Annotated in this window: 195 protein-coding genes, 1 tRNA gene and 1 other RNA gene (1 of these 197 cut by a window edge); 74 read left to right on the top strand and 123 right to left on the bottom strand. The window is 63.5% G+C overall.

The window, feature by feature from the left end:
• The 3 genes from MKD49_RS19580 to MKD49_RS19570 form a co-directional block, all read left to right on the top strand.
• Window positions 1-1,019, top strand: partial view of a DUF3426 domain-containing protein gene (locus MKD49_RS19580; protein WP_252697135.1) — the 3' portion only. The gene continues 271 nt to the left of window position 1, outside the view; only the last 1,019 of its 1,290 coding nucleotides appear in the window; the start codon falls outside the window, past its left edge; its stop codon occupies window positions 1,017-1,019.
• A 136-nt stretch (window positions 1,020-1,155) separates the two neighbouring features.
• A complete protein-coding gene (locus tag MKD49_RS19575) occupies window positions 1,156-2,091 on the top strand; it encodes a carbohydrate kinase family protein (protein ID WP_034333773.1) in 936 nt (311 codons plus the stop codon).
• A gap of 73 nt (window positions 2,092-2,164) precedes the next feature.
• Entirely contained in the window at window positions 2,165-2,758 is a 594-nt protein-coding gene (locus MKD49_RS19570) for a peroxiredoxin (RefSeq protein WP_252697134.1), read from the top strand.
• Between the two features lie 79 nt (window positions 2,759-2,837).
• On the opposite strand, the gene MKD49_RS19565 is transcribed toward MKD49_RS19570, so the two are convergent.
• The 10 genes from MKD49_RS19565 to MKD49_RS19520 all read right to left on the bottom strand — a co-directional run bounded on the left by MKD49_RS19565 (window position 2,838) and on the right by MKD49_RS19520 (window position 14,340).
• A complete protein-coding gene (locus MKD49_RS19565) occupies window positions 2,838-3,377 on the bottom strand; it encodes a YggT family protein (protein ID WP_121042598.1) in 540 nt (179 codons plus the stop codon).
• A 310-nt stretch (window positions 3,378-3,687) separates the two neighbouring features.
• Window positions 3,688-4,581, bottom strand: coding sequence for a histone H1-like repetitive region-containing protein (locus tag MKD49_RS19560; protein ID WP_256497709.1), 894 nt, complete (start codon window positions 4,579-4,581; stop codon window positions 3,688-3,690).
• A 503-nt stretch (window positions 4,582-5,084) separates the two neighbouring features.
• Window positions 5,085-6,251, bottom strand: a complete 1,167-nt coding sequence (locus MKD49_RS19555; protein WP_121042594.1) for a ribonucleotide-diphosphate reductase subunit beta — start codon at window positions 6,249-6,251, stop codon at window positions 5,085-5,087.
• A 212-nt stretch (window positions 6,252-6,463) separates the two neighbouring features.
• The gene (locus MKD49_RS19550; RefSeq protein WP_134221192.1) at window positions 6,464-9,448 is read right to left on the bottom strand and encodes a ribonucleoside-diphosphate reductase subunit alpha; all 2,985 of its coding nucleotides are present in this window, start codon (window positions 9,446-9,448) and stop codon (window positions 6,464-6,466) included.
• Window positions 9,449-9,849: 401 nt separating this feature from the next.
• Complete coding sequence (gene ampD, locus MKD49_RS19545; RefSeq protein WP_209568203.1) at window positions 9,850-10,473, bottom strand: 1,6-anhydro-N-acetylmuramyl-L-alanine amidase AmpD; 624 nt, start codon at window positions 10,471-10,473, stop codon at window positions 9,850-9,852.
• 2 nt (window positions 10,474-10,475) lie between these two features.
• Window positions 10,476-10,775 (bottom strand): PP0621 family protein, encoded by a 300-nt coding sequence (locus MKD49_RS19540; protein WP_252697133.1) that lies wholly within the window; start codon window positions 10,773-10,775, stop codon window positions 10,476-10,478.
• On the bottom strand, window positions 10,772-11,584 hold the full coding sequence (locus tag MKD49_RS19535) for an inner membrane protein YpjD (protein ID WP_039790480.1): 813 nt from the start codon (window positions 11,582-11,584) through the stop codon (window positions 10,772-10,774). Before MKD49_RS19535 ends, MKD49_RS19540 begins: the two co-directional genes overlap by 4 nt.
• 136 nt (window positions 11,585-11,720) lie before the next feature.
• Window positions 11,721-12,530 (bottom strand): ABC transporter ATP-binding protein, encoded by an 810-nt coding sequence (locus tag MKD49_RS19530; RefSeq protein ID WP_034334689.1) that lies wholly within the window; start codon window positions 12,528-12,530, stop codon window positions 11,721-11,723.
• A gap of 1 nt (window position 12,531) precedes the next feature.
• Window positions 12,532-13,353: an ABC transporter permease gene (locus MKD49_RS19525; RefSeq protein WP_039790479.1), complete on the bottom strand. Its 822-nt coding sequence runs from the start codon at window positions 13,351-13,353 to the stop codon at window positions 12,532-12,534.
• Window positions 13,354-13,368: 15 nt separating this feature from the next.
• Window positions 13,369-14,340 carry an ABC transporter substrate-binding protein gene (locus MKD49_RS19520; protein WP_252697132.1) on the bottom strand — a complete coding sequence of 324 codons (972 nt, stop codon included), beginning with the start codon at window positions 14,338-14,340 and terminating at the stop codon, window positions 13,369-13,371.
• Window positions 14,341-14,684: 344 nt separating this feature from the next.
• Between MKD49_RS19520 and ffh the strand changes: the two genes are divergently transcribed.
• The 3 genes from ffh to MKD49_RS19505 all read left to right on the top strand — a co-directional run bounded on the left by ffh (window position 14,685) and on the right by MKD49_RS19505 (window position 17,700).
• Window positions 14,685-16,055, top strand: coding sequence for a signal recognition particle protein (ffh, locus tag MKD49_RS19515; RefSeq protein ID WP_039790476.1), 1,371 nt, complete (start codon window positions 14,685-14,687; stop codon window positions 16,053-16,055).
• A gap of 416 nt (window positions 16,056-16,471) precedes the next feature.
• Window positions 16,472-16,951, top strand: a complete 480-nt coding sequence (locus MKD49_RS19510; protein ID WP_121042583.1) for an SWIB/MDM2 domain-containing protein — start codon at window positions 16,472-16,474, stop codon at window positions 16,949-16,951.
• Between the two features lie 341 nt (window positions 16,952-17,292).
• Window positions 17,293-17,700 carry a hypothetical protein gene (locus MKD49_RS19505; protein WP_252697131.1) on the top strand — a complete coding sequence of 136 codons (408 nt, stop codon included), beginning with the start codon at window positions 17,293-17,295 and terminating at the stop codon, window positions 17,698-17,700.
• Window positions 17,701-17,769: 69 nt separating this feature from the next.
• On the opposite strand, the gene MKD49_RS19500 is transcribed toward MKD49_RS19505, so the two are convergent.
• Window positions 17,770-19,497 carry a proline--tRNA ligase gene (locus MKD49_RS19500; protein ID WP_252697130.1) on the bottom strand — a complete coding sequence of 576 codons (1,728 nt, stop codon included), beginning with the start codon at window positions 19,495-19,497 and terminating at the stop codon, window positions 17,770-17,772.
• A gap of 226 nt (window positions 19,498-19,723) precedes the next feature.
• Here MKD49_RS19500 and MKD49_RS19495 point away from each other — a divergent pair, with 226 nt between their 5' ends.
• Together MKD49_RS19495 and MKD49_RS19490 are read left to right on the top strand one after the other, a co-directional pair.
• Window positions 19,724-20,314, top strand: coding sequence for an RNA pyrophosphohydrolase (locus tag MKD49_RS19495; protein ID WP_134221186.1), 591 nt, complete (start codon window positions 19,724-19,726; stop codon window positions 20,312-20,314).
• Between the two features lie 5 nt (window positions 20,315-20,319).
• On the top strand, window positions 20,320-20,898 hold the full coding sequence (locus tag MKD49_RS19490) for a CNP1-like family protein (RefSeq protein WP_034333967.1): 579 nt from the start codon (window positions 20,320-20,322) through the stop codon (window positions 20,896-20,898).
• A gap of 125 nt (window positions 20,899-21,023) precedes the next feature.
• Here MKD49_RS19490 and proB read toward each other — a convergent pair whose 3' ends face one another.
• The 4 genes from proB to rplU form a co-directional block, all read right to left on the bottom strand.
• Window positions 21,024-22,142, bottom strand: coding sequence for a glutamate 5-kinase (gene proB / locus MKD49_RS19485; protein ID WP_252697129.1), 1,119 nt, complete (start codon window positions 22,140-22,142; stop codon window positions 21,024-21,026).
• 116 nt (window positions 22,143-22,258) lie between these two features.
• A complete protein-coding gene (cgtA, locus tag MKD49_RS19480) occupies window positions 22,259-23,368 on the bottom strand; it encodes an Obg family GTPase CgtA (RefSeq protein WP_121042573.1) in 1,110 nt (369 codons plus the stop codon).
• Between the two features lie 201 nt (window positions 23,369-23,569).
• On the bottom strand, window positions 23,570-23,827 hold the full coding sequence (gene rpmA / locus MKD49_RS19475; RefSeq protein ID WP_006713216.1) for a 50S ribosomal protein L27: 258 nt from the start codon (window positions 23,825-23,827) through the stop codon (window positions 23,570-23,572).
• 48 nt (window positions 23,828-23,875) lie between these two features.
• Complete coding sequence (gene rplU, locus MKD49_RS19470; RefSeq protein WP_006713215.1) at window positions 23,876-24,187, bottom strand: 50S ribosomal protein L21; 312 nt, start codon at window positions 24,185-24,187, stop codon at window positions 23,876-23,878.
• 359 nt (window positions 24,188-24,546) lie between these two features.
• Here rplU and ispB point away from each other — a divergent pair, with 359 nt between their 5' ends.
• Window positions 24,547-25,497, top strand: a complete 951-nt coding sequence (gene ispB / locus MKD49_RS19465; protein WP_186450175.1) for an octaprenyl diphosphate synthase — start codon at window positions 24,547-24,549, stop codon at window positions 25,495-25,497.
• 16 nt (window positions 25,498-25,513) lie between these two features.
• A tRNA-Pro gene (locus MKD49_RS19460) sits at window positions 25,514-25,590 on the top strand.
• Between the two features lie 175 nt (window positions 25,591-25,765).
• Here MKD49_RS19460 and groL read toward each other — a convergent pair.
• From groL to infA, 5 genes are all read right to left on the bottom strand, one after another.
• On the bottom strand, window positions 25,766-27,385 hold the full coding sequence (gene groL, locus MKD49_RS19455; protein WP_252697128.1) for a chaperonin GroEL: 1,620 nt from the start codon (window positions 27,383-27,385) through the stop codon (window positions 25,766-25,768).
• Between the two features lie 49 nt (window positions 27,386-27,434).
• Window positions 27,435-27,752 carry a co-chaperone GroES gene (groES, locus tag MKD49_RS19450; RefSeq protein ID WP_034332874.1) on the bottom strand — a complete coding sequence of 106 codons (318 nt, stop codon included), beginning with the start codon at window positions 27,750-27,752 and terminating at the stop codon, window positions 27,435-27,437.
• A gap of 147 nt (window positions 27,753-27,899) precedes the next feature.
• Complete coding sequence (locus MKD49_RS19445; RefSeq protein WP_252697127.1) at window positions 27,900-28,535, bottom strand: diguanylate cyclase; 636 nt, start codon at window positions 28,533-28,535, stop codon at window positions 27,900-27,902.
• Between the two features lie 184 nt (window positions 28,536-28,719).
• A complete protein-coding gene (locus tag MKD49_RS19440; RefSeq protein WP_252697126.1) occupies window positions 28,720-28,977 on the bottom strand; it encodes a hypothetical protein in 258 nt (85 codons plus the stop codon).
• Window positions 28,978-29,099: 122 nt separating this feature from the next.
• Window positions 29,100-29,363, bottom strand: a complete 264-nt coding sequence (infA, locus tag MKD49_RS19435) for a translation initiation factor IF-1 (protein ID WP_006713209.1) — start codon at window positions 29,361-29,363, stop codon at window positions 29,100-29,102.
• A gap of 204 nt (window positions 29,364-29,567) precedes the next feature.
• Between infA and MKD49_RS19430 the strand changes: the two genes are divergently transcribed.
• Window positions 29,568-29,828, top strand: a complete 261-nt coding sequence (locus MKD49_RS19430) for a hypothetical protein (RefSeq protein ID WP_240733834.1) — start codon at window positions 29,568-29,570, stop codon at window positions 29,826-29,828.
• A gap of 44 nt (window positions 29,829-29,872) precedes the next feature.
• Here MKD49_RS19430 and MKD49_RS19425 read toward each other — a convergent pair whose 3' ends face one another.
• From MKD49_RS19425 to MKD49_RS19395, 7 genes are read right to left on the bottom strand one after another with little or no spacing between them, the layout of a single operon-like run.
• The gene (locus tag MKD49_RS19425) at window positions 29,873-30,916 is read right to left on the bottom strand and encodes an ABC transporter substrate-binding protein (protein WP_252697125.1); all 1,044 of its coding nucleotides are present in this window, start codon (window positions 30,914-30,916) and stop codon (window positions 29,873-29,875) included.
• Window positions 30,913-32,085, bottom strand: coding sequence for an FAD-binding oxidoreductase (locus tag MKD49_RS19420; RefSeq protein WP_252697124.1), 1,173 nt, complete (start codon window positions 32,083-32,085; stop codon window positions 30,913-30,915). The genes MKD49_RS19425 and MKD49_RS19420 overlap by 4 nt, the downstream gene beginning before the upstream one ends.
• Entirely contained in the window at window positions 32,082-33,533 is a 1,452-nt protein-coding gene (locus tag MKD49_RS19415) for an FAD-dependent oxidoreductase (protein WP_252697123.1), read from the bottom strand. Before MKD49_RS19415 ends, MKD49_RS19420 begins: the two co-directional genes overlap by 4 nt.
• Entirely contained in the window at window positions 33,530-33,844 is a 315-nt protein-coding gene (locus MKD49_RS19410) for a (2Fe-2S)-binding protein (protein ID WP_252697122.1), read from the bottom strand. Before MKD49_RS19410 ends, MKD49_RS19415 begins: the two co-directional genes overlap by 4 nt.
• Entirely contained in the window at window positions 33,841-34,635 is a 795-nt protein-coding gene (locus MKD49_RS19405; RefSeq protein WP_121042562.1) for an ABC transporter permease, read from the bottom strand. Before MKD49_RS19405 ends, MKD49_RS19410 begins: the two co-directional genes overlap by 4 nt.
• A 3-nt stretch (window positions 34,636-34,638) precedes the next feature.
• Window positions 34,639-35,556 carry an ABC transporter permease gene (locus MKD49_RS19400; protein WP_209580223.1) on the bottom strand — a complete coding sequence of 306 codons (918 nt, stop codon included), beginning with the start codon at window positions 35,554-35,556 and terminating at the stop codon, window positions 34,639-34,641.
• The gene (locus MKD49_RS19395; RefSeq protein WP_034336645.1) at window positions 35,553-36,638 is read right to left on the bottom strand and encodes an ABC transporter ATP-binding protein; all 1,086 of its coding nucleotides are present in this window, start codon (window positions 36,636-36,638) and stop codon (window positions 35,553-35,555) included. Before MKD49_RS19395 ends, MKD49_RS19400 begins: the two co-directional genes overlap by 4 nt.
• A 266-nt stretch (window positions 36,639-36,904) precedes the next feature.
• Between MKD49_RS19395 and MKD49_RS19390 the strand changes: the two genes are divergently transcribed.
• From MKD49_RS19390 to yacG, 9 genes are all read left to right on the top strand, one after another.
• Complete coding sequence (locus MKD49_RS19390) at window positions 36,905-37,762, top strand: IclR family transcriptional regulator (RefSeq protein WP_121042558.1); 858 nt, start codon at window positions 36,905-36,907, stop codon at window positions 37,760-37,762.
• On the top strand, window positions 37,759-38,721 hold the full coding sequence (locus MKD49_RS19385; protein ID WP_252697121.1) for a glyoxylate/hydroxypyruvate reductase A: 963 nt from the start codon (window positions 37,759-37,761) through the stop codon (window positions 38,719-38,721). The genes MKD49_RS19390 and MKD49_RS19385 overlap by 4 nt, the downstream gene beginning before the upstream one ends.
• 173 nt (window positions 38,722-38,894) lie before the next feature.
• Window positions 38,895-40,187 (top strand): HlyC/CorC family transporter, encoded by a 1,293-nt coding sequence (locus MKD49_RS19380; protein ID WP_134135679.1) that lies wholly within the window; start codon window positions 38,895-38,897, stop codon window positions 40,185-40,187.
• A gap of 153 nt (window positions 40,188-40,340) precedes the next feature.
• Window positions 40,341-41,480, top strand: coding sequence for a GspE/PulE family protein (locus MKD49_RS19375; RefSeq protein WP_252697120.1), 1,140 nt, complete (start codon window positions 40,341-40,343; stop codon window positions 41,478-41,480).
• Window positions 41,467-42,732: a type II secretion system F family protein gene (locus MKD49_RS19370; RefSeq protein WP_252697119.1), complete on the top strand. Its 1,266-nt coding sequence runs from the start codon at window positions 41,467-41,469 to the stop codon at window positions 42,730-42,732. Before MKD49_RS19375 ends, MKD49_RS19370 begins: the two co-directional genes overlap by 14 nt.
• Window positions 42,733-42,785: 53 nt before the next feature.
• Entirely contained in the window at window positions 42,786-43,649 is an 864-nt protein-coding gene (locus MKD49_RS19365) for an A24 family peptidase (protein WP_252697118.1), read from the top strand.
• A 4-nt stretch (window positions 43,650-43,653) separates the two neighbouring features.
• Complete coding sequence (gene coaE / locus MKD49_RS19360; RefSeq protein ID WP_252697117.1) at window positions 43,654-44,274, top strand: dephospho-CoA kinase; 621 nt, start codon at window positions 43,654-43,656, stop codon at window positions 44,272-44,274.
• A gap of 213 nt (window positions 44,275-44,487) precedes the next feature.
• Window positions 44,488-45,243, top strand: coding sequence for a cell division protein ZapD (gene zapD, locus MKD49_RS19355; protein WP_034336663.1), 756 nt, complete (start codon window positions 44,488-44,490; stop codon window positions 45,241-45,243).
• Between the two features lie 36 nt (window positions 45,244-45,279).
• A complete protein-coding gene (gene yacG / locus MKD49_RS19350; protein WP_034336666.1) occupies window positions 45,280-45,465 on the top strand; it encodes a DNA gyrase inhibitor YacG in 186 nt (61 codons plus the stop codon).
• Window positions 45,466-45,507: 42 nt separating this feature from the next.
• On the opposite strand, the gene MKD49_RS19345 is transcribed toward yacG, so the two are convergent.
• From MKD49_RS19345 to MKD49_RS19315, 7 genes are all read right to left on the bottom strand, one after another.
• Window positions 45,508-45,933, bottom strand: a complete 426-nt coding sequence (locus tag MKD49_RS19345) for an NUDIX domain-containing protein (protein WP_256497708.1) — start codon at window positions 45,931-45,933, stop codon at window positions 45,508-45,510.
• Window positions 45,933-46,808 (bottom strand): ATP-binding protein, encoded by an 876-nt coding sequence (locus tag MKD49_RS19340; RefSeq protein WP_039790449.1) that lies wholly within the window; start codon window positions 46,806-46,808, stop codon window positions 45,933-45,935. The genes MKD49_RS19345 and MKD49_RS19340 overlap by 1 nt, the downstream gene beginning before the upstream one ends.
• A 191-nt stretch (window positions 46,809-46,999) precedes the next feature.
• The gene (argJ, locus tag MKD49_RS19335) at window positions 47,000-48,235 is read right to left on the bottom strand and encodes a bifunctional glutamate N-acetyltransferase/amino-acid acetyltransferase ArgJ (protein ID WP_034329339.1); all 1,236 of its coding nucleotides are present in this window, start codon (window positions 48,233-48,235) and stop codon (window positions 47,000-47,002) included.
• A 35-nt stretch (window positions 48,236-48,270) separates the two neighbouring features.
• Window positions 48,271-49,023, bottom strand: a complete 753-nt coding sequence (locus MKD49_RS19330; protein ID WP_134135684.1) for an SGNH/GDSL hydrolase family protein — start codon at window positions 49,021-49,023, stop codon at window positions 48,271-48,273.
• Window positions 49,024-49,031: 8 nt separating this feature from the next.
• A complete protein-coding gene (locus MKD49_RS19325; protein ID WP_121042538.1) occupies window positions 49,032-49,838 on the bottom strand; it encodes a DUF2272 domain-containing protein in 807 nt (268 codons plus the stop codon).
• Between the two features lie 173 nt (window positions 49,839-50,011).
• Window positions 50,012-52,768: a preprotein translocase subunit SecA gene (secA, locus tag MKD49_RS19320; protein ID WP_252697116.1), complete on the bottom strand. Its 2,757-nt coding sequence runs from the start codon at window positions 52,766-52,768 to the stop codon at window positions 50,012-50,014.
• 346 nt (window positions 52,769-53,114) lie between these two features.
• Window positions 53,115-54,092 carry a M23 family metallopeptidase gene (locus tag MKD49_RS19315; RefSeq protein WP_121042534.1) on the bottom strand — a complete coding sequence of 326 codons (978 nt, stop codon included), beginning with the start codon at window positions 54,090-54,092 and terminating at the stop codon, window positions 53,115-53,117.
• Window positions 54,093-54,145: 53 nt separating this feature from the next.
• On the opposite strand from MKD49_RS19315, the gene MKD49_RS19310 reads away from it, so the two are divergent.
• Window positions 54,146-54,700, top strand: a complete 555-nt coding sequence (locus MKD49_RS19310; protein ID WP_252697115.1) for a DciA family protein — start codon at window positions 54,146-54,148, stop codon at window positions 54,698-54,700.
• Window positions 54,701-54,852: 152 nt separating this feature from the next.
• On the opposite strand, the gene lpxC is transcribed toward MKD49_RS19310, so the two are convergent.
• From lpxC to mraZ, 17 genes are all read right to left on the bottom strand, one after another.
• A complete protein-coding gene (lpxC, locus tag MKD49_RS19305) occupies window positions 54,853-55,788 on the bottom strand; it encodes a UDP-3-O-acyl-N-acetylglucosamine deacetylase (protein ID WP_039790443.1) in 936 nt (311 codons plus the stop codon).
• A 196-nt stretch (window positions 55,789-55,984) separates the two neighbouring features.
• Window positions 55,985-56,491 (bottom strand): peroxiredoxin, encoded by a 507-nt coding sequence (locus MKD49_RS19300; RefSeq protein WP_034329321.1) that lies wholly within the window; start codon window positions 56,489-56,491, stop codon window positions 55,985-55,987.
• Between the two features lie 194 nt (window positions 56,492-56,685).
• Complete coding sequence (gene ftsZ, locus MKD49_RS19295; protein WP_204726187.1) at window positions 56,686-57,876, bottom strand: cell division protein FtsZ; 1,191 nt, start codon at window positions 57,874-57,876, stop codon at window positions 56,686-56,688.
• A gap of 353 nt (window positions 57,877-58,229) precedes the next feature.
• Window positions 58,230-59,462 (bottom strand): cell division protein FtsA, encoded by a 1,233-nt coding sequence (gene ftsA / locus MKD49_RS19290; protein ID WP_008334543.1) that lies wholly within the window; start codon window positions 59,460-59,462, stop codon window positions 58,230-58,232.
• A 10-nt stretch (window positions 59,463-59,472) separates the two neighbouring features.
• A complete protein-coding gene (locus MKD49_RS19285; RefSeq protein WP_252697114.1) occupies window positions 59,473-60,243 on the bottom strand; it encodes a cell division protein FtsQ/DivIB in 771 nt (256 codons plus the stop codon).
• Between the two features lie 28 nt (window positions 60,244-60,271).
• A complete protein-coding gene (locus MKD49_RS19280; RefSeq protein WP_121042530.1) occupies window positions 60,272-61,276 on the bottom strand; it encodes a D-alanine--D-alanine ligase in 1,005 nt (334 codons plus the stop codon).
• The gene (gene murC / locus MKD49_RS19275) at window positions 61,273-62,700 is read right to left on the bottom strand and encodes a UDP-N-acetylmuramate--L-alanine ligase (RefSeq protein WP_134135690.1); all 1,428 of its coding nucleotides are present in this window, start codon (window positions 62,698-62,700) and stop codon (window positions 61,273-61,275) included. Before murC ends, MKD49_RS19280 begins: the two co-directional genes overlap by 4 nt.
• Window positions 62,697-63,779, bottom strand: a complete 1,083-nt coding sequence (gene murG / locus MKD49_RS19270; RefSeq protein ID WP_034329311.1) for an undecaprenyldiphospho-muramoylpentapeptide beta-N-acetylglucosaminyltransferase — start codon at window positions 63,777-63,779, stop codon at window positions 62,697-62,699. Before murG ends, murC begins: the two co-directional genes overlap by 4 nt.
• Window positions 63,776-65,050 carry a putative lipid II flippase FtsW gene (ftsW, locus tag MKD49_RS19265; RefSeq protein WP_134135692.1) on the bottom strand — a complete coding sequence of 425 codons (1,275 nt, stop codon included), beginning with the start codon at window positions 65,048-65,050 and terminating at the stop codon, window positions 63,776-63,778. Before ftsW ends, murG begins: the two co-directional genes overlap by 4 nt.
• Entirely contained in the window at window positions 65,047-67,233 is a 2,187-nt protein-coding gene (gene murD, locus MKD49_RS19260) for a UDP-N-acetylmuramoyl-L-alanine--D-glutamate ligase (RefSeq protein WP_252697113.1), read from the bottom strand. The genes ftsW and murD overlap by 4 nt, the downstream gene beginning before the upstream one ends.
• A 119-nt stretch (window positions 67,234-67,352) precedes the next feature.
• Window positions 67,353-68,522: a phospho-N-acetylmuramoyl-pentapeptide-transferase gene (mraY, locus tag MKD49_RS19255; RefSeq protein WP_034329301.1), complete on the bottom strand. Its 1,170-nt coding sequence runs from the start codon at window positions 68,520-68,522 to the stop codon at window positions 67,353-67,355.
• A gap of 1 nt (window position 68,523) precedes the next feature.
• The gene (gene murF, locus MKD49_RS19250; protein ID WP_252697112.1) at window positions 68,524-69,984 is read right to left on the bottom strand and encodes a UDP-N-acetylmuramoyl-tripeptide--D-alanyl-D-alanine ligase; all 1,461 of its coding nucleotides are present in this window, start codon (window positions 69,982-69,984) and stop codon (window positions 68,524-68,526) included.
• Window positions 69,981-71,507 (bottom strand): UDP-N-acetylmuramoyl-L-alanyl-D-glutamate--2,6-diaminopimelate ligase, encoded by a 1,527-nt coding sequence (locus tag MKD49_RS19245; RefSeq protein ID WP_252697111.1) that lies wholly within the window; start codon window positions 71,505-71,507, stop codon window positions 69,981-69,983. The genes murF and MKD49_RS19245 overlap by 4 nt, the downstream gene beginning before the upstream one ends.
• Window positions 71,507-73,285 carry a penicillin-binding protein 2 gene (locus MKD49_RS19240; RefSeq protein WP_134221143.1) on the bottom strand — a complete coding sequence of 593 codons (1,779 nt, stop codon included), beginning with the start codon at window positions 73,283-73,285 and terminating at the stop codon, window positions 71,507-71,509. The genes MKD49_RS19245 and MKD49_RS19240 overlap by 1 nt, the downstream gene beginning before the upstream one ends.
• Window positions 73,282-73,554, bottom strand: a complete 273-nt coding sequence (gene ftsL, locus MKD49_RS19235) for a cell division protein FtsL (protein ID WP_034329293.1) — start codon at window positions 73,552-73,554, stop codon at window positions 73,282-73,284. Before ftsL ends, MKD49_RS19240 begins: the two co-directional genes overlap by 4 nt.
• Window positions 73,551-74,534, bottom strand: coding sequence for a 16S rRNA (cytosine(1402)-N(4))-methyltransferase RsmH (gene rsmH / locus MKD49_RS19230; protein ID WP_134135696.1), 984 nt, complete (start codon window positions 74,532-74,534; stop codon window positions 73,551-73,553). Before rsmH ends, ftsL begins: the two co-directional genes overlap by 4 nt.
• Before the next feature lie 12 nt (window positions 74,535-74,546).
• The gene (mraZ, locus tag MKD49_RS19225) at window positions 74,547-74,975 is read right to left on the bottom strand and encodes a division/cell wall cluster transcriptional repressor MraZ (RefSeq protein WP_006465511.1); all 429 of its coding nucleotides are present in this window, start codon (window positions 74,973-74,975) and stop codon (window positions 74,547-74,549) included.
• Window positions 74,976-75,854: 879 nt separating this feature from the next.
• On the opposite strand from mraZ, the gene MKD49_RS19220 reads away from it, so the two are divergent.
• On the top strand, window positions 75,855-76,139 hold the full coding sequence (locus tag MKD49_RS19220; protein ID WP_006465510.1) for an HU family DNA-binding protein: 285 nt from the start codon (window positions 75,855-75,857) through the stop codon (window positions 76,137-76,139).
• 387 nt (window positions 76,140-76,526) lie between these two features.
• Window positions 76,527-77,006, top strand: coding sequence for a nuclear transport factor 2 family protein (locus MKD49_RS19215; RefSeq protein WP_134135697.1), 480 nt, complete (start codon window positions 76,527-76,529; stop codon window positions 77,004-77,006).
• A gap of 40 nt (window positions 77,007-77,046) precedes the next feature.
• Here the strand turns inward: MKD49_RS19215 and MKD49_RS19210 are convergent, their stop codons facing one another.
• Both MKD49_RS19210 and rnpB read right to left on the bottom strand, forming a co-directional pair.
• On the bottom strand, window positions 77,047-78,207 hold the full coding sequence (locus MKD49_RS19210) for an enoyl-CoA hydratase/isomerase family protein (protein WP_252697110.1): 1,161 nt from the start codon (window positions 78,205-78,207) through the stop codon (window positions 77,047-77,049).
• 67 nt (window positions 78,208-78,274) lie between these two features.
• Window positions 78,275-78,609: RNase P RNA component class A (gene rnpB, locus MKD49_RS19205), an RNA gene on the bottom strand.
• A gap of 182 nt (window positions 78,610-78,791) precedes the next feature.
• Here rnpB and MKD49_RS19200 point away from each other — a divergent pair.
• Window positions 78,792-80,057 (top strand): D-amino acid dehydrogenase, encoded by a 1,266-nt coding sequence (locus tag MKD49_RS19200; protein ID WP_252697109.1) that lies wholly within the window; start codon window positions 78,792-78,794, stop codon window positions 80,055-80,057.
• Between the two features lie 85 nt (window positions 80,058-80,142).
• Window positions 80,143-80,895, top strand: a complete 753-nt coding sequence (locus tag MKD49_RS19195) for an HpcH/HpaI aldolase/citrate lyase family protein (RefSeq protein ID WP_121042510.1) — start codon at window positions 80,143-80,145, stop codon at window positions 80,893-80,895.
• Window positions 80,896-81,003: 108 nt separating this feature from the next.
• Here the strand turns inward: MKD49_RS19195 and MKD49_RS19190 are convergent, their stop codons facing one another.
• The 5 genes from MKD49_RS19190 to MKD49_RS19170 form a co-directional block, all read right to left on the bottom strand.
• On the bottom strand, window positions 81,004-81,312 hold the full coding sequence (locus MKD49_RS19190) for a helix-turn-helix domain-containing protein (protein WP_034330433.1): 309 nt from the start codon (window positions 81,310-81,312) through the stop codon (window positions 81,004-81,006).
• A 2-nt stretch (window positions 81,313-81,314) separates the two neighbouring features.
• A complete protein-coding gene (locus tag MKD49_RS19185) occupies window positions 81,315-81,635 on the bottom strand; it encodes a type II toxin-antitoxin system RelE/ParE family toxin (RefSeq protein WP_252697108.1) in 321 nt (106 codons plus the stop codon).
• A 74-nt stretch (window positions 81,636-81,709) separates the two neighbouring features.
• A complete protein-coding gene (locus MKD49_RS19180) occupies window positions 81,710-82,717 on the bottom strand; it encodes an aldo/keto reductase (RefSeq protein WP_034330434.1) in 1,008 nt (335 codons plus the stop codon).
• A gap of 85 nt (window positions 82,718-82,802) precedes the next feature.
• Window positions 82,803-83,807, bottom strand: coding sequence for an AraC family transcriptional regulator (locus MKD49_RS19175; protein ID WP_034330435.1), 1,005 nt, complete (start codon window positions 83,805-83,807; stop codon window positions 82,803-82,805).
• Window positions 83,808-84,105: 298 nt separating this feature from the next.
• Window positions 84,106-85,119: a LysR family transcriptional regulator gene (locus tag MKD49_RS19170; protein ID WP_121042504.1), complete on the bottom strand. Its 1,014-nt coding sequence runs from the start codon at window positions 85,117-85,119 to the stop codon at window positions 84,106-84,108.
• A 413-nt stretch (window positions 85,120-85,532) separates the two neighbouring features.
• Here MKD49_RS19170 and MKD49_RS19165 point away from each other — a divergent pair, with 413 nt between their 5' ends.
• The 4 genes from MKD49_RS19165 to MKD49_RS19150 all read left to right on the top strand — a co-directional run bounded on the left by MKD49_RS19165 (window position 85,533) and on the right by MKD49_RS19150 (window position 92,480).
• Window positions 85,533-86,396, top strand: coding sequence for an alpha/beta hydrolase (locus MKD49_RS19165; RefSeq protein WP_227022654.1), 864 nt, complete (start codon window positions 85,533-85,535; stop codon window positions 86,394-86,396).
• A 10-nt stretch (window positions 86,397-86,406) separates the two neighbouring features.
• On the top strand, window positions 86,407-87,615 hold the full coding sequence (locus tag MKD49_RS19160) for an efflux RND transporter periplasmic adaptor subunit (RefSeq protein WP_034330438.1): 1,209 nt from the start codon (window positions 86,407-86,409) through the stop codon (window positions 87,613-87,615).
• 101 nt (window positions 87,616-87,716) lie between these two features.
• The gene (locus MKD49_RS19155) at window positions 87,717-90,932 is read left to right on the top strand and encodes an efflux RND transporter permease subunit (RefSeq protein ID WP_252697107.1); all 3,216 of its coding nucleotides are present in this window, start codon (window positions 87,717-87,719) and stop codon (window positions 90,930-90,932) included.
• 33 nt (window positions 90,933-90,965) lie between these two features.
• Window positions 90,966-92,480, top strand: a complete 1,515-nt coding sequence (locus tag MKD49_RS19150; protein ID WP_252697106.1) for an efflux transporter outer membrane subunit — start codon at window positions 90,966-90,968, stop codon at window positions 92,478-92,480.
• Between the two features lie 109 nt (window positions 92,481-92,589).
• Here the strand turns inward: MKD49_RS19150 and MKD49_RS19145 are convergent, their stop codons facing one another.
• The 5 genes from MKD49_RS19145 to MKD49_RS19125 form a co-directional block, all read right to left on the bottom strand.
• Window positions 92,590-94,074: a SulP family inorganic anion transporter gene (locus MKD49_RS19145; protein WP_209533741.1), complete on the bottom strand. Its 1,485-nt coding sequence runs from the start codon at window positions 94,072-94,074 to the stop codon at window positions 92,590-92,592.
• 484 nt (window positions 94,075-94,558) lie between these two features.
• On the bottom strand, window positions 94,559-95,299 hold the full coding sequence (locus tag MKD49_RS19140; RefSeq protein ID WP_252697105.1) for a response regulator: 741 nt from the start codon (window positions 95,297-95,299) through the stop codon (window positions 94,559-94,561).
• The gene (locus tag MKD49_RS19135; RefSeq protein ID WP_252697104.1) at window positions 95,296-97,368 is read right to left on the bottom strand and encodes an ATP-binding protein; all 2,073 of its coding nucleotides are present in this window, start codon (window positions 97,366-97,368) and stop codon (window positions 95,296-95,298) included. The genes MKD49_RS19140 and MKD49_RS19135 overlap by 4 nt, the downstream gene beginning before the upstream one ends.
• A gap of 10 nt (window positions 97,369-97,378) precedes the next feature.
• Window positions 97,379-98,953, bottom strand: coding sequence for a hypothetical protein (locus MKD49_RS19130; protein WP_199725084.1), 1,575 nt, complete (start codon window positions 98,951-98,953; stop codon window positions 97,379-97,381).
• A 108-nt stretch (window positions 98,954-99,061) separates the two neighbouring features.
• A complete protein-coding gene (locus MKD49_RS19125; protein ID WP_252697103.1) occupies window positions 99,062-100,729 on the bottom strand; it encodes an HD-GYP domain-containing protein in 1,668 nt (555 codons plus the stop codon).
• A gap of 460 nt (window positions 100,730-101,189) precedes the next feature.
• On the opposite strand from MKD49_RS19125, the gene MKD49_RS19120 reads away from it, so the two are divergent.
• The gene (locus tag MKD49_RS19120; RefSeq protein ID WP_252697102.1) at window positions 101,190-101,963 is read left to right on the top strand and encodes a 3',5'-cyclic-nucleotide phosphodiesterase; all 774 of its coding nucleotides are present in this window, start codon (window positions 101,190-101,192) and stop codon (window positions 101,961-101,963) included.
• A gap of 81 nt (window positions 101,964-102,044) precedes the next feature.
• Here MKD49_RS19120 and MKD49_RS19115 read toward each other — a convergent pair whose 3' ends face one another.
• The 4 genes from MKD49_RS19115 to MKD49_RS19100 all read right to left on the bottom strand — a co-directional run bounded on the left by MKD49_RS19115 (window position 102,045) and on the right by MKD49_RS19100 (window position 111,459).
• Window positions 102,045-102,812, bottom strand: coding sequence for a FecR domain-containing protein (locus MKD49_RS19115; protein WP_121043072.1), 768 nt, complete (start codon window positions 102,810-102,812; stop codon window positions 102,045-102,047).
• Window positions 102,813-102,833: 21 nt separating this feature from the next.
• A complete protein-coding gene (locus tag MKD49_RS19110; protein WP_252697101.1) occupies window positions 102,834-106,949 on the bottom strand; it encodes a filamentous hemagglutinin N-terminal domain-containing protein in 4,116 nt (1,371 codons plus the stop codon).
• Window position 106,950: 1 nt separating this feature from the next.
• Window positions 106,951-108,642: a ShlB/FhaC/HecB family hemolysin secretion/activation protein gene (locus MKD49_RS19105; RefSeq protein ID WP_252697100.1), complete on the bottom strand. Its 1,692-nt coding sequence runs from the start codon at window positions 108,640-108,642 to the stop codon at window positions 106,951-106,953.
• A gap of 543 nt (window positions 108,643-109,185) precedes the next feature.
• Window positions 109,186-111,459: a CHASE2 domain-containing protein gene (locus MKD49_RS19100; RefSeq protein ID WP_252697099.1), complete on the bottom strand. Its 2,274-nt coding sequence runs from the start codon at window positions 111,457-111,459 to the stop codon at window positions 109,186-109,188.
• A 190-nt stretch (window positions 111,460-111,649) separates the two neighbouring features.
• Here MKD49_RS19100 and MKD49_RS19095 point away from each other — a divergent pair, with 190 nt between their 5' ends.
• Window positions 111,650-112,492 (top strand): aldo/keto reductase, encoded by an 843-nt coding sequence (locus MKD49_RS19095; RefSeq protein ID WP_252697098.1) that lies wholly within the window; start codon window positions 111,650-111,652, stop codon window positions 112,490-112,492.
• 12 nt (window positions 112,493-112,504) lie between these two features.
• On the opposite strand, the gene MKD49_RS19090 is transcribed toward MKD49_RS19095, so the two are convergent.
• The 5 genes from MKD49_RS19090 to MKD49_RS19070 all read right to left on the bottom strand — a co-directional run bounded on the left by MKD49_RS19090 (window position 112,505) and on the right by MKD49_RS19070 (window position 118,267).
• The gene (locus MKD49_RS19090; protein WP_121042479.1) at window positions 112,505-113,170 is read right to left on the bottom strand and encodes an aspartate/glutamate racemase family protein; all 666 of its coding nucleotides are present in this window, start codon (window positions 113,168-113,170) and stop codon (window positions 112,505-112,507) included.
• A gap of 22 nt (window positions 113,171-113,192) precedes the next feature.
• Window positions 113,193-114,641 carry an MFS transporter gene (locus MKD49_RS19085; protein WP_252697097.1) on the bottom strand — a complete coding sequence of 483 codons (1,449 nt, stop codon included), beginning with the start codon at window positions 114,639-114,641 and terminating at the stop codon, window positions 113,193-113,195.
• Window positions 114,642-115,057: 416 nt separating this feature from the next.
• Window positions 115,058-115,906: a MurR/RpiR family transcriptional regulator gene (locus tag MKD49_RS19080; protein ID WP_252697096.1), complete on the bottom strand. Its 849-nt coding sequence runs from the start codon at window positions 115,904-115,906 to the stop codon at window positions 115,058-115,060.
• A 141-nt stretch (window positions 115,907-116,047) separates the two neighbouring features.
• Window positions 116,048-117,304, bottom strand: coding sequence for an Hsp70 family protein (locus MKD49_RS19075; protein WP_121042475.1), 1,257 nt, complete (start codon window positions 117,302-117,304; stop codon window positions 116,048-116,050).
• Between the two features lie 216 nt (window positions 117,305-117,520).
• Window positions 117,521-118,267: an SDR family oxidoreductase gene (locus tag MKD49_RS19070; protein WP_252697095.1), complete on the bottom strand. Its 747-nt coding sequence runs from the start codon at window positions 118,265-118,267 to the stop codon at window positions 117,521-117,523.
• Between the two features lie 127 nt (window positions 118,268-118,394).
• On the opposite strand from MKD49_RS19070, the gene MKD49_RS19065 reads away from it, so the two are divergent.
• Complete coding sequence (locus MKD49_RS19065; RefSeq protein WP_252697094.1) at window positions 118,395-119,285, top strand: LysR family transcriptional regulator; 891 nt, start codon at window positions 118,395-118,397, stop codon at window positions 119,283-119,285.
• Between the two features lie 10 nt (window positions 119,286-119,295).
• On the opposite strand, the gene MKD49_RS19060 is transcribed toward MKD49_RS19065, so the two are convergent.
• Window positions 119,296-120,060: a CDP-diacylglycerol diphosphatase gene (locus MKD49_RS19060; RefSeq protein ID WP_252697093.1), complete on the bottom strand. Its 765-nt coding sequence runs from the start codon at window positions 120,058-120,060 to the stop codon at window positions 119,296-119,298.
• Between the two features lie 109 nt (window positions 120,061-120,169).
• On the bottom strand, window positions 120,170-120,526 hold the full coding sequence (locus tag MKD49_RS19055) for a helix-turn-helix domain-containing protein (protein ID WP_039787669.1): 357 nt from the start codon (window positions 120,524-120,526) through the stop codon (window positions 120,170-120,172).
• A 266-nt stretch (window positions 120,527-120,792) separates the two neighbouring features.
• Here MKD49_RS19055 and MKD49_RS19050 point away from each other — a divergent pair, with 266 nt between their 5' ends.
• The 6 genes from MKD49_RS19050 (at window position 120,793) to MKD49_RS19025 (ending at window position 127,235) form a co-directional block, all read left to right on the top strand.
• On the top strand, window positions 120,793-121,392 hold the full coding sequence (locus tag MKD49_RS19050) for a hypothetical protein (RefSeq protein ID WP_252697092.1): 600 nt from the start codon (window positions 120,793-120,795) through the stop codon (window positions 121,390-121,392).
• A gap of 204 nt (window positions 121,393-121,596) precedes the next feature.
• Window positions 121,597-122,004, top strand: coding sequence for a biopolymer transporter ExbD (locus tag MKD49_RS19045; protein WP_034330477.1), 408 nt, complete (start codon window positions 121,597-121,599; stop codon window positions 122,002-122,004).
• Entirely contained in the window at window positions 122,004-122,723 is a 720-nt protein-coding gene (locus MKD49_RS19040; RefSeq protein ID WP_252697091.1) for an energy transducer TonB, read from the top strand. Before MKD49_RS19045 ends, MKD49_RS19040 begins: the two co-directional genes overlap by 1 nt.
• Window positions 122,724-122,806: 83 nt before the next feature.
• Entirely contained in the window at window positions 122,807-125,251 is a 2,445-nt protein-coding gene (locus MKD49_RS19035) for a TonB-dependent receptor (RefSeq protein ID WP_134135720.1), read from the top strand.
• Window positions 125,252-125,317: 66 nt separating this feature from the next.
• Window positions 125,318-125,962: a MotA/TolQ/ExbB proton channel family protein gene (locus MKD49_RS19030; RefSeq protein ID WP_252697090.1), complete on the top strand. Its 645-nt coding sequence runs from the start codon at window positions 125,318-125,320 to the stop codon at window positions 125,960-125,962.
• A gap of 31 nt (window positions 125,963-125,993) precedes the next feature.
• Entirely contained in the window at window positions 125,994-127,235 is a 1,242-nt protein-coding gene (locus tag MKD49_RS19025; protein ID WP_252697089.1) for a phospholipase D-like domain-containing protein, read from the top strand.
• A 22-nt stretch (window positions 127,236-127,257) separates the two neighbouring features.
• Here MKD49_RS19025 and MKD49_RS19020 read toward each other — a convergent pair whose 3' ends face one another.
• From MKD49_RS19020 to MKD49_RS19010, 3 genes are all read right to left on the bottom strand, one after another.
• Window positions 127,258-127,920 carry an aspartate/glutamate racemase family protein gene (locus MKD49_RS19020; protein ID WP_252697088.1) on the bottom strand — a complete coding sequence of 221 codons (663 nt, stop codon included), beginning with the start codon at window positions 127,918-127,920 and terminating at the stop codon, window positions 127,258-127,260.
• A 65-nt stretch (window positions 127,921-127,985) separates the two neighbouring features.
• Window positions 127,986-129,698, bottom strand: coding sequence for a thiamine pyrophosphate-binding protein (locus MKD49_RS19015; protein ID WP_252697087.1), 1,713 nt, complete (start codon window positions 129,696-129,698; stop codon window positions 127,986-127,988).
• A gap of 37 nt (window positions 129,699-129,735) precedes the next feature.
• Window positions 129,736-130,998 (bottom strand): D-amino acid dehydrogenase, encoded by a 1,263-nt coding sequence (locus MKD49_RS19010; RefSeq protein WP_252697086.1) that lies wholly within the window; start codon window positions 130,996-130,998, stop codon window positions 129,736-129,738.
• Between the two features lie 199 nt (window positions 130,999-131,197).
• On the opposite strand from MKD49_RS19010, the gene MKD49_RS19005 reads away from it, so the two are divergent.
• From MKD49_RS19005 to MKD49_RS18980, 6 genes are all read left to right on the top strand, one after another.
• The gene (locus MKD49_RS19005; protein WP_034331130.1) at window positions 131,198-131,662 is read left to right on the top strand and encodes an Lrp/AsnC family transcriptional regulator; all 465 of its coding nucleotides are present in this window, start codon (window positions 131,198-131,200) and stop codon (window positions 131,660-131,662) included.
• A gap of 159 nt (window positions 131,663-131,821) precedes the next feature.
• Window positions 131,822-132,889 carry a saccharopine dehydrogenase family protein gene (locus tag MKD49_RS19000; RefSeq protein WP_252697085.1) on the top strand — a complete coding sequence of 356 codons (1,068 nt, stop codon included), beginning with the start codon at window positions 131,822-131,824 and terminating at the stop codon, window positions 132,887-132,889.
• Between the two features lie 21 nt (window positions 132,890-132,910).
• The gene (locus MKD49_RS18995) at window positions 132,911-133,327 is read left to right on the top strand and encodes a GFA family protein (protein WP_252697084.1); all 417 of its coding nucleotides are present in this window, start codon (window positions 132,911-132,913) and stop codon (window positions 133,325-133,327) included.
• A 417-nt stretch (window positions 133,328-133,744) separates the two neighbouring features.
• Window positions 133,745-134,581 carry a transporter substrate-binding domain-containing protein gene (locus MKD49_RS18990; RefSeq protein ID WP_252697083.1) on the top strand — a complete coding sequence of 279 codons (837 nt, stop codon included), beginning with the start codon at window positions 133,745-133,747 and terminating at the stop codon, window positions 134,579-134,581.
• A gap of 9 nt (window positions 134,582-134,590) precedes the next feature.
• The gene (locus tag MKD49_RS18985) at window positions 134,591-135,250 is read left to right on the top strand and encodes an amino acid ABC transporter permease (protein ID WP_034331136.1); all 660 of its coding nucleotides are present in this window, start codon (window positions 134,591-134,593) and stop codon (window positions 135,248-135,250) included.
• 9 nt (window positions 135,251-135,259) lie between these two features.
• Window positions 135,260-136,033: an amino acid ABC transporter ATP-binding protein gene (locus tag MKD49_RS18980; RefSeq protein ID WP_039787624.1), complete on the top strand. Its 774-nt coding sequence runs from the start codon at window positions 135,260-135,262 to the stop codon at window positions 136,031-136,033.
• 16 nt (window positions 136,034-136,049) lie between these two features.
• On the opposite strand, the gene MKD49_RS18975 is transcribed toward MKD49_RS18980, so the two are convergent.
• From MKD49_RS18975 to gcvA, 3 genes are all read right to left on the bottom strand, one after another.
• Window positions 136,050-136,811, bottom strand: coding sequence for a glucose 1-dehydrogenase (locus tag MKD49_RS18975; RefSeq protein WP_252697082.1), 762 nt, complete (start codon window positions 136,809-136,811; stop codon window positions 136,050-136,052).
• Between the two features lie 54 nt (window positions 136,812-136,865).
• Entirely contained in the window at window positions 136,866-137,702 is an 837-nt protein-coding gene (locus tag MKD49_RS18970; RefSeq protein ID WP_252697081.1) for a DMT family transporter, read from the bottom strand.
• Between the two features lie 100 nt (window positions 137,703-137,802).
• Window positions 137,803-138,705, bottom strand: coding sequence for a transcriptional regulator GcvA (gcvA, locus tag MKD49_RS18965; RefSeq protein WP_252697080.1), 903 nt, complete (start codon window positions 138,703-138,705; stop codon window positions 137,803-137,805).
• Window positions 138,706-138,858: 153 nt separating this feature from the next.
• Here gcvA and MKD49_RS18960 point away from each other — a divergent pair, with 153 nt between their 5' ends.
• The 3 genes from MKD49_RS18960 to MKD49_RS18950 all read left to right on the top strand — a co-directional run bounded on the left by MKD49_RS18960 (window position 138,859) and on the right by MKD49_RS18950 (window position 141,045).
• Window positions 138,859-139,521, top strand: a complete 663-nt coding sequence (locus MKD49_RS18960) for a transcriptional regulator (protein ID WP_252697079.1) — start codon at window positions 138,859-138,861, stop codon at window positions 139,519-139,521.
• Between the two features lie 73 nt (window positions 139,522-139,594).
• Window positions 139,595-140,572, top strand: coding sequence for a threo-3-hydroxy-L-aspartate ammonia-lyase (locus tag MKD49_RS18955; RefSeq protein WP_121042449.1), 978 nt, complete (start codon window positions 139,595-139,597; stop codon window positions 140,570-140,572).
• Window positions 140,573-140,685: 113 nt separating this feature from the next.
• On the top strand, window positions 140,686-141,045 hold the full coding sequence (locus MKD49_RS18950) for a 5-carboxymethyl-2-hydroxymuconate Delta-isomerase (protein WP_121042447.1): 360 nt from the start codon (window positions 140,686-140,688) through the stop codon (window positions 141,043-141,045).
• Between the two features lie 151 nt (window positions 141,046-141,196).
• On the opposite strand, the gene MKD49_RS18945 is transcribed toward MKD49_RS18950, so the two are convergent.
• On the bottom strand, window positions 141,197-141,607 hold the full coding sequence (locus MKD49_RS18945) for a hypothetical protein (RefSeq protein ID WP_252697078.1): 411 nt from the start codon (window positions 141,605-141,607) through the stop codon (window positions 141,197-141,199).
• A gap of 819 nt (window positions 141,608-142,426) precedes the next feature.
• Here MKD49_RS18945 and MKD49_RS18940 point away from each other — a divergent pair.
• A complete protein-coding gene (locus tag MKD49_RS18940; RefSeq protein ID WP_209533833.1) occupies window positions 142,427-143,515 on the top strand; it encodes a sensor domain-containing diguanylate cyclase in 1,089 nt (362 codons plus the stop codon).
• A gap of 92 nt (window positions 143,516-143,607) precedes the next feature.
• Here MKD49_RS18940 and MKD49_RS18935 read toward each other — a convergent pair whose 3' ends face one another.
• A complete protein-coding gene (locus tag MKD49_RS18935) occupies window positions 143,608-144,837 on the bottom strand; it encodes an arabinose transporter (RefSeq protein ID WP_252697076.1) in 1,230 nt (409 codons plus the stop codon).
• A 187-nt stretch (window positions 144,838-145,024) separates the two neighbouring features.
• Here MKD49_RS18935 and MKD49_RS18930 point away from each other — a divergent pair, with 187 nt between their 5' ends.
• A complete protein-coding gene (locus MKD49_RS18930; protein ID WP_252697075.1) occupies window positions 145,025-145,657 on the top strand; it encodes a TetR family transcriptional regulator in 633 nt (210 codons plus the stop codon).
• Between the two features lie 7 nt (window positions 145,658-145,664).
• Here MKD49_RS18930 and MKD49_RS18925 read toward each other — a convergent pair whose 3' ends face one another.
• Entirely contained in the window at window positions 145,665-146,687 is a 1,023-nt protein-coding gene (locus MKD49_RS18925) for a LacI family DNA-binding transcriptional regulator (RefSeq protein ID WP_252697074.1), read from the bottom strand.
• A 417-nt stretch (window positions 146,688-147,104) separates the two neighbouring features.
• Between MKD49_RS18925 and MKD49_RS18920 the strand changes: the two genes are divergently transcribed.
• The 5 genes from MKD49_RS18920 to MKD49_RS18900 all read left to right on the top strand — a co-directional run bounded on the left by MKD49_RS18920 (window position 147,105) and on the right by MKD49_RS18900 (window position 153,689).
• Window positions 147,105-148,250 (top strand): ABC transporter ATP-binding protein, encoded by a 1,146-nt coding sequence (locus tag MKD49_RS18920; protein ID WP_252697073.1) that lies wholly within the window; start codon window positions 147,105-147,107, stop codon window positions 148,248-148,250.
• A gap of 61 nt (window positions 148,251-148,311) precedes the next feature.
• Window positions 148,312-150,288, top strand: coding sequence for a beta-galactosidase (locus MKD49_RS18915; RefSeq protein ID WP_252697072.1), 1,977 nt, complete (start codon window positions 148,312-148,314; stop codon window positions 150,286-150,288).
• Window positions 150,289-150,508: 220 nt separating this feature from the next.
• Window positions 150,509-151,756, top strand: coding sequence for an ABC transporter substrate-binding protein (locus MKD49_RS18910; RefSeq protein WP_051057388.1), 1,248 nt, complete (start codon window positions 150,509-150,511; stop codon window positions 151,754-151,756).
• A 103-nt stretch (window positions 151,757-151,859) separates the two neighbouring features.
• Complete coding sequence (locus MKD49_RS18905; protein WP_034331164.1) at window positions 151,860-152,783, top strand: carbohydrate ABC transporter permease; 924 nt, start codon at window positions 151,860-151,862, stop codon at window positions 152,781-152,783.
• 54 nt (window positions 152,784-152,837) lie between these two features.
• Window positions 152,838-153,689, top strand: coding sequence for a carbohydrate ABC transporter permease (locus tag MKD49_RS18900; RefSeq protein WP_039789561.1), 852 nt, complete (start codon window positions 152,838-152,840; stop codon window positions 153,687-153,689).
• A gap of 17 nt (window positions 153,690-153,706) precedes the next feature.
• Here MKD49_RS18900 and MKD49_RS18895 read toward each other — a convergent pair whose 3' ends face one another.
• A complete protein-coding gene (locus tag MKD49_RS18895; RefSeq protein ID WP_252697071.1) occupies window positions 153,707-154,546 on the bottom strand; it encodes a hypothetical protein in 840 nt (279 codons plus the stop codon).
• A 245-nt stretch (window positions 154,547-154,791) separates the two neighbouring features.
• Here MKD49_RS18895 and MKD49_RS18890 point away from each other — a divergent pair, with 245 nt between their 5' ends.
• A complete protein-coding gene (locus MKD49_RS18890; RefSeq protein WP_158601263.1) occupies window positions 154,792-154,938 on the top strand; it encodes a hypothetical protein in 147 nt (48 codons plus the stop codon).
• A gap of 12 nt (window positions 154,939-154,950) precedes the next feature.
• On the opposite strand, the gene MKD49_RS18885 is transcribed toward MKD49_RS18890, so the two are convergent.
• From MKD49_RS18885 to MKD49_RS18875, 3 genes are read right to left on the bottom strand one after another with little or no spacing between them, the layout of a single operon-like run.
• On the bottom strand, window positions 154,951-156,426 hold the full coding sequence (locus tag MKD49_RS18885; RefSeq protein ID WP_252697070.1) for an efflux transporter outer membrane subunit: 1,476 nt from the start codon (window positions 156,424-156,426) through the stop codon (window positions 154,951-154,953).
• Window positions 156,426-159,569, bottom strand: a complete 3,144-nt coding sequence (locus MKD49_RS18880; RefSeq protein ID WP_252697069.1) for an efflux RND transporter permease subunit — start codon at window positions 159,567-159,569, stop codon at window positions 156,426-156,428. Before MKD49_RS18880 ends, MKD49_RS18885 begins: the two co-directional genes overlap by 1 nt.
• A complete protein-coding gene (locus MKD49_RS18875; RefSeq protein WP_252697292.1) occupies window positions 159,566-160,651 on the bottom strand; it encodes an efflux RND transporter periplasmic adaptor subunit in 1,086 nt (361 codons plus the stop codon). The genes MKD49_RS18880 and MKD49_RS18875 overlap by 4 nt, the downstream gene beginning before the upstream one ends.
• Before the next feature lie 220 nt (window positions 160,652-160,871).
• On the opposite strand from MKD49_RS18875, the gene MKD49_RS18870 reads away from it, so the two are divergent.
• Together MKD49_RS18870 and MKD49_RS18865 are read left to right on the top strand one after the other, a co-directional pair.
• Window positions 160,872-161,522: a TetR/AcrR family transcriptional regulator gene (locus MKD49_RS18870; protein WP_051057342.1), complete on the top strand. Its 651-nt coding sequence runs from the start codon at window positions 160,872-160,874 to the stop codon at window positions 161,520-161,522.
• Window positions 161,523-161,781: 259 nt separating this feature from the next.
• Window positions 161,782-163,212, top strand: coding sequence for a GGDEF domain-containing protein (locus tag MKD49_RS18865; protein ID WP_252697291.1), 1,431 nt, complete (start codon window positions 161,782-161,784; stop codon window positions 163,210-163,212).
• A 9-nt stretch (window positions 163,213-163,221) separates the two neighbouring features.
• Here the strand turns inward: MKD49_RS18865 and MKD49_RS18860 are convergent, their stop codons facing one another.
• The 4 genes from MKD49_RS18860 to MKD49_RS18845 form a co-directional block, all read right to left on the bottom strand.
• The gene (locus tag MKD49_RS18860; protein ID WP_252697068.1) at window positions 163,222-164,364 is read right to left on the bottom strand and encodes an alpha/beta fold hydrolase; all 1,143 of its coding nucleotides are present in this window, start codon (window positions 164,362-164,364) and stop codon (window positions 163,222-163,224) included.
• Entirely contained in the window at window positions 164,361-165,542 is a 1,182-nt protein-coding gene (locus MKD49_RS18855; RefSeq protein WP_252697067.1) for an acetate/propionate family kinase, read from the bottom strand. The genes MKD49_RS18860 and MKD49_RS18855 overlap by 4 nt, the downstream gene beginning before the upstream one ends.
• On the bottom strand, window positions 165,539-166,498 hold the full coding sequence (locus tag MKD49_RS18850; protein WP_039789572.1) for a bifunctional enoyl-CoA hydratase/phosphate acetyltransferase: 960 nt from the start codon (window positions 166,496-166,498) through the stop codon (window positions 165,539-165,541). Before MKD49_RS18850 ends, MKD49_RS18855 begins: the two co-directional genes overlap by 4 nt.
• Before the next feature lie 186 nt (window positions 166,499-166,684).
• Entirely contained in the window at window positions 166,685-168,697 is a 2,013-nt protein-coding gene (locus MKD49_RS18845; protein ID WP_252697066.1) for an EAL domain-containing protein, read from the bottom strand.
• Window positions 168,698-168,917: 220 nt separating this feature from the next.
• Between MKD49_RS18845 and MKD49_RS18840 the strand changes: the two genes are divergently transcribed.
• Together MKD49_RS18840 and MKD49_RS18835 are read left to right on the top strand one after the other, a co-directional pair.
• A complete protein-coding gene (locus MKD49_RS18840) occupies window positions 168,918-169,109 on the top strand; it encodes a hypothetical protein (RefSeq protein ID WP_121042417.1) in 192 nt (63 codons plus the stop codon).
• A gap of 106 nt (window positions 169,110-169,215) precedes the next feature.
• Entirely contained in the window at window positions 169,216-170,382 is a 1,167-nt protein-coding gene (locus MKD49_RS18835; protein WP_121042415.1) for a GGDEF domain-containing protein, read from the top strand.
• Here the strand turns inward: MKD49_RS18835 and MKD49_RS18830 are convergent.
• Complete coding sequence (locus MKD49_RS18830) at window positions 170,363-171,637, bottom strand: FAD-binding oxidoreductase (protein ID WP_252697065.1); 1,275 nt, start codon at window positions 171,635-171,637, stop codon at window positions 170,363-170,365. The genes MKD49_RS18835 and MKD49_RS18830 overlap by 20 nt on opposite strands.
• A gap of 313 nt (window positions 171,638-171,950) precedes the next feature.
• Here MKD49_RS18830 and MKD49_RS18825 point away from each other — a divergent pair, with 313 nt between their 5' ends.
• From MKD49_RS18825 to MKD49_RS18810, 4 genes are read left to right on the top strand one after another with little or no spacing between them, the layout of a single operon-like run.
• Window positions 171,951-172,616 (top strand): haloacid dehalogenase type II, encoded by a 666-nt coding sequence (locus MKD49_RS18825; RefSeq protein ID WP_252697064.1) that lies wholly within the window; start codon window positions 171,951-171,953, stop codon window positions 172,614-172,616.
• Window positions 172,617-172,652: 36 nt separating this feature from the next.
• On the top strand, window positions 172,653-173,699 hold the full coding sequence (locus MKD49_RS18820) for a phosphotransferase (protein WP_252697063.1): 1,047 nt from the start codon (window positions 172,653-172,655) through the stop codon (window positions 173,697-173,699).
• 14 nt (window positions 173,700-173,713) lie between these two features.
• Window positions 173,714-175,066 carry an aspartate aminotransferase family protein gene (locus tag MKD49_RS18815; RefSeq protein WP_252697062.1) on the top strand — a complete coding sequence of 451 codons (1,353 nt, stop codon included), beginning with the start codon at window positions 173,714-173,716 and terminating at the stop codon, window positions 175,064-175,066.
• Window positions 175,067-175,101: 35 nt separating this feature from the next.
• A complete protein-coding gene (locus tag MKD49_RS18810) occupies window positions 175,102-175,605 on the top strand; it encodes an Lrp/AsnC family transcriptional regulator (protein WP_252697061.1) in 504 nt (167 codons plus the stop codon).
• Window positions 175,606-175,633: 28 nt separating this feature from the next.
• Here MKD49_RS18810 and MKD49_RS18805 read toward each other — a convergent pair whose 3' ends face one another.
• The 7 genes from MKD49_RS18805 to MKD49_RS18775 form a co-directional block, all read right to left on the bottom strand.
• A complete protein-coding gene (locus MKD49_RS18805) occupies window positions 175,634-176,398 on the bottom strand; it encodes an enoyl-CoA hydratase (RefSeq protein ID WP_204726221.1) in 765 nt (254 codons plus the stop codon).
• 102 nt (window positions 176,399-176,500) lie between these two features.
• Window positions 176,501-177,697 carry an acetyl-CoA C-acyltransferase gene (locus tag MKD49_RS18800; RefSeq protein WP_008334355.1) on the bottom strand — a complete coding sequence of 399 codons (1,197 nt, stop codon included), beginning with the start codon at window positions 177,695-177,697 and terminating at the stop codon, window positions 176,501-176,503.
• Window positions 177,698-177,747: 50 nt separating this feature from the next.
• The gene (locus MKD49_RS18795; protein WP_252697060.1) at window positions 177,748-180,135 is read right to left on the bottom strand and encodes a 3-hydroxyacyl-CoA dehydrogenase NAD-binding domain-containing protein; all 2,388 of its coding nucleotides are present in this window, start codon (window positions 180,133-180,135) and stop codon (window positions 177,748-177,750) included.
• 222 nt (window positions 180,136-180,357) lie between these two features.
• Complete coding sequence (locus tag MKD49_RS18790) at window positions 180,358-182,148, bottom strand: acyl-CoA dehydrogenase C-terminal domain-containing protein (protein ID WP_034329395.1); 1,791 nt, start codon at window positions 182,146-182,148, stop codon at window positions 180,358-180,360.
• 17 nt (window positions 182,149-182,165) lie between these two features.
• Window positions 182,166-182,867, bottom strand: a complete 702-nt coding sequence (locus MKD49_RS18785) for a TetR/AcrR family transcriptional regulator (protein ID WP_034329398.1) — start codon at window positions 182,865-182,867, stop codon at window positions 182,166-182,168.
• Window positions 182,868-183,084: 217 nt separating this feature from the next.
• On the bottom strand, window positions 183,085-183,546 hold the full coding sequence (locus MKD49_RS18780; RefSeq protein WP_252697290.1) for a hypothetical protein: 462 nt from the start codon (window positions 183,544-183,546) through the stop codon (window positions 183,085-183,087).
• A gap of 83 nt (window positions 183,547-183,629) precedes the next feature.
• Entirely contained in the window at window positions 183,630-184,004 is a 375-nt protein-coding gene (locus MKD49_RS18775) for an RNA-binding S4 domain-containing protein (protein ID WP_252697059.1), read from the bottom strand.
• 183 nt (window positions 184,005-184,187) lie between these two features.
• On the opposite strand from MKD49_RS18775, the gene MKD49_RS18770 reads away from it, so the two are divergent.
• From MKD49_RS18770 to MKD49_RS18760, 3 genes are all read left to right on the top strand, one after another.
• The gene (locus MKD49_RS18770) at window positions 184,188-187,088 is read left to right on the top strand and encodes a type VI secretion system Vgr family protein (RefSeq protein ID WP_252697058.1); all 2,901 of its coding nucleotides are present in this window, start codon (window positions 184,188-184,190) and stop codon (window positions 187,086-187,088) included.
• Window positions 187,089-187,114: 26 nt separating this feature from the next.
• Window positions 187,115-189,034: a phosphatidylserine/phosphatidylglycerophosphate/cardiolipin synthase family protein gene (locus MKD49_RS18765; RefSeq protein WP_252697057.1), complete on the top strand. Its 1,920-nt coding sequence runs from the start codon at window positions 187,115-187,117 to the stop codon at window positions 189,032-189,034.
• A 99-nt stretch (window positions 189,035-189,133) separates the two neighbouring features.
• Window positions 189,134-190,690 (top strand): DUF6396 domain-containing protein, encoded by a 1,557-nt coding sequence (locus MKD49_RS18760; RefSeq protein WP_252697056.1) that lies wholly within the window; start codon window positions 189,134-189,136, stop codon window positions 190,688-190,690.
• An 85-nt stretch (window positions 190,691-190,775) separates the two neighbouring features.
• Here MKD49_RS18760 and MKD49_RS18755 read toward each other — a convergent pair whose 3' ends face one another.
• From MKD49_RS18755 to MKD49_RS18675, 17 genes are all read right to left on the bottom strand, one after another.
• A complete protein-coding gene (locus tag MKD49_RS18755) occupies window positions 190,776-191,951 on the bottom strand; it encodes an acetyl-CoA C-acetyltransferase (protein WP_039785245.1) in 1,176 nt (391 codons plus the stop codon).
• A 136-nt stretch (window positions 191,952-192,087) separates the two neighbouring features.
• The gene (locus tag MKD49_RS18750; RefSeq protein ID WP_039785243.1) at window positions 192,088-193,251 is read right to left on the bottom strand and encodes a phosphatidylserine/phosphatidylglycerophosphate/cardiolipin synthase family protein; all 1,164 of its coding nucleotides are present in this window, start codon (window positions 193,249-193,251) and stop codon (window positions 192,088-192,090) included.
• A gap of 2 nt (window positions 193,252-193,253) precedes the next feature.
• The gene (locus MKD49_RS18745) at window positions 193,254-194,051 is read right to left on the bottom strand and encodes an endonuclease/exonuclease/phosphatase family protein (protein WP_121042386.1); all 798 of its coding nucleotides are present in this window, start codon (window positions 194,049-194,051) and stop codon (window positions 193,254-193,256) included.
• A 54-nt stretch (window positions 194,052-194,105) separates the two neighbouring features.
• A complete protein-coding gene (gene nudB, locus MKD49_RS18740) occupies window positions 194,106-194,609 on the bottom strand; it encodes a dihydroneopterin triphosphate diphosphatase (RefSeq protein ID WP_121043062.1) in 504 nt (167 codons plus the stop codon).
• Between the two features lie 50 nt (window positions 194,610-194,659).
• Window positions 194,660-195,565: a LysR substrate-binding domain-containing protein gene (locus MKD49_RS18735; protein WP_252697055.1), complete on the bottom strand. Its 906-nt coding sequence runs from the start codon at window positions 195,563-195,565 to the stop codon at window positions 194,660-194,662.
• A 120-nt stretch (window positions 195,566-195,685) separates the two neighbouring features.
• Window positions 195,686-196,915 (bottom strand): amidohydrolase family protein, encoded by a 1,230-nt coding sequence (locus MKD49_RS18730; protein ID WP_252697054.1) that lies wholly within the window; start codon window positions 196,913-196,915, stop codon window positions 195,686-195,688.
• Between the two features lie 8 nt (window positions 196,916-196,923).
• Entirely contained in the window at window positions 196,924-198,225 is a 1,302-nt protein-coding gene (locus tag MKD49_RS18725) for an MFS transporter (protein ID WP_121042384.1), read from the bottom strand.
• Window positions 198,226-198,510: 285 nt separating this feature from the next.
• The gene (aspS, locus tag MKD49_RS18720; protein ID WP_209533794.1) at window positions 198,511-200,316 is read right to left on the bottom strand and encodes an aspartate--tRNA ligase; all 1,806 of its coding nucleotides are present in this window, start codon (window positions 200,314-200,316) and stop codon (window positions 198,511-198,513) included.
• A 96-nt stretch (window positions 200,317-200,412) separates the two neighbouring features.
• Window positions 200,413-201,048 carry a DUF502 domain-containing protein gene (locus tag MKD49_RS18715; RefSeq protein ID WP_034329425.1) on the bottom strand — a complete coding sequence of 212 codons (636 nt, stop codon included), beginning with the start codon at window positions 201,046-201,048 and terminating at the stop codon, window positions 200,413-200,415.
• 19 nt (window positions 201,049-201,067) lie between these two features.
• Window positions 201,068-201,424, bottom strand: a complete 357-nt coding sequence (locus MKD49_RS18710; protein WP_121042382.1) for an FmdB family zinc ribbon protein — start codon at window positions 201,422-201,424, stop codon at window positions 201,068-201,070.
• A gap of 178 nt (window positions 201,425-201,602) precedes the next feature.
• Window positions 201,603-202,997 carry an alpha,alpha-trehalose-phosphate synthase (UDP-forming) gene (otsA, locus tag MKD49_RS18705; RefSeq protein ID WP_039785232.1) on the bottom strand — a complete coding sequence of 465 codons (1,395 nt, stop codon included), beginning with the start codon at window positions 202,995-202,997 and terminating at the stop codon, window positions 201,603-201,605.
• Complete coding sequence (locus tag MKD49_RS18700; protein ID WP_252697053.1) at window positions 202,997-204,886, bottom strand: glycoside hydrolase family 15 protein; 1,890 nt, start codon at window positions 204,884-204,886, stop codon at window positions 202,997-202,999. The genes otsA and MKD49_RS18700 overlap by 1 nt, the downstream gene beginning before the upstream one ends.
• 84 nt (window positions 204,887-204,970) lie before the next feature.
• The gene (gene otsB, locus MKD49_RS18695; RefSeq protein WP_034329435.1) at window positions 204,971-205,717 is read right to left on the bottom strand and encodes a trehalose-phosphatase; all 747 of its coding nucleotides are present in this window, start codon (window positions 205,715-205,717) and stop codon (window positions 204,971-204,973) included.
• 198 nt (window positions 205,718-205,915) lie between these two features.
• On the bottom strand, window positions 205,916-207,373 hold the full coding sequence (locus MKD49_RS18690; protein WP_252697052.1) for a sodium:solute symporter family protein: 1,458 nt from the start codon (window positions 207,371-207,373) through the stop codon (window positions 205,916-205,918).
• 258 nt (window positions 207,374-207,631) lie between these two features.
• Complete coding sequence (locus tag MKD49_RS18685) at window positions 207,632-208,579, bottom strand: phage tail protein (protein ID WP_252697051.1); 948 nt, start codon at window positions 208,577-208,579, stop codon at window positions 207,632-207,634.
• A gap of 327 nt (window positions 208,580-208,906) precedes the next feature.
• Window positions 208,907-210,199: a diaminopimelate decarboxylase gene (lysA, locus tag MKD49_RS18680; protein ID WP_204726228.1), complete on the bottom strand. Its 1,293-nt coding sequence runs from the start codon at window positions 210,197-210,199 to the stop codon at window positions 208,907-208,909.
• 112 nt (window positions 210,200-210,311) lie between these two features.
• Window positions 210,312-210,548, bottom strand: coding sequence for a lipoprotein (locus MKD49_RS18675; RefSeq protein ID WP_121042375.1), 237 nt, complete (start codon window positions 210,546-210,548; stop codon window positions 210,312-210,314).
• A 49-nt stretch (window positions 210,549-210,597) separates the two neighbouring features.
• Here MKD49_RS18675 and cyaY point away from each other — a divergent pair, with 49 nt between their 5' ends.
• Together cyaY and gspG are read left to right on the top strand one after the other, a co-directional pair.
• Window positions 210,598-210,930, top strand: coding sequence for an iron donor protein CyaY (cyaY, locus tag MKD49_RS18670; RefSeq protein WP_204726229.1), 333 nt, complete (start codon window positions 210,598-210,600; stop codon window positions 210,928-210,930).
• 104 nt (window positions 210,931-211,034) lie between these two features.
• Window positions 211,035-211,490, top strand: a complete 456-nt coding sequence (gene gspG / locus MKD49_RS18665; RefSeq protein ID WP_034331869.1) for a type II secretion system major pseudopilin GspG — start codon at window positions 211,035-211,037, stop codon at window positions 211,488-211,490.
• 48 nt (window positions 211,491-211,538) lie between these two features.
• On the opposite strand, the gene MKD49_RS18660 is transcribed toward gspG, so the two are convergent.
• From MKD49_RS18660 to putA, 6 genes are all read right to left on the bottom strand, one after another.
• Window positions 211,539-213,074 carry a tetratricopeptide repeat protein gene (locus tag MKD49_RS18660; RefSeq protein WP_209568258.1) on the bottom strand — a complete coding sequence of 512 codons (1,536 nt, stop codon included), beginning with the start codon at window positions 213,072-213,074 and terminating at the stop codon, window positions 211,539-211,541.
• Between the two features lie 571 nt (window positions 213,075-213,645).
• A complete protein-coding gene (locus MKD49_RS18655; protein WP_034331865.1) occupies window positions 213,646-214,830 on the bottom strand; it encodes a porin in 1,185 nt (394 codons plus the stop codon).
• A 422-nt stretch (window positions 214,831-215,252) separates the two neighbouring features.
• Window positions 215,253-215,465, bottom strand: coding sequence for a hypothetical protein (locus MKD49_RS18650; protein WP_121042369.1), 213 nt, complete (start codon window positions 215,463-215,465; stop codon window positions 215,253-215,255).
• A 41-nt stretch (window positions 215,466-215,506) separates the two neighbouring features.
• A complete protein-coding gene (gene hslU / locus MKD49_RS18645) occupies window positions 215,507-216,850 on the bottom strand; it encodes an ATP-dependent protease ATPase subunit HslU (RefSeq protein ID WP_252697050.1) in 1,344 nt (447 codons plus the stop codon).
• A gap of 64 nt (window positions 216,851-216,914) precedes the next feature.
• The gene (hslV, locus tag MKD49_RS18640; RefSeq protein ID WP_145605824.1) at window positions 216,915-217,451 is read right to left on the bottom strand and encodes an ATP-dependent protease subunit HslV; all 537 of its coding nucleotides are present in this window, start codon (window positions 217,449-217,451) and stop codon (window positions 216,915-216,917) included.
• Between the two features lie 199 nt (window positions 217,452-217,650).
• Complete coding sequence (putA, locus tag MKD49_RS18635) at window positions 217,651-221,349, bottom strand: trifunctional transcriptional regulator/proline dehydrogenase/L-glutamate gamma-semialdehyde dehydrogenase (protein ID WP_252697049.1); 3,699 nt, start codon at window positions 221,347-221,349, stop codon at window positions 217,651-217,653.
• Window positions 221,350-221,709: 360 nt separating this feature from the next.
• Here putA and MKD49_RS18630 point away from each other — a divergent pair, with 360 nt between their 5' ends.
• From MKD49_RS18630 to MKD49_RS18605, 6 genes are all read left to right on the top strand, one after another.
• Entirely contained in the window at window positions 221,710-224,472 is a 2,763-nt protein-coding gene (locus tag MKD49_RS18630) for a type VI secretion system Vgr family protein (protein ID WP_252697048.1), read from the top strand.
• Between the two features lie 6 nt (window positions 224,473-224,478).
• A complete protein-coding gene (locus tag MKD49_RS18625) occupies window positions 224,479-226,755 on the top strand; it encodes a peptidoglycan DD-metalloendopeptidase family protein (protein ID WP_252697047.1) in 2,277 nt (758 codons plus the stop codon).
• Window positions 226,752-227,435, top strand: a complete 684-nt coding sequence (locus MKD49_RS18620) for a hypothetical protein (RefSeq protein WP_252697046.1) — start codon at window positions 226,752-226,754, stop codon at window positions 227,433-227,435. Before MKD49_RS18625 ends, MKD49_RS18620 begins: the two co-directional genes overlap by 4 nt.
• Before the next feature lie 14 nt (window positions 227,436-227,449).
• On the top strand, window positions 227,450-228,172 hold the full coding sequence (locus MKD49_RS18615) for a hypothetical protein (RefSeq protein WP_252697045.1): 723 nt from the start codon (window positions 227,450-227,452) through the stop codon (window positions 228,170-228,172).
• 277 nt (window positions 228,173-228,449) lie between these two features.
• Window positions 228,450-229,160, top strand: coding sequence for a hypothetical protein (locus tag MKD49_RS18610; protein ID WP_252697044.1), 711 nt, complete (start codon window positions 228,450-228,452; stop codon window positions 229,158-229,160).
• Window positions 229,161-229,496: 336 nt separating this feature from the next.
• Window positions 229,497-230,162, top strand: a complete 666-nt coding sequence (locus MKD49_RS18605) for a hypothetical protein (protein ID WP_252697043.1) — start codon at window positions 229,497-229,499, stop codon at window positions 230,160-230,162.
• A gap of 137 nt (window positions 230,163-230,299) precedes the next feature.
• Here MKD49_RS18605 and MKD49_RS18600 read toward each other — a convergent pair.
• On the bottom strand, window positions 230,300-230,686 hold a 387-nt coding region (locus tag MKD49_RS18600), incomplete at its 5' end, for an ABC transporter ATP-binding protein (protein ID WP_252697032.1).

Genomic DNA, 230,686 nt, shown 5'->3' with positions numbered 1-230,686 from the left:
CTGGCGCGCCGCTGACCGCGCAACAGCCTCCCTTCGTTCCCCCTGCTCAAACGCCCGTCCCCGAGGTGAACGTTCCTGCGCCGCAGCCAATGTCGGCAGCCGAGCCCGTCCAGGCTGCTGCGCCGGCTCCCTTGCCTGCCGCCATCCCGGTCATTGCCGAGCCCAAGGTGTTCCGCTCGCCAACCAGTCCGGGCTACCTCCCGGATCTTGGTGCGAGCTTCAAACCCGCTGTGCCTGTGGACAAGACAAGTCCCGAGGATCAAGCCAGCAGCCCGATGCCGCCGCAAGAGGATGGCCCCGACAGCGGAGCGCTGCTGCGCCGCTCCTCGGCCGAGTCCGACGAGATTGCCGCGCCGCCCGAGGTGGCCGCCGTCTTCCGTATCGACGACGAGCCGGTGTTGCATGATGTGGCCGATGCCAAGGACGGCTTCCCCGGCGATGGAGAAAAATCCGACGCACAAGAAGCGGAAGCGGAAGACGACGAGCCCGCCGACGAACCCGGCTTCGTCAAGCGTGCCGAGCGCCGCGCGCGCATCAGCCAGGCCATGAAGATGGTGATGATGGTGCTGGCCGGCGTGATGGTGCCGGTACTGCTGCTGCAATCGCTCTACTACTGGCGCAATCCGCTGGCCGCCTCCGTACCGCAGCTGCGCCCCATGCTCAACGGCATGTGCGTGGCTTTCCATTGCACCGTGGGCCTGCCCACCGAGATCGAGCGCCTCTCGCTGGAATCCAACGAACTGCAGGTGGTGCCACCCAACCAGAACGTGTATGCGCTCTCGCTGGTGATGCGCAATCGCGGCACCAGCGCCCAGGCCTGGCCGCATATTGAACTTACGCTCAACAATGACGACGAGAAGGCGGTGGTGCGGCGCGTCTTCCGCCCGCGCGATTATCTGGCCGACCCGGCGCAGGTCGACCGTGGCATCGGGCCCGAGAGCGAGCAGCAGATCAAGCTCAACTTCGAGCTCAAGGATGCGCTGGTCTCGGGTTATCGCATCTATCTCTTCTATCCCTGACCCGGACTCATCCCGGCTGATCGTCACCGGTCATCACTGCCCGGCCTGAACTCGAAACGACTTGCGTCAGGTTCGGACTGCACGCCGCTTTTCTTCTACAATGCGGCATCATTCACTCACTTGTCCCGACCACGCCATGAGCTCCCTGATCTGCGGTTCCCTCGCTTACGACAACATCATGCAATACGAGGGCCGTTTCGCTGAAGCCCTGCTGGCTGACCAGTTGCACAAGGTCAACGTCTCCTTCCTGGTGCCCACCATGCGCCGCGAGTTCGGGGGCTGCGCCGGCAACATCGCCTACAACCTCAAGCTGCTGGGTGGCGAACCGATCGTGATGGCCACCGTCGGTCTGGACAGCGCACCCTACATGGAGCGTTTTGCCGCCCTGGACATCTCGACCCGATGCGTGCGCCAGATCGAATCCTCCTTCACCGCGCAGTGCTTCATCACCACCGACGCCGACAGCAACCAGATCACCGCTTTCCACCCGGGTGCCATGACCTGGTCGCACGAGAACAAGGTCGCTGACGCCGGTGCGGTCAAGTTCGCCATCGTCGCGCCCGATGGCCGTGACGGCATGCTGCAGCACGCGCAGCAGGCGGCTGAACTGAAGATCCCGCTGATCTTCGATCCGGGCCAGGGCATGCCGATGTTCGATGGCAATGACCTCAAGAACTTCATCGACCTGGCGACCTATGTCGCGGTCAATGACTACGAAGCCGAACTGCTGACGGCGCGCACCGGGCTGTCGCTGGCGCAGATCGCTGAACGCGTCACGGCCCTGGTGGTCACACGCGGCGAGCTGGGTGCCGACATCTTCGTGGACGGCAAGCACCACGCCATCCCCTGCGTGAAGGCCGACAAGATCGCCGATCCGACCGGCTGCGGCGATGCCTTCCGCGCCGGCATGCTGTTCGGCCTGACCGAAGGCTATGACTGGGAAACCACCGGCCGCCTGGCCAGCCTGATGGGTTCCATCAAGATCGCTTCACAAGGTCCGCAGAACCATGCGCCGTCCAAGGCGGAGATCGAAGAGCGCTTCCACAAGGCCTTCGGCTATCGCTTCGGCTGATGGGCTTCCCTGCCGTTGACGCGCAGCGACTCATGCGCGATGCCGGCTTCCTGCATCATCAAGGAGATTCGCCATGCTGAACCCTTCCTCGTTTTCCCTCGCGGCCGATGCGGCCGCGCGCCTGCGCCGCTGGTGTGGTGCCTCGCTCCTGCTGGGGGCAGTGCTGTGTTCGCAGGGTGCAGTGGCCGCTCTCAAGCCGGGCGACAAGGCCCCCGAGTTCTCCGCACCGAGTTCGCTGGGCGGACAGGTGTCGACCTTCTCGCTGTCGGAAGCGCTGAAGAAAGGTCCGGTGGTGCTGTACTTCTATCCGGCCGCCTTCACCTCCGGCTGCACCATCGAAGCGCACCTGTTTGCGGAAGCCGTGGATCGCTACAAGGCGCTGGGGGCCACCGTCATCGGCGTGTCGGGCGACAACATCGAAACCCTCAACAAGTTCTCGGTCAGCGAATGCCGCAGCAAGTTCGCGGTGGCGGCCGATGTCGACAAGAAGATCATGAAGGCCTATGACGCGCAGTTCATGAAGGTCACCGGCTATGCCAGCCGTACCTCCTACGTCATCACGCCGGACCACGCGATCCTCTACGAGTACACCGACATGAATCCGGAAAAGCATGTGGAGAACACCATGCAGGCGCTGGAGCAGTGGTCGGCAAAGCAGAAGCGCTGATCGCGTTGTTGCCGCGTGCAGATGAAAAAAGAGCCGGATGTCCGGCTCTTTTCACGTGGAGGCAAACCCGGCGGTCTAATCAGAAACCGCCGAAGAGCAGCCCACTGACCACGCGCACCGCGATCTGCAGCAGGATCAGCAGCACCAGCGGCGACAGGTCCACGCCGCCCAGGGGCGGGATGATCCTGCGCAGCGGACGCAGCAGCGGATCGTTCAGAGCCCGCACGAAAGGGGCCAGCGGTGCGTGCGGATTGACCCAGCTGAAGACGGCCTCGATGATCAGCGTGGCCATGAAGCCGTAGCAGATCCATTCAAAGAAGCGCTCCAGTGCCACCAGGAAGATGAGCTTGAAGTCGAAACCGCTCTGAAAACCCAGGATGGCGATGATGGACAGCAGCACGATGAGGAAGGCCCCCAGCAGGCTGGCCCAGTCATGGCGGCCGCCCGGCATCACCCGGCGCAGCGGCAGCACCAGCCAGTCCGAGAGCTGGTAGACGAATTGACCCACCGATTGCGGCGGACGTACGCGCACTACCTGCATCCAGAAGCGCAGCAGCAGGACGCCGGCCAGGATGCTGGCGACGGCGTTGACGATCATCGTGAAAATACTATGCAGCACAGGGATCTCCATCAGTGAGAGGCAGGGCACATACTAGTGGGCAAGCGGTCGCTGCGCAATCGCTGTCTGCTGCGTGCTGCGTGCTGCCCGCGGCGAGGTGGTCGCGCAGGCAAGCGTTAGCGCCGCGTGCGAGCACACCTGAGCTTTCATATATTGTGCCATTGTGCCGGAATGCCAGAGCAGAGATGCAGTCCTTCATCATCGTCGGGAGCGGCAAGGCCCTTCCGGCAGGCATAAAAAAACCGCTGCATGGCGCAATGCCATACAGCGGCCTTCAGTCTGAGGGGATCAGACTAGACGCACGCCGATCTTACGGACGGCCAGCGCCGGTCGGGAACGGCCATGCAGCGGCCGGGTTCAGCACGGTCTTGGCGGCCGGTGCTGCTGCGGCGGCTGCCGGCTTGGCGGCTGCCTTCTTCGGAGCGGCGGCCTTCTTGGCGGCTGCCTTCGGTGCTGCAGCTGCCTTGGGCGCTGCGGCCTTCGGAGCGGCTACCTTCTTGGCGGCGGCCTTGGGAGCAGCTGCCTTCGGTGCTGCAACCTTCTTGGCTGCTGCGGCCTTGGGAGCGGCTGCCTTCGGAGCTGCTGCCTTCTTGGCGGCGGCCTTCGGCGCTGCGACCTTCTTTGCTGCTGCCTTCGGTGCTGCAACCTTCTTCGCTGCTGCTGCCTTCGGAGCGGCTGCCTTCTTGGCAGCGGCCTTCGGCGCTGCAACCTTCTTGGCTGCTGCCTTCGGAGCTGCAACCTTCTTCGCTGCTGCCTTCGGAGCGGCTGCCTTCTTGGCGGCGGCCTTCGGCGCTGCAACCTTCTTGGCTGCTGCCTTCGGTGCTGCAACCTTCTTTGCTGCGGCGGCCTTCGGAGCTGCGGTCTTCTTGGCTGCTGCCTTCGGAGCTGCAACCTTCTTCGCTGCGGCGGCCTTCGGAGCTGCGGTCTTCTTGGCTGCTGCCTTCGGAGCTGCAACCTTCTTTGCTGCGGCTGCCTTCGGAGCTGCGGCCTTCTTTGCTGCTGCCTTCGGGGCTGCAACCTTCTTCGCTGCTGCCTTCGGAGCGGCTACCTTCTTGGCAGCTGCCGGCTTGGCGGCGGCCTTGGCCACGGTCTTCTTGGCGGCTGCGGCCTTGGGCGCGGCTACCTTCTTGGTGGTTTCCTTGGCGGCTGCCGCCTTCTTTGCCGCCGGCTTCTTCGCCGCGGTCTTCTTTGCTGCTGTTGCCATTTTGTTTCTCCTTCTTCACGTGAATGGAAAAAATCAAGCTTGATATAAGCAACCCGCACGCGACATCGCGATGACGCGGGCGAGCTATTCATCGGCACAAGCCGCCTGTGGCTTGCGCTAATGAATTCGGCACCAGCTGAACTGCTGCATCCCCTCACCTATGCAGCGCTTCAGCTATCTTGGCGACGCCCCTCCGGTAGTGCCCGCGCAATGGCGCAGGAAGATGCGACTACGGGAGCAGGCGCGACACCAAAAAAAACGCCAGCGTGTTCAAACGCTAGCGTCGGAATCGCGTTCCTGAAAAACCTTGGTGTTTTTCAAAGGAAAAGCCGCCTGACCCGACAAGATGGGGTTAAGCGGCGATAACAGAGAAGATTGATTCGGTCTCTGACTGTTCATTAATTTGGCGTAGGCCTTTTCCGTTTCAGCAGCCGGGCATCTTGCAAGCTACCCGGCTCCTGTTGTGCATCATGTCTCGATGAAGAGAGCTTCAAGACTGCACATCATTCCCAACTCAGTGCGCCCCCGGTTTGGTATTCGATGACACGGGTCTCAAAGAAGTTGCGCTCCTTCTTCAAGTCGATCATCTCGCTCATCCACGGGAACGGATTTTCTTCTTGTGCGAACAGCGGGTCCAATCCGATTTGCTGTGCGCGGCGGTTTGCGATGAATCGCAGGTAGCCCTTGAACATGGTAGCGTTCAACCCGAGCACGCCTCGCGGCATTGTATCCTCTGCGTAACGATATTCCAACTCCACCGCGCGTAAAAACAACGATTTGATTTCGTCGCGGAACTCCGGAGTCCACAGGTGCGGGTTCTCCATCTTCACGGTGTTGATCAGGTCGATGCCGAAGTTGCAGTGCATCGATTCGTCACGCAGGATGTATTGATACTGCTCGGCCGCACCCATCATCTTGTTCTGGCGACCCAGTGCCAGGATCTGCGTGAAGCCCACGTAGAAGAACAAACCTTCCATGATGCAGGCGAAGACGATCAGCGACTTCAGCAGCTTCTGGTCATTCTCCATCGTGCCGGTCTTGAACTCGGGATCGGTCAGCGTATCGATGAAGGGAATCAGGAACTCGTCCTTGTCGCGGATCGATGCGACCTCGTGATACGCATTGAAGATCTCGGCTTCATCCAGGCCCAGCGATTCGACGATGTACTGGTAGGCGTGGGTGTGGATCGCTTCTTCAAAAGCCTGGCGCAGCAGGTACTGGCGGCACTCCGGTGCGGTGATGTGGCGATAGGTGCCCAGCACGATGTTGTTGGCGGCCAGCGAGTCGGCGGTGACGAAGAAGCCCAGGTTGCGCTTGACCAGACGGCGCTCGTCTTCGGTCAGGCCGTTCGGGTTCTTCCACAGCTCGATGTCACGCTGCATGTTGATCTCTTGCGGCATCCAGTGGTTGGCGCAGCCGGCCAGGTACTTGTCCCAGGCCCACTTGTACTTGAAGGGCACCAGCTGGTTGACGTCGGTGTGGCCGTTGATGATGCGCTTGTCGGCAGCATTGACGCGGCGGGTGGTGTCGACCTGCTCGCTGTTGCCGGCCATCAGTGCCGGGTTCAGCGCAGCATTGGACTGGCCGAAGGCCGGTTGCAGTTGCGGCTGCAGGTTGGGGGTGCGCGGCGCCTGGGCCGGTTGCTTGACTTCATCATCCCAAGAAAGCATCTGTGGTTCCTCTTTACTTTATCGGTAGCTGCCGGCGAGGTCGCATGACCATGGCGCGGCGGGTGTCTATCAGGTGACAACGGCGCATCCGGTGAAGTTCACCGCGATGCGCCGGCTAGGGTGGGCAGGACTTGGGGCAGTGTTGCTGCCGTCATCTCGGATGACCTTGGATCATCCTCATCAGCAGGCCGTCCCGGCCCTGCCCGGATTGCTTACTGGCAGGCCTCGCACTCTTCGAAGCCCGGATCGCCCGGACGCATGGTGCAGACCGGACCATCGGCTTCGATCGAAGCACCCGGGGTCGGCATCACGTAGGCAGCCGAGGCAGCCGCCGCCGAAGCGATCGGTGCGGCCGGCACGGCCGTACCGGAAGCCGAGGCCATGGCACCGGCGCCGCCATCAACGGCCACGGCGTTCAGTGCACCAGCACGGGAAGTCGACTTCTCGGTGTGGGTCGCGCCGATGGTGCGCAGGTAGTAGGTGGTCTTGAGGCCACGCAGCCACGCCAGCTTGTAGGTCTCGTCCAGGCGCTTGCCGGAAGCACCGGCCATGTAGATGTTCAAGGACTGGGCCTGGTCGATCCACTTCTGGCGACGCGAGGCGGCTTCCACCAGCCAGGACGGATCCACTTCGAAGGCGGTGGCGTAGATGTCGCGCAGGTCTTGCGGGATGCGGTCGATCTTGGCCAGGCTGCCGTCGAAATACTTGAGGTCGGCGACCATGACTTCGTCCCACAGGCCACGGGCCTTCAGGTCGCGCACCAGGTACTCGTTGATCTCGGTGAATTCGCCCGACAGGTTCGACTTCACGTACAGGTTCTGGTAGGTCGGCTCGATGCAAGCAGACACGCCGATGATGTTGGAGATGGTCGCCGTCGGGGCGATGGCCACGCAGTTCGAGTTGCGCATGCCGTGTTCGGCGATACGTGCACGCAGGGCGGCCCAGTCCAGGGTCTCGGTGCTGTCGGTTTCCAGGTAGCCGCCGCGTTCTTGCGCCAGCAGCTTCAGGGAATCTTGCGGCAGGATGCCGCGATCCCACAGCGAACCGCGGTAGGAAGCGTAACGGCCGCGCTCTTCGGCCAGTTCGGTCGAAGCCATGTAGGCGTAGTAGCAGACGGCTTCCATGGAGCGGTCGGCGAATTCGACGGCGTCCATCGAGGCGTACGGCACGCGCTTGATGTGCAGGCAGTCCTGGAAGCCCATGATGCCCATGCCCACCGGACGGTGGCGCAGGTTGGAATCACGTGCCTTCTTGACGGCGTAGTAGTTGATGTCGATGACGTTGTCCAGCATGCGCATGGCGGTGCGGATGGTCTTTTGCAGCTTGGCATGGTCCAGCTCGCCATTGACCAGGTGCGCCGGCAGGTTCACCGAACCCAGGTTGCAGACCGCGATCTCGCTCTCGTTGGTGTTCAAGGTGATCTCGGTGCACAGGTTGGAGCTGTGCACCACGCCCACGTGTTGCTGCGGCGAACGGATGTTGCAAGGATCCTTGAAGGTGATCCACGGGTGGCCGGTTTCGAACAGCATCGACAGCATCTTGCGCCACAAGTCGTTGGCTTGCACCTTCTTGAAGAGCTTCAGCTCGCCACGAGCGGCCTTGGCTTCATAGGCGGTGTAGGCTTCTTCGAAGGCACGGCCGAACTTGTCGTGCAGGTCCGGGGTGTCGGAGGGCGAGAACAGGGTCCACTCGCCCTTTTCCATCACGCGCTTCATGAACAGGTCGGGAATCCAGTTCGCGGTGTTCATGTCGTGGGTACGGCGGCGGTCGTCGCCGGTGTTCTTGCGCAGTTCGAGGAATTCCTCGATGTCCATGTGCCAGGTTTCCAGATAGGCGCAGACTGCACCCTTGCGCTTGCCGCCCTGGTTGACCGCCACGGCGGTATCGTTGACCACCTTCAGGAAGGGAACCACGCCTTGCGACTTGCCGTTGGTGCCCTTGATGTGCGCACCCAGGGCACGCACCGGGGTCCAGTCATTGCCCAGGCCGCCGGCGAACTTGGCCAGCAGGGCGTTTTCCTTGATGGCTTCGTAGATGCCGTCGAGGTCGTCGGCCACCGTGGTCAGGTAGCAGGAAGACAGCTGCGAACGCTGGGTACCCGAGTTGAACAGGGTCGGGGTCGAGCTCATGAAGTCGAACGAGGACAGCAGGTCGTAGAACTCGATGGCGCGGGTTTCGCGGTCGATTTCGTTCAGTGCCAGGCCCATCGCCACACGCATGTAGAACGCCTGGGGCATCTCGATGCGGGTGCCGCCGATGTGCAGGAAATAACGGTCATACAGGGTCTGCAGGCCGATGTAGCCGAACTGCAGGTCGCGCTCGGGCTTGATGGCAGCAGCCAGCTTGGCCAGGTCGAACTGGGCCAGCTTGGTGTCGAGCAGCTCGGCTTCGATACCCTTCTTCACGTATTGCGGGAAGTATTCCAGGTACTCGGCCGGGGCGTCCGCCTGGGCCACTTCCTTGCCGAAGACTTCCTTGCGGATGGTGTGCATCAGCAGGCGCGAAGTCACCTGGCTGTAAGCAGGGTCCTTTTCCATCAGCGCGCGGGCAGCCAGGATGGCGGACTTGTACAGCTCTTCGACGGGCACGCCGTCGTACAGGTTCTTGACGGTTTCGGACAGGATGGCGTCGGCATCGACGTGCGATTCCAGGCCGACGCAGGCAGCGGCGATCAGGGAACGGACTTCGTTGATGTCCAGCGGACGGCTCTGGCCGTCTTCGGTCACGTGCAGTTGCGGTGCGGCCACTTCGGTCTTGGTGGCGGCGCCTTGCTGGGCGCGCTCTTCCATGCGCTTGGCACGGTACAGCACGTAGGCACGGGCGACGTCATGCTCGCCCGAACGCATCAGGGCCAGCTCGACCTGATCCTGGATATCTTCAATATGGAAGGTGCCACCGGTGGGCTGGCGGCGCACCAGCGCCGACACCACGTTGGTGGTCAGTTGCTCGACCATCTCGCGCACGCGCGCCGAAGCGGCACCCTGGCCACCGTTGACGGCCAGGAAGGCCTTGGTCACGGCGATGGAAATCTTGGAGGGCTCGAAACCGACCACGGCGCCATTGCGGCGGATGATGCGGTATTCGCCCAGGCCAGCGGTCTGGGACACGATGGCCTGGCCTTCAGCGGAACCTTCCAGCTCGGCAGAGGTGCCGAACGGAGCGGGCGATTTGACGGAAATTTCTTGGGTTGAGCGCACTTAGCCTCCTGGGGTACATGGGGCAGATGGCCGGGGGTTGCCACCTGCGTTGCTAATAACTTCATCCGGGCCCCGAACGGCAAAGGACCCGCGAACGGCGGAAGCGTCCCACAATGACTGTCCCTTGCGTGGACATTCATGCTGACGCAAAACTGCTTGAAACTGATGTGTGGAACGGAATTAAAAGAAGGAGAACCGGGGGCGTTGTCGTACTTGGTTACTGCCTCGCGGGTCTTGCACCTTCTGAAGCACTGCCTGAAACGGGCCGACCGTGGATGAAGACCCGACACCAACAACAAGTTCAACTGAGCACTACATCTAGTATCAAAACATCGAATGGGACTAATTCTAGTAGCGGCCCCGGGCGGATGCAACCGCTATTTAGAGAATTTTTGTGCTGCTCAAGCTTGACTTTTGTGAAGGCCAACGGGGAAGCGCAATTGCGCCGCGTTAACGATTTTCACCATTTTGTTGTGATAGCCGTCCCAGTCGAAGAAGGGTCCGGGGTCGGTCTTGCGCACCGGCGCGATGTGTTCGTGGCCAGCCACGGCGGTCAATCCGTAGCGCGTTACCAGGGCCTGGGAGAGCTGCACCAACGTCTCATATTGGGCTTCGGTGAAGGGTTCAAAGTCGGTCCCTTCCAGCTCGATGCCGATGGAAAAATCATTGCAGCGCTCGCGCCCCTCGAAGCTGGACACGCCCGCATGCCAGGCGCGGCGATGGGCCGGGACGAACTGCACCACTTCGCCATCGCGGCGGATCAGGAAGTGGGCCGAGACCCGCAGGGGACGCAGCTGGTCGAAATAGGGATGCGCGTCAAAGTCGAGCCGGTTGCAGAACAGGTCGGCGATATGGGGGCCGCCGAATTCACCGGGCGGCAGGCTGATGTTGTGGATCACCAGCAGCTCGGCAGCCACGCCTTCGGGACGTTCGTCGCAATTGGGCGAGGGTTCGCGGCGGGCGTGATCACACCAGCCGTCGCCATCGATGATCCAGGCGCCGGGGTCAGAGAAGACAGCGTCCATGCTCAGAAGGAAGCCAGGCGGCGATGCTCTTCGCAGCAGTAGTGCGCGCCGGAGGCATGGACCACCGCCTCGGAGGCCGGGAAGTGGATGCCGCAATGGGCGCACTGCACCATGGTCTCGACATTGCTGTCGCCACGACGGCGAAAGCGCGAGGGCTTGGGACGCGGCATGCCCGGCTCGGGCTCGGCGGCGGCGGGGTTGCCGTCGGTGGGACGGTCGCTGCCGGCCAGCATGGACTTCTTGGCGCGCTGGAACCACACCACCACGGCCAGCAGGACCACCAGCCAAATCAGATATTTCATGTCAGAACCCGATGCAGCACGACTTCGAGAACGAACCGGCTGCCCACATAAGCCAATAAAAGGATGGCGAACCCGGCCAGCGTGAAGCTCAGCGCGGTCCGCCCCCGCCATCCCTGCCAGCGACGGCCGGCCAGGAGCAGGCCGAACAGCAGCCAGGACAGCATGGTGAAGACCGTCTTGTGGTCCCACTTGAATGGTGTCCCGAACAACTGCTCGGAGAAGACGACACCCGATAGCACCGTCAGCGTCAGCAAGGTGAAGCCGAAGGCGATCAGGCGGAACAGCAGTTTTTCCATGGTCAGCAGCGCCGGCAGTCGATCCAGCGCCAGCCCGAACCAGCCCGACTGGGCAGCCGGACCGGGCCGGGTATGCAGGCGCGACTCCTGCAGCACCATCAGCACCGCATGGAAGGCGGCGATGGTGAGCGTGCTGTAGGCCAGGATGGAGATGGCGATGTGCGCCAGGAACCAGTCGGACTTGCCGGCCAGCGCCACCATGTTGCCGGGGAAAGCGCTGGGCAGCACCACGGCCACCGCCGCCACCGGCAAGACCAGCACGCGCATGCTGTCGAGCGAGAAATTGCGATTTTCCAGCCAGTAGGCCGCCACCGAGATCCACAGCGTGGACGACAGCATGACCGCAAAGCCCACCCGCAACGCGTCGGGCGCGAACATGTCCGACAGCAGCGCCCCGCCATGCAGCATCCAGCCGACCACGATGCCCGCCGAAATCGGCACGCGCCGCTCCGAAGGCATGAAGGCGCAGCCCAGATAGAGCAGCGCAGCCAGGATGAAAAAATAAGTTTGCATCACCCGAGTTTACACTATCTCGGCCCCCGGCCCGCTTGCGCCCGGTCAGCCGGCGCGCGAATCGGGCCCGCCAAATGCGACACGGCAGGGCTTGCCTGCCGTGTCGGGCACATCACTATAGAGAGCTGCAGCCACGTCAGTCGACCGCCGCCGCCTTCATCTCCGCATTGTGATGGCGCTGCTGCTCTTCCATCACCAGCTGGCCCAGTTCGCGTTTCAAGGCATTGAACTCGGGGTCCGCCGGATCGCGCAGGCGCGGCAGGTTCACCAGCATGTCGCGCTTGACCGTGCCCGGGCGGTAGGTCATGACCACGATGCGGTCAGCCAGGTAGATGGCCTCCTCGATGCTGTGGGTGACGAAGACGATGGTCTTCCTGAACTCGTCCCAGATGCGCAGCAGCTCATCCTGCAGGTTGCGGCGGGTCAGCGCATCGAGGGCACCGAAGGGCTCGTCCATGAGCATGATGGGCGAATCCAGCGCCAGCACCCGGGCGATGGCCACCCGCTGGCGCATGCCGCCCGAGAGATCCTTGGGGAAGCGGGTGCGGAAGTCGATCAGACCCAGCTTGTCCAGCAATTGCGTGACGCGCTGGTGGATCTCGGCCTTGGGCGTTCCCTTGATCTCCAGTCCGAAGGCCACGTTCTGTTCCACCGTCATCCAGGGGAAGAGCGCGTATTCCTGGAACACCATGCCGCGATCCGGTCCCGGCTCGGTGACCACCTTGTCGCCGGTGAGGATCTGGCCGGACGATGGCAGGGCAAACCCGGCGATGGCGTTCAGGAGCGTCGACTTGCCGCAGCCGGAAGGCCCCAGCAGGCAGACGAACTGGCCGTCCGGGATATCGAAATGGATGTCCTTGAGGGCCACGACCTCGCGGTCATCGGTCTTGAAGACCTTGTGCACATTCTGTATACGAATGCGCGGAGAAGCATTTGTCTGGTTCATCTCAGTTCTCCAGCCCGCGATGCCAGCGCAGCATGTAATTGTTGAGGCGGCTCATGCCCAGGTCGATCGCCAGGCCCAGGAGGCCGATGGTGATCATGCCGGCGATGATCTTGTCCGACCAGAAATATTCACGTGCCTCCATGATGCGGAAGCCCAGGCCATTGCTCACCGCAATCATCTCGGCCACGATCACCACGATGAAGGCAGTCCCGATGCCGATGCGCACGCCCGAGAGGATGTAAGGCACCGCCGCCGGCAGCATCACCCGCAGGAACAGCGTGGACTGGCTCGCCCCCAGATTGCGGGCCGCGCGCAGGTAGATGCTGTCGACCTGGCGCACCCCGGCGATGGTATTCATCAGCACCGGGAAGAATGCCCCCAGCGAGATCAGGAACAGCGCCGGCGGATTGCCCAGCCCGAACCAGAGGATGGCCAACGGGATGTAGGCAATCGGCGGAATCGGACGGATCACCTGCACCGTCAGATTCATGAGCCCATAGATCCGCTGGCTGGAGCCCATCAGCAAGCCCAGCGGCAGGGCCAGCCCGGCACCGATCAGGAAGCCTGCCACCACCCGGTACAGGCTGCCGATGGCATCCATGATCAGTTCGCCCGAAAAGGCCCAGGCCAGCCAACTGCCGGCCTCGGGCTCATAGGGCTTGAGCGGGGTGGCGTATTCCACCCATTTCTTCAGGACCGCCCAGGGCGAAGGCAGGATCTGCGGATTGATCCAGCCAGCCCGGGACGCGCCCTCCCACAGCGCGATCACGACGATCGGCACCAGCAGCCCCTGCAGGAAGCTGCCCTTGTTGTTCTTTGCCATCGAGATTCCCCCGTCTTACTTCAGGTTCATGCTCTTCTTGGCCTGCTCCAGCAGATCGGTCTTCACCCAATCCTTGGCCACCGGCGGCTTGGCCATCTTGCCGGTACCGTACTTGGCCATGGTGTCGGTGGTGACCTGGATGTGCTCGGCCGTGATGTCGTAGGCGTAAGGCGAGTTGCCGATGGCGTCGTAGAAGTCTTCCTTGGTGATCTGGTTCTTGAAGATCACTTCACGCACGTACTTTTCGGCCACTTCCGGCTTGTCGATGAAGGTCTTGGTCGCCTCCAGGAAGCAGCGCATGAACTTCTCGGCCAGCGGACGCTTCTCGGTGTAGAACTTCTCGGTCATCACCATGGTGCGATAGGGCTCGCCGATCGGGGTGTCATACGGCTTCATCACTTCCACGCCGAAGCCCTTGTTGATGGCCTGCGAGGATTGCGGCTCGCTCTGCATCATGGCGTCGATGTTCTTGCCCAGCAGGGCCTGGTTCAGGTCGGCGAAGGCCAGATAGACGATGGTGACATCCTTGGCCGTCAGGCCGTTCTGGCCCAATTCGGCATCCAGCAGCACTTCATGGATGCCGCCCCGGGTGACGCCCACCTTCTTGCCCTTGAGGTCCTTGACCGACTTGATACCGGAGTCCTTGCCCGCCACCAGGCGTGCGCCGCCCTTGGCGAAACCGGCCACCACATAGATCGGCGCACCGTTGGCCCGGCCCGAAATGGCGGCCTCGGAGGCGGTCGTGCCCACATCGAGCTCACCGGCCAGGATGCCCTGCATCACATCCGGGCCCTTGGCGAAGACTTTTTCGTCGACCTTGATGCCACACTTGGGGGCGATCTCCTTGATGTAGGACACCGCGCCATAGTGGGCGAACTTCAGGTTGCCCAGGCGGATGACGTCGTCTGCCGCTTGGCTGGTGGCCGAGAAACCGGCAGTGGCCAGCAGGGCCAGCGCGATCCATTGTTTTGGTTTTTGCTTTTGCATTTCCACTCTCCTCTTGTGTGTATCGTTGTTGATACGGCGCGCCGGCGGCAGTCGTGCAGGCCGGCAGTCTCGATGGCGTTGGCCCGTGCTGCGTGGCAGGGGCCTTGATTATTCTGTGCGCTTGGAAATTCAGCGCCCATGTATACACAAAGAGCGCAAGCCGTACAAGCTGTTAATTTTACGTAGCGCCCCCATCTGGGCCGCACGCGCCGGCAGGGGCGCAGCGGGGCTGATCGGTTAGAATGCAGGATTGCCCGCCGCCCCGCCTGCGCACTCCCGGTGCGTCGTAGTCCCGGCCAGCGGCCCTGCGGCCTTTCCGCCCCCATTCATTTGCAGATATCACCATGCTAGACAACCTGACCCAACGCCTCGCCAAAGTCGTCAAAACCATGCGCGGCGAGGCGCGACTGACTGAGTCCAATACCGCCGAGATGCTGCGCGAAGTGCGCCTGGCCCTGCTGGAGGCCGACGTGGCCCTGCCCGCCGTGCGCGAGTTCATCGCCAAGGTGAAGGAAAAAGCCATGGGCGAAGAGGTCATCGGCTCGCTCACCCCCGGCCAGGCCCTGGTCGGCGTGGTCCAGCGCGAGCTGGCCAGCCTGATGGGTGCCGACCTCGGTGCCGAAGCCTCGCAACTGAACTTTGCCACCCAGCCGCCGGCCATCATCCTGATGGCCGGCCTGCAGGGTGCCGGTAAAACCACCACCGTCGGCAAGCTCGCCAAGTACCTGCGCGAGAACAAGAAGAAAAAGGTCCTGACCGTCTCCGCCGACGTCTACCGCCCGGCCGCCATCGGCCAGCTGCAGACCGTGACCGGCCAGGCCGGCGCCGACTTCTTCCCCAGCCAGCCGACCGACAAGCCGGTCGACATCGCCCTGGCCGCACTGGACTACGCCAAGAAGCATCACCACGAAGTGCTGATCGTCGACACCGCCGGCCGTCTGGGCATCGACCAGGCCATGATGGATGAAATCCGTGCCGTGCACGCCGCCATCAAGCCCATCGAAACCCTGTTCGTGGTCGACGCCATGCTGGGCCAGGACGCCATCAACACCGCCAAGGCCTTCAACGACGCCCTGCCGCTGACCGGCGTGGTGCTCACCAAGCTGGACGGCGACTCGCGCGGCGGTGCTGCGCTGTCGGTGCGCCACATCACCGGCAAGCCCATCAAGTTCGCCGGTGTGGCCGAAAAGCTCGACGGCCTGGAAGCCTTCGATCCCTCGCGCATGGCCAACCGCATCCTCGGCATGGGCGACATCCTGGCGCTGGTGGAAGAGGCACGCAAGGGCGTGGACATGGAAGCCGCGCAGGACCTGGCGCACAAGATCAAGGGCGGCGGCAAGTTCGACCTCAATGACTTCAAGGCCCAGCTGTCGCAGATGAAGAAGATGGGCGGCCTCACCAGCCTGCTGGACAAGCTGCCGGCCCAGATGCAGGCCGCCGCCGGCAACGCCAACATGGACCAGGCCGAGAAGCAGGTGCGCCGCATGGAAGGCATCATCAACTCCATGACCCCGCAGGAACGCGCCAAGCCGGAACTGATCAAGGCCACCCGCAAGCGCCGCATCGCCGCCGGTGCCGGCGTGCAGGTGCAGGAAGTCAACCGCATGCTGTCGCAGTTCGAGCAGATGCAATCGATGATGAAGAAGCTCAAGGGCGGCGGCATGATGAAGATGATGCGTGGCATGAAGGGCATGCTGCCGGGCGGCATGCGCTGACGGCATCGGCCGCAAAGTCTTTCTGGAAAAGGCTTTGCGGCCCTTCCACACGACCTCCGGCGGTCTCTTCTGGCGCCGGAAAAACTCCCCTCCTCCGCTTTTCCCCTCCGTTTTCGAGCCCCTATCCGGTCTCTCCGGATACGTTTTCTGTACGCGTCATGCGCACGAAAACATGCCCTTCTTTCATCGCTTGTCCTTCCCCTCCGATATCGCCGATGCGGCCCTTTCCGGGACTTCCGCGATCCGCCGCGATCCCTTTACCGGCGCGGCTTGACGGCGGATCGGGGCGGCTCGTTGTTTCCTGGCGCTTTCACGGGAAAATCCACTAAAAAATACTTGCGTGGCCGTGCAAAGAGCACCACTATTAGCGGTGCGTAAATGACGCATTCATCTCATTCTTGTGAGGAGTCTTTCCGATGGCCACAGCAAAAAAAGCAGCAGCCGCAGTAAAGAAGCCAGCAGCAAAACCCGCAGCCAAACCCGCAGCCAAGGCAGCCGCCAAACCGGCCGCCAAAGCCGCCGCTCCCAAGGCAGCCGCCAAGCCTGCCGCCAAGGCAGCGCCGAAAGCCGCACCGAAGGCCGCTCCCAAGGCAGCCGCTCCCAAGAAAGCCGCAGCAAAACCCGCCGCCAAGCCCGCAGCAAAACGTACTCCCAATGCCGCCTTCATGAAGCCGCTGACACCGTCGGCAGCCCTGGGCGAGGTGGTCGGTGCCAAGCCGCTGCCACGCACTGAAGTGACCAAGAAGGTCTGGGAATACATCAAGAAGCACAAGCTGCAGAACGCCGAAAACAAGCGCAACATCGATGCCGATGACAAGCTCAAGGCAATCTTCGGTGGCAAGAAGCAAGTCACGATGTTTGAAATGACCAAGCTGATCTCGGCTCACCTGAGCTGATCGACGCCCGCGGTTTGCAAGCGACTTGCAAACAAAAACGCCCGCAGATGTCATGCGGGCGTTTTTGTTTCCGGATGTTTCAGGGGGCGTGGCCTGGCCGGCCGGTTTTCCTCTTGTCTGACGCAGCCTGCAGCACTTCTCTGATGGCGAGCAGGCCTGTCACCGCCTACCATGGCGGTTCTGCAGGGTGTGGCACTGGCCGCAAAGGCCGGTTTCAGCTTTCCAGCTCACATCGCCTCCGGCAGAACTGAATAAAAGAACCGAAAACCGGAAACCGGGTCTATCCCTGTGCCATCCACTGATGAGCCTGGACGCTCATGACCAAGAGAAAGGAAATGACCATGCCAAACCAAACCGCCACCCTGCGTCACCAACTGCTGCGTTCGGCCAGCGCCCTCGTGATCGGCCTGGCCGCCCTGGGCGGTGCCTCGCACGTGTTCGCTGCGGGCAAGGCCGGCCAATCGGAATACCAGCAGCAGATCGCCGCCTGCAAGAGCGGCGCCTCCACGGAAGACCGCGCTACCTGCCTGCGTGAAGCCGGTGCTGCCCAGCAAGCCGCTGCGCGCGGCACGCTGACCGATCCGGGCGCGGCGCAACTGAAGGAAAACGCCCTGCGCCGCTGTGAAGGCCTGCCGCAATCGGATCGCATCGATTGCGAGAAGCGCGTCAACGGTCAGGGCAACAGCGATGGCAGCGTCGCCTCGGGCGGCATCCTGCGCGAGACCGTGACCATCGTCCCGGCCAAGTAATTTCGCTCTCCCCAAAAACGAAGGCGGACGCCATGGCGCCCGCCTTTGTCATTGCAGCCTGTGGAAAGATCAGGCAGCCAGCTTGCCCTGGATGAAGGCCAGCGCCTCGGCCAGCGGTACTTGGGTGGCTTCTGCATCGCGGCGACCCTGGTATTCGATGTTGCCTTCCTTGAGGCCACGGTCACCGACCACGATGCGATGCGGCACGCCGATCAGTTCCCAGTCGGCGAACATCGCGCCCGGACGCTCGCCACGATCATCCAACACCACATCCACACCCGCCTCGGTCAGTTGCGCGTACAGCTTGTCGATTTCGGTCTTGACGGCTTCGCTGCGGTCATAGCCCATGGGGCAGAGCACCACTTCGAAGGGCGCAATCGAGGTCGGCCAGATGATGCCGCGGTCGTCGAAATTCTGTTCGATGGCCGCGCCCAGGATACGAGTCACGCCGATGCCGTAGCAGCCCATCACCAGCGGTTGCGGCTTGCCGGACTCATCCAGGTAAGTCGCCTTCATCGCTTCGGAATAGGTGGTGCCCAGCTGGAACACGTGGCCCACTTCGATGCCGCGCTGGATCGCCAGCACGCCCTTGCCGTCCGGCGAGGCATCGCCTTCAACGACGTTGCGGATATCGGCCACCAGCGGCTCGGGCAGGTCACGGCCCCAGTTGGCACCGGTGTAGTGGAAATCGGCTTCATTGGCACCACAGACGAAATCGGCCATGTTGGCGACCGTGCGGTCGGCCACCACCTTGACCGGCTTCTTGGTGCCGATCGGTCCCAGGTAGCCCGGGGGCGTGCCGAACCATTCAACGATCTCGGCTTCGTTGGCGAAGCGGTAGGTGGACAGGCCCGGAATCTTGCTGGCCTTCACTTCGTTGAGTTCATGGTCGCCGCGCAGCAGCAGCAGCCAGATTTCCTTCTTGGCCGGATCTTCGTTGTCCACTGCCAGCACGATGGATTTGACGGTGCGTGCCAGCGGCAGGCCCAGCAATTCAGCCACGGCTTCGCACTTGGACTTGCCGGGCGTGGCGGTCTTTTCCAGCGCCTGGGTGGCGGCACCACGGCTGCTGTCCACGGGCAGCGCTTCGGCCGCTTCCATGTTGGCGGCGTAATCGGAGGTGGGGCAATAGACCAGTGCGTCCTCACCGGTGGCGGCGATGACGTGGAATTCGTGCGAGCCGGAACCGCCGATGGCACCGTTGTCGGCGGCGACGGCACGGAACTCCAGGCCGAAGCGGGTGAAGATGCGCACGTAGGCGTCATACATGGCCTGGTAGGACTTCTTCAGGCCATCGACATCGCGGTCGAAGGAGTAGGCATCCTTCATCGTGAATTCGCGGCCGCGCATGAGGCCGAAACGCGGACGGCGCTCGTCGCGGAACTTGGTCTGGATGTGATAGAAGTTGACCGGCAATTGCTTGTAGCTGCGCAGCTCAGTACGGGCCACGTCGGTGACCACTTCTTCGGAAGTCGGCTGGATGGCGAAATCGCGGCCATGGCGATCCTTCACGCGCATGAGCTCGGCACCCATCTTGTTCCACCGGCCGGTTTCCTGCCACAGCTCGGCCGGCTGCACCACCGGCATCAACAGCTCGACGGCGCCGGCACGATTCATTTCCTCGCGGACGATGGCTTCGACCTTGCGAATCACGCGCAGACCCATGGGCATGTAGGTGTAGATGCCAGCTCCCAGACGCTTGATCATGCCAGCACGCATCATCAGCTTGTGGCTCACGATTTCAGCGTCGGACGGGGCTTCTTTCAGGGTGGAAATAAAAAAACGTGAGGCGCGCATGACGGTCGGTTCTTTTTAAAAAGAGGAGGGTTATAATCGTTCCAATTTTAAAGGATTAGCTGGCTGATGCGCCCTTTCTTTGCAGATTTGCTCCTAGTTTCAATGACATCCGTGCATCGATGTGATTGCTCCTGACCGCCTGGCGTACCGGCTTTGCCGCGTGCGCCCGCAGTCGCATGAGCCTGCCTGAAAGGGACTTCCAGCCGCAGAAAGTTTGAGGATCACCATGCTGGATCGAGAAGGCTTCCGCCCGAACGTCGGCATCATCCTGCTCAACGCCAATAACGAGGTGTGGTGGGGCAAGCGCGTACGCGAGCACTCCTGGCAATTCCCGCAAGGCGGCATCAAGCACGGCGAGACCCCCGAACAGGCGATGTTCCGGGAACTGGAAGAAGAGATCGGCCTGCGTGCCGAGCACGTCAAGATCATCGGCCGCACCCGTGACTGGCTGCGCTACGAAGTCCCCGATCATTTCATCAAGCGCGAAGTGCGCGGCCATTACCGCGGCCAGAAGCAGATCTGGTTCCTGCTGCGCATGGTCGGGCGCGATTGCGACGTCAACCTGCGCGGCACCTCGCATCCGGAATTCGATGCCTGGCGCTGGCATGACTACTGGGTGCCGCTCGATGTGGTCATCGAGTTCAAACGCGAGGTCTATCAGCAGGCGCTGCAGGAATTGTCGCGCTTCCTGAGTCGTCCGGGCCACGGCCCGCGCCGGGCCGAGCAAGCCGGGCGCATAGCGCATCCCCACAAGAATCCGGGCCAGGCCGCACAAGCCCAGCCCTGCAACGGCGCGAGCACGCCGGAAACCAAGTGAGTTCCATGCCCTCTTTCCAGCAACCTGAACCCCCACGTTCCCTGTTCACCGTGCGCGGCCTGCGCCGCGCGGTGCTGGCCTGCTCGCTGCTGGCGGCCTGCGCCGGCGCACTGGCGCAGAGCTTCGATGAAGAATTCGACGACGAGGAAAAGCCCTGGCAGGAAATCGCCGTGCAGTTGCCGCCGACGCCGCAAGAGCAGAACCTGGCCGAGTTCTATCTCAGCCCGAATGCCACCATGAAGGCCTACATCGATACCAATTCCGTGTCGATCGGCACCGACAAGGTAGTGCGCTACACCGTGGTCACCAAGACCGAAGGCGGTGCGGTCAACGTGATGTACGAAGGCATGCGCTGCGAGACCTGGGAAAAGAAGACCTACGCCTTCGGCCATCCCGATGGCAAATGGTCGCGCTCGCGCCGCGACAAGTGGCAGCCGATCCGCGATATCGGCGTCAATCGCATCGATGGCGCGCTGTTCAAGGATTATTTCTGCGAAGGCAAGATCATTGCCGACAATGAGAACGTCAAGAGCATCGTCAATCGCCTCAAGACGCAGACGCGTATTGATCCGGTGCGTCGCTGATCCCGGCGGCTGGCTCGAAGCACACAATAAAAAACGCGGCCTTGGCCGCGTTTTTTATTGTCCGCATGAAATGATTTATATCGTATAAATCGTATAAATTATTTCTTTACTGCAATGCATCGCCTTCACAGCAGCACCAGATTATCCCGATGCACCAGTTCCGGCTCCTCGACGAAACCGAGGATGGCCTGGATCTCGGAGGAAGGATGGCGGATGATGCGCCGCGCATCCGAGCTGTTGTAGTTGCTCATGCCGCGCGCGATGGCGCGGCCGCTCTCGTCCACGCAGGTAATCACGTCGCCCCGGCCGAACTCGCCCGAGACTTCCACCACGCCGATGGGCAGCAGCGACTTGCCTTCCAGGCTCAGCTTCTGCACTGCGCCAGCATCGAGCACCACACGGCCGGCGGTCTTGAGGTGATCAGCCATCCATTGCTTGCGCGCGGTCAGTTGCGCGGTCTCGGCGTTGAGTTGGGTACCGATGGCTTCACCGGCAGCCAGGCGTGTGAGGACCTGTTCCTCACGGCCCCAGGCGATCACCGTATGTGCGCCGGAGGTGGCGGCGCGCTTGGCGGCCAGGATCTTGGTCAGCATGCCGCCGCGGCCGATGCCGGTACCGGTGCCGCCTGCGATCAGCTCCAGCGACGGGTCGCCGGCACGCGCTTCGGAAATGAGCGTGGCCGCAGGATCCTTGCGCGGATCGGCGGTGAACAGGCCCGGCTGGTCGGTGAGGATGATGAGCGCTTCGGCCTCGATCAGGTTGGCCACCAGAGCGCCGAGGGTGTCGTTGTCGCCGAACTTGATTTCATCGGTGACCACCGTGTCGTTCTCGTTGATGACCGGCACCACGCCCAGTTGCAGCAGGGCGAACAGGGTGGAGCGGGCATTGAGGTAGCGTTCGCGGTCGGCCAGGTCGGCGTGGGTCAGCAGCACCTGTGCGGTGTGCAGGTCGTGCTTGCGGAAACTGGTTTCGTAGATCTGTGCCAGGCCCATCTGGCCCACGGCCGCGCAGGCTTGCAGGTGATGGATGCCGGTCGGGCGCTTGTCGAAGCCCAGGCGCTGCATGCCCTCGGCCACCGCGCCGGAGCTGACCAGCACCACTTCCTTGCCGAGCGCACGCAATTGCGAGATCTGTTCCGCCCAGCGGGCGATGGCGTTGGCGTCCAGGCCCTTGCCATCATTGGTGACCAGGGAAGAGCCAACCTTGATGATGAGTCGCTTGGCGCGTTGAATGACCGATTGCATAGTGTTCCGGGTTCTGATTCTTCTGGGAGCGGTCGGAAAATCCGACAGGCAGAGATGATAGCCCGAACCGCCCCCGCGCGCAGCCCCAAGAAGCTTCAGGGCTGCACCGGCACGAATCAGTCCAGGACCTTGAAGCGCGGATCGTCCGGATCGATGCTGGAGATGGCGCGGGCTTCCTCGGTCATCTGGGTTTCTTCGGCGCGGTGCTCTTCGGCGCGCTTGGTTTCCAGATACTTGTAGATGTCGTTGATGAGCTCTTCGCAGCCGTCACGGTTGAGCGCCGAGATCTCGAAGACCGGGCCCTTCCAGCCGAAGCGCTTGACGAAATCCTTCACGCGCTTGGCGCGTTCGGCCTCGGGCACTACGTCCAGCTTGTTCAGGACCAGCCAGCGCGGCTTGTCGAACAGGGACTGGTCGTACTTCTTCAGTTCCTGCACGATGGCCTTGGCTTCCTTGACCGGATCGACTTCCTCATTGAAGGGGGCCAGGTCGACGATGTGCAGTAGCAGACCGGTGCGCTGCAGGTGGCGCAGGAACTGCACGCCCAGACCGGCGCCATCGGCCGCACCTTCGATCAGGCCGGGGATGTCGGCGATCACGAAGCTCTTCTCGTGGCTCACGCGCACCACACCCAGGTTGGGGTGCAGGGTGGTGAAGGGGTAGTCGGCGATCTTCGGACGGGCGTTGGAGACGGCCGTGATGAAGGTCGACTTGCCCGCATTGGGCATGCCCAACAGGCCCACGTCGGCCAGCACCTTCAGTTCCAGGCGCAGCTCGCGGCGCTCGCCTTCCTTGCCTTCGGTCTTCTGACGCGGAGCGCGGTTGGTGGAGGTCTTGAAGTGGATGTTGCCCCAGCCGCCTTCGCCGCCCTTGGCCAGCATCACGGTCTGGCCGTGGAAGGTCAGGTCCGCGATGTGTTCGCCGGTGTTGATGTCGACGATGAGCGTGCCCACCGGCATGCGCAGGTAGACATCATCGGCCCCCTTGCCGTAGCAGTCCGAGCCACGGCCGTTTTCGCCGCGACCGGCGCGGTGCAGCTTGGCGTAGCGATAGTCGATCAGGGTGTTGACGTTGCGGTCGGCCACGGCCCAGATGGTGCCGCCCTTGCCGCCGTCGCCGCCGTCGGGACCGCCGAAGGGGCGGAATTTCTCGCGGCAGAAGCTGGCGACACCGTTGCCGCCATCCCCCGCCACGACTTCAATACGTGCTTCGTCGATGAATTTCATGATTTGGACGCCTCATGGGACATGGGAGCCGCTAACAAAACGTCGATGCACCTCGGTCCTGGTCAGGACCCACCCCGGCGCTTCCGACGGAAGCCTGGGCTCGGCGCTTTGTTGACGGCTCTTCAAAAATCAAAAAGGCTCCACCATCGGCAGAGCCTTTTTTATGCCTGGTTTCCGGGCGAACCCGGATGACAGGAACGCTTACGCCGTAACGACGGTAGCGTATTGACGCTGTTGCAGGCCCTTGACAACGAACTTGACCTTGCCGTCCTTCAGGGCGAACAGGGTGTGGTCCTTGCCGACGCCGACGTTTTCGCCAGCGTGGACGCGGGTGCCGCGTTGACGGACGATGATGCCGCCAGCGTTGATCACTTGGCCGCCATAAACCTTGACGCCCAGGCGTTTCGATTCTGAGTCACGGCCGTTGCGCGTAGTGCCGCCGCCTTTTTTGTGTGCCATTTAAAACTCCTTGATGACTTTGGATGAGCAGTTCGTTCGGGTCAACGCTCAGGCGTTGATGGAGACGATTTGCAGTTCGGTGTAGTTCTGACGATGGCCTTGACGCTTTTGGTAGTGCTTGCGACGACGCATCTTGAAGATGCGGACCTTGTCATGGCGACCTTGTGCTACCACAGTAGCCAGCACCGTAGCACCTGCGACCAGCGGCGCACCGAACTTCACGGTTTCGCCTGCGCCCACTGCGAGCACTTGATCCAAAGTGATTTCGGAGCCAATGTCAGCCGGTATCTGTTCTACTTTGAGTTTTTCGCCAGCAGCAACTTTGTATTGTTTGCCGCCGGTTTTTATGACCGCGTACATGTGAAACCTCACGAATGAATGAATAAGAACGATTTCTCCCTTGCCGCGCCCGTCAAAAACCCATGGCGAAACAGGAAAACCGCAAATTATACAGGCACTTAGCCCCACGGTCAAAAGCCTTGACACTTTGCCCGACCTCTGTACAACACAGTTTCCGGCAGGACAATGGAAGAGGACTTGCCTGACAGACAACCCGAATCCTCAGCCAGGTTTTCATTCCAACAATGAAAAACCTTTACTGTGCGGGCTCAGGCTCTTTGGCGTGCCCCTGCCTTGTCATCGTATAATCCGGGGAATAACCATTTTCCACAGGTTCCGCCTTGTCTGCCGCCGTACAAAACGCTTCGCAACAAACCATCATGCATCCGATCGTCGCCGACATGGAGGCGGTCAACGCAGTCATCCGCCGGCAGCTGTACTCGGAGGTGCCGCTGGTCAACCAGGTCGCCGAATACATCATCAGTGCGGGCGGCAAGCGCCTGCGCCCGGTGCTGGTCGTGCTCATCGCCAATGCCTTCGGCTACAAGGGCGAGCATCACCACTCGCTGGCGGCCGTGATCGAATTCATTCATACCGCCACCCTGCTGCATGACGACGTGGTCGACGAATCCTCGTTGCGCCGTGGCAAGCAGACTGCCAATGCCATGTTCGGCAATGCGGCCTCCGTGCTGGTAGGCGACTTCCTTTATTCGCGCGCCTTCCAGATGATGGTGGCGGTGGGCAACCCGCGTGTGATGGAAATCGTGGCTGATGCCACCAACGTCATCGCCGAGGGCGAGGTGCTGCAGCTGCTCAACATGCACAATCCGGATGTGGACGAAGCCGGCTACCTGCAGGTGATCCGTTCCAAGACCGCCAAGCTGTTCGAGGCCGCCAGCCAGATCGGCGCCCTGATTGCCGGTGCCGACGAAGCCGGCATCGAAGCCGCCGGCGAATATGGCCGCTCCATCGGCACCGCCTTCCAGCTGATCGACGACGTACTGGATTATTCCGGCAACAGCGCCGAGATCGGCAAGAACGTCGGCGACGACCTGCGCGAAGGCAAGCCCACGCTGCCGCTGATCTGGCTGATGCAGCACGGCACGCCGCAACAGCGCGAACTGGTGCGCACCTGCATCGAGAACGGCGACGAACAGCATTTCGACGAAGTGCTGTCGGCCATCACTCACTCCGGCGCCCTGGCCTATACGCGCGAACAGGCGGAGATTGCCGCCCGGCGCGCTGCGGATGCAATTATTTCACTTCCCGATAGCCAATTCAAAAAATCCCTGTTAGAATTATCGGCTTTCGCAGTAGATCGAAATCACTGACTTAGATCTCACTCGACGGGGTGTAGCTTAGCCTGGTAGAGCGCTACGTTCGGGACGTAGAGGCCGGAGGTTCGAATCCTCTCACCCCGACCAGAATTACCTTGCAGACCAAGGACAAAAAAGCCCAGCAGCGATGCTGGGCTTTTTCATTTGCCCCGCCTCCTGTATGTCGCCTTTTGCACAGCCAAGTAAAAAGCGGAACCCGTGATCCCACGAATTCCGCCTTTTCGTTCACATACAGCTCGAGGCGGTTGCCCCACCTGCCAGCCTACATCTCCAGCTCTGCCGGATTCTTCACTTCCTTCTCTTCAGCAGGGGCTTCAGCCACGGTGGCGTCCGTGGTCAGGATCAGCGCAGCTACCGAGGCCGCGTTCTGCAGGGCGGTGCGGGTGACCTTGGTGGGATCGATCACGCCCAGCTCCACCATGTCGCCGTACTCGCCGTTGGCTGCGTTGTAGCCGAAATTGCCCTTGCCGGAATAGACCTTGGCCACCACGACCGACGGTTCGTCGCCGGCATTGGCAGCGATCACGCGCAGCGGGGCCTCCAGCGCACGCAGTACGATCTGGATACCGGCGTTCTGGTCGGCATTGGCGCCTTCCAGCTTGCTGATCGCCGCACGGGCACGCAGCAGCGCCACGCCGCCACCGGGCACGATGCCTTCTTCCACCGCCGCACGGGTGGCGTGCAGGGCGTCATCGACGCGGTCCTTCTTTTCCTTCATTTCCACCTCGGTCGCGGCGCCGATCTTGATGACCGCCACCCCGCCGGCCAGCTTGGCCACGCGCTCCTGCAGCTTCTCGCGGTCGTAGTCGCTGGTGGCTTCCTCGATCTGGGCCTGGATCGACTTGACGCGGGCATCGATCTTGTCCTGGGCCCCAGCGCCGTCGATGACGGTGGTGCTGTCCTTGCGCACCTCCACGCGCTTTGCGCTGCCCAGGTCTTCCAGGGCGGTCTTCTCCAGGCTCTTGCCGGTTTCTTCGGAGATCACGGTACCGCCGGTCAGCACGGCCAGGTCTTCCAGCATGGCCTTGCGGCGATCGCCGAAGCCCGGCGCCTTCACCGCCGCCACCTTCAGCACCCCACGCACCGAGTTCACCACCAGGGTCGCCAACGCTTCGCCATCGATATCCTCGGCCACGATGAACAGCGGCTTGCCGGCCTTGGCCGTCATTTCCAGCACCGGCAGCAGTTCACGGATGCTGGAGATCTTCTTGTCATACAGCAGCACCAACGGGTCATCGAGCTGGCACAACTGCTTGTCCGGATCATTGATGAAGTACGGCGACAGGTAACCCCGGTCAAACTGCATACCCTCGACCACATCAAGTTCGTTCTCCAGCGACTTGCCATCCTCGACCGTGATGACGCCTTCCTTGCCGACCTTCTCCATGGCCTGGGCGATGATGCTGCCGATGGCCTCGTCGGAATTGGCCGAGATCGCGCCGACCTGGGCGATTTCCTTGTTGGTGGTGATGGGGCGGGAAATCTTGCGCAGTTCCTCGATGGCCGCCGCCACTGCCTTGTCGATGCCGCGCTTGAGGTCCATCGGGTTCATGCCGGCGGCCACGTACTTCATGCCCTCCTGCACGATGGACTGGGCCAGCACGGTGGCCGTGGTGGTGCCGTCGCCGGCCACGTCGGCCGTCTTGGAGGCGACCTGCTTGACGACCTGCGCGCCCATGTTCTCCAGGCGGTCCTTCAACTCGATTTCCTTGGCCACCGAGACACCGTCCTTGGTGATCACCGGCGCGCCGAAGCTGCGATCCAGCAGCACGTTGCGGCCCTTGGGACCGAGGGTCACCTTGACGGCATCGGCCAGTACGTTGACGCCCTTGACGACGCGGGCGCGGGCAGTGTCATGAAACTTCACTTGTTTCGCACTCATGTTAGGTCTCCACGAACTAGGGAATGGTAAGGATCAGCAATGCGCCGTGTCAGGCAGCCTTCTTGTCCTGCCCGGCGGCAGCTTCGAAGACGCCGAAAATATCTTCCTCGCGCATGACCAGGAGCTCCTGGCCATCGATCTTGACGGTCTGCCCGGCATATTTGCCAAACAGCACCAGGTCGCCAACCTTCAGTTGCAGCGCACGCAGATTGCCGTCGGGCAGGACGCGGCCATTGCCCACGGCCAGCACCTCGCCCTGCTCGGGCTTCTCGGTGGCGCTGTCGGGGATCACGATGCCCGAGGCGGTCTGGCGCTGGTGTTCGATTCGCTTGACGATCACTCGGTCATAAAGGGGACGAAGTTTCATGTTCAATCTCCAGAATGGTCTATGTCACGTGAACAAAAGAGAATCAGGGATCCGGGGACCCCGGCCTTGAAAATTCGGCGATGCAGGAAATAGGTCTGGCCGTGCCGCTTATCAAGAGCGCCAGGAAGAGCAATTTGTAACAATCTGTTACAGCCTGGAAGGCAGGATCAATCGCGTGATGCGTCCCATCCGGTAGACCGTCCGGCGGCCCCGGTCTTCAGCCGGCAGCGGCGCGACCGGACAGGGGCCGGTACGTGCGCCATCGCTGTTGAGCGTCTCGTCGTCCTGCGCCAGTTGCGACCACAGGCCACCCTTGACCGGGTGGAACAGCCAGCGCCAGTAGCCACGGCGCGCAGCCAGTTGCATGGCGTCATGGCGGGCCTGCGGGGCATCGTCGAGCGTGACCGGATGGTCTTCGTCGCCCTCCCCGAAGGCCTGTCGGCATTGCAGGGCTTCGCCCGCCGGCGCGCCGATCTGGTTGCATCCGCGCGCACGGATGCGCGTGACGTCCCAGGCCCCCAGGTGCCAGGCCAGCGCCAGTACCAGTTCATCGCGCAGCAGGTCGCTGTACCAGGGGCCCTCCACCTTCAGCACGGAACTCAACACCGGCCTGGCGGGGATCGCCACTCCCGGTAACTGCAGCGGCGTGGCCCGCTGGAAACCGTGCCAGTGCAGGAAGAGGTAGAGGGGACTGTCCGCCGCATGGGCAGCGGTAGCGCTGACTGCGTAGAGCGGCAGGCGGGTGGCCGACATCTGGGCCGTGATGGTATCGATGAGTTCCATGAACCTGATCTCCCGAAACGGACGATGAGGCAAGCGCAACAGGTCAGGCGCGGCGGGAAACCGCTGGGGTATTCCGGTGAAGCCGGATGGAGGACAGCCGGCAAGGCGCGCCGCGCTTGCTGCGACCTATTCTAGGATCAGCGAGGTGAGGATTTCAATGCCCGGAGCGCGCGGGCCTCGGGACTCAGAACAAACGTCCGTTATCCAGCGCCGGATCGAGATTGTCGATCACCGCCCTGGCCCATCCCATGCCGCGCTCCACGGCCAGCGCTGCGCTATCAAACCGGCCAGGCAGCTGGCGGCGCGGAAACAGGGACGGCTCCAGCCCGCTGCTGTCGGCGATATGAACTTCGGCAACCTCCCACAACCCGTCCGCACCATGACAGCGCAGCGAAATGTGAAAGCCCTTGTACTGCTCCTGATGAGTGACCGGAGCTTGCATATTTTTTTTCTTTCGCAAAACCGATCATGGGAGGGCGCATACCGTCGTGAAGGACAGGCGGGCCGGAAGGCATCAGGCGGCGCACCACGCCATTGGGCGTGGGAGGGATGCGCCGCGCGATCTCAGCGGCGACGGAAACCCGGACGGGGGCCGCTCGGGCCGCGCTGTTCCAGGTGACGGAAGATGATGCGACCCTTGTTCAGGTCGTAGGGAGACAGTTCCAGCGTGACCTTGTCGCCCGCCAGAATCTTGATGAAATTCTTCTTCATGCGACCGGCCGTATAGGCGATCAGCGAATGGCCGTTGTCCAGCGCCACGCGGAAACGCGAGTCGGGGAGGACTTCGGAGACTTGTCCTTGCATTTCGATCAGTTCTTCTTTTGCCATTTTCTCTTTCTTGTGCGTGAGCACGCGACCTCACGGAGGAAGGGCTCGGGGATTTGCAATCTCTGGCTTTGACGACTGGCCACGCCATGGGGAGGCCGGGAGCGTTAAGGTCGGAGGACAGGTGAACCCGCTGGCGGCGAGACCGGCAGCGCAGTTTCTTTACTCGGGGAAGCGGATGAAGATGCGAATCACGCGGATTGCAAGATGCTGTACGACAAGGCGCGTGGGGATCAGGATTTCCGCTCGGTTCTTGAGCGATCCATGCATTATACGCGATTTTTGCCCTACCCGCCACTGCGCGCCTCGGGACGGTCTGCTGTGGTTTATCTGCGCCATTGCACAATCGACATCGATTTATCGATGCCACAGATAAACAAAAATGGGGATCACGCGCCATCAGCGCAAAAAAAACGCCACCGCGCAGGTGGCGTAAAAAACTACCAGAGGTTCTGCCAAATCAGATAAATCATTTACGCATTCCTGCGTTTCAGGCCGACGAGCTGCCGATCTCATCTCTCAATGGTGCGGCTCCAGCGCGTATTCCACACGGCGCGGTTCTTGTTGATCTCATCCCAGTCCACCGCGCGCGCGGCCTTGACGAAGCCATTCATGCGCGCCTGCTCGGCCGCGGCCGTGCCGCTGACCTGGACCTTGGTATTGGTCGGGTTGTAGTTGCCGTTTTCCAGCGCCAGCGCTTGCGCCTGCGGCGAGAGCAGATAGGCCGCCAGCTCCTGCGCCAGCTGCGGCTCGGTGTTGTTGGCGATCACGCACTGCGCCACCATCAGCACGATGGCGCCTTCCTTGGGCTGCACGTATTCCACCGGCACGCCCTTGCTCTTCAAGAGCGTCGATTGCGTGGGCGTGTAAGGGAACAGAGCCGCTTCGCCGGTCTGTGCCATCTCGGAAATCTTGGCCGAATTGGAGATGTACTCCAGCACATTGGGCCCGATGGTCGAGGGCCAGGCCTTGAAGCCGGGATCGACGTTGGCATCCGTGCCGCCCTTGAGCTGGTTGAAGGCGAGGAAGGCATGCAGCCCGAAGGTGGACGAAGGCAGCGACTGGAACACCACGCGCCCCTTGAGCTTGGGATCGGCCAGGTCGAGCCACGAGGTCGGCGGTGCCCAGCCCTTCTCGGCATAGACCTTGGTGTTGTAGGCCAGGCCGGTAACGCTGATGGTCACGCCCGTGGCCAGGTCATCCTTGATGTGCGCCACCGGCAGCAGGTTGGCCAGGTTGGGATTGGGCTTCTGCTTCTCGCACAGGCCCATGCCGACGGCGCGGACCATCACGCCATCGTCCAGGAACATCAGGTGCATCTGCGGCTTGTCCTTGGCGGCCTGGGCCTTGGCCAGGATGTCGGCCGAGCCGCCGGGCACCACGGCAATCTTGACGTTGTACTTCTGCTCGAAGGGACCGAACACCGCCTGCGTGAAGGTCTTCTCCATGTTGCCGCCATTCATGCCGACATACAGCGTGCGGGTCTGCGCCTGCACCTGGGCGGCGGTGGCGGCCAGCAACAGTCCGAGGGCAGCGGTGCGGGAGAGCGACATCATGAGATCTTCCTTTCAGGGTGGGAGGACAACAGGTCGACAGCGTCGGAACGTGGCGGCAGGAAGCGGCCAATCGAGAAAGCATCCAGCGCGATGGTGCTGCGGCCATGCAGCACCAGCTCGGCCAGCGCCTCACCGGCAGCCGGCCCGATCTGGAATCCGGCACCGCAGAAACCAAAGCCATGCAGCAGGCCCATTTGCGTGGTGCTGGGGCCGATCACCGGATGCTGGTCCGGCAGGTAGCCTTCCACGCCGCTCCAGCTGCGGATGATGTGGACATGGCGCAGCGCCGGCAGCAAGGCCGCCGCCTGCGGCAGCAGCCCGAGAATGGAATCATGCGAGGCGCGGGCGCGCAGTTCATCCTGCTCATAGCCGCGGCCACCGCCCAGCACCACGTTGCCGCGCGCCACCTGGCGGCAGTAGATGGAGCCGCCCTCCACGCCCAGGCTCCAGGGCAGGAAGTGGGGAATCGGTTCGGTCACCACCATGCTGGGGTAGCCGCTGGTCAGGGGGACGGTCTCGCCAAAGGACTGCGCCACGCGATTGGCCCAGGCACCGGCGCAATTGATGAGTACTTCCGCACGCACCTGCAAGGGTTCGCCACCCTGCCGCGCTTCGGCCACGAAGTCGCGGCCATCGTGGCCCACCTGCATGACTTCGCAACGCTCGATCACGATAGCGCCCGCCGCTTCGGCCGCGCGCGCAAAGGCCGGCGAGACCAGGCGCGGATTGGCCTGGCCATCTTCCGGACACAGCGAGCCGCCGACCGCCGCGCCGCCCAGCCAGGGACATTGCTGGCGCAGGCGTTCGCCGCTGATGAGTTCGATCCCCAGGCCGTAGGGCCGGCTCAGTTCGGCATAGGCGATCAGCGATTGCAGGTCGGCCTCGCTGCGGGCCAGCTTGAAGTGGCCGCTGCGTTCGTATTCGCCGGTGGTGCCGATCAGGGACTGCAGATCGCCCCAGATTTCATGCGCGCGTTGCGACAGCGGCAGCTGCACTTCGGGCCGGCCCTGGCGGCGCACGCCACCGTAGTTGATGCCGCTGGAACGCGCACCGCACAGGTCGCGTTCCAGGATGGTCACGCGGCGTCCGGCTTTGGCCAGCACCAGCGCAGCCGAGCTGCCGACGATGCCGCCGCCGATGATGAGGACTTCCGTATGGAGGCTCTTCATGAGGCATCCTCCTGCGCATGCAGCGCGATCACGCGCGCAGAGACCGGCTCGGGGGCCGGCACATGCATGCCCAATGGAATCGGCTTGATCGGTGCCTGGCCGCGCAGACGACCGACTTCCTGCACCGGCAGGCCAGCGGCATGCGACAGAATTTCGGCGGCCGCGGCACCACACATGCGGCCCTGGCAACGGCCCATGCCAACGCGGGTGAGGGCCTTGAGCCGGTTCATTTCCGCAGCGCCTTTCTCGCGCACGGCGGCGCGCAATTCACCGGCGCGGATGTTCTCGCAGCGGCAGATCACCAGATCGTCCGCTGCCGTCGCCGCCCAGCGTTCGGGGAAGGGGAAGGCGCGCTCCAGTCCGAGACGGAAAGCGCCGATGCGCGCCAGCTCCGCTTCGATCTGCGTCACACGGGCCGCATCGACGGCGATGCCGCGATCCTGCAGCAAGGCCAGCGCAGCGCGTTCACCGGCCAGCTCGGCGGCATCGGCCCCCATGATGCCGGCACCGTCACCGGCGAGATAGACGCCCGGCACGCTGCTGCGGGTGCTCTTGTCGCGCACCGGCAGGTGCGCGCGCTGCAGGCTGTCGAACTGGAAGCGGCAACCCAGCAGATCAGCCAATTGCGTTTCAGAACGCAGTGCATAGCCGAAACCGACGGCATCGCATTCAATGCGCTGCTCGGTACCCGGCTTGCCACTCGCACTTGCCAGGTTCTCGCGACGCCAGACCAGCGCCTGCACCCGCGCATCGCCTTCCACGCGCAGCACCCGCGCGTGCGAATGCACCGGCACGCCATGCAGCTTGAGCCAGGCAAGGTAGTAGATGCCCTTGGCCAGCAAGGCCGGCTGGCCCAGCATGGCGGGCAGTGCGGCAATGCGGTCAGCCAGGCTGCTGCTGTCGAGCACCGCCGCCACCCGGGCACCGGCCTTAGCATACTGGTAGGCCACCAGATAGAGCAGCGGACCATTGCCGGCCAACACCACCGAGCGTCCGATGGCGCAGCCCTGGAACTTGAGCGCGACCTGCGAGCCGCCCAGGGTATAGACGCCCGGCGTGGTCCAGCCGGGGAAAGGCAGCACGCGATCAGTCGCACCGGTGGCCACGATGATGTCTTCCCAGGCCAGCGTTGAAGCGGATTGCGCGCTGCCCTCCATCAGGTCGAGCAAACCCGGCTGGGCATTCCAGACGAGGGTGTTGGGACGGTAGTCGATGGCCTCGCGCAGCGCATGGAAGGTGCTGTGCACCGATTGCGCGCGGCTGGCTTCGAAACCATAGAGCGTCTTGCGGCTGCGCAGGAAACCGCGCGGCGGCTGGCGATAGATCTGGCCGCCGGCCTGCGCGGCTTCATCGATGACGATGGGCCGCACGCCATGGGCCAGCAGCGTCTGCGCCGCACGCACACCGGCCGGGCCGGCACCGACGATGACGGGAGCTGCGCGCGTCATGCGGGTTCCTCCTGGCCGCTGCGCAATTGCATGCCGGCACGGATGAAGGTGGAGCAGGCACGCAGGCGCTCGCCGCTTTCAGTGGCGATCCAGCAATCCTGGCACGCGCCCATCATGCAAAAGCCGGCCCGCGGCTGGCCGCTGAATTCATTGCGGCGCAGGCTCGCGGTATTGGTCAGTACGGCGGTCAGCACCGTGTCGCCTTCCAGCGCGGTCGCCGGGCGGCCGTCCAGCGTGAAGCTGACCGCAGCGCGATCGCCTTCGGCCAGCCGCACCAGCTGGGCCTGTGCAGGAGCAGAGGTGTGATTCATGAACGCCCCACCAGCACGCGGTCCAGGCCATAGACCCGGTCCAGGATGATCATGGCCACCGCCGTGATGGCCACCATCAGCGCCGAGACGGCCGCCATCATCGGATCGATGGATTCGGTGGCGTACATGTACATGCGCACCGGCAGCGTCACCGTCGAGGGCGAGGTCACGAAGATGGACATGGTGACTTCATCGAAGCTGTTGATGAAGGCCAGCAGCCAGCCCCCGGTGATGCCCGGCAGGATCATCGGCAGCGTGATGCGCAGGAACACCGTGGAGCGCGTGGCCCCCAGCGACAGTGCGGCATGCTCGGCGCTGCGGTCGAAGCCGATGAGCGCGGCCATGATCAGGCGCATGGTGTAGGGCGTCACCACCAGCGAGTGCGCCAGCACCAGCCAGCCGAAACTGCCCGCGCCACCCACCACCGAGAACAGGCGCAGCAGGGCCACGCCCAGCACCAGGTGCGGAATGATCAGCGGCGACAGGAACAGGCCCTGCAAGACGCCGGACCAGCGATGCGGATAACGCACCAGCGCCATGGCCGCCGGAATGGCCAGGGCGGTGGAGATGGTGGCCGCTGCCAGCGCCAGCCAGAGGCTGTTCCAGAAGGAACTCACGAAGTCGGGAAACTCAAACACCGCCTTGAACCAGCGCAGCGAGAATTCAGGCCCGTTCATGGTCAGGGTGTTTTCGGGGGTGAAGGCAATCACGCACACCACCAGGATCGGGGCCAGCGTGAAGAGGATCACCAGCGCATTGAAGCACAATGCAATCGGTCCGTTCTTGTTCATGGTTCAGCCCAGCGCTTTCTTGTAGCGGCGTTCGATCATGCGGTTCCAGCCCAGCATGATGACCAGGTTGGCCACCAGCAGCAGCAGCGCGATGGCTGCGCCCAGCGGCCAGTTCAGTTCGTGCAGGTATTCGTCATAGATGATGGTGGCCATCATCTTCAGGCGGCGTCCGCCCAACAGCCCCGGAATGGCAAAGGAGCTGGCCGAGAGGCCGAAGACGATCAGGCTGCCCGAGAGAATGCCGGGCATGATCTGCGGCAGCACGATACGGCGCAGCACGGTGATGGGCGAGGCGCCCAGCGACAGCGCCGCGTTGGCCACGCCACCATCGAGCTTCTGCAGCGAGGTCCACACCGGGATCACCATGAAGGGCAGCATCACATGCACCAGCGCAATGACGATGGCCGTTTCGGTATAGAGCAGCTTGACCTTGGCAAAGCCCAGCGCCACCAGTGTGCCGTTGATGAGGCCTTCGGGACCGAGCAGCATGCTCCAGCCGAAGGCGCGCACCACCACCGAGATCATCAGCGGGGCCAGCACCACCAGCAGCATGATGGAGCGCCAGGGCTTGCGCATGCGGTTGAGAATGTACGCCTCGGGCGCACCGACGACGATGCAGATGAGCGTGACCAGGCCCGAGATCCACAGCGTGCGCCAGAAGATGCCGTAGTAATACGGATCGGTCAGCACCGCTGCGTAATGCTCCAGCGTGAAGGTACCGGCCTTGGGGCCGGTCTCGGCATCATAGGCGTTGAAGGACAGCACGAAGGTCAGCACCAGCGGCACCAGGAGCATCACCGTGCACAGCAGGATGGCCGGGGCCGACATCAGCCAGGGCAGGCTGCGCTGGCTGGGCGCCTTGTCGCTGGCGGCGGCACTCACCACGGGCGGTGCCACGGAAGTTGTGCCGGCCGCGCTCATGCTGCGACCCCTTCATCGCTGCGGGCGGTGGAGACCAGGCGCAGGCTGTAGTCGCTCCACGCCAGGCCGACGGCAGCCCCCTGCTCCAGGGCTTCGGCACCATCGTTGGCCGACAGGACCGAGAGCAGGCCCAGCGGGGTCTCCACTTCATACATCCATTGGCTGCCGAGGAAGAAGCGGCGCACCACTTCGCCATTGCAGCGGCCCTGGCCGGGCGCGGTACAGCGGATCTTTTCCGGACGCAGGCCCAGCACCACGCGGCCACCGCCGCGCAGGCCGGTGTCGGTGCTTTCCAGCGACAGCATCATGCCGCCCACCGCGATGTCAGCGCGTTCACCTGCGGCACCGACCACCTGGCCTTCGAGCAGGTTGGCCTTGCCCACGAAGGTGGAGATGAAGCGGTTGGCCGGATGTTCATACACGTTCAGGGGACGGCCGACCTGGGTGATGTGGCCGGCCTCCATCACCACCACCCGGTCACTGATGGACATGGCTTCGCTCTGGTCGTGCGTGACCATGATGGTGGTGGTGCCGACCTTGCGCTGGATGTCGCGCAGTTCGAATTGCATCTCTTCGCGCAGCTTGGCGTCGAGGTTGGACAGCGGTTCATCGAGCAGCAACACCGGCGGAGCAATCACCAGCGCACGCGCCAGGGCCACGCGCTGGCGCTGGCCGCCGGAGAGTTCGCGCGGATAGCGCGCACCGTGTTTTTCCAGATGCACCAGCGACAGGGCCTGCGCCACACGGTCGCGCTTCTCAGCGGCGCCGCACTTGCGCATCTCCAGCCCGAAGGCCACGTTCTGCTCCACCGTCATGTGCGGGAACAGCGCATAGGTCTGGAACACGATGCCCAGGCCGCGCGTATTGGGCTTGGCATGCGTGATGTCGCGGCCGTCGAGTTCGATGCGGCCGCCGCTGACGGCCTCGAAGCCCGCGATCATCTGCAGGGTGGTGGTCTTGCCGCAGCCCGAAGGACCGAGCAGGGAGATGAACTCACCCTTTTCCACCGTGAGGTTGAACCCCGATACCGCCTGGGTATCGCCATAGAACTTACTGACATTGGTCAGCGTGAGAAATGACATTGCAAGCTCCCTGTCGCAAGGTTCGGGCGCTGCACGGCTGGCGGGCTTGTCGGCCGGCGGGCGCTCCGATGCATACTTTCAATTGCGCAACCCCATCGCTGAAGCGATGTGAGCGGCGCGTCTCCTGTTTCGTTATTGATGCAATTTCGGTGCCAATTCTGCTATCGTATTTCGACAGTCGGGAAATTTTTTATATTTATTCCGTTCAATGAAATGCATCGGCGAGCGAACCGCCGCCGATTCCACCCAGCAGACAAAGCCCCCTCATGAGCGAGCACAACGACGAGGCCACGGCCGCCAGCGCCCCCGCCTCCCTGCCGGTCAACGGCATCCAGCGCACCTTTGCGGTGTTGCGCGCGCTGGCCGATGCACCACCGCAAGGCATGCGGGTGACGCAAGTGGCCAAGACCATCGGCCTGACCCAGGGCACCACGCACCGGCTGCTGCAATCGCTGGCCGGGGAAGGCGTGGTGGAACAGGATGAGCGCAGCAAGCTGTATCGCCTGGGCATGGACCTGTTCGCCCTGGCCGCGCGCGCCGGCAATGCGTCGGATGTGCGCAGCCTGTGCCGTCCGGCGCTGCTGCGGCTGTGCGGCAGTCTTGGCGATACGGTCTTCCTGCTGCTGCGCTCGCGCTTCGATGCGGTGTGCGTGGACCGCGTCGATGGTCCCTTCCCGATCCGCGCCTTCACCGGCGACATCGGCGGGCGCGTCGCCTTGGGCGTGGGACAGGGCGCGCTGGCCATCCTCGCCTTCCTGCCGGAAGAAGAACGCGAGGAAGTGATCCGCTACAACGTGCCGCGCCTGCGCGAATTCGGGGTCTATGACGAGGTCTACCTGCGCACGGAAATCGAGCGTGTGCGCGAGACCGGTTATGCGGCACGCCAGGCCGGCCTGCTCGATGGCATGGCCGGGCTGGGTGTGCCGCTCTTCGATGCCGGCGGCAACATCGTCGGTGCCTTGAGTGTAGGCACGCTGACCTCGCGCCTGACCGAGGAGCGCCTGCCGACCGTGGTGCAGATGCTGCAGCGGGAAGCCGCCGCCCTGTCGCGCCGGATCAATCCCTTCGACCCGGCCTTGCGCCGGCCCATGCACCAGGCCAATCCCGTGGAGCCACAAGCATGACCACCCCTGCTCTTGCCCCCGTGCTGCTGATCAAGTCCGGCGGCGCTGCCGCGCTGGCCGAGTGGCGCGCCAGCTTTCATGAATTCGCACCCGAACTGGGCCTCGACGTGCGCGCCTGGGATGATCCGGAAGTCGATCCGGCGCGCGTGCAGTTCGTGCTGGTGTGGCAGCCCGAGCCGGGGCGGCTGGCGCAGTTCCCCAACCTGAAGGCCATCATCAGTGCGGCTGCCGGAGTCGATCACATCCTTGCAGACCCGCACCTGCCGGAGCTGCCCATCGTGCGCATGGTCACGCCTGAAACGCAGCAGCGCATGGCCGAATTCACGCTCATGAGCAGCCTGATGCTGTTGAAGGACATGCCGCGCATCATTGCCCAGCAGGCGCGCGCCGAATGGCGCGAATTCTCCACGCCCCGCACGGCGCGCGAAACCCGCGTGGGCGTGCTGGGCCTGGGTGCGCTGGGCTTGTCGGCGGCGCACATGCATGCAGCGGTCGGCTTCGAGACCGCCGGCTGGGCGCGCTCGCTGCGCAGCGAAAAGGGGCTGGCCTGCTTTGCCGGGGCCGCTGCGTTGCCGGACTTCCTGGCCCGCACCGATATCCTGATCTGCCTCTTGCCCGAGACCACCGATACCCGCCACCTCATCGATGCCGATCTCTTGCGCCAGTTGCCGCGCGGTGCCGCGGTCATCAACGTCGGCCGCGGCAGCCACGTGTGCCTGCCGGATCTGCTGGCCGCGCTCGACAGCGGGCACTTGTCCGGTGCCGTGCTGGACGTGTTCGATGAAGAACCGCTGCCCGCCGAGGCTGCCGTCTGGCGCCATCCGCGCGTGCTGGTCACGCCCCATGCAGCGGCAACGCCCTCGCGCCGCGAACGCGCCAGGCAGGCGGCGGTGGCCATTGCCGCGATGCTGGGCGGCCTGCCGCCGCCGCATCTCTACGACCGCAGCAAGGGTTACTGAAGGGCAAGTCCGGGCGCAGCCGCCACACCGCGCCGCCGCCCGGCTTGCGAGATAAGCCCCCATCGTCTAGACTTTGGCGCTCGCTGGCCGCCCTGGCTTGCCTGTCATGACGACAAGCAAACAGGCCCGCCGACTCCCTCCCATGCGTGAGGGCAACCCACTGACGGCAACGTTTGGATACCGTACCCATATGGGTGCAAGCTCTTGCACTCCTCATTCTCATTCTGCTCTCGGCCTTCTTTTCCATGACCGAGACGGCGCTGATGGCCGCCAACCGCCATCGCCTGCGGCACCTGGCCAAACAGGGCAACCGGGCCGCCGTCACCATCCTGTGGCTGCTGGACCGCACTGAACGGCTGCTCTCGCTGATCCTCATCGCCAATACCGTCATCAATGCGCTGGCCACGGCCCTGGTGACGGCGCTGGCCATCGCCGCCTTCGGCAACCACCAGCGCGTGATCACGGCGGCCACCGCCTTCGTGGCGGCGCTCTTGATCATCTTTGCCGAGATCGTGCCCAAGGTGATTGGTGCCACCCATCCCGAACGCATTGCGCTCTTTACCAGCTTCATCTTGAAGCCGCTGATGCGCATCGCCAAGCCGCTGGTGTGGTTCGTCAACATCTTCGTGTCGGCCATCCTCAAGGTCTTGCGCATCAAGACCGGATCGCGCGCGGCCGAGCAGCGCATTTCTCCCGAAGAGCTGCGCTCCATCGTGCTCGAAGGCGGCAGTTTCATTCCGCAGAAGCACAAGAGCATCCTGCTGAACCTGTTCGACCTGGAAAAGATTTCGGTGGAAGACGTCATGACCCCGCGCGCCCAGGTCGAGGCCCTGAACCTGGCCGCCCCGGTGGAGGAGATCCTGCACCAGCTGGCCACCTGCTATCACAACAAGCTGCCGGTGTTCGAGGGCGAGATCAATCACATCGTCGGTATCCTGCATGTGCGCAAGACTGTCTCGCTGTTCCGCCAGGAAGACGACATCACCCACGACGACATCCGCGCCCTGCTCTCGGCCCCGTATTACGTGCCGGTGGAGACCGATGTCTTCACCCAGCTGCAGTACTTCCAGGAAAACCACGAACGCCTGGGCATCGTGGTCGATGAATACGGTGAAGTGCAGGGACTGGTGACGCTGGAAGACATCATCGAAGAGATGATCGGCGAATTCACGACCTCCTCGCCCGGCTCCTCCGGCGAAGGTTTCGGCTGGGACAAGGACGGTACCTGCCTGCTTGAGGGCAGCACCACCCTGCGCGACATCAACAAGCGCCTGGGCCTGAAGCTGCCGCTGGATGGCCCCAAGACCATCAACGGTCTGCTGCTGGAAACCCTGCAGGACATTCCCGAAGCCAGCGTGGCCGTCAAGATCGATGGCTGCGTGATCGAGATCGTGCAGGTACAGAACCAGGCTATCCGCATGGTCAAGCTCATCGCCTTGCCTGCGAAAGTGAAGGCACAGGACTGAGAGCATGCGCCGGGCCTTGCGGGCCGGCATCGAACTCCACCGATTTTGTCCCGCGCAAACGGCCGGCCCGCTTTTCGGGCGGCCGCCGCGCGTGGGAGACTTGCCCTCCCTGTGCGTTGCCCTGCGGCAGCGCCCCTGCGCGCGAGGTCTCCCATGCTGCACACTCCCGACACGGCCGTGGCCGATGATGATGTTCCCGTGGTGCGCCTGCTGCACAAGCTGCTGGCCGATGCCGTCGGCATGGGCGCTTCCGACCTGCATTTCGAGCCCTTCGAACATCTCTTCCGCGTACGGCTGCGGCTGGATGGCGTGCTGCATGAACTGGCGCAGCCGCCGTTGAGCTTGCGCGACAAGCTGGCCACCCGCCTGAAGATCCTGGCGCGGCTGGATATCGCCGAAAAGCGCCTGCCCCAGGACGGCAAGATGCGCCTGGCGCTAGGCACGCGCACGGTGGATTTCCGCGTCTCGACGCTGCCTACGCAGTTCGGTGAAAAGATCGTGCTGCGCATTCTCGATACCGCGCAGGCGGCATTGTCGATCAGCGACCTCGGCTATGAACCGGCCCAGCAGGAAGCGCTGCTGCAAGCCATCAGCAAGCCGCACGGGCTGGTCCTGATGACCGGGCCGACCGGCTCCGGCAAGACGGTCTCGCTGTATGCCTGCCTGCAGCGCCTGAACCAGCCGGGGGTGAACATCGCCACCGCCGAGGACCCGGTGGAAATCAACCTGCCCGGCATCAACCAGGTCAGCATCAACGAACGCGCCGGACTGGACTTCGCCCTGGCACTGCGCGCCTTCCTGCGCCAGGATCCGGATGTGCTGATGGTGGGCGAGATCCGCGACCTGGAGACCGCCGACATCGCCGTCAAGGCTTCGCAGACCGGGCACCTGGTGCTCTCCACCCTGCACACCAACGACGCCCCGGCCACGCTCACGCGGCTGCTCAACATGGGCGTGCCGGCCTACAACATTGCGGCATCGGTCAGCCTGATCGTGGCCCAACGGCTGGTGCGCAAGCTGTGCCGCTGCCGCCGTCCGGCCGGTGGTACGCCGGCCACCTTCGTGCCGCACGGCTGCCCGGCCTGCAACCAGACCGGCTTTCGCGGGCGCACCGGCATCTATCAGGTGATGCCGGTCAGCGCGGCCATGCAAGCGCTGATCCTGGCGCAGGCCGGCACATTGGAACTGGGCCGGCAGGCGCAAGCGGAGGGCATCATCGACCTGCGGCGGGCGGGGCTGCTGAAGGTCTTGCGCGGTGAAACCAGCATGGGAGAAATCCTTGCCTGCACCTGATCGCACGACATCGGCGTCCCAATTCCGCTGGGAAGGGCTGGACCGCCACAATCGCCCGCAACGCGGTGTGATACAAGCCAGCGATGAAGCCCAGGCACGTGCCCGGCTGCGCCAGCAGGGGATGCGCGTGGCGCGGCTGCGGCGCGCGGAGCGTGCGGCCGACCTCGACAATGGCCCGGCCCCTGCGGCAAACCCGGCCACAGCGAGGACGCGTGGCCGCATCAGCGCCAAACAGATCGCCCTCTTCACCCGCCAATTGGCCACCATGCTGCGGGCAGGATTGCCGCTGCTGCAGTCGCTGGACATCGCCATTCGCGGCGCCGGCCAGAGCGCACTGGCCGCGCTGCTGGCCGACGTGCGCCAGGCCGTGGCGCGCGGCGAGAGCCTGCATGCGGCGCTGGCGCGTCATCCGCGCCAGTTCGATGCGCTCTTCTGCAACCTGGTGCGCGCCGCCGAAGAAGCGGGGATGCTCGACAGCATGCTGGAGCGCATCGCCCTCTATCGCGAAAAGTCATTGGCCTTGCGCGGCAAGGTGCGCGCGGCATTGGCCTATCCCTGCGCCGTGGTGCTGGTGGCCATCATCGTGACGGTCGTCATCATGCTGTGGGTGGTGCCGGCATTCGAGCAGATGTTCCAGCAGTTCGGGGCCGAGTTGCCGCTGCCCACACGCGTCGTCATGGCCACGGCGCGTCTACTGGGCCAGCACGGTCCCTGGCTGTTGCTGGGCACATTGGTGACGGGCGTGCTGGCAACCCTGGCGTGGCGGCGCTATCTTCCGCTGCGACTGGCGGCGCAGCGCCTGAGCCTGTCCTTGCCGCTGTTCGGCAAGCTGTTGCGGCAAGCGGCGCTGGCACGCTGGAGCCGCACCTTCGGCACCCTCTTCGGTGCCGGCATCGCCCTCGTGGAAGCGCTGGAAACGGTCTCTGGCGCGGCCGGCAACGTGGTCTATGCCGACGCCTCGCTGGCCGTGCGCGACGCCGTGCGCAATGGCGCCTCGCTGCATGCGGCCATGCAGGCCACGGGCGTCTTCCCCGACCTGGCAGTGCAGATGACGGCCGTGGGCGAAGAGGCCGGCGCCCTCGACGCCATGCTGACCAGGATCGCCGACCTCAACGAACGCGAGGTCGATGAAGCCGTCACCGCCCTCACCAGCCTGATGGAACCCGTTATCATGGCGGTGCTGGGCGTGGTGATCGGCGGCCTGGTGGTGGCGATGTACCTGCCGGTGTTCCGCATGGGTGCAGTGGTATAAGCCGGCACGCCTGTCTTCCCCTTCTTTGACGACCAAACCAGTTGAACCCGACGATGTCTTTCTTGGATGCCCTGGCCTTCCCCGGCAACGCTGCACTCGCTGGCGCGGCGGCGCTGCTGGGCCTGCTGGTCGGCAGCTTTCTCAACGTGGTGATCCATCGCGTGCCGCAGATGATGCTGCGCGAGACCGCCAACTTCGTCGCAGGGGAACGCGGCGAGGCCCTGCCGCACGCCGACCGCTACAACCTCTGGCTGCCCGCCTCCGCCTGCCCGCATTGTGCCGCGCCGCTGGCGCCGCATCACAAGATTCCCCTGCTCAGCTGGCTGCTGCTGCGCGGACGTTGCGCCTTCTGCGCCCACCCCATCAGCGCCCGCTACCCGCTGGTGGAACTGCTGACCGCACTGCTGTTCGCCCTGTTGGGCTGGCGCTTCGGCCTGGGCCTGCATGGCGTGGCGCTGATGGTGTGCGCGTCCTTCCTGATTGCGCTGGCGGTGATCGATGCCCGCACCATGCTGCTGCCTGACGACCTCACCCTGCCCTTGATGTGGCTGGGGCTGCTGGTCAACGTGGTGCATCGCCTGGTGCCGCTGCAGGATGCCGTGCTGGGTGCGATGGCCGGCTATGGCGTGCTGTGGCTGATCTACTGGATCTTCAAGCTGGCCACCGGCAAGGAGGGCCTGGGCTATGGCGACTTCAAGCTCATGGCCGCGCTCGGGGCCTGGCTGGGCTGGCAGTCCTTGCCGCTGGTCTTGCTGCTGGCCTCGGCGCTGGGCGCAGTCCTGGGCCTGGCGCTGATGGTTTTTGGCCGCCACCAGCGCGGCCAGGCCATTCCCTTCGGCCCCTGCCTGGCCTGCGCCGGCATGCTGACCCTGCTGATGGGCCATGGCTGGCTCACGCAACTTCTCTACGACTTCTGATTCCATGACCTCATTGACTGAACGCTTCACCATCGGACTGACCGGCGGCATCGGCAGCGGCAAGACCACGGTGGCCAACCTGTTTGGCGAGCTCGGCGCTTCGCTGGTCGATACCGACGCCATCGCCCACGCCCTGACCGCACCGCAGGGCCTGGCCATCGATCCCATCCGCGATCATTTCGGCGGCGAATTCATCGATGCGAACGGTGCCATGGACCGCACCCGCATGCGCCAGCACGTCTTCGGCAACCCGACTGCACGCCATGCGCTCGAAGCCATCCTGCATCCGCTGATCCGCAGCGAAACCGTGCGCGAGGCCGAGGATGCCACCGGTCCCTATGTCATCTTCGTGGTGCCGCTGCTGGTGGAGTCCGGCACCTGGGTCGGCCGTGCCAGCCGCATCCTGGTGGTGGATTGTCCGGAAGAAGTGCAGATCGCGCGCGTCATGCAGCGCAACGGCCTGCAGCGTGAGGAAGTGGAAGCCATCATGGCCGCACAGGCCAGCCGCCAGGCGCGATTGGCGGTGGCGCAGGACGTCATCGACAACGGCGGCAGCAATGCCGAGCTGCCGGATCAGGTACGCGAGCTACATGCGCGCTACCTGGCGCTGGCAGGCGGGCACTGAGCGATGGTGCAGCTTGCGCGGCTGCAGCAATGCACTTGGGCAGCGCGGCAAATGCGATGCGCTCCTGCAGCTTCATTTGATGGCGACTGCATTTGTAATTTTCTTCTGCATGGGTCAGAATCACAGACATTGCACATGTTGACGAGGTTATTGCACCCACGCGGCCTGTCAGCGGCCTAACAAGTCCGGTTCAACCAATAAAGGGATCATGCTTTGATCGTCTACGAATACCCTTTCAATGAGCGTATTCGCACGCTGTTGCGACTGGAAGACCTCTACGAGAAATTCGTCTTCTTCCTGCACCAGGAAAGCCCGCATCAGCATCACATCGCCCTTGCCACCATTTTTGAAATGCTGGAGGTCGCCGGACGCGCGGACCTCAAGTCCGACCTGCTGCAAGAGCTGGAACGGCAAAAGCAGATCCTGCTGGCCTACCAGTCCAATCCCAATGTCGAGCCCGAGATGCTCAATGCCATCCTGGCCGAAGTCGACCAGGCCAGCAGCGCCCTCTCTGCTGCCCAGGGCAAGACCGGCCAGAACATCCGCGACAATGAATGGCTCATGAGCATTCGCGGCCGCACCATCATTCCGGGCGGCGCCTGCGAATTCGACCTGCCGGCCTATTACGCCTGGCAACAGCATCCGTTTGAACGCCGTTTCCAGGACATTTCCAACTGGTTCGCCCCGCTGATCCCGCTGTTCGATGCCATCGCCATCGTCATGCGATTGCTGCGCGAATCCGGACATGCAGTAAAAATCAACGCCGAAGGCGGCAGTTACCAGCAGATGCTGCAGGGCAAGGTCTACCAGATGCTGCGCCTGTCACTGGACATCAACCTCGGCGCCATCCCCGAGATCTCGGCCAACAAATACATGCTGTGGGTGCGTTTCACCCAGCAGGATGGCGACGAGAAGCCGCGCTCCTTCGAGGGCGAAGTGCCCTTCGAACTGGCGCTGTGCGGCTTTTGATCCGTAATCTGAATCGAATGAAGTGAAGTAAAACGTATGGCCACGATCGTAGACTGCCCGACCTGCGGCACCAAGGTGGAATGGAGCGAGAAGAACAAGTACCGCCCCTTCTGTTCCGAACGCTGCAAGCAAATCGACCTGGGTGCCTGGGCCGAAGAAAAGTACACTATCCCCGCAGTGAACCTGCCACTGGAAGACGAAGGGGACAAGCCCGTGCAGTGATGACGGGCTTTTTCCTTCATTTCGCCTTAAAGCCACCCATCTTCAGGCTTCGTCGTCATATCGCAGCTGATCCAGCCACTGGAGCAGCGGAATGGTGGCCGGCAGCAGCGGTTCCACGCCCACGCTGCCCTGCCAGGCAAAGGCCTGGCCTTCCAGACTCTGCGGCTCGCCGCGCCACTGGCGGCTGATGTAGAAATGCAGGCGTACATGGGCATGCGGATAGACGTGCTCGACGCCGCACCAAGGCTCACCGTCCAGCACCTCGATCCCCAGCTCTTCCTTGAACTCGCGCTGCAGCGCCGCGAAGATGCTTTCGTCCGGCTCCACCTTGCCGCCGGGGAATTCCCAGTAACCCGCATAGGGCTTGCCCTCTGGACGCTGGCCCAACAGCACGTCGCCGTTGGGCTGCATCAGGATGCCCACGGCTACGTCAATGGGCTTGGCCACGGGCTTGGAATCGCCGCTCATCAGCCTTGCGCCTTGCCGGCGTAGTCGCGCGCGAACTGCCAGGCCACGCGGCCCGAGCGGGAGCTGCGCTGCAGCGCCCAGCGCAGGGCATCGGCGCGGGCTTCGGCGATCTGCGCGTCATTGCAGCCGAAGTGGCGCAGCCAGTGCGCCACGATGTCCAGGAAATCGTCCTGCTTGAAGGGATAGAAGGTCACCCACAGGCCAAAGCGCTCGGAAAGCGAAATCTTTTCTTCCACCGTTTCGCCGGGGTGCAGGTCGCCATCCTCGGTGTGGGTGTAGGTGTTGTTGTCGGAGAGGCGCTCCGGCATCAGGTGGCGGCGGTTGGAGGTGGCGTAGATCAGCACGTTGTCGGACTGCGCCGCGATGCTGCCGTCCAGGGCCACCTTCAGCGCCTTGTAGCCGCCCTCGCCTTCCTCGAAGGAAAGATCGTCGCAGAAGACGATGAAGCGTTCCGGACGCGCCGCCACCAGTTCCACGATGTCCTGCAGGTCGTGCAGGTCATCCTTGTCCACTTCGATGAGGCGCAGGCCACGGTCGGCGTACTGGTTCAGGCACGCCTTGATGAGCGAGGATTTGCCGGTGCCGCGCGCGCCCGTCAGCAGCACGTTGTTGGCCGGGCGGCCTTCGACGAACTGGCGGGTGTTCTGGTCGATCTGTTCCTTTTGCGGGCCGATGTTATGCAGGTCCGACAGGCCGATCTTCGAGATCTGCCCCACCGCCTGCAGGTAGCCGGGACGCTGGGCGGTCGCACCGCGCCAGCGGAAGGCGACGGCGGCGTTCCAGTCGGGTTCACGGGCGGCGGCGTTGGGGAGGATGGCTTCGACGCGCGCCAGCAAGGCTTCGGCACGCTGCAGGAATTGGTCTAGCTGGGTCATGGTGATCGCAAATCGGGATGAACGGGGCGGGAATGCACGCGCCATTGTGGCGCAAGGCGCTGGCGGCCGGTGTGAATAAAATTGATCCGAGGGCGCGGGCATTCATGTTGCCGCCGCCATCCCGGGCGCGCCATCGGCCCGGGGATGGGTGGGCCGATGGCGGCGAAACGCCGCGAGGTGAAGAAAAACGCTCAGGAACGGTAGTCGGCGTTGATCGAGACGTAGTCGTGCGACAGATCGCAGGTCCAGATGGAAGCCTTGGCCGTGCCGCGCGCCAGCTTCACACGCACCACGATCTCGGCCTTCTTCATGACGCGCTGGCCGTCTTCTTCGCGGTAATCCGGGTTGCGGCCGCCGTCCTTGGCGACCCACACATCGTCCAGCCACAGGTTGATCTTCGACACATCCAGATCCTCGATGCCGGCATAGCCGATGGCGGCCAGAATACGGCCCAGGTTCGGATCGGAAGCGAAGAAGGCGGTCTTGACCAGCGGCGAATGGCCGATGGAGTAGGCGATCTGGCGGCACTCCTCGATGCTCTTGCCGTCTTCCACGGCCACTTCGATGAACTTGGTCGCGCCTTCGCCATCGCGCACGATCTGGTGCGCCAGATGCTGCGACAGGTCGGTGACGGCTGCAGCCAGTTGCTTGTACTCGTCGCTGTCGGCGCTGGTGATCTCCAGTTCGCCGGCACCGGTGGCCATCAGGATGAAGGAATCGTTGGTCGAGGTATCCCCATCGATGGTGATGCAGTTGAAGGAATGGTCAGCGGCATCCTTGACCAGCTGGTTCAGCAGCGCCTGCGGCAGCTTGGCGTCGAAGGCCAGGAAACCCAGCATGGTGGCCATGTTGGGCTTGATCATGCCGGCGCCCTTGCTGATGCCGGTCATCACCACCTGCTTGCCGCCGATGGTCAGGGTGCGCGAAGCAGCCTTGGGCTGGGTGTCGGTGGTCATGATGGACTCGGCCGCGTTGAACCAGTTGTCGGCCTTCAGGTTGCCGATGGCTTGCGGCAGGCCGGCGATGATGCGATCAGCCGGCAGCGGCTCCAGGATCACGCCGGTGGAAAACGGCAGGATCTGCTGCGGCTCCACGCCCATCTGCTGGGCCAGCGCGGCGCAGACCGACTTGGCGCGCTGCAGGCCTTCTTCACCGGTGCCGGCGTTGGCGTTGCCGGTGTTGATCACCAGGGCGCGGATGGGCTTGCCGGCGCTCAACTGCGCCAGGTTGGCCTGGCAGATCTGCACCGGGGCGGCACAGAAACGGTTCTTGGTGAAGACGCCCGCCACAGTCGCGGTCTCGGCCAGCTTCATGACCAGCACGTCCTTGCGATTGGCCTTGCGCACACCCGCTTCGGCATGGCCGAGTTCGATGCCGGCGACGGCTTTCAGGTCGGAAGGAACGGGAATCGGGGAATTGACGGCCATGGCGAGCTTTCAGCGTAAAAATCGGAACGCGTATTTTAAACACTTTCCGTCACCGGCTGATGACGCAGAAACTCGCTTTCGATGATCTCGGCGCTCATCCTGGCCCATTGCGCATACTGGCCGTGGCCCGGATGGAAGCGGTCAATCGCCATCTCATGCGGCAGCGCCCATTGCAGGGAGCAGTAACGCAAGGCGGCCTCGGCATCGATCCAGTCGCGCAGGGCGCGGTCCAGCTTGCGCGCGTAGCGGCCCAGATACCAGCGCAGCGGCTGCGGTGCCACCGGCAGCAGGTGCATGGGCGGCAAGCCCGAGAAGACGATGTGCTCCACCCCGGCCTGCGCCATCAGGCGTTCGCACAGCAGGCGCAGGTTGGCCACGTAGCGTTGCGGGCTCATCTGCGAGGTCACGTCGTTCACGCCCAGGGCCACCACCAGGACGGTGGCCGGACCGATCTCATGGCGCGTCAGCAGGTCCAGCGCTTCGAGCGAATTGACGCCGCTCTGCGCCACCAGCTGCCAGGCCACCGGATGGCCGGTGCGCGCGGCCAGCTGGCGAGCCAGCGGCTGGGCCAGGGCTTGCTCCTGATGCTCCACCCCGACCCCGGCGGCCGAGGAATCACCCACTACCAGCACGCGCAACGGCTCGGCCACCAGCCGAGGCTGCAAGGCGGGAAACTCCATGCCGCTGCGCGGACCGGCCGCTTCCGGCAGCCGCAGCGCGGTCTGGCGCAGGCGTTTGGCTTGCGTCAGCAAAAGGGGCCCCAGCAGCAGTTTTCCCAGGATCAGCATGGGCGGCCTCACGGCAGCAGGTTCTTGACCACCACCAGCCACGGGCGCGCGGCAATCGGCTGGGCACGGCCCTGCTCATCCACCGGGATCAGGGATTCGGAGACCGAGTTGAAGACATTGCCCCCGATCACGCCAGCCCAGCCATCATCGGCATGCACCTCCACCACCAGATCGCAATGGCCGGCCAGCCCGGGCCGGATTTCGTCGATGGAAGTGATGTTATTGTTGCCGCGCGGGGCGCAGATCAGGTCACCGGGCGCAATCGGCTCGCTCTCGGCCGGGCGCAGCACGAATTGCGGCGAGGGGCGCGACTGGCGGTCCTTGAGGAAGCTCAGGTAATTGAAATGGGTTTCGTTGGGCGCGAAATCCTGCGGCGGCACATTGGTGCTCACCATCAACCAGGAAATGAAGGCCGCCGACCAGGCTTGCTGGCAATCTGCACCGGTCAGGTTCTTGCCGACCGCGTGCCAATACTCGGCCACCCGCTGCACGGCCTCGCCCTCGTCTTCCAGCAAGCCCAGGCGCGGGGCGCTGAAGGGTTCATGGCGCATGTCGATCTGCTGGTTGCCGAAGAAATCCCACTCGGCCTTGGCCGCTTCCACCAGCGCCGCACGGGTGGGGGGCGCGGTGCTGATGGCCACGGCGGGCACGCCGGTATTGGTCACCGGGATGGAGGGCGTGACGGGCGCGTAGCCCGGGTTGCCGCTGTCGCGCCACTGCGGCAGCGGCGAGGAAGCGCAGCCGGCCAGCAGGACGGCGATGGCGGTGGCAGTGAAGCTGAGACGGGAAGCACGAAACATCTTGGCGAGCGACATCTTCTTGTTCTCCTGGGCGGCAGGCGTGGGCTGCCGGAGCGTTCATCATAAAGGGAGCCAGGCCAATTTTGCAGAAGCCTTCACCTGCAGGATGTAAAAAAGGCCGCCCACCCGCCTGGGTGGACAGCCTCTTCACATCTGGCCGGAATGCGGCCGAACCGGGGGACTCTGGTTCAGGCCAGCTTGCCGTGGCACTGCTTGTACTTCTTGCCGCTGCCGCAAGGGCAGGGATCGTTGCGGCCGACCTTGGGGTATTCCGATCCGTCGTCTTCGCCACCGGCCTGGGCGGTCGGTGCCAGCAGTTCCTCCGGCGCGGCTTCGGGATCGAAGTCGGCGTGCTGGTAGTTGACGTTGATGGGCGAGCCACCGGCCATGCTTTCCTCGGCCGCTTCGATTTCCTCGCGGCTCTGGATGCGCACGGTCATGACGACCTTGATGACTTCGTTCTTGATCAGGTCCAGCATCTGGGCGAACAGCTCAAACGCTTCGCGCTTGTATTCCTGCTTGGGGTTCTTCTGCGCATAGCCGCGCAGGTGGATACCCTGGCGCAGGTGATCCAGTGCGGCCAGGTGTTCGCGCCAGTGGTTGTCGATGCTCTGGAGCATGACGCTGCGCTCGAAACCGGCGAAGGCATCCACACCGACCACGGCGACCTTGGCTTCGTAGGTCTCCTTGGCGGCCGTCAGCAGGCGCTCCAGCAGTTCGTCTTCGGCCAGGTCGGGCTCGGCCTTGAGCATGGCTTCCAGGTCGATGTCGAGCTGCCATTCGTTCTTGAGCACAGCTTGCAGGCCGGGGATGTCCCACTGCTCTTCCATCGACTCGGCCGGCACGTATTCGCGGAACAGGTCGGTGAAGACGCCCTCGCGCAGGGAGGCGATCATCTCGGCCATCTCGGCCGACTCCAGCAACTCGTTACGCTGCTGGTAGATGACCTTGCGCTGGTCGTTGGCGACGTCATCGTATTCCAGCAATTGCTTGCGGATGTCGAAGTTGCGGGCTTCCACCTTGCGCTGGGCCGACTCGATGGAGCGGCTCACGATGCCGGCTTCGATCGGTTCGCCTTCGGGCATCTTGAGGCGGTCCATGATGGCGCGCACGCGGTCACCGGCGAAGATGCGCAGCAGCGCATCATCCAGCGACAGGTAGAAGCGCGAGGAACCCGGATCGCCCTGGCGGCCGGAACGGCCACGCAGCTGGTTGTCCACGCGGCGCGATTCGTGACGCTCGGTGCCGATGATGTGCAGGCCGCCGGCATTGACCACGTGGTCGTGCAGGGACTGCCATTCATCGCGCAATTGCTGCGACTTGGCAGCCTTGTCGGCATCCGACAGGGACTCGTCGGCTTCGATCAGCTGGATCTGCTTGCCCACGTTGCCGCCCAGCACGATGTCGGTACCACGGCCGGCCATGTTGGTGGCAATGGTGATCATCTTGGGACGGCCGGCCTGCGCCACGATCTCCGCTTCACGCGCGTGCTGCTTGGCGTTCAGGACATTGTGCGGCAGCTTGGACTTGGTCAGGATGCCCGAGAGCAGTTCCGAGTTCTCGATCGAGGTGGTGCCCACCAGCACGGGCTGGCCGCGCTCGTAGCAGTCCTGGATGTCCTTGACCATGGCCATGTACTTCTCTTGCGCGGTCTTGTAGACCTGGTCCTGGCGGTCCTTGCGGGCATTGGGACGGTTGGGCGGGATCACCACGGTTTCCAGGTGATAGATTTCCTGGAATTCGTAGGCTTCGGTATCGGCCGTACCGGTCATGCCGGACAGCTTGGCATACATGCGGAAGTAGTTCTGGAAGGTGATCGAGGCCAGGGTCTGGTTCTCGTTCTGGATCTTGACGCCTTCCTTGGCTTCGACGGCCTGGTGCAGGCCGTCAGACCAGCGGCGGCCTGTCATCAGGCGGCCGGTGAATTCGTCGACGATCACCACTTCGCCGTTCTGCACGACGTAATGCTGGTCGCGGTGATACAGGGTGTGCGCGCGCAGGGCGGCGTACAGGTGGTGGATCAGGGTGATGTTGGCGGCATCATAGAGCGATGCGCCTTCGGGCAGCAGGCCCATCTGGGTCAGGATTTCCTCGGCCTTGTCGTGACCGGCTTCGGTCAGCAGGACCTGGTGGCTCTTCTCGTCCTTGGTGTAGTCACCGGGGACTTCGATCTTGCCCTTGCCGTCCGGGGTCTCTTCGCCAATCTGCAGGGTCAGCAGCGGCGGCACGGCGTTCATCTTGTGATACAGCTCGGTGTGGTTCTCGGCCTGGCCGGAGATGATCAGCGGCGTGCGTGCTTCGTCGATCAGGATGGAGTCCACTTCGTCGACGATGGCAAAGTTCAGGGCGCGCTGCACGCGGTCATCGGCATCGAAGACCATGTTGTCGCGCAGGTAGTCGAAACCGAATTCGTTGTTGGTACCGTAGGTGATGTCGGCAGCGTAGGCTTCCTGCTTGACGTCGTGTTCCATCTGCGACAGGTTCACGCCGGTGGTCAGGCCCAGCCAGCTGTAGAGCCGGCCCATGTCTTCGCAGTCGCGCTGTGCCAGGTAGTCGTTGACGGTCACCACGTGCACGCCCTTGCCGCCGAGCGCATTGAGGTAGGCCGGCAGGGTTGCCATCAGGGTCTTGCCTTCACCGGTGCGCATTTCGGCGATCTTGCCGAAGTGCAGCGCCATGCCGCCGATGAGCTGCACGTCGAAGTGGCGCATCTTGAGCACGCGGCGGGACGCTTCGCGGCAGACGGCGAAGGCTTCCGGCAGGATCGCATCCAGCGATTCGCCACCGGCGATGCGTTGCTTGAATTCGGGCGTCTTGGCTTGCAGTTCGGCGTCGCTCAGCTTCTCGACCGAGGGCTCCAGCGCGTTAATCTGGCGGACGATTTTTTGATATTGTTTGAGCAGTCGCTGGTTACGGCTGCCGAAAATCTTGGTCAGGAATGACATGCTTGGATTCTATAAAAGCGCCGATGAACGATCCGGCAGAGTGACGTTGGGCTCCCGGCCGCGGGATTCCAGCCGACAACGCCCGAAAATAAACCATGGATTCTAGCACGCAGGCCGAGGGCATTGGCTCGCCAGCCCGTCTTCATGCCGCCTGCGCGCCGCATTCGCTTTAGATCGGGCGTGTTTGCAAGGTTTCAATGGGGGAGGGGGATTTGGCAAAAATCTTCATGCCGGGCTTGCCAGAGATGCAATGATGCGCCAGGAATGCGGCCTGCAGGCCACCCTCCCCGGCCGCAAACGCCCGTCCCACGGAGGCTGGCGCTGGTCAGAACTTGCCCGAGCGGACTCAGCGGCCCGCGACGAAGACCGGCATCTGCTTGGGCTGGTTGCCGCCGGTGGCACCGAGCGCCAGGAACTTGCGCGGATCCTGGGCGATGCCGCGTATGCGCACCTCGAAGTGCAGGTGCGCCCCGGTCGAACGCCCGGTCGAACCCACATCGGCCACATGCTGGCCGCGCTTGACGATATCGCCCACCTTCACGAACAGGCGCGAGGCGTGGGCGTAGCGGGTGATGATGTTGTTGCCGTGGTCGATTTCCAGCATGTTGCCGAACTGATAATGATATTCCGAGGCGATCACCACCCCGGCGGCGGCCGCAACGATGCGGGTGCCGACCGGGGCCGGGAAGTCCAGGCCTTCATGGAAGGCGTTGTGGCCGCTGAAGGGGTCCAGCCGCCAGCCGAAGCTCGACGAGTTGTAGGCCACGTTGACCGGTTGATTGGTGGGCAGCAGGCGCGACTTGATCTTGTCGCCCATGAGGGTGGATTCCACCGCGTTGAGATAATCGGAACGATGGCCGGCATCCTGGGCCAGGTTGTCGAGCATGCGGCGCAGCTCATCCATGCCGACATCCCGGCCGGAGCCGGCGATGCTGGAGACTTCAGCGCCGCCACGACCGGGCAGCTCCTTGAAATTGAATTCTTCCGGACGGATGCCGGCCAGGCCCTGCACGCGTTCGCCCAGCGCATCCAGGCGCATCATCTGGGCCTGCATCTCGCCGACCTTCACGGCCATCATGGCCAGGTTCTCTTTCAGGAATTTCTCGTTGCGGCCATCTTCTTCCTGGCTCATGGAGACGGCCAGCTTGTGCAGCATGGGCGCGGCATCCGGGTCGCCGGCCTTGTTGAGCAGGAAATAGGTGATGGACAGCGAAGCGCCGGCGATCACGCTCACCAGCAGCAGCAACATCAGCAGGAGGTGCTTGGTGCCGAGCGTGACCGATCGGGCTTTGGTGAAACGGGGGTGCAACAGGATAATTTGCATCTTTGCTCCTTGGTCTCCGGCCGGTCAGACACCGGATGTGATAAGGTTTAAAGATGAAGTACGCATCTACGTTTACCCCTTATCGGCCTGCTCTCACAAGTGCTCAACGCATGGCGAAGAGCACGAAGGGAGCCGCGGATTTCTTGCGGTCGAATTCGACGATGGCGGCGCTGTTGCCCGCCCTGGCTCGCATGGGCACGCTGCAGCAGTCAGTGGCCGCGAACTTGCCGGCGATGTTTGCCGCGTGTCAGATCTTGCAGTTTGAAGCTGGCGTGCTGGTCATGAGCGCGCCCAATGCAGCGCTGGCGGCACGGTTGAAGCAGCAAACCCCGAGGCTGCAGGACCGCCTGCTGAAGGACGGATGGCAGGTTAATTCAATCCGAATCAAAGTGCAAGTTGGCCGGACGGCCCCCCCGCCAGCGCCAAAACGGGTGCTGGAACTGACCGACAACGCGCTCACTTCCTTCGCCGAACTCAGCAGTACACTGGCCAGCGATCCGCGCAGCCAGGGCCTGAAGGAAGCCATCGACGCCATGATACGGCGGCGCGACCAGCGCAGATCGGCCAAGCAGGCAGGAGAAGACCCGCCATTTCTTCAGGGAAAATAGTCCGGAAATAGCCGGATCACGAGATTCTTCTAAAAAATTTACAAGATTTCTCTCGTCAGATCGCCAGCAAGCCATCGCCAGAAAAGCAAACGCCCCGGTCCAGGCCGGGGCGTTTTACATTGCGGCGTGTGCAGCCAGCGCCAGCGTCAGCGTCAGTTCAGCGCCCACTCCTGCTGGGCTTGCATCACGTAAGTCTGCGGGGCCTGGTCGAGCTGGTCGAAGCTGACGATCTCATAGGCATCCGGCTGCGACAGCAATTCGCGCAGCAGCAGGTTGTTGAGGCCATGGCCGGACTTGTGGGCATCGTAGCTGGCCAGCAGCGGATGGCCGATGATGTACAGGTCGCCGATGGCATCGAGGATCTTGTGGCGCACGAATTCGTTGTCGTAGCGCAGGCCGTCGGCATTGAGGATGCGGTATTCATCCATGACGATGGCGTTCTCGAAGGAACCGCCACGGGCCAGGCCCATGCCGCGCAGGGTTTCCACATCCTGCATGAAACCGAAGGTGCGCGCGCGGGCAATTTCCTTGACGTAGGAGTCGATGCCGAAATCGACCTCGGCCACCTGTCCGGTACCATCCACGGCCGGGTGGTTGAATTCGATGAAGAACTTCAGGCGGAAGCCGTCATAGGGCTCCAGGCGCGCCCATTTTTCCTTGTCGCCCGTGCCTTCGCGCACTTCCACCGCCTTCTTGACGCGGATGAATTTCTTGGGCGCGTTCTGCTCCTGCAGGCCGGCCTGCTGCAGCAGGAAGACGAAGGACGAGGCCGAGCCATCCATGATGGGGATTTCTTCGGCGGTCAGGTCGATGATGAGATTGTCGATGCCCAGGCCGGCGCAGGCCGACAGCAGGTGTTCGACGGTGGACACCTTGGCGCCATCCTTGGTCAGGGTCGAGGCCATGCGGGTATCGCCCACGCCGGTAGCGATCATCGGCAGCTCGACCACGGGATCGAGATCCACGCGGCGGAACAGGATGCCGGTATCGGGTGCGGCCGGACGCAGGGTCAGCTCGACCTTGGTGCCGGAGTGCAGGCCGACGCCGGTGGTCTTGACCAGATTCTTGATTGTGCGCTGTTTCAACATCCGGTCATTATAGCCAAGATGCCCCTGCCCCGCCCCTTGCGGCAGGGCTTTGTTGCAAATCGTTCCTATCTGTAAAACAGGGGCCGGAGGCGCCCATTCATCGATCACAGCGATAAATCCGTTTCCCCAAGGAAAAACGGCATGCCGCAGCATGCCGTTTCTTTTTCGCCTGGTGGCCGGGAAATCCCGGCAGGCATCAGCCCAGCTGGCCCAGCAGGGTTTCCGCGTTGGAGACCTCGAACTTGCCCGGGGCTTCCAGATTCAGTTGCTTGACCACGCCGTCTTCGACCAGCATGGAATAGCGCTGCGAGCGCACGCCCATGTTGCGTTCGGTCAGGTCGAATTCCATGCCCAAGGCCTTGGTGAAAGTGGCGCTGCCATCACCCAGCATGCGCACGATGCCGGTGGCCTTCTGGTCGCGGCCCCAGGCGCCCATCACGAAAGCGTCGTTGACCGAGATGCACCAGATCTCATCCACACCCTTGGCCTTGAACTGGTCAGCCAGGGCGATGTAGCCCGGCACGTGCTTGGCCGAACAGGTCGGGGTGAAGGCGCCCGGCAACGCGAACAGCGCGATCTTCTTGCCCTTGACCAGGTCCGACACCTTGAAGGCATTGGGGCCCAGGCTGCAGCCTTCGGTCTCGGTCTCGATGAATTCGGTCAGGGTGCCTTCGGGCAGGCGGTCGCCGATCTTGATGGTCATGGTGTTTCCTCGTCTGGTTGTAGGACTGTGAATTAAGTGGTGAAACAGATGCATCTGCCGCGATTGATCGATTCAGCAGATGAGTTGCCGGCGCGCTGCGCACGAAAAAACGCCGCGCACCAGGCGCGGCGTTAGTATGCCTTGGAACCGGCCGGCCTGCTGTGAAGCCGCCGACCGATCCAAGCCAACGACGATCAGTCTGCCTGCTTGCGCAGGAAGGCCGGGATGTCGTAGGTTTCCATGCCGTTCTTTTCCAGGGCGCGCACGGTGTCGGAAGCCGACTCGCGACGCCACACGGCCGGGGCCTTCAGGCCACCGAAGGTAGCACCACCGGCTTGCGCGCCACCTTGCGGCATCACGCCACCGACGGCCATCATCGGCTCGTTGTGGGTGCCGGTGCGCATGACCGGAGTCTGGACCAGCTGCACGGCCTTGCGGGCACGGCCCAGGCCGGTGGCCACCACGGTCACGCGGATCTCGTCACCCATGCTGTCATCGTAGGCGATGCCTTGGGCGATCGAGGCATCCGGTGCCGCGAAGGCGCGCACGGTAGCCATGACTTCCTTGATTTCCTTGCCCTTCAGGCCACGGCTGGCAGTGACGTTGACCAGCACGCCGCGCGCGCCGGACAGGTCGATGCCATCCAGCAGCGGCGAAGCCACGGCCTGTTCGGCGGCCACGCGGGCGCGGTCGACACCGGCGGCGGTCGCGGTACCCATCATGGCCTTGCCCTGCTCGCCCATGATGGTCTTGACGTCGTTGAAGTCGACGTTGATGTGGCCGGGCACGTTGATGATTTCGGCGATGCCGGCCACCGCGTTGTTCAACACGTCATCGGCGTGCGACAGCCATTCGATCATGCTGTCGTCTTCGTAGATCTCTTCCAGCTTTTCGTTGAGGATGATGATCAGCGAATCGACGTGCTGGGTCAGCTCTTCCAGACCGGCGTCGGCGATGTCCATGCACTTCTGGCCTTCGTAGGAGAAGGGCTTGGAGACCACGGCCACCGTCAGTGCGCCCAGCGACTTGGCCACTTGCGCCACCACCGGAGCGGCACCGGTGCCGGTACCGCCACCCATGCCGGCGGCGATGAAGACCATGTGCGCGCCGCGCAGGGAGTCTTCGATGCGGGCGCGGGTTTCCTCGGCCAGGCGGCGGCCGACGTCGGGCTGCATGCCGGCGCCCAGACCGGTATCACCGATCTGGATGACGTTGTGCGCCTTCGATTGCTTCAGTGCCTGGGCATCCGTATTGGCGGCGATGAATTCGACGCCGGACACACCCTTGTTAATCATGTGCTGCACGGCATTGCCGCCAGCACCGCCCACGCCCACGACCTTGATGATCGTACCCAGCGTCGCATTGTCGACCATATCGATTTCCATGATGACTCCTTAAAATATATGTGTCCTGCAGCTGGCAGTTGATAGGCATCACGCGGTGTGACGACTAGCAACTGATCACTGCTGTCCGTATGTGTGCTTCCCTGTTGTTTCTTGTTGATGCTGATACCGATGCTGCCAATGATGCGACTGATACCTTGAAACCTTAAATTCTTGAAACCTTAAATTCTTGAAGCCTTGATACCGCTATTCTAAGAAAACACTGCTGCAAATTTGCTGCCGTTCTCATCAATTTTTACTGCCAGAACCGTACAACCGAACCGCCAGCAACGACCAATGCTTTTACATCCTGATGCATTCACCACCGGCCGCTCGTGGCAGCCGATGAGAATCGGTCAGAAATTGCCGAGGAACCATTCCTTCATGCGCTGCCAGACCGCCTTCACCGAGCCTTCCTGGCGCGTCACGATGTAGCCGCGCAGATACTGTTTCTTGGCTTCCTGCAGCAGGCCGAGCACGGTCGAGTAGCGCGGGCTGCGCACCACGTCGGCCAACTGGCCGCTGTATTCAGGCGTGCCCAGGCGTGCCGGTTTCAGGAAAATGTCTTCGGCCAGTTCGGTCATGCCCGGCATCATGGCCGAGCCACCGGTCAGCACGATGCCGGAAGACAGCACCTCTTCATAACCCGACTCGCGCACCACCTGGTGCACCAGCGCGAACAGCTCTTCCACACGCGGCTCGATGACGGCGGCCAGGGCCTGACGCGAGAGCGTACGCGGATTGCGGTCGCCCAGGCCGGGTACTTCCAGCGTCTCGGTCGGATCGGCCAGGATCTGCTTGGCCACGCCATAGCGCAGCTTGATTTCTTCGGCTTCCAGCGTGGGGGTGCGCAGGGCCATGGCGATGTCGTTGGTGATCTGGTCGCCGGCAATGGGGATCACCGCGGTATGGCGGATCGCCCCTTCGGTGAAGACTGCCACGTCGGTGGTACCGCCGCCGATGTCGACCAGCACCACGCCCAGCTCGCGCTCGTCGGTGGTCAGCACCGAATCGGCCGAAGCCATCGGCTGCAGGATCAGGTCCGACACTTCCAGGCCGCAGCGGCGCACGCACTTGACGATGTTCTGCACGGCAGAGACCGCACCGGTGACGATGTGCACCTTCACTTCCAGGCGGATACCGCTCATGCCGATGGGCTCGCGCACGTCTTCCTGGTTGTCGACGATGAATTCCTGCGGGACCGTGTGCAGCAGCTGCTGGTCGGTCGGGATGTTGACCGCCTTGGCGGTCTCGATCACGCGCGACACGTCGGCAGCGGTGACTTCCTTGTCCTTGATGGCGACCATGCCGCTGGAATTGAAGCTGCGGATGTGGCTGCCCGCAATGCCGGTATAGACATTGCGGATCTTGCAGTCGGCCATCAGCTCGGCTTCTTCCAGCGCGCGCTGGATGGATTCGACGGTGGCCTCGATGTTGACCACCACGCCTTTCTTGAGCCCCTTGGATTCGGACTGCCCCAGCCCGATCACTTCATGGCGGCCATCGGGCAGCACCTCGGCCACCACCGCCACCACTTTCGAGGTGCCGATGTCCAGACCGACGATCAGATTTTTTGCGTCTTTTGTCATAGCGTTCCGCTTATTTCTTTTTCCCGTTCATTGCCGCCAGCACCATTCCATCTGCCTTCAGGGCCATCCCGTTGGGATAGCGCAAGTCGACGCTTTCTATCTTGCCCTGCAATCTTTCCAGCAGCTGCGGATATACCGCCACCAGCCGCGCCACCCGTTCCTTCAACACCGCATCGCCCTGGTCACGGCCCAGCTCGACGGTCATGCCGTTGTCCAGCCGCACGGTCCAGGCGTAGCGGTTCGACAGCACCAGCGACTCCGGCTCCAGCTTGATGGGCGCGAACCACTGGCGAAACAGCGCCAGCCGCGCCACCACCTGCTTCTCGCTGCCGGGCGGGCCATCAAACTCCAGCAGGTCACCGTCGTCCTCGGCCTCGGCCAGGTTGGCGGTGAACACGTCACCCTTCTGCGAGAGCAGCTTGCCATCCTCGCCCCAGGTGCCCAGGGCCTTGTGTTCCTCGATCTTCACCACCAGCCGGTCCGGCCATTCACGCCGCACCATGGCCTTGCGCACCCAGGGCACGGCTTCGAAGGCCGCCCGCACCGCCGTCAGATTGGCGGTGAAGAAATTGCCATGGATGCGCGGCACCGCGGTCGCCCGCACCGTCAACGCATTGACCTTCTCCAGCGGCATGTCGCCGGAGGATTCGATGCGTATCGTGTGCAGCGTAAACATCGGGCGCTGCGCTACCCACCATAAACCCGATGCCACCAGGGCCAGCAGCACCAGCGCAATGAGCGCACTGCTGATGGCGTTGAGCATCTTGACGTCCTGCCACATCGACGCGTTCTTCCTTAAACCCGGGCCATCACGGCTGGCCCGCCTGCGGCGTCCAGTCCTTCGAGGGCGTCATGTCCAGCGACGCCATCTGCAGGATCGTGCAGCACAGGTCTTCATAGCTCAGGCCCACGGCCTTGGCCGCCATCGGCACCAGGGAATGGCCGGTCATGCCCGGCGAGGTATTGATTTCCAGCAGGAAGGGCTCGCTCTTGCCATCGGCCTCGCGCAGCATGAAGTCCACACGGCTCCAGCCACGGCAACCGAGCGCATTGAACGCACGTACCGCCAGATCCTGCAAATGGCGCGTCAGTTCCTCGTCAAGGGGCGCCGGACACAAATATTTCGTGTCGTCGGTGAAATACTTGTTCTGGTAGTCGTAATTGCCCTCCGGTGCGCGGATCTCGATGACCGGCAGCGCGCGCGCCTCGCGGCCCGTGCCCAGCACCGGCACCGTCAGTTCGCGGCCACGGATGAACTCCTCGGCCAGCACCACGCTGTCGTAGCGCGCGCAGAGATCAAAGCCGGCCTGCATGTCCGAGTAACCGTTGACCTTGGCAATGCCGATGGTCGAACCTTCGTGCGGCGCCTTCAACATCAGCGGCAGGCCCAGCTCGTCAGGGACCACGCGCAGTTGCTCACGCGTAGTGGCCTTGGCATCCAGGCTCAGGAAGCGCGGCGTCGGCAGGCCGTGCGAGAGCCAGATGCGCTTGGTCATGATCTTGTCCATGGCGATGCTGGAGGCCATCACGCCGGGACCGGTATAAGGCAGGCCCATCTGTTCCAGCGCGCCCTGCAGCGTGCCGTCTTCGCCGTAGCGGCCATGCAGGGCGATGAAGACGCGGTCGAATTTCTCGGCCTGCAGATCACCCAGGCTGCGCTCGGCCGGGTCGAAGGCATGCGCATCCACACCCTTGCTGCGCAAGGCCTGCAGGACACCGTTGCCCGACATCATCGACACTTCGCGTTCGGCGGAGCGGCCGCCGAAGAGCACACCGACACGGCCGAAGGCCTTGATCTGGTCCTGGCTGATCATGCGGCCCCCTGTTCGTTCTTGCCACCGGCTTGCGCCACCAGGCGGCCGGGTACGGCGGAAATCGATCCCGCGCCCATGGTCATGACCACATCGCCATCGCGCACCACATTGCGGATGGTCTCGGGCATGTCGCCGATGTCATCCACGAAGACCGGCTCCACCTTGCCTGCCGCACGCAGCGCATGCGCCAGCGAACGGCCGTCAGCGGCCACGATGGGCGCTTCACCGGCCGAATACACTTCGCCCAGCACCAGCACATCGGGCGAGGACAGGACCTTCACGAAATCCTCGAACAGGTCGCGCGTGCGGGTGTAGCGATGCGGCTGGAAGGCCAGCACCAGGCGGCGGCCCGGATAGGCGCCACGGGCGGCGGCGATGGTGGCGGCGGTCTCGACCGGGTGGTGGCCGTAATCGTCCACCAGCGTGAAATGACCGGCCGGATTGCCCTGCGCATCGGTGATCGGCACTTCGCCATAACGCGTGAAGCGACGGCCCACACCGTTGAATTCGGTCAGTGCTTTCTGGGTGGCGGCATCGTCCACGTCCAGTTCGCGCGCAATCGCGATGGCGGCGCAAGCGTTCTGCACGTTGTGCATGCCGGGCTGGTTCAGGCTCACCTGCATGGGGGCGTAGCCGTCCTGGATCACGGTGAATTCCATCTTGCCCTCGACCGCCTTGGCATCGATGGCGCGCACATCGGCGTCTTCATGGAAGCCATAGGTGAGGATGGGCTTGGAGACCATGGGCATGATTTCTCGCACGTGCGGATCATCCAGGCAGAGCACGGCCACGCCGTAGAACGGCAGGCGCTGGGTGAACTCGACGAAGGCCTGCTTCAGGCGCGCGAAATCATGGTTGTAGGTTTCCATGTGATCGGCATCGATGTTGGTGATGACTTCGATCACGGGCGTAAGGTTGAGGAAGGACGCATCCGATTCATCGGCCTCGGCCACGATGAATTCGCCGGTGCCCAGCTTGGCGTTGGCGCCGGCGCTGGTGAGGCGGCCGCCGATGACGAAGGTCGGGTCCAGCCCGCCCTGCGCCAGCACGCTCGCCACCAGGCTGGTGGTGGTGGTCTTGCCGTGCGTGCCGGCAATCGCAATGCCCTTCTTCAGGCGCATCAGTTCGCCCAGCATCACCGCACGCGGCACGATGGGGATGTGCTTCTTGCGCGCGGCCAGCACCTCCGGGTTGTCGCCCTTGACGGCGGTGGAGGTGACGATGGCGTCAGCGCCCTCGATGTTCTCGGCTGCATGGCCATAGCGGATGCTGGCACCCAGCTGCGCCAGGCGCTGGGTGGCGGCGTTGCTGCCCAGGTCCGAGCCGGAGACGCCGTAGCCCAGGTTGAGCAAGACTTCAGCAATGCCGCTCATGCCCGAGCCGCCGATGCCGACAAAATGGATATTCTTGACGCGATGCTTCATGGTGTTACCAGTCCTTCCAGCACGCGCGCGATTGCCTCATTGGCATCGCGCCGGCCTTGTTCGTACGCCGCCTGCGCCATGGCATGGCATGCAGCGCGGTCCAGTTTCTGCAGCAAACCGGCCAGGTGATCCGGCGTCAGTTCGCGTTGCGGCAGGTGAATCGCCGCCTTGTTCTGTGCCATCCATTTGGCATTGTCGATCTGGTGCGAGGTGGTCGACACCGCCAGCGGAACCAGCACGCTGGCCACGCCCGCTGCCGTCAGCTCGGAGACGGTGATCGCGCCGGCGCGGCAGATCACCAGATCAGCCTCGGCATAGCGGCGCGGCATGTCGTCGATGAAATCGACCACTTCGGCCTGCACGCCTGCCGCCTCATACGCTGAACGCAAGGCCGCGATGTGCTGCTTGCCCGATTGATGCGTCACCTGCGGACGCAACTCGGCGGGCAGTTTTGCCAGCGCCGCCGGCACGTTGTCGTTCAGCACCTTGGCGCCCAGGCTGCCGCCCACCACCAGAATCTTCAGCGGGCCGCTGCGGCCGGCGTAACGCTGGGCCGGTTGCGGCAGCGCGATGATTTCCTTGCGCACCGGATTGCCGGTGACCTCGGCCTTGCCCGCTGCCTTGCCAAAATCGGCAGGGAAGCCGAACAGCACCTTGGTGGCCATCGGCGTGAGGGTCTTGTTCGACAGCAGCAGGGCCGCATCCGCATTGACCAGCACCAGCGGCTTGCCACGCAGGCGCGCCATCATGCCGCCCGGCACGGTGACGTAACCGCCCATGCCCAGCACCACATCGGGGCGACGGCGGCCGAGGATGGCATGGCAATGCAAGAAGCTTGCCGCCAGGCGCCACACGCCCTTGACCGTATGCATCAGGCCCTTGCCGCGCAGGCCGGCGAAGACGATGCTGTCCATCTCCACGCCATGGCGCGGCACCAGTTCGCGCTCCATGCCGTGCGTGGTGCCCAGCCAGCTCACCTGCCAGCCACGCGCACGCATGGTGTCGGCAATGGCCAGGCCGGGGAAGATGTGGCCACCGGTACCGGCGGCCATGATGAGCAATGTGCGGGGCGCGTTCATAGACGGCCTCCGCGCATGAGCACCCGGTTTTCGTAATCGATGCGCAGCAGAATGGCCAGGCCCACGCAATTGAGCAGCACGCCCGAACCGCCATAGCTCATCAGCGGCAGCGTCAGGCCCTTGGTCGGCAGCAGGCCGAGGTTCACGCCCATGTTGATGAAGGCCTGCACGCCCAGCCAGATGCCGATGCCCTTGGCCACCAGGCCGGCAAAGGTCAGATCGAGCGCGATGGCCTGGCGGCCGATCTCGAAGGCATGCTTGACCAGCCAGTAGAACAGCAGCACCACCACCAGCACGCCGGCGAAACCGAGTTCCTCGCCGATCACGGCGAGCAGGAAGTCGGTATGCGCTTCCGGCAGGTAGTGCAGTTTTTCCACGCTGCTGCCCAGGCCCACGCCGAAGAGCTCGCCACGGCCGAAGGCGATCAGCGAGTGCGACAGCTGATAGGCCTTGCCCAGTGCGTTTTCTTCTTCCCAAGGATTGAGGTAAGCGAAGATACGCTCGCGCCGCCACGGAGAAGTCACGATGACCAGCGAGAACACCCCGACCAGCGTGGCACCGATGCCGCCAAACCAGACGCCGTTGATGCCGCCCAGGAACAGGATGCCCATGGCGATGCAGACGATCACGCCGAAGGCACCGAGGTCGGGCTCCAGCAGCAGCAGCAAGCCCACCAGGCCGACGGCGGCCGCCATCGGGAAGAAGCCCTTGACCAGCTTGTGCATCACCGCCTGCTTGCGCACCGTGTAGTCGGCGGCGTACAGCACGATGAAGAGCTTCATCAGTTCGGAGGGCTGCAGGTTGATGACCTTCAGCGAGAGCCAGCGCTTGGCACCGTTGACGCCCTTGCCGACGCCAGGAATGAGCACCATCAACAGCAGTATCAGGGTGATCGCGAACAGATAGGGCGCCCACTTCTGCCAGGTCTCCATACGCACGCGGAAGGCCAGCGCGCCCGCGATGATGGAGAGCACGATGAAGATCGCCTGGCGGATCAGGAAGTGGTAATTCGAATAGGAGGCGTACTTGGGCGAATCCGGCAGCGCCACCGAGGCCGAGTAGACCATCACCATGCCGAACAGCATCAACAGCAGCACCACCCAGATCAGCGGCTGGTCGTATTCCATCATGCGCGAACGCTGCTCGAAACCGATGCTGCCCGATGCGCTGCCACGGCCACTGCGGCCACCCTGGGCGCGGCCGGCGGCCGCCGGCGCGGCTTCTTTCAAGCCACCCAGCCAGCTGCGCACGGAAGACAGGCCCAGTTTCATGCCAGCACCTCACCGCGCGAGAGCGCCAGTTCACGCACCGCATCCACGAAGACTTCGGCGCGATGGGCGTAGTTGCGGAACATGTCCAGGCTGGCGCAAGCCGGCGAGAGCAGGACGATGTCGCCGGCGGTGGCGAGTTCGCCGGCCTTTTCCACGGCGGCTTCGAGGCTGGCGCAATCGATCAGCTCGACCCCGCTGTCGGCCAGGGCGGCGCGCACGGCAGGAGCGTCACGGCCGATCAGCAAGACTGCACGAGCATATTTCTGTACCGGCAGGTCCAGCGGCGAAAAGTCCTGGCCCTTGCCGTCGCCACCGGCGATCAGCACGATGCGATTGGGATGGCCGCCCAGCCCCAGGCCATTGAGCGCGGCCACGGTGGCACCGACATTGGTGCCCTTGCTGTCGTCGTAGTACTCGACATCCTGGATCACGCCGACCAGTTCCACGCGATGCGGCTCGCCGGTGTACTCGCGCAGGCCGTGCAGCAGCGGTGCCATCGGCAGGTCGATGGCGCGGCACAAGGCCAGTGCGGCCAGCGCATTCATGGCGTTGTGGGCACCGCGAATGCGCAGGGCATCGGCGGGCATGAGACGCTTGACGGTCACCGGCGGCGGCAGCATGTCCTTCTGCTTGCGGCGGCGCTTGCCTTCCGGCACTTCGTCGTCTTCATGCACGAAAGCATTGGCCAGCCACAGCATGCCGTTGTCGTTGACCAGGCCGAAACTGTTAGGGGTGGACGGTTCATCCAGGCCGAAGGTGGACAGTGGCGCGGCCGCGGCGCTCATCTCCATCACCAGGGCATCATCGCGATTGAGTACGCGCACGGTATCCTGGCCGAAGATGCGGGCCTTGTCGGCGGCGTAGTGCTCCATGCTGCCGTGCCAGTCCAGGTGGTCCTGGGTCAAATTCAGGACGGTGGCGGCGTGCGGCTGCAGGCTGTGCATGGTGTGCAGCTGGAAGCTGGAGAGCTCCAGCACCCAGGCTTGCGGCATCGAGCCGCGATAGGTCGGCTCGGGCGGCGGCGGTGGCGGGACTTCCACCAGCGCATCTTCCTCGGCCTTGCGCGAGACTTCCATGAAGTCGCCCAGGTTCATGGCCTCGCCAGTGGTCGCCGGGGCGTCGATCTCAGCTTGCGGGATCGCGTCGGAAGCGACGTCCAGCGTGGCCGCGACAGCCGGCTCCGGCGCTTCGTGCGCGGCGGAGCTGGCTGCCTCGGCGTCATCGGGGGAGGCTTCGGTGGCGGAATGCGCGGTCTCGGGTGCCGGCTGCAGTGCAGTTTCCTGTCCTGTTTCCTGTCCTGTTCCCTGCCCTGTTTCCGGTACAGATTCCTGCACGGAAGCTGGTACAGAATCCTGTACGTTCTCCTGTCCTGCTTCCTGCTCTGCCACCGGCTGCTGTTCCGCAGTCGCCAGCAGATCCATCTGCGGCGCGGGTTCAGATTCCGATGCGGTGACCGGCGCGTCTGCTTGCGGCTGCGCCTGCAACACCGGCACCGCAATCGCAGCGGCCGCCTCGATGCTGGCGGCGGCACGGCGATGCTTCTCGGCTTCGGCCGCCTGCTGGGCATCCAGCACGGCCTGCTGCGCGGCTTGCGCTTCAGCTTCGGCGGCAGCCTGTTCGGCGGCGATCGCATCCTGCTCGGCCAGTTCGGCCAGGAATACCTTGTCCTTGATGACCGCTTCGCGCAGCACATCCAGGGCGGCCGGGCTGATGTTGCCCGCCACTTGCACCGACAGGCCGGCGCGCTGGCACAGCAGGCCGGTCAAACGGGTCACGGTAGTCTTGCCGTTGGTGCCGGTGATGGCCAGCACCTTGGGTTGATACAGGGTCTCTTCGCGCAAGGCGGCCAGCGCCTGCGCAAACAATTCGATCTCGCCCCACAGCGGCAGGCCGCGTTCGGCAATGGCCGGCATCAGCGGTGCCAGCTCGCCTTCGGGGGCCAGGCCGGGACTGACGGCGACGAAATCGATTCCATCAAGCAAGGACGGCGACAAGGGCTGGCCCAGCACGGCCTGCGCCTCGGGCGCGTCGGCACGCAGGGCGGCCAGGCGCTCGGCCAGGGCCGCTTCGCCACGGGTATCGGCCACGCGCACGCCGGCGCCGCAGTAGACCAGCCACCGCGCCATTGCCAGGCCGGACTCGCCGAGTCCGAGCACCAGAACGTGTTTGCCCGAGTAATTCATCGTTGTTTCCAGACTCACTTCTTCACTTGTTTCTTGCCATGCAGGGACTGCCCTGCCAACCACAAAGGCAGCGCTTGCCATACTTCACAAGGGCTGCCGTTTTTGTTCATATCGCCTGTTTACCGCAGCTTCAGCGTCGACAAACCGACCAGCACCAGCATCATGGTGATGATCCAGAAGCGCACCACCACCTGGGTTTCCTTCCAGCCCTTCTGCTCGTAGTGATGGTGCAGCGGTGCCATCAGCAGCACGCGGCGGCCGGTGCCGAAACGCTTCTTGGTGTACTTGAAATAGGCGACCTGAATCATCACCGAGAGCGTTTCCACCACGAAGATGCCGCCCATGATGAAGAGCACGATTTCCTGACGCACGATGACCGCGATGGTGCCCAGCGCACCGCCCAGCGCCAGTGCGCCGACGTCGCCCATGAACACCTGCGCAGGGTAGGCGTTGTACCAGAGGAAGGCCAGTCCCGCGCCGCCCATGGCACCGCAGAAGATCAGCAGTTCGCCGGCCCCCGGGATGTGCGGGATGAACAGGTACTTGGCATAGGCCGCATTGCCGGTCAGGTAGGCGAACAGGCCCAGGGCCGCACCGACCAGCACGGTCGGCATGATGGCCAGGCCGTCCAGGCCATCGGTCAGGTTGACCGCATTGCTGGTGCCGACGATGACGAAATAGGTCAGCGCGATGAAACCCCACACGCCCAGCGGATAGGTCACGGTCTTGAAGAAGGGCACGATCAGATCGGCCTTGGGCGGCAGGTCCAGGCTGAAGCCGGAACGCACCCAGGCGACGAAGAGATCGAAGACCTTCATGTTGCTCACCTCGGATACCGAGAAGGCCAGGTAGAACGCCGCCACCAGGCCGATCAGCGATTGCCAGAAATATTTTTCGCGCGAGCGCATGCCTTCCGGATCGCGATAGACCACCTTGCGGTAGTCATCGACCCAGCCGATGGCGCCGAAACCGAGCGTGACGATCAGCACGATCCACACGAAACGGTTGGACAGGTCGGCCCACAGCAAGGTGGAAATGCCGATGCCGATCAGGATCAGCACGCCGCCCATGGTCGGGGTGCCGGACTTGATGAGGTGAGTCTGCGGACCATCCTGGCGCACGGCCTGACCGACCTTCATGCGGGTGAGCATGCGGATCACGGCCGGGCCGGCGATCATGCCGATCAGCAGGGCCGTGAGCGTGGCAAACACCGCGCGGAAGGTGATGAAGTTGAACAGGCGCAGAAAGCCGAAATCCTGTTGAAAATTCTGTGCGAGCCAGACCAGCATGCTAATGGGTCTCCTGTTGATGTTGCGTGAGGGATTCAACGTTGACCAGATGCTGTACAACTCGCTCCATCTTCATGAAGCGTGAACCTTTTACCAAAACGGTCGCGCCCTGCGGCGCGGCCTGTTCCACCGCCGCATTGAGTGCGGCGATGTCGTCGAAATGCATGGCCTGCGCTACGTTTTGTAGCGCGGGGCCATACGAAGTGACGGCGTGTTTCGTCAATTCGCCCAGCCCGAAGAAGAGCGGGATGCCACGGCTGCGGGCATAGGCACCGATCTCGGCATGGAACTGCGGACCCTGGTCGCCGACCTCGCCCATGTCGCCCAGTACCAGCACGCGCGGGCCGGCGATGGACGCCAGCACGTCGATGGCGGCGCGCACGGAATCAGGGTTGGCGTTGTAGGTGTCGTCGATCACCAGCGCACCGCTGCGGGCTTGCTTGCGCTGCAGGCGGCCGTTGACCGGGGCGAAGCTCTGCAGGCCGCGCACCACGGCGTCCACCGGGATGCCGGCACCCAGCGCGCAGGCGGCAGCCGCCAGCGCATTGCGTACGTTGTGCTCACCGACGGCAGCCAGTTCCACCTTGAACTGTGCGGGCGGCACGGCCAGCCCTTTCACCGTTATTTGCAGGGTGCTGCCGAAAGCGGTGGCCTGGTAGCTGGCGCTCACATCGGCTTGCGCATTCAGGCCGAAGGTCAGCACGCGGCGCGCACCGGCTTCTTCACGCCAGAGCGCAGTGAAATCGTCATCGGCCGGGAACACGGCCACGCCATCGGCGGGCAGGTGGCGGATCACGGCGCCGTTCTCGCGGGCCACCGCTTCCACGCTGGCCATGAATTCCTGATGCTCGCGCTGGGCATTGTTGACCAGGCCCAGCGTCGGCTCGGCGATGCGCGAGAGCACGGCGATTTCGCCCGGATGGTTCATGCCCATCTCGATGACGGCCGCCTGATGTTGTGCGCGCAGGCGGAACAGGGTCAGCGGCACGCCGATCTCGTTGTTGAAATTGCCGCGCGTGCCCAGGTAGCCGTCTTCACCGAAGGCGGCCGCGAGGATGGCGGCGATCATTTCCTTGACGGTGGTCTTGCCGTTGCTGCCGGTGACGCCGATGACGGGAATCTGGCGCTGCACCCGCCAGCCATGGGCGATCTGGCCCAGTGCGGCGCGGGTGTCGGGCACCACGATGGCCGGTACGCTCAATCCCGGCGGCACGCGGTCGACCACCACGGCGGCAGCGCCCTGGGCCACGACCGCATCGAGGAAATCATGCGCATCGAAACGTTCGCCGCGCAGCGCGACGAAGACATTGCCGGGCTTGACCGCACGGCTGTCGGTGACCACGTCATTGAGTTCAAGCACGCCGGCCGGGGCATTGACCACGCCCGGCACGGTGTGCGCAGAGGCGGCTTCCTCGGCGGTGCGGATCCATTCCAGCAACTGGCGGAAATCGAATCGCATCATGCGCCCCCCATCATGGTCGAGCGCGCGGCGAGCGCCAGCGCGACATGGTCGGCATCAAGGAAGGGCAATTTCTTGCCGGCGATTTCCTGGTAGGGCTCGTGCCCCTTGCCGGCCAGCAGGACCACATCGGCCTTGGTGGCGTGGCGGATCGCCCACAGGATGGCACCGGCGCGATCGGGCAGCACGGTCGGTTCCACGCGGCTCATGCCGGCGCGGATCTGTTCGATGATGGCGTTGGGATCTTCGGTGCGCGGGTTGTCGCTGGTCAGCACGACCTGGTCGGCCTGCTCGGCGATCTGGCCCATCTGCGGGCGCTTGCCCGGATCGCGATCGCCACCGCAGCCGAACACGCACCACAGCTGGCCACCGCGCTGGGTAGCGACCTGGCGCAAGGTGGACAGGGTCTTGTCGAGGGCGTCGGGCGTATGCGCGTAATCGATCACGATCAGCGGTACATCGGGTCCGCCGAATTGCTGCATGCGGCCGGGCGCCGGGCTCAGCGCAGCGGCAGCCGCGACCACGGCATCCCAGGCCACGCCCTGGGTCAGCAGCACGCCCATGATGCCCAGCACGTTGCTGACATTGAAGCGTCCCACCAGCTGGGTCTTGACCTGGCCGCTGCCGAAAGGCGAATCGACATGGAAGGCAGTCCCGGTATGGCTGCTGCGCAATTGGCTGGCGCGCAAAGTCGGTACGCCGTGCGTGTCGCCGCCCTGCTCGTCGGCAATGGCGTAGCCGATCACCGGCAGCTTGCGCTCGGCCAGCAGCGGCAGCAGGCGCTGGCCCATGCCGTCATCCAGATTGACCACGGCATGCTTCAGGCCCGGCCACTGGAACAGCTTGCGCTTGGCGTCTTCGTAGGTCTGCATGTCACCGTGGAAATCCAGGTGATCGCGGGTGAAATTGGTCAACAGGGCGACATCGACGTGCATGCCGTTCATGCGGCCCTGGGCCAGTCCGATGGAGGAAGCCTCAATGGCCAGCGCGCTCACGCGGGCCTGCGACAGCTTGAACAGGCTGCGTTGCAGCAGCACGGCGTCCGGCGTGGTGTAGCCGGTGACGTCGAAGCCTTGCGGCTTGCCGTTGACGAATGACCCCACGCCCAGCGTGCCGATGACACCGGCGCTGCTGGCACCGGCCAGGCGCGACAGTGCCGTACCCAGCCAGTAGGCGCAGGAGGTCTTGCCGTTGGTGCCGGTCACGGCCACCGTCAGCATGTGCTGGTCAGGCTGGCCATACCAGGCGGCGGCGATCTCGCCGGCACGCATCTTCAGGTCGGGCACGGCCAGGTGCGGCGCATCGATCTGCTCGGGCCAGGTGTAGCCAGCGGCTTCATACAGCACGGCAGCGGCACCGCGCTCGACGGCATCGGCAATATAGGAACGGCCGTCGGCGTCGCCCACGTAGGCGAAGAACACGTCGCCCGCTGCCACGCGGCGGGAATCCGAGGTCAGTTGCGCAGACGGCGACGCCTGGCGCAGCCAGGCGAGGATTTCTTGAAGGCTCGGAACGCGCTGGGACATTACATGCTCTCCTCTAGCGGTTCTTTGGGAATGATGATGTTGGTCACGCTGGAATCAGGCGGTACGTTCAATGCGCGCAAGGCATTGGCGGCCACGTTGGCAAACACCGGGCCGGCCACCGGGCCGCCGTAGTGCTGGCCTTGCGGCTCGTCGATCATCACCGAGATGATCAGGCGCGGGTCTGACATCGGGGCGATGCCCGAGAAGGAGGCCACGTACTTGCGCACATACTTGCCGCCCTCGATCTTGTAGGCGGTACCGGTCTTGCCACCGACGCGATAGCCCGGCACCTGGGCCTGCGGGGCCGTGCCGCCGGGGGCGACCACGGTTTCCAGCATGCGGCGCATCTGCAGGGCGGTATCGGCCGAGATGACGCGCTGGCCAATGGGCGAATCGGTGACCTTGGTGAAGGACAGCGGAATGATGTCGCCATTGCGGGCGAAGATCAGGTAAGCGTGTGCCAGCTGGATCAGCGAGACCGAGATGCCGTGGCCGTAGCTCATGGTGGCCTGCTCGATCGGACGCCACGACTTGTAGGGACGCACGCGCCCGGCCACCGCACCCGGGAAGCCGAACTTGGGCTGCTGGCCGAACCCGACCGTGGTGAACATTTCCCACATCTCTTCCGGCGGCATGCCCAGCGCGATCTTGGCGGTACCGATGTTGGAAGACTTCTCGATGATCTGCGCCACCGTCAGCGGACCGTGGGCATGCGAGTCGCCAATGGTGGCGGTGCCGATGGTCATCTTGCCGGGCGCGGTCTGGAACACGGTCGAGGGCGTGACGCGATGGGTATCCAGCGCCAGGGCCACGGTGAAGGGCTTGAGCGTGGAGCCGGGCTCGAAGGTATCGGTCACGACGCGGTTGCGCAGCTGCGCGCCGGTCAGCACCGAACGGTCATTGGGGTTGTAGGTCGGCAGGTTGGCCAGGGCCAGCACCTCGCCGGTCTTGGCATCGACCACGATGATGCCGCCGGCCTTGGCCTTGAATTTCTCGACCGCTTCCTTCAGTTGGGTGAAGGCGATGTACTGGATCTTGCTGTCGATGGACAGGGTCAGGTCGCGGCCGTCATGCGGTTCGCGGATGGATTCGATGTCTTCCACCACGCGGCCCAGGCGGTCCTTGATGACGCGGCGGCTGCCCGTCATGCCGGCCAGGGTCTTCTGCGCGGCCAGTTCCATGCCGTCCTGCCCGGCGTCTTCGATATTGGTGAAGCCGACCACGTGCGCCATCACCTCGCCTTCGGGATAGAAGCGCTTGTATTCCTTGCGGGTCTCGATGCCGGGGATGCCCAGCTTGACGATCTTGTCAGCGGTATCCTGTTCGACCTGACGCTTAAGGTAAACGAAGCTGCGGTCGGAATCGAGCTTCTTGCGCAGTTCGGCATCGCTCATTTCCAGCAGCTTGGCCAGCTGCACCAGCTTGTCCTTGGGCGCGGCCTGCACGTCTTCCGGGATGGCCCAGATGGCCTTGACCGGCACCGAAGAAGCCAGCACCTGGCCGTTGCGGTCGGTGATCTTGCCGCGCGTGGCCGGCAATTCCAGCGTGCGGGCGTAGCGTGACGCCCCCTGCTTCTGCAGGAAATCGGTGGACACGCCCTGCAGCCACAGCGCGCGCAGCACCAGCGCCACGAAGGCGGCAAACAGCACGAACAGCACGAAGCGCGAACGCCACGCCGGCAGCTTGACCTGCAGGATGGGATTGGAAGAAAACGCCACGCCCTTGGAAGCCGCCACACGGCCACCGGAGAGGTTGGTACGCGGAGGCATCTTGGTCATGGTGCCCCCACGGTCAGGTATTGGGTACGGGCGGAGGAGACCGGAACCATGCCCAGGTCACGGCGCGCCAGTTCCTCGATGCGGGCGTTCTTGCCCAGCGTCGATTGGTCCAGCTGCAGCTGCGCCCAGTCGACGTCGAGCTGGCGGGCCGCGCTCTGGGCGCGTTCCAGCTCGATGAACAGGCTGCGGGCCTTGTACTGGGCGCTTACGACCGACAGCGCGCAACCCACCAGCATGATGGTCAGCAGGATGCACAGGCGCCCGGTCATGCAGGCGCCCCTTGGGTCGTGGTGGAGGAAACGGGCGTCACGCGCTCCAGGCCGCGCATGACCGCCGAGCGGGCACGCGGGTTGGCAGTGACTTCGTCAGTGCCGGGCATGACACGCGGCAGCAGGCGGGCCGGCGCTTGCGGCAGGTCCACGGCACGGATCGGCAGGCGACGGTCGGGCTGCGGCGCATGGGCTTTGGAGGCCATGAACTGCTTGACGATGCGATCTTCCAGCGAGTGAAAGCTGATCACGACCAATCTCCCGTGCTGCGCCATCTGGGCAAATGCCTTGTCCAGACCTACTTCGAGTTCTTCAAGCTCTTGATTGACGAAAATCCGTACAGCCTGAAATGTACGAGTGGCCGGGTCTTTGCCTTTCTCGCGGGTTTTGACGGCTTGTGCCACGAGCGCGGCAAGCTGTCGTGTGCTTGAAATTGGCTCGATTGCCCGGCCAGCAACAATCTTCTTTGCAATCTGAAGAGCAAACCGTTCTTCCCCATAATCTCGTATCACCTTTGCAATCTGCTGTTCATCTGCCGTTGCCAGCCATTCCGCTGCCGACACGCCACGGGTGGTATCCATGCGCATGTCCAGCGGGCCATCGAGGCGAAAACTGAAGCCGCGCGCGGCGTCATCCACCTGCGGCGACGAGATGCCCAAATCCATCAATACGCCGTCGACCTGCGCAATGCCGCGTGCGGCAAGCGCTTCATCCATGGTCGCGAAGCTGTCGTGCACGATCTCGAACCGGGCATCGTCAATCTTCTGCGCCGTGGCGATGGCCAACGGATCCTTGTCAAATGCGATCAGGCGCCCTTGCGGGCCCAGCCTGGACAGGATGGCGCGGCTATGACCGCCGCGGCCGAAGGTTCCGTCCAGGTAAATGCCATTGGCGCGCTCGCCCGCAATGGCCAGCGCGTCCACGGCTTCTTCCAACAGCACGGTGCGGTGCTGCAGCTCGGGCACCGGTTGCAGATTCATCTTGTCCGGCCGTCAGAAGGAAAAGTTGCTCAACACATCCGGCATGCCACCTGCCACAGCCTCGGCTTCGCTTTCGGCCAGCTTGACGGCATCCCAGATTTCGAAATGACTACCCATGCCCAGCAACATCACATCACGCTGCAGACCCACGGCCGCGCGCAGTTCGGGCGCGATCAGGATGCGGCCGGCGCTGTCGAGCTCCACGTCCTGGGCATTGCCCAGGAAGATGCGCTGCCAGGCACGGGCCGACATCGGCCAGTTGGCGATCTGCTCGCGATGCGTCTCCCAAGTCGGGCGCGGGAAAAACAGCAGGCAGCCATGCGGATGGCGCGTCACGGTGGCGCGTCCTTCGCACTGCACAATCAGGGCGTCACGATGCTTGGCCGGAATGGTCATCCGTCCTTTGGCATCGAGATTGAGTGCTGACGCGCCCTGGAACACTGTGTTTTTCCTTCGCCTGCGGCGAGTGAGATTGCTGATCGGGTGCCGTGTCCTGCCGGGCAAATGCAAATGACGCCACAAATGCCCCACAAAAAAACACTTTTTGACACTGCCGCCCACTTTAGTGGATGCACTATTGCAGGTCAAGCGGTATACGCAGCGAAAAACCGGGATTTTGCTAATAAAGTCAAAGACTTAGCGCACTTCCTTAAAACCGGCCATTCACAACATTTGTGAAGAAAATGAAGGACTTAGCATTTACATTGAAGGTGTAACCTGAGCTATACACATGTGTTTCGCGCCAGAATTGCGCAACGGCGCGGATTTGCGCCGCATGGAACCGCCGCTGTGCCCGATTTCGGGGCAGCGCCAGAGAGGAAATTGGAGGGAATCCGACTGCGCCCGATTTGCGAGTGCGCGAGGCCAACGGACATGGATTTTGCAGTGCAACTTAAGTTCACCAGAGGGCGGAAAAAAGGGCAAAAAATATCCGGATTCGGGATGCCATCACCCGGATCGTTTTCCATCCCGGTCGCGACCGCGAGGAAGGTGACACCGGGAGGGCGTACAGGAAAGAGGTCGGCGAAGCAGCATCCGAGCCCGAAACTTCATCAAATTCTTCGTCAAATGAATGGCAGGAAGCGTTTTTGTTTTGACTTCCGCGGCGAGCACCTTTTACTATCCGTGTCTTTGGGAAGATCGATACGCAAGAACGCGGCCGGCATGGCCCGTTTGCGGGTGTTGAAAAGCACGTCGATTTTTTTCAATCCAAGCCGGTTCCGACCAGGGCCTATCGGCTGAAAACGCAGATAGGGCTTGCGGATCCGGCTCATTCCAGTGCTAAAATCTGGGCACCTTAACAGTGAAAGGAATTTTAAAGTGAACAAATCTGAATTGGTTGACGTTATCGCCGCCGACACCGAGATCTCCAAGGCAGCAGCCCAGCGCGCGCTGGACTCCGTCATCGAGAACATCATCAAGGCCGTGACCAAGGGCGATACCGTGCAATTGGTTGGCTTCGGTTCCTTCTCGACCGGCAAGCGCGCTGCTCGCACCGGCCGTAATCCGCAAACCGGCGAAGAAATCAAGATCGCCGCTGCAACCACCGTGAAGTTCTCGGCTGGCAAGGCTTTCAAGGAAGCCGTGAACAAGAAGAAGAAATAATTTCACGCTTCGCGCATTTGAATGCCCTAAACCAGGTTCAGGGCATTCAAATCGAGGCCGATTCGACAGGATCGGCCGTCCCCTCCCCCCTCGCTTCACCCGCTTCAGCACTACGCTCCCCTGATGGTTCTTCGCTTGCACACTGGCCACAGTGAGTGCACGGTGTCTGGACGCACTCCTTGCACAGGCCCCGCCAGCACAGTTGCCACCCGGCCCGGCACGCACAGCAGGAGCGACCTCCATGAGCAGCAAGCTTCGTTTGCCAAGGCCATCCTCAGCGCCTAGAATTTTTTTGGCCTGACTTCTGCACACTGCTTCACTTCCGCTTGCCGTCCCGTCGTACACCATGAACAGCCGGCCCGTCCGGCTCACCCAAGGAGACCGTCGATGAATAGCCCTGCCCAGCGTCCGCCACTTCCGCCCTTCACCTGCGAGACCGCCGCCATGAAGGCGCGTGCCGCCGAAGATGCGTGGAATTCCTGCGATCCGCAACGCGTCTCGCTGGCCTATACCGAAGACAGCCGCTGGCGCAATCGTGCAGATTTCGTCCACGGACGGGCCGAGATCGTCGCCTTCCTCACCCGCAAATGGGCGCGCGAACTGGATTACCGCCTCATCAAGGAAGTCTGGGCGCACGAAGGCAACCGCATCGCCGTGCGCTTCGCCTATGAATGGCACGATGATTCGGGGAGCTGGTTCCGCTCCTATGGCAACGAAAACTGGGAATTCGACGAGCATGGCCTGATGCGCCTGCGCCATGCCTCCATCAACGACCTGCCCATCAAGGAGGCAGACCGCAAATTCCACTGGGACCGTTCAGGCCCGCGCCCGGCCGATCATCCGAGCCTGTCCGAACTGGGTCTGTAAGGCCGGACCACTGGCCCGGCCGGGGAGCGCCTGAAGCGTTTCATGCACCCAGGTCAGCCAGCGGATGATCCGCCTGCGGCCACGGATCAGCGAAGAAACCTTCCACCCATTGCGGCGTGGCGGCGGCCAGCGAAGCCGGATTCCATTGCGGTTTCTGGTCCTTCTCGATGATCAGTGCGCGGATACCTTCGACGAAATCGGGGCGTGCCGCGCAATGCAGCGACACCACGAATTCCAGCCGGAACACCTGCGCCAGCGACAGCGGACGCACCCGCTTCTGCAAGGCGTAGCCCAACCAGGCCGAACCGGGCGAACCGGCGCGCAAGGTCGCTTGTGCCTTGACGAGCCAGGCATCCTCGGTCTCCAAGGTGAGGATGCCGTCCACGATCTCGGGCAGCGTGGGCCGGCGGCACAGGGAGTCGATCAGATCGAAATGCGTGCGCAGGTTGGAGGACGCGAAGACGGCCGCCCCTTCCTGCGAGGACGAGGCCTGCGCGCTTGCCAGGACACGATCCAGCAATTCGGCATCATTGCCCTGCCCCCACGGCTGCATCAGCAGGGCATCGATCACCGAGGCCTTGGCGGCATGCGCCACGCGATAGTCGGCCAGCCCGGCGAAGAGCGCGTCGTTGGCATTGAGGTTGGCACCGGTCAGCGCCAGGAAGATGCCGGTCTTGCCCGGCATGCGCGCCAGGAACCAGCTGCCGCCCACGTCCGGATAAAGCCCGATGGTGATTTCCGGCATGGCCAGGCGCGATTTTTCGGTGACCACGCGGTGGCTGCAACCGGCCATCAGGCCGATGCCGCCGCCCATGACGATGCCATGCCCCCAGCACAGGATGGGCTTGGCGAAGCTGTGGACAAGATAATCCAGACGATATTCGTGCTCGAAGAATTCGGCCGCGTAGGTATTGGCGCGGATGTCCTCGCGCGCGGGCGAAGCGTGATGCTCGCGCATGGACCGATAGAGCTGCTGCAGGTCGCCCCCGGCACAGAAGGCTTTCTCGCCCTGCGCCTGCAGGATCACCATGGCCACGCCCGGTTCGGCCTGCCACTGCTGCAGTTGCGGCGTGAGCAGCCGGACCATCTCCAGCGAGATGGCGTGCAGCGTCTTTTCGGAAGCGAGGGTGGCGATACCGATGCGACGGCCGTTGGCGGCCGTCAGTTCTTCGAATACCACGGGGGCGGCGGTTTGATTCATGGGTCTCCTGGGTCTCTGGCGAGCCCGCAGTGCCCACGGGCCGCAGTGTGTTTTATGTCAATGAATTCAATGAAGCAGGCCGGTAGGCCGGATTCTGTTACGGCGGGAAACCCGCTATGACAGCCATTCCTCTAGGCGACGGATCACTCCGCCGCTCAAGCTTTCTACCCGCACGCTCCGCGAGCCACATCAACGCGTGCCTATTTGAAATTGCTCCGGGTGGAGGTTACCGCGTTTCACCGTAACTGAATACGCTCGTCTCTGTGGCCCTGTTCCTCGCCTTATACCGGCTTGCGCCGGCTTTCAGCGGACGGCCGTTAACCGTCACCCTGCTCTGTGGAGTCCGGACCTTCCTCCCGCCACCTCCTTGCGAAGGCGGCCAGCGGCTGTCTGGCCTGCATCGGGCGCTATTGTAGCGCAGCATGGCCCGGCACCGGAGATCCTCCGTCGCAAAACGCTTTTGCGTGCGCGCAAAAGCTCATGCCAATTCGGCATGTGACACCCGTGCGGCTCTTCGGTAGTCTGCTGCTGATCCGCTGCAGGCCACGTGCCGCGCGGTTCTTGACTGACTTCAACGAAATTCCATGCATATCTGCGTAATGGGCGCCGGCGTGATCGGCGTGACCACTGCCTACCGTCTCCTGCAGGATGGCCATCAGGTCAGCCTCATCGATGCTCGCCAACAGCCCGGCGAGGGCACCAGCCAGGGCAATGGCGCCCAGCTCAGTTACTCCTATGTGGCGCCCTTGGCCGACCCCTCGGTCTGGACCAAGTGGGCTTACTACCTGTTCAGCAAGGATTCGCCGCTGACCATCCGGCCTACCGCCGATCTCGACCAGTACCGCTGGCTGCTGGAATTCCTGCGCTGCTGCAATGCGCAGCGGGTGCGCCAGACCACCATCGACCTGCTGCAACTGGCCTTCTACAGCCGCGATCAGCTCACGCAATGGAACGCTGGCCTGCAGCTGTCATTCGACCATCAACGTTCCGGCAAGCTGGTGATGTTCACCGACGCGCAGGGACTGGAAGCCGCCGCGCAGCAGGTGCAATTCCAGTCGCAATATGGCTGCCAACAGGAAGTCCTGGGCGCGGCCGAATGCATCCGCATCGAGCCGGCGCTGGGCCACTCGCAGCGCGACTGGGTCGGCGGCATTTACACGCCGAGCGAAGAAGCGGGCGATTGCCCGCAGTTCTGCCGCGCGCTGGTGGCGTCCATGCAGGCCCATCCGAACTTCCGCTTCATCGGTGGCGCCCGCATCAGTGACGTGCGTCGTGAAGACCGCGCGCTGCGTGCGGTGCAGGCCGGCGGCCAATGGCTTGCGGCGGATCGTTTCGTGCTGGCGCTGGGCGCCGAGAGCGTGGAGTTCGCCCGCTTGCTGGACTTGCGCCTGCCGCTCTATCCGCTCAAGGGCTACAGCATCACGGTGCCGCTGGAGGACGAGGCCAGCCGCACGGCGGCACCGCAGGTCTCCATCACCGACATCGCCAGGAAGATCGTCTATGCGCGCCTGGGCCAGCGCCTGCGCGTGGCCGGGCGCATCGAGCTGGTGGGACAGGATCGCAGCATTCCGCCGGCGGCCGTCGAGGAACTGAAGAACGGCCTGCGCGAACTCTTCCCCGGCTGCGCGCTGGGCGAGGATGCCACGCTGTCGCCGTGGATGGGCTTCCGTCCGGCGACGCCGAGCGGCGTGCCGATCGTGGGGGCGTCGCCGATCGAGAATCTTCATCTCAACATTGGCCAGGGTGCACTGGGTTGGACGCTGGCCTGCGGCAGCGCGGCGCTGGTCGCCGACCAGATCGCCGGCCGCCGCCGCGCCATCGACGACACGGCCTTCCAGTACCGCGGCTGAAGAAGTTTCATGCCAGGCTTCGGCATTCGGACTTAACATGGCCCCTGGCCTGCAATGGCGCAGGCCCATCCATGGGAGACGAACGATGCGGGAAAACCGGCTGCGCACCCTCTTCGCGCAACAGCAACTGGCCCTCTCGGGCTGGGTATCGATGGGCAATTCGCTGCTGGCCGAGGTGCTGGGCCACAGCGGCTACGATGCGGTGACGGTGGACTTGCAGCACGGTCCGTTCTCGATCGAATCGGCACTGCCCATGCTGCAGGCCATCTCCAGCACGCCCGCCGTGCCGCTGGTGCGCTGTTCCGAAAACAGCCTGGGAGAAATCAACAAGCTGCTCGACGCCGGTGCCTATGGCGTGATCTGCCCGCTGATCAACACGGCGGCGGATGCCGAGCGCTTCGTGCGTGCCTGCCATTATTCACCGCGCGGCGGTCGCAGCTATGGCCCGGCACGCGGCTTCCTGTATGGCGGTGCGGACTACTTCGCCCACGCCAACGCCACCATCCTGACCCTGGCCATGATCGAGACCCGCGAAGGCTATGCCAACGCCGAAGCGATTCTGCAGACTCCGGACCTGGACGGCATCTTCATCGGCCCCAGCGACCTGGCCATCGAACTCGGCCTGGCGCCGGACGCCTACGATGATGCACGCCTCAACGAGGCCATCGATCATCTGCTGGCGCTGGCGCGCAAGCTGGGCAAATACGTGGGGATCTTCGCCGGCACCATGGAGATGGCGCAGCGCATGAAGGGCATCGGCATGGACCTGGTGGTCCCGGGGACTGACATTCAGCAGATCAAGGCGGAGGGGGCGCGGAGGATCGCCGCGTTGCGCTGATTCAAGGGAAATATGAAGTGTGCAACGGCCAATCGAGCCTGGCCGGTTGAAATCGGGATGATCAGGTGAAGAAAAAGGCGGAAAACCATCCGCCTTTTCGCCAGGCACTCAACCTGCAAAACTGATTTGCGGCTTCAGTCCCAGCTTGCCGGCCAGGGTCACCAGCATATCCAGGCTGAAATCCTCGACCTTGCCCTTCAACAGCCGGGAAACGCGCGGCTGCGTGATGCCCAGTTCCTCGGCGGCCTTGGCCTGGGTCCATCCTTTTTCTTTCAGCCGCTGCGAGGTTTGCGCCAGTACCTTCACGCGCATGAGCATGACTTCCGCCTCGGCAGGTTCAAAGCCGAGATCAATGAAGACGTTGCCGCTACCGGAAACAATGCTGTCGTCATTCCAGCGGGGATCAGTCGTTTGCATGTTCAAGCTCCTATCATTCGGTAACGCCGGGCTGCCAGATCGATATCGGCCTTTTCGGTTTTCTGCGTCTTCTTCTGAAAGGCGTGAAGCACATAGATCGCTTCGGTAAACTTGGCCACGTACATCACACGAAATGCACCATTGGCTTTGTCCCGATAGCGAATCTCGTAGACACCCTGGCCGACGTTTGGCATGGATTTGAAGTCGCTGGGTTCAACGCCGAACTGAACGCGCGCCAACTCTCCGCCCAAGACGCGCCGCACATCGTCCGGCATATCACGCAGGTCAGAGAGACTGGAACCGAGAAAACGCAGGGGCTTCATGCAAAGATAATACAAGTACTTGCATATTTATGCAAGTACTTGAATAAAGCATTGACCGCGTCCTGGTGCGCCGTTCAGCCCCTCACCACCCGCCCAAAGAACGGATAATTCGGATCGTTGTACCCATGCGTGGACGCATGCCCCGGCGTGACCAGGCTGTCGACCAATGCCTCTTCCTCTGCGCTGATCTTCATTTCCGCTGCATCGTAGTAATCCTCCATCTGCGCCAGCGTGCGCGGTCCGGCAATGACGCTGCTGATGGACGCATTGGCCAGCACCCAGGCGGTGGCGAACTGGCCCAGCTTGATCCCGCGCGCTTCGCAGTGCTGCTGCAGCCGCTGCGCGATCAGCAGCGATTCCTCGCGGAATTCGGTCTCCATCATGCGCTTGTCGCCGCGGCCGGCACGCGTGTCCTGCGGCGGCTTCTGGCCGGGCTGGTACTTGCCGGTCAGCACGCCGCGCGCAATCGGGCTGTAGGGCACCACGCCCAAACCATAGTTGGCGCAGGCCGGCAGGATTTCCACTTCGGGCTGGCGGTTCAACAGGTTGTAATAGGGCTGGCACACCAGCGGCAGCGGGACATTGTTCTTCTCGCACAGGCGCACGATCTCGGCAATGCGCCAGCCACGGAAGTTGGAGACGCCAAAGCCGCGGATCTTGCCCGCACGGATCAAATCGCCCAGCGCTTGCACGGCCTCTTCCAGGTTCTCGTCCTGGTAGTCGCGGTGCATGTAGAGGATGTCGAGGTAATCGGTATCGAGGCGCTTGAGGATGTTCTCGGTCTCGCGCACGATCCAGCTGCGCGAATAGTGCGACTCATTCGGCTTGCCACTCATGGCATTGCCCAGCTTGCTGGCCAGCACCCACTCATGGCGCTGTCCGGCCAGCAGCTTGCCGACGATTTCCTCGGACTTGCCCTTGGTGTAGACGTCCGCCGTATCGATGAAATTGATGCCATGCTCGCGGGCCGACGCCACGATGCGGCCAGACTCTTCCAGGTCAGTCTGGTCCCCGAACATCATGGAACCCAAACACAGGGCCGATACCTTCAGGTTGCTCTTGCCGAGGCGACGATAATGCATGCTGTCTCCGAATCAAATGGGATGTGGATAACTTAACTGCCGCAAGCCGCTCATTCTAGCGAGCTCCTGGTACGCCTGCTCAAGCTCACAGCACCGGCGCTTCCTCTTCCTGCCAGCGCCGCTTGTCGCGCAGCGGCGGCGCGCCGAACAGGCGGCTGTACTCGCGGCTGAACTGCGATGAACTCTCGTAACCCACGCGATGCGCGGCAGTGGCCACGCTGGCGTCGGCGGTGAGGATCAGTTTGCGGGCTTCCTGCAGGCGCAAATTCTTCTGGTATTGCAGCGGACTCATGGCCGTCACCAGCTTGAAGTGGTGATGCAGCGAAGACACGCTCATATGCACATCGCGCGCGACATCCTCGATGCGCAAGGCCTGGTCATAGCCCTCCTTGATGAGGCGGATCGCCTTGGCCACGCGGTTCATCTGGCTGTCCTGCAGCACGGTCTGGCGCAACAGCGCTCCCTGCCCGTTCATCAGCAGGCGATACAGGATCTCGCGCCGGATCATCGGCGCCATGATCGGCACGTCGCGCGGGGTCTCATGCAGGCGCAACAGGCGCAGCACCGCATCGAGCAGGTCAACGTCCAGCCGGTTCACATACAGGCCGCGCGCAGCCCCTTCGCCAAAATTGGCCGACGCCGGCAGGTTCTCGTCGCCGATCAGCTCGCCGATTTCCTGGGTATCGAGCTCCAGCCGCAACCCCAGATAGGGTTCATCGGGACTGGTCACCATGACCTTGCCGACCACCGGCAGATCCACCGAGGCGACCAGGTAATGCATGGGATCGTATTCGTAGATCTCATCGCCCACGAAGATGCGCTTGGAACCCTGCGCAATGACCGCAAAGACCGGCTTCTGCACCGCGTGCTTGGGGCCGCTCGGACAGGTGATGCGATAGATTTCCAGGTTGGGGATGGCCGTAGCCAGCATGCCTTCGACGCCGGCCGTAGTGCGCTCCAGCAGTTGCAGCAGCTCCTGCTGCATGGCCTGGAAACGCGGATCATCCTGCTGCCGGGCGGGCGCACTCTCCACTGCCTCCGGCAGCAGCAACGGGCCGGAATCCTGAACGGAATGCAGATCGAGGTCCATAAGCTCCTCTCATTGAAAGACAGACGCGACTCTAGCGCGGACTGGCAACTGCCTGATCCTCTGCAGTCCATCCATAGAGAATCGGGCAAGAAGTTTGCAGGATCAGGTATGCCCTTGCACGATTGAGCGCAATGATCATGGCACGAACACACCGAAAACCACGCGCCATCGCGATTTCACCTGAAATCCCAGCAAGCATGAAAAGAGAATCGGGCAAAAAACCAGCAGCTTAAGGCACGCGAAAACACCGGCCAGCCCTGCATAATCCTCGCCGAACCCCAAGCCAGATTTACATCGATCAGAACACGCTCTCGGCGATGTTGTACTGCTCCACCACCGTGCGCACCGTCGTGGATTCGGGCTTGTTGACGAAGTGGCACTCGCTCTCTTCCATGCCCATGGTGCAGGCCTTGTTCAACGGGCAGGTGGCGAACAGTTCGGCCACCCAGTCGACGAAGGCACGCACCTTGGGCGAGAGATGGCGGTTGTGCAGGTACACCACGGAAATCGGTAGCGGTGCCGGCTTCCATTGCGACAGCACTTCCACCAGACGGCCTTCATCGATGTGGCGGGTGACCATGTAGAGCGGCGCCTGCACCATGCCGAAGCCTTGCAGGGCGCACTCCACGTAGGCATCGGCATCGTTGACCGACAGACGGCCATTCATCTTCACCTCGCGGGTGATGCCATCGACCACGAAGTCCCAGTCGATGGTGCGGCCGGTACGGCCGGAGAAATAATGGACCGACTGGTGCTGTTGCAGGTCTTCGATGGTGTGCGGCACGCCATGGCGCTCCAGGTAGGACGGGGCGGCGCAGGTCACGGTCTGGAAGGTGCCGATGCGGCGCGCCACCATCGAGGAATCCTGCAAGTCGCCGATGCGGATGACGCAGTCCACGGCCTCCTGCACCAGGTCCACGGGACGATCGCCCATGCCCATGACCAGCTCGATGTCCGGGTACTTGCTGTAGAAGTCGCACAGGTTGGGCAGCAGCATGAGCCGGCCGATGGAGCCCGGCACATCGATACGCAGCCGCCCCTGCGGACCGCGGGTGACATTGCGGAAGGATTGTTCAGTCTCCTCGACGTCCGCCAGGATGCGCACGCAGCGCTCGTAATACGCCGCGCCGTCGGGCGTGAGGCTGATGCGACGCGTGGTGCGGTTCAGCAGGCGCACCTTCAGCATGCTCTCCAGCCCCTGGATCAGGGTGGTCACGGTAGTGCGCGGCAGGTTCAGATTGTCGGCAGCGCGTGTGAAGCTATTGGCATCCACCACAGCAGTAAAGACTTGCATGGCCTGGAAACGGTCCATCGCTCTCTCCTTTGAGGCCGCCTCCAGGCAAAACGCCGGGGCGGCAATCGGGGGCAAGACAGATCCCTGCAAGACCAGGCACCGCCCCCGGCGCGCCATCTTGCCATGACCGGATGGACCCGGATCGCAGTGACCAGCCCCATCCCAATTTAAACCAAATACAGACAAAATCCAGCCAACTTTGCGCATCTGATGACAACAGCATCGATGTTGCATGAGCCACCCACTTCGCCGAGGAGGGAAGCTAGGGCTTTTTCTTCACTGAAAGGATCAGAAAAGTGAATGAATTAATTTCACTGATTGTTCAGACTTACCGAACAGTGTTGTTGGATTATAGGTGTTTATTCGAGACCCTGCTGTGGCGCACAATCCGCTCCATTCTTGGACAAGTGGCTTCGGCCCAGGCGCTCATCATGCAAGGTTCCTCTCCGCTGGACATCCGCAATTTCTTCGTTCCCGGCCCGTTGGGACGCATCCCCGTGCGGCTGTACCAGCCCGCTGCCGCCCTGCCCAAGGGTGAGAAACGCCCGCTGGTGCTGTATTTCCACGGCGGCGGTTTCACCAGTGGTTCGCTGGATGACGCCGACACTCCGGCCAGTTTCCTGGCCGAGCACAACCAGGCGGTGGTGCTGTCGGTCGGCTACGCGCTGGCGCCGGCCAAGCCCTTCCCGGCCGCGCCCGAAGATGCCTTCGCCGCTGCCACCTGGGCCTGCAAGAACGCCACCGAACTGCAGGTGGACCTCGACCGCATGGTGGTCGCTGGCGACGATGCCGGCGGCAGCCTGGCCGCCAGCCTGACGATGATGACCCGCGACCGCTGCGGCAAGCCGCTGGCGGCCCAGGTACTGATCAGCCCGATGCTGGACCCCAGCATGCGCCTGCTGGGCGATGCCACCCGCCTGCAATCCGATGTCACCGCCGAGACTTGCGCGGCCAGCTATCGCCAGTACCTGCCGCAGACCATGCAGCGCCTGCATCCCTATGCCGCGCCGCTGGAAGTGAGCCGCCTGGCGGGCCTGCCGCCGGCCTTCATTGCCACCGCCGAACGTGACGTGCTCTGCCCGGAGGCCGAGAAATACGCCTCCAGCCTGATCCGCGCCGGCGTGCCCACGCAGGTCTCGCGCTTCGTCGGCATCACGCACGGGGCCCTGCGTACGCACCTGCCGCTGCTGACCGAGATCGTCAATTTCCTGCGCTGCCGCTTCGCCACCCTGCGACGCGATGCTGCGCTCCCTGAATTTTTGCCGCATCCGCTTCACCCCTCCACTTCACTCTGAGGACAAGAAAATGAACACTCCCGCCCCACTGCGCAAACGTTTCGCTCTCACTGCCACAGTCCTGGCCGTCATCGCCCTCTCGGTCGGTGGCACCATCTCCATGGTCGGCCTCTCGGCCAATGCCTCCACTGCCCCGACCGCTGCCGCCGCCGGCGCGCCGGTCGATGTCGCCGAAGTGGTCCAGCGCCAGATCATCGACTGGCAATCCTATTCGGGCCGCATCGAAGCGGTCGATCGCGTCGAGGTCCGCCCGTTGGTGGGCGGCACCCTGACCGCCGTCCACTTCAAGGATGGCGCACTGGTGAAGAAGGGCGACGTGCTCTTCACCATCGACCCGCGCCCCTATGAGGCCGAAGTCGCCCGCGCCGAAGCGCAACTGGCCGGCGCCGAAGCCCGTGCCGGCTACACCGCCTCCGACCTGGCCCGTGGCCAGCGCCTGCTGGGCGACAACGCCATTGCCAAGCGCGACTTCGAAGAGAAGCAGAATGCCTCGCGCGAAGCCTCGGCCAATGTCGCCGCCGCCCGTGCCGCCCTGCGCGCGGCCCGCCTGAACCTGGAATACACCCGCATCACCGCACCGGTCTCGGGCCGCATCTCGCGCGCCGAAGTGACCGTGGGCAACGTGGTGAACCCGGGCGCAGCCAATGCCCCGCTGACCACGCTGGTATCAGTGGCCAAGGTCTATGCCTCCTTCGACGTCGATGAACAAAGCTTCCTGAAGTACGTGAACCCGGCGCGCGCCGCTGGCGCCACCGTACCGGTGGAACTGGGTCTGGCCAATGAAGACGGCTACTCCCGCAAAGGTCGCGTCGGCTCGGTGGACAACCGCCTCGATACCGCCTCCGGCACCATCCGCGTGCGCGCCATCTTCGACAACGCCGATGGCCAACTGGTCCCGGGCCTGTATGCCCGCGTGCGCCTGGGTGGCGGCGCGCCGCACCAGGCCGTGCTGATAGACGAAAAGGCCCTCGGTACCGACCAGGACAAGCGCTTCGTCATGGTAGCCGACAAGGACAACAAGGCGAATTACCGCCAGGTGGTGGTGGGCGCCGGCCATGACGGTCTGGTGGTGATCGAAAAGGGCCTGCAGCCGGGCGAACGCATCGTGGTCAATGGCCTGCAGCGCATCCGTCCGGGTGACGCCATCACCCCGACCGTGGTGCCGATGCAGACCCAGGCCGCTACGGCCGCACCGGCACCTGCCGCTGGCAAGGCCTGATCCACGCCAGAACGCTCTCGCATTCAAGGAAGAACAAGTCGCAGGGGCTGCAAGGCCCGCTGCCAGGGCATTTGCATCCTGACGACTGACAAGGAACCTACATGAATATCTCAAAATTCTTCATCGACCGCCCGATCTTCGCGGGCGTGCTGTCGGTACTGCTGCTGCTGGGCGGCGTGCTGGCCATGCTGCAGCTACCCATCTCCGAATATCCGGAAGTGGTGCCGCCCTCGGTAGTGGTGCGCGCGCAGTATCCCGGCGCCAACCCGAAAGTGATCGCTGAAACGGTGGCTTCGCCGCTGGAAGAGCAGATCAACGGCGTGGAAAACATGCTCTACATGCAGTCGCAGGCCAACAGCGACGGCAACCTCACCATCACCGTCAACTTCCGCCTGGGCGTCGATCCCGACAAGGCCCAGCAGCTGGTGCAGAACCGCGTCTCGCAAGCCCTGCCGCGCCTGCCGGAAGACGTGCAGCGATTGGGCGTGACCACGCTCAAATCCTCGCCCACGCTGACCATGGTGGTGCACCTGACCTCGCCCGACAACCGCTACGACACCACCTACCTGCGCAACTATGCAGTCCTGAACGTCAAGGACCGCCTGGCGCGTATCCAGGGCGTGGGTGAAGTGGGCCTGTTCGGCTCGGGCAACTACGCCATGCGCGTCTGGCTCGATCCCAACAAGGTGGCCCAGCGCGGCCTGACGGCCACCGACGTGGTGCGCGCCATCCGCGAGCAGAACGTGCAGGTAGCGGCCGGTGTGATCGGTGCCTCGCCCAGCTCGCCCGAAACGCCGCTGCAATTGTCGGTGAACGCGCAGGGTCGTCTGAAGACCGAGGGCGAATTCCGCGACATCATCCTGAAGGCCTCGCCCGATGGCGCGACCACCCGCCTGGGTGACGTCGCACGTGTCGAACTGGCCGCCTCCGAATATGGCCTGCGCTCGCTGCTGGACAACAAGCCGGCCGTGGCCATCCCCATCTTCCAGGCCCCTGGCGCCAACGCGCTGGATGTCTCGACCCAGGTGCGGGCGGCGATGAAGGAATTGTCGGCCGACTTCCCCAGCTCGGTCAGCTACAGCATCGTCTATGACCCGACCCAGTTCGTGCGGGCCTCCATCGAAGCGGTGGTGCATACCCTGCTGGAAGCCATTGCATTGGTCGTGATCGTGGTGATCATCTTCCTGCAGACCTGGCGCGCTTCCATCATTCCGCTGTTGGCCGTGCCGGTCTCCATCATCGGTACCTTCTCGCTGATGCTGGGCTTTGGCTACACCATCAATGCGCTGTCGCTGTTCGGGATGGTGCTGGCCATCGGTATCGTGGTCGATGATGCCATCGTGGTGGTGGAAAACGTGGAACGCAACATCGGTGCCGGCCTTTCGCCGCGTGACGCCACCTATCGCGCCATGCAGGAGGTCTCCGGCCCCATCATCGCCATTGCCCTGACGCTGGTGGCGGTGTTCGTGCCGCTGGCCTTCATGACCGGCCTCACCGGCCAGTTCTACAAGCAGTTCGCGATGACCATTGCGATCTCCACCGTCATCTCGGCCTTCAACTCGCTCACGCTGTCCCCGGCCCTGGCCGCCCTGCTGCTCAAGGGCCACGGCGACAAGCCGGACTGGCTGACGCGCCAGATGGACCGCTTCCTGGGTGGCTTCTTCATCCGCTTCAACCGCTTCTTCAACCGCGCCTCCGACAACTACGGTCATGGCGTGACCGGCGTGATCAAGCGCAAGGGTGCCACCATGGGCGTGTATGTGGTGCTGCTGGCGGCGACGCTGGGTGTGTCCTACATCGTTCCCGGCGGCTTCGTGCCGGGCCAGGACAAGCAATACCTGGTGGCCTTCGCCCAGCTGCCCAATGGCGCTTCGATCGACCGCAGTGAAGAAGTGATGCGCAAGATGAGCGACATCATGCTGAAGGAACCGGGCGTGGCCAGTGCGATTGCCTTCCCTGGCCTGTCCATCAACGGTTTCACCAACAGCTCTTCGGCCGGTATCGTCTTCGTGGGCCTGAAGCCCTTCGAGGAACGCAAGAGCAAGGAACTGTCGGGCAACGCCATCGCTGCCTCGCTGAACAAGAAATTCGGCGGCATCAAGGAAGCCTTCACCGCCGTCTTCCCGCCGCCGCCGGTGATGGGCCTGGGTACGCTGGGTGGCTTCAAGATGCAGATCGAAGACCGCGATGCGCTGGGTTACGCCGAACTGGACAAGGCTGCGCAAGCCTTCATGAAGGCCGCCGCCAAGGAACCGGCGCTGGGTCCGATGTTCTCCAGCTACCAGATCAACGTGCCGCAGCTGGATGTGGAACTGGACCGCGTCAAGGCCAAGCAGTTGGGCATTCCGGTCACCGACGTGTTCAACACCATGCAGATCTACCTGGGTTCGCTGTATGTGAACGACTTCAACCGCTTCGGCCGCGTCTATCAGGTGCGGGCCCAGGCTGACGCGCCCTTCCGCGCCAAGGCCGAGGACATCGCGCAACTGAAGACCCGCAACGATGCCGGCGAGATGGTGCCGCTGTCCTCCGTGGTGAAGGTCAAGCAGACCTTTGGTCCGGAAATGGTGGTGCGCTACAACGGCTATACCGCCGCCGACATCAATGGCGGTCCGGCTCCGGGTTATTCCTCGGACCAGGCCCAGGCTGCGGCTGAACGCGTGGCGGCTGCCACCCTGCCGCGCGGCATCAAGTTCGAATGGACCGACCTGACCTACCAGAAGATCCTGGCCGGCAATGCAGGCGGGTGGGTATTCCCGATCAGCGTGCTGCTGGTGTTCCTGGTGCTGGCGGCGCTCTATGAAAGCCTGACCCTGCCGCTGGCCGTGATCCTGATCGTGCCGATGAGCATCCTGGCGGCACTGACCGGTGTGTGGCTCACCCGCGGCGACAACAACATCTTCACCCAGATCGGCCTGATGGTGCTGGTGGGCCTGTCGGCCAAGAACGCCATCCTGATCGTGGAATTCGCCCGCGAACTGGAGATGCAAGGCCGCACTGCCGTGCAAGCCGCCATCGAAGCCAGCCGCCTGCGTCTGCGCCCGATCCTGATGACCTCGATCGCCTTCATCATGGGGGTGGTGCCGCTGGTGACCTCCTCCGGCGCCGGTTCGGAAATGCGCCATGCGATGGGCATTGCGGTGTTCTTCGGCATGCTGGGCGTGACCCTCTTCGGCCTGTTCCTCACGCCCGTGTTCTACGTCCTGTTACGTACCATCGACCGCCGTGCACTGCACTCGGCCTCGCATCACGAAGCCCCGATGACCGCCGGCACCCACATCGCCCACGCTGCACCGGGCGCACAGGATGATCGCTGATCTGCGGATCGGCCCATGAATGGAGCAAGAAAAATGATGACCCAATCTCTCTCGATGAGCCGCCTGCTGCGCCCCGTGCGCATCAGCTCGGCCCTGCTGGCGGCACTGCTGGTGCTGGCCGGCTGCTCGGTGGCCCCGACCTATGAACGTCCGGCGGTGGACACCCCGGCCGCCTTCAAGGAAGCGGCCCCTGCGCCGCAGACCGGCGAGAACGGCAGCCAGTGGAAGACCGCGCAACCGGCCGAAGACATTGCCCGTGGCGAGTGGTGGAAAATCTTCGGCGACGACAAGTTGAACGCCCTCGAAGACACCGCCCAGCAAGCCAACCAGGACCTCAAGGCGGCCGCCGCCCGCCTGGGCCAGGCGCGCGCCCTGACCCGCGATGCGCGCTCGGGCTACTTCCCGCAGGTGGATGCAGGGGTCGGTGCGACCCGCCAGCGCCCGTCGCCCGCCTCGCAAGGCTTGCCGGCCGATGCCAACACACAACCGTTCACTCTCTATCGTGCTCAGGTGAACATTTCTTACGAAGTTGACCTGTTCGGCCGGGTCGCCTCGACCGTCGATGCCGCCACCGCCGACGCCCAGCGCAGCGAAGCGCTGTTCCACTCGGTACTGCTGGCCCTGCAGGCCGACGTGGCGCAGCAGTACTTCCAGGTGCGTGAACTGGACGCTGCCGCCGAGCTCTATCGCGGCACCGTTGAATTGCGCCAGGAATCGCTGCGTCTGGTGCAGCGCCGCTTCGACGAGGGCGACATCAGTGAAGTGGACGTAGCCCGCGCCCGTTCCGAACTGGCCTCGGCCCAATCGGAAGCGCTGGGCATCGCCCGCCAGCGCGCCACCGCCGAACACGCGCTGGCCATCCTGCTGGGCCGCACCCCGGCCGAGTTCTCGCTGCCGCCGCAACCGCTGACGCGCCTGAGCGTGTCGGTGCCGGCCGGACTGCCCTCGACGCTGCTGGAGCGCCGTCCCGACATCGCCGCCGCCGAACGCGCCATGGCTGCCGCCAATGCCCGCGTGGGCGTGGCCAAGTCGGCCTTCTTCCCGGCGTTGAACCTGACCGGTGGCCTGGGGTATGAGTCGGCGCAACTGGGTGATCTGTTCAACTGGTCCAGCCGCACCTTCCTTCTGGGCCCGCTGGTGGGCACGGCGCTGTCGATGCCGCTGTTCGATGGCGGACGCCGCCAGGCCGGTGTGGATCGTGCGCGCGCCAGCTATGAAGAGCAGGTGGCAACCTATCGCGGCACGGTTCTGAACGCCTTCCGCGAAGTGGAAGACAACCTGGCCAACCTGCGCATCCTGGACGACCAGAACCGCGCGCAAGATGAAGCCGTGGCCGCATCCTCGCGCGCAGCCAAGCTCTCGCACACGCAGTACCGCGAAGGTGCCGTCAGCTACTTCAGCGTCATCGATGCCGACCGTACCGTGCTGCAAACCCGGCGCGCCTCGGTCACGCTCGATGGCGAACGGGCCCGTGCAACAGTCAACCTGATCCGCGCCCTGGGCGGCGGATGGGGTAGTCCGGAAATGCAACTATCCTCATCGAAGTAAGCCCGCAGACGTGACATCGGCCCGCATCCTGCGATGCGGGCCGACGATGAAGCATGATTTCCCGTGGTACTTCTGGCCCGCCTTGCGCAAGCGACGGCGGGCTTTTTTTTTACGCTACCTGCGGCAAGCCCGCGCGTTCCAGCAACTGGCTGCAACGCTGCGACAAGGCCACCACGCGCAGCTCCTTGCCAGCACGCACGTAACGCTCGGCGAGGGTCTGCACGGCCGCAATGGCGGAGTGGTCCGCCAGGCGCAGATGACGGCAATCCAGGGTGACCTGCTGCGGATCGTTGGCCGTATCGAAGAGGTCGAGGAAGTGTGTGGTGGAGGCGAAGAACAGCGTGCCCTGCGGCAGGTAAGTGCGGCTGCCGTCGGCCTCGTCGCGGCGGTCGGCACGGATTTCACGGGCATGCTGCCAGGCAAAGTTGAGCGCGGTGATGACGATGCCGCACAGGACGGCCACGGCCAGGTCGGTCAGCACGGTGATGATGGTCACCGCAATGATGACCAGCGCATCGCTGCGCGGCACCTTGCCCAGCACCCGCAGCGAACCCCAGGCAAAGGTCTCCTGTGCGACCACGAACATGACACCGGCGAGCGCCGCCAGCGGGATGCGCTCGATGGCCGGCGACAGGAAGAGGATGAACAGCAGGATCATCCCGCCCGCCACCACACCGGAAAGACGCGAGCGCCCACCCGAGCCGAGGTTGATCATGGTCTGGCCGATCATGGCGCAACCGCCCATGCCGCCGAACAGGCCCGAGACGATGTTGGCCGCGCCCAGTGCCAGGCATTCGCGGTTGGGCTGGCCACGGCTGGCGGTGATTTCGTCAGTGAGGTTGAAGGTCAGCAGGGTTTCCAGCAGGCCGACGATGGCCATGAGCACCGCATAGGGACCGATGATGCGCAGCGTCTCCAGGTTCATCGGCACACTGGGCCAGTGCAGCGGCGGCAGGCCGCCGGCGATCTGCGCCATGTCGGCCAGGGTGCGGGTGTGGAGGCCGCTGAAATAAGTCACCAGGCCCACGCCGAGGATAGCCGCCAGCGCCGGTGGAATCGCCTTGGTCACGCGCGGCAGCAGCCACACGATCAGCATGGTGGCCAGCGTCAGGCCGATCATGATGGCCAGCGCCCCGCCCTGCAACCATTGCGGACCGGCGGGGGTCTCGACGCGGAAATGTTCCAGCTGCGACATCGCGATCACGATGGCCAGGCCATTGACGAAGCCCAGCATCACCGGATGCGGCACCATGCGCACCAGCTTGCCCAGCCGCAGCGCGCCGAAGAGCAGCATGATCACGCCCGACAGCACCACCGTCGCCAGGAAATATTGTGCACCATGCTGAACGACCAGGGCCACGATGACCACGGCCATCGAGCCGGCCGCCCCGGAAATCATGCCCGGGCGGCCACCGAACAGGGCCGTGATGGTACAGATGAAGAAAGCGCCATATAGCCCCATCAGCGGGTTCAACTGCGCCACCAGCGCAAAGGCGATGCATTCGGGTACCAGCGCGAAGGAGGTGGTGAGGCCGGCCAGAACGTTCTGGCGCAGGTCGCGCAGGCGCGAAGTGGATGAGGAGAGAGTCGTCATGGGCAGGGAAGAAACAGGCCGCAGGGGCCGGCACCATCATGAACGCGTCAGCGCGCGTGAGGCGGCAGGGGCGGTACGGCAGAGATGCCCTGCGCACGCACTGTCATCGCCGGAAACTGGGCGAAAGCACGTCCGCAAGACTTGAAGGCAGCATTTTACCGCACCGCAGCATCGACTGCCGGTGGCCGTGGCGCGGCTGCCACGCCAGAACCTGCGCTAGGGCCTGTTCACATTAAATCTGCGAGATGCGTTGCCCCCAGAAGGCGTGGTGGCAAGGCGCGCGTCGGGGCTGGTGGTGGTGCCACCAGCCCCGACGTGCAACGCGACCAGCGCGCCTTCTGGGGGCAATCCTCCGGGAGAGGCCGCCAAGCGTCGCCTGCCGTTGTTGCAGCTCCTTGCCGTGGCACCACCACGGCGCGTCGCCGCGCCTAGGCAGTCAACGCTTGGCGACCTCTCGCACTCGCAGATTTAATGTGAACAGGCCCTAGCTCCAGATCACCTCGATCTCGGTATCAAGAAGATAGCCAGCCCCGCGCTCGGTACGCAGCAGGGTCGGATGCTTGGGGTCGGCTTCGAGCTTGCGGCGCAGGCGCAGGATCTGCACATCGATGGCGCGATCATAGACTTCGTCGAAGGCGCGCGTGCTTTCCAGCAAGTATTCGCGCGAAATGATGCGGCCCGGCGCGCCCAGGAACGCCACCAGCAGGCTGAATTCGGCATTGGTCAGACTGACCTGGCGCTGGTCCGGCGCGGTCAGCCTGCGCGTATTGAGGTTGAGCTCCCATCCGGCGAAGCGATAGGCCCGCGGATGCCGGCCGCGCGTCACCGGAGCGGCCGGCGCAGCCTGCGCCGCGGCGCGCCGCAGCACCGCGCGCATGCGTGCCAGCACTTCGCGCGGCGAGAAGGGCTTGGTGATGTAGTCGTCCGCGCCCAGTTCCAGGCCCATGACCATGTCGGCCTCCTCATTGCGGCCGGTCACGCAGATGATGGACAAGCCACCCGCAGCCCGCCAGCCGCGCGCCAGTTCGGCACCATCGACATCGGGCAGACCGAGGTCGAGCAGCACCATGTCGTACTGCGTGGCCTGCACGGCGGCCTGCGCCTGGGCACCGGTGGCGGCGCTGTCCACGATCAGTCCGTGGCCGCTCAGGTAGTCGACCAGCAATTGACGCATGGCCTGGTCATCATCGACGACCAGAATGCGCGGCGGGGGCGTGATGCTCATGGAGAACCTCGTTCGGATGCGCCCAGGGCGTGCAGGACCGCACGCCGCAGGGCAGGAAGATCATACGGCTTGGCCAGCGATCGCGCTGCCAGCGCCGCCGCCAGGGTGGGCGCACGCGGCTGGCCGGAACACAGCAGCACGGGCAGGTCGGCACGCAGCGTGCGCATGGCGGCGATGAGCGCATCGCCCTGCATCTGCGGCATGTCCAGATCGGTGATGACCAGATCCACGGCCAGCGGCTCCAGCGTCAATTCCGCCAGCGCCTGCTGCGGGTCGCCGAACACCATGGGGCTGTAGCCCAGACTGGCGAGCCACTGCGCGCACAGGGCGCGCTGGGCTGCATCGTCATCAATGACGAAGACGCATTCGCCTTGTCCACAGGCACTCGCGCCGGCCGCGCCCGGCGCAGCAGAGGGTACGACGCGCTCAGGTACTGCCAGCGGCAGCTCCTGTGCCGGCAGCGGCAACAGCAGGCGAAAGCGCGTCCCCGACGGGGCGCTGCTGACCGCCACGCCGCCTTCATGTTCAATGGCGATGCCGGCCACGATGGCCAGCCCCAGACCGGTGCCGCTACCCTTGCCGCCGCCCCCGCTGCGGGTGCTGAAGAAGGGCTCGAACAGGCGTGCCAGATGTTCCGGGGCGATGCCGGCACCATCGTCCGTCACTTCCAGCCAGACCGCCTGCGGCTGCGGCAGCTCACCGGCCAGCGGCGCTTGCGCCGGCGTGGCTCCGGCATGCAGACTGACTACCACCTGGCTGCGCGCCGCCTGGCTGGCATTGCGGATCAGGTTCAGCGCCAGGCGCGCCAGTTGTCCCGCATGGCCCTGCACGGCCAGCGGTTGTGGCGGCGGCTGGTAGGCGATCACCACGCCCGCTGGACACAGCGGACGGGCCAGCATGACGGCCTCGGCCACCGGATCGCGGATATCAAGCAGGCTGCGCTGACGATCGCCACGGCGACCGGCCAGCAGGATCTGCTCGGTCAGATCGCGGCCACGACGCACGGCCGCCAGAACTTCGCTCAATGGGCGCTGGGCGGGCGCGTCGGCATCGAGCTGCTCCTGGGCCAGTTCCGTATAGCCGCCGGCCGCGCCCAGGACATTGTTGAAATCATGGGCGATGCCGCCGGCCATCATCCCCAGCGCTTCGAAACGGCGCATCTGTTCCATGCGGGCGGCCAGGACCTGCCGTTCACGCATGGCCACGGCAATGAAGAAGGTCAGCATCGCCAGGCCGGCCAGGTCGACCTGCAGGTTCCAGGTGCTGTCCAGCCCCTCCTGCGCATAGGGGCCGATATCGTAAAGCGTGAACAGCACTGCCATCACGGCCGCCAGACTGGTCGCCAGGGTGGCGCTGCGCAGGCCGCCATACAGCGCGGCGCCGGCCAGCGCCAGCGAGAGCAGCACGCGCTGCACTTCGCCCGACCAGCCCAAGCCCGCGCAAGCCAGCAGCACGCCGCTCACCGCCAGCGCGCCCAGCAGGGTGATGCGGTCATGGAACAGCCTGCGCCAGGCACCGTCTGACCACGTCAGCACGGCCGGCGTCAACACCAGGATCGCCAGCCCATGCCCCACCAACAGCGTGCGCCATTCGGCCCACCAGCCGCCCGGCATCACATCGGCAGCCAGCGTGGCACCCAGCGCCGCCACCACGGCCACCGCCACCAGCGGCAACAGCAGCAGGAAACGGCCCAGCCTGACCAGCCCGTCGAATTGTCCGTCGCGGCTGACGAAGCGCCGCCCCAGCAGGACGCAGGCCACGATCTGCACCACGTTGAGCAGTGCAAAGCCGGCATCGACCTGCCACGGCAGGCTGTCGCGATCGCCGACCACCATCATCGCCACGAACACCGCCAGCAGATAAGGGAACCAGTCGCGCGCCGGCTTGCGCCACAGCAGCGCGATCATCAGCGCCGGTGCCGGCGCAGCGATGGGAGCCAGCGTAGTGCTGTCCTGCAGATGGGCAGCGGGACTGGCCAGCAAGGCATAGCCCACGCCGCACGCCAGCGCTGCCAACAGCGTGCGCAGACTTTCGGCGAAGGCGGGGCGGGAGCTTGGGAGATCGGCCATGAGGAACGTGTCAGCTGCGTGAGTAGAGCACGCGCAGGGCCACCCGCCGTTCGTCCGCCGGCAACTGCATGACTGCGCGCAGATAGGCAATGGAGGCGTCGCAGGTAGCGTCCGGGTCAGCCTGGCGGCGCAGGGGCGAAGACAGCAATTTCAGTTGTTCCTGGGTCAGCGGCGCAAGTGCCTTGCGCATCACGCGGGTGCGCTCGGCCAGGCTGTAGCGCCCGGCATTGGCCGGATCGGCGTCACGCAGCAGGCGCTGCGTCATCACCTGTTCGCGATTGGCGAATTCCTGCGGCAAGGCCGCTTGCGGCGCCTCGCGCCCGGCCGCCGCCTCCGCGCGCGAACGCGGATAGATCAGCTCGGTGCAGGCCGCCACGCTGATGCCGCGCAAGGCCACGGCTTCGTCCAGCAGCAATTGCTGGAATTCGGCCAGTGATGCATCAGAGGCAATCGGCAGCAGCCGCCGGCTCAACAGGCCGACCTGCTCGCGGCCCACGGCCAGGATCTCGGCGTCCGACGCATGCGCCTGTACCTTGGCCCAGGCCAGGTCGATGGTGCGGGCAAAGTCGGCGGGGTGGTAACGGGCCATGATGTCGAACAGCGCCCCCTTCTTGAATTCCGCCTCCAGCACGTCGCGCGAGGTGGCGATGGTGGCCAGTTGCGCGGTCTCGCCGCCCGGTGCCAGACGCGTCAGCACACCGGCCTGCAGCAGCTGGCCCAGCTCCGGATACCAGCTCTGCGCCGCCGGGGTATCGGCAATGCGTTCGATGAAGTCATGCGGCAGACCCAGCTTGCCGTAGGTATCGAAGGTCAGCTTGCGGTCGAAGCTCTTGTTGATGCGATCATCGCCGCCGACCGTATAGAGCGTATGGAAACCGATGTGTGCACGCGGGTCCATCGCGCGGTCACGTCCCGCCAGGAAGGCCAGCGTGCAGGAGGACGAGCACTCCTGCTCGACATAGGTATTGAGCCGGCGGCGGCGGATCACCTCGCCCACCAGCTTGCCTTCGCGCACCCAGCCACCGGCCGAATACAGGACCACCGTCTGCACGCCAGGATGCTGCTGCAGGATCGCATCCAGCCCATCGGCCGCGCCGTCGTTCATCCCCCCTTGCAGCAGGACCGACTTGCCATCCACCCGCACCTGGTACACCACCGGTGGCCCGAGCTGTTTGCCCAGGGCGATCTCGAGCTGTTCGCGCACGGAATGCGCGGCCCGCCAGGTACTGGTGACCATGCTGATGGCACCGCACACGATCAGGAACTTGACCACCACCTCGGCCCAGCGCCGTCCGCCGCGTGCCACGTGCTTGCTGGCCGAGCGCCAGCAGCCCCACACACCCCAGGTCCAGGCCAGGTAGCTGAAGGCGGCGATACCCAGCACGCCGGCCATGCCGTAGCGCGCCGGCATGTCATTGGTCAGCCGCGCCAGTACCGAGATGGCCAGCGCCGGCACCAGCGAAGTCAGGAGGACGGTATGCAGCCAGTAGGAACGGCCCAGCGAATAGTCGCCGCGCCAATGACGGCGCAGGAAACTGGCGGGCGGGCTGGAAGGAACGGACGATCGGGTTACTGCCTGGGACACGTGATGCTTTTCCTCGATGCGCTGCCGCGCAGTGCGCACAGCGTCTTCAATGAAGGGAGACTTTATGAAGCCAACAGCATAACCCAGCTTGGCGATGCCGTCGCGCCTTCACCCGCCATGGCCGGGGATACGCGACAGGTCGACCGGGTCGATCTGGCTGGGATGCATGAATTGCTCGGCATACTTTTCGTAGATGCGTTCGCGCACGAACAGGTCGAAGATATCCGGATCGATGTGATTGCGCGCCTTGAAGCCGGCCAGGATATCGACCGCCTCGTTGAGGGTATTGCCGCGCTTGTAGGGACGGTCAGCGGCGGTCACGGCTTCGAAGATGTCGGCCACCGCCATGATGCGCGCCTGCACCGACATCTGCTCGCGCGTCAGTCCCTTGGGATAGCCCTTGCCATCCATGCGCTCGTGGTGGCCACCGGCAAATTCCGTGACGCGGGCCAGTTGCTTGGGCCACGGCAGGGACTCCAGCATCTTGATGGTGATGACGATGTGGTTGTTGATGATGGCGCGTTCGGCATCGTTGAGCGTCCCCGCACGGATGCGCAGGTTGCCGGCCTCTTCGTCATCGAGCAGCTTGCGGAGTTGGCCGTCGGGACCGCGCCAGCTGCGTTCGGCGATATCCAGCACGCGCTGCTGGTCTTCGGCGCGCATGCCTTCGTTGCCGTAGTTGATCCTGCGCAGGAAGGCGCGCTCATCCTCCATCTGCAGAAACTCGGCCTGCAGGCCGGCGTCCAGCTCGGCAGAACGCTCCGGCGTGAGCGCGGCACCCAGCGCCAGCTTCTCCTGCAGCACGCGGATCTGGGCATCGCGCTTGAGCACTTCGAATCGGGTATCGATCAGGTGGATGCGATCGAAGATGGTTTCCAGCTTGGTGGCTTTTTCCACGATGTGGCTGGGCGTGCCGATCTTGCCGCAGTCGTGCAGCAGCGCTGCCAGCCACAGTTCGCGACGATCGGCGTCGGTCATGCGGAAATCGGCCAGCGGGCCTTCGGTGGTGTTGTGCGCAGCCTCGGCCAGCATCATGGCCAGTTGCGGTACCTGCTCGCAGTGGCGGCCGGTGTGCGGCGACTTTTCGCCGATGCCGATGTTGATGAGCTTGATCAGGCTTTCGAACAAGTTCTCCAGGCGCGCGATCAACTGCTGGTTGGTCATCGCCATGGCGGCCTGCGAGGCCAGGGCCTCGATGAAGCGCTGGTCGGTCTCCGAGAAGGGGACCGGCACGCCGCTGTCGGGATCGATGGCATTGATGAGCTGCAACACCCCCACCAGTTCCCCCTCGTGATCCTGCATCGGCACGGTCAGGATGGACTTCGAGCGATAGCCATACTTCTCGTCGAACAGGCGCATGCCGTTGAAGTTGAAGCCGCTGGCCTGGTAGACGTCGGCGATGTTGACCGACTCCCGGGTGTTGGCCGCATAGGCGGCGACCGCCGCCAGGTTGGGCTGGCCATCGGGAAGCGTCAGGGCGATATCGGGAATCGAGACGGCCTGGCCACTGCTGCCGCCCTGGTGCATCTTGAGGGTCTGGTTGACGGAGATGTCGAAGCGCAGCGCGTCGCCATGGTCGGTGGTGCGGTACAGCGTGCCGCCATCGGCGCGCGTGATGTCGCGCGCGGTCAGCAGGATGCGCTCCAGCAACAGCGGAATGTCGCGCTGGCTGCCCAGCTCGCGGCACAGCTCGGTCAGCCGTTCCAGGCGATAGGCAATGTCGCGGTGCTCGCCGGCCGTGGGGGCGAGATCATGCATGCTGGCCGGGACGTTCATGCCGCCCTCTCCCGTCCGCCGCAGTGCAGGCACTGGACGGTCTGGCAGGTGTGGGCTGCTGGGTGGACTGCTGGCAACATGCGACTCCCTGAAGCGTTGGCGGACGGACATGGCGCGATCATTGCGCAAGGGCAATGCCGACGCACTTCTGGCGGATGCTTTTTCGGCATCATCGCGATTCTAGACCGGCAGCGCACGCTGTCTTGCAGCGAGCTTGAGGGGATTTGGCCGCCAATTCTGCGCTTGCCGGCAACCGCGACCAGCACCCCTTGGCCGCGCCCGCGTTCAGGGATCTCCCGATTGCGCTGATGAGCCGTATCCCTTACCATCCACCTGTGTTGCATAATTTGCCACATCGTCCGCAAAGCCAGTCCGGAAAAGGGTTTCCGGGCTGCAACAAGGTTCCCTCTCAACCCGTGCGGCAGGGCCGGAACCCACAACTCTATGAGCGGCAATCACAATGCGTGTAGAAATCCTGGGCTGCAGCGGGGGCATCGGTGGCAATGGCATGCGCACCACCTCCCTGCTCATCGATGACGATATTTTGATCGACGCCGGTACTGGCGTAGGCGACCTGCCGCTGACGCGGCTGGCGCAGATCGATCACGTCTTCATCACCCATGCGCACCTGGATCACATTGCCTGCCTGCCGCTGATGATCGACAGCGTGGGCGACATGCGCAGCACGCCGCTGACCATGCACGCGACGGCCGCGACCATGGAGATCATCCGCAAGCACATCTTCAACTGGCATATCTGGCCCGACTTCAGCGTCATCCCGACCCCCGAGCAACCCTTCCTGCGCTTTGCCACGGTCGAGCCTGGCCAGCCGGTGCAACTGGGCCAGCGCAGCATCACGCCGCTGCCTGCGGCGCACACGGTGCCGGCGGTCGGCTACCAGCTGCGCAATCATGTGAGCGGGTCGTCACTGGCCTTCAGCGGCGATACCTGTCTCTGCCCGCCGCTGTGGGAAGCGCTCAATCGCATCGGACAATTGCGCTACCTCATCATCGAGGCCGCTTTCGCCAATCGCGACCGTGAACTGGCGCTGCTGTCCAAGCACCTGTGCCCCAGCCTGCTGCTGGAAGAACTGCAACACCTGCAAGGCCGGCCCGAGGTGCTGGTCACGCACGCCAAACCCGGGCAGCTGGACGAGATCGCCGCCGAGATCAAGGCCGGCAACAGCGCGCACCAGCCGCGCATGCTGGCCACGGGCACCGTGCTCGACTTCTGATCCATCCCGCCCTCAACGACAAAGGCACCGCGCTCCAGAGCCGGTGCCTTTTCTCTTGATCTACCGCCAGCCGCTCCCGCCTTACTGGGTCACGCAGGCATCCAGCTTGGCCGCGCCGATCTTCTGCGTCCCGGTGTTGCCATTGCTGCTGATGGCCGGCGGCATCGTCACTGTCACGCCCTGTGCCGGCGGCACGATCACCGGCGGCTGCGAGATCGAGGGGACGAAGCCGAACTGGCCGGCGCTGTAGAGTTGCGATCCGCTCGGGTTGGTGACCTGGATGGCCCCGGTCACCACATCCACATGCAGGCCATTGGCCGGCGGCTGCCCGCTCGGGGTCGGCACGCCGGCGCAATCGTCCTGGCAGTACAGGGCACCGAAGTGGGTGCCGCGGATGCCGATGGTGGCCGTGGGCGTATCGAAATTGACGGCATCATGATTGCGCTTGCCGACCAGCCCGGTCACCGCCCGCAGACCGCCCTTGACCAGGCCGATGGCCACGGCATCATTCTTGGGTTCCTTCTCGTCATAGAGGTATTTGCTCACCGCCACCTCGGAACCCGGCCGCAGCACGATCTCGCCGTTGTCGACGAACTTGACGCGGGCATAGGTCTCGCGCTCGGTGATGAGCGTATCGCCTTGCAGGATCGCCGATTTCACCGACAGCACCACGCGTGCACCGTCCGCATGGCGCACGCTGAGCACACCCGACAGATGGGTGACCTGGCCCACCACCGGCTGCGACTGGGCGAAAGCAGTCGCCACCGCCAGCAGAAGCAGCAGCGCCAGGATCAACCCGGCCAGGGGGCGCCGGACCGAGGCCGGCGAAGTTTGCTTGAAGGAATTCATGAAGATCACATCATCCGGTTATCAGGTGCACATCGGCAGCGGCTTCTTGGCCTGCTTGCGGTCATCGCCTTCGTCGCCAAAGTGGTCCGTCGTACCGCCCACGGTTTGGGTGGTGGCACCGGTCTGCTGTACGACATTGCCGCTGGTGGCGGGCACGGTATCGGTGAGCTGGGCGTTGTTCAGGCTGGCCTGCAGGTCACGGCTCTGCTGGTTCTGTTGCTGCTGCACGGCCAGCGCGGTCTGGCTGTTGGACGCGCTGCTGCTAGTACTGCTGGAGTTGGAGTTGGAACTGGAACTGGAACTGCTGGAGTTGGCCGCTACCGGCGTGCGCGTCCCGTTGGCGTCGACGATGGTGACGCCCTGGGCGTAACCGATCACCTGGCCGGAATCCACCGACAGCAGCGCCACGCCCGGAGGCGAGGTGGAGATGTTGGCGTTGATGGTCATCGAATCGCCCGCCGACAGCGTGATGTTGCCGCCAGTGGAAACCAGCACGCCATTGACCGTCAGCGTGTCGTTGCTGCCCGACGAGGCGCTCGCGGTCAGGGTAATGGTTCCGGTGGCGCTGACGCCGCCCGAACCGATGGTCAGCGGGCTGTGTGTGACCACGCTGACAGAACCGTTGCTGCTCTTGAGCTGGCCGGTGCTGTTGATGCCCAAGGTGGCCAGCTTGCTGTCGGTACTGATGGCCGTGCCATTGGCATTGCTGGGCAGACTGCCGAGGAAGCTGGCGCGGGTGCCGATGGCCGAGGTGACCACGCCGCCCGTGTTGTCGATGCTGATGTTGCCGCGCGTGGTGGTCACACCGTTGATGCTGACCGCGCTGGCATCGCTGGTGTTGAGCGCGTTCTTCAGCGTGATGTCGCCGGTGCCGCTGTTGTTGGCGGCAAAGCCGGCAATCTGGTTGCCGCTGTTGTTGAAGGTGATGCCGCTGCTGGCCGAGGCGATCAATTGCGACTTCACCCGCATCGAGGTACCGGTGCTCTGGGTAAGGTTGCCATTGGCAGCCTGCAGCACCAGATTGTTGGCGGTGATGTTGCCGATGGCCAGCGAGCCGGTAGCCTGCGACAGCGCGGCATCAGCCAGGGTCAGGTTGCCGCCGGTCTGGCTGAAGGCATCAGCCACGACCAGGCGCGAGCCGACGTTGCCGGTCACGGTGCCGTTGGACACGGTCAGATTGGACAGGCGGACATCGCCGCCCAGGGTCAGGTTGCCGGCGACCAGCTCCGCCGTCATGTTGGACTGGGCGGCATTGGCCAAGGTGACGGTTCCGTTGAGCAGGACCGTCTCGCCGTTGATGAAGTCCGTGCTGCCGATATTGAGCGTGCCGTTTCCGCTGGTAGTGCCATTGAGCACCAGGGCAGCGATGCTGTTGTTCGAGCCACTCATGCGGTTGACGCTGATCGTGCCGTTGTTGCTGGTGCTGTTGCGTACCGTCAGCGTACCGCCGCGCTGGTTGAGCTCGGATCCCGCTGCGATCTGCAGATTGGCGATGGTATCGTCAACACTGTCATGTCTCACGGTCTGGTTGCCCGAGATCACCACGGTATCGATCTGGGTCGGCATGTAGGTGGACACGTTGCCCACGGTCGCGTTGCTGACCCAGTTTTGGCGGTCCTCCCAGCCCCCTTCCGAATAGCCGTACTGCTGATAAGTGAAGGTCTCGGCACCGCGCAGGGAGAGGTTCGCCAGGCCGTTGTCACCGTAGACCGCCTTGAACATCTTCTCCTGTCCGCCCGCCGTGACGATATCCCCGGTCACGGAGCGGAAGTAGCCAGTCGGTGACGAAGTACCGCTGATGTTGATGGCATTGATGCTCACTTCGCCAGAGGGTGAGTAGCCGCTCAGCAGACGGGTCTTGAGGCTGCCGTCCAGACTGGTCGAAGAGAATCCGGTCAATTCGATCACGTCATGACTGCCGTCGCTGGCACCTGCGATATCGATCAGCATTTTTCCGGTATCGCCCTGGCTGAAGCTGGCATCGCTGGGGTCGCCGGTTGCCCGCAACGCCAGACGCCCTACTGTCCCGTCACCACCCGGTGCGAGGCTACCGTCATTGGTAAACGACCCACTGACCGACAACGTACCATTGCCCGAAATGGTCCCGTTGGTCTCGTTGCGGATGTAGCTCGCGCTGACATTGCCGCCGGCCATCGTCAGGGTGCCATAGTTGCTCACACTGGCATTGCCGGTGACGCTCAACACGGCAGCGTCACCATTGAGGACCAGCGTGGCATTGGCATTGTTGGTCACATCACCACTGGAGTTGACGCGACCGCTGATGTTGAGCGTACCGTTGTTGGTGATGCCATCGCTACCGACCGACAATCTGCCCTCACCGTTGGAGGCGACGCTGACGGTACCGTTGTTCGTGAGCGAATTGATATTGCCCCCGCCGCCGTTGAGCGTAAGCGTACCGGCGCTGTTGACGCGCACTGCTGCGGCGTAGAGGTTGCCGCTGCCAAGGTTGACCGTGCCATTGCTGATGAGCAGATCCCCGTTGCCGGAATCATCGGTGACCCTCAGCGAGCCGCCGTTCAGCACGATGCGTGCGCCATTGTCGATGGTACTCAGATTGCGCGGCTTGACCGCGTCCATGATGCGGGCTTCCGAGAAGCTCTCTTGCGATGACTGCACATAGCCGCTGTTGAGGGTCAGCCCAAGCCGTCCGCTCTCGCTGATGATGTTGGCCCGGATGCTGATGTTGTTGGCGGAGTTGAGCGTCAGTGTGCTGTCCGCGCCGCCGCTCTTGGTGATGTTGGCGGAGACGGTGATGTTGCCGCCCACGCCATCGCTATCGCCGGTGGTCAGGCTGACGCTGACACCATTGCTGAGCTGATTGGAAATGGTCGCCGCTGAAATCGTCGCGCCACTATCGGTGGAGGTGACCGCGTAGGACGAACAGCCATCGAAGCTGACGTTCGTTGTGGTGTTGGGCACCACCTCCAGATCATGCGGATCGATGAGCCAGGTCCCGCCCGTCCCGACCTTCGGCACCTTCACCACATCCAGGCGTTTCAGCCCGGAGGTATCCACAAATCCACCCTGCCCTGGCGCGCCCACTGCCGACACATCGCCATCGATGAAGGCGGCATTGGCGGCATACAGCGTGACATTGCCGCCCTTGGTGCCATCGGCACTGATGCTGGAACTGGCCGTGGTGGTCAGGTTGCCCGAGGCGCGCAGGAAGATGCGTCCGCCCTCGCGCACCACGCTGGAGGCATTGATGACGCCGCCATTCGTGATGAGGCCCGCCGCCACGCCGATGCGCCCGGCTTCGGCGGTGATGGTGCCGAGATTGGTGACGTTGCCGGCACTGCCGGTCACGTTCACGGTCACGCCCGGGGTGGCGGTATCGGCCAGCGTCACGGTCTGGCCGGCTGCGAGGATGACCTCGCCCTGCGGGCTGGTGATGATGCCGCTGTTGGACACGCTGCCGCCAATCAGGTAGACGCTGCCGCCGGTGGCCGAACTGATCTTGCCCTGGTTGTCCACCAGGCCGGCATTGCCGTCCTTGATGAAATTGAGACGGCCGGCCAGGAAGTCGTTGTCGCTGATGGCCAGGGAGGTCGCGATGAAGCGGGCGGCATCCACCGTACCGCCGGGCCCGATCACCACGCCATTGGGGTTGTACAGCACCACCGTGCCATTGGCCGAGAGCTTGCCGTAGATCTGCGAGATGTCGGCACCGGTCACCTTGGCCAGCAAGGCCGCGGACGAACTCGGCTGGGCGACGTTGACCGCCGCATCGGCACCGATGCTGAACGAGGCGAAGCGGGCAATGGCCTGCGGCGACAACTGGTTGATGTTGAGCGTGTTGCCGTTCTGGCTGAAGCTGAGATTGCCATTGGCCACGCTCCAGCCGGTGGGCAAGGTACCGGGCGCAGGCGCGGCGGCCAGCGCCGGGGCCTGCCACGCGCCACACACGGCGGCGGCGGCCAGCGACAGCCGCAACCCGGGCGCGAGCGCCCGCTTCCACGCACGCTGCAACAGACGCGACAGCAGCAGCGGCAAGGGCTTGCGCGCCCGCCAGGAAAGCGTCAGGCGGCGCTTGCCGACGCGTACCGTGATCGAGGGCGGCAGCAGTTCGATGGCCGGCGGAACCGGGGCTGGTGCGGGAGTGGATGGTGATGTCATGTCAGAACCCCAGGATGGCACTCAGGTGGGCGTTGAGATCGCCCCGCTGTTCGGTGACGGAATTGCCGTTGAGCAGAACCCGCGCCACATCCAGGCGCAAGGTGAAGTCACGTCCCAGCGTATAGCGCAGCCCGGCGCCGAAGCTGGCCAGCGTGAGCGTGGACGGCACCGTCGAAGCCCCGGTCACGTTGTTGTTGGCACCGCGCGCGGCATCGACAAAGCCCAGCAGACGCAGGTTGCCGCGCGCTTCGCTCTTGACCAGCAGATCCGGGGTATAGAGTTCGGCATTGACCACCGCACCGCTGTCGGCAGCCACCGCGCGCTCGGTGAAGCCGCGCACGGTATTGGCCCCGGCCAGACCGAACTGTTCCACCGGCGGCAGCGCATGGGGAGAGACCTGCAAGCTGCTGGCCAGGCGTACCTGCCAGTCATTCTGGAAGACCTTGAACCAGCTTGCACCGCCCCGCACGATGATGAAATTGTCCATCGACTGGCGCGAACCGGTGAAGAGCGAATAACGGTCCGTCACCTGCAGCGCGTCGTTGCGGCGCGCCTCGCCGGTGGCCATGTTGCGGGCGATGCCGAGGTTGTAGTCCAGCACCTGTCCCACGCCCTGCTGCTGCGCGCTGTAGCTCACCGACAGCGGCAATGTGGAATACGGCAGGCAGGTATTGAGCGAGGCGCCATTGAGCAGACCGCCATTGATGTTGCAGCTGGAATCGACCTTCTTGTAGTCGGCACCGAAGACCAGCTTGCTGCTCCACTCGCCGCTGCGGGCAAAGTAGTGGTTCCAGCGCAGCGCATAGATTTCGCCGCGGCCGGTGATGTTGAGCGTGGAGTTGACCGCCAGCGTCTGGCCCGAGGTGACGTTGGATTTGCCGTAGATGAAATCGAGGCTGTCGCCCAGTCCATACATGGGCAGACGATAACCCAGCGAATACAGGTCGACCTTGGCCCCCGAGGGACTGTCGGGCGAGGTGGTGTAGGCCACCGTAGCCACATGGTCGCGGTTGAACAGGTTGGAGTGCTGCACGGCCACGCCGGTGCGCCATTGCCCGGTATCACGGTTGCCGCTGTTGTCGACGTTGAGCATCACGCGCAGGGGATTGTCATCCTTGACCGTGATGGCCGCATCGATCTGGTTGGTGGATTCGGAGGCGGTGAGCGTGACGTTGACCTGCTTGGCCGGATTGTCGTTGGCCAGTTGCACCGATTCGGAAATGCGCCGCAGGTTGGGAGCACTGCCCTCCACCAGCTGCGGAATGCTGGCGCGGATGTTCTGCTCGCTGAAATGGCGGTTGTCGCTCACCACCACCTTGCCCACCACCGTCTCGACCACCTGCAGGCGCACTACGCCGCCGGTCAGTTCCTGCTCCGGCACGCTGACCTGCACGGCGGTATACCCGGCACTGCGATAGGCGTTCTCCAGGGCTTCCAGCGCCTGCTGGATGTCGCCATAGACGCGGCCGGGGCCGCGGAAAGGCGTGACCGCTTCGTCGACCCTGGCCTGGGGCAGCAAGGTGTTGCCCTCCACCGCGAAGCGCGTGATGTCGAATCGTTCGTCGTTGCGGACCGGCGCGCTGCCCGCCGCCAGGGCGGACGCCTGTGGTGCCGGCTGCGGCTGTGCCCATGCGGCGACGGCGCTGCCCAGCAGCGCCATCCCGATCAGAGAATGCCCAAAGCATCGTTTCATTGTCTCTGTGACCCGCCCCCCGGCGAGCCCTCCCAGTTCTCTTGTTGCGCAGCGCGGCGGCAAGCCACGCTGTCACTGCCACCCTCCCATCCGGCCAGCCGCCTGCACTGACGTCAGCACATGGATCGCGCGGACGCAATGCGTGGCCGGCACGCAGGTACCCGGACCACGTAAGCGAACAACAAGACGAAAAGGAACCCCTGAAGCAGATGCGCTCGGACACAGATATTCCACTTCTTGAAGGAGGGATCAATCGCGTCCGGCAGCGACGTTGCCTTGCCAGGCAACATCACTCTTGATGCTTGTAAAGTATACTGACTAGTCCTGACCGCGTCGACAAGAATCGCTGAAAAACCGCTTCCAGCGGGCGTTTGCGGCTGATTGCACAGCACTTGATTGCCACTCGGAAATAATTTGCGGTTTCAACATGCAAAGATTTTCGTGAAGTGCCAGCGGATGAGAACGTTTGTGCAAAACACGTCGCGCGGCGATCACACCGCGCTGATTTCCCCAAGGAAAATGCGGCGGACTGACCGGGTCTCTTTATTTGGTATCGAAGGTCGTCACGCCATCCCAATCGGCCGGCGGCGGCGACTGGCGATAGTGCGCAATACGCTCCAGGTAGAGCGCATAAAGTCCCCGCGCGTGCGCGGCCTGCAGCGCTTCGATGGCGGCCTGCGCCTCCTCCCAGCGCAGCGCGCGCACCAGCGCCAGCGCCGCATGCCATTGCTCGACTTCCGCGCGCAACCCGGCATCGAGTTCGCTCTCGACGGCCAGCGGCTCGAAGATCGGCACGGGTTCGTTCTTGCCCTTCACCCGCACCCGGTCCAATTCGCGATAGGCAAACTGCGGCGCGGCCTGGCGCGTGGCATCACCGACCATCACCCCCACCCCGTAGACCTTGGTGATCGACTCCAGGCGCGAGGACAAATTGACCGCATCGCCCATCACCGTATAGGCCTTGCGGATGCGCGAGCCCATGTCGCCCACGCGCATCTGGCCGCTGTTCAAGCCGATGCCGATCTTCAGCGGCGGCCAGTTGCGGCGCGTGAATTCCTCGTTGAGCAGCAGCGTGGTCTGCTGCATCTTCAATGCCGTGGCCACTGCGCGGGCGGCGTGATCGGGCACATCCAGGGGCGCGCCCCAGAAGGCCATCACGGCGTCGCCGATGTACTTGTCGAGCGTGCCGCGATTGCCACGGATATCTTCGGACATGGCCGTGAGATACATGTTGATGTATTCACGCAGCTCGTTGGGCTGCAAGCTTTCGGAGATGGTAGTAAATCCGCGCACGTCGGAAAACATCACGGTCAGTTCGCGGATCTCGCCTTCCATGTTGTAGCTGGCCGGATTGGCCGCCATTTCGGCCACCAGTTCGGGAGCCACGTATTCGCCGAACAGGTTGACGATGGCCTTGCGGTTGCGATATTCGAACAGGTAGCCCCAGGCCAGGTTGCTGATGAACAGCAGCGCCACCAGCAGCAACGAGGACGCCAGCGGCAGCACCAGGCCGGCGCTGTCATAGAGCCAGTAGTTGAGTCCGCCCAGGGCGGCCGCCGTCCCCAGCGACAGCAGCACCGAGGCCAGCGGCCCCAGCGCGGGCAACAGCAGGCCCAGCAGCAGGCCGGCCAGCGCCACCTGCAGGCCGTCATAGCCCGCCGCGAAATCGGGGCGGGTCTTGAAGTCGTCATCGATGATGGACGCGATCAGATTGGCGTGGATCTCCACCCCGGGATAGACCGGACTCACCGGCGTGGCCCGCAGGTCGTTCAGGCCCGGCACGGTGGTCCCGACCAGCATGATGCGGCCATCCAGCTGGTCGTGCGGATAGGTGCCACGGATCACGTCCACTGCCGGTACATAGCGATAGGCACCGCCCTGCGGACCGCCACGCCCGCGATAGGTCACCAGCGTGGTCAGCCCGCGCTCCACCGGAATGATCAGCGGCTGCGGACGCGCTTCCACGGCGATGGCGGCGAGCGCATCGTAGGCCTCCTTCTGGTTCCCCAGCAGTCCATCCGCGCCGGTCAGGAAGACCGGCTTGATGCGCTTGCCATCGACCGCCACCCGGGCCGTCGCCAGGGCCAGCGACTCGTAGAAGTTGTCGCCATGCCGCGCCAGCAGCGAGACCGTGCGAATCAGCCCGTCGTCATCGGGAACCGGATTGAAGAAGCCGCCGGCACGCGCCGCCGCTTGCAGCTGCGGCAGGTTGGCACCATAGGCGCGCCAGCGCACCACCTCCACGTCGCGCCCGCCCAACGCGGCCACGCTGAAGGCGGGCGGCGGCAACTGCCCCTTGATCACGGCCCCGCCCTCATTGGAGAAGGCATAGCCCATCACCACCGGCTGGCCCTGCAGGGCGGCGGCCAGGCGTGCGTCGTAATCCATCTGCGGCTTGAGCAGGCGCAATTGCTGTGCCAGTTGCGGCACGTCCTTCAACGGTCCGCGCGCCAGGTCTTCCAGACGGCCATAGCCGGAGGTGGTGTCGGGCTCGGCGAAGACCACGTCGAAACCGACCGACTGCGCCTGGTAAGCCTGCGTCATCTGCTCCACCAGCTTGGCCACCAGGTCGCGGCTCCAGGGCCAGCGGCCCAGCTCGTTGATACTGCGCTCGTCGATGTCGACGATGACGATGCGCGGATCCAGCGCCGGCTTGGCCACACGCATGCGCAAGTCATAGAAGAACAGGTCCATGCGCTCGACCACGCGATTGGGCAGCACCCCCACCACCACCGCCTCGGCCAGGCCGATGAGCACCAGCGCCAGCAGCCAGCGCGCCCAGTACTTGGCGAAGACGATACGCAAACGACGCAACATGGACTTTCCCCCGATTCCTTTTTTGATTGGCTGCGATCATGCCACCAGTTGCCGGTGCCCACAATCGGCGCGGCACGCCGGACGTTGCCACACGGCATGACTGCATGAATAGCTGAAATAAGCCAGACGCGATGAACCGATGCGCAAAATGGGTTCTAATGATTTCCCGCCACCGATGAAGGAGCCCCGCATGCAGCCCATTCCAATGATCACCCTGCGCAATGGCGCGCAAGTCCCGGCACTTGGCCAGGGCACCTGGAACATGGGCGAGTCCCCCGCGGCCGCCAGCGCCGAGGTACGCGCCCTGCAGGCCGGCATCGACCTGGGCATGACGCTGATCGATACCGCCGAGATGTATGCCGATGGCCAGTCCGAACGCGTGGTCGGCAAAGCCATCGCCGGCCGCCGCGAACAGGTCTATCTGGTCAGCAAGGTGTTGCCGCACAACGCCAGCGAGCGCGGCACCATCGCCGCCTGCGAGGCCAGCCTCAAGCGCCTGGGCACCGATCATCTGGATCTCTACCTGCTGCACTGGCGCGGATCGCATCCGCTTTCGGCCACCATCGCGGGCATGGAGACCCTGATGGCGCAGGGAAAAATTCGCGGATGGGGCGTCAGCAATCTCGACACCGACGACATGGACGAGCTGGCCGATGGACCCGGTGGCGAGCAGGTGCTGTGCAATCAGGTGCTGTACAACCTCTCGCGCCGGGGGATCGAATATGACCTGCTGCCGCAGGCCGAACAAAGCGGCGTGGCCGTGATGGCCTATTCGCCCATCGAGCAAGGACGCATCCTCAAGCAGGCGGCCCTGAAGGCGGTCGCGCAGCGCCACGGCGTGACACCGGCGCAGGTGGCGCTGGCGTGGGTGTTGCGACGTCCCGGGGTGATCGCCATTCCCAAGGCGGCCGATGTCGCGCACGTGGAGGCCAACCGGGCCTGCCTGGCGCTGCATCTGAACGAAAATGACTACAGTGAGCTGGACGCGGCCTTTCCACCGCCACGGCGCAAGCAGCCGCTGGCGATGTTGTGAAGCAATGGGCCTTCAGGCCGCTGCCTCCAACGCTTGCAAGGCCTTGAGCAAGTAGCGCACGGCCGCCGGAATCGGCGCGATCACCGGCACCGAAAACCGCTGCGCCAGTGCCGTCGCCGCCTGCCCCAAAGGACCGCCGCCAATCACCACCGCCTCGGCACCATCGCGCTCCACGCAGGCGCGCACCGCTTGCGCCAGTGCCTCTACCAGTGCCTGCGGATCGGCCGCCAGCGCGCGCGGATCACCGGCGGTCAGACGAATGCCGGTGTAGAGCGCACCGACACCCGCCTGCTGCGCTTTTTCACCAATCACATCAGCCAGCTCCGGCGTGACGGTGGCCACACCGAAGCGGCGTCCACCCTCGGCTGCTTCCAGCATCGACGCTTCACACAGCCCGGCGACTGGCCGGCCATCGAGCGCACGTAGGCGCTCAATGCCAGGATCGCCAAAGGCGCTGATGATGCACCCGACGCTGTGCCGCCCGCCTTCGCGCCAGTTGCGCTCGACCTCCGCCCCCGCTGCCGCCAGTTCCACGGCATTGACGATCATCTCCGGCCCCTGCCGCGCACTCACGCCGCTGAGGGCATATCCCGCTGGCAGCGAAGTGCGGGCAATGGCCACCATCATCTCGGTGGTGGCCTGGGAGGAATTGGGATTGATCAACAGGATATGCGGCATGCCAGACTCATGAAAAAGAAAATCAACTACGTGCAGCGACCGCCGGCACCCCTGCCTCCGGCGCAGTCTCCTCCAGCGGTGCATCGGGCGACTTGCCATAGGTCTCGGGCACGGTGCGGATGGCAACAGTGAAGATGCCGTACATGGCGGCGATCATGCCGAACACGCCCGCCAGCCCGAAGGCATCGAACAGCCGGCCAGCGACCAGCGGCATCAGAGCACCCGCCGCCGTACCGGTGGCGAGGATGAAGGCGGTACCGAAGGCGCGCACGCGAGTCGGATACAGCTCGGGCGCGAAGATCCAGATGGTGGTGTTGAGCAGCAGCACGAAGAACTGGAACACCGCACCCGCCGCCAGGATCAGCACGATGCTCTTGGCCAGGAAGCCGATGGCCAGCGCCGCCAGGCAGGCGCAGATCGCACCGGCGGTCAGCACGCGCTTGCGCGGCAGATGGAATCCGAACAGCGACGCGGCAATCGCCCCCAGCAGGCTGCCGCTCTGCATGACCATGGTGAACAGCAGGCTCTTGGAGATGGTGTAGCCCAGGCTCACCAGAATGGTCGGCATGAGCGTGAGCACCGAGATCTGCGCGCCATAGGTCATCCAGATGGCGATGCACAGCGGCAGCGTGCGCCGCGCCAGCGCGCCCTGGAAGATTTCCATGGAGCGCACCTTGGCCGGTGCGGCCTGCTGGCGGCTGCCATCGTCGCTGATCCAGTCACGGCCTTGCGGCGCCGGGCCGGAGAGCTTGCCGCTGGCCAATCGCACCAGCACCTGATTGGCTTCGGCGATCTTGTTGCGGGAGAGCAGGAAACGCGGCGTCTCCGGAATGTAGCGGCGATAGAAGGCCCCCAGCAGTGCCGGCAGCATCAGGCAGAAGAACAGCCAGCGCCAGCTGTTTTCACCGGGAAAGAGCGTAAACACCAGCAGGCCGAACGCCGGTGCCAGGAAATTGCCCATGCCGCCCGCGCCCACATTGACCAGGCCCACGGCAGTGCCGCGGAACTTGCTGGAACAGAACTCGGCCAGCATGGTGACCGCAATGGCGATTTCACCGCCGAGACCGAAACCGACGATGGCACGGCCCACAGCCATCACCGTCAGGTCCGGTGCCAGCGCGCAGATGCCGGCCCCCAGCGTGAACAGCAGCAGGTCCAGGCTCAGCATGACGCGCCGCCCATAGCGGTCGGCCACCAGACCCGAGACGATGCGGCCGATGGCGGCGCTGGCGAAGGTGACCGTATTGAGCAGGCCGATGTCGGTCGCCGTCAGGCCCCACTGCTGCTTGAGCAGCGGGCCGACCAGGCCGATGGCGTTCTGTTCGAAGGCGTCGAACAGGCAGCCGATCAGGATCAGGAAGATGATGGTGTGATGCGAACGGGTCACCCCGATCTTGTCCAGCGCGCCGTCCAGTTCGGCCACGCGTGGCGAGTGCGGCAGGTCGGGCGATGAAAGTGTGGGTCCGGCCATGGTCTGCTCCTCTTGCGTTGGAAGGTCCAATGAGTGCTGCTCGGTATGTGCATCGGGTGATGCGAGGCTGGGAGACCACGGCGACCTGACCTTGCGGCCGTGAAACTACTGTAGTCCAGCATGCCCAGAAATGAAAGCCAGATTTCAATATATATTGTTTATTGAAATTGAGATTTCACTCATGCAGCTGCATTAGCAATCTGCGTGCCAGCCATTTTTGAGGGATGAAATCAGGATTTCAGGAGGAAATGACCGGCCGGGAACGCCCGGCATGCGCCGCAAGAGGGCAGGCAGCACGGTCGCCGCACCGGCGCGGGGCGGCACGCATGAAAATCGGGAGTCAGAAAATTGAAGTGCCTGAAATCAGGATTTCAATATTGGAAGCAGGCAATCGTCCGACATTCCAGCCCGGCAACTCACTCGAAGTCGCCCAGTTCCTCATGCTCCTGCTCCACTGCCGCCAGCCGCTTGCGTCCGGCGGCACCACTGGCTTCGATCACCAGGGTGGACAAGAGATCACACAGCGCCATCACGCCGACATGATTGTCCAGCGAGCCGGGACCGCGGCAATGCGCCTGCAGCGACCAGGTGGCCCGGGCATAGTCGGCTGAGGCCTGGTCGCTGATGTAGAGCAGATAAGATCCGGCGCGCGTGGCGGCCTCCAGCAGGCGTTCCATCTGCCCGGTCTGGCGGCGCGTGCCGAAGACGATCACGCAATCGCGCTCGGACAGGCCGGCGGTGTATTCCGCGAGGGTCTCGCCCGGCCCCGGCAGGCAGGTCACGCGCGGCAAGACCTGGATGATCTGCCAGCGCAGGTAGAGCGCAAAGGCCTGGCTGCTGCGGCTGCCGAAGATCAGCACCTGGGGCGCGTTGACGATGGCGCGGGCGATCTCGGCCAGGGTGGCGTCGGAGAGGCGCTCGAAGGTCGCCGCCAGGTTCTGCTGGGATTGCTGGAAGTGCGCCGCCACCGAGCGTACCTGGCGCGCAGCGCCAGAGCTGCTGGCGTGGAACAGCGGGGAGCCGGTCTCCTGTTCCTCGCGCACGTGGCGGCGCGCTTCCTCGTAGCTTTCATAACCGACGCGGCGGATGAAGCGGCTCACGGTCGAAGGCGACACGCCCGCCAGTTGCGCCAGCTCGTTGCCGGCGTAGCTGGCCAGCTCGCCCGGAAACTCCAGCAGGAAGTCGGCCAGCTGGCGTTCGGTACTGGAGAGTTCGTCGAGTTTGCTGCGCACGCGGCGCACGAAGGATTCGGCAGAAGGTTTCATGTCGGTGCGGGGCAGATCCGCGAGGCAGTTCAATGCGGGCGGTCGCGAAGCCGTGGCGGGCGATTTGCTTCATATCGCCTCAAACCCACGCGATCCGGACCGGGTCGCCGCATTGTATAGCAGCCAGGCCCTGCTGCGGCGTCAGCCGAACTTGCGTGCAGCGTCGATGGCCAGGCCGCTGCCGATGCTGCCGAACAGGTCCCCCTCCACATGCCGCGCCTGCGGTGCCAGCGCACTGATGCGTTCGCGCAGCAGGCGCACGCCGCTGGAACCGCCGGTGAAGAACACGCTGTCGATATCGTCGGCGCGCAGGCCGGCCTGCTGCAACAGCGCCAGCACGGTCTGCTCCACCGATTGCACCAGGTGATCGACGGCACCGTTGAAGTCGCTGCGCAGGAGCGGCAATTGCTCCGGCTGGCGCAGGCGGTCAAGGTCCAGCAGGGTCTGCTCGGCGCTGGAGAGCGCGATCTTGCCCGCCTCCACCTGCAGCGCCAGCCAGTGGCCGCAACGCTGCTCGACCACGTCCAGCAGGCGCGCAAAGCGCTCGCGGTCGGCCACTTCGCGCGCCACGTCCTGCAGTTGCTGCCAGGCCTTGCGGGTGTAGAGCTGGTTGATGGTGTGCCAGGTGGCCAGGTTGAAGTAATAGCTGGAGGGGATCTCAGCATTGCCCTGCAGGCGGCCGCCCAGGCCCAGCAACGGCATCACGCAGGCCAGGCTGAAATACTTGTCGAAGTCGGTGCCGCCGATGTGCACGCCGCCATTGGCCAGGATATCCTCGCGCCGCTCGCTGCGCGCCGCGCGCTCGGGCGAAAGACGCACCAGCGAGAAGTCGGAGGTACCGCCGCCGATGTCGACGATGAGCACCAGCTCTTCCTTGTCGATGCGCGACTCGTAATCGAAGGCGGCGGCAATCGGTTCGAACTGGAAGGCGATGTCCTTGAAACCGACATCGCGCGCAATCTCTTCCAGCGTGTCCTGGGCCAGCTGGTCAGCGGCCGCATCCTCATCGACGAAGTGCACCGGACGGCCCAGCACCACCTTGGAGAACGAGGTCCCGGCGGCACGTTCGGCGCGTTGCTTGAGTTCACCGATGAACTGCGAAAGCAGGCCACGATAGGGCAGCGCCCGGCCGCCCACTTCCGTCTGGCCATCGATGGCGCCGGAACCGAGCAAGCTCTTCAGTGAGCGCATCAGGCGGCCTTCGTAGCCGGCCAGGTATTCGCCCAGGCCGGCGCGGCCATAGCTGAAGCTGTTCTCGTCGGCATTGAAGAACACCACCGAAGGCAGCGTGGCCTTGCCGTCTTCCAGCGGCAGCAGCAGGGAATCCCCGGCCTGCGGGCGCTGCCAGCCGACCGTGGAATTGGAGGTGCCGAAATCCACACCGCACGCGTTCGCCATCGATCACTCCTTCTTTTTGGGTCGGCAATCATATAGAAAAGGACGGTGCTTGTCTGCACGGCGTCATGGCGGCGTTTGAAGCAAACAACATGCCGCCGTGAAATCATTACCGATTCGGCAATAGCAGGATGACAAGCCAACGAAAAACGGCACCGCCGGGCAAGGCTGCCCGGCGGTGCCGTCAGATCGAACCGGCTGAAAACGGCTGTGGAAAACTTAGAATTCCTGCGCCACCGGACGCAGCACCACTTCGCTGATATCCACATTGGCCGGCTGCTCGATGGCATAGGCAATGGCGCGCGCCACCGAATCGGCCGGAATCTGGTTGGCCTCATACCAGGCCAGCAGGGCTTCCGAGGTCTCCTTGTCGCTGCTGTGAGTCTTCAGTTCGGAATCCACCGCCCCCGGGGAGATGATGGTAGTGCGCACACCGTCCGGTGCTTCAGCGCGCAGGCCTTCGGTCAGGGCACGCACCGCGAACTTGGTGGCGCTGTAGACCGTGCCCATGCCGGCGAAGACCTTGATGCCCGCCACCGACGACACATTGATGATGTGGCCCGAGCCCTGCGCAGCGAAGCGCGGCAGCGCGGCGGCCACGCCATAGAGCACGCCCTTGACGTTGACGTCGATCATGCGGTCCCACTCTTCGACCTTGAGCTTGGCCATCGGAGCCAGCGGCATGATGCCGGCATTGTTGACCAGCACGTCGATGCGGCCGAAGTGCTGCTCACCCTTGGCGACCAGGGCTTCGACATCGTCGCGGCGCGCCACGTCGGTGGTCACGGCGATGGCCTGGCCACCGGCGGCGGTGATGTCGGCCACCAGCTTTTCCAGACGATCGGTGCGGCGCGCACCGAGTACCAACTTGGCGCCCAGTGCAGCCAGGTGACGTGCGGTGGTTTCGCCCAGGCCGCTGCTGGCACCGGTGATGACGACGACTTTGTCCTTGATGTTGTTGCTCATGATGAATCCTTTCCAGTGATGGGGTTGGCTTGCGGTTGCTGCGTGTCGATGGAAGGATTATGGGTGGCGCCACTATGCCAAACAATGGAAATGATAAGATTACAGAATTCCATTTTCAGGAATCATCATGCTCAACCGACTGGAGATGCTTCGCATCTTCTGCGCTGCCGCCGATACCGGCAGCTTCAAGGAAGCCGCGATCCGGCTCGGCATTTCACCGCAGGCCGTCACCCGCGCCATCCAGGAACTGGAGCGCCTGCAGGGCGAGATGCTGTTCCATCGCAATACGCGCCAGGTGCGCATCACCAGTTTCGGCGAAGCGCTCGCCGAACGCGCACGCGAAAGCCTGCGTGATCTGGATGGACTCTTCGAAACGGAGGCCGCAAGCCCGGCCGACGAGATGAGCGGACTGGTGCGCCTGGCCGCACCGTCGGCACTGGGACGCAGCCGCCTGCTGCCCATCGTGGAGCGACTGGCGCAGGCGTATCCCGGCTTGCGCTTCGACCTGCGCCTGACCGATCAGCGCGCCGACGTGGTAGGAGAAAAGATCGACATCGGCATCCGCGTCGGCACCGTGCCGGACAACCGCTTCGTGGTGCGGCGGCTGGGCAAGGTGCGCTTTTACGTGGTGGCCACGCCGCGCTTCCTGCGCCGCCATGGGGCCCCGGAGGACACCGAGGCCCTGCGCGCCCTGCCCTGCACCGCGATGCTGGACCGGGGCACGGGCCGCCCCTGGCCCTGGCTGTTCGCGCAGGAGAACCAGTGGATGGCCGATCATGCCCGCTTCCTCTGCGATGATTCCGAGGGCGAATATTTATTGGTAAGAAGTGGGGTGGCCATCGGCCAGATTGCCGGTTTCCTGTGCGAGGACGATATCGCGGCAGGACGGCTGGTCCCCGTCATGACTGATCACGAACCCGATCCCTGGGACATGTACCTCTACCGTCCGCAACGCGGACCGGTGCCGCCGCGCCTGCGGCTGGTGTTCGATACGCTGGTGCGCGAATTCGCCGAGTGAATGTGCTGGCTTACCAGCGGCAGTCGTGATCCATCAGCACTTCGGCACTGCCCTGTTCCTCGCGGTCGAAGTTGACCGGCATGTTGACCAGGAAGAAGCCGGTGCTGCCATCGGCAAAACGCGCCCCGGTCAGCAGCAGTGACTGCGAGGCCATGTTGTCGGCCGCATAGGCGCTGCGGGCAGCGGCCAGCTTGAAGGGGTCGTGCAGTGCCAGCGCATCGGCGGGCAGGCGCATGACCCAGTAGCGATGGCCTTCGAAATACCACGGCAGCCATTGCTGCAAAGGGTCACCTCGGTGATCGTCGAGGCTGGCCGCCACATCGCGGCGCATGCAATCGATGTGCAGATGCAGGTGCAATTGCGAACGGCCGGCCGCCGAATTGATTTCAATGCCCAGCTGTTCATCGGAGAGCGGACGGCCCAGGGCCTGCGCCACACGCCCGCGCTGCTCCCATGCATAAGCCCAGTAGTTGGGCGCATCCGGTGCCAGCAACTCCGGACTTTCGATGCCGGTCAGGCGACGGGTCGGCATGAGCAGGTATTGCGCGGGACCGACCAGATCCTTGAGCACCACGAAGCCGCGCGCCAGATCGACCATCACGCATGGCTGCGGCTGGCCGGTGGACTGCATGTTGGGCAGGCATTGCTGGCTGGTGATTTCCCACAGCTTGTGGGGATCGGCGGCCTGGGCCGGACTGGCCGACAAGACGCAGGCGGCCAGCAACAGCGAACACAGGAAAGCGGCGCGGGAAGAAAAAAGGGAAAGCAGTCGCATCGAAACCATCCGGGACAATGAGCTGCAAGGCGGCAGGCAGCGCCGCAGCGAGGCCGTGAGATTAACGGCCCGGTATGTCCGCAGCATGACAGCCGTATGACGGGGGAGATTACTTGTCGCGCGTGGCCTGCACCAGGCACTTGGAGAGCTTGTCGAAATGCAGCCAGGCAGCCTGGCTCAGTTCGACCTGCTTGCGGCGCGGATCTTCGGTATCGGCCAGGACGATCCAGCCCTTCTCGCGCATGGATTTCAGGCGCGCATGCAGCATCGCGGGCGAACCGAATTCGCTTTGCGCCATCAGGTCGCGCACCGACAGGCGTTGCTGCTCCTGCCCGGCACGGGCGATGAAAGCCAGGATCCGGTCTTCGAGCGGATCCAGCGTAGCCAGTGACGGCAATCCCCGGAGTGCTTCGGCCAGTTGCAGAAATCTCAGGTAGATGTCCGCCGGCCGCTTGTTTTTACCCATATGGCAATGGTGTTGGTTGTTGTCTTGCAAGTCAGGAACGCGTTACGTACGGAGCGCGCGTAACACGCGCGCGCGACATCGTTCCAGAATTGATAGCGAATCATACGCCTGGCCTGCCGGAAAGTGCAATCTTTACCGCCTTGACCGGCAGCAATGCGTCCGGCGGTAACGTTTGCACGCCGATTTGCGAGGCTGGCGCGCCACACTGCTGAAAATTGTTGAGGTGCAGCGCCCCGCCGCATTGGGTAACATACGCGCCGTTCCGCATGTCCCAGCCTCCCCTCGCCATGCAAGCCTCGCCCGACCATCGTTACGTCCTGCGCACCCACCTGGCCGCCATCGCCGGCACGGCGCTGTGCTATTTCGTGTTCTATTCGATCAACGAATGGCTGTTCCGGCGCACCCAGTTCACCGAGGGCATCGCCTGGATCTACCTGCCCGCCGGCGTGCGCCTGATCTGCACCCTGCTCTTTGCCGAGGCCGGCTGCGTGGGCCTGCTGGTGGGCTCCCTGGCCACGGCCGCGACCTATCAACTGTTCCCGCATGACCTCATCGCTGCCGCCGGCTACTGCCTGATCTCGGCCGGCGCCCCCTACCTGGCCTACCGCCTTACGCTCTCCGGCATGGACCTGGGGCGCAACCTGGGCAACCTCAACACCACCCGGCTGATGGCCTGCATCCTGCTCTATGCGCTCTCCAATCCGCTGTTCCAGCTGATCTGGTTCGTCATGCGCGGGGTCTATCCGGATTTCTGGAGCGGCCTGATCGTCATGTCCATCGGCGATCTCTCGGGCTCGCTGATCGTGGTCTACCTGTGCAAGCTGCTGCTGGCCATGCTGCCCCGCATGCCCGTGCCACGGCGCTGATGGCAGGCCGCACGCTGTCGCCGGCAGGCGTCAGCCGCTGGCACACCTGCGGACTTGCGGATAACCCCAGGCAACATTTTCTTCACTCGGGTTAACGCAAACCCGCATGGTGTAATACGCACGACACATTTCCTCGCTACGCTGCGCATCGCTATAAAAACTATAGCGCTACAAATCGTATAACGAAGCTTCGAGGAGTGTGGCATGCGCAGTTGGGACGAACCCAAAAAACGGAAGGCCCGCGTCGAGATCATCCCGATGATCGACGTGATGATGTTCCTGCTGGTCTTCTTCGTGCTGATCAGCCTGAACGTGATTCCGGCCCTGGGCCTGAAGACCCAGCTGCCCAGTTCGTCCACCGCCCAGGATCTGAAACCGCAGACCAAGGCCGTCATCACCATCGCCAAGGAAGACGTGATCCAGGTCGATGGCGAGAACACTACCCTGGACGCCCTCACCGCCCGCCTCGACAAGCTGCGCAAGGATGGCGAGAAACTCAATCTCATCATCAACAGCGACCGCGGCGTGGAAGTGCAGCGCCTGGTCGACGTGATGGATACGCTCAAGAAGGGCGGCTTCGATTCCATCTCGATTGCCACCCGCAAGCAGTGATGATGAACGTTCCCATCCTCTTCCGTTTCCGCGAGCCGCTGGCCACGCTGCCCTCGCTGGTGGTGCTGGCCGTGCTGATCCTGGCCGGCGTGCAGAAAGTGACCGAACTCAAGCGCAAGGAAGATCCGCAGCCGGTGCAAATCTCGCTGACGGAAATACCGCCGCCTCCGCCGCCGCAACCCAAGCCGCAAGTGGAACCGCAGCCCAAGCCGGTGGAGCCGCCGAAGAAACAGGAAGCGCCCAAGCCCGTGGCCAAGCCGGCCCCGGTCAAGCAAGCGCCGGCCCCGGTGGACCCGGCACCGCCCTCGGCCACCGCACCGATCCTGCCGGCCACGCCGCCGCAACCCAGCGCTCCGGCCGCACCTCCGGTGCAGTCCGCGCCGGTGGCCCCGCCATCGCCGCCGCCGGCCAACACCGCCAACATCGAGCAGACCTACGTCGGCCAGTTGCGCGCACATCTGAACAGCATCAAGCGCTATCCGACCGGACGCGAAGCCAGCACCCTGCGACCGCAAGGCAAGGTGCGCGTGTGGTTCGTGTTGAAGCGCGATGGCAGCGTGGTCGACAGCGGCATCGAGAGCTCATCGAACTCCATGCTGCTCGATGATGCCGCCCGCAAGACCATCAATCGCGCCGCCTTCGCGCCCTTCCCGGAAGACAGCTACAAGGGCGAGAGCACGCACCGGTTTACCGCCGATCTGGAATTCATTCCCGTCTGACGCGGCCCGCTGCAGAACGCAGAGGGCGCGCACCGGGCGCAACGATTTCGACACGCAGTTCAACAAACCCAGGGGAACACGACATGCAATGCAAACTCACCCGGCTGTCCTTGCTGATATCCGGGCTCTTCATGGCAGGCGCACCGGCCTTCAGCTTCGCCCAGTCCACCACCACTGACGTCGGCACCGTGACCGTGCAGGGCGGCGGCAGCGCCAGTGCCGGCACGGCTGCAGCCACCGGCCTGATCCAGGCGGAAGATTCGCCCAAGGCGCGCAGCTCGGTCAACCGTGACTACATCGAGAAGCAATCGCCCACCGGCACGCCCTACCAGATGATCAACCTGCTGCCCGGCGTGAACACCTACGACAACGACGGCTCGGGCCTGTTCGGCGGCAACATCCGGGTGCGCGGCTTCAACAGCGACCAGCTGGGCTTCACCATCAACGGCGCACCGGTCAACGACTCCGGCAACTTCGCCGTGTATCCGCAGGAGTACACCGAACCGGACAACCTGTGCAACATCTTCGTGACCCAGGGTTCGACCGATACCGAAGCGCCTCACGTGGGCGCCACCGGCGGCAACATCGGCATGACCTTCTGCGCACCGGAAGACCAGCAGCGCATCCGCGTGACCAATGCCTTCGGTTCCAACAGCCTGTGGAAGCGCTATGTGCGCTTTGACTCGGGCAAGCTGCTGGACAACAAATTCAAGTTCTTCATCTCGTACTCCAAGACCACTGCCGACAAGTTCAAGGGACCGGGCGGCGCCATCAAGGATCACGTCGACATCGGCACCAACTTCGACCTGGGCCAAGGCAGCTTCATCAACGCCAACCTGCTCTACAACCGCCAGCTCAACAACAACTACCGTTCGCTGACCAAGACCCAGATCGCCCAACTGGGCCGCAATGCCGACTTCGGCAGCACCATTCCGCAGCACCAGCCCGCAGTGGCCGGTACCGCGCAGAACGACACCACCTATGCCCCCAACGTTGCGGCCAACATCGCCAACAACGCGTACTACGCCTACAACCTCAATCCCTTCGAGAACTGGCTGGGCACCATCAATGCGCACTTCCAGCTGAGCCCGACCTCCAGCCTGGATATCGATCCCTACTTCTGGTACGGCTTCGGCACCGGCGGCAACCAGCTGCAGACCGTGCGTGAAGGCGGCGTGACCGGCGCCAGCCAGCTCGGTGGCGGCGCACGCGACGTCAACGGCGACGGCGATCGTCTCGATACGGTCTACGCCTACGAAGGCAGCCGCACCCGCACCTATCGTCCGGGCGTGACCTTCAAGTTCAACCAGCAGCTGGACAACCACCGCATCCTGGCCGGCTACTGGGTCGAGCGCGCCCGTCACCAGCAGACCGGTCCCTTCAGCCGCGTGGACAACAACGGCAACATCGCCGACCTGTGGCAGGACAATTCGGACCAGTGGCTGCGCAATGCCGATGGCTCCATCCTGCAGTACCGCGACACCATGACCGTCAGCACGGCGCAGTCGATCTTCCTGCAGGACAGCATCAGCATGATGAACGACAAGCTCAACGTGCAAGTCGGCGGCCGCTACTCCTCCATCGACCGCGACTTCACCAACTACCCGAGCACCGGTTCCACCAGCGGCACCAACAGCTATTCCAGCGCCGGCTACTACAAGGTCAAGAAGAACTACGCCGACTTCCTGCCCAGCCTGGGCGTGCGCTTCCAGCTCGATGAGAAGCAGTCGGTGTTCTTCAACGCCGCCAAGAACTTCAAGGCACCGGGCAACTTCTCCTACTTCGGCCTGCTCTCGGGCGGCACCATCGTCAACGGCCAGCTGGTCGGGGCGACCCAGCGCGAAGTGCCGGTGGACAAGGAAACCTCCTGGAACTACGACCTCGGCTACCGCTACAACACCGAGAAGTGGATGGCCTCCGGTTCGCTGTTCTACATCGATTATCACAACCGCATCGCCAGCGCCTACAACCCGGACACCAACAACAAGACCGACTACAACGTCGGCGATGCCAGCTCGCACGGCCTGGAACTGGAAACCGGTTACGCCTTCACCCGCAACCTGTCGATGTATGGCTCGCTGTCCTACATCAAGAGCAAGATGAAGCAGGACCTGCGCAACAGTTCGACCCAGTTCCTGCCGACCTCGGGCAAGGAATTCCCGGATACGCCGAACTGGCTGTCGGGCCTGTCGCTGCAATACCAACAGGATGGCTGGTACGTGTTCGGCCAGGCCAAGTACACCGGCCGCCGCTACACCACCCTGGTCAACGACGATGCACTGGGTGGCTACACCCTGTTCAACGCCGGTGCCGGCATGACCTTCGCGTCCACCACCTGGCTGAAGAAGCCGACGGTGCGCCTGAACGTCTACAACCTGTTCGACAAGCAGTACCTCAACCTCAACGGCGGCAGCGGCAGCCAGTTCACCACCAACGCAGTGGCGGTCAACGGCATCCCTGGCACCGATCCTTCGCTCTACATCGGTGCCCCGCGCACCTTCACCGTCACCCTGACCGCGGATTTCTGATCGCGGCCTGAACCGGGCGGCCCGCACCTGCAACGCGGGCCGCCCATCACTGCAAGAGAGGCAAGCATGAACATGCAACTACTCCACGAACTGGCCTTCTACCTGATGTACGCCTGCGCGGCGCTGGCCATTTTCGTCATCGTCGAACGCGGCCTGTTCTTCGGCTACACCATGCGCCAGGCCACGGGCCTGGAGCGCGCCATGACGCACGCGGTCCAGCACCTGCAGGAACTGCCGGCCGAACTGACCACCCGTCCCAGCCTGCCGCTGGCCCTGGTGTCGGACATCCTGGCCGAGAAGCATCACCTGCATACCGAGAAGGACCTGGAAGATTTCAGCGAGTCGGTCTACATTGCCAAGCGCGGCGAAGTGCAGCAGCGCCTGTGGATCCTCGATACCATCGTGACCGCTGCGCCCCTGCTGGGCCTGCTCGGCACCATCCTCGGCATCATCGACACCTTCAAGGCACTGGCGGTGCAGGGCGTGTCGGACCCGGGCCAGGTGTCGCAGGGCATCGGTACGGCGCTGTATGCGACGGCTCTGGGCATCGGCATTGCGGTGGTCGGCATGTTCTTCTTCAACCTGTTCCAGGAACGCATCGAGCGCATCAACGATCATCTGAAGGTCCTGATGCTGCGCGCCTGCGTCGGCCGCATGAACCCGCAGCCGCAACACAGCCCGCAGCCGCAGGGCAAGCTGCACATCGCCTGAGCGCCACACTGACTTCTCCCTTGCCGACATCATGACCCTCGCGCCACGCCGTCTTCTGCTTCGTCTCGCTGCCGCCTTCGGGCTGGTTCTTTCGCTGGCCACACCGGTCCGGGCCGAATTCGCCATTCCCGGCTTCGAACTGGTCCACACCGTGCCGCGCGAAACCACGCTGGCCACGCCGGACCTGCGCGATGCGGCCGTGGTGTGGAAGGAAATGTTCGACAGCGCGCAGCGCGAGATCGTGTTCGGCCAGTTCTACGTGGCCGGGCAGGATGGCGAGGCGCTCGATGACATCATGGCGCACCTGGAGGCGGCCGGACGGCGCGGCGTGAAGATCCGCTTCCTGATGGAAAAGAAGGGCGAGTTCGCCTCGGTCCCGGCCACCATCGAGAAGCTCAAGCGCATCCCGAACCTGGAATTCCGCCAGATCGATTATTCCCGCATGACCGGCAACGGCATCATCCACGCCAAGTATTTCGTGGTCGATGGCCGCAGCGCCTATGTGGGCAGCCAGAACTTCGACTGGCGTTCGTTCTCGCACATCCATGAGACCGGATTGAAGATCACCGACCCGGCCGTGGCAGCGCAGGTGCAGGCCATCTTCGAAATCGACTGGGCGGCGCAGGCGGCCATCGCCGCCGGACACACCCCGGTCATGACCAACCGCAGCGTGGTCCCGGCCGATGTGGCGCGCGGCAATTACCTCGTGGCCAGCCCGAATGCCTACAACCCGCCCGGCGTGGGCGATTCGCAAAGCGAACTGGTACGCCTGATCGGAGAAGCGCAACAGGAAGTGCGGGTGCAGTTGCTGGACTATGCGCCGCTCTCCTATGGTCCCAACCACACCCGGCCCTATTACGCCGTGATCGATGATGCCCTGCGCGCAGCGGCCACGCGGGGCGTGAAGATCAAGCTGATGGTCTCCAACTGGAACACCGAGGCCCCCGCCATCCGCTACCTGCAAAGCCTGGCGGTGCTGCCCAACGTGGAGATCCGCATCGTCACCCTGCCGCAGGCCAGCAGCGGTTTCATCCCCTTCGCCCGGGTGATCCACACCAAGGCCATGAGCATTGATGGCAAGGTGGCCTGGGTCGGTACCAGCAACTGGGCCGGCGGTTATCTGGACAACTCGCGCAATCTGGAAGTGGTGCTGCATGACGCGGCCATGGCACAACGCGTGGCAGCCCTGCATGAGCAGACCTGGAGTTCGGCTTATGCCCAGCCCATCGATGTGCTGAAGGTTTATCCCAAGCCGGCCAAGGGCAAGCCTTAGGACCTCTTCACCAGCTTGGCACTCAGGGTGCCAGGCCCATCATCTGCCTGGCCAGTCCCACCAGGTCGAAGACCGGACGCCCGGTGCGCTGTGCGATGAGGCCCGCCACCGGCGGCATGTTGGTGCATTCAAGCAGGATGGCACGCACCTGGGGTTGGGTGGCGACCAGCTGATCGGCGGCCGCCACCATCTCGGCATGCACCCGATCCATATCCCCCTCGGGCTGATTGCCCACGATGACGCGCGCGAATTCAGACTCCACCGGCATGCCCACGATGGGCGACTCCATGCTGCCCCCCAGCGCAGCCAGGTGCGCCGCACCGAGACTGGCACCAGACGCCGTCAGGATGCCGACATGGCGCGCACCGCCGAAGGCGTGATACAGCGTGGGCAACCAGCACAGGCTGGAACTGGCAAACGGAATCTCCAGCGCTGCCGCGATGGTCTGCTGATGCAGCGCCAGGAAACCGCAACTGGTCACGATGGCCTTGCAGCCGTCCGCCTGCAAGGCCTGCGCCGCACTGACAAAGTCATCCACCATGCCGCTGGCCCGTTCGAAGATCACCTTCTGGGGTGAGGCCCGGCTGACCTTGCGCAAGCGCACCGGGAAAGGAAAGGTCGCGGGATTGCCGATATCGCCCACGGGACGCGGAAAAACGGTATCGAGCATGACGATGCCAAGCATGCGTGGCCTTTGAAAAAATCGGAAGGAATGCCCGGCATTCTAACCAAACCCGGGCAAAACGCCTGCTATGCGCCACCCACGGCCAGCGGATCCTTGCCCATGGCCTTGATCCACGAATAGACCGGCGGACATTCATCGACGATGGATTCGGAGACGATATCGATGAGCACCGGCCCCTCGCTGGCAAAGGCTTCATCCAGTGCAGCGACCAGTTCTTCGGCATTGGCCGCACGCAAGCCCTTGAGGCCGAAGCCCTGCGCAATGCGCGCCACATCCAGCCGGGTGAAATCGACCGAGAGGTATTGCGCATCGTTGTGCAGCTTCTGCAGCGCCTTGATCCATCCGAAACAGCCATTGTTGAAATGCAGCAGCACGGCCGGCACTTGCAGACGGGTCAGCGTTTCCAGTTCACCGCAGGACATCGAGAAGGAGCCATCGCCAAACAGGCCGATGGGCCGCACGTCGGGCCGCGCCAGCCAGGCACCGACCACCGCCGGAATCGCATAGCCCAGTCCGCCGAAAGCACGCGGAATCACCAGCCGCGAACCATCGCCCGGCAGGCGCAGATAGCGCGTCATGTGCGGCGTAGGCGTGCCGGCGTCGGAGACCATGACCGCACGCGGCGGCAGCCGGCGGTTCAATTCGTGGACTACGCGCTGGGGCTTGAGCGGCAGTGCATCGCTGTGCAAATCCGCTTGGGCCTTCTCCCAGAATCGACGCCGCATGCCGTTGAGTTCAGCATTCCACCCACGCGGTTCGTGCTGCGTCACCAGCGGCAGCAGATCCTGCAAGACCGAACGGACGTCGCCGGCGATGTTGAGATCGTTGCGACCGGTATTGCCCAGTACCGCCGGGTCGATATCGACCTGCACGCGCTGGCGTTCCTGTTGATGGCTGGGGAAGGTCCAGCCGATGGTGACCACCGATCCCATCTTGCAACCGAGGTAAACCAGCAGATCGCTCTCCTCGACCGCCCGTGCTGCATGGGGATGGAAGCCATTATCGCCAATGACCCCGAGCGCCAGCGGGTGCTCGTCCGGCACCGCCCCCTGACCGGTGATGGTGGTGACCACGGCGGCGTCGATCTTCTCTGCCAGGGCCAGCAGGGCTGCCCCGCCATCGGAATGCATCACTCCGCCGCCGGCCACCAGCACCGGGCGGCGCGATGCGTCGAGCAACGCGGCCAGCTGCCGCACCAGATCCGCATCGGGACGCATGGGAAAGGCCGGGAAGCGCCGGCACTCAGGCTCGGCGTAAATCTCGTCCGGCGTACTGGCCGAGGCGTGGGCCAGGATATCTTCGGGGAAGGTCAAGTGCACGGCGCCCGGACGACCCGAGGTGGCGGTCCGGAAGGCGCGCCTGACTGCCTCCGGAATCTTGGCCGTGGTCTTGACCTGGAAGGACAGCTTGCACACCGGCTCGAACAGCTTGGCGTTGTCCAGCTCGGTGATCATGCCGCGACCTTCTCCCTTGAGGGGAATATCGTTGGTCAGCAGGATCAGCGGAATGGAAGAACTGTTGGCCTCGGCCATGCCGGGCAGGGAATACATGGCACCGGCACCGCTGGGGCACTCGGCCACGCCGGGCTTGCCGCTGTAGCGCGCATAGGCGTCGGCCATGTAGAGCGCCGAGCGCTCGTCGCGTGCCATCACGTGGCGCACCTTGCCGGAGCGGTTCAGGGCTTTGTAGAAAGCCACATTGGTATCGCCGGGCACGCCGAAGATCACTTCCACGCCGTATTCTTCCAGCAGTTTCACGAGGACATCTGCACCAGTCATGTTTTCTCCGTTTCGGTAGGGGTAAGGGTTGCCTTGCTCATGGATAGCGGGCCAGGGTCAGGCCATCGATATCGATGGCCGGCGGGGTACCCGTGATGAGGTCCGCCACGACGCGGCCGGAGCCCAGCGACATGGCCCAGCCGGTCGAACCGTGACCCAGGTTCAGGAACAGATTGCGGACCGGCGTGGGACCCAGCAGGGGCGGTCCATCGGGCGTCATGGGACGGCGTCCGACCCAGAACTGCGCATCATCAAGATCGCCGGCCAGCGGAAACCAGTCACGCATCACCTGACGCAAAGTATGCAGACAAGCGGCGCGCAACTGCAGTCGGTCATCGCCCAGTTCGGCGGTACCGGCCACCCGCACCACATCCCCCATGCGGGTGATGGCCGTCTTCAGGGATTCATCCATCACGGCCGCACGCGGTGCCGCCTCGGGAAAGCGGACGGGAATGGTGGCCGAATAGCCCTTGACCGGATACAGCGGCACACGGATGCCCAGCGGTGCCAGCAAGGCATGGCTGTCCACGCCGGCGGCAACCACCAGGGCATCGCAGGCCAACGGCCCGGCTTGCCCTGCGCTGCTCACCTGCAAACCCTGCACTTGTCCACCCTGCACCAGCAGACCGCTGACCTGCGTACCGAAGCGGAACTGCACGCCCATCTCTTCACACAAGCGCCGCAACTGGCGCGCGAAGACCGCGCAATCCCCGGCCTCGTCATCGGGCAGGTACAGGCCCGAACGCGGTTCGATGCGCGCGTGCTGCAGCCCCGGTTCGGTCGCCACGCATTGCGCCGCGCTCAAGCGCTGGTGGGCAATGCCGGCTTCCTCCAGCAAGGCCAGTGCGGGGGCCGCCATGTCCTCGTCGAAGCGGCTGCGAAAGAGCTGCAGATAGCCCTGGCTGCGGCCGTAATCAAATGGATGCTGCGCCAGGAACTCGTGCAGGCAATCGCGGCTGTAATAGGCGATGCGCTGCATGCGCAGCTTGTTGCGGCGATAGCGCTCCAGCGTGCAGTTGCCCAGCCACTGGCTGATCCAGCGCCATTGCCGTGCACTCATCCGCGGCCGGAACACCACTGGCGAACTGGCCTTGAAGAGATACTTGAGGATCTTGCCCGGCATGCCCGGCGCTGCCCACGGCGTCACATAGCCGGGTGCGATCACGCCGGCATTGCCGGCGCTGGTCTGGCAGGCCACATCGGCCTCGCGTTCGATGAGCACCACCTCAACGTGGCGAGTGGCCAGCCAGTACGCGGTGGCCGTGCCGATGATGCCACCTCCGATGACGACGACTTTCATGTGCGCTGCACCTGCAAAAGAGTGAAGCATGGAAGGGACCGGCGCACTCGCCGGCAGCGAGACCGCAGTCTAGGGTGGAGCGCTGACACAAAAAAGGGCAAGAACGTCGAAATAGTGGTCTAAACTGACGTAATGACGTGCCGTTTCGTCTTTCTGTAGTGTTTGCTGATTTTTTCCTCCCTTCCCTGGAGCCCACAGCATGATCAGACTGGACTTGCTGGACGATGTCGATCGCCAGATCATTTCGGAATTGCAGATGAATGCGCGGGCCTCGGTGGCCGACATGGCGCGCCGGCTGGACCTGGCGCGGACCACCATCATTGCGCGCGTGGAGCGTCTGGAAAAAAGCGGCATCATCGCCGGCTACACCCTGAAGCTGGGCAGTGACGTGCTCGATTCCAGCCTGCAGGCCTATGTCGGCATCACCCTGCAGCCCAAGGCGGGCAAGGATGTGGTGCGACGCTTCAACCGCATGCCGGAAGTCCATCAGCTGTGCGCGGTCAGCGGCGAGTTCGACTATGTCGCATGGCTGCGCGTGAGCACGCCGGAGCAGCTCGACCGCATCCTGGACGAGATCGGCGAAATGGATGGCGTCATCAAAACCACCACCTCGGTCGTGCTGGCACGCAAGATCGACCGCGGCGATGCGCCCAGGACCCGCTGAACGGCCGTTCCGGACCAGGCGACCCGACAGAATGACGAAGTCGCACTACTTTCTGTAGTGCCGGACCCTGCTTTCTGACACATTGTCCGTATATTCTGTCCGCGAAGCTTCCTAGAATGAAGACCAGCCTCTTCGTCTCATTCACTCTGGAGTTTCATCATGCGCACCGTCTTGTTGGGTTCGGGCCACATTGGCCAAACGATTGCACGTCTGCTGTCCGACAGCGGCGACTACAACGTCACCATCGCCGACCGCGATGCCCAGGCCCTGCAGGCCGTCGGCGCGCTCAACATCGAAAAGGCCGTGGTCGATTCCTCGGATGCGCGGGCGCTGGAAGCACTGCTGCACCCGGCCGACATCGTGATCAATGCCCTGCCGTATCACATGGCCGTGAAGGTGGCCAGCGCAGCGCGCAATACCGGTACCCACTACTTCGATCTGACAGAGGACGTGCGGGCCACCAAGGCCATCGCCGCGCTGGCTGCCGACGCGCCCGTGGCCTTCATGCCGCAATGCGGACTGGCACCGGGCTTCATCGGCATCGCCGCGCACCATCTGGCCGGTTCCTTCGACGAAGTGCATGACGTCAAGATGCGCGTCGGGGCGCTGCCGCAGTACCCTACCAACGAACTCAAATACAACCTGACCTGGAGCGTGGACGGACTGGTCAATGAGTACTGCCATCCCTGCGAAGCCCTGCGCGACGGCGTCAAGGTCGCGGTCGATCCGCTGGCCGACATCGAACATTTTTCGCTGGATGGCGTGGAGTATGAAGCGTTCAATACCTCCGGCGGGCTCGGCACGCTGTGTGAAACGCTGGCCGGCCGCATCCGCAATCTCGACTACAAATCGGTGCGCTATCCCGGTCACCAGCAGCGCATGAAATTCCTGCTCAGCGACCTGGGCCTGAAGCACGACCAGGAACTGCTCAAGAACATCCTGCGCAAGGCCGTCCCCACCACCATGCAGGACGTGGTGCTGGTGTTCGTGACCGTCAGCGGCATGCGCGGCGACAAGTTCGTCCAGGAAGTCTTCACCCGCAAGATTTTCGCCATTCATGAGGAAGGCCACTACGAGAGTGCGATCCAGAGCACCACCGCTTCCGGCGTCTGCACGGCGGTCGACCTGTTCCGGCTCGGCAAGTTGCCGCAGCGCGGCTTCATCAGCCAGGAGGCGATCAGCCTGCCGGATTTCCTGGCCAACCGCTTCGGTCAGGTCTACGCCTGATCCGCCTCGAGAGCGTCCTCCATGTCCCGCCCCCAGGATCCTGACGTGGAGGACCGGGGCACCGTGCCAGGCCTGCGCCTGCATCAGGCCAGCTGTCACTGCGGTGCCGTACGCTTCCGTTTCCTCTCCCATATCGAGGAGGTGGTCCAATGCAATTGCTCCTACTGCGTGCGCAAGGGCGCACTGCACCATCGCATCGATGCCCGCCACTTCGAATTGCTGGCCGGCGCCCGGGCACTGAACCTGTACCGCTTCGGTACCCTGCGTGCCACGCATTTCTTCTGTCGCTTGTGCGGCACGCATACTCATTGCCACCCGCGCTCGGCACCTGCGCAGATCAACGTCAACGTGCGCTGCGTGGAAGACGTCCATCTCTGGCTGGCGACGGTGCGCGTGCGCGATCATGATGGCCGTGCATGGGCGCTCGACACAACCTGATGCCGCGCGCGCGACGATGTGCAGTGCGGCGTGCACGGCAACGCATTCCCGACGATAATTGTTTAAATAATTTTCAGGGAAACCGCAAATTGCAATTTGCAGTTTGCAGTTCACAGATTCAGCTCACGGATTCAGCCTCAGCGGCCACGACAATAGCGACAAGAACGCGCCTGACGAAGGCAGACAGCAAGCACCATGCCGGCACATGCCTTCACCGTGGTGCAACACCGACCGTTCATGGTGCGGCCAGCCTCTTGCAAGAGGCTGGCCGGGCGAGTACTGCATCGATCAGCCGTGCGTATGGATGGCATGAAAATCGCTAGGTCGACCCCGCCTGCAATGCGCTTTGTACCGCAGTCTTTTTTCAAGTGAAACCCCGCAAGCACGAGCCACGACCCACCCTACCAGGAGACCCACATGAGCATTTCACGCAGACACTTCCTTCAATCGGCACTGGCCGGCACGGCCGTACTGAGCCTGCCGGAAGTCTTCGCCCAGGATATCGAATCGACCATGGCGCGCGTCAAGCGTACCGGCAAGCTGCGCCTGGGTGCCATCAACGGTGCCATCCCCTATTTCAACAAGGATCTGGTGACGCAGGAGTGGAAAGGTTTCTGTGCTGATTTCGGCCGTGACCTGGCGCGCTATCTCAAGGCCGAAGTCGAATGGGTCGAGACCACCTGGGGCAATGCGGTGCTGGACGTGCAGACCAACAAGATCGATGCGCAACTGGCGATGGCACCCACGCCACAGCGCCGCGAAGTGGTCGATTTCAGCAATCCGCTCTACAACAACATCAATACCGTGGTCGCCCGCAAGGGGCTGGAGTTCAAGGCCTGGGAAGATCTCAACAAGCCTGAAATCAAAGTCGCCGTGGACGTCGGCTCCTCGCACGACCAGCTGGTCACGCGCATCCTGCCCAAGGCCACCATCCTGCGCTTCGAAACCTCGGCCGCGGCCACCATGGCGCTGCAATCGGGACGCGCCGACTGCCAGGTGCTGGTGGTGCTGCTGTCGACCTCGCTGCTGGTGAAGCTGCCCAACATCGGCCACATCGTCTTCCCCACACCGGATGAAACGGCCCCGACCAACATCGGCATCCGCAAGCAGGCCGATCAGAGTTTCGTGACCGCAGTGAACGGCTGGCTGGAGGAATCGCGCAAGGCCGGGCGCATCCGCGAGATCATCGTGGCCAACATGCAGAATCTCGCCAAGGTGCCCCCGACCGCTTTCCCACCGCAGCTCAAGTTCTGAGGAGCGGCCATGTACAGCTGGGATTTCGGGATGCTGTGGCAATACCGCGGCATCATCGTGTCGGGCGTCATCACCACTGTGCTCTTCACCGCCGTGGTCGTCATCACCGGCCTGCTGGTAGGCGTGCTGGTGGGTCTGGGCCGGGTCTCCTCCAACCGCACCCTGTGCGGTGTGCTGCGCGGCTATGTGGAGGTGTTCCGCTGTACGCCGGTGCTGGTGCAGCTGATCTGGTTCTACTATGCGCTACCGGTACTGCTGGGCATCGAACTCTCGCCCTGGATGGCGGCTGCGCTGGCGTTGACGCTGTATGGCGGCGCCTTCTACTCGGAGATCGTGCGGGGCGGGATCGTCTCCATCGATGCCGGGCAGACCGAGGCGGGCCAGGCCATCGGCATGACCCGCTGGCAGGTGATGCGGCGGCTGATCCTGCCACAGGCCTTCCGGCGCATGACGCCACCGCTGGTGAGCCAGTCCATCATGCAATTGAAGAACACGTCCTTGCTCTCGGTGCTGGCCGTACCCGACCTGGTCTACCAGGGCCAGCTGATCGCCCACGACACCTATCGCCCCCTGGAGATCTATACCCTGGTGGCGGTGCTGTATTTCATCATCCTGTTCCCGGCCACCGTGGTGGCCAAGCGGCTGGAACTGCATCAGATCAAGGCTTGAGGAAGCGCCATGAGCAAACCCATCATGATTTCTGTACGCGGCTTGAAGAAGTCCTTTGGCGACCAGACGGTACTGAGGGACATCAACCTGGAGATTGCCAAGGGCGAAGTGGTGGCCTTGATCGGCCCCTCGGGCTCGGGAAAATCCACCCTGCTGCGCTGCCTGAACCTGCTCGCCGCGCCCAATCACGGTGTCATCAAGATCGGCGGCGAGTGTTTTGACTTCGACCAGACGGTGCCGGAAAAGCTGAGCGACCGGACCATGGCACGTTTTCGCGCGCAGACGGGAATGGTGTTCCAGCACTTCAATCTGTTCCCGCACATGACGGTGGTGCAGAACGTGATGGAAGGCCCGGTCACCGTACTGCGCCGCCCCAAGGCGCATGCCCATGCCCAGGCGATGAAACTGCTGGCACAGGTCGGGCTGGCGGAGAAAGCGGAGATGTATCCCGAGAAGCTCTCCGGCGGCCAGAAGCAGCGGGTGGCCATCGCGCGGGCGCTGGCCATGGATCCGGAAGTGATGCTGTTCGACGAAGCCACCTCGGCACTGGATCCGGAGCTGGTCGGCGAGGTCCTCAACGTCATCAAGCAACTGGCCGAGCGCGGCATGACGATGATCCTGGTCACCCATGAAATCGCCTTTGCCCGCGAGGTTGCGGACAAGGTGATCTTCATGCGCGATGGTGTGGTGGTTGAGGCCGGGCCGCCGGCGCAGGTGATTGATGCGCCGACGCAGGCGGCCACCCAGGCTTTCCTCGCGCGGGTGCACAAGATCGCGGCCTGATCTCGGGAGCCCGGCTTCACTTGCCTCCGGTCACGTCGAGAAAGGTCCCCGTGCTGAAGGAAGCTTCCTCGCTGGCCAACCAGAGAATGGCGCGCGCCACTTCCTCGGGCTGTCCGCCCCTTCCCATGGGGATGGATTCGCGGACCCGGTTGACCCGGTCCGGTTCGCCGCCGCTGGCATGCATCTCGGTGTAGATGTGGCCGGGCCGTACGCAGTTGACGCGGATGCCTTCACGCGCGACTTCCTTGGCGAGGCCGGTAGTGAAGGTTTCCAGTGCGCCCTTCGAGGCGGCATAGTCGACATATTCGTTGGGACTGCCCAGGCGGGCAGAGGCTGAAGACACGTTGATCACCACGCCACCCTTGCCCTGATGGCGATAAGCCATGCGCCGGACCGCCTGCTGCGCGCACAGCATGGGTCCGATGGCGTTGACCGCGAAGATGCGCTGCATGCGCGCGAAACTCAGGTCTTCCATGCGTGACTGGCGCTCCAGCGTGGCTGCATTGTTGACCAGCACGTCGATACGGCCGAAGCGCGCATCGATGGTAGCGAAGAGCTGCGCCACCTGGTCCGGGTCGGCGCTGTCGGCCTGCAGCGCCAGCGCCCGTGCGCCGCGCTGCGCGATATCGGCCGCCACCAGGTCGGCCGCTGCGGCATCGCGCAGATAGCTGAATGCCACATCGTAGCCGCGTTCAGCGGCCAGCCGCGCGGTGGCGGCGCCCATGCCGCGGCTGCCGCCGGTGATGAGAATGACGGGCTTCGGTGATGCGTGAGTCATGACAGATCTCCATGGAGTGAGCACAACGGGAGGGGAGCAGGAACGGCCACCGGATCAACCGATCAGTACCGTCCCCGCTGCGATGGCAGCACAGGCCAGTACACGTGGCCAGGTCAGCGTCTCGCCCAGAAACAGCCGGCCGATGACGGCGGCGAACAACACGCTGGTCTCGCGCAGTGCCGAGACCGCCCCCATCGGTGCCAGCGCCATGGCCTGGATGACGATGCCATAGGCCAGCAGCGAGACCAGCCCGCCAGCAAAGGCGGTGGCGCAGGTCGCCGCCGAGGCGGGCGGCTGCCACAATGCGCGGGGGCCGCGCCACACCACGAAGACGGCGGGCATCAGCAAACCCCAGCCGGCGCACATCCATGCGGTATAGGCCATGGGGCTGCCGGAGAGCCGCACGCCCAGGCCATCCACCACGCTGTAGGCCGCAATGAAGCAGCCGGTCCCCAAGGCATAGCGCAGGCCGGGCAACGCCATCCTGCTGCCCCTGAATGCCAACGCGATGATGCCGCCCGACACCAGTCCTGTTCCCACCAGCGCCGCCGGCCCCGGCATCTCACCGGCCAGCAGGGCCGCACCCAGCGTCACCAGCAGGGGCGAGGATCCACGCGCGATCGGATAGGTCTGGCCCAGCTCACCACTACGGTAACTGCGCACGAGGAAAAGGTTGTAACCCACGTGCAGCAGGGCCGAGAGCAGTCCGTACGGCCAACTGGCCGGCAAGGGCAGCGGCAGCCACGGCGTAACGGCCAGACTGGCCAACGCCACGGCCAGGCACATCACGGCCATCGACCAGAGACGGTCCGCGCCGTTGCGCAGCAGCGCATTCCAGCTGGCATGCAGGAAGGCGGCAAGGAGGATGAGCAGGACGACAGGCAAAGGCATGCGCCATGGTAAGCAGGAGCGCCGCCGGACAGAAGCGAAGTCTCCTCATCCCGCCATGAGCAAATCCTCATGCCTGGTGCCGAGGCGGTGACCTTGCATCTCAGTAGCGCGCACCGGCTGCCTGTGACTGCGCCTGCAGCCATGCCCGGAAACTGGCCACGTGCGGCTGCGTCTCCACGCCCTTGGGACAAACGAAGTAATAAGCCAGCGGAGAGGGCAAGGCCAGCTCGAACAGCCGCACCAGGCTGCCATTGGCCAGTTCCTGCTCGACGTGGCCGCTGCGGGCCAGGGCCACGCCCTGGCCCAGCAGCGCTGCTTCGATGGTCATGTTGGTATCGGCCAGGCGTACGCTTTCGCGCAGGGCCGAGACGCTCACCCCGGCTTGCTGGAACCACAGGTCCCATTTCGGCACCATGTCGGCCCCGGCCCGCGTGAGCAGGGGATAGCGGCGCAGGTCAGCCGGCTTGCGGGGCATGCCCAGGCGCGCCAGCAGGGCCGGGCTGGCCACCGGGAAGATCTGCTCGCGGAACAGGAATTCGGAAAACAGGCTGGGGTAGTGGCCGGGACCGAAACGGATCGCCACATCCGGTTCGGCCGGCGTGAAGTGGATGGCCGTATCGGTGGTCTCCAGCGTCACCAGCAGCTCGGGATGGGCTTGCGTCAGCGCCGGCAGCCGGGGCAGCAGCCATTTGAGCGCGAAGGAGTAGGTGGTGCTGACCTTCAGCGGCTGCCGCCCTTCCTGCGCGCGCAGCTCGGCCAGGGTGGCCTCGAGCCGGGCGAAGAACTCGCGCACCACCGGCGCCAGCGCGGCCCCGGCCGGGGTCAGCGTGTTGGACTTGCCGCGCTGGAACAGCGCCATGCCCCACAGCGCTTCGAGGTGGCGCAGCTGGTGGCTGACCGCACTCTGGGTGACATGCAGCTCTTCCGAGGCGGAGGTGAAACTGGCATGGCGGGTCGCGACTTCGAAGGCCCGCAGCGTGGCAGTGGGGGGAAGGTCTCTCATGGTTGCGCTCAGGGGTAGACGGCGGGAAAACCGGTCATGAATGAAAGCTCATGATAGCAACAGCCGTCGTCTTGCAGTCCGGGAAGCTCCTCGCAAGCGGACGAGAATGCTGCGCAAAATCCAATCTATACACAACGTCTAATTTTAGATAATATGTATCATATGACTTCCCGCTCCCGCAAAAAGAAACCCGACCGTCCCGACCACGCCCTGTTGCTGTCCCAACTGCAACAGGTAGCGCAGGGCCTGGGCGAGACCTTCGCTCCCTTCTGCGAAGTGGTGCTGCACGACCTGCGCGATGCGGATCACTCCATCGTGGCCCTGCACAACAATCTGTCCGGGCGCGAGGTCGGCGACGCCACTACCGAACTGGGTCTGGCGCGCATCGCCGACGAGAGCTATCCGCAGGTCCTGACCAATTACGCCAATACGCTGCCCGACGGCCGGCAGGCCAAGAGCACCTCGATCGGCATCAAGGATGCCGATGGCAAATACGTGGCCGCGCTGTGCATGAACATCGACCTGACCCTGTTCGGCGCGCTGCAGGGCATGCTGCGCCAGTTCGGTGGCATCGACCAGGGCGTGCGCGTGGCCGAAACGCTGGAGCCGGCCGGTGCCGAAGGCCTGCGCAGCCGCATCGATGCCTTTGCCGCGCGGCTGTCGACCACGCCGCGCAGCCTCAAGGCCGAAGACCGCCGCCAGCTCATGCGTGAACTGCGCCAGTCCGGCTGCCTGGATATCCGGCGCGCGGCCGAGATCGTGGCCGCGCATCTGGGTGTCTCGCGCGCCACCGTCTACAACGACGAGAAGGAGTAAGCGCGGACGTCACGCGCGCTCCCCGCCATATGCATCGTCACTGTCTCTTTCCATCCCACTTGAAGGAAACCTCATGATCCCCGTCTCCAGCGCTACCGAATCCCCCAGCTTCGCCGATGTCCTGCTGGCCGCCGAACGCATCAAGCCGTGGGCGCACAGAACGCCCGTCCTGCGTTCGCGCACGGCCGATGCGGAAGTGGGCGCACAGCTGTTCTTCAAGTGCGAGAACTTCCAGCGCATGGGGGCCTTCAAGTTCCGCGGTGCCATGAATGCGCTCTCGCAGTTCGACAGCGAACAGCGCAAGCATGGCGTCATCACCTTCTCCTCCGGCAACCATGCGCAGGGGACCGCGCTGGCCGCGCAATTGCTGGGCATTCCCGCCGTCATCGTGATGCCCGAGGATGCGCCGGCAGCGAAGGTCGCCGCCACGCGCGGCTATGGTGCCGAAGTGGTGATGTATGACCGCTATACCGAAGACCGCGAGGCCATCGGTGCGCGCCTGGCCGCCGAGCGCAAGATGACGCTGATCCCACCCTACGATCATCCGCACGTGATGGCCGGACAAGGCACGGCCACGCTGGAACTGCTGCAGGAAACCGGTCCGCTGGATGCGCTGTTCGTGTGCCTCGGCGGCGGCGGCCTGCTGTCCGGTGCGGCGTTGGCGGCACGGGCACTGTCTCCCGATTGCAAGATTTATGGCGTCGAACCGGAAGCCGGCAACGATGGACAGCAGTCACTGCGCGCGGGCCAGATCGTGCATATCGATACCCCCAAGACCATCGCCGATGGCGCACAGACGCAGCATCTGGGCAAGTACACCTTCGACGTCATTCGCCAGCTGGTGGACGACATCCACACCGTCAGCGATGCCGAGCTGGTGTCCGGCCTGCGTTTCTTTGCCGAGCGCATGAAGATGGTGGTCGAGCCGACCGGCTGCCTGGGCTTTGCTGCCGCCCGCAAGCTGAAGGAGCAGCTGCAGGGCAAACGCGTGGGCGTCATCATCAGCGGCGGCAACATCGACCTGGGCAAGCTGTCGGGGTATTTGTCCTGATTATCGGGCGCATCAGTGAGCCCAATCGCACGCGACTTCGTTTTGGCCTACAGTGTTGAGCCCTCATCATTCAATGCTGATCCCTCCACTCACCCACAAGGACTGGAAACACCATGCCCCATCTCGTACTGGAATACACCGGCAATCTCGCCCTCGATGTGCAACCGACGCTGCTCAAGCTGAACCAGGCGCTGGTGGCCAGCGGACACTTTGAAGAAAACGCCATCAAGGCGCGTGCCGTGCGTCTGGACAACTACCTGGTCGGTACCGCACCGGAGGCCAAACGTGCCTTCGTGGCGGTGCGCCTGGCCATCCTGACCGGCCGCACGCTGGACGACAAGAAGCAGGTATCCGACCTGCTGGGCGCGGCACTCCAGAAGGACCAGAACTGGCCCAAGGATCTGCAGGTACAGCTCACGGTGGAAGTGGTGGACATGCAGCGCGAGAGCTACTTCAAGCTCGCCCTGCAATAAGCTGCGGGCCCGCCAGCGCCATCACGGCGCGGCCCTCAAAACGAAAAGCCGCACGGTGCAGACCGGGCGGCTTTTTTTGCTGGTGCACGACAGGTGCGCGATATTGTTCTTGTGATGCCGCGCGACCATGCGTGGTCAGTGCATCCGAGCTTCAGGATGCCAGTGCGGGTTCGCGCAGGAATTCGCGGAACTGCACCACGTTGCCTTCCGGATCGAAGCCATCGCAGGCACGAAAATCCGGACCGCTCCATTCGGCATCGGCCGCTTTCATGCCACCGCCGAGCTGCTGCGTGGCGAGTCGGGCGTGGGTGAGCGAACGCACGGGAAGGAACAGCTTCACCGGCACGTTCTCGCGCAGCACCGGTGGCGAAGTGATCTCCACCGTGGCTGCACTGGCTTGCGGAATCGCATGAATCACCAGCAGGAAATCCTCGGCTTCGATCACTACTTTCTCGGCCTGGGCCTGCTTGGGAACCACCGCCAGCACCTGCGCATAAAACGCGGCGAGGCGGGCTACATCTTTGGCGAACAGGACTGCGCCTGCTTTGGGCTGGGTCGACATCTCTGCTTTCAAAAACGTTGATCGGATCAAACAAGGAACGGCAGAGTTTATTTACGACCATCGCGCTTGGCAAGCATTAATCGTCTCCCTGTGGCGACAGCGTTATGTCGCCGCGTGGCGACGCCCGTTCGTCGCCTTTCCCCCGACATATTGCAGAGCAATATAAGAATCCGCTGACACGCGAAAGTGGTGCTGTCCGATGTTCATTTCAGCGCGAAAAAACTAATGTCGCATATCGCCGGTAAGAGATTAGGGCCTGCTCACATTCAATCTGCGAGATGCGTTGCCCCCAGAAGGCGTGTTGGCAAGGCGCGCGTCAGGGCTGGTGGTGGTGCCACCAGCCCTGACGTGCAACGCGGCCAGCGCGCCTTCTGGGGGCAACCCTCCGGGAGAGGCCGCCAAGCGTCGCCTGCCGTTGTTGCAGCTCCTTGCCGTGGCACCACCACGGCGCGTCGCTGCGCCTAGGCAGTCAACGCTTGGCGACCTCCCGCACTCGCAGATTGAATGTGAGCAGGCCCTAATAAATCGTCAATTGTCAGCATGATCAGCCAAGCTGTTTGTATGTGATCGGAATAGCATCGTTTGCGCTACGAACGCGTATAAATTGTAAGAGGATGTTCCAAATCGGTTTACTTCCGAACTCGATCTGCTACCTTGATGTCGCAGGGCAACATGGTGTGTGGCGAAGAAAAAGAAAAATATTTCCACTTGCACACCGCTATGCCACGCCGTCCTCCCCACTGCAGTCCACTGCGCTGACGGCGACCGAACATAACGCAACACAACCCTCACGAGTATCGCGCCATGAACATTCGAGATTTGCACGCTCAGTACACTCCCGAACGCTCCATTTTCAAGCGGACCCAAGCTGCGCATCGCGCCATGACGGACAACGCCTCCCAGCGCATCGAGCTTGCGCACACCGACAGTGACGCCGATGCCTGGCTGGAGCCGGCCCTGTCCGACTTCATCTCGCTGGCCTCCAGCGTCTGCGGGACACCCATGGGCATGTTCAGCCAGCTGCATGCCGACATCGGCCTGCAGCATCCTTACCTGTCGGTCAACAATGGCCGTGGCGATGCCCGCAACCAGTGGTGGCGCTTCCCCGGCCAGACCGGGGTGATGCGCAATGCTGTCGACTTCTCGCTGTGCGAAACGGCGGCACGTACGCCGGGCCAGATCACGGAAGTCAATGACCTGTCCAGCGATCTGCGCTTTGCCACCAGTGCGCTGGCACGCGGCAATCCGGCCGTGCGTTTTTATGCGGGTGTGCCGCTGGTGTCGGGCAATGGCGACATCCTGGGCACGCTGTGCGTGATGGACCGCGTACCGCGCACCCTGACCCCGGCACAACGTGACGCGTTCCAGAAACTGGCACGCCAGCTGGAAGCACAGATCGACAGCCATCGCGCCATGCAGAAGCTGGAACAGCAGACCATGACCGATGCCCTGACCGGCATCGGCAACCGCCGCAGTTTCGATTCGCGCCTGCGCGAAGAATGGACACGCCATCTGCGCAATGCCCGTCCGCTGACCATGCTGATGGTGGACGTGGACTACTTCAAGCAATACAACGATACCTATGGCCACCCGGCCGGCGATGCCCTGCTGGTGCAACTGGCGCGCGTGCTGCGCTCGCCGTTGCGGGCCAGCGACTTCTTGGCACGTTACGGTGGCGACGAGTTTTCGCTGATCCTGCCGGATACCGATGAGACCGGTGCCATGCAAGTCTCGGAACGTATCAAGCAATCCGTGGCCCGCGTGAAGTGGCCGCACACCGACATCGAGATCAGCCTGGGCGCGGCGACCGTGACGCCTTCGGAAATGTGCGACTTCAGCGCCTTGCTGCATGCGGCTGACCAGGCCATGTATCAGCGCAAGCATGGGCGCAATCCGCGCAATGCATGAGCTCGCTGCTTGCCGCTGCTGACGCTGGGGCAGGAACGAAAATCGCCGCTGTGAAAACAGCGGCGATTTTTTTTATGGGCCGTAGCGAGCTCTTATCGCCCTTGACTGGCAGGCGGTTTGGAAAGCAGAGAGAGCGCCACCAGCATCGACAAGCCTACCACCACGGCCCCCGCGAGATACACGCTCTGTACCCCTGCATGGCTGGCCAGCGCACCGGCCAGCGGGCTGGTGATGCCCAGGGAGAGATCAAGAAACGCCACATACGCCCCCATGGCCAGGCCGCGCGTCTGCGGTGGTGCGCGGCGCATCGCTTCCACACCAAAACCGGGGAACGCCAGCGAGTAGCCGAAGCCCGTCAGCGCAGCACCGGCATAGGCCATCCAGTTGCTGTCGGCCTGCCAGATGAGCAACTGGCCCAGCAATTCGATGACCACGCACACCAACGCCACTTTCGCGCCACCGATCTGGTCCGGCAGATGGGCAAAGAACAGGCGTGCCACGATGAAAGTGACACCGAAGCTGGTGAAGGCCAGCGAGGAATCCCCCCATGACCGTGCCGCAAACAACAAGGCGATGAATGCCGTGATGACGCCGAAGCCGACGCTGGAAAAAGCCAGCCCCAGGCCAGGCTGCCAAACGGCACCCAGCACCTGGTAAAAGGGCGTGCGGCGGCTGGCTCCGGGCGCCACGCCACGCAAGGGGCTGATCGCCAGCAGCGCCACTATCGGCAAGAGCACGCTCACGCCGGCAATCCCCGCAAATCCCCAGGCCTTGCTGACGGCCACACCCAGCGGTGCACCGCAGGCCATGGCTGCATAGATGGCGATGCCCAGCCACGCCATCACCTTGCCGCCATGCTGCGGCCCGACCAGCGCGATGCCCCAGCCCATGGTGCCGGTGATGACCAGGCTCTCGCCCAGGGCCAGCAGGACGCGTCCCGCCAGCAGTACCGCCACCGAGATGGCCGGCTGGTCCAGCCAGAGCAGAGAGGCCAGATAGATCAATCCCGACAGCGCCGCAGCCACGAAGCCGCCGACGACAGCGCGCTTGGGGCCACGCAGATCCGCCACGTTGCCGGCCCAGGCGCGCGAGAGCAGCGCCGCTGCAAATTGCGCACCGACCACCACACCCACTACGGTGGCGTTCATGCCCAGTGCCTCCTTCAGGTGCAAGGGCAGCACCGGCAACTGCAGGCCGATGGTGAGAAAGGCGATGAAGACGGCCAGCGTCAGCGGTGCAAGCGCCTGCAGGACGGATGTGCCGTTGCCGGCGGCGGTGGCCGGCGGGATGGAGAGAGGCGGGTCTGCCTGTTTTCCGTTCATGGGAAACCTCGAAGAAAATTGTGAAGGGTGGACTCAGGAATGTTGCGGAAGTCCCGTTGATAGCAGGAACGCTGCGCAGTAGAATGCGACGAATCCGTCATATTCCGTCGAATGGCAGTATGTGACGGATTCGTCAGGTTTCCTAGTCGCATTCCATTTACGTCTTCGCTACTTCCCCGCCCTCCCCATGAACAAGCCCCGCCGCCCCGAGATTACCCTCCGCAAGACACCGCAACAGGCGCGCTCCACCGAGCTGGTGGCCGCCATCCTGGAAGCTGCTGTTCAGGTTTTGCTGCGCGAAGGTGCGCCGCGTTTCACGACGGCGCGCGTGGCCGAGCGCGCGGGCGTGAGTGTGGGATCGGTGTACCAGTATTTCCCCAACAAGGCGGCCATCCTGTTTCGCCTGCAGGCCGACGAATGGCAGCAGACCACGGCGATGGTGCGCCAGCTGCTGCAGGAGACGGACAAGCCACCGGCACGCCGCCTGCGCGAACTGGTGCATGCCTTTTTGCGCAGCGAATTCGAAGAAGCCCAGGTACGGATGGCGCTGGCCGATGCCGCGCCGCTCTACCGCGATGCGCGCGAGGCTGAAGAAATGCGCCACGACTGGGACGGCATCATCGCGCAGTTCATGCGCGAAGCCTTGCCGGGGGTTTCCGCGCCACGACGCAAACGCGCGGGGCAATTGATGATGACCACGCTCACCACGGCGGGTGAACATCTTTCGCGCGGCACGCTGCCTGAGAGGGAAATACGCGCCCATGGCGAGGCCATGGCCGACATGTTCTGCGCCTATCTGCACAGCCTGCAGCCGCGCTGAATCGCGCTCACACCTTGCGCTTGCGCGGCACCGCCGTGGAAGCACGCTGCACCAGCTGCGGTGTCGCCGTCACCCGCATCACGGGCGAGGGACTGCGGCCCTCGATCAAGGCCAGCAGCAGGTCGATGGACATGCGCGCCGCTTCTTCCGTCGGCACCGCCACGGTGGTCAGCGCCGGACGCGAGACCCGCGCCCACTGGATGTCGGTGATACCGATCACCGAGATATCGCGCGGCACATTCATCCCCAGGTCGGCGATGGCGTTCATCGCACCCAGGGCCGGCAGATCATTGCTGGCGAAGATGGCCGTGAGCTGCGGCTCCTCGCGCAACAGCGCGATGGTGGCCTGATACCCCGCCTCGACCGTATCACCGATGTAGCGCGCACTCTGCAAGGTGTGCTTGACGCCGGCAGCGGCACAGGCCTCGACAAAACCGCGATAGCGTTCCGCGTGAATGCCGCTCTTCTTGCTGCCGACCAGCGCACCGATGTGACGATGGCCAAGTCCCAGCAGGTGCTGCGCGGCAGTCGCGCCAGCCGCATAGAAATCCACCGCGATGCAGGGCAGCTCGGGCGGGGCGTCCGGTTTCTCCCACATGCACAGCACCACCGGGGCACCCCGCCGCTCGGTCTTCTTGAGCTCGTCCATGGGCAGGTTGGCGTTCATGATGAGCACGCCGTCGGAGAGCGTTCCGGCGATCTGGTCGAGGTAGGCGCGGCCGGTGTCGGGATCGTCGTTGGTATTGCAGACGATCAGGAAGCGGCCGCGCTCGCGCGCCGCACGCTCGGCCGCCAGAGCGAATTCCGGATAGAAAGGGTTGGCGATGCTGGAGACCACCAGCGCCAGCGTGGGCGCGCGCCCCTCAGCCAGGGCGCGTGCGGTCAGGTGCGGACGATAGCCGAGCTGGGCGACCGCCTCCAGCACGCGCTGGCGCGTCTGCTCGCCGACCTTGCCGCGCTGGCGCAAGACGTTGGACACTGTGGCCGAGGTGACACCGGCCAGACGGGCAACTTCGGATAAGGTGGTCATGGGTGCATGGAGTTGGAAGCCCTCGCATTCAAACCGCTTATGACGGGCTTGTCAACGCGCACACGCGGGTCGCGCTGCTCAAACTGAAGACGCGTCGTGCAGCCGCTGCGGAAATGATTTACGCATTGTTCACCCGCGCCCCACTCCTTCAGAGGAACGCAATCCTGACAAAAAGCTGGCAGTTTTTCGTTACAGGATTGTTGTTGCAGAGGCCATCCAAGATGGGTATGATCGACCAAAATATTTGCCAACCCAACACGGCAACACGCTCAGAACAACGACGTGGAGACAACCCCCGATTGCATACAGGAAACTCAGGCGATCTTTTTTTTGGGTCACTTGATTAAGCGCTTAACCTGACGCCGCATCTGCCTCGTGGCGCCCTGCCCTGCAATCCATTTCTGCTAGGAAAACGTGATGGCCAGCATCAGCTTGCGTGCAGCACAAAAAGCCTACGGCGACGCACCGCCGGTAATCCGCAATGTCGATCTCGACATTGGCGAACATGAATTCTGTGTTTTCCTGGGTCCCTCCGGCTGCGGCAAATCCACGCTCCTGCGCAGCATCGCGGGGCTGGAAGATCTCACCAGCGGCGATCTCTTCATCGGCGGCAAGCGCGTCAATGACGTGCCTTCGGCGCAGCGTTCGGTAGCGATGGTGTTCCAGAGCTATGCGCTGTTCCCGCACATGACGGTGTATGAAAACATGAGTTTCGGTCTGACCCTGGCCAAGCTGCCCAAGGCCGAGATCGAGCAGAAGGTGCGCGAAGCGGCGCGCATCCTGCAGCTGGAAGAACTGCTGCAGCGCAAGCCCAAGGAACTCTCCGGCGGCCAGCGCCAGCGCGTGGCCATCGGCCGCGCCATCGTGCGCCGTCCCGGCGTGTTCCTGTTCGACGAACCGCTCTCCAACCTCGACGCCACCCTGCGCAGCCAGACCCGCATCGAGATCGCCCGCCTGCATCGCCAGTTCGAACAGGCCAGCGTGATCTATGTCACGCACGACCAGGTCGAGGCCATGACCCTGGCCGACCGCATCGTGCTGCTGCATGCCGGCGCCGATACCCAGCGCTTCGGCAGCATCGCCCAGGTCGGTGCGCCCATGGAGCTGTATCACCATCCGCGCAATCGTTTCGTGGCCGGTTTCATCGGTTCGCCGCGCATGAACTTCCTGCCCGCGCAGGTGGTGAATGCGCAGGAGAACGGCATCCTGATCCGCCTGCAGCACAGCGAGGAAACCCTGCTGGTGGCAGCCAAGGGACCGGTGCAACCGGGCCAGCCGGTAACCCTGGGCGTGCGCCCCGAACACATGGACATCGGCAGCCAGGGCCAGTACGGCATCACCCGCGAAGTGATGCTGGTGGAGCGCCTGGGCGAGCAGACCTATGTGCATCTGGACGAACCGGCCGGCCAGCCGCTGGTGGCCAAGGCCCCGGGCGATGCCCACATCGCGCGCGGCGAGCGCCTGCGCGTGTCGGTCGCGCCGAGCTGCGCCTACCTGTTCGATGCGGACGGGGTGGCACTGGCGCGCACACAAGTTCATCCGGGCCTGGCCGCCGCAGCCTGAACAGGCAGTGCGCACGCGCCCTCTTCTCTTGACGCTTCACTACCGCTAAGGAACCACGATCATGTCGTTACGATTGGGAGTCTGTTACTACCCCGAACATTGGCCCGAGGCCATGTGGGAAAGCGATGCCCGGCGCATGAAGGCGCTCGGCATCAAGCAGGTGCGCATCGGCGAATTCGCCTGGAGCCGCATCGAGCCCTCGCCCGGCGACCTGCGCTGGGACTGGCTGGACCGCGCCATCGAGGTGCTGGCCAGCCACGGCCTGGAAGTGGTGATGTGCACCCCGACCGCGACCCCGCCCAAGTGGCTCATCGACCGTCACGATGACGTGCTGGCGGTCGACGCCAACGGCCGCGAACGCGCCTTCGGTTCGCGCCGCCATTATGATTTTTCCTCGGACTCGTATTACGAAGAATCGCAGCGCATCGTGCGCCTGCTGGGCGAACGCTACGGCCAGCATCCGGCGGTGACCGCCTGGCAGCTGGACAACGAATACGGCTGCCACCAGACCGTGGTCAGCTATTCGCCCTCGGCCCAGCGCCGCTTCCGCCAGTGGCTGCGCCAGCGCTATGGCAGCATCGATGCGCTCAATACCGCCTGGGGCACCGTGTTCTGGAGCATGGAATACCGCAGCTTCGACGAGATCGATGCGCCCGTCGGCACCGTCACCGAGGCCCATCCCTCGCATCGCCTGGACTATCGCCGCTTTGCCTCGGACGAAGTGGTGCGCTACAACCGCATGCAGGTCGAGATCCTGCGCCCGCTCTCGCCGGGCCGGCTGATGGTGCACAACTTCATGCAGATGTTCCTGGAGTTCGATCATTATCCGGTAGCGGCCGACCTCGATGTCGCCACCTGGGACAGCTACCCGCTGGGTGCGCTGGAAGTGATGTGGTACGACGCCGAAACGAAGGCCCGCTGGCTGCGCACCGGCCATCCCGATTTCGCCAGCTTCAACCACGACCTGTATCGCGGCATGTCGGCTCAGCCGTTCTGGGTGATGGAACAGCAGCCCGGCCCGGTGAACTGGGCCCACTGGAATCCCGCCCCGCTGCCGGGCATGGTGCGCCTGTGGAGCTGGGAAGCCTTCTCTCATGGTGCCGGCTGCGTCTCCTACTTCCGCTGGCGCCAGTGCCCGTTCGCGCAGGAGCAACTGCACGCCGGGCTGAACCGTCCTGACAATCGTCTCGACGTGGGCGGCACCGAAGCCGAACGCGTGGCCCAGGAAATCATCGCCGTGGAAAACGCCAGCGGTGCCTTGGCCCAGCCGCGCGGCAAAGTGGCGCTGCTGTTCGACTACGATGCCAAGTGGCTCTTCGAGATCCACTTCCAGGGTATCGACTTCGAGTATGCGCATTTCGCCTTCGACTATTACTCGACCCTGCGTTCGCTGGGTCTGGATGTGGACATCGTCCCGCTCAACGCCGATCTGCAAGGCTACGCCATGATCGTGGTGCCGCCGCTGCCCATCGTGCCGGACGACCTGCCGGGCCGCATCGCAGACAGTGGCGCGCAGGTGGTGTTCGGTCCGCGCAGCGGCTCCAAGACCAAATCGCTGCAGATTCCGTCGACCCTGCCGCCGGGCCCGCTGCAGCAGTTGTTGCCGATGCGCGTATGGCGCGTGGAATCGATGCGCCCCAACGTCAGCGAAACAGTACGGTTCGGTACGGAAGAAGGCCAGGCCCGCTACTGGCGCGACCTGATCGAAGCCGATGGCGACGGCCTGCAAACCATTGCCACCTTCGGTGACGGCCACCCGGCCATCGTGCAGAAGGAACGTGCGCACTACCTGGCCGGCATCTTCGATGCCGGGCTGACCACGCGCTACTTCGAGCAGGTGGCGCGCGCCGCCGGACTGGCTCCGCAACGTCTGCCGGAAGGCCTGCGCCTGCAGCAGCGCGGCGGCCTGCAGTTCGCCTTCAACTACAGCGACGCACCGATCACGCTGCCGCATGCCGACGGCGCGCAGTTCCTGGTCGGACAGGCGGCGCTGGAACCGCAGGGCGTGGCGATTTATCGTCCGCACCCGCAAGGATAAGCAACACGCCGGCCGCACTCTGGAAGACAGCACGGCGGCTGCGGCAGCCGTGCACGAGCAGGCGACAGAACCTGCAGGATCCTGGAAAAATCTGGAAGATCCACGACACCGCCGTATCAACTTTTTAGAACTTCAAGACTTTTTAAACTTTATAAATTTTATAAACTGTTTAGCGGTTTGAATGGTTTCAACTGTCTGAACCAAACATTCGGAGACAACAATGAAGAAAATGATGCGCATGACCGTGATCGCCGGCTGCCTGGCCGCCTCCGCCGCCTGGAGCGCCGCCGCCCTGGCCGGCACGCTGGCCGTCAACATCGCCTACAAGGGCGCCGTGCAGCGCACCGTGTGGCAATCCACGGTCGATGAATTCAAGAAGGCCAACCCGGACGTCGACGTCAAGGTCTCCTTCATCGAGGAAGAAGCCTACAAGGTGCAACTGCCGGGCTGGCTCTCGACCCAGGCCCCGGACATCATCAACTGGCACAACGGCGAACGCATGGCCTTCTACGCCAGCCGCGGCCTGCTGGAAGACCTGAGCGAAGACTGGAAGAAGAACGGCTGGGACAGCACCTACGCCTCTACCAAGGAAGCCTCGTCCTGGCAGGGCAAGCAATACTCGGCACCGACCGTGTATTACTCGTGGGGCATGTTCTATCGCAAGGACCTGTTCAAGAAGGTCGGCATCGCTGCCGAACCCAAGAGCTGGGATGAATTCCTGGAGGCCTGCAAGAAGTTGAAGGCCGCCGGCATCGCCCCCATCGCCGTGGGTGGCCGTGACGCCTGGACCCTGGCCGGCTGGTTCGATTACCTCGACCTGCGCATCAACGGCAACGCCTTCCACCAGCAGTTGATGGCCGGCGACGTCGCCTACACCGACCCGCGCGTCAAGAAGGTCTACACCGCCTGGAAGAGCCTGATCGACAACAAGTATTTCATCGACAATGCGCTGTCCTATGACCTGGATGGCGCCCAGCCCTTCCTGTTCCAGGGCAAGGCCGCCATGATGCTGATGGGCACCTTCATCGCCAAGGGCTTCCCGGCCAAGCTGGCACCGGAGATGGGTTACTTCCAGTTCCCCATCATCGATGCCAATGTACCGACCGCCGAAGAAGGTCCGACCGAATCCATCCACATCCCGGCCAAGGCCCGCAACAAGACCGATGCACGCCGCTTCATCGCCTTCGTCGGCACGCCGGCCATCAGCGCCAAGCTGGCCGATGGCCTGGGTTCGCTGCCGGCCAACAGCAAGTCGCCGGCCCCGGCCGATCCGATCTCGCGCATCGGCTTCGAGATCCTCTCCAACGCCAAGGGCGGCATCTCGCAGTTCTATGATCGCGACATGACCAAGGAAATGGCCGATGAAGGCATGAAGGGCATGCAGAAGTTCGTCAGCGATCCGACCAAAATCGATGACGTGCTCAACGAGCTGGAACAAAGCCGCAAGCGTATCTACAAGAAGTCCTGATCGTCGTTGTTGATGCCTGGCTGGTCCAGGCAGTCCATCCGGGCCATGCCGCCTGCCCCGTGCAGCAGCGGAATGGCCCGCAGAAAAAGAAGGAGACCCCGCCATGCTAGCGCCCACATCCGCCGCGCAGCCGCCTGCGACCCAACCTGCTGCCACGCCGGTCTCCGGCCCGCAGCGCAGTGCCGCCCGCCGCAATCGCGCCGCCTTCTGGTTCCTGGCGCCGGCCTGCGTGATGACGCTGGTCTACGTGCTGTACCCGATTCTCTATACGATCTATCTCAGCTTCTTCAGCTGGGATGGCATGACCGCTCCCAAGTATGTGGGCCTGGCCAACTACATCGAACTGTTCCATGCGCCGACCTTCTACACGGCCTTGAAGAACAACGTGCTGTGGCTGCTCATGTTCCTGCTGGCCCCGCCCATGGGCTTGGCCATCGCGCTCTACCTGAACCAGAAGGTGGCCGGCATGCGCGTGGTGAAGTCGCTGTTCTTCGCGCCCTTCGTGCTCTCGGGCGTGGTGGTCGGGCTGATCTACAGCTGGTTCTATGACCCCAGCTTTGGCCTGCTCTCGCTGATCCTGGGCCAGGGCGTGCCGGTGCTGGGCGATGCGCGCTATGCCACCTTCGGTATCATCTTCGCCGCCCTGTGGCCGCAGACCGCGTATTGCATGATCCTGTTCCTCACCGGCCTGACCGCCCTGAACCATGACCAGGTGGAAGCCGCCCGCATGGAAGGGGCCAAGGGCTGGAGCATGCTGCGCTACGTGATCCTGCCGCAATTGCGTTCAACCACCTTCATGGCCTTCGTGGTCAGCATCATCGGCGCGCTGCGCAGCTTCGACCTGATCTCGGTGATGACCAGCGGCGGTCCTTACGAAAGCTCCACCGTGCTGGCGTATTACGCCTATGACCAGGCCATCAAGTATTACCGCCAGGGATATTCGGCGGCCGTGGCGGTGACGCTGTTTGCCATCATGCTGGTCTACATCATCTATCAACTGCGCCGCATGCTGCGCGACGAACGCTGATCATCCGTCGCCGCACGTCCATCGCCCAACGTTCAAGAGAAAAGAGAGATCGCCATGTTCCCCATGCCGATAGAAAAATGGAAGCCGATCAACCGCGCGCTCTACCGGGCTTCGCTGCCGGTGGCGCTGCTGATCTGGCTGCTGCCGATGCTGACCGCGCTGGTCACCTCGATCCGCTCCAACGATGAACTGATGGCCGGCAACTACTGGGGCTGGCCGCAGGACTTCGCCATGCTGGAGAATTACCGCGAGGCGCTGACCGCCTCGCCCATGCTGCATTACTTCTGGAACAGCTGCCTCATCACCATTCCCTCGGTGATCGGCGCGATTTCGCTGGCGGCCATGGCCGGCTTTGCGCTGTCCACTTACCAGTTTCGTGGCAACACGGTGCTGTTCGCCACCTTCGTGGCCTGCAACTTCGTGCCGCAGCAGATCCTGATGATTCCGGTGCGCGACCTGTCGCTGTCGCTGGGCCTGTTCAACACCATCACCGGGATGATGCTGTTCCATATCGCCATGCAGACCGGATTCTGCACCTTGTTCCTGCGCAATTTCATCAAGCAGCTGCCCTTCGAGATGATCGAGGCGGCGCGCATCGAAGGGGCCAGCGAGTGGACCGTGTTCTATCGCATCGTGCTGCCGCTGATTCGCCCGGCGCTGGCCGCGCTGGCCGTGCTGGTATTCACCTTCGTGTGGAATGATTACTTCTGGGCGCTGGTGCTGACCCAGGGCGATGACGTGGCGCCCATCACCGTGGGCGTGGCGGCGCTGCGCGGACAATGGACCACGGCCTGGAACCTGGTCTCGGCCGGTTCCATCCTGGCAGCGCTGCCTTCGGTGATCCTGTTCTTCGTGATGCAGAAGCAATTCGTGGCCGGGCTGACCTTCGGGGCCAGCAAGGGCTGAAGGATCGCGGCCCGGGCTTACTGCAGGGCCGCGACGCCCGCCTCGGGCGGTTGCGCTGGTACCGGGGGCGGCACATCGGTGTGGATCATGAGTACCGTGCAAAGGCGTGCAGTCGTGCCATTCTTGGCCAGCTGCGCGCCTTTGCCGTTGTAGATCTTGCCGTTGCCCATGAAGACGCCATCGATCTTGAAGGTCCACGAATTGGCCGGGTTCTCCAGCCGGTAACCCATCCCGGCCAGGCTCAGGGATTCGCCGGAGATGGTGCCGGACATGACTTCTTCGGCGAGCTTGGTGCGCCGCTTGATGATCACGCGGTTGCCGTCCACCTGGGCATTGAAATTGGCCTGGAAGGGCTGTGAATCCTTGTTGAAGCGATTGGCATCGCAGGACATGACAGCGCGCCAGCGACCGTCCGGCGGGCTCGGCTCCGAGCTGGCCGTGCCCCCGGCGATACCGGCAGAGGGCAGCACTCCCAGCTTGCCACCAAGAATCACGGTGATGGAATCAGGGTAATCGAAACCGGCACCGCTATTGCGGTCGATGGCATAGCCGATCAACCCGCCTGCAAGCACATTGCCCCAGACGTTGGTATTGGCACGGGAGACTGCTTTCTGTTGTCCGACCACGCCATCTTTGGCGCATTCGACCATCAGGTCGGCAGTGCTCTTCTTGATCGTCACGCTGCCGGGTGTTTTGACAAACCATTGACCAGCATCGTTGGTCAGGGTGCAACTGGCCCCGGAAATGATCTGGTTGCCCTGCGTGGCCTGAACCGAAACGGGTTGCGTCTGCGTGCCCGTGATGGAGGCACAACCGCTCAGCAGCAAGGCTGCCATGCATACCAGCATTCTCAACATGAAATCCCCGATGTTCCTTGCGCGCCCGCGCGTGTTGTCGTTATCGTTGCCGCATCCCTCGATGGCGGGCCTCAGGCCTGCCATCCAGCGAGAATATAGCCGAGCTGCGCGTCGCGTGACTGACGAATCACTGACAGGAAAAAGAAAATATTTCAGCTGAAATACGCGCGTGGCTTTTTGACATACGGCCGTGATGACAGCGGCGCACGATGTCTCCATCGACACCGCAACCCAAGGAGAACATCATGCATACCACCACCCTGCGCCTGGCCGTATTCATCGGCATGTTGAGCATGACTGTCGAGGCCCACGCCGGACGCGGCGGGGCGATGCTGTTCAAGGACCTGACGCGGCTGTTCAGCCACCTGTTCCACCAGTACACCGGTGGCTGAACTGCGCGATCCTCAGGGCTGGGCCGCCTGCTGTCGGGGCGCGTCCAGCCCTACGCCCATGGCTTGATACAGCGTGGCCGTATCGTTCATGCGGCTGGCAGTTGCGCGAATTTCGCCCAGCTTCGCATTGAGATACTGGCGTTCGCCGGCCCGCGCTGCACTGGCCGGATAAGCGCCCAGTTGCGCGCGCCGCTGCGCATTGCGCCAGCCCTGCTCGGTGGCCGCGCGTGCCGCCGCCGAGGCCTGCAAGGCGTCGGCATCCTGCGTCAAGGCCACCAGACTATCGGCCACGTTCTGGAAAGCATTCAACACGGTCTGGCGATAATGCGCCTCGGCTGCGAGGTAGGCTTCCTTGCTGGCATCGCGCTTGGCGCGCAGGGCACCGCCATGGAACAGCGGCTGCGTCAGCGATGCGCCCAGACCCCACACGGCTCCCGCACCGCTGGTGGCCTTGGCCCAGGAGAAACCGGACTGGCCGAACGATGCGCTGATGGACAGGCTGGGGAACATCTCCGCTGTCGCCAGCGCCTGCTGTGCGGCCGCCACCTTCAATGCGGCATCGGCCGCGAGAATGTCGGGGCGCTGTTTCAGCAATTCGGAAGGTACCGTCATCGGCACCTGCTCGGGCAGCTTCAGGCGCGTGATGTCGAGATCGGCCGGTGCGGCATCCGGCGTGCGGCCCATCAGTACCGCCAGCGCGTGACGTGCGCCCTGCCATTGCGCTTTCAGGGCGGGCAGGCTGGCGCGCAGCGATTGCGCATTGGCGCGCGCGGACAGGACATCGTCATTGGAGACGGCACCGAGCGCAAGACGCCGCTGCAATTCGTCCACGTCGGCATCGGCCAGCGCCACCAGGCGCTCGGTGTCGGCCACCTGCGCGCGCAGGGAGGCGGCATTGATGGCCGTGATGACCACGTTGGCCGCTACCGCGCGGCGTGCCGCATCGAACTGGTAGGACTGGGCATCGACCTGGGCGGCCAGCGCCGAGTTGGCGAAGCGCTCCACGCCGAACAGGTCGAAGGTATAGCTGGCGCGGATCTGGCCGGCGAAGACGTTGTACAGGTTGGTGGTCGGGCCAAGATTGGGCAGACCCAGGGCACGCTGGCGCTGGGCCTGGCCGACTGCGTCGATGGTCGGCCACAGCGATTCATCGATCTGCGCACGCAATTGCAGGCGTGCACTGGCCAGGTTGCGGTCCGCTTCGGCCAGCGAATGATTGCTGCGCAGCGCCTCCTCGACCCAGGCGGACAAATCCGCCGAACCAAAGGCGCGCCACCATTGCGGCACGCTGCGCTGGCCCAGTACGAAGGTCTGGCGCGCCTCCTGCGGACCCAGCGTGGCCGGGGTGGCCTCGGCGGCGTAGTGGACCGGTTGCGGCACGGCCGGTGCTTCGCCGGTCGGGCCCAGCGCGCAACCCGACAGCAGCAGTGCCGCGGCCAGCGCCAGAGGGCGCGCATGCGGGGCAAACATCAAACGAACGGCGCTCATCAGTGGCTCCCTTGCGCGGCGTGGTCGCGGTGATGGGTTTCATCCGGCTTGACCCGGTAGCACAGCGCATACAGCGCCGGCAGGTAGAACATGGTCAGGATGGTGGCGATGGTGATACCGCCCATCAGGGCAGTGGCCATCGGACCGAAGAAGTTGCTGCGCAACAGCGGAATCAGCGCCAGCACGGCCGCCGCCGCCGTCAGCGTGATCGGACGGAAGCGGCGCACGGTGGCACCGACGATGGCATCGAAGCGGCCACGTCCTGCGGCGATGTCCTGCTCGATCTGGTCCACCAGGATCACCGAGTTGCGCATGATGATGCCCAGCATGGCGATGGTACCCAGCATGGCGACGAAGCCGAAGGGCTGGCCGAACAGCAGCAGTGCGCCCACCACGCCAATCAACCCCAGCGGTGCGGTCATGACCACCATCAGGGTGCGGCCGAAACTCTGCAACTGCACCATCAGCAACAGCAGCACGGCAATGATCATCAGCGGCATCTGCGCCGAGATTGAGGATTGCGCTTTGGCATTCTCTTCCACGGGTCCGCCGACGTCGATGCGATAGCCCACCGGCAGTTCGCCACGCAGCGCATCAAGCTTGCGGTTGACGTCATTGGTGACATCGATACCCTGCACGCCGGCGCGCACGTCAGCCAATACGGTGATCGTCGGTTGGCGATCACGCTCCCAGATCACGCCGTATTCCAGCGTATTGTGGAACTGGCCGAGCGCGGCCAGCGGCACCGGGCCGTTGGCGGTCGGCATGGACAAGGTGGCCAGGCGCGACGGATCAACCCGCTCGCTGCGCGGGGCCCGCAGGTCGACGCCGATGAGTTTGTCGCGTTCGCGGTATTGCGTCACCGTGAAGCCCGACAATTGCATCGCCAGGAAATTGGCAATCTGCTGGCTGCTCAACCCCAGTTCCCCGGCACGCTTCTGGTCGATCTCGAAGGACACCGAACGCTGGGCCGGTTCATCCCAGTCGAACTGGATATTGGTGGCGCGGCTCTCCTTGCGCAATTCAGCCGCCACCTGTTCGGCGATGGCACGCACCTTGGGAATCTGTTCGCCACTGATGCGGAACTGCACCGGGAAGCCCACCGGCGGGCCGTTCTCCAGTCGGGTCATGCGCGTGCGTGCGCCGCTGAACTGCTTGCGCAGCGGCTCTTCCAGCGCGCGGGCCAAGGCCTCGCGATCTTCCACCGACTTGGCTGTGACCACGAATTGCGCAAAATTGGGACTGGCCAGTTGCTGGTCCAGCGGCAGGTAGAAGCGCGGCGCACCGACCCCGACGAAACTGACCACGTGGTCGATCTGCGGGCGATCCTTGAGCAGCGCTTCCATGCGCACTGCCTCGCGCTGGGTGGCTTCGAAGGAGGCGCGCTCCGGCAGGTGCAGGTCGATCAGCAATTCAGGGCGGTCGGAGCTGGGGAAGAATTGCTGCGGCACCAGCGCAAAGGCCGCCAGGGAAGCGATGAAGAGCACCGTGGTGGCGATCACCACGCGGCCGCGGAAGGCCACGCACCAGGCCACCGAACGGCGCAGCCAGGTGTAGATGCGGGTCTGGTAGATGGGGTGATCGTGGTCTTCCTCATCATGGCCGGCATGCGGATTGGCAGCGATCTGTTCATCGGTGAGCGCGCCCGGCTTTTCCTTGAGCATGTGATAGCCCAGCAGCGGAATGAGCACCACCGCCGCCAGCCAGGACAACAGCAGTGCAATGGCCGAGACCTCGAAGATGGATCGCGTGTATTCGCCGGTCCCCGACTTGGCCAGCGCAATCGGCAGGAAGCCGGCCACCGTCACCAGAGTGCCGGTCAGCATCGGGAAGGCCGTGCTGGTGTAGGCGAAGGCCGCGGCGCGGCGGCGGTTCCAGCCCTGTTCCAGTTTCACCGCCATCATCTCGACGGCGATGATGGCGTCATCCACCAACAAACCCAGCGCCAGCACCAGCGTGCCCAAGGAAACCTTGTGCAGGCCGATGTCGAACAGGTACATGAACAGCGACGTCACCGCCAGCACGATGGGAATCGAGATGACCACCACCATGCCGGTGCGGATGCCCAGCGATACCAGGCTCACCACCAGCACGATGGCGACCGCTTCGGCCACGGCTTCCAAAAAGTCATCTACCGATTTTTCCACCGCATGCGGCATGCTCGACACTGCCGTCAGCGTGAGCCCGGCAGGCAGGCGCTTGCGCAATTGTTCAGTTCGCTCGTCCAGCGCCTTGCCCAGGCGGATCACGTCGCCGCCCGGCTGCATGGTCACGCCGATGCCCAGCACCGGCTGGCCATTGGCGCGCATCTCCTGTTCCTGCGGTTCGTCGTAGCCGCGCGTGATGGTGGCGATGTCGCCCAGGCGGAAGTTGCGGTTGTTGACGTGGATGATCTTGTCTTCCAGCGCGCGCAGGTTGTCGAACTGGCCGGTGGGACGCACGTAGACGCGGTCACTGCTGGTGGTGATGAGGCCGCCCGGCACCACCGCATTCTGCCCGCCGATGGCGTCGGCCAGTTGCTGCGGGCTGATGCCCAGGCGCGTCATGCGGGTGTTGCCGATGTCGATGTAGATGCGCTCCTGGCGCTCGCCGAAGTAATCGATCTTGGCCACGCCCGGCACATGCAGCAGTTCGCCGCGCAGCTGGTCGGCATAGTCGCGCAGCTGCGCAGGCGTGAAGCCATCGCCGGCCAGGGCGTAGATGTTGGTGTAGACGTCCCCGAACTCGTCATTGAAGTAAGGGCCCCTGACGCCCTGTGGCAAGGTCGCCGCAACGTCGCCGACTTTCTTGCGCACCTGGTACCAGGTCTGCGGTACCTGCGAGGCCGGGGCCGTGTCCTTGATGGTGAAGAAGAGCTGCGACTGCCCTGCGCGCGAATAGCTGCGCAGGAAATCCACATCGGGCGTCTCCTGCAGCTTGCGGGCGATGCGGTCGGTAATCTGCTCCTGCACCTGGCGCGCGGTGGCACCGGGCCAGTCGGTCTGGATCACCATCACCTTGAAGGTGAAGGGCGGGTCTTCCGATTGGGACAGGCGCGAGTAGGAACCGATGCCCAGCAGCGTCACCAGCGCCAGGATGAAGGTCACCAGCGCCTGGTGCTGCAGGGTCCAGGCGGAAAGATTGAAACGGCCAGGCGCGCTCATAGGGCGAAGTCCTCGGCGTGCAGCGGGGCGACCGGCTTGACCTTCTCACCCGCGGTGAGGGTATGCACGCCCTGCACCACCACCTTGTCCTGTGTGGCCACGCCTTGCGAGAGCGAGATGCTGCGCTCGCCGTAGGCCGCGACGGTGACCGGACGCAATTCCAGCTTGCCCTCGTTGCCCACGATCCATACCGCAGGCTTGCCGCCTTGATGGAACAGGGCAGTCGCCGGGAGCAGCAGCACCTGGACCTGCGCCGTATCGGCCGGTGTGATCTTCACTTCACCGGTCATGCCGAGGCGCACGCTGGCGTCCGGCTGTTCCAGCGTGACCTTGATGCGGAAGGTGCGGCTTTGCGGATCGGCCGCCGGGCTGACCTCACGCACGCGGCCCTTGTAGCTCTTGCCGGGCAGGGCCGCCAGCGTGACCTCGGCGGCGGCACCGGGCTGCAGGCCGGCCAACTGGCGGTCCGCCACGTCGGTGACCACGTCCACTGCGCCCGACCAGGCCAGCGAATAAACCGGCTGGCCAGCACTCAAGACGTCACCGGTATTGGCCTGCTCGGCGCTGATGACCCCATCATGCTGGGCTACTAGGGTGGTGTAGTCGCGCTGGTTGCCGGCCACCGAGGCACGGGCCTGCGCAGCCTTGAATTGCGACAGCGCGGCGGCATGCGCATCCTGGCTCTGCTCCAGTTGCTGGGCGCTGATGAGCTGTTCGGCGGCTTGTGCCGTGTCACGCTGCAACTGTTTCTCCGCTGCATCCAGATGCTGGCGGGCGGAGGCCAGTTCGGCGCGCGCCGAGGCAGCATTCTGATCGGCGTCCGAGGGATCGAGACGCGCCAGCACCTGGCCCTTGCGCACGGCGTCACCCAGATGCACGCGGCGTTCCACCAACTGGCCCGCCACGCGGAAGGAGAGCGAGGTTACATAGCGCGACTGCACTTCGGCCGGCAGGTGCAGCGGCCGCGTGCTGCCGCGTTCCTGCGCCTGCAGCACCACCACTTCACGCGGGGCGTCGGCGACGGGGGCCGGCTTGCTGCAGGCCGAGAGCAACAACGCGAAGGGAATCGCCAGCAGCGCCATGCGCGCCAGCGGGACGCGGCGAGGGGCCGAAAGAGACGTGGAAAGACGGCCGGAACACGGACGGGAGACTGGCTTCACAGCATTCCTTTCGGGAAAGGGTGGTGTCAGGTGTCGGACCGCGGCGCGTTCCGCATCTTTACAAAAGTTCAGCGATTCTAATGCACATATGAATTCAAATGCAATCCTGTATCCGAATACAACAGTGTTAGAATCCAGCCCCATGACACGCCAACGACTCAGCCGCGAGCAAAGCCGTGAGCAGACCCGGGAACGTCTGCTGGAGGCGGCGCACGCGGTGTTCATGCAGAAGGGATACGCGCAGGCCAGCGTGGAGGATATCAGCACCGCCGCCGGATACTCGCGCGGGGCCTTCTACTCCAACTTCGATGACAAGGAGCAACTGTTCTTCGAGCTGCTGCGCCGTGAAGGCGAGAGCATCGACCGTGGTTTCGAGCGCATCCTCGGTGGCGAACTGACCGACCCCGATGCCCTGCGCGACGCGCTGGCAGTGCAGTACTCGGCGCTGTACCGCGATGACAAATGCAGCCTGCTGTGGATGGAAGCGCGCATCATCGCCTTGCGCGACGAAAAATTCCGCGCCCAGCTCGATACCTTCCTGGAGCAGCGCTACGGCCAGATCACCCGCTTCGTCGAAGCCTACTGCCGCCTGACCGGCACCGCCCCGGCCGCGCCGCCGCGCGAGATCGCCATCGGGCTGATGGCCTTGTGCGAGGGCGTGAGTTTTTCCTATCGCTGCGTACCGCACATCGTCGATGGCAAGACCGCCGAATCGGTGCTGGCGTGGTTCCTCAAGGCGTCCATTGCGATTGCCGCACCCGGTGCAGCAGTGGTTGCAAGTCCTGCTGCCTGAGAAATCGCTGCAACAACTGGTATGACTTCCCCTGCTCGTGTTGTTGGCAGGCTGCATCCTGCAGCCCGGAGGCTGCGCGCACTGGCGCTTGCTGCTATATTCCGTTTCGAAAAAAAGGCGGCCTGCTCGCCCTTTCCTGCAGATAGCCACGTGAGGCAGTTCCCGGAACAGAAATGGACGGGCCACGCATCTGGTCTGTGACGTTCCGGAGTCCAAAATTCAAATCCTGAAGCGCGATGTGCAAAGGGGCTGGGTGATCATGGTCTTGATGGCCATCCTGCTCGGCGGCGGTGCCATCTACCAGAGTCACCAGCAGGCGAAAGAAACGGCCATCGGCCATGCGGCCAACATCACGCTGGTGATGCAGCGCGGCCTGCAGCGGCACGCAGAGTTCTTCTGTTCGGTCCTCGATTCCATCGGCGAACGCTATCGCCAGGTGCTGCATTTCCCGGTGTCGGGCAGCGAGCTGGGATCGTTTCTCTTCACGGGCGGACAAGCCAATCGCTACATCGTCGAAACCGCCGTGCTCGACAAGAACGGCCTCCTGGTCTCCAGTTCACGCAGTTCGCCGGCGCTGCTGACCAATGATTTCAGCGATGCGCCTTTCTTCCAGGCCCAGCAGAACGCCGACAGCCCCGCCGGCAAGCTGTTCCTCTCCAAACCCATCCAACTGGCCAAGGATTACTTCGTGGTCGTGCTGTCCCGGCGCATCACCGACGCGCAGGGCAATTTCGCTGGCGTGGCCATGATGGTGCTGGACCTGGCCTATTTCCGCTCCATGCTGGAAGGGGTGGATGTGGGCAACAACGGCGTCCTGTCGATCTACTCGCGCGATGCCACGGTGTATGTGCGCATTCCCTATGACCCGGCCATGGTCGGCCGCAATCTGAGTTCGGCACCGATGCTCGACAGTTTCCTGAAGCAGGACTCCGGTCACTTCTTCTGGAAGTCGGTCAATGACGGTGTCGAGCGCCTGTACGCCTTTCACGCGGTGCCGGGCACCAACCTGATGGTCTTCGTCGGCTATGCCAAGAGCAACATCTACAACTACTGGCAGAAGACGCTGGCCATCCTCATCATCGGTTCCATCCTGCTGATCTTCAGCGCGCTCTCCTTCTTCCGCTCGATGCAAAGTGAATTCCTGCGCCGCCATGCGTCGGAAAAGACCCTGACCACGCTGGCCACCATCGATGGCCTGACCGGACTGATCAACCGCCGCTCGATGGACGAGCTGATGGAGCGCCACTGGCAGCACCTGCGCGAGGGAACGCTGCGGCAGCTCAGCGTGATCTTCATCGATGTCGATTTCTTCAAGCTCTACAACGATGGTTACGGCCACCAGTCCGGCGACCTGGTTCTGGCCCAGGTGGCGGCCGCCTTGCGGACCAGCCTGGCGCGCAATGAGGACGGCGCGGCGCGCTATGGCGGCGAAGAATTCGTGGTAATCCTACCGGGCAGCGATGCGGCCGGCGCGAGCAAGGTGGCCGAGCGCATTCGGGCAGCCGTCGAGCACCTCGCCCTGCCGCATGCGCACAGCCGTTTCGGCATGGTCACCATCAGCCTCGGCGTGGCCCAGGCCGACTTGCAGCGTCACGCGCAAGCCGAACAACTCCTGGCCGAAGCCGATCAGGCCTTGTATGCCGCCAAGTCAGCGGGCCGCAATCGGGTGGAGATCAGTTCCGCGATCTGAGGTCGGCCTTCATGCAGCGAGCCACTGCGCGATCTGCGGCCAGGCCTCAGCCAGGGTGCGCCCGCCCATGAACAGGCCGATATGCCCGCCCGGCACCACGCGCTGCGTGATGTGCACAGCAGGGGTGCCCACCAATTGCGCTGCGTTGAGCACCTGCTCGGGTGTGGTGATGTCATCGCGTTCCCCGGCCAGCAGGTAGAGCGGGCAGGTGATATCGCGCAGGTCCAGCATCTTGCCCAGCGCCACGTACTGGCCGCGTGCCAGCAGATTGTCCTTGAAGATCTGGCGGATGGCCTGGAGATACCAGCGTCCCGGCAGGTCGATCGGCGTTTCGTACCAGGCCGCGAAGATCTCGCGCTTGGCCAGATACACCGGGTCGTCGATGTGCTGGAACAGGTCCACATGTTCGCTGAAGTAATGCTCGTCGGGATGCATGTTCTTCCAGCCCTGCAGCATGAAACTGCCGCGCATGAGGCCGCCGCCGGTACGCACCAGATCTTCGTAGAAGCGAATCGGCGTGCGCTCCACCATCTGCTTGAGCGGTCCTGCTCCGGCCCCCGCATCGATGGGGGAACCGGCCAGCACCAGCCGCTGTACCTTGTGCGGGAAGCGCGCCGCGATCATGGCCGAGATCCACCCACCCTGGCACAGACCCACCAGGTTGGCGCGCCCGCCCAATTCATCGATGACCACGCAGAGATCGGCCAGGTAGTTGTCGATCTCCAGGTCCTTCATGTCCTCGCTGGCGCTGTGCCAGTCAGTCAGGAACACGTGCGGCACGCCATGTTCCATCAGCGTTTCGACAAGGCTCTGACCGCGGTAGTAGTCGGCGATCACCGAGGTGTGTCCCGCATAGGGAGCCACCACCAGCGTCGGGACCGCATGCGCGGCAGCGGGCTTGCCGTATTCGCGCAAGCTCAGCGTACGCAGCGTCAGGCGCACCTGGTTGGCGGTGGCCATCTGCGGGTGATGCAGGGAATGCAGCTTGGCCTCTTCTTCCAGAAAGCGCAGATGCTTGTCCACCACTTCCTGTCCCTGGCGGAACACTTCGGTGGCCAGCATCATCGGCCAGAACAGCGGTACGCAACCGGGCCCGCAGGCCGCAGGCTCTGGTGCGGGATGGCGGGCGTGGCTGGCAGATGAGGTCGTCATGCGGGGCTCCCATGGATGAGTCTTGCCGCATCGTCGGCAATGACCTGTTCTTCATTGGTCGGAATCACCAGCACGCGCACGCGGCTGGCCTGATGGCTGATGCATTCGAGATGCTGGGCGTTGGCGCTTTCGTCGAGCTGCACGCCCAGCCAGTCGAGGCGGGCGCAGATGGCCGCACGCATGCGCGCATCGTGTTCGCCGATGCCGGCCGTGAAGACCAGCGCATCCATGCCGCCCAGCGTGGTCGCCAGGCGTGCGGCTTCACCGGCACAGCGCAACGCGAACAACTCCAGCGCCTCGCGCGCGGAGGGTTCCGTACTCTGCTGCAGGGTGCGCACATCGGCACTCACCCCGGACACACCCAGCAGGCCAGACTGGTGGTACAGCAAGTCTTCCAGCGCCGCCGGCGTCATCCCTTGCTGCAGCAGATACAGCAGCACGCCCGCATCGAGCGCACCACAGCGCGTGCCCATCGGCACGCCTTCCAGCGTGGAGAATCCGGTGCTGGCATCGACACTGCGCCCGTTCTGGATGCCGCACAGGCTGGCACCATTGCCCAGATGCGCCACCACCACGTTGCCATGCGCCTCGGGCAACTGGCGGCGGCGCAATTCACTGGCGATGTAGCGGTAGGAAATGCCATGGAAACCGTAGCGCAGCACGCCCTCGTCATGCAGCTTGCGCGGCAGCGCGAAGCGGCGCGCCAGTGCATCCTGCGTCGCATGGAATGCGGTATCGAAGGAGGCCGTTTGCGGCAGGCCCGGGCGCAGGCGCCCGATGGCGCGGATCAGGCGCAGGTTCTGCGGCTGATGCAGGGGGGCCAGCGGGGCCAGCGATTCCAGTTCCTGTTCGATGCGTTCGTCCAGCCGCACCGAGCGGGCCAGATGCAAGCCGCCATGCACCACGCGATGGCCTACTGCACACAGCGCGCCCTGCTCGTGACCCACCTCCAGCTGGTGCAGCACCTGCTCCAGTACCTTGTCCATGGAGGCAGCAGGATCGGCGTCGATGGCCATGGCCGACGCCTTGCCTTCGATCTCCAGGCGCAGCCGCAAGGGAGACAGATGCAGGTCGAGCTGTCCGTGGCCGATCTTGCTGGCGCGCTCGCCATCGATCCGGAAGACGCCCAGCTTGATCGAGGACGATCCCGCATTGAAGGTCAGCAGCCAGCGATTCATGCGGCCTCCTTGCCGACCGCCTGCACCTTGCTGCGCGAGGCGAACAGACGGGCCAGTGCCGAGGAGGCCAGACGCACGCGCAGGCTGTCGGCGCGGCTGGTGAGGATGACCGGCACGCGTGCCCCCAGCACCAGCCCGGCGGCCTCGGCCTGCGACAGGTAGATCAATTGCTTGGCCAGCATGTTGCCGGCTTCGAGGTCGGGGACCAGCAGGATGTCGGCACTGCCGGCCACCGGCGAAGTAATCTGCTTGATACTGGCCGATTGCAGGCTGATGGCATTGTCGAAGGCCAGCGGGCCGTCGACCAGCGCACCGGTGATCTGATGGCGCGTGGCCATCACGGTGAGGGCTGCGGCATCGAGCGTGGAGGGCATGGCCGGATTGACCGTCTCCACTGCCGCCAGCACCGCCACATGCGGACGCGGCACGCCCATCACGTGCAGCAGGTCGATGGCGTTCTGGCAGATGTCGCGCTTGTGCGCCAGGGTGGGCGCGATGTTGATGGCCGCATCGGTGATGATGAGCGGCTTGGCATAGGTGGGAATGGCCATGGCATACACATGGCTGATGCGGCGTTCGGTACGCAGTCCCGAGCCGGAGGCCACGACCGCCCCCAGCAGTTCGTCACTGTGCAGGCTGCCCTTCATGAGCGCGGATACCTGCCCTTGTACCGCCAGCTCGACGGCGCGCGCAGCGGCGGCGTGGCTGTGTTCGGTGGACTCGATCTGCAGACCCGCCAGCGACAGGCCGGCTTCTTCGGCGACGCGCCGTATCCGGGCTTCAGGCCCGACCAGCAGCGGCTCCAGCAGGCCCTCTTCGCGCGCCTCCAGCGCGCCCTGCAAGGCCTCGGCAGAACAGGGATGGACCACAGCGACCCGCATCGCCTGCGCGCCCAGGGCATCGCGGATGAGTTGACCGTAGCGCTCGGCAGGCGTGGCCTGCGTCGGTGGAAACATGGTGTCCTCCTGAGGGAATGGCATGAGGCCGGACGCACTCATGCGGGCTTGCTGTGTCGCAGCATAGCCGCAGGCGGAGGTGAGTTCAATTGCAGGATTGCCCGCAAACCGGACAGAGAAGACAAAGCTTGATCTGCTTCAACTTTGTCCGGGTGCATCCGCGGTCGCGGGCGGGAGTGCGGACGGTCAGGCCGGGGTCAGTGCCAGCACGTGCTGGCGCGCGCGTTCGGCGGGCATCGGTTCGGCAAAATAATGCCCCTGCATGGCGTGACAATGCATGGATTGCAGGACCTGCAGGTCTTCCTCGCTCTCCACGCCTTCGGCCACCACCTGGAAGCCGAAGGAGGCCGCCAGTTGCAGCACCGCCGACACCAGCGCCTGGTTCTCGGTCTGGTCGGCCAGGCCGGTGACGAAGCTGCGGTCGATCTTCACGCGCGAGACGTGCAGCTGGCGCAGGAAGCCCAGCGAGGAATAGCCCACGCCGAAATCGTCGATGGCGATGCTCACGCCCTGCAGCGCGAGCGCGGTCAGCGTCTGGGTGGCGGCCTGCAGGTCGAGCGCGGTCTCTTCGGTGATCTCGATCTCCAGCATCTGCGCCGGCAGGTTCTGGCGCTTGAGGGTGCCCACCACCAGATCCTCGATGATGATGCGCTCCATTTCGCGCGGCGAGATGTTCATCGACACGCGCAGGTCGCTGCGGCCGTTGTCCCGCATGAACTGGATCATGTGCGCCACCTCGCCCATGATGAAACGCAGCAGCTCTTCCGACAGTCCTGCCAGCGCTGCAATCTCGATCAGATCGGGCGGCGCAATCGGACCATGGCGGCGATGCGTCCAGCGCACCAGCGCTTCGAAGCCATCAAGCGCGCGCCCGTCCTCGCAGACGATGGGCTGGAACCACACCTGCAGTTCGCCATCGGCCAGCGCCTGCGCCAGATCACGTTCGACATCGCGCTTCATCTGCAGATGCGCATCCAGCGCCGCATTGAAGACCTGGTACTGATTGCGGCCACGGCGCTTGGCCTCGTACATGGCGGCATCCGAGCAGACCAGCATCTCGTTGATATCGTCGCCACGCGACAGGTAGATGCCCAGGCTCAGGCCGATGTGACGATGGGCCAGGCGCGCGAAGGGCTGGCGCATCGCTGCGATCAGGCGCTGCGCCACGTGCTCCGGCGGCTCCGCGTGGGCGGTGAGCGGATAGAGGATCACGAATTCATCGCCGCCCAGGCGCGCCAGCGTAGCGCCCTCGGGCAAGGCCGCCTGCAGGCGGCGTGCCACTTCGATGAGTACCTGATCGCCCGCTTCGTGCCCGTAGGCATCGTTGATGACCTTGAAGCCATCCAGGTCAAGGAACATCAGGCATTGGCGTTCCCGCTGCTGCACCAGGACCTGCGCGGCCACCTGCATGAAACCGGCACGGTCCAGCAGGCCGGTCAGCAGATCGTGCTCGGCCTGGTATTGCATGCGCGCGGCGAACTGGCGCAGGTCTTCGTGGGCCACGGCCAGAGCCTGGCTGGCGGCAGTGGCTTCGTTCTTCAGGGCACAGGCGCGTGCGAACATGCGCTCGCCCACGCGGGCACCGCGAATCAGGCCGGCCAGGTAGATCACGGCCGTCGCTGCCAGCGCCAGGCGGGTCGGCGTGCGATTGAAGGCAAACAGGCAGAAGATCACCGACAGCAGCGGCGGCGTGATGAAGCTGATCGGGATGCGAGCGAAGGCGAAACCGTGGGTGACCGCACCGGCCGTGATGCCGCACACGCAGGTCAGATAGAACAGGGTCTCGGGTGTGGTGTAGCCTTCGCTCAGCCAGGGCATGCCGGCCCAGGCGAAGCCCGAGATCAGGGCGAGGATCCAGTGCAGGCGCAGGTTCAGTTCCACCACGTCGCTGGCGTCGCGCACCTGACCGCGCGGGGCCATCCACGGCACCAGTTGCGCCACGCGTTGCGGTGAGAGGCGGCACAGCGGGATCCGCACCAGGTTGACCAGCGTGGCGCAGGCCAGCCAGATCAGTGCCACCCAGAATTTGCCGGAATGCCAGGCCACGAAAGTGGAGATGCCGCTCAGCACGAAGGCCACCGGGATCGACAGCATGACGGTATGGCGGGCCGCCGTGAGCTGGTCCGCGCGAATCAGTTGTCGCAATGCAAGCCGGGACGCGTGGTCGCCGGCACCGGTTTCTGTCTTGAGTTCGTTCACATCCCCATCCCGTGGTGCCCAGTTGCGCTGCCCGCCGAGCGGCGAGGCAGAAGCGGCGGCCACCTGCCCAAGGTAGCGCTACCGATGGCGGGTATTATCCAATGAATAAGAAGAATTCCCATCAAAACATGAGCCCCATTGAGATGTATCAACGAGTTGTTGGCGCGGAAGAGACAAGCTCCGGGCTTGCTGAACCCCTTTCATGACCTGGAGAACCCTCATGTCCCAAGACAACGGCAACTGGTTATCGGCCGAACAGGCCGTCATGCCCGATGGCAGCGAACGTCAGAACTTGCCCCTGATCAACAGAAAACTGCCGCATCTCTCGCCGCAACAAGCTGCCGGCAGCACGACGGCGGCAGACGCTGAAGAAGCATCAACGGCACCTGCCGGGCCAGCGGCGGCAGACTGAGTTCTCCCGCAGCAACACCTCCTGCGGAGGGATTTCCGGAGGCATCGTGCCGGAAGGCTAAAATGGAGCCGTATTTACTGCGCGGCAAACTGGCGCTGCTCCTGTCATGGCTCTCGATCCCTCCACTCTTCTCATCCTCACCATCGCGCTGGCGGCGGCCGCTTCGCTCTACCTGGCCATCGAATGGACCAGCGTCCGGGAACGTTCGCTGCTGCTGTGGAGCAGCGGCTTCGCCATCATCACGGTCGGCTCCTTCCTTGCGCTGCTGCGCTCGCGCGGCTATCTGCTGGTCGGCATCTGGTTCGCCAACGGCTTGCTGATCGCGGCGCATGCCTGCTTCCTGGCGGGCGTGGCCTGGTTCACGCGCACCCGCATCTCGCGCGCCTGGTGGCTGATTGCCTTGCTGTGGCTGCTGATGCTGTTGCTGCCCGCACACGCCTGGTGGTCGCGCGTGATGCTGGGACTGCAATCGCTGATGATCGCCGCCCTCACCTTGCGGGCCAGCGCCCTGCTGCGTCCGCATGGTGCATCGTTGAGCGTGGGCGCGGTGCAGTTGCGCTTCGTACTGCTGATCCATGGACTGTTCTATGTGGCCAAGGCGGTCTCGGCGCTGGCGCTGGGGGCGTTCGTGGATCTGGCGGCCTTTGGCGGCGTGCTGATCCAGGTGTCGCTGGTGGAGGGATCGATGGCGGTGATGCTGATCGCCTTGTCGATGACCGGCACCGAGCGCCATCGCCGCGAAGAACGCATCGGGCAGCTGGCCGCACGTGATCCCCTGACCGGACTGCTGAACCGGCGCGCCCTGCAGGCACGCGCACCGGCGCTGCTGGCACGGGCCAGCGAGGCCCATCCGGGCGCGCTGTTGCTGATCGACATCGACAACTTCAAGCAGGTCAACGACCTGCACGGCCATGCCGCCGGCGACAAGTTGCTGGAAGCCCTGAGCACGCTGCTGCGTGAAGTCTTGCCCGCCGATGCGCTGGCCGCGCGGCTGGGCGGGGATGAGTTCGTGATCCTGTTGCAGGATGTGCGTGAAGAACAGGTCGCCCATCTCGGCGAACAGTTGCGGATGGCCTTCTCCCACGTGGCGCGCAAGGGGGTGGCCACTCCCGAGGCGGTGAGCCTGAGCGTGGGCGTCAGTCTCTACACCAAGCCGGCACTGGCGCTGGAAAGCCTGATGGCGCTGGCCGATGCGGCCCTGTATGACGCCAAGCGCGCCGGACGCGACCGGCTCATCGTGAGCCCGGCACACCTCACTGCAGCCAATCCTTGAGCCGGTACCAGGCCCCGACCAGGGGCAGGAACCAGGGCTTGCCCAGATGACCGGGAATGGCCGGCCAGTCGAAATCTTTCCACGGATTGAGATCGGTCCTGCCGTCCATGACCTCGGCCATCAGCGTCCCCATGAGGCTGGCCATGTGGGTGCCGTGGCCGCTGTAACCCATGGAATAGAACACGCCATCGCGCTGTCCGGCACGCGGCAGGCGGTCCATCGTCATGTCGACCATGCCGCCCCAGCAATAGTCGATGCGGACCTTGGCCAGTTGCGGGAAGACCTCCAGCATCTGGCTGCGCAGGATCTCGCCGCTCCGGGCATCGGACTGCGGATTGGACACTGCGAAACGCGCGCGTCCGCCGAAGAGCAGGCGATTGTCCGGCGTAGCGCGGAAATAATTTACAAAATTCTTGGTGTCGGTGTACATGCGCCGCGTCGGCAGCAACTGTGCCAGCAGCTCCGCCGGCAAGGGTTCGGTGACGATCAGGAAAGCGCCGACCGGCACGATGCGGCGGCGTATCCAGCCCAAGGGACCGACCTGGGAAATGCCGCTGCTCAGCAGCACCTGGCTGGCGCGCAGGCTGCCGGCAGGCGTCTGCACCTGATAGCCGCCTCCTTGCGCCTTCAAGCCCAGCACGGGAGTGTGTTCGAGGTAGATCGCACCGCGCCGCTGGGCAGCGTGGGCCAGGCCGCGCACATAGCGGCCGACATGCATGCCGGCGCTCTTCTCCATCAGCAGTCCACCGTAGTAACGGTCGCTGCCCAGTTCGTCACGCAGCTCGGCGCGGGTGATCAGGCGCGTGTCAGCGTCCACGTTGGCGGCCAGCAGGGCCTGGCTGCGCGCCAGCTTGTCGACGTGCTCGGGCTTGGCCGCCAGCTTGAGCTTGCCGTAGCGTGCAAAACTGCAGTCGATGGATTCCTCGCGCACCAGCCGTTCCACCGTATCGACGCCGGCATCGAAGGCGCGATAGAGCCGGTTGGCCCATTCCGTTCCCAGGCGTTGTGACAGGGCAGCGTAGTCCTGCGCGAAGCCGTTGTTGCACATGCCGCCGTTGCGGCCGGAGGCGGCACCGCCGACGATATCCGCTTCGCACACCACCACCCTGGCTCCCTTGCGCGCCAGCGCCAGGGCGGCCGCTGAACCGGTGATGCCGCCACCGACGACCAGTACGTCGCATCCGTCGCCCGGCAAGGCGGTGTGGGTGCTGACGAAGGGGGATGAGGTGTCCAGCCAGTACGACTTCAATTGCATCAGGAGCTCCATCGACGGTCGGCAGCCGGATCATGAACGCAGGGGACGAGGCCGCAACGGGGTGTGGACTGATTATGGTGCGCGCTCCCGGTACGGTGATTAATGCTCATTGAACGCAGCATTAAACGCAGGTTAATGCTCGTGCAACGCCCGCCCTTTCTGGCTGTCCGCAGGATGAGCGGCCTGCGTAACGCAAAATGCCGGAAAGCCGCCGTTTAAAAGTAGAAGCTGCTCCGATCCCGGCGCAATAAAAATTATTAGTTGGAGGCCGGCGGCCATACTTCTTCCATCCCCAACGAAGGAGTTTGAGCAAATGACTTTCAAGCCGAAGTACATCAGTTTTGACTGCTATGGCACCCTGATCAATTTTGAAATGGGCCCGACCGCCCGCATGCTCTTTGCCGATCGTGTCGACGAGAAGCGCATGCCGGCCTTCCTGGACAGCTTCCGTTTCTATCGTCTCGACGAAGTGCTGGGCGCCTGGAAACCGTTCCTGGATGTGGTGGACAACGCCATCCGCCGCACCTGCCACGCCCATGGCGTGGAATGCCGGGACAGCGATGGCCAGGCCCTCTATGCGGCCGTGCCGACCTGGCAGCCGCATCCGCATGTGGTGGAAACGCTGGAGAAGATCGCGCCCCACATCCCGCTGGTGATCCTCTCGAACTCGATGATCGACCTGATCCCGCACAGCGTGGCGCACCTCAAAGCGCCCTTCCATGCGGTCTACACCGCCGAGGAAGCGCAAGCCTACAAGCCGCGCGGGCAGGCCTTTGAATACATGTTCGACCAGCTGGGCTGCGGCCCGGAAGAGATGGTGCATTGCTCGTCGAGCTTCCGCTATGACCTGATGACGGCCAAGGATCTCGGCTTCATGGGCAAGGCTTACATCGACCGCAATCACGAGCCCTACTGCGATGGCTATGGCGTGAGCCGGCTGACGGACTTCCGCCAGCTGGCCACGCTGGTAGGCCTTTGATGGCTGCCGTCGCGCCTACGAGAGACGGGACGCATCATGCTTGAGACCGCATTGCAAGAACCCGCCGCCCTGAATACGGCGGCACCTGATCTTGCCCCGGCAGCGCTGGAACAACTGGCCGCCGTCCGCTATGGCATCGCGGGCAAGTCCAGCGCGCTGGGAGGTGAGCGCGACCAGAACGCCTGCATCGAGAGCGCCGATGGCACGCGCTACGTGCTGAAGATCAGCAATCCTTCCGAACAGGCGGCGGTGGTGGATTTCCAGATCGCCGCGCTGGATCACATCGCGCGGGCGGCACCGGACCTTCCGATTCCGCGCGTACTGCGCTCCTTGAGCGGGCAAAGCATCGAACAGGTGACACTGCCGGATGGCAGCGTGAGCATGGTGCGCCTGCTGACTTACCTCGACGGCGTACAGATCAAGCACACCGAACGCAGCGACGGCCAGCGGCGCGCCATGGGCAGCGGCCTGGCCAGGCTCGATCTGGCCCTGCAAGGGTTCAGCCACACCGGGGCACATCATGACCTGCTGTGGAATGTCTCCACCGCGCACCGCTTGCGCGACAAGATGGAGAGCCTGCAGGATCCGGCCAAGCAGCAGCTGGCACAGCACTTCATGGCGCGCTTCGAACGAGATGTGCTGCCGCGCCTGGGCGACGTGCGTGCGCAGGTGATCCACAACGACTATCACCTCTACAACGTGCTGGTGGCACCGCAGGAGCTGGAGCGCATCACCGGCATCATCGATTTCGGCGACATGCTGCACGCGCCGCTGGTGGGTGAAGTCGCCACGGCGGCGGCCTTCCACATGACCGGCAGCGAGGATCCGTTTGCCGGACCGGCGCAGTTCGTCGCGGCCTATCACGCCGAGCTGCCGCTGACCGCGCCGGAACAGGAGATCGTCGCCGACCTCATGGTCACGCGCCATCTGGTCACGGCGCTCATTTCCGAATGGCGCGCGGTGCGCTATCCCCACAACCGCGCCTACATCATGCGGCACAACCCGGCGGCCTGGGAGGCGCTCGGCCAGCTGGCCGACCTGCCCCGCCAGGACGCACGTGACCGCCTGCTTTCCGACATCTGACACAGGAGCATTGCATGAGCACCCCTACCGACCTCACCATGGTCAACGCCTACATCCCCGGCCGTGCCGACGTCGGGCCCGTCACCGGGGCCCTGATCGAGCGCCGCAATGCCCTGCTGGGGCCGGCGTATCGGCTGATGTATGAACATCCCTTGCACATCGTGCGTGGCGAGGGCGTCTGGCTGATCGATCCGCAGGGGCGGCGTTATCTGGATGTGTACAACAACGTTACTTCGCTGGGACACTGCCATCCGGCCGTCACCGCAGCGATCTGCGAACAGGTGCAGACGCTGGCCACCAACACGCGCTACCTGCACGACACCATCCTGGAGCTGGCCGAACGCCTGCTGGCGACGGTGCCGGAGACATCGCTGGCGCACCTGATGCTCACCTGCACCGGCAGCGAAGCCAATGACCTGGCCTATCGCATCGCCAAGGTCCGCACCGGCGGCACCGGCGTGATCGTCACCGACACGGCGTATCACGGTATCACCGATGCGGTCTCGCAGTTCTCGCCGTCGCTGGGCAGCAGCGTCAACCTGGGACCGCATGTGCGCCTGGTGCCGGCCCCGCGTGCCTATCATGCGCCGGGGCAGGATTTGGGAGAAAAATTCACCCGCGACGTGCAAGCCGCCATCGCCGACCTGCAGCGGCACGGCATCCAGCCTGCCGTCCTGATCGTGGATTCACTCTTCACCAGTGACGGCATCCTGCCGGGACCAGCGGGCTTCCTCCGGGGCGCGGTGCAGGCCATCAAGGCGGCCGGCGGCCTGTTCATCGCCGATGAAGTGCAACCGGGCTTCGGCCGCACCGGCGAGCACATGTGGGGCTTCCAGCGCCACGGGATTGCGCCGGACATCGTGACCATGGGCAAGCCGATGGGCAATGGCCAGCCGGTCGCAGGCATTCTGGCGACGGCCGATGTGTTGCAGGAGTTCGGGCAGCGCTCGCGCTACTTCAATACCTTTGCCGGCAATACGGTCTCGTGTGCCGCTGCGCTGGCGGTGCTGAAGACGATTGAACGCGAAGGCCTGATTCCCCATGCACGGGAGGTCGGTGGCGTGCTGCTTGATGGCATCCGTGCGCTGGCCGCACGACACGAAGCGATCGGCGACGTGCGCGGTGCGGGCATGTTCGTGGGTGTCGAACTGGTCTCGGACCGGACGCAGCGCACGCCTGACCGCGCGCTCACCAGCGAGGTGGTCAACCGCATGCGTCAGAAGGGCGTGCTGCTCAGCGCCTGCGCGATGGGCCACAACGTGCTCAAGATCCGGCCGCCGCTGGTGCTGACGGCGGAACAGGCGGGCATGGTGATCGATGCACTGGACGAGTCGCTGACGGAAGCGCGATCGGCGGCGGGGCGTTGAGCCTGCGGCCGGCGACGCGGTGCTATGATCGGACCATGCGACCTACCGACCCTCTCGACCGCACCGACATCAAGATCCTCGAGCACTTGCAGCGCGAGGGCCGGTGCTCGAACGTGGAGCTGGCCGAGGCCGTCAATCTCAGTCCCAGTCCCTGCCTGACCCGAACCAAGCGCATGGAAGAAAACGGCGTCATCGCCGGTTACGCAGCCCGGGTCGCGCTGGACAAATTGGGCAGCCATGTCGTGGTGTTCTCCGAAATCACGCTTGGCAGCCACCGGCCAGCAGACTTTCGCAAGTTCGAACAGGGCGCGGCCAAGTATGCGGAAATCGTGGAGTGCTACAACGTCAGCGGGGGGTATGACTATTTGCTCAAGATCGTCTCGCCCACCGTGGCGCTGTTTCAGGAGTTGATGGAACGCTTGCTGGAGGACGAGATCGGCATCGAGAAATTCGCCAGCCGCATCGTGTTGCGCCATCCCTATGAGCAGCGGGTGGAGCCGGTGGAGGTGATTGCTTCGGGGAAGAGCAGCTGGAAGTGACGGCGGGCGCCCCCGCCGCCGCCCCGGCTCAGGAAAACTGCGTGAAATCCGGCTTGCGCTTCTCGAAGAAAGCCGTGAACGCTTCCTTGGCCTCAGGCGCGGTCAGCATGCGCGAGAAATGCTCGATCTCGGCCACCATCTGCTGTTCGGTCGCGGTGACGCGATTCTTCTTCATCAACTGCTTGGTCACCCGGATCGAGGCCGCCGGCAGCGCCGCCAGCTTGGCTGCCTGCTGCAGCGCATAGGGCAGCAACTCCTCCAGCGGCAGCACGCGATTGACCACACCCATCTGGCAGGCTTCGTCTGCGCCGAAGGCTTCGCCCAGCAACAGCTTCTCGGCCGCACGCTGGTAACCGGCGATATGCGGCAAGAGCAGCGATGACGCCGCCTCCGGGCACAAACCCAGTTGCGTGAAGGGCATCGAGAACTTGGCATTGTCGGCCGCATACACCAGGTCGCAATGCAGCAGCAGCGTGGTACCGATGCCCACGGCCACGCCCGAGACGGCCGCCACAATGGGCTTGCTGGCATGGCTGATCTGCCACAGGAACTGGAATACCGGCGCATCCTGGGTCTTGGGCGGATTCTTCAGGAAGTCTTCCAGGTCATTACCCGCCGAGAAGGATTTGGGCTTGCCGGTGAAGAGGATGGCGCGGACCGCATTGTCAGTCTCGGCCTCCTTCAGGGCATCGGCCAGCTGCTGGTACATGGCCGCGGTGATGGCGTTCTTCTTGTCTTCGCGATCGAAGTGGATGGTCAGGATGCCATCGGCCTTGGTGAGCTGGATATCCATCTGCACAGTCTCCTTGAATGTTATAAATGATTTATAAGGTTCATGAAAAAAGCCGCACGGCATGCGCAGTGCGGCTTCTGCATCAGGCCTTGCGGGCGCGGATCAGACGCGTTCGAAGATGCCCGCCGCACCCATGCCGGTACCCACGCACATGGTCACCATGCCGTACTTCAGGTTCTTGCGGCGCAGTGCATGGATGGTGGTGGCGGCACGGATCGCACCGGTGGCCCCCAGCGGGTGACCCAGGGCAATCGCACCGCCCATGGGGTTGACCTTGCTCGGGTCCAGGCCCAGGTCGCCGATGACGGCCAGCGCTTGTGCAGCGAAGGCTTCGTTCAGTTCGATCCAGTCGATCTGGTCCTGGGTCAGGCCACCGGCCTTCAGGGCCGCAGGAATCGCTTCCTTAGGACCGATGCCCATGATCTCCGGCGGCACGCCGCGCACGGCGAAGGAGACGAAGCGCGCCAGCGGGGTCAGGTTGAATTGCTTCAGGATCTTTTCCGAAACGATGATCAGCGCACCTGCGCCATCGGAGGTCTGCGAGCTGTTGCCGGCGGTGACACTGCCCTTGGCGGCGAAGACGGGTTTCAGCTTGGCCAGCGCGGCCAGGTTGGAATCGGCGCGCGGACCTTCGTCCAGGGCGACGGTACGGGTCTTGATGTCGATCTCGCCGGTAGCCAGGTTGGGGAAGCGCTCGACGATCTCGACCGAGGTCATCTCGTCGGCGAATTCACCGGCCTGCTGTGCGGCGATGGCCTTCTGGTGCGAGGCCAGCGAGAATTCGTCCTGCGCTTCACGCGAGACCTTCCACTGCTGTGCCACCTTCTCGGCGGTCAGGCCCATGCCATAGGCCATGCCGACGTTCTCATCCTTGAAGGCATTGATGTTGATGGAAGGATGGAAACCCATCATCGGTACCATGGACATCGATTCCGCACCGGCAGCGATCATGACATCGGCTTCGCCGACGCGGATACGGTCGGCGGCCATGGCAATGGCGGTGATGCCGGAGGCGCAGTAGCGGTTGATGGTGACGCCGCCAATGGTGTTGGGCAGGCCGGCCAGCAGCACGGCATTGCGCGCCATGTTCAGGCCTTGCGCGCCTTCGGGGAAGGAGCAGCCGACGATGGCGTCCTCGATCAGCTTGGGATCCAGGCCCGGCACCTGTGCCACGGCGGACTGGATGGCACGCACCAGCAGGTCATCCGGGCGGGTGTTCTTGAACATGCCACGCGGCGCCTTGCCGATGGGGGTGCGGGTGGCGGCGACGATGTAGGCGTCTTGCAGTTGTTTGCTCATTACCAAATCTCCTTGGACTCTCCCTCCCCTTCAGGGGGAGAGAGATTTCATTAATTGCGCACAGGCTTGCCGGTTTGCATCATGCCCATGATGCGTTCCTGGGTCTTGGGGTGGTTGAGCAGCTCCATGAAGAACTTGCGCTCGATGTCGAGCAGCCATTGTTCATTGACGATGCTGCCCTCTTCCACTTCACCACCGGCGACGGTCTCGGCGATCATCTTGCCGAGCTTGAAGTCGTGGGCCGAGATGAAGCCGCCATCGCGCATGTTGACCAGCTGCGCCATGATGGTGGCCAGGCCGTTGCGGCCAATCACCGGCACCTGCGGCGGCAGTTGCGGACGGTAGCCGGCATCGAACAGCGCGCGCGCCTCGACCTTGGCCACGTGCAGCAATTCATAGGGGTTGAAGACGATCACGTCATCCTCGCGCAGGTAACCCAGCTTGCGCGCTTCCAGTGCGGACTTGGAGACGTTGGCAGTGGCTGCAGCCAGCATGTATTCCTTCAGGAACTGCAAGATGTCGTTGCCCTTGGCTTCCTTGGCAGCGCGCGCGGCGGCTTCCTTCAGGCCGCCACCGGCCGGGATCAGGCCCACGCCCACTTCCACCAGGCCGATGTAGGACTCGATGGAGACCACACGCTTGGCGGTATGCAGCAGCAATTCGCAGCCACCGCCCAGCGCCAGGCCGGCGACAGCGGCGATTACCGGCACGCTGGCGTACTTCAGGCGCTGGTGCGCCTGCTGCAGCTGGTGCACCACCGGCTCGATGGCCTTGACGCCACCGGACATGAACAGCGGCAGCATCGACTGCAGGTCGGCACCTGCGGAGAAGGCACCGCCTTCGGCTGCATCCGGATGCCAGATCACCAGGCCCTTGAAGTTCTGTTCGGCTTCGGTGACGGCCTTGTTCATGCCATCGATCACGCCCTGTCCGATCACGTGCATCTTGGTCTTGAAGGACAGGATCAGCACATCGTCGTTCTGGTGCCAGATGCGCACCGATTCGTCTTCGAAGAAGGTGGTACCGGCGCTCTTGCCATCGGCCGCACCCTCGCCCACCAGCGGGGCACGGAAGGCCTGGCGCTGATAAACCGGCAGCTCGGAACGGGCCACGTCAGCCTTCTTGGAGGGCGACCAGGAGCCCTTCTCCGAATGCACGCCATCACGGCCATCGAAGACCCAGTCGGGCAGCGGTGCGGTGGAGAGTGCCTTGCCGGCCTCGATGTCTTCCTTGACCCATTGCGCGATCTGCTTCCAGCCGGCAGCTTGCCAGGTCTCGAAGGGACCGACGCTCCAGCCGAAGCCCCAGCGCATGGCGAAGTCGAGGTCGCGGGCGTTGTCGGCCACCGATTCCAGGTGCACGGCGATGTAGTGGAAGGCATCGCGGAAGATGGCCCACAGGAACTGGCCTTGCGGATTGGTCGAATCATGCAGCGCCTTCATGCGCTTGACCGGATCCTTTTCCTTGAGGATGCGGGCGATGATGTCATCGGCCTTGGCACCGCCCGGAACGTAATCGCCCTTGGCCGGATCGATGCGCAGGATGTCCTTGCCCACCTTCTTGTAGAAACCGGCACCGCTCTTCTGGCCCAACGCGCCCTGCTCGACCAGCTTGGCCAGCAGCGGCGGGGTGGCATAGGAAGAGAAGAAGGGATCGTCCTTCAGGTTGTCCTGCATGGTCCGGATGACATGGCCCATGGTATCCAGGCCCACCACGTCGGCGGTACGGAAGGTGCCGGACTTGGCACGGCCCAGCTTGGCACCGGTGAGGTCATCGACCACATCGACCGAGAGGCCATACTTCTCGGCTTCGATGATGGTGGCCAGGATGCCGAACACGCCCACGCGGTTGGCCACGAAGTTGGGGGTGTCGAAGGCCCGCACCACGCCCTTGCCCAGGGTGGTGGTGAGGAAGGCTTCGAGCTGGTCGAGGATGTGCGGTTCGGTCGATTGGGTCGGGATCAGTTCGACCAGGTGCATGTAGCGCGGCGGGTTGAAGAAGTGCACGCCGCAGAAGCGCGCCTTCAGACCCGCATCGAACCCTTCGGAGAGGGCATTGATCGACAGGCCCGAGGTGTTGGAGGCGAAGATCGCCTTCGGACCGATGTGCGGGGCGACCTTCTTGTAGAGGTCGTGCTTCCAGTCCATGCGCTCGGCGATGGCTTCGATGATGAGGTCGCAGCCTTCCAGCACGGCCAGGTCATCCTCGTAGTTGGCGACCTGGATCAGGGCCGCGTCATCCTTGTTGCCCAGCGGCGCCGGGCTCAGTTTCTTGAGGTTCTCGATGGCGCGTTGCACGATGCCGTTCTTCGGGCCTTCCTTGGCCGGCAGGTCGAACAGCACGACCGGCACGCGGGCATTGATGCAGTGGGCGGCAATCTGGGCCCCCATGACGCCCGCGCCGAGCACGGCCACTTTTTTGACGATGAAATTGGACACGCAAATCTCCTTTGCTGGTGCTGCAAACATGAAACATGAATTCGGGCCTGGCAAGGTGCTGCGCCGCTGGGACGAGCGCTCACTGTACGCTCTTTATCCCGGGTGCGGCGGCTCACAGCATGCCCTGCCGCAGTGACGCCCGCGTGACGCCGTCACGGGCCGCATTGCGTTGGATCAACGCCGCGTGCAGGCGTGCAGCCCGCGCGCGGCGTGGTGTTGCGATCAGAACAGTTCTGCGTCCAGCGCCATCAGGTTGGCCGCACCCGAACGGGCCTGGCGGATCAGCATCGCGGTTTCCGGCAGCAGGCGCGCGAAGTAGAAGCGCGCCGTGGCCAGTTTGGCGGTGTAGAAGGCGTCGCCGCTGTCCTGCTTTTCCAGCGCGATCTTGGCCATGCGGGCGAACAGGTAGGAGAACACCAGGTGGCCCACCACGCGCAGGTAGGGCACGGCCGCCGCACCGGCTTCATCCTGGTTGGCGAAGGACTTCATGCCGATTTCCATGGTCAGCTTGGTCACCTTGTCGCCGATGTCGGCCAGCGGAGTGATGAACTCGGACATGGACTCATCGGTACCGTGCTCTTCCACGAAGGCCTGGATCTGCGCGCCGAATTTCTTCAGCTTGGCACCGTTGTCCATCAGGATCTTGCGGCCCAGCAGGTCCAGCGACTGGATGGTGTTGGTTCCTTCATAAATCATGTTGATGCGGGCATCGCGCACATATTGCTCCATGCCCCACTCGGCGATGTAGCCGTGGCCGCCGTAGACCTGCAGGCACTCGGAAGTGGCCATCCAGGCGTTGTCGGTCAGGAAGGCTTTCACCACCGGGGTCAGCAGGGCCACGATGTCGGCGCTGTCCTTGCGCACCTGCTCATCGGGGTGGGTCAGTTCCTTGTCCAGCTCCAGCGCGACATAGGAGGTGAAAGCACGGCCACCTTCGGCGAAGGCCTTGGCGGTCAGCAGCATGCGGCGCACGTCCGGATGCACGATGATCGGATCGGCCGGCTTGTCGGCGGCCTTGATGCCGGACAGGCTGCGCATCTGCAGGCGGTCCTTGGCGTAGACCAGGGCGTTCTGGTACGCCACTTCGGTCAGGCCCAGGCCTTGCATGCCCACGCCCAGGCGCGCCGCGTTCATGAACACGAACATGGCCTGCAGGCCCTTGTGCGGCTGGCCGATCAGCCAGCCGGTGGCGCCGTCCAGATTCATCTGGCAGGTGGCGTTGCCGTGGATGCCCATCTTCTCTTCGATGGCACCGCAGAAGATCGGGTTGCGCGCGCCCAGCGAGCCGTCGGCATTGGGCAGGAACTTGGGAACCAGGAAAAGTGAAATCCCCTTCGAACCTTCGGGCGCATCGGGCAGACGGGCCAGGACCAGGTGAACGATATTGGCGGACACGTCGTTTTCACCGGCGGAGATGAAAATCTTGTTGCCGGTGATCTTGTAGGAGCCATCAGCCTGCGGTTCGGCCTTGCTGCGCAGGAGGCCCAGGTCGGTGCCGCAGTGCGCTTCGGTCAGGCACATGGTGCCGGTCCACTCGCCCGAGACCAGCTTGGGCAGGTAGAGCTGCTTCTGTTCGTCCGAACCGTGCGCATGCAGGCACTCGTAGGCACCGTGCGACAGGCCGGGGTACATGGTCCAGGCCTGGTTGGACGAGTTCAGCATCTCGTAGAAGGAATTGTTGATCGTCAGCGGCAGACCCTGGCCGCCGAAGTCCGGATCACAGGACAGCGCCGCCCAGCCGGCCTCCACGTACTGCTTGTAGGCTTCCTTGAAACCCTTGGGCGTGGTCACGGCCTTGCTCTCGCGATCGAAATGGCAGCCCTCGCGGTCACCCGAATGATTCAGCGGGAACAGGACCTGCGAGGCGAACTTGCCGCCCTCTTCCAGCACCTGGTCCACCAGTTCGCGGTTGGTGTCGGCGTGGGGCGGCAGTTCCTTGAACACTTCCTCGACATTGAGCAGCTCGTGCAGCACGAATTGCATGTCGCGCAAGGGGGCGTTGTATTGGGGCATGAATGTCTCCGGACGGGTTACGCTGCCTTCCTGGCAGCCGATTTGGAATTCTTGGGGGCGCTGGTACTGGCGCTGTCGCTGCCCTGCGGGCGGTAGCTGTCGATCAGACGCCGGAAACTGGCCTCGGCACGTTCGACGCTGCCGGGAATGTGCAGGAAGCGCGCATCGTGATGCAGGGCCAGGATCAGGCCATACATTTCATAGACCATCTGGCTGACCTCGATGTCGGTGCGCAGGTGGCCGGCTTCCATGGCCTGCTTGATGCAGCGCTCCAGCGCATCGCGCCAGGCCTGGACCATGGCAACGAGGTGATCGCGGATGGCACCGGGACGGTCGTCATACTCGACCGCGCCGCTGATGTAGATGCAGCCCAGGGCGATTTCCACCGTGACCTGCTTGATCCAGCGCGCGAACATGCCTTCCAGGCGCGGCAGGCCGCGCGGCTCCTTGATGGAGGGATAGAACACGTCCTGCTCGAAGCGGTTGTGGTACAGCCGCACGACCTCGATCTGCAGGTCCTCGCGCGAACCGAAATGGGCGAAGACGCCGGACTTGCTCATCTTCATCTTCTCGGCCAGGAGGCCGATGGTGAGCCCTTCCAGGCCATCACGGCTGGCCAGCTCCAGCGCCACATCCAGGATGGCGGCGCGGGTCTGCTCGCCCTTGCGCAGGAACTTGGGCCGGGCGGGCGCGGTGGTCACCTTGCTTGTCTCAGTCATCGTTGTCTCTTTGATATCCGCCGCAGGCGGCGACGGGAAGGAACCGGTTCGACGGGCGCGGCTCGGGGTCCGCTGTCTTGTGCCCTGGATAACCCGGCATGAATTTATCTTCATGCAGAATTTATTCGAACGATCGTACTATTATTCATAGCGCCGCAAATGTCAAACAAAAAATCGGGCTGTCTTGCGGCATGGATTTTTGCCGGGCGGCAAGCCTTCAGGCGGATTCGGAAGGGGGGCTGGCGGCGCCCAGCAGGTCGTGGGCATCGAGCAGGGCGTAGACAATGGTGGGGTTGTTTTCCAGGCACTTGCGGATGGCCGCCGGGATGGTGTCGCGCGTCTTGCGGCACAGGCCGGGCTGCTCGGCCAGGTGGATCTGCAGGCCGCGCACGGTGCGCACCTCGTTGGCCCCGGGGCTGATGTGCAGGTGGATGCCGAGGTTCTTGCGCATGAGGCTGCCCACATGCAGCAGCTCGTCGTAGGTGCTGACGCGGGTGATGCGTTCGATCAGACGTTTTTCTTCTTCACGGGTGAGCCAGAGTACGCGCGCTTCGGGCGCGTGCAGGCATTCCAGCAGCGCTTCACGCTGGCAGGCGCAGGCACCGGGCGGGCACTCCTTGCGCAGGGGCCGGGCCACGGGGACGGACTGCATCGATTCGGAAGAGACCACCTGAGACATCTGCACCTTTGCACCTGGGTTGGAGAAAAGACAGGCCGGGGAAAACGGCCTTCATCTTACAACGAGCCAGCGCTGCGGCGGGATCAGGATGAGGAACGGTCGAGCAGGCGGCGGTCACGCTTGGTCGGGCGTCCCTTGATCTCGGCCGAGGGTTCGCGGAAGAGGCGATGGCGTTCGGCCAGCGCGGCACGGCGCGCAATGCTCTCTTCGGTTTCCTGATAGAGGGTGGCGGCAATGGCGGCCGAGCCGCGCTTGTCGGCAATGCCGGTAACCAGCACTTCCCATTCGGTGGAACCGTTGTCGATGTCCAGGCGGTCGCCGTTCCTGATGTTGTGGGCAGGCTTGGTGCGCTCGCCGTTGAGCTTGATGCGGCCGCGCTCCACGGCTTCGGTGGCCTGTGACCGCGTCTTGAAGAAGCGTGCGGCCCAGCACCATTTGTCGATGCGGGTGATGTCCATGTCGGGATGAGAAGTGGTCAGTGATGCTTAGTGAGTAGCGGTAATTATCGATATTTTTTGAATCATTTGCTCAAGAAAATCGGGATTCACTTCCTTTCTTTGGTGAATCTCTGCCCTGGTGGATCAGCGTCACTATGCTTGCCAGTTTTTGTGGCCACGCTTGTCGCTGCCGTCCATTCCGCCATGACAGATCAATTCCAGACCATCGCTGCGGCATTTGCCGGCGCCGTACTTTCGCAGCAACACCGTCCCCTCAGGCTGCGCTGGCGAGGGCAGGAGACTCATTTCGCGCAATGGCTGCTGGTGCAGCAAGTCGATATCCAGGAAGCCTGTCTGGAAGGACTGCAGGCGAAGCTGACCTGCGTGTCCAGCGATCCTGAACTGCCGCTGCAGGCCCTGCTTGGACAGCCGCTGGGCATCGAGATGGTGACCGACCGAGGCGGTCTGCATCACACCAACGGGATCATCACCGAGGCGCGCGCCGGCCAGGCCGACGGTGCGCTGCGGGTCTACCAGCTCACGCTCAAGGACGCGCTGTCGATCATGGAGGAGCGCATCAACACCCGCGTCTTCCGTCAACTGAGCGTGCCGCGCATCCTGGAGATCATGCTCGGTGAATGGCGTCAGCGCAGCCCCGCACTGGCGACGGCGTTTCACTTCGATCTGGATGGCCTGGAAGATCGCCGTTATCCGATACGCGAGATCAGCCATCAGTTCAACGAATCCGATGCGCACTTCATCAGGCGGCTCTGCCGGCGCGAGGGCATCGCCTGGCATGTGGCCAGCCCCCAGCCCGCTGCCGATACCGGCAGGAGAGAGGATGCAGACGTACCAATGCATACGCTGGTGTTCTGTGATCAGTCCGCCCTGCTGCCCCGGGCCCCTGCCGGTACGGTGCGTTACCACCGCGAGGGTGCCACCGAGGAGCGCGACACCATCAGCGCATGGAGCCGCCAGCGCAACCTGGTGCCGGGTCGTGTATGGCGCGGCAGCTGGGACTACAAGGCGGTGCGCGTCGAGGAAGCCGCCAGTCACAGCGCGATTGACCAGGGCGATACCGGCCGGGCATTGGCGGCCATCCTGAATGACGGGTTGATCGAGGCCCCTCACGCTGCGGATGGCCAGCAAGATCACTTGCGCCTGGCCGATGCCCGCATGCTGGCGCACGAGGGCCGCAGCGAATCCTTCGAGGCCAGTGGTACGGTACGCGATCTGGCGGTGGGGCACTGGTTCGAGCTGGAAGGGCATCCGGACATGCACGGCCAAGATCGCAACTTGCGCGAATTCATCGTGACCTCCTTGCGGCAGCAAGCCGAAAACAATTTCCCCAAAGCGTTGCAGGATGCGATCGACCGCCTGCTGCCCGCCTCCACCTGGCAAGCCGATGTGCAGGGCGCGGCGGACATGCGCTACCGCAATCAGCTCAGCTGCCGCCGCCGCAGCGCGCCGCTGGCACCGCATTACGATCCCGGGCTGCATCTGCCGGCCGTGCATCCGGTCACCGCACTGGTAGTCGGGCCTGCCAACGAGGAGGTGTATTGCGACGAACTGGGCCGCATCAAGGTACAACTGCAGGGCTTGCACGTGGAAGACCACGTCCACGCGCAAGGTGCGGGCACCAGCGGGCAGGAACGGGATAGCGCATTTGTGCGGGTATCGAGCGCCTGGGCCGGAGCAGGCTATGGGCACGATGCGGTGCCCCGGGTCGGCATGGAAGTGCTGATCGATTTTCTTGGGGGTGATCCGGACAAGATGTTCGTCGCCGGTGTCCTGCACAACGGCATCAACCATCCGGCGCGCTTCAGCCACAGCGGCGGCTTGCCCGGCAATCGCTTCCTCTCGGGGATCAAGAGCAAGGAAATCGAAGGTGCCCGCTACAACCAGCTGCGCCTGGATGACACGCCCGGACAGATCAGCACGCAACTGGCCAGCGAGCACCAGCACAGCCAGATGAATCTGGGTTATCTCACCGAACCGCGCCACGACGGGCGGGGAGATGGCCGTGGCGAGGGACTGGAGGCGCGCACGGATGGGCATGGCGTCCTGCGTGGGGCCAAAGGCATCCTCATTACGGCACAAGCACAGGACGGTGGGCGCGGCCGCATGCTGGAGCGCGAGGCCCAGCTGGACACCCTGCGCAGTCTGGCGGAACTGGCGCAGCGCCTGAGCCAGGATGCCGCCAGGCACCACGCAGAAGCGACCGATCTGGCGCAACTGGAGCGCATCAGGGAGCAGCTGCAATCATGGGACACGAGCGAAGCGGCAGGCGGCACGAGGCACGCTGCGGCACCCATGGTCGCCCTCGACGCACCGGCCGGCGTGAGCGTGACGAGCCAGGACACCATGGTGCTGGGCGCGTCCCGGCATATCGACCTGGTCAGCCGGGACAATACCCAGCTCAATGCCGGACGCAAATTGCTGATGCGGGCAGGAGAAATGTTCGCTGCCTTTGCCGGCAAGCACATGAAGCTGATCAGCGGCAAGGGCAGTGTCAAGGTGCAGGCGCACGAAGAACACGTCGAGCTTCAGGCTGCGCGACGCATCCTGCTGGAGGCCAGCGAAGAGATCATCCTGCAGGCCCCGAAGATCAGCATCCGTTCGCGCGATGACACGCAAATCCATGGCGGCGGCAGCTTCAGCCGCTGGAATGCCAGCCTCATCGAACACGGCACCAGCGGACAGTGGCGGCAACAGGCTGCTGAACACAATGTGCTGGGTCCGGCCAATTGTCCGCCACCGGAGATAGCGCCACCGCCTACCTATGAAGACTTGCAGCAGAGCGGCAGTTTGCTGGTGCGCCTGCGCAGTCATGCGCGCGATGGAAGGCCGCTGGCACACCAGCCCTATACGCTCTTCAAGCAGGGGGCGCAGATCGCCGTGGGCGTCACGGACGCGGCCGGGCGATTACGGATCGAAGGCCATCAACCGGGCGACGACAGCTACTCGGTCAAGCTCCCCAATGACTATTGCTTTGATTTACCGGTCCACGAACAGATCAGCGCACTGGACCAGCAACTGGCAGCCTCGGGCTACCGCAGCACAGAAGCGGATGCTGAAAGCCGCCTGCGCCATGCAGGCGCCTGAATCCCTTCCCTTTCTGGATCATCGCCATGACACAGACCTACCACCCAGGCAGCGTCCCCATCGACCTGCGCAAACGTAGTGCTACCGCAACGGCGCAATGGCTGCTGGAGCGCGCAGAAGACAGCAACTCTCCGATCTATCACGCCAACCAGATTGAAGTATTGATCTGCGGCGAAGAAGGCTTCGCCCGTATCTTGCAGGACATCCGGCGGGCCAAGCACAGTGTGGAAATCATTTGCTGGGGATTCGACCCCGCCATGGAACTGGAACGCACGGGCAATACCTGGCCTCGGGGTCCGACCTGGGGGGATTTGCTCAGGGAGGTTGCGGCCGGCAAGTACAACAACGGCAGCCCGGTCAACGTGCGCGTGCTGTGCTGGAACGAGGGCATGATCTCCACGATGGCCAAGAATACGCCGGGTTATGGCACCCTCAATGCGGATCAGGTCAGGCGCCTGCGGCATCATGAACGGCTCTCCGGCAAGCCACACGAAGCCGGCCTCACACCGCAGGAACGGCGCCGCCATTTCAATGCGTTGTGGTTCTTTGATGCCACCCATGGTACGTCTGCGCATCTCAGCTTCATGGTTCGCCCGGGGGATGCCGACAAGGTCCGCCAGAGTCTTGCAGAAGAGCGTTCGGCCAGGCTGGCGATGGCTGAGCACCAATCCCTGGTCCAGGCATCGACGGCGCATCAGAAAACGATACTCATCGACTACGACCATGCAGAAGGCGAACATGCAGTCGGCTACGTGATGGGATTGAACAGCGTCACCGATTATTGGGATACGCGAAAGCATCTGTTTTACGACCCGCGCCGGGGGCAATCGTGGGAAGGTGGCGGCGATGAATTTCCCGGCCTGAAGCCACTGCAAGACTACGCCTGCCGCATTTGCGGCGAGGCCCTGATCAGCGTGAGCAAGAATTTCGTGGATGCCTGGAATCGGGTGGCCACTGCCGACCAGAAAATCCAACGTGCGCATGACCTGCGCTCGCCGCCAGCTGGCCTGAAGGTTCGCGCTGGCAAGGCCGCTCATCGCGCGCAGATCGTGCGCACTCAGGCCGAGGAAGGCGACAAGACCATCCAGCGTCTCTATCGGCAAGCGACCAGTTTTGCTTCCAACTACATCTACATCGAGAACCAGTACTTCCAGTACACCGAGTGGGCGCGGTATCTCAAGCAGCTACGGCGTGATTTCATCGCAGCATGGAAGGCAGCAGGACAGCCGATGAAGGCGCTTCCCGATCTGCATGTCTTCATCGTCATCCCCACCCCGGAGCGCACGCAGATGGTTCCTGCCACGCACGAGACCATCAAGGCACTCGGGCATGGCACATTGATGCCCAATCAGGACAAGGAAGTGGAACGAGAGCTGGCTCTGCGGGAACAGGAGAAAGAACTGGCGACCTACGCGTTCAAGGAAAGGAAAAATGGTGCTCCGCCAGAGCTGGTGCGGCGACCCAAGCCAGCTACTCCTGACGGTAAAGCCCGAAGCAATGCAGACATCGCAAAGGAGCTTGATGCCCTCGGCATCAAGACGCTCGTGGCCAGTCTGTGGGCCTACGATCATGCCGGGAACAGCAAGGGTGAAAAATATCGCGAGATCTATATCCACAGCAAGTTGATGATCATCGACGATGCGTTCTTTACGTTAGGTAGCGCCAACATGAATCTGCGCAGCATGGCAGTGGATGCTGAGATCAACATCGGATGTGACGATCCGTTGTTGAGCAAGAAGCTGCGGCAGGAGGTGTTTGCTATGCATTCAGCCAATGCTGCAGGGTGCGACGGTGGGAGTGGCAGTACCGCTGAAATTTCCAGCACATTCAGGAAGTGGGGAAATCTGTTAGATGACAATCGTCGAGAGAAGAGCGCGCAGTCAAGGCCGCAAGGATTTCTTATTCCATTTTTTGATGAACGAACGTCCAATCTGAGGCTGGCTTAGAACCAGGGAATGTGTATGCACTTGAATAGGTCCCGAACCTCATTTTCTCTACTTACTTTTTTCATCGTTATCTCAACGGTGTTTATCCCTGGATGCATCATGCAAACGCTCCCACGCAATATGAAATTAATTGCCTTTGATCCGCATCGGACAGAATTTAACTGCCAATATGAAAGCGACTTGGAGCCACAGGTCAGCGACGAGGCTGAGCAGTGGTACAGAGAAGGGCTCGCTGCCACCAGTTACGATCTCTGGCCCGAAGATCGAGACTACAAAAAAGCCGCCATCTTATGGACGAAAGCGGCTGAACAAAATCACTGGCGCGCCATGCTGAACCTTGCCACTCTTCATTTGCTAGGAACGGGCGTTGAGCGTAGCAGTGAGCGCGCTGTTCAAATGGTGGAAAAGGCAATGTCACTGGGCGTCCCAAAGGCCTTTGATCTGATGGGAACCTATCACATGAATGGAACTGGTGTTAAGCAAGATGCCACCCGAGCATATGCTTTCTGGGCGCATGCCGCCAACATGGGAAGCGCTGATGCGTTAGCTTACCTTGGCGATAAACTCAACGCCTCTTACGATGATCCCAAAGGAGCCTTCTGGGGAAACAGAGGGATGGCCATCAAGTTGATGGAATGTGGATACCAGCAGGAAAATGGAAATGCTGCGTATCTGTTAGGTCACGAACTGAGCTTTCACGAGCAGTTTGAGCGGGCATTGCATATTCTTCACGATGGCGTCAAGTTTGGCAGCGAAAAAAGTGCTAACAAGCTGTTCGTGGAATTTGATGATGGACGAAAGGTGGTCAATAAATTTCAGGATAAAAATCGCGCGGAAAGATATGCTGCCATTGCCGATCTGCTCCGCCTAAACCCCGACCTTCGCCTACCGAATCTCGACAAGGTCCTCCCCCTCCCTCCCGCCATCCTCCCCTATTGGGACGGCGACAAGCAAACCCTGATCGATGGTGCCAAGCCCGTCAAGACAGCTTCGCTGGAGGACATCCAACCCTCCCCAGCTTCCCAGCGCCAAGGCCGCGCGCACATCCCCGACGGCTTTGTCCTCCCTGACGAGCCACAGGGTGGCCCTCTGATCCAGCATCCAAACACCAATGCGGTCATCAGCGGCTATTGGATCGCCCAATTAGTCAAACCCTACACACCCCGCCAAGTCGCATGGAATGCGGCACAGGTACCCATGCACTATGAGCAGGGCGAATCCTTCACTCCCCCTGACGACGTCACAAAAGAGTCCGGCATTCTTCGTTTCCACTATCTCGGCATACCGGTTCCCAAAGCGCCAGCTGCACGACATGTCCCAGACTGGCGCGTCCCCCAAGGCGTGCTGCGCGAGATTCCCGTTCCTTCACGCGAACTGCGCGCCACAGGCTTGCTTCCTGCACCCGCTACCGGTATCTGGCACGGACGAATTGATCCGGCCCATCCGCTGGCCAAGGTCTTCAACCAATGGAACCGCCAGGCCTATGTCGAAGAAGGGCAGCCCTTCCCCGATCCGCGTGATCGCGGGCTGGACATCTCTCCGAAAGAAATTGAATGGCAATGGCTGGATCAGGCCAACCAGCCCCTGCCTTCAGGACGCAAAGCCATCACGATCCGCAATTTCAGTACGGAAGAACCAATGGCAAAAGGAAGCTGATCGGCGGGGCCCCCGATCTTGCCCCAAAGAAAAACGCCGGCTGAAAAGCCGGCGTTTCTTCATCACGACAAGCGCATCAACAGGCTCAACGCTCCACAGCCAGCGCCACGCCCATGCCGCCACCGATACACAGGCTCGCCAGGCCCTTCTTGGCATCACGGCGCACCATCTCATGCAGCAGCGTCACCAGCACGCGGCAACCCGAGGCACCGATGGGGTGGCCCAGGGCGATGGCGCCGCCGTTGACGTTGATCTTGCTGGTGTCCCAGCCCATCTGCTTGTTCACCGCAATGGCTTGCGCGGCGAAGGCTTCGTTGATTTCCATCAGGTCCAGATCCTGCGGCGTCCAGCCGGCCTTCTTCAAGGTCAGCTGCGATGCCGGCACCGGGCCCATGCCCATGATGCTGGGATCCAGGCCAGCCGAGGAATACGCCTTGATCCTGGCCAGCACCGGCAGACCCAGTTCCGCAGCCAGCTTGGCCGAGGTCACCACCACGGCCGCCGCACCATCGTTGATGCCGGAGGCGTTGCCGGCCGTCACCGTGCCAGCCTTGTCGAAGGCCGGACGCAGACCCGCCAGGGCTTCGGCAGTCACGCCGTGCTTGACGAATTCATCGGTATCGAAGACCACGGTTTCCTTCTTGCCCTTGATTTCGATGGGCACGATCTCATCCTTGAACCTGCCGGCCTTCTGCGCCGCTTCAGCCTTGTTCTGCGAGGCGGCAGCGAAGGCGTCCTGCTCTTCGCGGCTGATCTCGAACTTCTTGGCCACGTTCTCGGCGGTGATGCCCATGTGGTACTGGTTGTAGACGTCCCACAGGCCATCGACGATCATGGTGTCGGTCAGCTTGGCATCGCCCATGCGGAAACCGTCACGCGAGTTGTTGAGCACGTGCGGCGAGGCGCTCATGTTTTCCTGGCCACCGGCGATGACGATCTGGGCGTCGCCGCAGCGAATCGCCTGCGCCGCCAGCTGCACCGCCTTCAGGCCGCTGCCGCAGACCTTGCCAACCACGAAGGCCGGGACCATGTCAGGCAGGCCCGACTTGATGACCGACTGGCGCGCCGGGTTCTGGCCCAGGCCAGCCGTGAGCACCTGGCCGAGGATGACTTCGCTGATGGCTTCCGGCTTGATGCCGGTCTTGGCCAGCAGGGCCTTGATGACTTGCGCACCCAGATCGGCCGCCGCAATCTTCGACAAGGATCCGCCGAATTTGCCGATCGCCGTTCTCTGTGCTGCGACAATGACCACATCATCCATAACTCGCTCCTTTTATTGAAATGGCAGGAAGCCGCGCACGGCTGTCCTTCGAAAACCGGGATGGTCATCTTATTCGATTTCAGCTTGGAACGCGATATGGTGAATTTTCGGTAAATCAAACACCCGGCAAAAAGTCTCAAGCGTCTTTTCCGAGCGTGATGATGTGAATTACCGTGCGATAGAGGAGGAAGGCCGCACCATACGCCGCGCGCTTGTACCAGGGCACGTGCAGGAAGTCCGACAGGTGCACCACCCGGCCCCCGGCCGCACCGGCTTCGATCTCCTGGCGCAGGTAAGCGGCGAAGGCCGGATCCTGCACCACCACGTTGGCTTCCTGGTTGACGAACAGCGACAGGCCGTCATAGTTGCTCGATCCCACGGTGGCCCATTTGTCATCCACCACGGCCACCTTGGCATGCAGTTCCGTATGGGTGTATTCGATGATGCGCACGCCCGCCCGCAGGAGCTTGGGGTAGAAGGAATGCGCCACCGCATCCTGCATCACGAACTGTCCCACGCCCAGCAGCAGGGTCACCTTCACCCCGCGCATGGCGGCTTCTTCCAGCGCGCGGCGCATCTTGCGGCCCGGGGCGAAATAGGGATTGGCGAGGAAGGCCGTCTCCCGCGCACGCCCCAGCGCCTGCAGATAGGCGCGCTGGATGGTGCGCCGGTTGCGGAAATTGTCGCGCACCACCAGCGCAGCCTGGGTCTGGTCATGCACAGGACCCGGATGGCCATGGCGCAGGCGCTTGAAGTTGCGCCAGCGCGCCTTCAGTTTCATGCGCCCCACACGCAGCCATTGCGCCTGCACTTCACGATAGATGTCCTGCACCAGCGGCCCGAGCACGCTCACGGCGAAATCCCAGCGCGGTGCGGGCAGCGCGGTGATGTGGTCACGGTCGGACACCATGTCGTCATTGATGTTGAGCCCGCCAACGAAGGCCACCTGCCGATCCACCACGCACAGCTTGCGGTGGCTGCGCGCCACGCCGCGCCGGAACCAGGGATTGAAGGAGCGATGCTGCACCCCGGCCGCCGTCAGTGCGAGTCGCAATTTGTTAGTATTTTCGCGTCCGGTACCGAGCCAGTCATTGATGACATAGACCACAACACCGCGTCCGGCGGCCCTTTGCAGGGCTTCGCAGACCAGTATGCCCGTATCGTCGAGCGAAAAAATATAAGTTTCCAGATAGATCTCGACGCGTGCTGCGTCGATGGCGCTGATCAGGGCGGGATAGAACCCCGCGCCACTGTGCAGCAGCGCAATCTGGTTGCCGTCAGTAAAGGTGAGGTGGCGCAAGATCAGGCCAGCTGCAGTTCGGTCACGATCGGGGCATGGTCCGACAGGCGCGCCCAGGGGCCATCCTTGAGGACCTCCGCCATTTCCACGCGGAAACCTCGCACATAGATCCGGTCCAATCTCAGCCACGGCATCATGGCCGGAAAGGTCCGTGCCGGGCGGATCGGTGCCGACAAGCCACCGAGCCGGCGCAAGCCATGCATCACGCCGCGCGCATTGGGCTGCGGCTGATCGAACACTTCGGTCACGCCCAGGTTCTGGTACAGCGTGCGGCTCAGCTGGTTGGTCCAGTCATTGAAATCACCGGCAATCAGCAAGGGCGCATCAGGCGGCGAGGAGGCGCTCACAGCCTGGATCAGCGCATCGATCTGGCGCCGACGGCCCCCTGCGAACAGCCCCAGGTGAATCACGTAGCAATGCACCTCCACCCCTTCGATGGGCACCACGCAATGCAGGATGCCGCGTGACTCATAGGCATGGTCCGACACATCCTGGTTGCGGATGGAAGCGATTTCAAAACGCGAGATGAGCGCATTGCCATGATGGCCATGGTCATACACGGCATTCATGCCGTAGGCGGCGTGGTGGGTATCACCAGCAAGATATTCATGCTGCCCCTGCTGCGGCCAGTTGGAGGCGTGGCGCAGGGCGTTGAGGTCGTGGCGGCCCTGCACTTCCTGCAGGAACAGAATGTCCGGATCCAGTTGTGCCAGCGCCTGCTTCAGCGCCAGGATGCGCGGGCGGCCGGCAAAGGAGGTCACGCCCTTGTGGATGTTGTATGTGGCAACGCGCAGCTTCATCGATGCAACCTTTCTCTTGTTCTTGTCCGGTGGCGGTCCCGCGCAAGACGCTGGCTAGGTCGCCAGATAGCGCGGCAACTGCAGGATCGCTTCCGCATTGGAGGGCGAGAAACAGCGGTCGGCCGCCTCGCGATACGGCAGCCAGACATGGCGGGTGTGCTCGCGCGGGGCCAGCGTCACCGGAATATCACGGGGCACCAGCAAGCCAAAGACATGTTCGGTGTTTCTCGTCACGCCCGGCGCATAGCGGTGCCGCCAGACCGGATAGATGTCATAGATGTTGGAAAGTTGCCAGTCGCGCAGATGCGCGCGCGGCACGCGGTTTCCGCCATCCTGCAAGGAGTCTACGCCGGTGTCGGCCACCACGATGCCGGTTTCTTCCTCCACTTCGCGTCGGGCGGTCTCCGACAAGGGCTCATCAAGGGCATCCTTGGAACCGGTCACCGATTGCCAGAAGCCGGGCTGGTCGGCCCGTTCGATCAACAACACGTATTGATCGGCGCTGTGGATCACCACCAGCACCGATTCGGGAATCTTGTAGGGCTTGGCTTGCGTCATGGCCTGTCCGTGATGCGGGAAAGGCTCCATTGTATCGGGACGGCAGCGTTTCAGAGCAGCGAGGCTTCGCTCTCGGCCACCAGCCAGCTGCGGAAGGCCCGTGCCGCTGCATGCTCGATGCGGTCGCGCGGCCACACCGCATAATAACCGCCGCCCAGGCTGGCATTGGCTTCACAGGCGCGCACCAGCAGCCCTTGTTCCATGCAGGCGTCGATCATGTGACGCCAGGCCAGCACGATACCCTGCCCTTCCATGGCCAGTTGCAACAGCACCGGATATTGGTTCGACAGGATCTGCTGTTCGATGCGCACATCGTCCACCCCGTTGTGCGCCAGCCAGTTCTGCCAGGACATCCACTGGCGCTGCCCGTCCTCCAGCATCAGCAGGGTTTCCTGGGGCAGCTCGGCAGGGGCCAGCGTACGGCCCTTCAGATAGGCCGGGGAGCAGACCGGGAACACTTCCTCGTCATACAGGCGGCGCACCGCCAGGCCCGAAGGCGGGCCATCGCGCAGGAAGTAGATGCCCATGTCGAAATCGGTTTCGGACAGCTGGGCCAGGCTGTCATTGACCACCAGGCGCAGGTGGCAATCCGGATGCTGGGCGCGAAAATGCGCCAGGCGCGGTGTCAGCCACAGCACCGCCACCCCCTGCGAACAGGCCACCGTCAGTTCCTGATGGCCCTTGCGCTTCATGATGTCTTCAGTGGCTTCAGCGCAATCGACCAGCAGGCGCTGCACCAGCGCGGCATAGCGCTGGCCGCTCACCGTCAGGCGCAGTGCGCGCGGCTCGCGCAGGAACAGCTTCTTGCCGAGAAAGCGCTCCAGCTGGGCGATCTGGCGGCTGATGGCGCTTTGCGTGAGGTGCAGTTCAGCCGCCGCGCGGGTGAAGCTGCCATGGCGCATGGCCGCCTCGAAGGCGATCAGCGAAGGTAATGGGGGAAGGGGCGATATACGCATGGTCGGCGCTCCGGCTCGAAAGGTCTCATCCAGGTCGAGATGGTAGAGCGAAAAGCATGCCCGCCGCAGCTTTCCCAGGACAGGCGGAAAGCGGCGGCGGAAAAGGTGCAGTAACGGCGATCAGCGGCTGCGGTGGATGTGGCCGGATTGCATGACCAGCGACAGGTGTTCACCCTGGCCGGTCAGCAGCGTGATGTCCTGCAGCGGATTGCCATCGACCACGATCAGGTCGGCCAGTGCACCGGCACGCACGGTGCCCAGTTCGCCTTCGCGCTGCAGGATCGCAGCGGCAATCGAGGTAGCCGATCGGATGGTTTCCAGATTGCCCAAGATCTCGGCGCGGATCAGGAATTCGGTCGATTGATCCTGATGCATCTCGCCCAGCAGGTCCGAGCCGAAGCCCATCTGCACGCCATGCTCGGCATAGATACGCAGGGAATCCCGGCCAGCCTGGCGCACCGATTCGATCTTGGCCACCGAATCCGGCGGCAGGCCCAGGCGCGCGCCATCACGGGCCAGCGAATCGTAGGTCACCAGCGTGGGCACCGCGAAGGCACCGTGCTCGCGCATCACGCGTGCGGCCTCGGCATCGACCAGGTTGCCGTGCTCGATGGTGCGCACGCCGCAGCGCACGGCACGGGCAATGGCGCGGCCGGTGTAGGCATGCGCCATCACGTAGGTCTGCGCGGCTTCGGCTTCGGCCACGATGGCGCGGATTTCATCTTCGCTGTATTGGGTATTGCCGATGGGGTCTGTCGGCGAAGCGACGCCGCCCGAGGCCATGATCTTGATCTGGGTTGCGCCCTTCTGCAATTCCTCGCGGGCAGCCAGCCGCACGGCATCCACACCATCGGCCACGCGCGCAATGGCACCGGCACGGAAGGCGCAGGAGCACGGCTCCAGCACATCGGAACGCGGACGGAAATCGCCATGACCACCGGTCTGCGACAGTGCCTTGCCCGAGGGGAAGATGCGCGGTCCCGGTACCAGGCCGATGGCGATGGCTTGCGCCAGGCCCCAGTCGGCACCGCCGGCATCACGCACGCTGGTGAAGCCGCGATTCAACATGGCTTCGACGATGGGCAAGGCGCGGATCGAAGTCAGCGAGCCGGGTTGCAAGGCATTCAGGCCCAGGTTGGCCAGCGAGGCCAGCACGTGCACGTGGCAATCGATCAGGCCGGGCATGACGGTCTTGCCGGTGACGTCGATCACGCGTGCGCCGCTCACCTCCAGCGGGGTAGCGGAGACATCGACGATGCGGTCTTTTTCAATCAGGACATCATGGCGCGGGAACAGGCTGCCCAGGGCCGGGTCGAGGACGTTGCCGCCCTTCAGGAGAATCTTGGTCATGGCGAATTTCAGTGTTGTTGCAGGTACTGCGGCTCACGCACGAAGCGGGTGCCGACGAAGCTGATGGCAGCGGCGATCATCACGTAGAAGGCCGGGGCCATGTTGTTGCCGGTGGCAGCGATCAGCCAGGTGATGAAGAAGGAAGCAAAGCCGCCGAAGATGGTCACGGCCAGGTTGTAGGCCACCGACAGGCCGGTGGAAAGCACCTTGGCCGGGAACAGTTCGGAGAAGGCCGCCAGGATGGGGCCGGTATAGGCCGCAATCAGGGTGCCGAAGACCAGCTGGAAGATCAGCAGCGTGGACAGGCTGGGCGCGCTGTTGATGTAAGCGAACATGGGATAGGCCAGCACCAGGATCAGCGCGGCGGCACCCGAGAGCAGCGGACGGCGTCCGATGCGGTCGGCCAGGCGGCCGACGATGGGGGCCAACACCATGATGCAGAGTCCACCGACCATGCCGGCGATGAAGCCGGTGGTCTGCGGCAGCTTCAGGACCTTGACCGAGTAGGTCGGCATGTAGAACAGCAGCACATAGGTACAGACCGTCCACAGGATCACCATCGAAAAGCTGGCCGAAGTCTCGCGCGGGAAGTTGCGGATCACTTCCTTCAAGGGCGAATCGGTCTTGTCCTTTTCTTCGAGGAAGGTCGGGGTTTCTTCGAGGTGATTGCGGATGTAGTAACCCACCGGGCCGATGATGATGCCTAGCAGGAAGGGCAGTCGCCAGCCCCAGCTGGCCAGGGCCTGCGGATCCAGGCTGGTGGTGACGAAGGTACCGACGGCTGCACCCAGCAGCACGGCCACGCCGATGCTGGCCTGGATCCAGCTGGAGTAATAGGCGCGTTCACGCTCGGGCGCGTATTCGGTCAGGAAGGCAGTGGCGCTGCCCATTTCGCCGCCGGCCGAGAAGCCTTGCAGCAGGCGCGCCACGACGATGATGAGCGGGGCGAACAGGCCCACGCTTTCATAGGTCGGTGCCAGGCCGATCATGGTGGTACCCACCGCCATGAGCAGGATGGTGACCGACAGCGCCGCCTTGCGGCCCACGCGGTCGGCGTAGATGCCCAGCAGGATGCCGCCCACCGGACGCATGAAGAAACCCACACCGAAGGTGGCCACGGCCAGCAGCAAGGAGGTCAGGTCGTTACCGGTCGGGAAGAACAGCTTGGCGATGATCACCGCAAAGAAACTGTAGACGGTGAAGTCGAACCATTCGAGACCATTGCCGATCACGGTAGCAATGATCGCGCGACGGCGCTGGTGGTTGGTGACCACCGGAATCCCGCCGGCTGGTAATGTCGTTGCTTGCATGCTCTCCCCTCATGTCAGACGTTGATATGCGGCCGATAATAGGGTCAGCGGGAGACTGGCGGAAATGATATCTGTGCATGCAGCCATGCTCTGTGCGCATGCATGCGTAAATGATTTGGCGATTTTTCGCCTTAACTTTTTATATTGTTTATATCGTTTAGGAATCCGCTACCGGAATGAAAAAAGCGCGTGCATTTCTGCACGCGCTTCTTGTTGCTGCCCTCATCGATTCATCAACCCAATCGATGAATCGATACGGAGCTGAATGTCGAATCGATGAATCGATCAGGCCTTCACTGCCGGCTCGGTATTGCGCAGGCGGATGTGCAGCTCGCGCAGCTGCTTCTCGTCCACTTCCGACGGGGCATGGGTCAGCAGGCACTGGGCGCGCTGGGTCTTGGGGAAGGCGATCACGTCGCGGATCGATTCGGCACCGGCCATCATGGTGACCAGGCGGTCCAGGCCGAAGGCGATGCCGCCGTGCGGGGGCGCGCCGTATTGCAGGGCGTCCAGCAGGAAGCCGAACTTCAGGCGGGCTTCTTCGTCATCGATCTTCAGGGCGCGGAACACCTTGCTCTGCACGTCGGCGCGGTGGATACGGACCGAGCCGCCGCCCAGTTCCCAGCCGTTCAGGACCATGTCGTAGGCCTTGGCGATGGCCGCACCCGGGTTGGTCGAGATGAAGTCTTCGTGGCCATCCTTGGGCGAGGTGAACGGGTGGTGCAGGGCGACCCAGCGCTGGCCGTCTTCGTCGTATTCGAACATGGGGAAGTCGACCACCCACAGCGGACGCCATGCGTCGTCGAACAGGCCGTTTTTCTTGCCGAATTCGCTGTGGCCGATCTTCACGCGCAGCGCGCCGATGGCATCGTTGACCACCTTGGCCTTGTCGGCACCGAAGAAGATCAGGTCGCCGTCTTGTGCGCCGGTCTTTTCCAGGATGGCGTTCAGGGCCGCATCGTGGATGTTCTTGACGATGGGCGACTGCAGGCCGTCACGGCCCTTGGCCTTTTCATTGACCTTGATGTAGGCCAGGCCCTTGGCGCCGTAGATGGCCACGAACTGGGTGTAGGCGTCGATTTCCGAACGCGGCATTTCAGCACCGCCCGGCACGCGCAGGCCGACCACGCGGCCGCCTTCGCTGTTGGCAGCGCCCGAGAAGACCTTGAAGTCCACGTCCTTCATGACATCGGTCAGCTCGGTGAATTCGAGCTTGACGCGCATGTCCGGCTTGTCCGAACCATACATGCCCATGGCGGTGGCGAAGTCCATCACCGGGAACGGGTTCGGCAGGTCGATGTCCAGCGCGTTCTTGAAGACCAGGCGAATCATGCCTTCGAACAGGTCACGGATTTCCTGTTCGTTCAGGAAGGAGGTTTCGCAGTCGATCTGGGTGAATTCCGGCTGGCGGTCAGCACGCAGGTCTTCGTCGCGGAAGCACTTGGTGATCTGGTAGTAGCGGTCGAAGTTGGCCACCATCAGCAGCTGCTTGAACAGCTGCGGCGATTGCGGCAGGGCGAAGAATTCACCGGCGTTCACGCGCGAGGGCACCAGGTAATCGCGAGCGCCTTCCGGGGTGGACTTGGTCAGCATCGGGGTTTCGATGTCGATGAAGCCTTGTGCATCCAGGAACTTGCGCACTTCCATGGCGACCTTGTAGCGCAGGCGCAGGTTGTTCTGCATCTGCGGACGGCGCAGGTCCAGCACGCGGTGGGTCAGGCGGGTGGTTTCGGACAGGTTCTCGTCATCCAGCTGGAACGGGGGCGTCACCGACGGGTTCAGCACTTCCAGTTCCTGGCACAGCACTTCGATCTTGCCCGACTTCAGGTTGGCGTTGGTGGTGCCTTCCGGACGGTTGCGCACCAGGCCGGTGATACGCAGGCAGAACTCGTTGCGCACCGATTCGGCATTCTTGAAGACATCCGCGCGATCCGGGTCGCAGACCACCTGGACCAGGCCTTCGCGGTCGCGCAGGTCGATGAAGATCACGCCGCCGTGATCGCGGCGACGGTGCACCCAGCCGCACAGGCTGACGGTTTGGCCGAGCAGTGCCTCGGTAGTGAGGCCACAGTATTGGGTTCGCATGGACATGGTTGTGATTCCGTTGACAGTGTTCTTGTTGGATTTCAGAGAAGACGCTAAGGGCGAAGGCGGGGCTGGCCGGGCAGCGGACTGCCGGCCGCCCCCTCAATTCTTCGGCGCCGCCGCGTCGGTGATGATCTTCTTGTCGGTGACCATCTCGGGGGCGACCACGCCCATGGAGACGATGTACTTCAGGGCTGCATCCACCGACATGTCGAGCTCGATGGCATCGGCACGTGGCAGCATCAGGAAGAAACCGGAAGTCGGGTTGGGGGTGGTAGGGACATACACGCTGATGAAGTCACCCTGCAGGTGGTTCTTGACCTCGCCACCGGGCGCGCCGGTCAGGAAGGCGATGGTCCACGAACCCTGGCGCGGGTACTGGATCAGCACGGCCTTGCGGAAGGCGTTGCCGGAAGGCGAGAACAGCGTGTCGGAAACCTGCTTGACGCTGGAATAGATCGACTTCACCACCGGAATGCGGGTCAGCAGGCCTTCCCACAGCAGCACCAGGCGGCGGCCGATGAAATTGCGCGCGGCCAGGCCGGTGAGGAACACGATCAGCAAGGTCAGGATCGCGCCCAGGCCGGGGATGTTGTGGCCCAGCCAGTGCGCCGGCCGCCAGGCCTCCGGCAGCAGCAGCAGCGACTGGTCCATGGTACTGATGATCAGGTTCAGTACCCACAGCGTGATCGCCAGGGGGACCAGGATCAGCAGACCCGTAATGAAGTATTTGCGCATGGGGGAAAGGAAGGCCTCGTTAGCTGGCGCTGGGGGTGGACGCTGCCGCAGGGGCAGCCGCCGCCGGTGCCGGTGCGGGCGCAGCGGCCGGAGCAGCTGCAGCAGCAGGTGCATCGGCAGGCGCAGCGGGGGCGTCAGCTGAGCCGGCAATGCCGGTGCCATTGGCACCCTTGCTGTTGGCCGTGCCACTGCCATTGCCCCGGAAATCGGTCACGTACCAGCCCGAACCCTTCAACTGGAAGCCGGCCGCAGTCAGCTGCTTCCGGAAGCTGTCCTTGTTGCAGGAGGGGCAAACGGTCAACGCATCGTCAGAGATCTTCTGCAAGACATCCTTGGCAAAACCACACGCTTCGCAGCGATACGCATAAATGGGCATGACAAACTCCGCAAAAAACTTCCAAAACCCTGAATTATAAAGGCTTTTGGCGGAGTTTTAGTGAACCTGCCCGCGCAGGCGATGCGCTGGCGCGACGGCTCGGGCCTCGCACCAGGCAAAGATTTGCTTTTTGGAAAGTTTATTCACCACCCGGCCCTGCCGGTGGCCTGCTCCCGTCTCATCCCTCAACAGGGGCGGCGCGGCTGCTGCGCAGGGTGTCAAGAAATTCACGACACCACCAATGCACGTCGAACTGGCGGATGTTCTCCATCAGTGCGGCATGGCGCTCGCGCCGCTCGCCCTGCGACATCTGCAGGGCCTGCTGGATCACCTGGGCGGCACCGTGGGTGTCGTAGGGATTGATGATGAGCGCCTGTTTCATCTGCTCGGCCGCCCCGGCAAAGCGCGACAACACCAATACGCCCGGATCGTCCGGGTCCTGGGAGGCGACGAATTCCTTGGCCACCAGGTTCATGCCGTCACGTAGCGGCGTGACCAGGGCTACTGCGCAGGCACGGTACAAACCCGGCAGGCGCCGGCGCGCCACGGTACGGTGGATGTAGCGGATCGGCATCCAGTCGAAGTCGCCGAAGTCGCCGTTGATGGAGCCGCACAGGCTTTCCAGCTCGCGCTGGATGTCGCCGTAGGCTTCCACGTCTTCACGGCTGGGCGAGGCGATCTGCAGCAAGGTGGCGCTGTGGCGATTTTCCGGATACAGGCGCAGCAGTTCGCGGAAGGCGCGGATGCGCTGCGGCAGGCCCTTGGAATAATCCAGCCGGTCCACGCCGATCAGCAAGCGCCGGCGTGAGTACTCGGCCTTGGTGCTTTCATAGGTATCGCGCGCTTCCTTGGCCTGGCCCAGGCGCTGGAATTCGGCCACGTCGATGCCGATCGGGAAGGCATTGGCATGCACCGTGCGGTTGAAGGCGCGGAACTGGTTGGGACCGACCGGCTCGGCGGTCGCTTCGGCCTGCACGTACTGGGCGAAGTGCTGCAGGTCGGCGTGGTTCTGGAAGCCCACCAGGTCATAGGCAAACAGCGCGCGCATGAGCCATTCATGCGAAGGGATGGCAGTCAGGATGGGCGGCGGCGGCAGCGGGATGTGCAGGAAGAAGCCGATGCGCGCCTCGCAGCCCATGGCGCGCAGTTCGGCGGCCAGCGGGATGAGGTGGTAATCGTGGATCCAGACGATGTCATCGCGCTTCAACAGCGGAAACAATTTACGCGCGAAGAGCTGGTTGACCCGGCGATAGCCGCCCAGGTGACCCGCCTCGAAATGCGCCAGGTCCAGCCGATAGTGGAAGACCGGCCACAGCACGCCATTGGCGTAGCCGCGATAGTAGGCATCATGGTCTTCCTGCGACAGGTCGAGTTCGGCCAGGGTGACCGGGCCGGCCTGGTTGACGCGCAGCTCGCCCTCGCCGGGCGTGCCGTTCTCGACGACCTTGCCGCTCCAGCCGAACCAGAGTCCGCCAGTCTTCTTGAGTGTCTCGCCAAGCGCGACGGCCAGCCCGCCGGCAGCCGGCTTGCGGGGATCGGCGAGGCGATTGGAAACGACGACGAGTCTGCCCATCAGATCACCGCCTCCCATGACGCCGACAAGCGCATCGCACAGTTGATGATGCCCACCATCGAATAGGTCTGCGGGAAGTTGCCCCACATCTGGCGCGTGACCGGATGCGTATCCTCGGACAGCAGGCCCAGGTGGTTGCGGGCATCCAGCATGGCCTGGAAGATCTCGCGCGCCTGCTCCTTGCGGCCGATACGTGCCAGCGCGTCGATGCGCCAGAAAGTGCAGATGTTAAAGGCAGTCTCGGGACGGCCGAAATCATCCGGGGCTTCGTAGCGGCGCATGTAGGGGCCGTCGCAGAGCGATTTCTCCAGCGCTTCCACGGTGGAGATGAAGCGCGGATCGGTGGGCGAGATCAGGCCCACTTCCACCATCAGCAGCACGCTGGCATCGAGGTCGCGTCCGCCGAAGCTTTCGGCATAGGCCTGGCGCTGTTCATTCCAGGCTTCGGTGAGGATGCGGTCGCCGATTTCCTTGGCACGGTCGCCCCAGTAGCGGGCGCGCTCGGGCAGGTCCACGCGGGCGGCGATCTTGGCCAGGCGGTCGCAGGCGGCCCAGCTCATGAGCGCCGACGAGGTATGGATGCGCGAGCGGGTACGCAGCTCCCACATGCCGGCATCGGGCTGGTTGTAGACTTCATAAGCACGTTCACCCACGGCTTCCAGATGCTGGAAGTGCTCGGCCCCGGCTCGATGGTGCAGGCGCATGTCGTGGAAGGCCTGCGCCGCGCCCAGCACGATGTTGCCGTAGACGTCGTGCTGGAAGTGTTCATACGCCTGATTGCCCACGCGCACCGGCTGGTGATGCTGGTAGCCCGGCAGGTGATCCAGGATCTGCTCGGGCAGCGCTTCTTCCAGGCCGATACCGTACAGGGGCTGCACGTGCCCGCCACCGGAACGCACCACCACATTGGTCAGCCAGCGCAGGTAGTCTTCCATGGTGCCCAGCTCGGAGAGGCTGTTGAGGGCACGCACCACGAAGAAAGCGTCACGCAGCCAGCAATAACGGTAGTCCCAGTTGCGCTGGCTGCCCGGTGCTTCGGGCACGCTGGTGGTCATGGCGGCGATGATCGCGCCCGTATCTTCATACACTGATAATTTCAGCGTGATGGCGGCGCGGATGACGGCATCCTGCCACTCCAGCGGCGTGGCCAGGGCGCGGCTCCAGTTGCGCCAGTAGGCGGTGGTTTCCTGCTCGAAATCACGGGCGGTATCGTTGATGCCGCCATGCAGGGTTTCGTCCGGACCAAGGATGAAGTTGTAGGGGCGGCTGACCACGAAGGCGGTCTCGTCGACGATGTAGCTGATGGGCGCATCGGTATTGAGGCGCAGGGTCTGCTCCTGGCCGACATAGCGGATGTGGTTGCTGCCGCGCGTCTGCGGCGGCACTTCGCGGCCCCAGTCGAACTTGGGACGCAGCACCACGCGCATGCGCGGTGCGCCCGAGAGCGGATGGATGCGGCGTACCAGCTGCAGCGGACGGAAGAAACGCCCCCGGCTCTGAAAGCGCGGCGCCAGGTCGGTGATCTCGATACCCTGGCCCAGCGTATCGTACAGGCGGGTGCGCAGCACGGCGGTATTGGGTTCATACCACTGCTCGCTGTGGGAAAAATTCTCCAGTTGGAAGGCCCACAGTGCCCCGCTGTCGGTAGGGTCGAGCAGCGCATTGAAGACCGGGTCGCCATCGAAACGTGGCAGACAGCACCAGACGATGCGGCCCATCTTGTCCACCAAGGCCGAGAAGGCGCAATTGCCGATCACGCCCAGTTCCAGCGAGGAGGTCGAGGGCATGTCGTGCGCCTGGGCGGCCAGGTGCGGTTGTTCGGAATGCTGCGTCTGGGAGTGGGGTTGCGGTTGCGCTTCTTGATGCGGATTGGGGCTGGGCTGGCTCATGGTTCCTCGTGCTCTGTTCTGTGGGTCAGATTTCTTGATGGAAGGCGATGTGCTGCGGGGCCGGCAAACAGGCCGGTACGAAGGCTATCCGGGGGTGCTGCGTACCTCCACGCTCTGGCGCAGCAGGTCCAGCACGGCGGCTGGATCGGCCAGGCGTTGCAGGGCCTGGCTGGGGCCGGCGCCGATCTTGATGCCAAATCCGCCGAAGACTTCACCTTGGGCGATGGCAAAGCCGGCTTCATCGGTCACGTCATCGCCGATGAAGACCGGACGGCGGCCCCGGAATGGGGCCTCATGCAGGAAGGCGGCGACCGCATCGCCTTTGTTGATGTGCGGCTTGGCTTCCACCACCATCTTGCCGTGCAGCAAAGTGAAGCCCGGTTCATGGCGCAGCGCGTCCATCATGGTCTCCACGCAGCGCTGCTCCAGATGGGCGGCGTGGCGGTAATGCAGGGCCAGTGCGCCGCGCTTGAGTTCCAGCTGCAGGCCGGGATGCGACTCCACCAGCGGCAGCAGGCGCTCGCGCAGGTGATGCACGTCCGGCACCGGTTGCTGCAGGATGCGGCCATCGGCCGTACGCCGCTCGGCACCATGCACACCGGCCGCAGGCAGGCGCAGCGGGGCCAGGAAGAAATCCAGTTGATCGAGCGGACGGCCGCTGACGATGGCCAGCGCGCCGTCCGATTCTTGCTGGATGCGCTGCAGGAGCGTGATCAGCTCCGGCGGCACCACGATCTCTTCAGGCTGGGGCGCCAGGTCGACCAGGGTGCCGTCGAAGTCCAGAAACAACGCATCGGCAGCGACATCGTAGGGGCGAATGTGCTCAGTCATGCCATTTCAGGTTGATGGAAAGCAAATAAGTTCCGGGTGGCTCTCGAATTATTGTCAAATAAATATCGAATAAGTTCGAAAACCCGGGCGTTGGAATTGCTTTGACAGCACCTGGCCCAGCAGTTCTGGCGGCTTCCCCAAAAAGACGAAACGGCCGCGCGGCAAGGCCGGGCGACCGTTTCAATCAGGCAAGAGGGATCAGGACTGGACGCTGCCCTCGGCGGGCACCGCCACCATGGGCGGCACCGGGGCCAGCACCTGGGGCAGGAGCGAACCGGCCACCATGCCACCCATGGAGAACAGCAGGCCGGCCAGTTGCGGCGGCCACAGGCCGTCGGGGGCGGCGTATTCCAGCGTGATCCAGGAGACCAGGCCCAGCACCATGGCCATCAGTGCGCCCTGGCGGGTGGCACGCTGCCAGTAGACGCCGAAGGCCAGCGGCACGAAGGCGGCCACCAAGGTCACCTTGTAAGCGTTCTCGACCATTTCATAGATGCTGGACTGGCTGTTCAGAGCCAGCGTGGTCACGCCCACCGTGAAGACCAGCACCACGGCGCGCATCGAGAACAGGAATTCACGGTCGCTCTTCCACGGGCGAATTTCCTTGAGGACGTTCTCGGTAAAGGTCACCGACGGTGCCAGCAGGGTCGCGCTGGCGCAGCTCTTGATGGCCGACAGCAGCGCGCCGAAGAACATGACTTGGGCGAACACCGGCATCTTTTCCATGATGAGGGTCGGCAGCACCAGCTGGGAATCGGTTTCCAGCAGGCGCGAGACCATCGCCGGGTCGATCAGCGTGGCGGAATAGGCCAGGAAGATGGGGATGAAGACGAAGAAGAAATAGATCACGCCACCCAGCACCGAGGCGTTGCGCGCCACGTTCTCGTTCTTGGAGGACATGACGCGCTGGAATACGTCCTGCTGTGGAATCGAGCCCAGCATCATGGTGATCCAGGCGGCAAAGAACCACAGCACGTCTTTCAGTTCAGCGGCCGGCCAGAAGTTGAACTTGCCGGCCTCGGCGGCGTGCGCAATCACGACTCCCGGACCGCCGACCATACCCGAAACTTCAACTCCGATATAAAGCATGCCGACCACCACGATGATCATCTGCAGGAAGTCCGTGATGGCCACGGCCCACATGCCGCCCATCAGGGTATAGATGAGCACGCTGCCGGCACCGATGATCATGCCCCAGTGCATGGGAATGTAGCCGCCCGAGACGACGTTGAAGACCAGCCCCAGCGCCTTGATCTGCGCCGCCACCCAGCCCAGGTAGGAAATGACGATGCAGATCGTGACCAGCATTTCGGCGGCACGGCCGAAGCGCTTCTTGTAGTAGTCGCCGATGGTCAGCAGGTTCATGCGGTACAGCTTCTTGGCGAAGAACACGCCCACCAGGATCAGGCACAGCGACGAGCCGAAGGGATCGGCCACGATGCCGCCCAGGCCGTCCTTGAGGAAGGTCGAGGAAACGCCGAGCACCGCCTCGGAGCCAAACCAGGTCGCAAAGACGGTCGCGGTCACCACCGACATCGGCAGCGAGCGGCCGGCGACGGCATAGTCCTTCGAACTCTTCACATAGCGGGTGGCATACAGGCCGATACCGACCGAGATGACCCAGTAGAGGACGACGAACCAGAGCAGTGCATTCATGCCTTTTTCCTTGCAGGGGGGTAAGAAAAACGCGCATTATAGCGGCAACTTCCTCACGCAAAGCCGCTTGCGGCAAGACTTTTCATCTGTCGCCAGCGGGCCACAGCCGTGCTGGCCGCTCACTGCGGACTGGTCTGTCGGCAAGCAAGAAATGCTCCCGCTCACAGGGGGGCGGGCCTTCAGGAATTTGTCAGGGGAGATGAAGCGGAAGGGAAGCAGCCTGCGCCGCCGGAAGCGGCAGCGCAGGAGAGGGAGGGATCAGGCACCTTCGTTGTTGCGCTCGTAGGAGGGGCAGCCGTTCTTGCCCCACTTGCCGTCGCACAGCTTCCACAGGCAGCTCTCGCGCGCAAAGACGGACAAGGTGCTGCATTGCTTGACCTGCTCGGCCAGGGTCGGCACGGGCTGCACTTCCACCACTTCCGGCACCGGCACCACGGCCTGGGCGCGCTCCGCCTTGGCGCGGGCGTTGGCCAGCTGGGCCTCGGCTTCGCGGCGCCGCTGTTCGCGCAGGGCCAGGGCGGCATCCTCGCGGCGGTGGCGGGCTTCGGCGGCGGCACGCTTCTGCGCCAGTTGATGGGCCTTGTCGTCTGCTTCCTGCTGCAGCTGGGCGATCACTTCGGGGCCGGGGGCAGCATCGCTGGCGGCAGGCTGGGCATGGTCCAGGCTGGCGGGCGGCGCCACGGCGTCCACCGGGGCCGCCTTGGATAGCGGCGGCAATTGCTGCATCACCGGCTTGAGCGAGCGTTGCGGCCATTGCGCCCCCACCCACAGAGCGACGCCGATGATGGCCAGTGTCAGCAGCGAGACCAGCAAGGCCCCACGGGTCGACGCGCGCGGCTCCGGTTCGCTGCGCGGACCACGCGGACCACGGCGGGTCTGGGCTGCGGGCTCTTCCTGCGCCGCCGGCGCCGTGGCGGTGTCTTCATACGGCAGGCTGGCGGTGCCGGCTGAGGTAGCCACCGCCGCCGTAACGGCGGCTGCGGCAACAGCGGCAGCCGTGATGTGCGAGGCCCGGACTTCCAGTTCCTCTTCGCTCAGGTCAGGCTGCACGGACGCAACGCGTGCTGGTGCCGGCGACTGGCTGGCGTGACTGGACTGACTGCTGTGTATGACCTGGCCGGACGGATCGCCATGGCCGGCCTGCGCCACGCCCTCGCTGGCGACGCGACGGTCGCGATCTCCCTCTGACCGTTCCAGAACTTGCATTGGAATTCCCCTGTATTACGCTAGCGACCACCCGTCCCGGTGGCCCTGATGTGCTCCCTCACGTCCGTGAATGCTTGCCAGGTCTCGCGTTGCGGGCAGCTCTGCCCCCAGGCATGTTCTGATGCTTCGATTGTTTTTCGGACGGATGGCTATTTTGCGCCGAAATTTCTGAAAGGCAAAACAAAAATGCGGCTCTGCAAAAAATATCTGCAGCCAAGCCAGGCGGGACTTGCCGGGCTATCAATAATCGCGCCAGGAATGATGCACAAAAGGAAACGGCAGCCCCGTTTCCGGGACTGCCGCTTGGCAGACCGACAATAAATCGCGTCAGTCCACGATCTTTTCCAACGCGAACAGGTCGGCCGGATTTTCACGGGCACGGACCAGGTGGACCTGGCTGCCATCGACCAGGACTTCCGCCGCACGGCCACGGGTGTTGTAGTTGGAGGCCATGGTCATGCCGTAGGCACCGGCCGACATCAGGGCCAGCAGGTCGCCCTCGTGGATGGCCAGTTCGCGCGAGCGGGCCAGCCAGTCGCCGGATTCACACACCGGACCGACCACGTCGTAGATGCGGGGCTGGCCGGCGTTTTCCTTCACGGTCTGCACGCCATGCCAGGCTTCGTACATGGCCGGACGCATCAGATCGTTCATGGCAGCATCAACCACGGCGAAGTTCTTTTCTTCACCATGCTTGAGGTATTGCACCTCGGTCAGCAACAGGCCGGCATTGCCGACCACCGAGCGGCCCGGCTCGAACATGACCTGGATCGGGCGGCCGTCGTACTTCTTGGCGCGCCAGGCGTCGACGCGGGCGAACACGCGCGCCAGGTAGTCGCCGATGGCCACCGGTTGCTCGTCGTCGTAGCGGATGCCGATGCCCCCTCCGATGTCGAGGTGGTGAATCGCGATGCCTTCGGCTTCCAGCGCATCGACCATGTCGATGATCTTGTCCAGTGCTTCCAGCAGCGGCGAGTCGTCCAGCAGCTGCGAGCCGATGTGGCAGTCGATGCCGACCACGTCGATGTTGGGCAGGGCAGCGGCGGCGCGATAGCAGTTCAGCGCATCTTCATAGGCCACGCCGAACTTGTTTTCCTTCAGGCCGGTAGAAATGTAGGGATGGGTCTTGGCATCCACGTTGGGATTGACGCGCAGCGAGATGCGGGCGCGCTTGCCGAGCGCACCGGCCACTTCATTCAGGCGCGCCACTTCGGGGATGGATTCCACGTTGAAGCAGAGGATGTCATGTTCCAGCGCCAGCTTCATCTCGTCGCGGCCCTTGCCCACGCCCGAGAAGATCACCTTGCGCGCATCGCCGCCGGCGGCCACCACGCGCAGCAGCTCGCCACCGGAGACGATGTCGAAGCCCGAGCCCAGCTTGCCCAGCAGGTTCAGCACCGCCAGGTTGGAATTGGACTTGACCGAGTAGCACACCAGTGCGCCACCCTTGCCGCCCTCGGCACGGCCGGCCGCGCGGCAGGCATCGGCATAGGCCGAGAAATTCTGCACCAGCGCCGACTTGGAATAAACGTAGAGCGGGGTGCCGAACTGATCGGCCAAGGCTTGCAGGGAGACGTCTTCGGCGTGCAGCGCGCCGTTGCGATAGGAAAAGTGGGACATGGGAATCCGGAAAAGTCAGCGGAAAAAGGCAATCGGTGGAATCATCCGGCGCAGTCCCCGCCCTCATTGCCGGGGGACCGGCCACAGTACAGCGCGATGTTTCAGCCAGGCATCATCGTTTGGGAGCGTCGGCGGCGGGGGTGTCGCCGGAGGCTTTGGCCTCACCCTCCTGGGTGCCTGCCTTGTCCTGGGCCGCTGCCGGCGCGGCGGGCTGGGTGCGCACGAAGGGATCAGGCGGCACCTTGGGCATGTACAGCGGGCCTTTCTGGCCGCAACCGGCCAGCATCAGGACGGCGGCGCACAGCGCCAGGGAAGCTGCACAACGGACGGGAGAATGGGGTGACTTCACGATAAAATGACGGATTACATCGAAATCTTAGAATGACTTGGAGTGTAGCATGACCGAATCGGAATTCCTGGACCTGGCTGACGCCACCCTCAACGCCATCGAGACGGCCCTGGAAGACGCCTGCGACGCCAGCGACCTGGATGTGGAATGCAGCCGCAGCGGCAACGTGCTGGAAATCGAGTGCGTGGACAATGGCTCCAAGATCATCATCAACAGCCAGGCCCCCATGCAGGAAATGTGGCTGGCCGCGCGTTCCGGCGGCTTCCACTACAAGTTCGACGGCAGCCACTGGATCAACACCCGCGATGGCACCGAGCTTTACGCTACGCTGTCGGAAGTGGTCAGCAGCCAGGCGGGCGTTCCCGTCACCATCAAGCCCTGAGCCAGCGCGGCGCCGGCCTGCGCGTCCTGCCGCCCCAGCGGCGGTGCGCCTGAACCTGCGCCCTGCCGGCTTGCACCGTCCACAACAATAAGACTGCAGCATTCATGCGTCGATCTCTCCGACATCCTGCCTTCCTGTTCCTGCAGCGCGGCCTGGCGCGCCTGCGCTGGATCCTGGCGCTGACCGTATTGGCCGTGGCGGCCGCCCTGCTGCTGCCACCGCTGGTGACGCGCTTCAACCACGACCACAGCCCGCAAGCACTGGCCGCCGAGAAGGACATGCAAGCCATCGCCGCCGGGCTGGAACGCTATCGCCAGGACAATGGCCGCTATCCCAGCGCCGCCCAGGGCCTGCTAGCCCTGGTGATCAAGCCGACCCGGGCACCCGTGCCGGGCAACTGGCCCATCGGCGGCTACGTGGATCGCCTGCCGCGCGACCCCTGGGGCAATTCCTATCAGTACGGTGCCGATGACGACGGCACCAGTTACGAACTCTATTCCTTCGGCCAGGCCGGCCCGGACGGCGGTGCCGACGGCGAACAGGTCATCCGCCAGCATTGAGGAGACCGATCAGGCGGCAACTATCGCCTGATCAAGCCTGTCGCTGCCTCAGGCGATGTCCGGGAAGGCCGTGCGCAGCCGGTACTGGCGCTGGCGATAGTTGCCTTCCGGACCGCTGAATCCACAGTCGACGTCACCGAACAGGCGGCTCACGCGGTTGATGGCGGCGCGCTGGGCTTCGGTCTGCACCGCGATCAGGCGGCGCTTGCTGCGCGCGTGATGAGCGCAGATGTCGACCACCAGACAGTGGCCATAATCGGCCTGCTTGATATCGATGAGCAAGGCTTCCGGCTTGGTCAGGCCAAAGGTGGCCGCCAGTTCGATGCGCGCACTCAGGAAGGGATTGCTGTTGCGCAGCTTGTCGCTGAGCTGGGCGCGCGCCTGCACCGCCCATGACTGCGCCTCTTCCACGGCCATGAACGGCTGCAGCGCGTCGGCTGCGCCGGCCTCGCCCTGGGCGGCCGCCTGCTGCCACCAGTACAGGGCCTTGACGTCATGCATGGGATCATCGCGGCGATTGCGCCAGAAAATCTGCGCCAGCTCGCTCTGCGCTTCCACCAGACCGGACTCGGCCGCCTTTTCCAGATATTGCTGGGCGACCTGCAGATTGCGCTGCGAATAGATCGAGCGCGAATAGATGCGCGCCAGCGCATGCCAGGCCTGAGCCGAACCGCCCTCTCCCGCCAGCACCAGCCAGTGCAAGGCCTTCTTGAAATTGGCCAGGCCCTGCTCCATGAAGACGCGATTGCCGGCGCGGTCGATCTTGGCGCACAGCAGTCCCAGTTCCAGACGCGCCTCGACCTCTCCGGCCAGCGCTGCCAGTTCAAACAAGCGCATCAGTTGCGGCAACTCGGGCGCGGCCGCACGTGCCTGCCACTGGCCATAGCGCAGCAGCAGCGTGGCTTCCTCGGCATTGAGCTGCACCAGACCGGTAGCATCGCCTTCCTTGTCCAGTTGCGCCACCGCCTGGCTGTTGCGCTCGATCAGGCGCTTGACCAGCACCGCCGCGCCGCGCGCGAAGGCCGCACCCTGGCCTTGCTGCCAAGCCTTGTCCAGCAGCGCGTATTGCGCCTGTTCGATGCCGGCCCGTGCTGCTTCGCGCACCAGTCGTTCTTCGACTGCCGAAGCCGGCAGGCCGGGCACCATGGGCTGGCCATGGCGCTGCATCTGCTGCGCCAGCAGCCATTGCGCCTCATGGTCATCGCGGCTGGCCAACAAGGACAGCGCGGCGATGGCGCGCGCGTGAGCATTGCTGTCGAACTGTTCGGTGTGTTCCAGTACCAGGCGCGCAAAGATCACGCCGGCCTGCGGCACGCCCGCTTCAAACGCCTTCTCGTACCAGATGGCCGCTTCCTGCGGCGAAGATAATTCCTTGACCTGATCGTAGGTGATGTTGCGGCCGATGATCATCCACGCATCGTCCACACCCTGTTGCGCGGCGCGGCGCAGCCAGTAGAAGGCGGTGCCCTTGCTGCGCGGCAGACCGCTGCCGCCGTCGAGGTAGCGTCGGCCCAGCGCCAGCTGCGCGCGTGATTCGCCGGCACGGGCGGCCTTGATGACGGCCAGCTCTTCTCTCGTTGCCATGTTCTTTTCCTTTCTCAGCAAATCCGCAATCACGAAATCGCGGACGAAAAAATCCCCGCTGGCGCAGCAAGCTGCGTCAGTCCGGTGTGCATCAAAAAACTAAGGTTTTGAATGCAATCCGCCAATCCGTTGTGGGGCGGTGCGATACGCGATCCATGGAAGTGTTCCACCTCCATGCGCATCGAAATGGTGCTGCTATTAGAGCAGTGCGCTGCAAAAAAGTGCGCAAGGCCGAGAGCTTATTACGCTTTCTTTACAGACATCAAGATCGGCCACCAGTAAGGCTTTTGTCAGGATTTGACAAACAGAAAGCGAGCTTTTTGCAATGCCAAAAATGAGCTTTCCTGTGCAAGCTCGGGGGCAGCGTTGCACCAAATCCGAGTGCCCGACGAGCCATGCGCGAAATCAGCTGCATTCCTGCGAAGAACGAAATGGACTATTGCCAAAACTAATAAAAATCGCGATCAGAAGAAGCATGAAAAAAAGCGCCGCATGAACCTCATGCGGCGCTTCTTTTGCTCACTTGTGCATCACACTGCGCCGCCGGGAAGACGACGCAGGTCAACTCACATCAGAACTTGTGACGGATACCCACGGCGACGGCGCCTTGGTTGCCATCGGTGCCGGTGCTGTCGGAGACGCCCGGGTTGACCATGTCGCTAGCCTTGGTGTAAGCCAGGAAGGCGTACAGGTCGGTGCGCTTGGACAGCCAGTAGTCGGTGCCCAGGCTGACTTGGGTCAGCTTGGTCTTGTTGGACACGCCGTCGAAGTTGGCACGGGTGTGGTCCACAGCCGCCAGCAGCTTGAGCGACGGGCTCAGGGAGTAAGCGGTACCGATTTCGTAGATGTCAGCCTTGTTGGAACGGGCCAGCGTACGATTGGTCAGCGAGGTCAGCGAACCGACGCCCACGGAGGTCAGGTTGGCCTGGGTGTTCAGGTCTTGCTTGACGCGCGACCAGTTACCGTACACACGTGCCGGACCGAACTGGTAGGACGCTGCCACGTTCAGGACCTTCTGTGCGGTGCTGCCGGAGTTGGCAGTCAGGGTGTTGACGTTGGTGGTGGTCGAGCTCGACGGGATCAGCGAGACGTCAGACGGGGTCGAACCAGCCTTGGACTGGTAGTAGTTGATACCCAGACCCAGAGGACCGTTGTCGTACTTGCCGCCGATGCCGAAGGACTGGCCAGCGGAAGTTTGACCAGCGGTTTCACCGAAGCCGTACATCAGGTTACCGGTGAAGCCGTTCAGGCTGTTGGTGGTGTAGCTGATCGAGTTGTTGGTGCGGGTGCCTTGCAGGCGATCCAGACCGGAGCCGGAGTTGTTGACCCAGCCACCGAAGTCTTGCACGGCGGTGTAAGCCGAGATGGTGTCGGCGAAGTCGGTTTGACGACCGACCAGCACGCTACCGAAGTTACCGGTCAGACCGACCACCGACTTGCGGCGGAACAGGTTGGAACCAGTGGTGGCGTCGGAGCCTTGCAGGCCGCCGGTATCGTTGGAGAAGCCGGTTTCCAGTTGGAACACAGCCGACAGACCGCCGCCCAGATCTTCAACACCCTTGAAGCCGATACGCGAACCCTGGATGATGCCCGAGTTCAGGCCAAACTTGGTGCCAGTACCGCCGGAGGCAGTAGCAACCTTGCTTTGGTAGACAACACCGGTATCGACGATACCGTAGATCGTGACGGAGCTTTGCGCATTGGCTGCGCCTGCGAACGCGCCCAGAACGGCGAGTGCCAGCAGAGATTTTTTCATGTGACGTCCTTCTCTAAAAATAGTCTTGAGGATCCGCACTTGCAGTCGGATGGGCAAACATTAATGCTTCTCGTCGCCCATGACTGCACCTTGGTCGATAGAAGTCATTTTTTAGACGGGAGCCAAAGATTGAAAAGGCAATTGTTGTATTTTTTTATCGCCGCTTTCGGATGTGCTGCGGCAGGACTGTCCCGCTATCGGCCTGCATCAAGGAAAAAGCGCCGGTATACCTACCGGCGCTTTTCGTCATTTCTAACATTTTGATACATCTTGCTGGCAACAGACAATGGGCTCTTGTCCAGCAGGCCGGCGAGGTTTGTTGTCACTCGCTGCGCATTTCCGTACATTTTCGTACATTTCTGGCGAATGCGACTGGTTGGATGCAATATCGCGTTCCATCACTGTACAGCCATGCATTGCACTCACTCCTGCTTATCTTCCTTGGGTTCACCGGCCAGCTTCTTCAACAGCTCCGACTTCAATTGCTGACGCTGCGCCGATGCATTCTTGCGATGTGCACCGGCACCTCCGGCGCGCTGCTGGGCAGCCAGCGCCACCGGATTGCGTGGCTTGGATTGTGATGGCTCGATGCGAAAACTCAGTTTCTGCCGGGTTCCCAAAGTCTTGTTGGCCATCGCATTCTCCTTGCCTCAGCGGGCATCATGACAGCATCGCGTTACAGCACGTAGCGCGACATGTCCTCATCCACGGCCAGCTCGCCCAGCCGCTCGTTGACATACCCGGCATCGATGAGCAGCCCATCCACACCAGCCTCACCCGCCGTGAAGGAAATCTCTTCCAGCAGTTTTTCCATCACGGTATAGAGACGGCGCGCACCGATGTTCTCGGTCTTCTCATTGACCGTATGCGAGATCTCGGCCAGTCGCTTGATGCCGCTGTCGGCGAATTCGATCTTCACGCCTTCGGTGGCCAGCAGCGCTTCGTACTGCTTGGTCAGGCAGGCATCTGTGCCGGTCAGGATGCGCTCGAAATCGGCAATCGACAGCGAATCCAGCTCCACGCGAATCGGGAAGCGTCCCTGCAATTCCGGAATCAGATCGGAAGGCTTGGAGAGATGGAACGCGCCCGACGCGATGAAGAGAATGTGATCGGTCTTGATCATGCCGTACTTGGTGTTGACGGTGGTGCCCTCCACCAGCGGCAGCAGGTCGCGCTGCACACCTGCGCGCGAGACATCGGCATTGCCGTTCTGCGAGCGGGTGGCGATCTTGTCGATCTCATCCAGGAAGACGATGCCGTTCTGCTCGACATTGGCGATGGCCTTTTGCTTGAGCTCTTCCTCATTGACCAGCTTGGCGGCTTCTTCCTCGATCAGCAGCTTCATGGCTTCCTTGATCTTGATCTTGCGCGCCTTCTTGCGCTGGTTGCCCAGGCCCGAGAACATGGTCTTGATCTGCTCGGTCATTTCTTCCATGCCCGGGGGTGCCATGATTTCCATCGAGGGGGCGGCGTCATTCAATTCCAGTTCGATCTCGCGATCATCCAGCGCACCTTCACGCAGACGCTTGCGGAAGGTCTGGCGGGTCGAGTTCTTCTCATCCTTCTCGGGGCTGGCATTGCCATCGGGCGTAAAACCGAAATCGCGGGCCGGGGGCAGCAGCACGTCCAGGATGCGATCTTCCGCAGCATCCTCGGCGCGGGTGCGCACCTTGCGCGTTTCCAGCTCGCGCGTCTGCTTGATGCCGATGTCGACCAGGTCGCGGATGATGGTGTCCACGTCGCGACCCACGTAGCCGACTTCGGTGAACTTGGTGGCTTCGATCTTGATGAAAGGAGCATCGGCCAGCTTGGCCAAGCGGCGCGCAATCTCGGTCTTGCCCACGCCGGTGGGGCCGATCATGAGGATGTTCTTGGGCGTGATCTCGTGGCGCAGCGGCTCCTCGATCTGCTGGCGACGCCAGCGGTTGCGCAGGGCGATGGCCACCGCGCGCTTGGCGCGGGCCTGGCCGACCACGTGCTTGTCGAGTTCGGAGACGATTTCCTTGGGAGTCATATTCATGGTGGTGATCTTTTCGCTGTGACGATTCATCGGAGAAACAGGCAGGAAATGCGCGCTGCGCGGCTTATTCCAGCGTCTCGATGATGTGGTTCAGGTTGGTGTAGATGCACAGCTCGCCGGCGATGGTCAGCGACTTCTTGACGATCTCGGCCGGGGTCAGCTCGGTGTTCTCATACAAGGCCTTGGCGGCCGATTGGGCATAGCTGCCGCCGGAACCGATAGCGCCGATACCGTCATTGGGTTCGAGCACGTCGCCATTGCCGGTGATGACCAGGGTGGTGTCGCGGTCCGCGCACAGCAGCATGGCTTCCAGGCGGCGCAGCATGCGATCGGTGCGCCAGTCCTTGGCCAGCTCGACCGAGGCGCGCATCAGGTTGCCCTGGTGCTTTTCCAGCTTGGCTTCGAACAAGTCGAGCAGGGTGAAAGCGTCGGCCGTGCCGCCGGCGAAACCGACCAGGACCTTGCCGTGGTAGAGCTTGCGCACCTTGCGCGCACTGCCCTTCATGACGATGTTGCCAAGCGTCACCTGGCCGTCACCGCCGAGCGCGACCTGGTTGCCGCGACGGACGGAAAGGATGGTGGTGCCGTGAAATTGTTCCATGCTTGCCTCTGTTCAATATGTGCCGGGGAGCAGCGGAGGGACGTACCGGTTCCGCATTCCTGTCGAGATGGGGCTGGCCAGCCGGATTGCAAGTCATGCCATCGGGTGGGCCGCCATCGAGGGCAATATTGTACGCCCGCAAGAAAAACGGGCACCCTGACCACAAGGCCGGGGTGCCCGTCTGACGCAGCGGGAGCGATTACACCGAAATCGTCATCAGGCTGGCATTGCCGCCGGCGGCCGTGGTGTTGACGCACAGCGCGCGCTCAGCCAGCAAGCGCCACAGGGGAACGGCACCGTCTTCGCTGCACAGGATCAACGGCACCAGCGCACCTTCGCGCTCGGCCAGGCGCACGCGCCATGCGGCAGCCTGGTGGCTGTCCACCAGGGCGGCCTGCAGCGCTTCGGCCTCCAGCTGGCTGGCACGGCGGATGGCCGCACGCACCGGCGCGGGCAGGCCGGCCGGCAACAGCGCCGCAGTGGTCTCATCGACCACCACCGTATTGCCGGTCGCAAAGGCCGCCGCCAGTTGATTCAAGAGCGTACCGACGCTGGCGGCCACGCACAGCACCAGGCCGCGCGGGGCGAAGCCCAGGGTATTGCGCTCGCCGGTGGGGCCGGGCAGCAGCAGGCTGCGCTGCAGCAGGCTGTCGCGGTGATAGCGCTCACCGCTGGCGGCCAGGCGCTCGTGGCCATGGGTGCGGGCCCAATCCAGCAGGCTGTCCAGCAAGGTGTTGGGCACTTGCGCCGGTTGCGCGCGGGTCAGTTCCTCGTGCAGTTGCGCATGGCGCTGCAGGCGCTTGAGGTAGAGCGGGCCACCGGCCTTGGGACCGGTGCCGGACTTGCCTTCGCCACCGAAGGGCTGCACCCCCACCACTGCGCCCACGATGTTGCGGTTGACGTAGATGTTGCCCACGTGCGCGCGCTGGGCCACGAAATCGATGGTCTCGTCGATGCGCGAATGCACGCCCAGGGTCAGGCCATAGCCGGTGGCGTTGATGGCGTCGATCAGCTGTGGCAGCGCATCGCGCCGATAGCGCAGAACGTGCAGCACGGGGCCGAAGACTTCGCGCTGCAATTGCGCCAGGTCGTCGATCTCGATGACGGTCGGCGCCACGAAGGTGCCGTGCCGGCAATCCTCGCCCAGCGGCAGCTGATGCACGGCGCGCGCGCTCTTGCGCATGCGCTCGATGTGGGCCAGCAGGTTCTGCTGCGCCTCGGCATCGATGACCGGGCCGATGTCGGTGGAGAGGCGGTCCGGACGGCCCACGCGCAGTTCGGCCATGGCGCCCTTGAGCATCTCCAGGGTACGGTCGGCGATGTCTTCCTGCAGGCACAGGATGCGCAGGGCCGAACAACGCTGGCCGGCACTGTCGAAGGCCGAGGACAGCACGTCCTGCACGACTTGTTCGGCCAGCGCCGAGGAATCGACGATGAGCGCATTCTGGCCGCCGGTCTCGGCGATCAGCGGGACATCGCCATGTTCGCCGCTGCCGTCGCCATCATCGTGCTTGCGCTGGGCCAGGGTGCGGTTGATGAGCTGCGCCACTTCGGTGGAACCGGTGAAGATCACGCCCTTGACGCGCACATCCGAGGTCAGTGCGGCACCCACGGTCTCACCCCGGCCCGGCAGCAGCTGCAGGGCCGCGCGCGGCACACCGGCCTCATGCAGCAGTTGCACGGCGCGATGGGCGATGAGCGCAGTCTGCTCGGCCGGCTTGGCCAGCACCACGTTGCCGGCGGCCAGCGCAGCGCTGACCTCGCCGATGAAAATCGCCAGCGGGAAATTCCACGGGCTGATGCACACCACCGGGCCCCAGGCCAGTACGTTGCCGTCGTGGCGCGAGGCGATGGCGTAGTAGCGCAGGAAGTCGACCGCCTCACGCACCTCCGCAATCGCATTGGGCAGCGACTTGCCGGCTTCGCGCACGGCCAGTGCTATCAGTTCGGCGATATGTTCTTCCAGCAGGTCGGCCGCGCGTTCGAGCATGGCGGCGCGCTCGGCGGCCGGGGTCGATTGCCATTGCGGTGCGTAGGCCGTGGCAGCGGTCAGCGCCGTATCGACATCGGCCACGGTGGCTTCGCTGACCTGGCCCACGATCTCACGATGGTCGGCCGGATTGCGCACCGCCTGTGCGGGCTGCGCAGCCAACTCGCCCGCGATCAGCGGTGCGGCCTGCCACTGGCGCTGGGCCATGGAAACGAACAATTCACCCAGTTGCTGCAGGCGCGATTCATTGGAGAGATCGATACCCGAAGAATTCTTGCGCTCCTGGCCATACAGCTGCTGCGGCAAGGCGATGGCCGGATGCGGCACGCCGCCCTGGGCGCGCACGGTCTCGATGGGATCGGCCACCAGACGGTCCAGCGGTACGGCCTCGTCGACGATCTGGTTGACGAAGGAGGAATTGGCACCGTTTTCCAGCAGGCGGCGCACCAGGTAGGCCAGCAGGGTCTGGTGCGAACCGACCGGGGCATAGATGCGGCAGGCCTTGCCCAGATTCTCGGCACCGACGACCTGGTCGTACAGGGTCTCGCCCATGCCGTGCAGGCACTGGAATTCGTAGTTGTCGACCTGGAGCTGCTTGGCCCAGTGATAGATCGCCGCCAGCGTGTGGGCGTTGTGCGTGGCGAATTGCGGATAGATGACGTCGGTGGCGGCCAGCAGCTTTTGCGCGCAGGTGAGGTAGGACAGGTCGGTATGCACCTTGCGGGTATAGACCGGATAGCCCTCCAGGCCATCGACCTGGGCGCGCTTGATTTCGCTGTCCCAGTAGGCACCCTTGACCAGGCGGATCATCAGGCGGCGGCCGTTGCGGCGGGCCAGGTCGACCAGGTAGTCGATGACGAAGGGGCAGCGCTTCTGGTAGCCCTGCACCACGAAGCCCAGGCCGTCGAAGCCGGCCAGGTCGGGGTCGGCCACCAGTGCTTCCATCATGTCCAGCGACAGTTCGAGGCGGTCGGCTTCTTCGGCGTCGATGTTCAGGCCAATGTTGTATTGCTTGGCCAGCAGCAGCAACTGCTTCAGGCGCGGCAGCAGTTCACCCATGACGCGTGCATGCTGGGCGCGCGAGTAGCGCGGATGCAGGGCCGAGAGCTTGACCGAGATACCCGGGCCATCCTTGATGCCGCGGCCATTGGAGGCGCGGCCGATGGCGTGGATGGCGGTCTCGTAGGACTGGTAGTAGGCATCGGCGTCGTGCATGGTCAGGGCGGCTTCGCCCAGCATGTCGTAGGAATAGCGATAGCCGCGCTTTTCGTTGTCGCGGCTGTTGTCCAGCGCTTCTTCGATGGTCTGGCCGGTCACGAACTGGTTGCCCAGCATGCGCATGGCCAGGTCCACGCCCTTGCGGATGAGCGGCTCGCCGCCCTTGCCGATCAGGCGCGTGATGGCTTGCGTGAGGCCGCTTTCGCTGCTGGTGGAGACCAGCTTGCCGGTAATGAGCAAGCCCCAGGTGGCGGCATTGACGAACAGCGACGGCGACTCGCCCAGGTGCTTGCGCCAGTCGCCCTTGCTGATCTTGTCGGCGATGAGGCGGTCGGCGGTCTGGCGGTCGGGGATGCGCAGCAGCGCTTCGGCCAGGCACATCAGCGCCACGCCTTCTTCGGAGGACAGCGAGAATTCATGCATCAGCGCATCCACGCCGGAGGACCGGGTGCGCTTCTCGCGCACCTGCTGCACCAGCTTCTTGGCCAGTTGCTGGGTGGCGTCCTTCCAGGGCTGCTGGCCCTGCACCTGCTGCAGCAGCCATTGCACGGCCTCGCGCTCGTCGCGGCGATAGGCGGCAGTGATGGCCGCACGCAGCGGGCTGGGGGCCGGCAGCAACTCGGCCTGGAATGTGCCAAAGGGCAGGCTGGAAGCGGAGGCCGCAGGGGCGGCGGAGGCGACGGTGGTCATGGTCTGGAGTCGAAATGGGATGGAAATGGGCAACCGGATTCTATGTGCTTGATGCCAATATTAATTCTGTATTTCATGCATCACTCCAATATTTAATTCGGACTATTTCATTTATACGATTTTTAATTTTCCACAATTGCACCACCATGGCGCCTTTCGCAGTGCTGTCGCGGCTTCCGGGGCGATGAACGGTCGGAGCTGGCCTGAGCCCGGGCCATTGCTCTCCTGGCGAGGCAATTCCCAATTTATTCGAAACATTCTTCGGTGCCTTTCGAGCTTTGCCCGGGATTTTCTTGGATTCTCTGGAAGTACGAAGTTGCCGAACAAGAATGACGGCCCGTCATTGTCCTGGGGCTTGTCATGGATCACGCTAGTCAGTTGCTCTCTCGTCTGCTCCCCTTCTCGGCGGCAACGCGCCTCTATCGTCTGGAGATCGCTGGCCAGCCCGAGGACCGCTTCCTGGTCGAAGCCTGGGCGGCGGCAGAGGCCCTGCATGCGGTGGGCGCCACCGAGCTGATCGTCGTACGCCTGGATACGGAGGCGGCGGCCGGTTCCCTGCTGGGTTGCCGTGCCACCCTGGAAACACGTCTTGCCGAGGGCGGCCTGCGTCGCAGCAGCGGTTTCATCCACGAAGTGGCCAGGCTGGGCGGCGATGGTGGATTCTGTCGCTATCGCCTGCGCATGGCCCCCTGGCCCTGGCTGCTGTCGCAAGCCGCTACCGGCCGCGTGTGGCAGGACAAGCGCCTCATCGAGGTCGTCGATGAAGTCTTCCGCGAGTGTGCACCCCATGCGGATTGGCGCTGGAGCAGCGATACACTGGCCTGCCTGCGCCATCTGCCGCCGCGCAGCTACACCGTGCAGTACCGGCAGACGCATCTGGACTTCATCAGCCGGCTGCTCGCTGGCGAAGGGCTCTCCTGGCGCATCGAAGAACATGATGCCAGCCCGCAGGGACATCGGCTGGTGATCTTTGCCGACAGCGCCGCGCGCAGCGCTTTTCCGGAAGATCCCACCAGTGCGGCCCATGATGGCATCCGCTTCCAGGCGGCCCGCGAGCAGGAGCAGCAGGACGGCATCCAGGCCCTGGCGGCATGCCGCAGCCTGCAGGCGGCCAGCTACACGCTGCTGTCCTATGACTACCAGAACAAACAGGCCATCGCCGCCCGCATACCCACACATCACGACTTCGGGGGCCGCGCTGCCCCCAGGCTGGAAAGCTATGACAGCGCTGGGCCCGTCACCGATGACGACGATGCTGCAGACCGCCACGCACGCCTGATGATGGAAGCCGCGGAAGCCCGCAACAAGTGCTGGCGTGGACGCAGCACGGTGCGCAGCTTGCGGGCCGGGTCACGCTTTACCCTGAGGCAAGGGCCGCTGGCGGGCAAGGAGCAGGAATACGCCGTGCTGGCGGTGCTCAGCGTGGGCGTCAACAACCTGCCCGCCGATACGCAAGCGGCGCTGGCCGAGCTGTTTGGTCCCCTGCCGGTCTTGCTGGAAGACGCCCTCCATGCCTGCCTCAAGGCCGCCACCGTGGGCGAGATACAGGCGCCGGACCGCAGCCTGATCGATCTGGCTCACCGCATGGGCCATGCCAACCTCTTCGAGGCGATACGTGCTGACATTGTCTGGCGGCCCGTGCTGGCCGATGGCACCGGTCTGGAGCGGCGGCCGCATGCATCGGCGCGGGGCAGCCAGAGCGCCATCGTAGTCGGCCATCAGGGCCAGACCACGCCAAATGGTCCCGACGAAATCTGCTGCGACCATCTCGGCCGCATCCGCATCCGTTTCCACTGGCAGGGACGGCATGGCGATGCGGGGGCCACCTGCTGGGTCCGTGTGGGCCAGCGCTGTGCCGGACCGGGCATGGGGATGCAGTTCTTGCCGCGCATCGGGCAGGAAGTGCTCGTCCAGTTCATTGAAAACGACCTGGAGCGACCGATTGTGCTGGGGGCCCTCTACAACGGCCGTGGGGAGGGAGGTGTGGCGCCGACGCCCGGAGGCGAGGTGAAGTTTTCTGCAAACACGCAGGTATTTCAATGGGCCAGCGATACCGCCATCGGCGGCCAGGGCAATCTTGCCGGGGGAAACGCACCGACCTGGCATGGTGCCAGCGCGGATCTGGACGGGCACCGCCATCCTGCGGCGCAATGGGGCATCCGCTCCAAGGAGTTCGGTGGCTGGGGGTACAACCAGCTGCTCTTCGATGACAGCGACGGCCGTGGCCGCATCCAGCTCAAGAGCACCCAGGCCGGTAGCGAGCTCAATCTCGGGCACCTGATTCACAGTGCCGACAATTATCGCGGCAGCTTCCGTGGCACGGGCGTGGAATTGCGCACCGATGCCTACGGCGTGATGCGTGCGGGGCGGGGCCTCCTGTTTTCCAGCTACCGGGTGGCACATCACGCAAGCCATCGCGATCCGGCCGGGGACAACATGGGGCAGCGGGCCATGGTGCGGCAGGCTGCACAGATACGCAAGACCTTCGATGAAGCGGCGCGCACGCATCGCACCGCAGGCATGGCCGAAGGGCTTGAAGCGCTCAACAAGGCCATCGCCGCGCAAGCCGAGATCGCGCAGCAGGACCTGCCTGCCAGCAGCACGCCGCTGATCCAGGTCGCTGCGAAGGAAGGGCTGGGCGTGGTGGCGGGCCAGCATCTGCAGATGGCCAACGGCGGGAGCGTGAGCCTCATTGCCGGCCAGGATGCGCAGCACGTCAGCGGGCAGCATTTGCGGGTGCGTACGCAGCAGGCCATCGGCGTGCTGGCCGGGGCCACTGCTGCAGGTGACAAAGGTATCGGCTTGCAGATGATTGCCGCACAGCGCGACATCGATGTGCAGGCGCAGGCGGGGAGCTTGACCGTGCAGGCGCGTGACCAGTTGCAGGTGGTCAGTGCCAATGCCGGCGTGAGCTGGGCGGCGGCGCGCAAGATCACGCTGGCCACGGCGGGTGGGGCCGGCATCGTCATTGATGGGGGGAATATTACGGTTCTCTGTCCCGGGACGCTGACGGTGCATGCGGGGCAAAAGCTGCTGGAGGGAGCCGCACGCATGAAGTTCGAACTCCCTCTTTTACCCAAAGCCCCTCTTCAGGAAAACAACCGGTCACCGTTTTCAAAGTGAGACACCATGCTGCTGAGCCCTCCCTTCCTGCCTCCCCGCCCTGGCAATCTCTCTGACGCAGCATGGCTGAACACGCTCTTGCCCGATTCACCGGCTGGCGAGGGCTTGTTTCCTGTCAGCCGTGATCTCAACTGGCATGGCGGCCTGCATGTGCAGGCTCCAGCTCACGCCAAGGGCACGGAATGGGTCCATGCCATTTCCGATGGCACGGTCATCTTCAGTCGTAGCGCCACGCCAAAGAACGACAATGGTGAACATGCCCTGAACTATCTGGGATGGACCGATGATGGTTGCATCGTAATTCGCCATGACACCGACATCGGTGAGGGTGCGGCGGCCACCCAGATCGTCTTCTATTCTCTCTACATGCATCTGAGCCAAGTGGAACCTGGCATGAAGGCAGGCAAAAAAGTCTACCGCAAGGATCTGCTGGGGATGGCCGGCCAGTGCCATGACAGCTCACGCAAACTGATCCACTTCGAGATCGCTTGCGATGACGTCAACCTCGGAAAATTGATCGGACGCAGCGACAACAAGCTGTACCTGAGCCGCGATGGACGCACCGATGTGCTCTTCGGTGAGATGTATTTTCTGATACCGGCGGGCACACGGCTCTATTCCAAAGAACCAAAGCGCAATCAGAGTCCGCCGGACACTGAAACGCTGCAGTTGAGCAAGGAGGTGTTGATCGTCGGACTGCGTTATGCCGAAGGCGACGGCGCGCCCGCACAGCGTGGCGACCTGCTCATCACGACCTATCGTGCGGATGGGGAACGGATAGGGCAATCCCTCCGCTTGCCGGAAGCGGAATATCTCCTCTACGCCAGTGCCAACAAGATCAGCCTGGCCTATCCCGAAGGCAAGCGTCCGGCGCCCAGCGCAGTTTACGAACTGCTGCGCTTCGGCAGGATCGTGGGGCCTGATCCGCTGGTACCGTCCGATGTACCGCACTGGCGGGAGATTGCGCTGCCCACAGGGAAAGGCTGGGTCAATCTGAATGGCGCGGGAATCCGTAAATACAGCGATGCCGACTTCCCGCCCTGGCAGCACTGGCAACTCGTCAGGGAAGAAGAGCATTCCCGATCCGTGGATAGCCGATGCGCAGCCAACGCCGTCTCCCGCTGGCTGGATCTGGATGGCGACGGCAAGGTGACGGAACAGGAAGCCTTGAAGGCACTGGATGACCAGACTGCACGTCAGCGGCTTTCGCGCTTGATCTGCAGGGTGGAAAGTGAGTGGGATGCGGCCAGGCTGGAAGCGCGATGGTCATGGCTGACACGCAGTGAGAATGGTGTGCCGGCGCGATTGAATGCCGAGGGATTTGAGCAATTCAAAAAACATGCGAGGGCGCTTTGCATCGATCACAAAGAGGTATTGATGGCGAAGTGGCGGTTCAATCCGCGTGAGTTTTTACTTAGCTTTAGAAGAAATGGATGGATGTGCCTTGATGAAATGGTGCAAATAATTCCACGAGCGATAAAAGTCGACAATATTACTTATGGTCTGGCTTGGGACGAAGCACTGACCAGGCTTACTGCTGGCACCATCAAGGACAAGGGAACGATGCCTGCAGATATCCACAAAAACTGGAATCTACTTTCCCGAAAGTATCTGCTAGCAGCGTCACCGACACGTACATCATATTTTTTTAGTCACGTTCTGCAAGAGTCAGATTTGTTCTTTTCCGCCATCGAGAAAGGAAATGAGCGATATTTTAGAACGATGTACGAAGTCATTACCCCAGAGGAATGCGAGCAAGACTATCTCAACAAATCCAGTACCGCTTGGAAGCTGCACTTCGTGTATATCAAAGGAACCAAGACGCTGTACGAACTCGAAGCCTATAAAAAGCATCGACCCGAAGTCGTAAAAGAAAAGGCGAAGGAATTAGGCAATACACAACCAGGCGACGGAAACCGATTTAAAGGGCGCGGGTTGATTCAACTAACAGGTCGAGCCAACTACAGCGAGTACGGGCAGTACCGCGGCATGGACTTTACGACTGAAAAACATAATGACTTGATTGCTGTCGTCTCGTATAACACGATTGATTCGGCGTTGAAGTATTGGGTATCAAAGTCCTACATCAAGATCAACATCAATCGTCATACGGACAATGGCTTCTCAAAAGAGAGTTGTGTGCTTGTGACAAAGGCTGTGAACGGTGGCAACACGCATTTAGCAATACGGTTCGCCTATTTGTCATATCTTGAGCAGCTACTCGGAGACTATAAACAAACGAAAAATGCGAAGGTCCAAGCTCAGCGAAGGGACAAAGAATGAGCTGGATTATCACGGCCTCGAAAATCTCCCTGCTTGCAGCAATATCGTTCTCCGCTGACACAGCAGCGGTCTACCAGGAAACTATCTATCTGGATGTGGAAATGCAGAATCGCTGCGGGTTCGCACTCACTCTGGCCGATACGATTGACGGGGTTAATTGCAGTGGGGATCGGCAATTGACCGATGCCTACCGGGCGATGAGCATCAGCTACTTCGTGAATCAGTTTGAGCATAACGACTTTGCTCGCCAGATTACTTTGGGAATCACCAATCATTCTTTAGAAAAGCTCGTTGGATCCGGCGCAAAAGGAAAACTCAAGAGAAATGACGATACCGGCGAATCAATCCCTGGCGACGAACTGTATCTCACCGAACAATTAGTGAAGGACCTGTGCGTAAAGAGCATGAGACAGGTTCAGGTAGAAAAGATCGCGGCCAACAACTGGCGAGGCTACCTTTGGCGCAGATCATCCAGACTGAAAAAGAGCGACCTTGTACGGGATTGTCCCTACGATGCAATCGATAAGGAATGCTTTCTCCTGATCATCGGGAATACGACCGTGACGCTGTACTCGGATCTCATCTGCTTGCCGCGTAATGGAAAAAAAACCGACCCAGCAGAGTTCGATGTGGGCGACTTCATGAAGATGATCTACAGCATCACTTTCGATAGTCAATGAGACTTTCCCCTTCCATGAACACAGAACCAAACCTGTCTCCCGGATCCCTCCAAAAATCCTCATCGGTGAAGATACTGATTTCGCTCCTGATGCTGTGTCTCGCGTCAAGCTGTCACGTCCATGCGGCCGCCGCTAACGCAGCTACTCTTTTCAAATTCAAGCAACGCAGGATCAAGGAAACCTGCCATTTTTCGATGCGTCCACCGAGCAGCTCACCCATCATCACATGCACTGCGCTTGCACACTATCCTGGTGCCAAGGTACTTCAGATGGGCCATTATCCAGAAGACTTTCCCGGCCCCGGGCTGCTGGCGAATACGGAAGGATTTCTCTCCGGACAATCCACGCGGGACTACCTCGCTTCGGGCATCTCCGACTGGATCGCCGTCCCTGCTCGTACTGCCCAGCTGGATCAGGAAGATGATGCGATACAGCTCAACGAGTACGGTGTGGATTTTCTCTGGGCCACCCAACAAGATGAAATCAAGCGGGAGAAGATCCGCGGCAAGGACTGGACCGGCTATCTCTGGACGCGGCGCACGGAGCCGACCAGAAAGGAGATGGGCGATGCGGCACCGAAACGGCCACAACGATGTTTCATCGCCCTGATCGGCAATCAGAAAAACAGCCTGGAGTTCGCCACCTGCCTTGCGCGGGACCGTAATCCCCGAGCGCCGAACGAACTGCATTATCGAGACTTCATGCGCGCATTGAAGAGCATTGAGTTTGGCCATTAGCCATTGCCAATGGCACCATCAAAGGATCCATGGATGCGCTGTACGTCGTCACCAAGAAAAAGAGCGCAGTGCGACATTGATGTCCAGTCGGGTGCTCAGTTACAGGTGGTCAGTACCAATGCCGGTGTGACCTGGGCGGCGGCACGCAAGGTTGCGCTGGCGGCGGCGAGACGACCCGTTTCCCAGCTCGCCAAGCCGCGTTGGCTGATCTGCTTTTGATATTGGGAGTTGCAAAAATCCCTTCCACAATACCCAATTCGATTCAGAGGCCGCCCGAATGACTATTTGGCCAACCATTGCCTGTATCGCCACCTTCGTGGCCGCCGGCTTTCCAACAGTTGCGCTCTCTCAAACCGAGGATCGTCCGCCACGCACGCTATCCACATCCGGCGAAAAACGCTGCAGGCTGAACATGGTGATTCCCGAAGCCGCCTATTCGATAGCTTGCTCCGGAGATCTCCGTGAAGAGGAAGACGCGTTGGTCACCGTAACCTATTTCAGGAATCAGTTTGTCCATAATGGTTTTGCGCGCTACATCGAGGCCATCGTGTCAAATGATTCCCTGGATGAGTACCTGCGCAATGGTGCCTCGGGAGATGTTCTTCCCATCGGTTCGAGGACGAACGCTAGCCCCTCCCCGCTGCCAGATCTGACTGAGAAACACATAGCCAGGCTTTGTGCCAAGACAAAGCACGACATCGCCATCAAGGTAATCGAGGCGAATGGCTGGCGTGGATATGTATGGCAACCTGTCCGCAGAATCAAGAGGAAACAGATGGACGATGGTTGTCCGGGTCTCTCTGAATCAACCATTTGTTTTACAGCGATCTTGGGAAATGAAACAACGGTCTTGCATTTTTCCGACGTCTGCATCTTCCGAAATGGAAAAAAAACCGACCCTGCTGAGTTTGATGCGGATGACTTCATGAAGATGATCTACAGCATTACTTTCGACACCTTAGATCTTTCCCTTTCCAAAGGCAGTTGAATAAATGAGTCCAAGTGCATTTTTCATGGCGATCTTCCTTAGTTTCCTTATGCCGGACTCCAGTTGGGCGACTCCTTTCAAGTCAAAGCAACGTGAAAATTTTCCATTGGAGCTAATGGAAGATTGCGATTCGCAAATCCATTTTCCTGCGTCGTTCAGTTCGGCTGGATACGCGAGGGGTCTCGACGAACGCGGATACGTAATTCCAGGCATTGAATACTTTCTTCAACAATTCATACACAACGAGGCCCTAAGATCCTTCTCCGGAATTGTCGAGAAAATGACTTTGGTCCGCACGGGAAAAGCGTTCTTCCATGCAGGAGAATATCGTTGAACATGTGTCTGATCTTTTGCTCGCTCTTGATCACGGCCTCGCTGGCAACCACCAGCATGGCGGGAAACCGCGAAGCCTTCGCACGTGAAGTTCGCGATGATGTCCGTCGGACCTGTCTGATCGACATGCAACTCCCCCGCAGTGCTGCCTTCATCACCTGTGCGGACCTTCCCCGCTACCCTGGCGCCAAGGTGCTGCAGATAGGCCATTATCCGCAGGACTTTCCGGGACCTGGGCTATTGGCCTTCACGGAGGGTTTTCTCTCGGGACAATCGACGCGGGACTATCTCGGTTCAGGCATCTCGGACTGGATCGCCGTCCCTGCGCGGACTGGCGACTTGGATCAGGGGGACGATGCGATACAGCTCAACGAGTACGGTGTGGATTTTCTCTGGGCAACCAGGCCAGATGAGATCAAGCGGGAGAAACTTCGCGGCAAGGACTGGACCGGCTATCTCTGGACGCGGCGCACGGAGCCGACCAGAAAGGAGATGGGCGATGCGGCACCGAAACGGCCACAACGATGTTTCATCGCCCTGATCGGCAATCAGAAAAACAGCCTGGAGTTCGCCACCTGCCTTGCCCGGGACCGTAATCCTCGGGAGCCGAACGAACTGCATTATCGAGATTTCATGCGAGCACTCAAGAGTATTGAGTTTGGCCGATAGCGATTGCTCATCACCGTATATACGTGATCCCATCCAAACGAAGCACCAGATTTATACGAAAAAAAGCGCAGCCTCGGCTGCGCTTTTTCGTCGATGTATCGCAAATGATTTATATCATTTACGAATAATAGATCGACTTATCCCTCACCCAGATAAGCCGCCTTCACCCGCGGATCATCCAGCATCTGCTGCGCCTGCCCTTCCATGGTGATCAGTCCCGACTCCATCACGTAGCCGCGATGCGCCGCCTGCAGCGCCAGCTTGGCGTTCTGTTCCACCAGCAGGATGGTGATGCCCTGCGCCGACACATTGCGGATCACTTCAAAAATCTTCTCCACCATGATCGGCGACAAGCCCATCGAGGGCTCATCCAGCAGCAGCAGCTTGGGATGGCTCATCAGCGCGCGCGCCATGGCCAGCATCTGCTGTTCACCGCCCGACAAGGTCCCCGCCATCTGCGCCGCACGTTCCTTCAGGCGCGGGAAGACCTCGAACCAGCGGTCGACGTCGGCCTGGATCTGGCC

The sequence above is a fragment of the Herbaspirillum sp. WGmk3 genome (genome assembly GCF_023952535.1).
Lineage (GTDB): Bacteria > Pseudomonadota > Gammaproteobacteria > Burkholderiales > Burkholderiaceae_D > Herbaspirillum > Herbaspirillum huttiense.
This window is presented reverse-complemented; position numbering and strand designations above follow the sequence as displayed.

Coding starts and splice junctions, on each gene's coding strand:
- MKD49_RS19575 (WP_034333773.1), top strand. CDS start 1,156: ATGAGCTCCCTGATCTGCGGTTCCCTCGCTTACGACAACATCATGCAA.
- MKD49_RS19570 (WP_252697134.1), top strand. CDS start 2,165: ATGCTGAACCCTTCCTCGTTTTCCCTCGCGGCCGATGCGGCCGCGCGC.
- MKD49_RS19560 (WP_256497709.1), bottom strand. CDS start 4,581: ATGGCAACAGCAGCAAAGAAGACCGCGGCGAAGAAGCCGGCGGCAAAG.
- MKD49_RS19555 (WP_121042594.1), bottom strand. CDS start 6,251: ATGCTTTCTTGGGATGATGAAGTCAAGCAACCGGCCCAGGCGCCGCGC.
- ampD (WP_209568203.1), bottom strand. CDS start 10,473: ATGGACGCTGTCTTCTCTGACCCCGGCGCCTGGATCATCGATGGCGAC.
- MKD49_RS19540 (WP_252697133.1), bottom strand. CDS start 10,775: ATGAAATATCTGATTTGGCTGGTGGTCCTGCTGGCCGTGGTGGTGTGG.
- MKD49_RS19535 (WP_039790480.1), bottom strand. CDS start 11,584: ATGCAAACTTATTTTTTCATCCTGGCTGCGCTGCTCTATCTGGGCTGC.
- MKD49_RS19530 (WP_034334689.1), bottom strand. CDS start 12,530: ATGAACCAGACAAATGCTTCTCCGCGCATTCGTATACAGAATGTGCAC.
- MKD49_RS19525 (WP_039790479.1), bottom strand. CDS start 13,353: ATGGCAAAGAACAACAAGGGCAGCTTCCTGCAGGGGCTGCTGGTGCCG.
- MKD49_RS19520 (WP_252697132.1), bottom strand. CDS start 14,340: ATGCAAAAGCAAAAACCAAAACAATGGATCGCGCTGGCCCTGCTGGCC.
- ffh (WP_039790476.1), top strand. CDS start 14,685: ATGCTAGACAACCTGACCCAACGCCTCGCCAAAGTCGTCAAAACCATG.
- MKD49_RS19510 (WP_121042583.1), top strand. CDS start 16,472: ATGGCCACAGCAAAAAAAGCAGCAGCCGCAGTAAAGAAGCCAGCAGCA.
- MKD49_RS19505 (WP_252697131.1), top strand. CDS start 17,293: ATGCCAAACCAAACCGCCACCCTGCGTCACCAACTGCTGCGTTCGGCC.
- MKD49_RS19500 (WP_252697130.1), bottom strand. CDS start 19,497: ATGCGCGCCTCACGTTTTTTTATTTCCACCCTGAAAGAAGCCCCGTCC.
- MKD49_RS19495 (WP_134221186.1), top strand. CDS start 19,724: ATGCTGGATCGAGAAGGCTTCCGCCCGAACGTCGGCATCATCCTGCTC.
- MKD49_RS19490 (WP_034333967.1), top strand. CDS start 20,320: ATGCCCTCTTTCCAGCAACCTGAACCCCCACGTTCCCTGTTCACCGTG.
- proB (WP_252697129.1), bottom strand. CDS start 22,142: ATGCAATCGGTCATTCAACGCGCCAAGCGACTCATCATCAAGGTTGGC.
- cgtA (WP_121042573.1), bottom strand. CDS start 23,368: ATGAAATTCATCGACGAAGCACGTATTGAAGTCGTGGCGGGGGATGGC.
- rpmA (WP_006713216.1), bottom strand. CDS start 23,827: ATGGCACACAAAAAAGGCGGCGGCACTACGCGCAACGGCCGTGACTCA.
- rplU (WP_006713215.1), bottom strand. CDS start 24,187: ATGTACGCGGTCATAAAAACCGGCGGCAAACAATACAAAGTTGCTGCT.
- ispB (WP_186450175.1), top strand. CDS start 24,547: ATGCATCCGATCGTCGCCGACATGGAGGCGGTCAACGCAGTCATCCGC.
- groL (WP_252697128.1), bottom strand. CDS start 27,385: ATGAGTGCGAAACAAGTGAAGTTTCATGACACTGCCCGCGCCCGCGTC.
- groES (WP_034332874.1), bottom strand. CDS start 27,752: ATGAAACTTCGTCCCCTTTATGACCGAGTGATCGTCAAGCGAATCGAA.
- MKD49_RS19445 (WP_252697127.1), bottom strand. CDS start 28,535: ATGGAACTCATCGATACCATCACGGCCCAGATGTCGGCCACCCGCCTG.
- MKD49_RS19440 (WP_252697126.1), bottom strand. CDS start 28,977: ATGCAAGCTCCGGTCACTCATCAGGAGCAGTACAAGGGCTTTCACATT.
- infA (WP_006713209.1), bottom strand. CDS start 29,363: ATGGCAAAAGAAGAACTGATCGAAATGCAAGGACAAGTCTCCGAAGTC.
- MKD49_RS19430 (WP_240733834.1), top strand. CDS start 29,568: ATGCTGTACGACAAGGCGCGTGGGGATCAGGATTTCCGCTCGGTTCTT.
- MKD49_RS19425 (WP_252697125.1), bottom strand. CDS start 30,916: ATGATGTCGCTCTCCCGCACCGCTGCCCTCGGACTGTTGCTGGCCGCC.
- MKD49_RS19420 (WP_252697124.1), bottom strand. CDS start 32,085: ATGAAGAGCCTCCATACGGAAGTCCTCATCATCGGCGGCGGCATCGTC.
- MKD49_RS19415 (WP_252697123.1), bottom strand. CDS start 33,533: ATGACGCGCGCAGCTCCCGTCATCGTCGGTGCCGGCCCGGCCGGTGTG.
- MKD49_RS19410 (WP_252697122.1), bottom strand. CDS start 33,844: ATGAATCACACCTCTGCTCCTGCACAGGCCCAGCTGGTGCGGCTGGCC.
- MKD49_RS19405 (WP_121042562.1), bottom strand. CDS start 34,635: ATGAACAAGAACGGACCGATTGCATTGTGCTTCAATGCGCTGGTGATC.
- MKD49_RS19400 (WP_209580223.1), bottom strand. CDS start 35,556: ATGAGCGCGGCCGGCACAACTTCCGTGGCACCGCCCGTGGTGAGTGCC.
- MKD49_RS19395 (WP_034336645.1), bottom strand. CDS start 36,638: ATGTCATTTCTCACGCTGACCAATGTCAGTAAGTTCTATGGCGATACC.
- MKD49_RS19390 (WP_121042558.1), top strand. CDS start 36,905: ATGAGCGAGCACAACGACGAGGCCACGGCCGCCAGCGCCCCCGCCTCC.
- MKD49_RS19385 (WP_252697121.1), top strand. CDS start 37,759: ATGACCACCCCTGCTCTTGCCCCCGTGCTGCTGATCAAGTCCGGCGGC.
- MKD49_RS19375 (WP_252697120.1), top strand. CDS start 40,341: ATGCTGCACACTCCCGACACGGCCGTGGCCGATGATGATGTTCCCGTG.
- MKD49_RS19365 (WP_252697118.1), top strand. CDS start 42,786: ATGTCTTTCTTGGATGCCCTGGCCTTCCCCGGCAACGCTGCACTCGCT.
- coaE (WP_252697117.1), top strand. CDS start 43,654: ATGACCTCATTGACTGAACGCTTCACCATCGGACTGACCGGCGGCATC.
- yacG (WP_034336666.1), top strand. CDS start 45,280: ATGGCCACGATCGTAGACTGCCCGACCTGCGGCACCAAGGTGGAATGG.
- MKD49_RS19345 (WP_256497708.1), bottom strand. CDS start 45,933: ATGAGCGGCGATTCCAAGCCCGTGGCCAAGCCCATTGACGTAGCCGTG.
- MKD49_RS19340 (WP_039790449.1), bottom strand. CDS start 46,808: ATGACCCAGCTAGACCAATTCCTGCAGCGTGCCGAAGCCTTGCTGGCG.
- argJ (WP_034329339.1), bottom strand. CDS start 48,235: ATGGCCGTCAATTCCCCGATTCCCGTTCCTTCCGACCTGAAAGCCGTC.
- MKD49_RS19330 (WP_134135684.1), bottom strand. CDS start 49,023: ATGCTGATCCTGGGAAAACTGCTGCTGGGGCCCCTTTTGCTGACGCAA.
- MKD49_RS19325 (WP_121042538.1), bottom strand. CDS start 49,838: ATGTCGCTCGCCAAGATGTTTCGTGCTTCCCGTCTCAGCTTCACTGCC.
- secA (WP_252697116.1), bottom strand. CDS start 52,768: ATGTCATTCCTGACCAAGATTTTCGGCAGCCGTAACCAGCGACTGCTC.
- MKD49_RS19315 (WP_121042534.1), bottom strand. CDS start 54,092: ATGCAAATTATCCTGTTGCACCCCCGTTTCACCAAAGCCCGATCGGTC.
- MKD49_RS19310 (WP_252697115.1), top strand. CDS start 54,146: ATGAAGTACGCATCTACGTTTACCCCTTATCGGCCTGCTCTCACAAGT.
- lpxC (WP_039790443.1), bottom strand. CDS start 55,788: ATGTTGAAACAGCGCACAATCAAGAATCTGGTCAAGACCACCGGCGTC.
- MKD49_RS19300 (WP_034329321.1), bottom strand. CDS start 56,491: ATGACCATCAAGATCGGCGACCGCCTGCCCGAAGGCACCCTGACCGAA.
- ftsZ (WP_204726187.1), bottom strand. CDS start 57,876: ATGGAAATCGATATGGTCGACAATGCGACGCTGGGTACGATCATCAAG.
- ftsA (WP_008334543.1), bottom strand. CDS start 59,462: ATGACAAAAGACGCAAAAAATCTGATCGTCGGTCTGGACATCGGCACC.
- MKD49_RS19285 (WP_252697114.1), bottom strand. CDS start 60,243: ATGTGGCAGGACGTCAAGATGCTCAACGCCATCAGCAGTGCGCTCATT.
- MKD49_RS19280 (WP_121042530.1), bottom strand. CDS start 61,276: ATGATCAGCCAGGACCAGATCAAGGCCTTCGGCCGTGTCGGTGTGCTC.
- murC (WP_134135690.1), bottom strand. CDS start 62,700: ATGAAGCATCGCGTCAAGAATATCCATTTTGTCGGCATCGGCGGCTCG.
- murG (WP_034329311.1), bottom strand. CDS start 63,779: ATGAACGCGCCCCGCACATTGCTCATCATGGCCGCCGGTACCGGTGGC.
- ftsW (WP_134135692.1), bottom strand. CDS start 65,050: ATGAAACTGGGCCTGTCTTCCGTGCGCAGCTGGCTGGGTGGCTTGAAA.
- murD (WP_252697113.1), bottom strand. CDS start 67,233: ATGAATTACTCGGGCAAACACGTTCTGGTGCTCGGACTCGGCGAGTCC.
- mraY (WP_034329301.1), bottom strand. CDS start 68,522: ATGCTGGTCTGGCTCGCACAGAATTTTCAACAGGATTTCGGCTTTCTG.
- murF (WP_252697112.1), bottom strand. CDS start 69,984: ATGATGCGATTCGATTTCCGCCAGTTGCTGGAATGGATCCGCACCGCC.
- MKD49_RS19245 (WP_252697111.1), bottom strand. CDS start 71,507: ATGTCCCAGCGCGTTCCGAGCCTTCAAGAAATCCTCGCCTGGCTGCGC.
- MKD49_RS19240 (WP_134221143.1), bottom strand. CDS start 73,285: ATGACCAAGATGCCTCCGCGTACCAACCTCTCCGGTGGCCGTGTGGCG.
- ftsL (WP_034329293.1), bottom strand. CDS start 73,554: ATGACCGGGCGCCTGTGCATCCTGCTGACCATCATGCTGGTGGGTTGC.
- rsmH (WP_134135696.1), bottom strand. CDS start 74,534: ATGAATCTGCAACCGGTGCCCGAGCTGCAGCACCGCACCGTGCTGTTG.
- MKD49_RS19215 (WP_134135697.1), top strand. CDS start 76,527: ATGAATAGCCCTGCCCAGCGTCCGCCACTTCCGCCCTTCACCTGCGAG.
- MKD49_RS19210 (WP_252697110.1), bottom strand. CDS start 78,207: ATGAATCAAACCGCCGCCCCCGTGGTATTCGAAGAACTGACGGCCGCC.
- MKD49_RS19200 (WP_252697109.1), top strand. CDS start 78,792: ATGCATATCTGCGTAATGGGCGCCGGCGTGATCGGCGTGACCACTGCC.
- MKD49_RS19195 (WP_121042510.1), top strand. CDS start 80,143: ATGCGGGAAAACCGGCTGCGCACCCTCTTCGCGCAACAGCAACTGGCC.
- MKD49_RS19190 (WP_034330433.1), bottom strand. CDS start 81,312: ATGCAAACGACTGATCCCCGCTGGAATGACGACAGCATTGTTTCCGGT.
- MKD49_RS19185 (WP_252697108.1), bottom strand. CDS start 81,635: ATGAAGCCCCTGCGTTTTCTCGGTTCCAGTCTCTCTGACCTGCGTGAT.
- MKD49_RS19180 (WP_034330434.1), bottom strand. CDS start 82,717: ATGCATTATCGTCGCCTCGGCAAGAGCAACCTGAAGGTATCGGCCCTG.
- MKD49_RS19175 (WP_034330435.1), bottom strand. CDS start 83,807: ATGGACCTCGATCTGCATTCCGTTCAGGATTCCGGCCCGTTGCTGCTG.
- MKD49_RS19170 (WP_121042504.1), bottom strand. CDS start 85,119: ATGGACCGTTTCCAGGCCATGCAAGTCTTTACTGCTGTGGTGGATGCC.
- MKD49_RS19165 (WP_227022654.1), top strand. CDS start 85,533: ATGCAAGGTTCCTCTCCGCTGGACATCCGCAATTTCTTCGTTCCCGGC.
- MKD49_RS19160 (WP_034330438.1), top strand. CDS start 86,407: ATGAACACTCCCGCCCCACTGCGCAAACGTTTCGCTCTCACTGCCACA.
- MKD49_RS19155 (WP_252697107.1), top strand. CDS start 87,717: ATGAATATCTCAAAATTCTTCATCGACCGCCCGATCTTCGCGGGCGTG.
- MKD49_RS19150 (WP_252697106.1), top strand. CDS start 90,966: ATGATGACCCAATCTCTCTCGATGAGCCGCCTGCTGCGCCCCGTGCGC.
- MKD49_RS19145 (WP_209533741.1), bottom strand. CDS start 94,074: ATGACGACTCTCTCCTCATCCACTTCGCGCCTGCGCGACCTGCGCCAG.
- MKD49_RS19140 (WP_252697105.1), bottom strand. CDS start 95,299: ATGAGCATCACGCCCCCGCCGCGCATTCTGGTCGTCGATGATGACCAG.
- MKD49_RS19135 (WP_252697104.1), bottom strand. CDS start 97,368: ATGGCCGATCTCCCAAGCTCCCGCCCCGCCTTCGCCGAAAGTCTGCGC.
- MKD49_RS19125 (WP_252697103.1), bottom strand. CDS start 100,729: ATGAACGTCCCGGCCAGCATGCATGATCTCGCCCCCACGGCCGGCGAG.
- MKD49_RS19120 (WP_252697102.1), top strand. CDS start 101,190: ATGCGTGTAGAAATCCTGGGCTGCAGCGGGGGCATCGGTGGCAATGGC.
- MKD49_RS19115 (WP_121043072.1), bottom strand. CDS start 102,812: ATGAATTCCTTCAAGCAAACTTCGCCGGCCTCGGTCCGGCGCCCCCTG.
- MKD49_RS19110 (WP_252697101.1), bottom strand. CDS start 106,949: ATGACATCACCATCCACTCCCGCACCAGCCCCGGTTCCGCCGGCCATC.
- MKD49_RS19105 (WP_252697100.1), bottom strand. CDS start 108,642: ATGAAACGATGCTTTGGGCATTCTCTGATCGGGATGGCGCTGCTGGGC.
- MKD49_RS19100 (WP_252697099.1), bottom strand. CDS start 111,459: ATGTTGCGTCGTTTGCGTATCGTCTTCGCCAAGTACTGGGCGCGCTGG.
- MKD49_RS19095 (WP_252697098.1), top strand. CDS start 111,650: ATGCAGCCCATTCCAATGATCACCCTGCGCAATGGCGCGCAAGTCCCG.
- MKD49_RS19090 (WP_121042479.1), bottom strand. CDS start 113,170: ATGCCGCATATCCTGTTGATCAATCCCAATTCCTCCCAGGCCACCACC.
- MKD49_RS19085 (WP_252697097.1), bottom strand. CDS start 114,641: ATGGCCGGACCCACACTTTCATCGCCCGACCTGCCGCACTCGCCACGC.
- MKD49_RS19080 (WP_252697096.1), bottom strand. CDS start 115,906: ATGAAACCTTCTGCCGAATCCTTCGTGCGCCGCGTGCGCAGCAAACTC.
- MKD49_RS19075 (WP_121042475.1), bottom strand. CDS start 117,304: ATGGCGAACGCGTGCGGTGTGGATTTCGGCACCTCCAATTCCACGGTC.
- MKD49_RS19070 (WP_252697095.1), bottom strand. CDS start 118,267: ATGAGCAACAACATCAAGGACAAAGTCGTCGTCATCACCGGTGCCAGC.
- MKD49_RS19065 (WP_252697094.1), top strand. CDS start 118,395: ATGCTCAACCGACTGGAGATGCTTCGCATCTTCTGCGCTGCCGCCGAT.
- MKD49_RS19060 (WP_252697093.1), bottom strand. CDS start 120,060: ATGCGACTGCTTTCCCTTTTTTCTTCCCGCGCCGCTTTCCTGTGTTCG.
- MKD49_RS19055 (WP_039787669.1), bottom strand. CDS start 120,526: ATGGGTAAAAACAAGCGGCCGGCGGACATCTACCTGAGATTTCTGCAA.
- MKD49_RS19050 (WP_252697092.1), top strand. CDS start 120,793: ATGTCCCAGCCTCCCCTCGCCATGCAAGCCTCGCCCGACCATCGTTAC.
- MKD49_RS19045 (WP_034330477.1), top strand. CDS start 121,597: ATGCGCAGTTGGGACGAACCCAAAAAACGGAAGGCCCGCGTCGAGATC.
- MKD49_RS19040 (WP_252697091.1), top strand. CDS start 122,004: ATGATGAACGTTCCCATCCTCTTCCGTTTCCGCGAGCCGCTGGCCACG.
- MKD49_RS19035 (WP_134135720.1), top strand. CDS start 122,807: ATGCAATGCAAACTCACCCGGCTGTCCTTGCTGATATCCGGGCTCTTC.
- MKD49_RS19030 (WP_252697090.1), top strand. CDS start 125,318: ATGAACATGCAACTACTCCACGAACTGGCCTTCTACCTGATGTACGCC.
- MKD49_RS19025 (WP_252697089.1), top strand. CDS start 125,994: ATGACCCTCGCGCCACGCCGTCTTCTGCTTCGTCTCGCTGCCGCCTTC.
- MKD49_RS19020 (WP_252697088.1), bottom strand. CDS start 127,920: ATGCTTGGCATCGTCATGCTCGATACCGTTTTTCCGCGTCCCGTGGGC.
- MKD49_RS19015 (WP_252697087.1), bottom strand. CDS start 129,698: ATGACTGGTGCAGATGTCCTCGTGAAACTGCTGGAAGAATACGGCGTG.
- MKD49_RS19010 (WP_252697086.1), bottom strand. CDS start 130,998: ATGAAAGTCGTCGTCATCGGAGGTGGCATCATCGGCACGGCCACCGCG.
- MKD49_RS19005 (WP_034331130.1), top strand. CDS start 131,198: ATGATCAGACTGGACTTGCTGGACGATGTCGATCGCCAGATCATTTCG.
- MKD49_RS19000 (WP_252697085.1), top strand. CDS start 131,822: ATGCGCACCGTCTTGTTGGGTTCGGGCCACATTGGCCAAACGATTGCA.
- MKD49_RS18995 (WP_252697084.1), top strand. CDS start 132,911: ATGTCCCGCCCCCAGGATCCTGACGTGGAGGACCGGGGCACCGTGCCA.
- MKD49_RS18990 (WP_252697083.1), top strand. CDS start 133,745: ATGAGCATTTCACGCAGACACTTCCTTCAATCGGCACTGGCCGGCACG.
- MKD49_RS18985 (WP_034331136.1), top strand. CDS start 134,591: ATGTACAGCTGGGATTTCGGGATGCTGTGGCAATACCGCGGCATCATC.
- MKD49_RS18980 (WP_039787624.1), top strand. CDS start 135,260: ATGAGCAAACCCATCATGATTTCTGTACGCGGCTTGAAGAAGTCCTTT.
- MKD49_RS18975 (WP_252697082.1), bottom strand. CDS start 136,811: ATGACTCACGCATCACCGAAGCCCGTCATTCTCATCACCGGCGGCAGC.
- MKD49_RS18970 (WP_252697081.1), bottom strand. CDS start 137,702: ATGCCTTTGCCTGTCGTCCTGCTCATCCTCCTTGCCGCCTTCCTGCAT.
- gcvA (WP_252697080.1), bottom strand. CDS start 138,705: ATGAGAGACCTTCCCCCCACTGCCACGCTGCGGGCCTTCGAAGTCGCG.
- MKD49_RS18960 (WP_252697079.1), top strand. CDS start 138,859: ATGTATCATATGACTTCCCGCTCCCGCAAAAAGAAACCCGACCGTCCC.
- MKD49_RS18955 (WP_121042449.1), top strand. CDS start 139,595: ATGATCCCCGTCTCCAGCGCTACCGAATCCCCCAGCTTCGCCGATGTC.
- MKD49_RS18950 (WP_121042447.1), top strand. CDS start 140,686: ATGCCCCATCTCGTACTGGAATACACCGGCAATCTCGCCCTCGATGTG.
- MKD49_RS18945 (WP_252697078.1), bottom strand. CDS start 141,607: ATGTCGACCCAGCCCAAAGCAGGCGCAGTCCTGTTCGCCAAAGATGTA.
- MKD49_RS18935 (WP_252697076.1), bottom strand. CDS start 144,837: ATGAACGGAAAACAGGCAGACCCGCCTCTCTCCATCCCGCCGGCCACC.
- MKD49_RS18930 (WP_252697075.1), top strand. CDS start 145,025: ATGAACAAGCCCCGCCGCCCCGAGATTACCCTCCGCAAGACACCGCAA.
- MKD49_RS18925 (WP_252697074.1), bottom strand. CDS start 146,687: ATGACCACCTTATCCGAAGTTGCCCGTCTGGCCGGTGTCACCTCGGCC.
- MKD49_RS18920 (WP_252697073.1), top strand. CDS start 147,105: ATGGCCAGCATCAGCTTGCGTGCAGCACAAAAAGCCTACGGCGACGCA.
- MKD49_RS18915 (WP_252697072.1), top strand. CDS start 148,312: ATGTCGTTACGATTGGGAGTCTGTTACTACCCCGAACATTGGCCCGAG.
- MKD49_RS18910 (WP_051057388.1), top strand. CDS start 150,509: ATGAAGAAAATGATGCGCATGACCGTGATCGCCGGCTGCCTGGCCGCC.
- MKD49_RS18905 (WP_034331164.1), top strand. CDS start 151,860: ATGCTAGCGCCCACATCCGCCGCGCAGCCGCCTGCGACCCAACCTGCT.
- MKD49_RS18900 (WP_039789561.1), top strand. CDS start 152,838: ATGTTCCCCATGCCGATAGAAAAATGGAAGCCGATCAACCGCGCGCTC.
- MKD49_RS18895 (WP_252697071.1), bottom strand. CDS start 154,546: ATGTTGAGAATGCTGGTATGCATGGCAGCCTTGCTGCTGAGCGGTTGT.
- MKD49_RS18890 (WP_158601263.1), top strand. CDS start 154,792: ATGCATACCACCACCCTGCGCCTGGCCGTATTCATCGGCATGTTGAGC.
- MKD49_RS18885 (WP_252697070.1), bottom strand. CDS start 156,426: ATGAGCGCCGTTCGTTTGATGTTTGCCCCGCATGCGCGCCCTCTGGCG.
- MKD49_RS18880 (WP_252697069.1), bottom strand. CDS start 159,569: ATGAGCGCGCCTGGCCGTTTCAATCTTTCCGCCTGGACCCTGCAGCAC.
- MKD49_RS18875 (WP_252697292.1), bottom strand. CDS start 160,651: ATGGCGCTGCTGGCGATTCCCTTCGCGTTGTTGCTCTCGGCCTGCAGC.
- MKD49_RS18870 (WP_051057342.1), top strand. CDS start 160,872: ATGACACGCCAACGACTCAGCCGCGAGCAAAGCCGTGAGCAGACCCGG.
- MKD49_RS18865 (WP_252697291.1), top strand. CDS start 161,782: ATGGTCTTGATGGCCATCCTGCTCGGCGGCGGTGCCATCTACCAGAGT.
- MKD49_RS18860 (WP_252697068.1), bottom strand. CDS start 164,364: ATGACGACCTCATCTGCCAGCCACGCCCGCCATCCCGCACCAGAGCCT.
- MKD49_RS18855 (WP_252697067.1), bottom strand. CDS start 165,542: ATGAATCGCTGGCTGCTGACCTTCAATGCGGGATCGTCCTCGATCAAG.
- MKD49_RS18850 (WP_039789572.1), bottom strand. CDS start 166,498: ATGTTTCCACCGACGCAGGCCACGCCTGCCGAGCGCTACGGTCAACTC.
- MKD49_RS18840 (WP_121042417.1), top strand. CDS start 168,918: ATGTCCCAAGACAACGGCAACTGGTTATCGGCCGAACAGGCCGTCATG.
- MKD49_RS18835 (WP_121042415.1), top strand. CDS start 169,216: ATGGCTCTCGATCCCTCCACTCTTCTCATCCTCACCATCGCGCTGGCG.
- MKD49_RS18830 (WP_252697065.1), bottom strand. CDS start 171,637: ATGCAATTGAAGTCGTACTGGCTGGACACCTCATCCCCCTTCGTCAGC.
- MKD49_RS18825 (WP_252697064.1), top strand. CDS start 171,951: ATGACTTTCAAGCCGAAGTACATCAGTTTTGACTGCTATGGCACCCTG.
- MKD49_RS18820 (WP_252697063.1), top strand. CDS start 172,653: ATGCTTGAGACCGCATTGCAAGAACCCGCCGCCCTGAATACGGCGGCA.
- MKD49_RS18815 (WP_252697062.1), top strand. CDS start 173,714: ATGAGCACCCCTACCGACCTCACCATGGTCAACGCCTACATCCCCGGC.
- MKD49_RS18810 (WP_252697061.1), top strand. CDS start 175,102: ATGCGACCTACCGACCCTCTCGACCGCACCGACATCAAGATCCTCGAG.
- MKD49_RS18805 (WP_204726221.1), bottom strand. CDS start 176,398: ATGGATATCCAGCTCACCAAGGCCGATGGCATCCTGACCATCCACTTC.
- MKD49_RS18800 (WP_008334355.1), bottom strand. CDS start 177,697: ATGAGCAAACAACTGCAAGACGCCTACATCGTCGCCGCCACCCGCACC.
- MKD49_RS18790 (WP_034329395.1), bottom strand. CDS start 182,148: ATGCCCCAATACAACGCCCCCTTGCGCGACATGCAATTCGTGCTGCAC.
- MKD49_RS18785 (WP_034329398.1), bottom strand. CDS start 182,867: ATGACTGAGACAAGCAAGGTGACCACCGCGCCCGCCCGGCCCAAGTTC.
- MKD49_RS18780 (WP_252697290.1), bottom strand. CDS start 183,546: ATGTCTCAGGTGGTCTCTTCCGAATCGATGCAGTCCGTCCCCGTGGCC.
- MKD49_RS18775 (WP_252697059.1), bottom strand. CDS start 184,004: ATGGACATCACCCGCATCGACAAATGGTGCTGGGCCGCACGCTTCTTC.
- MKD49_RS18770 (WP_252697058.1), top strand. CDS start 184,188: ATGACAGATCAATTCCAGACCATCGCTGCGGCATTTGCCGGCGCCGTA.
- MKD49_RS18765 (WP_252697057.1), top strand. CDS start 187,115: ATGACACAGACCTACCACCCAGGCAGCGTCCCCATCGACCTGCGCAAA.
- MKD49_RS18760 (WP_252697056.1), top strand. CDS start 189,134: ATGCAAACGCTCCCACGCAATATGAAATTAATTGCCTTTGATCCGCAT.
- MKD49_RS18755 (WP_039785245.1), bottom strand. CDS start 191,951: ATGGATGATGTGGTCATTGTCGCAGCACAGAGAACGGCGATCGGCAAA.
- MKD49_RS18745 (WP_121042386.1), bottom strand. CDS start 194,051: ATGAAGCTGCGCGTTGCCACATACAACATCCACAAGGGCGTGACCTCC.
- nudB (WP_121043062.1), bottom strand. CDS start 194,609: ATGACGCAAGCCAAGCCCTACAAGATTCCCGAATCGGTGCTGGTGGTG.
- MKD49_RS18735 (WP_252697055.1), bottom strand. CDS start 195,565: ATGCGTATATCGCCCCTTCCCCCATTACCTTCGCTGATCGCCTTCGAG.
- MKD49_RS18730 (WP_252697054.1), bottom strand. CDS start 196,915: ATGACCAAGATTCTCCTGAAGGGCGGCAACGTCCTCGACCCGGCCCTG.
- MKD49_RS18725 (WP_121042384.1), bottom strand. CDS start 198,225: ATGCAAGCAACGACATTACCAGCCGGCGGGATTCCGGTGGTCACCAAC.
- aspS (WP_209533794.1), bottom strand. CDS start 200,316: ATGTCCATGCGAACCCAATACTGTGGCCTCACTACCGAGGCACTGCTC.
- MKD49_RS18715 (WP_034329425.1), bottom strand. CDS start 201,048: ATGCGCAAATACTTCATTACGGGTCTGCTGATCCTGGTCCCCCTGGCG.
- MKD49_RS18710 (WP_121042382.1), bottom strand. CDS start 201,424: ATGCCCATTTATGCGTATCGCTGCGAAGCGTGTGGTTTTGCCAAGGAT.
- otsA (WP_039785232.1), bottom strand. CDS start 202,997: ATGGGCAGACTCGTCGTCGTTTCCAATCGCCTCGCCGATCCCCGCAAG.
- MKD49_RS18700 (WP_252697053.1), bottom strand. CDS start 204,886: ATGAGCCAGCCCAGCCCCAATCCGCATCAAGAAGCGCAACCGCAACCC.
- otsB (WP_034329435.1), bottom strand. CDS start 205,717: ATGACTGAGCACATTCGCCCCTACGATGTCGCTGCCGATGCGTTGTTT.
- MKD49_RS18690 (WP_252697052.1), bottom strand. CDS start 207,373: ATGAATGCACTGCTCTGGTTCGTCGTCCTCTACTGGGTCATCTCGGTC.
- MKD49_RS18685 (WP_252697051.1), bottom strand. CDS start 208,579: ATGCAAGTTCTGGAACGGTCAGAGGGAGATCGCGACCGTCGCGTCGCC.
- lysA (WP_204726228.1), bottom strand. CDS start 210,199: ATGTCCCACTTTTCCTATCGCAACGGCGCGCTGCACGCCGAAGACGTC.
- cyaY (WP_204726229.1), top strand. CDS start 210,598: ATGACCGAATCGGAATTCCTGGACCTGGCTGACGCCACCCTCAACGCC.
- gspG (WP_034331869.1), top strand. CDS start 211,035: ATGCGTCGATCTCTCCGACATCCTGCCTTCCTGTTCCTGCAGCGCGGC.
- MKD49_RS18660 (WP_209568258.1), bottom strand. CDS start 213,074: ATGGCAACGAGAGAAGAGCTGGCCGTCATCAAGGCCGCCCGTGCCGGC.
- MKD49_RS18655 (WP_034331865.1), bottom strand. CDS start 214,830: ATGAAAAAATCTCTGCTGGCACTCGCCGTTCTGGGCGCGTTCGCAGGC.
- MKD49_RS18650 (WP_121042369.1), bottom strand. CDS start 215,465: ATGGCCAACAAGACTTTGGGAACCCGGCAGAAACTGAGTTTTCGCATC.
- hslU (WP_252697050.1), bottom strand. CDS start 216,850: ATGAATATGACTCCCAAGGAAATCGTCTCCGAACTCGACAAGCACGTG.
- hslV (WP_145605824.1), bottom strand. CDS start 217,451: ATGGAACAATTTCACGGCACCACCATCCTTTCCGTCCGTCGCGGCAAC.
- putA (WP_252697049.1), bottom strand. CDS start 221,349: ATGACCACCGTCGCCTCCGCCGCCCCTGCGGCCTCCGCTTCCAGCCTG.
- MKD49_RS18630 (WP_252697048.1), top strand. CDS start 221,710: ATGGATCACGCTAGTCAGTTGCTCTCTCGTCTGCTCCCCTTCTCGGCG.
- MKD49_RS18625 (WP_252697047.1), top strand. CDS start 224,479: ATGCTGCTGAGCCCTCCCTTCCTGCCTCCCCGCCCTGGCAATCTCTCT.
- MKD49_RS18620 (WP_252697046.1), top strand. CDS start 226,752: ATGAGCTGGATTATCACGGCCTCGAAAATCTCCCTGCTTGCAGCAATA.
- MKD49_RS18615 (WP_252697045.1), top strand. CDS start 227,450: ATGAACACAGAACCAAACCTGTCTCCCGGATCCCTCCAAAAATCCTCA.
- MKD49_RS18610 (WP_252697044.1), top strand. CDS start 228,450: ATGACTATTTGGCCAACCATTGCCTGTATCGCCACCTTCGTGGCCGCC.
- MKD49_RS18605 (WP_252697043.1), top strand. CDS start 229,497: ATGTGTCTGATCTTTTGCTCGCTCTTGATCACGGCCTCGCTGGCAACC.